The sequence below is a fragment of the Microbacterium sp. 22296 genome (assembly GCF_052045385.1).
GTDB lineage: Bacteria > Actinomycetota > Actinomycetes > Actinomycetales > Microbacteriaceae > Microbacterium.
In genome coordinates this window covers 526359-757044 of the sequence record NZ_JBQEOS010000001.1, presented here as the reverse complement: position 1 = coordinate 757044, position 230686 = coordinate 526359, and the positions used below count along the sequence as shown (strand labels likewise).

General features: G+C 69.9%; 204 protein-coding genes, 6 tRNA genes and 1 pseudogene (1 of these 211 running past the window's edge). 80 read left to right on the top strand and 131 right to left on the bottom strand.

Annotated elements, in window-relative coordinates:
* Together uvrB and ACTJJP_RS03625 are read left to right on the top strand one after the other, a co-directional pair.
* Positions 1-1048, top strand: partial view of an excinuclease ABC subunit UvrB gene (gene uvrB / locus ACTJJP_RS03630; protein WP_440773654.1) — the 3' portion only. Its footprint begins 1022 nt before the window's first position; 1048 of the gene's 2070 nt are visible here — the last part of the coding sequence; the start codon falls outside the window, past its left edge; its stop codon occupies positions 1046-1048.
* 14 nt (positions 1049-1062) lie between these two features.
* On the top strand, positions 1063-1485 hold the full coding sequence (locus ACTJJP_RS03625; protein ID WP_440773653.1) for a VOC family protein: 423 nt from the start codon (positions 1063-1065) through the stop codon (positions 1483-1485).
* Positions 1486-1509: 24 nt separating this feature from the next.
* Here ACTJJP_RS03625 and ACTJJP_RS03620 read toward each other — a convergent pair whose 3' ends face one another.
* Positions 1510-1752 carry a hypothetical protein gene (locus ACTJJP_RS03620; RefSeq protein ID WP_440773652.1) on the bottom strand — a complete coding sequence of 81 codons (243 nt, stop codon included), beginning with the start codon at positions 1750-1752 and terminating at the stop codon, positions 1510-1512.
* Positions 1753-1781: 29 nt separating this feature from the next.
* Here ACTJJP_RS03620 and ACTJJP_RS03615 point away from each other — a divergent pair, with 29 nt between their 5' ends.
* From ACTJJP_RS03615 to ACTJJP_RS03565, 11 genes are all read left to right on the top strand, one after another.
* Positions 1782-2216, top strand: coding sequence for a MarR family winged helix-turn-helix transcriptional regulator (locus ACTJJP_RS03615; protein ID WP_440773651.1), 435 nt, complete (start codon positions 1782-1784; stop codon positions 2214-2216).
* A gap of 89 nt (positions 2217-2305) precedes the next feature.
* Entirely contained in the window at positions 2306-5275 is a 2970-nt protein-coding gene (gene uvrA / locus ACTJJP_RS03610; RefSeq protein WP_440773650.1) for an excinuclease ABC subunit UvrA, read from the top strand.
* A gap of 3 nt (positions 5276-5278) precedes the next feature.
* On the top strand, positions 5279-7222 hold the full coding sequence (gene uvrC, locus ACTJJP_RS03605; RefSeq protein WP_440773649.1) for an excinuclease ABC subunit UvrC: 1944 nt from the start codon (positions 5279-5281) through the stop codon (positions 7220-7222).
* Between the two features lie 30 nt (positions 7223-7252).
* On the top strand, positions 7253-8131 hold the full coding sequence (rapZ, locus tag ACTJJP_RS03600) for an RNase adapter RapZ (protein ID WP_440773648.1): 879 nt from the start codon (positions 7253-7255) through the stop codon (positions 8129-8131).
* A gap of 40 nt (positions 8132-8171) precedes the next feature.
* Positions 8172-9149, top strand: coding sequence for a DNA-binding protein WhiA (gene whiA, locus ACTJJP_RS03595; protein WP_440773647.1), 978 nt, complete (start codon positions 8172-8174; stop codon positions 9147-9149).
* Between the two features lie 274 nt (positions 9150-9423).
* The gene (locus ACTJJP_RS03590) at positions 9424-10050 is read left to right on the top strand and encodes a superoxide dismutase (RefSeq protein WP_440773646.1); all 627 of its coding nucleotides are present in this window, start codon (positions 9424-9426) and stop codon (positions 10048-10050) included.
* Between the two features lie 103 nt (positions 10051-10153).
* The gene (gap, locus tag ACTJJP_RS03585) at positions 10154-11164 is read left to right on the top strand and encodes a type I glyceraldehyde-3-phosphate dehydrogenase (protein ID WP_055955199.1); all 1011 of its coding nucleotides are present in this window, start codon (positions 10154-10156) and stop codon (positions 11162-11164) included.
* 6 nt (positions 11165-11170) lie between these two features.
* Positions 11171-12385: a phosphoglycerate kinase gene (locus ACTJJP_RS03580; RefSeq protein WP_440773645.1), complete on the top strand. Its 1215-nt coding sequence runs from the start codon at positions 11171-11173 to the stop codon at positions 12383-12385.
* Positions 12376-13164 carry a triose-phosphate isomerase gene (gene tpiA / locus ACTJJP_RS03575; protein ID WP_440773644.1) on the top strand — a complete coding sequence of 263 codons (789 nt, stop codon included), beginning with the start codon at positions 12376-12378 and terminating at the stop codon, positions 13162-13164. The genes ACTJJP_RS03580 and tpiA overlap by 10 nt, the downstream gene beginning before the upstream one ends.
* Before the next feature lie 111 nt (positions 13165-13275).
* Complete coding sequence (gene secG, locus ACTJJP_RS03570) at positions 13276-13524, top strand: preprotein translocase subunit SecG (protein WP_055955190.1); 249 nt, start codon at positions 13276-13278, stop codon at positions 13522-13524.
* Between the two features lies 1 nt (position 13525).
* A complete protein-coding gene (locus tag ACTJJP_RS03565; RefSeq protein ID WP_055955187.1) occupies positions 13526-13879 on the top strand; it encodes an RNA polymerase-binding protein RbpA in 354 nt (117 codons plus the stop codon).
* 70 nt (positions 13880-13949) lie between these two features.
* On the opposite strand, the gene ACTJJP_RS03560 is transcribed toward ACTJJP_RS03565, so the two are convergent.
* The 4 genes from ACTJJP_RS03560 to ACTJJP_RS03545 are packed head-to-tail and all read right to left on the bottom strand — an operon-like array spanning position 13950 to position 18524.
* Complete coding sequence (locus tag ACTJJP_RS03560) at positions 13950-14699, bottom strand: hypothetical protein (protein WP_440773643.1); 750 nt, start codon at positions 14697-14699, stop codon at positions 13950-13952.
* A complete protein-coding gene (locus ACTJJP_RS03555; RefSeq protein ID WP_440773642.1) occupies positions 14696-16147 on the bottom strand; it encodes a polysaccharide deacetylase family protein in 1452 nt (483 codons plus the stop codon). Before ACTJJP_RS03555 ends, ACTJJP_RS03560 begins: the two co-directional genes overlap by 4 nt.
* Complete coding sequence (locus tag ACTJJP_RS03550) at positions 16144-17199, bottom strand: NAD-dependent epimerase/dehydratase family protein (protein ID WP_440773641.1); 1056 nt, start codon at positions 17197-17199, stop codon at positions 16144-16146. The genes ACTJJP_RS03555 and ACTJJP_RS03550 overlap by 4 nt, the downstream gene beginning before the upstream one ends.
* Positions 17196-18524, bottom strand: a complete 1329-nt coding sequence (locus tag ACTJJP_RS03545; RefSeq protein WP_440773640.1) for a nucleotide sugar dehydrogenase — start codon at positions 18522-18524, stop codon at positions 17196-17198. Before ACTJJP_RS03545 ends, ACTJJP_RS03550 begins: the two co-directional genes overlap by 4 nt.
* A gap of 284 nt (positions 18525-18808) precedes the next feature.
* On the opposite strand from ACTJJP_RS03545, the gene ACTJJP_RS03540 reads away from it, so the two are divergent.
* Positions 18809-20083, top strand: a complete 1275-nt coding sequence (locus ACTJJP_RS03540) for a glycosyltransferase family 2 protein (protein ID WP_440773639.1) — start codon at positions 18809-18811, stop codon at positions 20081-20083.
* A gap of 142 nt (positions 20084-20225) precedes the next feature.
* Here ACTJJP_RS03540 and ACTJJP_RS03535 read toward each other — a convergent pair whose 3' ends face one another.
* The 7 genes from ACTJJP_RS03535 to tkt all read right to left on the bottom strand — a co-directional run bounded on the left by ACTJJP_RS03535 (position 20226) and on the right by tkt (position 31075).
* Positions 20226-22757, bottom strand: a complete 2532-nt coding sequence (locus ACTJJP_RS03535; protein ID WP_440773638.1) for a LuxR C-terminal-related transcriptional regulator — start codon at positions 22755-22757, stop codon at positions 20226-20228.
* Between the two features lie 185 nt (positions 22758-22942).
* Positions 22943-23731 (bottom strand): 6-phosphogluconolactonase, encoded by a 789-nt coding sequence (gene pgl / locus ACTJJP_RS03530; RefSeq protein WP_440773637.1) that lies wholly within the window; start codon positions 23729-23731, stop codon positions 22943-22945.
* Positions 23728-24675: a glucose-6-phosphate dehydrogenase assembly protein OpcA gene (locus tag ACTJJP_RS03525; RefSeq protein ID WP_440773636.1), complete on the bottom strand. Its 948-nt coding sequence runs from the start codon at positions 24673-24675 to the stop codon at positions 23728-23730. Before ACTJJP_RS03525 ends, pgl begins: the two co-directional genes overlap by 4 nt.
* Positions 24672-26222: a glucose-6-phosphate dehydrogenase gene (zwf, locus tag ACTJJP_RS03520; RefSeq protein ID WP_440773635.1), complete on the bottom strand. Its 1551-nt coding sequence runs from the start codon at positions 26220-26222 to the stop codon at positions 24672-24674. Before zwf ends, ACTJJP_RS03525 begins: the two co-directional genes overlap by 4 nt.
* Positions 26223-26225: 3 nt before the next feature.
* Positions 26226-27839, bottom strand: coding sequence for a glucose-6-phosphate isomerase (locus tag ACTJJP_RS03515; RefSeq protein WP_440773634.1), 1614 nt, complete (start codon positions 27837-27839; stop codon positions 26226-26228).
* Positions 27836-28957, bottom strand: coding sequence for a transaldolase (tal, locus tag ACTJJP_RS03510; protein ID WP_440773633.1), 1122 nt, complete (start codon positions 28955-28957; stop codon positions 27836-27838). The genes ACTJJP_RS03515 and tal overlap by 4 nt, the downstream gene beginning before the upstream one ends.
* A gap of 18 nt (positions 28958-28975) precedes the next feature.
* Positions 28976-31075: a transketolase gene (gene tkt, locus ACTJJP_RS03505; protein ID WP_440773632.1), complete on the bottom strand. Its 2100-nt coding sequence runs from the start codon at positions 31073-31075 to the stop codon at positions 28976-28978.
* Positions 31076-31300: 225 nt separating this feature from the next.
* Between tkt and ACTJJP_RS03500 the strand changes: the two genes are divergently transcribed.
* Positions 31301-32227: a heme o synthase gene (locus ACTJJP_RS03500; protein WP_440773631.1), complete on the top strand. Its 927-nt coding sequence runs from the start codon at positions 31301-31303 to the stop codon at positions 32225-32227.
* A 422-nt stretch (positions 32228-32649) separates the two neighbouring features.
* Here ACTJJP_RS03500 and ACTJJP_RS03495 read toward each other — a convergent pair whose 3' ends face one another.
* Together ACTJJP_RS03495 and ACTJJP_RS03490 are read right to left on the bottom strand one after the other, a co-directional pair.
* Entirely contained in the window at positions 32650-33180 is a 531-nt protein-coding gene (locus tag ACTJJP_RS03495) for a dinucleotide-utilizing enzyme (protein WP_440773630.1), read from the bottom strand.
* Positions 33181-33381: 201 nt separating this feature from the next.
* On the bottom strand, positions 33382-34368 hold the full coding sequence (locus tag ACTJJP_RS03490) for a COX15/CtaA family protein (protein ID WP_440773629.1): 987 nt from the start codon (positions 34366-34368) through the stop codon (positions 33382-33384).
* Positions 34369-34617: 249 nt separating this feature from the next.
* Here ACTJJP_RS03490 and sufB point away from each other — a divergent pair, with 249 nt between their 5' ends.
* The 6 genes from sufB to ACTJJP_RS03460 all read left to right on the top strand — a co-directional run bounded on the left by sufB (position 34618) and on the right by ACTJJP_RS03460 (position 40102).
* Complete coding sequence (sufB, locus tag ACTJJP_RS03485; RefSeq protein WP_314456907.1) at positions 34618-36036, top strand: Fe-S cluster assembly protein SufB; 1419 nt, start codon at positions 34618-34620, stop codon at positions 36034-36036.
* Between the two features lie 65 nt (positions 36037-36101).
* Positions 36102-37295 (top strand): Fe-S cluster assembly protein SufD, encoded by a 1194-nt coding sequence (gene sufD, locus ACTJJP_RS03480; RefSeq protein WP_440773628.1) that lies wholly within the window; start codon positions 36102-36104, stop codon positions 37293-37295.
* Complete coding sequence (locus ACTJJP_RS03475; RefSeq protein ID WP_055955137.1) at positions 37292-37621, top strand: non-heme iron oxygenase ferredoxin subunit; 330 nt, start codon at positions 37292-37294, stop codon at positions 37619-37621. Before sufD ends, ACTJJP_RS03475 begins: the two co-directional genes overlap by 4 nt.
* 37 nt (positions 37622-37658) lie before the next feature.
* Positions 37659-38429, top strand: a complete 771-nt coding sequence (sufC, locus tag ACTJJP_RS03470; RefSeq protein WP_440773627.1) for a Fe-S cluster assembly ATPase SufC — start codon at positions 37659-37661, stop codon at positions 38427-38429.
* Between the two features lie 9 nt (positions 38430-38438).
* Positions 38439-38768 (top strand): metal-sulfur cluster assembly factor, encoded by a 330-nt coding sequence (locus ACTJJP_RS03465; protein ID WP_055837689.1) that lies wholly within the window; start codon positions 38439-38441, stop codon positions 38766-38768.
* A gap of 170 nt (positions 38769-38938) precedes the next feature.
* Positions 38939-40102 (top strand): MalY/PatB family protein, encoded by a 1164-nt coding sequence (locus tag ACTJJP_RS03460; RefSeq protein ID WP_440773626.1) that lies wholly within the window; start codon positions 38939-38941, stop codon positions 40100-40102.
* Positions 40103-40231: 129 nt separating this feature from the next.
* Here ACTJJP_RS03460 and ACTJJP_RS03455 read toward each other — a convergent pair whose 3' ends face one another.
* Genes ACTJJP_RS03455 through ACTJJP_RS03435 form a run of 5 tightly spaced genes read right to left on the bottom strand, consistent with a single transcriptional unit; the run spans position 40232 to position 45186 of the window.
* Positions 40232-41140, bottom strand: coding sequence for a siderophore-interacting protein (locus ACTJJP_RS03455; RefSeq protein WP_440773625.1), 909 nt, complete (start codon positions 41138-41140; stop codon positions 40232-40234).
* Positions 41124-41978 carry an ABC transporter ATP-binding protein gene (locus ACTJJP_RS03450; RefSeq protein WP_440773624.1) on the bottom strand — a complete coding sequence of 285 codons (855 nt, stop codon included), beginning with the start codon at positions 41976-41978 and terminating at the stop codon, positions 41124-41126. Before ACTJJP_RS03450 ends, ACTJJP_RS03455 begins: the two co-directional genes overlap by 17 nt.
* 37 nt (positions 41979-42015) lie before the next feature.
* On the bottom strand, positions 42016-43092 hold the full coding sequence (locus ACTJJP_RS03445; protein ID WP_440773623.1) for a FecCD family ABC transporter permease: 1077 nt from the start codon (positions 43090-43092) through the stop codon (positions 42016-42018).
* On the bottom strand, positions 43089-44135 hold the full coding sequence (locus tag ACTJJP_RS03440; RefSeq protein WP_440773622.1) for a FecCD family ABC transporter permease: 1047 nt from the start codon (positions 44133-44135) through the stop codon (positions 43089-43091). Before ACTJJP_RS03440 ends, ACTJJP_RS03445 begins: the two co-directional genes overlap by 4 nt.
* 28 nt (positions 44136-44163) lie before the next feature.
* The gene (locus tag ACTJJP_RS03435) at positions 44164-45186 is read right to left on the bottom strand and encodes an iron-siderophore ABC transporter substrate-binding protein (RefSeq protein ID WP_440773621.1); all 1023 of its coding nucleotides are present in this window, start codon (positions 45184-45186) and stop codon (positions 44164-44166) included.
* Between the two features lie 300 nt (positions 45187-45486).
* Between ACTJJP_RS03435 and ACTJJP_RS03430 the strand changes: the two genes are divergently transcribed.
* Positions 45487-47085: an ABC-F family ATP-binding cassette domain-containing protein gene (locus ACTJJP_RS03430; RefSeq protein WP_440773620.1), complete on the top strand. Its 1599-nt coding sequence runs from the start codon at positions 45487-45489 to the stop codon at positions 47083-47085.
* Positions 47086-47377: 292 nt separating this feature from the next.
* Here ACTJJP_RS03430 and ACTJJP_RS03425 read toward each other — a convergent pair whose 3' ends face one another.
* The 4 genes from ACTJJP_RS03425 to ACTJJP_RS03410 all read right to left on the bottom strand — a co-directional run bounded on the left by ACTJJP_RS03425 (position 47378) and on the right by ACTJJP_RS03410 (position 49912).
* The gene (locus tag ACTJJP_RS03425; RefSeq protein ID WP_440773678.1) at positions 47378-48223 is read right to left on the bottom strand and encodes an SURF1 family cytochrome oxidase biogenesis protein; all 846 of its coding nucleotides are present in this window, start codon (positions 48221-48223) and stop codon (positions 47378-47380) included.
* A gap of 208 nt (positions 48224-48431) precedes the next feature.
* Positions 48432-48761, bottom strand: coding sequence for a hypothetical protein (locus ACTJJP_RS03420; RefSeq protein ID WP_440773619.1), 330 nt, complete (start codon positions 48759-48761; stop codon positions 48432-48434).
* Complete coding sequence (locus ACTJJP_RS03415) at positions 48758-49129, bottom strand: DUF3099 domain-containing protein (protein ID WP_440773618.1); 372 nt, start codon at positions 49127-49129, stop codon at positions 48758-48760. The genes ACTJJP_RS03420 and ACTJJP_RS03415 overlap by 4 nt, the downstream gene beginning before the upstream one ends.
* Positions 49130-49267: 138 nt before the next feature.
* Entirely contained in the window at positions 49268-49912 is a 645-nt protein-coding gene (locus ACTJJP_RS03410) for a DUF4190 domain-containing protein (RefSeq protein WP_440773617.1), read from the bottom strand.
* 161 nt (positions 49913-50073) lie between these two features.
* Between ACTJJP_RS03410 and fabG the strand changes: the two genes are divergently transcribed.
* Positions 50074-50784: a 3-oxoacyl-ACP reductase FabG gene (fabG, locus tag ACTJJP_RS03405; protein ID WP_440773616.1), complete on the top strand. Its 711-nt coding sequence runs from the start codon at positions 50074-50076 to the stop codon at positions 50782-50784.
* Positions 50785-50896: 112 nt separating this feature from the next.
* Here fabG and ACTJJP_RS03400 read toward each other — a convergent pair whose 3' ends face one another.
* Both ACTJJP_RS03400 and serB read right to left on the bottom strand, forming a co-directional pair.
* The gene (locus ACTJJP_RS03400) at positions 50897-51574 is read right to left on the bottom strand and encodes an alpha/beta fold hydrolase (RefSeq protein WP_440773615.1); all 678 of its coding nucleotides are present in this window, start codon (positions 51572-51574) and stop codon (positions 50897-50899) included.
* Positions 51575-51715: 141 nt separating this feature from the next.
* Entirely contained in the window at positions 51716-52357 is a 642-nt protein-coding gene (serB, locus tag ACTJJP_RS03395) for a phosphoserine phosphatase SerB (protein ID WP_440773614.1), read from the bottom strand.
* Between the two features lie 280 nt (positions 52358-52637).
* Between serB and ACTJJP_RS03390 the strand changes: the two genes are divergently transcribed.
* On the top strand, positions 52638-53111 hold the full coding sequence (locus ACTJJP_RS03390) for an S-ribosylhomocysteine lyase (RefSeq protein WP_440773613.1): 474 nt from the start codon (positions 52638-52640) through the stop codon (positions 53109-53111).
* A 90-nt stretch (positions 53112-53201) separates the two neighbouring features.
* Here the strand turns inward: ACTJJP_RS03390 and glgC are convergent, their stop codons facing one another.
* Complete coding sequence (gene glgC, locus ACTJJP_RS03385; RefSeq protein WP_055955094.1) at positions 53202-54446, bottom strand: glucose-1-phosphate adenylyltransferase; 1245 nt, start codon at positions 54444-54446, stop codon at positions 53202-53204.
* A gap of 76 nt (positions 54447-54522) precedes the next feature.
* On the opposite strand from glgC, the gene glgA reads away from it, so the two are divergent.
* From glgA to ACTJJP_RS03370, 3 genes are all read left to right on the top strand, one after another.
* Entirely contained in the window at positions 54523-55713 is a 1191-nt protein-coding gene (glgA, locus tag ACTJJP_RS03380) for a glycogen synthase (protein ID WP_440773612.1), read from the top strand.
* Between the two features lie 208 nt (positions 55714-55921).
* The gene (locus ACTJJP_RS03375; protein ID WP_440773611.1) at positions 55922-56704 is read left to right on the top strand and encodes an ABC transporter ATP-binding protein; all 783 of its coding nucleotides are present in this window, start codon (positions 55922-55924) and stop codon (positions 56702-56704) included.
* A 154-nt stretch (positions 56705-56858) separates the two neighbouring features.
* Positions 56859-57110 (top strand): type B 50S ribosomal protein L31, encoded by a 252-nt coding sequence (locus tag ACTJJP_RS03370; RefSeq protein WP_013586710.1) that lies wholly within the window; start codon positions 56859-56861, stop codon positions 57108-57110.
* Positions 57111-57303: 193 nt separating this feature from the next.
* On the opposite strand, the gene ACTJJP_RS03365 is transcribed toward ACTJJP_RS03370, so the two are convergent.
* The 3 genes from ACTJJP_RS03365 to ACTJJP_RS03355 form a co-directional block, all read right to left on the bottom strand.
* Positions 57304-58065, bottom strand: a complete 762-nt coding sequence (locus ACTJJP_RS03365) for a carbon-nitrogen hydrolase family protein (RefSeq protein WP_440773610.1) — start codon at positions 58063-58065, stop codon at positions 57304-57306.
* Entirely contained in the window at positions 57966-59498 is a 1533-nt protein-coding gene (locus ACTJJP_RS03360) for a DUF222 domain-containing protein (RefSeq protein WP_440773609.1), read from the bottom strand. Before ACTJJP_RS03360 ends, ACTJJP_RS03365 begins: the two co-directional genes overlap by 100 nt.
* A 196-nt stretch (positions 59499-59694) precedes the next feature.
* On the bottom strand, positions 59695-60429 hold the full coding sequence (locus tag ACTJJP_RS03355; protein ID WP_183419520.1) for an exonuclease domain-containing protein: 735 nt from the start codon (positions 60427-60429) through the stop codon (positions 59695-59697).
* A gap of 89 nt (positions 60430-60518) precedes the next feature.
* On the opposite strand from ACTJJP_RS03355, the gene ACTJJP_RS03350 reads away from it, so the two are divergent.
* Positions 60519-61391, top strand: a complete 873-nt coding sequence (locus tag ACTJJP_RS03350; protein WP_440773608.1) for an alpha/beta fold hydrolase — start codon at positions 60519-60521, stop codon at positions 61389-61391.
* Positions 61392-61425: 34 nt separating this feature from the next.
* On the opposite strand, the gene ACTJJP_RS03345 is transcribed toward ACTJJP_RS03350, so the two are convergent.
* Complete coding sequence (locus ACTJJP_RS03345; protein WP_440773677.1) at positions 61426-61986, bottom strand: CGNR zinc finger domain-containing protein; 561 nt, start codon at positions 61984-61986, stop codon at positions 61426-61428.
* A gap of 72 nt (positions 61987-62058) precedes the next feature.
* Here ACTJJP_RS03345 and ACTJJP_RS03340 point away from each other — a divergent pair, with 72 nt between their 5' ends.
* Positions 62059-63051 (top strand): EamA family transporter, encoded by a 993-nt coding sequence (locus ACTJJP_RS03340; RefSeq protein WP_440773607.1) that lies wholly within the window; start codon positions 62059-62061, stop codon positions 63049-63051.
* Positions 63052-63090: 39 nt separating this feature from the next.
* Here the strand turns inward: ACTJJP_RS03340 and ACTJJP_RS03335 are convergent, their stop codons facing one another.
* Positions 63091-63564, bottom strand: coding sequence for an Lrp/AsnC family transcriptional regulator (locus tag ACTJJP_RS03335; protein ID WP_440773606.1), 474 nt, complete (start codon positions 63562-63564; stop codon positions 63091-63093).
* Between the two features lie 175 nt (positions 63565-63739).
* Between ACTJJP_RS03335 and pdhA the strand changes: the two genes are divergently transcribed.
* The 3 genes from pdhA (at position 63740) to ACTJJP_RS03320 (ending at position 67440) form a co-directional block, all read left to right on the top strand.
* Positions 63740-64870, top strand: coding sequence for a pyruvate dehydrogenase (acetyl-transferring) E1 component subunit alpha (pdhA, locus tag ACTJJP_RS03330; protein ID WP_440773605.1), 1131 nt, complete (start codon positions 63740-63742; stop codon positions 64868-64870).
* 76 nt (positions 64871-64946) lie between these two features.
* The gene (locus ACTJJP_RS03325; protein ID WP_440773604.1) at positions 64947-65957 is read left to right on the top strand and encodes an alpha-ketoacid dehydrogenase subunit beta; all 1011 of its coding nucleotides are present in this window, start codon (positions 64947-64949) and stop codon (positions 65955-65957) included.
* A 55-nt stretch (positions 65958-66012) separates the two neighbouring features.
* Positions 66013-67440, top strand: coding sequence for a dihydrolipoamide acetyltransferase family protein (locus ACTJJP_RS03320; RefSeq protein ID WP_440773603.1), 1428 nt, complete (start codon positions 66013-66015; stop codon positions 67438-67440).
* 127 nt (positions 67441-67567) lie between these two features.
* Here ACTJJP_RS03320 and ACTJJP_RS03315 read toward each other — a convergent pair whose 3' ends face one another.
* Positions 67568-68350 (bottom strand): TetR/AcrR family transcriptional regulator, encoded by a 783-nt coding sequence (locus tag ACTJJP_RS03315; RefSeq protein WP_440773602.1) that lies wholly within the window; start codon positions 68348-68350, stop codon positions 67568-67570.
* Positions 68351-68469: 119 nt separating this feature from the next.
* Here ACTJJP_RS03315 and ACTJJP_RS03310 point away from each other — a divergent pair, with 119 nt between their 5' ends.
* The 5 genes from ACTJJP_RS03310 to ACTJJP_RS03290 are packed head-to-tail and all read left to right on the top strand — an operon-like array spanning position 68470 to position 74645.
* Positions 68470-70083, top strand: coding sequence for a carboxyl transferase domain-containing protein (locus ACTJJP_RS03310; RefSeq protein ID WP_440773601.1), 1614 nt, complete (start codon positions 68470-68472; stop codon positions 70081-70083).
* A 14-nt stretch (positions 70084-70097) separates the two neighbouring features.
* On the top strand, positions 70098-72182 hold the full coding sequence (locus ACTJJP_RS03305; protein ID WP_440773676.1) for an ATP-binding protein: 2085 nt from the start codon (positions 70098-70100) through the stop codon (positions 72180-72182).
* Positions 72179-73354, top strand: a complete 1176-nt coding sequence (locus tag ACTJJP_RS03300; protein WP_440773600.1) for an acyl-CoA dehydrogenase family protein — start codon at positions 72179-72181, stop codon at positions 73352-73354. The genes ACTJJP_RS03305 and ACTJJP_RS03300 overlap by 4 nt, the downstream gene beginning before the upstream one ends.
* On the top strand, positions 73351-73818 hold the full coding sequence (locus tag ACTJJP_RS03295) for a MaoC family dehydratase (protein ID WP_440773599.1): 468 nt from the start codon (positions 73351-73353) through the stop codon (positions 73816-73818). Before ACTJJP_RS03300 ends, ACTJJP_RS03295 begins: the two co-directional genes overlap by 4 nt.
* On the top strand, positions 73815-74645 hold the full coding sequence (locus tag ACTJJP_RS03290) for an HpcH/HpaI aldolase/citrate lyase family protein (protein ID WP_440773598.1): 831 nt from the start codon (positions 73815-73817) through the stop codon (positions 74643-74645). Before ACTJJP_RS03295 ends, ACTJJP_RS03290 begins: the two co-directional genes overlap by 4 nt.
* Before the next feature lie 116 nt (positions 74646-74761).
* On the opposite strand, the gene ACTJJP_RS03285 is transcribed toward ACTJJP_RS03290, so the two are convergent.
* Positions 74762-75349, bottom strand: a complete 588-nt coding sequence (locus ACTJJP_RS03285; protein WP_440773597.1) for a histidine phosphatase family protein — start codon at positions 75347-75349, stop codon at positions 74762-74764.
* An 88-nt stretch (positions 75350-75437) separates the two neighbouring features.
* On the bottom strand, positions 75438-76286 hold the full coding sequence (locus ACTJJP_RS03280) for a Sir2 family NAD-dependent protein deacetylase (protein ID WP_440773596.1): 849 nt from the start codon (positions 76284-76286) through the stop codon (positions 75438-75440).
* 111 nt (positions 76287-76397) lie between these two features.
* Between ACTJJP_RS03280 and ACTJJP_RS03275 the strand changes: the two genes are divergently transcribed.
* Positions 76398-77204: a TrmH family RNA methyltransferase gene (locus ACTJJP_RS03275; RefSeq protein WP_440773595.1), complete on the top strand. Its 807-nt coding sequence runs from the start codon at positions 76398-76400 to the stop codon at positions 77202-77204.
* A gap of 76 nt (positions 77205-77280) precedes the next feature.
* Here ACTJJP_RS03275 and ACTJJP_RS03270 read toward each other — a convergent pair whose 3' ends face one another.
* On the bottom strand, positions 77281-78141 hold the full coding sequence (locus tag ACTJJP_RS03270) for an SGNH/GDSL hydrolase family protein (RefSeq protein ID WP_440773594.1): 861 nt from the start codon (positions 78139-78141) through the stop codon (positions 77281-77283).
* Positions 78142-79361: 1220 nt separating this feature from the next.
* Between ACTJJP_RS03270 and ACTJJP_RS03265 the strand changes: the two genes are divergently transcribed.
* Together ACTJJP_RS03265 and ACTJJP_RS03260 are read left to right on the top strand one after the other, a co-directional pair.
* The gene (locus ACTJJP_RS03265) at positions 79362-81203 is read left to right on the top strand and encodes a DEAD/DEAH box helicase (protein ID WP_440773675.1); all 1842 of its coding nucleotides are present in this window, start codon (positions 79362-79364) and stop codon (positions 81201-81203) included.
* 365 nt (positions 81204-81568) lie between these two features.
* Entirely contained in the window at positions 81569-82648 is a 1080-nt protein-coding gene (locus tag ACTJJP_RS03260) for a VIT1/CCC1 transporter family protein (protein WP_440773593.1), read from the top strand.
* Between the two features lie 196 nt (positions 82649-82844).
* On the opposite strand, the gene ACTJJP_RS03255 is transcribed toward ACTJJP_RS03260, so the two are convergent.
* Positions 82845-83894 carry an isopenicillin N synthase family dioxygenase gene (locus tag ACTJJP_RS03255; protein WP_440773592.1) on the bottom strand — a complete coding sequence of 350 codons (1050 nt, stop codon included), beginning with the start codon at positions 83892-83894 and terminating at the stop codon, positions 82845-82847.
* A 189-nt stretch (positions 83895-84083) separates the two neighbouring features.
* Positions 84084-84169: transfer RNA gene (locus ACTJJP_RS03250), tRNA-Leu, on the bottom strand.
* A gap of 202 nt (positions 84170-84371) precedes the next feature.
* On the opposite strand from ACTJJP_RS03250, the gene ACTJJP_RS03245 reads away from it, so the two are divergent.
* Together ACTJJP_RS03245 and ACTJJP_RS03240 are read left to right on the top strand one after the other, a co-directional pair.
* Complete coding sequence (locus tag ACTJJP_RS03245) at positions 84372-85673, top strand: M20/M25/M40 family metallo-hydrolase (protein WP_440773591.1); 1302 nt, start codon at positions 84372-84374, stop codon at positions 85671-85673.
* An 8-nt stretch (positions 85674-85681) separates the two neighbouring features.
* Positions 85682-86530 carry an undecaprenyl-diphosphate phosphatase gene (locus ACTJJP_RS03240; RefSeq protein ID WP_440773590.1) on the top strand — a complete coding sequence of 283 codons (849 nt, stop codon included), beginning with the start codon at positions 85682-85684 and terminating at the stop codon, positions 86528-86530.
* 259 nt (positions 86531-86789) lie between these two features.
* Here the strand turns inward: ACTJJP_RS03240 and ACTJJP_RS03235 are convergent, their stop codons facing one another.
* Positions 86790-87662: a PAC2 family protein gene (locus ACTJJP_RS03235; RefSeq protein ID WP_440773589.1), complete on the bottom strand. Its 873-nt coding sequence runs from the start codon at positions 87660-87662 to the stop codon at positions 86790-86792.
* 212 nt (positions 87663-87874) lie between these two features.
* Between ACTJJP_RS03235 and ACTJJP_RS03230 the strand changes: the two genes are divergently transcribed.
* The 9 genes from ACTJJP_RS03230 (at position 87875) to lnt (ending at position 97948) form a co-directional block, all read left to right on the top strand.
* Entirely contained in the window at positions 87875-88573 is a 699-nt protein-coding gene (locus tag ACTJJP_RS03230; RefSeq protein WP_440773588.1) for an HAD family hydrolase, read from the top strand.
* On the top strand, positions 88570-89589 hold the full coding sequence (locus tag ACTJJP_RS03225; protein ID WP_440773587.1) for a tRNA (adenine-N1)-methyltransferase: 1020 nt from the start codon (positions 88570-88572) through the stop codon (positions 89587-89589). The genes ACTJJP_RS03230 and ACTJJP_RS03225 overlap by 4 nt, the downstream gene beginning before the upstream one ends.
* Before the next feature lie 9 nt (positions 89590-89598).
* The gene (locus ACTJJP_RS03220; protein WP_440773586.1) at positions 89599-90546 is read left to right on the top strand and encodes an FKBP-type peptidyl-prolyl cis-trans isomerase; all 948 of its coding nucleotides are present in this window, start codon (positions 89599-89601) and stop codon (positions 90544-90546) included.
* A 96-nt stretch (positions 90547-90642) separates the two neighbouring features.
* On the top strand, positions 90643-91635 hold the full coding sequence (locus tag ACTJJP_RS03215; protein ID WP_440773585.1) for a helix-turn-helix transcriptional regulator: 993 nt from the start codon (positions 90643-90645) through the stop codon (positions 91633-91635).
* Positions 91632-92609, top strand: a complete 978-nt coding sequence (locus ACTJJP_RS03210) for a helix-turn-helix transcriptional regulator (RefSeq protein ID WP_440773584.1) — start codon at positions 91632-91634, stop codon at positions 92607-92609. Before ACTJJP_RS03215 ends, ACTJJP_RS03210 begins: the two co-directional genes overlap by 4 nt.
* A gap of 193 nt (positions 92610-92802) precedes the next feature.
* On the top strand, positions 92803-93057 hold the full coding sequence (tatA, locus tag ACTJJP_RS03205) for a Sec-independent protein translocase subunit TatA (protein ID WP_440773583.1): 255 nt from the start codon (positions 92803-92805) through the stop codon (positions 93055-93057).
* 63 nt (positions 93058-93120) lie between these two features.
* Entirely contained in the window at positions 93121-93882 is a 762-nt protein-coding gene (tatC, locus tag ACTJJP_RS03200; protein ID WP_440773674.1) for a twin-arginine translocase subunit TatC, read from the top strand.
* The gene (locus ACTJJP_RS03195; RefSeq protein ID WP_440773582.1) at positions 93879-96362 is read left to right on the top strand and encodes a DEAD/DEAH box helicase; all 2484 of its coding nucleotides are present in this window, start codon (positions 93879-93881) and stop codon (positions 96360-96362) included. The genes tatC and ACTJJP_RS03195 overlap by 4 nt, the downstream gene beginning before the upstream one ends.
* A complete protein-coding gene (gene lnt / locus ACTJJP_RS03190; protein WP_440773581.1) occupies positions 96359-97948 on the top strand; it encodes an apolipoprotein N-acyltransferase in 1590 nt (529 codons plus the stop codon). Before ACTJJP_RS03195 ends, lnt begins: the two co-directional genes overlap by 4 nt.
* A 15-nt stretch (positions 97949-97963) precedes the next feature.
* Here lnt and ACTJJP_RS03185 read toward each other — a convergent pair whose 3' ends face one another.
* From ACTJJP_RS03185 to ACTJJP_RS03170, 4 genes are all read right to left on the bottom strand, one after another.
* Entirely contained in the window at positions 97964-98335 is a 372-nt protein-coding gene (locus ACTJJP_RS03185) for an RNA polymerase-binding protein RbpA (RefSeq protein ID WP_440773580.1), read from the bottom strand.
* A 93-nt stretch (positions 98336-98428) separates the two neighbouring features.
* Positions 98429-99226 carry a glycerophosphodiester phosphodiesterase family protein gene (locus tag ACTJJP_RS03180; RefSeq protein ID WP_440773579.1) on the bottom strand — a complete coding sequence of 266 codons (798 nt, stop codon included), beginning with the start codon at positions 99224-99226 and terminating at the stop codon, positions 98429-98431.
* Positions 99223-100167 (bottom strand): SPFH domain-containing protein, encoded by a 945-nt coding sequence (locus tag ACTJJP_RS03175; RefSeq protein WP_440773578.1) that lies wholly within the window; start codon positions 100165-100167, stop codon positions 99223-99225. The genes ACTJJP_RS03180 and ACTJJP_RS03175 overlap by 4 nt, the downstream gene beginning before the upstream one ends.
* A complete protein-coding gene (locus ACTJJP_RS03170) occupies positions 100164-100655 on the bottom strand; it encodes an NfeD family protein (RefSeq protein WP_440773577.1) in 492 nt (163 codons plus the stop codon). Before ACTJJP_RS03170 ends, ACTJJP_RS03175 begins: the two co-directional genes overlap by 4 nt.
* 142 nt (positions 100656-100797) lie before the next feature.
* Between ACTJJP_RS03170 and ACTJJP_RS03165 the strand changes: the two genes are divergently transcribed.
* Both ACTJJP_RS03165 and ACTJJP_RS03160 read left to right on the top strand, forming a co-directional pair.
* Positions 100798-101562 (top strand): SDR family oxidoreductase, encoded by a 765-nt coding sequence (locus ACTJJP_RS03165; RefSeq protein WP_440773576.1) that lies wholly within the window; start codon positions 100798-100800, stop codon positions 101560-101562.
* A 2-nt stretch (positions 101563-101564) separates the two neighbouring features.
* On the top strand, positions 101565-103535 hold the full coding sequence (locus tag ACTJJP_RS03160; RefSeq protein ID WP_440773575.1) for a S9 family peptidase: 1971 nt from the start codon (positions 101565-101567) through the stop codon (positions 103533-103535).
* A 52-nt stretch (positions 103536-103587) separates the two neighbouring features.
* Here the strand turns inward: ACTJJP_RS03160 and ACTJJP_RS03155 are convergent, their stop codons facing one another.
* Positions 103588-104139: an HdeD family acid-resistance protein gene (locus tag ACTJJP_RS03155; RefSeq protein WP_440773574.1), complete on the bottom strand. Its 552-nt coding sequence runs from the start codon at positions 104137-104139 to the stop codon at positions 103588-103590.
* A gap of 85 nt (positions 104140-104224) precedes the next feature.
* Complete coding sequence (locus ACTJJP_RS03150; RefSeq protein ID WP_440773573.1) at positions 104225-105154, bottom strand: AEC family transporter; 930 nt, start codon at positions 105152-105154, stop codon at positions 104225-104227.
* A 251-nt stretch (positions 105155-105405) separates the two neighbouring features.
* On the opposite strand from ACTJJP_RS03150, the gene ACTJJP_RS03145 reads away from it, so the two are divergent.
* On the top strand, positions 105406-106179 hold the full coding sequence (locus ACTJJP_RS03145) for a dienelactone hydrolase family protein (protein WP_440773572.1): 774 nt from the start codon (positions 105406-105408) through the stop codon (positions 106177-106179).
* Between the two features lie 273 nt (positions 106180-106452).
* Here ACTJJP_RS03145 and ACTJJP_RS03140 read toward each other — a convergent pair whose 3' ends face one another.
* Both ACTJJP_RS03140 and ACTJJP_RS03135 read right to left on the bottom strand, forming a co-directional pair.
* The gene (locus tag ACTJJP_RS03140; RefSeq protein WP_440773571.1) at positions 106453-106821 is read right to left on the bottom strand and encodes a hypothetical protein; all 369 of its coding nucleotides are present in this window, start codon (positions 106819-106821) and stop codon (positions 106453-106455) included.
* A gap of 93 nt (positions 106822-106914) precedes the next feature.
* Entirely contained in the window at positions 106915-107397 is a 483-nt protein-coding gene (locus tag ACTJJP_RS03135; protein ID WP_440773570.1) for a hypothetical protein, read from the bottom strand.
* Between the two features lie 58 nt (positions 107398-107455).
* On the opposite strand from ACTJJP_RS03135, the gene ACTJJP_RS03130 reads away from it, so the two are divergent.
* Positions 107456-107626 (top strand): hypothetical protein, encoded by a 171-nt coding sequence (locus ACTJJP_RS03130; RefSeq protein ID WP_440773569.1) that lies wholly within the window; start codon positions 107456-107458, stop codon positions 107624-107626.
* A gap of 16 nt (positions 107627-107642) precedes the next feature.
* Here ACTJJP_RS03130 and ACTJJP_RS03125 read toward each other — a convergent pair whose 3' ends face one another.
* Complete coding sequence (locus ACTJJP_RS03125; RefSeq protein ID WP_440773568.1) at positions 107643-108455, bottom strand: SDR family NAD(P)-dependent oxidoreductase; 813 nt, start codon at positions 108453-108455, stop codon at positions 107643-107645.
* A gap of 94 nt (positions 108456-108549) precedes the next feature.
* Between ACTJJP_RS03125 and ACTJJP_RS03120 the strand changes: the two genes are divergently transcribed.
* The gene (locus ACTJJP_RS03120) at positions 108550-109602 is read left to right on the top strand and encodes a hypothetical protein (protein WP_440773567.1); all 1053 of its coding nucleotides are present in this window, start codon (positions 108550-108552) and stop codon (positions 109600-109602) included.
* Positions 109603-109757: 155 nt separating this feature from the next.
* Here the strand turns inward: ACTJJP_RS03120 and ACTJJP_RS03115 are convergent, their stop codons facing one another.
* From ACTJJP_RS03115 to polA, 5 genes are all read right to left on the bottom strand, one after another.
* Entirely contained in the window at positions 109758-110522 is a 765-nt protein-coding gene (locus ACTJJP_RS03115) for an SGNH/GDSL hydrolase family protein (RefSeq protein ID WP_440773566.1), read from the bottom strand.
* Positions 110523-110663: 141 nt separating this feature from the next.
* Positions 110664-111998 (bottom strand): MFS transporter, encoded by a 1335-nt coding sequence (locus tag ACTJJP_RS03110; RefSeq protein WP_440773565.1) that lies wholly within the window; start codon positions 111996-111998, stop codon positions 110664-110666.
* Positions 111995-113071 (bottom strand): LLM class flavin-dependent oxidoreductase, encoded by a 1077-nt coding sequence (locus ACTJJP_RS03105; RefSeq protein WP_440773564.1) that lies wholly within the window; start codon positions 113069-113071, stop codon positions 111995-111997. The genes ACTJJP_RS03110 and ACTJJP_RS03105 overlap by 4 nt, the downstream gene beginning before the upstream one ends.
* A 98-nt stretch (positions 113072-113169) precedes the next feature.
* On the bottom strand, positions 113170-114846 hold the full coding sequence (locus ACTJJP_RS03100; protein ID WP_440773563.1) for a DUF885 domain-containing protein: 1677 nt from the start codon (positions 114844-114846) through the stop codon (positions 113170-113172).
* A 132-nt stretch (positions 114847-114978) separates the two neighbouring features.
* Positions 114979-117615, bottom strand: coding sequence for a DNA polymerase I (gene polA, locus ACTJJP_RS03095; RefSeq protein ID WP_440773562.1), 2637 nt, complete (start codon positions 117613-117615; stop codon positions 114979-114981).
* Between the two features lie 72 nt (positions 117616-117687).
* On the opposite strand from polA, the gene ACTJJP_RS03090 reads away from it, so the two are divergent.
* Positions 117688-118119 (top strand): hotdog fold thioesterase, encoded by a 432-nt coding sequence (locus ACTJJP_RS03090; RefSeq protein ID WP_440773561.1) that lies wholly within the window; start codon positions 117688-117690, stop codon positions 118117-118119.
* 290 nt (positions 118120-118409) lie between these two features.
* Here ACTJJP_RS03090 and ACTJJP_RS03085 read toward each other — a convergent pair whose 3' ends face one another.
* The 29 genes from ACTJJP_RS03085 to pyrR all read right to left on the bottom strand — a co-directional run bounded on the left by ACTJJP_RS03085 (position 118410) and on the right by pyrR (position 151414).
* Positions 118410-119030, bottom strand: a complete 621-nt coding sequence (locus ACTJJP_RS03085; protein WP_055954901.1) for an ANTAR domain-containing response regulator — start codon at positions 119028-119030, stop codon at positions 118410-118412.
* Between the two features lie 59 nt (positions 119031-119089).
* Positions 119090-119170 (bottom strand) — tRNA-Leu (locus tag ACTJJP_RS03080).
* 75 nt (positions 119171-119245) lie between these two features.
* Entirely contained in the window at positions 119246-120691 is a 1446-nt protein-coding gene (gene pyk / locus ACTJJP_RS03075; RefSeq protein WP_440773560.1) for a pyruvate kinase, read from the bottom strand.
* A 55-nt stretch (positions 120692-120746) separates the two neighbouring features.
* Positions 120747-122213, bottom strand: a complete 1467-nt coding sequence (locus tag ACTJJP_RS03070) for a glutamate synthase subunit beta (RefSeq protein ID WP_440773559.1) — start codon at positions 122211-122213, stop codon at positions 120747-120749.
* Entirely contained in the window at positions 122206-126783 is a 4578-nt protein-coding gene (gene gltB, locus ACTJJP_RS03065) for a glutamate synthase large subunit (RefSeq protein ID WP_440773558.1), read from the bottom strand. The genes ACTJJP_RS03070 and gltB overlap by 8 nt, the downstream gene beginning before the upstream one ends.
* 52 nt (positions 126784-126835) lie before the next feature.
* A complete protein-coding gene (gene lgt, locus ACTJJP_RS03060) occupies positions 126836-127840 on the bottom strand; it encodes a prolipoprotein diacylglyceryl transferase (RefSeq protein WP_440773557.1) in 1005 nt (334 codons plus the stop codon).
* Positions 127837-128643: a tryptophan synthase subunit alpha gene (gene trpA, locus ACTJJP_RS03055; RefSeq protein ID WP_440773556.1), complete on the bottom strand. Its 807-nt coding sequence runs from the start codon at positions 128641-128643 to the stop codon at positions 127837-127839. The genes lgt and trpA overlap by 4 nt, the downstream gene beginning before the upstream one ends.
* Complete coding sequence (gene trpB, locus ACTJJP_RS03050) at positions 128640-129911, bottom strand: tryptophan synthase subunit beta (protein ID WP_440773673.1); 1272 nt, start codon at positions 129909-129911, stop codon at positions 128640-128642. The genes trpA and trpB overlap by 4 nt, the downstream gene beginning before the upstream one ends.
* Before the next feature lie 119 nt (positions 129912-130030).
* Positions 130031-130807, bottom strand: coding sequence for an indole-3-glycerol phosphate synthase TrpC (gene trpC, locus ACTJJP_RS03045; RefSeq protein ID WP_440773555.1), 777 nt, complete (start codon positions 130805-130807; stop codon positions 130031-130033).
* A gap of 2 nt (positions 130808-130809) precedes the next feature.
* Entirely contained in the window at positions 130810-131040 is a 231-nt protein-coding gene (locus ACTJJP_RS03040) for a DUF6704 family protein (protein WP_183419586.1), read from the bottom strand.
* A gap of 424 nt (positions 131041-131464) precedes the next feature.
* Positions 131465-132052 (bottom strand): Trp biosynthesis-associated membrane protein, encoded by a 588-nt coding sequence (locus ACTJJP_RS03035; RefSeq protein WP_440773554.1) that lies wholly within the window; start codon positions 132050-132052, stop codon positions 131465-131467.
* Complete coding sequence (hisI, locus tag ACTJJP_RS03030; protein WP_440773553.1) at positions 132052-132390, bottom strand: phosphoribosyl-AMP cyclohydrolase; 339 nt, start codon at positions 132388-132390, stop codon at positions 132052-132054. Before hisI ends, ACTJJP_RS03035 begins: the two co-directional genes overlap by 1 nt.
* Positions 132387-133151 carry an imidazole glycerol phosphate synthase subunit HisF gene (hisF, locus tag ACTJJP_RS03025; protein ID WP_440773552.1) on the bottom strand — a complete coding sequence of 255 codons (765 nt, stop codon included), beginning with the start codon at positions 133149-133151 and terminating at the stop codon, positions 132387-132389. The genes hisI and hisF overlap by 4 nt, the downstream gene beginning before the upstream one ends.
* The gene (gene hisG, locus ACTJJP_RS03020) at positions 133151-133993 is read right to left on the bottom strand and encodes an ATP phosphoribosyltransferase (RefSeq protein ID WP_440773551.1); all 843 of its coding nucleotides are present in this window, start codon (positions 133991-133993) and stop codon (positions 133151-133153) included. Before hisG ends, hisF begins: the two co-directional genes overlap by 1 nt.
* Before the next feature lie 46 nt (positions 133994-134039).
* Positions 134040-134303: a phosphoribosyl-ATP diphosphatase gene (locus tag ACTJJP_RS03015; protein ID WP_094732978.1), complete on the bottom strand. Its 264-nt coding sequence runs from the start codon at positions 134301-134303 to the stop codon at positions 134040-134042.
* 261 nt (positions 134304-134564) lie between these two features.
* Positions 134565-135236, bottom strand: coding sequence for a ribulose-phosphate 3-epimerase (gene rpe, locus ACTJJP_RS03010; protein ID WP_440773550.1), 672 nt, complete (start codon positions 135234-135236; stop codon positions 134565-134567).
* A gap of 157 nt (positions 135237-135393) precedes the next feature.
* Entirely contained in the window at positions 135394-136764 is a 1371-nt protein-coding gene (locus tag ACTJJP_RS03005; RefSeq protein ID WP_440773549.1) for an RsmB/NOP family class I SAM-dependent RNA methyltransferase, read from the bottom strand.
* Positions 136761-137678, bottom strand: coding sequence for a methionyl-tRNA formyltransferase (gene fmt, locus ACTJJP_RS03000; protein WP_440773548.1), 918 nt, complete (start codon positions 137676-137678; stop codon positions 136761-136763). The genes ACTJJP_RS03005 and fmt overlap by 4 nt, the downstream gene beginning before the upstream one ends.
* A gap of 88 nt (positions 137679-137766) precedes the next feature.
* Positions 137767-139749 carry a primosomal protein N' gene (locus tag ACTJJP_RS02995; protein WP_440773547.1) on the bottom strand — a complete coding sequence of 661 codons (1983 nt, stop codon included), beginning with the start codon at positions 139747-139749 and terminating at the stop codon, positions 137767-137769.
* 304 nt (positions 139750-140053) lie between these two features.
* A complete protein-coding gene (gene metK / locus ACTJJP_RS02990) occupies positions 140054-141247 on the bottom strand; it encodes a methionine adenosyltransferase (protein ID WP_440773546.1) in 1194 nt (397 codons plus the stop codon).
* A 121-nt stretch (positions 141248-141368) separates the two neighbouring features.
* Positions 141369-141623, bottom strand: coding sequence for a DNA-directed RNA polymerase subunit omega (rpoZ, locus tag ACTJJP_RS02985; RefSeq protein WP_055837405.1), 255 nt, complete (start codon positions 141621-141623; stop codon positions 141369-141371).
* 206 nt (positions 141624-141829) lie between these two features.
* Complete coding sequence (gmk, locus tag ACTJJP_RS02980; RefSeq protein ID WP_440773545.1) at positions 141830-142735, bottom strand: guanylate kinase; 906 nt, start codon at positions 142733-142735, stop codon at positions 141830-141832.
* Positions 142728-143588, bottom strand: coding sequence for an orotidine-5'-phosphate decarboxylase (gene pyrF / locus ACTJJP_RS02975; RefSeq protein WP_440773544.1), 861 nt, complete (start codon positions 143586-143588; stop codon positions 142728-142730). Before pyrF ends, gmk begins: the two co-directional genes overlap by 8 nt.
* Positions 143585-146872, bottom strand: a complete 3288-nt coding sequence (gene carB / locus ACTJJP_RS02970; protein WP_440773543.1) for a carbamoyl-phosphate synthase large subunit — start codon at positions 146870-146872, stop codon at positions 143585-143587. Before carB ends, pyrF begins: the two co-directional genes overlap by 4 nt.
* Positions 146865-148103, bottom strand: coding sequence for a glutamine-hydrolyzing carbamoyl-phosphate synthase small subunit (gene carA / locus ACTJJP_RS02965; RefSeq protein ID WP_440773542.1), 1239 nt, complete (start codon positions 148101-148103; stop codon positions 146865-146867). Before carA ends, carB begins: the two co-directional genes overlap by 8 nt.
* A complete protein-coding gene (locus ACTJJP_RS02960) occupies positions 148100-148603 on the bottom strand; it encodes a PH-like domain-containing protein (protein ID WP_440773541.1) in 504 nt (167 codons plus the stop codon). The genes carA and ACTJJP_RS02960 overlap by 4 nt, the downstream gene beginning before the upstream one ends.
* Entirely contained in the window at positions 148600-149922 is a 1323-nt protein-coding gene (locus ACTJJP_RS02955; RefSeq protein ID WP_440773540.1) for a dihydroorotase, read from the bottom strand. The genes ACTJJP_RS02960 and ACTJJP_RS02955 overlap by 4 nt, the downstream gene beginning before the upstream one ends.
* The gene (locus ACTJJP_RS02950; RefSeq protein WP_440773539.1) at positions 149919-150887 is read right to left on the bottom strand and encodes an aspartate carbamoyltransferase catalytic subunit; all 969 of its coding nucleotides are present in this window, start codon (positions 150885-150887) and stop codon (positions 149919-149921) included. Before ACTJJP_RS02950 ends, ACTJJP_RS02955 begins: the two co-directional genes overlap by 4 nt.
* Positions 150884-151414, bottom strand: a complete 531-nt coding sequence (gene pyrR, locus ACTJJP_RS02945; protein WP_440773538.1) for a bifunctional pyr operon transcriptional regulator/uracil phosphoribosyltransferase PyrR — start codon at positions 151412-151414, stop codon at positions 150884-150886. The genes ACTJJP_RS02950 and pyrR overlap by 4 nt, the downstream gene beginning before the upstream one ends.
* 155 nt (positions 151415-151569) lie before the next feature.
* Here pyrR and ACTJJP_RS02940 point away from each other — a divergent pair, with 155 nt between their 5' ends.
* The gene (locus tag ACTJJP_RS02940; protein ID WP_440773537.1) at positions 151570-152208 is read left to right on the top strand and encodes a hypothetical protein; all 639 of its coding nucleotides are present in this window, start codon (positions 151570-151572) and stop codon (positions 152206-152208) included.
* 125 nt (positions 152209-152333) lie between these two features.
* Here the strand turns inward: ACTJJP_RS02940 and ACTJJP_RS02935 are convergent, their stop codons facing one another.
* Positions 152334-152729: a VOC family protein gene (locus tag ACTJJP_RS02935; protein ID WP_440773536.1), complete on the bottom strand. Its 396-nt coding sequence runs from the start codon at positions 152727-152729 to the stop codon at positions 152334-152336.
* Positions 152730-152732: 3 nt separating this feature from the next.
* On the bottom strand, positions 152733-154316 hold the full coding sequence (locus ACTJJP_RS02930; RefSeq protein WP_440773535.1) for a Rieske 2Fe-2S domain-containing protein: 1584 nt from the start codon (positions 154314-154316) through the stop codon (positions 152733-152735).
* 93 nt (positions 154317-154409) lie between these two features.
* Here ACTJJP_RS02930 and ACTJJP_RS02925 point away from each other — a divergent pair, with 93 nt between their 5' ends.
* A complete protein-coding gene (locus tag ACTJJP_RS02925; RefSeq protein WP_440773534.1) occupies positions 154410-155405 on the top strand; it encodes a DUF2207 family protein in 996 nt (331 codons plus the stop codon).
* Between the two features lie 88 nt (positions 155406-155493).
* Here ACTJJP_RS02925 and ACTJJP_RS02920 read toward each other — a convergent pair whose 3' ends face one another.
* From ACTJJP_RS02920 to ACTJJP_RS02895, 6 genes are all read right to left on the bottom strand, one after another.
* A complete protein-coding gene (locus ACTJJP_RS02920) occupies positions 155494-155931 on the bottom strand; it encodes a VOC family protein (protein WP_440773533.1) in 438 nt (145 codons plus the stop codon).
* Between the two features lie 105 nt (positions 155932-156036).
* Complete coding sequence (locus ACTJJP_RS02915) at positions 156037-158988, bottom strand: DEAD/DEAH box helicase (RefSeq protein WP_440773532.1); 2952 nt, start codon at positions 158986-158988, stop codon at positions 156037-156039.
* A gap of 232 nt (positions 158989-159220) precedes the next feature.
* Positions 159221-159631 carry a transcription antitermination factor NusB gene (gene nusB / locus ACTJJP_RS02910; RefSeq protein WP_440773531.1) on the bottom strand — a complete coding sequence of 137 codons (411 nt, stop codon included), beginning with the start codon at positions 159629-159631 and terminating at the stop codon, positions 159221-159223.
* Between the two features lie 2 nt (positions 159632-159633).
* A complete protein-coding gene (efp, locus tag ACTJJP_RS02905) occupies positions 159634-160194 on the bottom strand; it encodes an elongation factor P (RefSeq protein ID WP_183419607.1) in 561 nt (186 codons plus the stop codon).
* 143 nt (positions 160195-160337) lie between these two features.
* Positions 160338-160796 (bottom strand): type II 3-dehydroquinate dehydratase, encoded by a 459-nt coding sequence (locus ACTJJP_RS02900; protein WP_440773530.1) that lies wholly within the window; start codon positions 160794-160796, stop codon positions 160338-160340.
* Between the two features lie 13 nt (positions 160797-160809).
* Positions 160810-162621, bottom strand: coding sequence for a bifunctional sugar phosphate isomerase/epimerase/4-hydroxyphenylpyruvate dioxygenase family protein (locus ACTJJP_RS02895; RefSeq protein WP_440773529.1), 1812 nt, complete (start codon positions 162619-162621; stop codon positions 160810-160812).
* A gap of 50 nt (positions 162622-162671) precedes the next feature.
* On the opposite strand from ACTJJP_RS02895, the gene ACTJJP_RS02890 reads away from it, so the two are divergent.
* The 3 genes from ACTJJP_RS02890 (at position 162672) to ACTJJP_RS02880 (ending at position 165770) form a co-directional block, all read left to right on the top strand.
* Positions 162672-163304 (top strand): TetR/AcrR family transcriptional regulator, encoded by a 633-nt coding sequence (locus ACTJJP_RS02890; protein ID WP_440773528.1) that lies wholly within the window; start codon positions 162672-162674, stop codon positions 163302-163304.
* 239 nt (positions 163305-163543) lie between these two features.
* On the top strand, positions 163544-164437 hold the full coding sequence (locus ACTJJP_RS02885; protein ID WP_440773527.1) for a shikimate dehydrogenase: 894 nt from the start codon (positions 163544-163546) through the stop codon (positions 164435-164437).
* A 13-nt stretch (positions 164438-164450) separates the two neighbouring features.
* Positions 164451-165770 carry an MFS transporter gene (locus ACTJJP_RS02880; RefSeq protein ID WP_440773526.1) on the top strand — a complete coding sequence of 440 codons (1320 nt, stop codon included), beginning with the start codon at positions 164451-164453 and terminating at the stop codon, positions 165768-165770.
* Positions 165771-165949: 179 nt separating this feature from the next.
* Here the strand turns inward: ACTJJP_RS02880 and aroB are convergent, their stop codons facing one another.
* From aroB to ACTJJP_RS02830, 10 genes are all read right to left on the bottom strand, one after another.
* On the bottom strand, positions 165950-167026 hold the full coding sequence (aroB, locus tag ACTJJP_RS02875; protein WP_440773525.1) for a 3-dehydroquinate synthase: 1077 nt from the start codon (positions 167024-167026) through the stop codon (positions 165950-165952).
* Positions 167023-167574 (bottom strand): shikimate kinase, encoded by a 552-nt coding sequence (locus ACTJJP_RS02870; RefSeq protein WP_440773524.1) that lies wholly within the window; start codon positions 167572-167574, stop codon positions 167023-167025. Before ACTJJP_RS02870 ends, aroB begins: the two co-directional genes overlap by 4 nt.
* The gene (gene aroC / locus ACTJJP_RS02865) at positions 167561-168787 is read right to left on the bottom strand and encodes a chorismate synthase (RefSeq protein ID WP_440773523.1); all 1227 of its coding nucleotides are present in this window, start codon (positions 168785-168787) and stop codon (positions 167561-167563) included. Before aroC ends, ACTJJP_RS02870 begins: the two co-directional genes overlap by 14 nt.
* Positions 168788-168791: 4 nt before the next feature.
* On the bottom strand, positions 168792-169628 hold the full coding sequence (locus tag ACTJJP_RS02860; protein WP_440773522.1) for a shikimate dehydrogenase family protein: 837 nt from the start codon (positions 169626-169628) through the stop codon (positions 168792-168794).
* A complete protein-coding gene (gene mltG, locus ACTJJP_RS02855; RefSeq protein ID WP_440773521.1) occupies positions 169622-171331 on the bottom strand; it encodes an endolytic transglycosylase MltG in 1710 nt (569 codons plus the stop codon). Before mltG ends, ACTJJP_RS02860 begins: the two co-directional genes overlap by 7 nt.
* A gap of 1 nt (position 171332) precedes the next feature.
* A complete protein-coding gene (ruvX, locus tag ACTJJP_RS02850; RefSeq protein ID WP_440773520.1) occupies positions 171333-171806 on the bottom strand; it encodes a Holliday junction resolvase RuvX in 474 nt (157 codons plus the stop codon).
* Positions 171803-174472: an alanine--tRNA ligase gene (alaS, locus tag ACTJJP_RS02845; RefSeq protein WP_440773519.1), complete on the bottom strand. Its 2670-nt coding sequence runs from the start codon at positions 174470-174472 to the stop codon at positions 171803-171805. The genes ruvX and alaS overlap by 4 nt, the downstream gene beginning before the upstream one ends.
* Before the next feature lie 62 nt (positions 174473-174534).
* A complete protein-coding gene (locus tag ACTJJP_RS02840) occupies positions 174535-174843 on the bottom strand; it encodes an ATPase (RefSeq protein WP_440773518.1) in 309 nt (102 codons plus the stop codon).
* A 146-nt stretch (positions 174844-174989) separates the two neighbouring features.
* Positions 174990-175619, bottom strand: coding sequence for a 30S ribosomal protein S4 (gene rpsD / locus ACTJJP_RS02835; RefSeq protein WP_440773517.1), 630 nt, complete (start codon positions 175617-175619; stop codon positions 174990-174992).
* A 187-nt stretch (positions 175620-175806) separates the two neighbouring features.
* A complete protein-coding gene (locus tag ACTJJP_RS02830; protein WP_440773516.1) occupies positions 175807-177222 on the bottom strand; it encodes a replication-associated recombination protein A in 1416 nt (471 codons plus the stop codon).
* A gap of 128 nt (positions 177223-177350) precedes the next feature.
* Here ACTJJP_RS02830 and ACTJJP_RS02825 point away from each other — a divergent pair, with 128 nt between their 5' ends.
* From ACTJJP_RS02825 to ACTJJP_RS02815, 3 genes are all read left to right on the top strand, one after another.
* Positions 177351-177647 (top strand): dioxygenase, encoded by a 297-nt coding sequence (locus ACTJJP_RS02825; RefSeq protein ID WP_440773515.1) that lies wholly within the window; start codon positions 177351-177353, stop codon positions 177645-177647.
* An 81-nt stretch (positions 177648-177728) separates the two neighbouring features.
* Positions 177729-179486, top strand: coding sequence for a DUF349 domain-containing protein (locus ACTJJP_RS02820; RefSeq protein ID WP_440773514.1), 1758 nt, complete (start codon positions 177729-177731; stop codon positions 179484-179486).
* A gap of 63 nt (positions 179487-179549) precedes the next feature.
* The gene (locus ACTJJP_RS02815; RefSeq protein WP_440773513.1) at positions 179550-180089 is read left to right on the top strand and encodes a hypothetical protein; all 540 of its coding nucleotides are present in this window, start codon (positions 179550-179552) and stop codon (positions 180087-180089) included.
* On the opposite strand, the gene ACTJJP_RS02810 is transcribed toward ACTJJP_RS02815, so the two are convergent.
* The 10 genes from ACTJJP_RS02810 to pdxS form a co-directional block, all read right to left on the bottom strand.
* Positions 180076-182325, bottom strand: a complete 2250-nt coding sequence (locus ACTJJP_RS02810) for a RelA/SpoT family protein (protein WP_440773512.1) — start codon at positions 182323-182325, stop codon at positions 180076-180078. The two genes, ACTJJP_RS02815 and ACTJJP_RS02810, sit on opposite strands and share 14 nt — an antisense overlap.
* 111 nt (positions 182326-182436) lie before the next feature.
* A complete protein-coding gene (secF, locus tag ACTJJP_RS02805) occupies positions 182437-183423 on the bottom strand; it encodes a protein translocase subunit SecF (RefSeq protein WP_440773511.1) in 987 nt (328 codons plus the stop codon).
* On the bottom strand, positions 183423-185132 hold the full coding sequence (gene secD, locus ACTJJP_RS02800; RefSeq protein WP_440773510.1) for a protein translocase subunit SecD: 1710 nt from the start codon (positions 185130-185132) through the stop codon (positions 183423-183425). Before secD ends, secF begins: the two co-directional genes overlap by 1 nt.
* A 45-nt stretch (positions 185133-185177) precedes the next feature.
* Positions 185178-185618: a preprotein translocase subunit YajC gene (locus ACTJJP_RS02795; protein ID WP_440773509.1), complete on the bottom strand. Its 441-nt coding sequence runs from the start codon at positions 185616-185618 to the stop codon at positions 185178-185180.
* Positions 185619-185698: 80 nt separating this feature from the next.
* Entirely contained in the window at positions 185699-186745 is a 1047-nt protein-coding gene (gene ruvB, locus ACTJJP_RS02790; RefSeq protein ID WP_440773508.1) for a Holliday junction branch migration DNA helicase RuvB, read from the bottom strand.
* Positions 186738-187358 carry a Holliday junction branch migration protein RuvA gene (ruvA, locus tag ACTJJP_RS02785; RefSeq protein ID WP_440773507.1) on the bottom strand — a complete coding sequence of 207 codons (621 nt, stop codon included), beginning with the start codon at positions 187356-187358 and terminating at the stop codon, positions 186738-186740. The genes ruvB and ruvA overlap by 8 nt, the downstream gene beginning before the upstream one ends.
* 9 nt (positions 187359-187367) lie before the next feature.
* The gene (ruvC, locus tag ACTJJP_RS02780) at positions 187368-187970 is read right to left on the bottom strand and encodes a crossover junction endodeoxyribonuclease RuvC (protein WP_440773506.1); all 603 of its coding nucleotides are present in this window, start codon (positions 187968-187970) and stop codon (positions 187368-187370) included.
* 48 nt (positions 187971-188018) lie between these two features.
* A complete protein-coding gene (locus ACTJJP_RS02775; protein ID WP_183419632.1) occupies positions 188019-188777 on the bottom strand; it encodes a YebC/PmpR family DNA-binding transcriptional regulator in 759 nt (252 codons plus the stop codon).
* A 9-nt stretch (positions 188778-188786) separates the two neighbouring features.
* Complete coding sequence (pdxT, locus tag ACTJJP_RS02770) at positions 188787-189407, bottom strand: pyridoxal 5'-phosphate synthase glutaminase subunit PdxT (RefSeq protein WP_440773505.1); 621 nt, start codon at positions 189405-189407, stop codon at positions 188787-188789.
* Positions 189397-190281, bottom strand: a complete 885-nt coding sequence (pdxS, locus tag ACTJJP_RS02765) for a pyridoxal 5'-phosphate synthase lyase subunit PdxS (RefSeq protein ID WP_440773504.1) — start codon at positions 190279-190281, stop codon at positions 189397-189399. The genes pdxT and pdxS overlap by 11 nt, the downstream gene beginning before the upstream one ends.
* Positions 190282-190398: 117 nt before the next feature.
* On the opposite strand from pdxS, the gene ACTJJP_RS02760 reads away from it, so the two are divergent.
* The gene (locus tag ACTJJP_RS02760; protein WP_440773503.1) at positions 190399-191739 is read left to right on the top strand and encodes an aminotransferase class I/II-fold pyridoxal phosphate-dependent enzyme; all 1341 of its coding nucleotides are present in this window, start codon (positions 190399-190401) and stop codon (positions 191737-191739) included.
* Positions 191736-192590 carry a pyridoxal kinase PdxY gene (pdxY, locus tag ACTJJP_RS02755; RefSeq protein ID WP_440773502.1) on the top strand — a complete coding sequence of 285 codons (855 nt, stop codon included), beginning with the start codon at positions 191736-191738 and terminating at the stop codon, positions 192588-192590. The genes ACTJJP_RS02760 and pdxY overlap by 4 nt, the downstream gene beginning before the upstream one ends.
* A 103-nt stretch (positions 192591-192693) precedes the next feature.
* On the opposite strand, the gene ACTJJP_RS02750 is transcribed toward pdxY, so the two are convergent.
* From ACTJJP_RS02750 to thrS, 3 genes are all read right to left on the bottom strand, one after another.
* Positions 192694-193689: an RICIN domain-containing protein gene (locus ACTJJP_RS02750; protein WP_440773501.1), complete on the bottom strand. Its 996-nt coding sequence runs from the start codon at positions 193687-193689 to the stop codon at positions 192694-192696.
* A 645-nt stretch (positions 193690-194334) separates the two neighbouring features.
* The gene (locus tag ACTJJP_RS02745) at positions 194335-194847 is read right to left on the bottom strand and encodes an HIT family protein (RefSeq protein ID WP_440773672.1); all 513 of its coding nucleotides are present in this window, start codon (positions 194845-194847) and stop codon (positions 194335-194337) included.
* 107 nt (positions 194848-194954) lie between these two features.
* The gene (thrS, locus tag ACTJJP_RS02740; RefSeq protein ID WP_440773500.1) at positions 194955-196940 is read right to left on the bottom strand and encodes a threonine--tRNA ligase; all 1986 of its coding nucleotides are present in this window, start codon (positions 196938-196940) and stop codon (positions 194955-194957) included.
* An 82-nt stretch (positions 196941-197022) separates the two neighbouring features.
* Here thrS and ACTJJP_RS02735 point away from each other — a divergent pair, with 82 nt between their 5' ends.
* The gene (locus ACTJJP_RS02735; RefSeq protein WP_440773499.1) at positions 197023-198174 is read left to right on the top strand and encodes an SLC13 family permease; all 1152 of its coding nucleotides are present in this window, start codon (positions 197023-197025) and stop codon (positions 198172-198174) included.
* 43 nt (positions 198175-198217) lie between these two features.
* Here the strand turns inward: ACTJJP_RS02735 and ACTJJP_RS02730 are convergent, their stop codons facing one another.
* The 6 genes from ACTJJP_RS02730 to ACTJJP_RS02705 all read right to left on the bottom strand — a co-directional run bounded on the left by ACTJJP_RS02730 (position 198218) and on the right by ACTJJP_RS02705 (position 200715).
* Positions 198218-198610 carry a TIGR03618 family F420-dependent PPOX class oxidoreductase gene (locus tag ACTJJP_RS02730; RefSeq protein ID WP_440773498.1) on the bottom strand — a complete coding sequence of 131 codons (393 nt, stop codon included), beginning with the start codon at positions 198608-198610 and terminating at the stop codon, positions 198218-198220.
* 38 nt (positions 198611-198648) lie between these two features.
* Complete coding sequence (locus tag ACTJJP_RS02725; RefSeq protein WP_440773497.1) at positions 198649-199032, bottom strand: DUF7882 family protein; 384 nt, start codon at positions 199030-199032, stop codon at positions 198649-198651.
* 184 nt (positions 199033-199216) lie between these two features.
* Positions 199217-199630 (bottom strand): PPOX class F420-dependent oxidoreductase, encoded by a 414-nt coding sequence (locus ACTJJP_RS02720; RefSeq protein WP_440773496.1) that lies wholly within the window; start codon positions 199628-199630, stop codon positions 199217-199219.
* A gap of 777 nt (positions 199631-200407) precedes the next feature.
* Positions 200408-200479, bottom strand: a tRNA-Val gene (locus ACTJJP_RS02715).
* Positions 200480-200506: 27 nt separating this feature from the next.
* Positions 200507-200577 (bottom strand) — tRNA-Cys (locus ACTJJP_RS02710).
* 65 nt (positions 200578-200642) lie between these two features.
* Positions 200643-200715: transfer RNA gene (locus ACTJJP_RS02705), tRNA-Gly, on the bottom strand.
* Positions 200716-200867: 152 nt separating this feature from the next.
* On the opposite strand from ACTJJP_RS02705, the gene ACTJJP_RS02700 reads away from it, so the two are divergent.
* Together ACTJJP_RS02700 and ACTJJP_RS02695 are read left to right on the top strand one after the other, a co-directional pair.
* Positions 200868-200943: transfer RNA gene (locus tag ACTJJP_RS02700), tRNA-Val, on the top strand.
* A 314-nt stretch (positions 200944-201257) separates the two neighbouring features.
* Positions 201258-203339: an acyltransferase family protein gene (locus ACTJJP_RS02695; RefSeq protein ID WP_440773495.1), complete on the top strand. Its 2082-nt coding sequence runs from the start codon at positions 201258-201260 to the stop codon at positions 203337-203339.
* Between the two features lie 13 nt (positions 203340-203352).
* On the opposite strand, the gene ACTJJP_RS02690 is transcribed toward ACTJJP_RS02695, so the two are convergent.
* From ACTJJP_RS02690 to zapE, 3 genes are all read right to left on the bottom strand, one after another.
* A complete protein-coding gene (locus tag ACTJJP_RS02690; RefSeq protein ID WP_440773494.1) occupies positions 203353-203898 on the bottom strand; it encodes a type II toxin-antitoxin system PemK/MazF family toxin in 546 nt (181 codons plus the stop codon).
* Between the two features lie 72 nt (positions 203899-203970).
* On the bottom strand, positions 203971-205245 hold the full coding sequence (locus ACTJJP_RS02685) for an ammonium transporter (RefSeq protein WP_440773493.1): 1275 nt from the start codon (positions 205243-205245) through the stop codon (positions 203971-203973).
* A 164-nt stretch (positions 205246-205409) separates the two neighbouring features.
* A complete protein-coding gene (zapE, locus tag ACTJJP_RS02680) occupies positions 205410-206447 on the bottom strand; it encodes a cell division protein ZapE (RefSeq protein ID WP_440773492.1) in 1038 nt (345 codons plus the stop codon).
* A 118-nt stretch (positions 206448-206565) separates the two neighbouring features.
* Here zapE and ACTJJP_RS02675 point away from each other — a divergent pair, with 118 nt between their 5' ends.
* Together ACTJJP_RS02675 and ACTJJP_RS02670 are read left to right on the top strand one after the other, a co-directional pair.
* Complete coding sequence (locus tag ACTJJP_RS02675; RefSeq protein WP_440773491.1) at positions 206566-207468, top strand: sulfurtransferase; 903 nt, start codon at positions 206566-206568, stop codon at positions 207466-207468.
* A 46-nt stretch (positions 207469-207514) separates the two neighbouring features.
* On the top strand, positions 207515-207955 hold the full coding sequence (locus tag ACTJJP_RS02670) for a SufE family protein (RefSeq protein WP_440773490.1): 441 nt from the start codon (positions 207515-207517) through the stop codon (positions 207953-207955).
* 196 nt (positions 207956-208151) lie between these two features.
* On the opposite strand, the gene ACTJJP_RS02665 is transcribed toward ACTJJP_RS02670, so the two are convergent.
* Complete coding sequence (locus ACTJJP_RS02665) at positions 208152-209357, bottom strand: alpha/beta hydrolase family protein (protein WP_440773489.1); 1206 nt, start codon at positions 209355-209357, stop codon at positions 208152-208154.
* A 25-nt stretch (positions 209358-209382) separates the two neighbouring features.
* Here ACTJJP_RS02665 and ACTJJP_RS02660 point away from each other — a divergent pair, with 25 nt between their 5' ends.
* The 4 genes from ACTJJP_RS02660 to ACTJJP_RS02645 all read left to right on the top strand — a co-directional run bounded on the left by ACTJJP_RS02660 (position 209383) and on the right by ACTJJP_RS02645 (position 214577).
* Positions 209383-209973, top strand: coding sequence for a DUF3000 domain-containing protein (locus tag ACTJJP_RS02660; RefSeq protein ID WP_440773488.1), 591 nt, complete (start codon positions 209383-209385; stop codon positions 209971-209973).
* On the top strand, positions 209966-211162 hold the full coding sequence (locus ACTJJP_RS02655; RefSeq protein ID WP_440773487.1) for a ribonuclease D: 1197 nt from the start codon (positions 209966-209968) through the stop codon (positions 211160-211162). The genes ACTJJP_RS02660 and ACTJJP_RS02655 overlap by 8 nt, the downstream gene beginning before the upstream one ends.
* A gap of 71 nt (positions 211163-211233) precedes the next feature.
* Positions 211234-212442: a thiolase family protein gene (locus ACTJJP_RS02650; RefSeq protein WP_440773486.1), complete on the top strand. Its 1209-nt coding sequence runs from the start codon at positions 211234-211236 to the stop codon at positions 212440-212442.
* Entirely contained in the window at positions 212439-214577 is a 2139-nt protein-coding gene (locus ACTJJP_RS02645; protein ID WP_440773485.1) for a 3-hydroxyacyl-CoA dehydrogenase NAD-binding domain-containing protein, read from the top strand. The genes ACTJJP_RS02650 and ACTJJP_RS02645 overlap by 4 nt, the downstream gene beginning before the upstream one ends.
* Positions 214578-214640: 63 nt before the next feature.
* Here ACTJJP_RS02645 and dxs read toward each other — a convergent pair whose 3' ends face one another.
* The 5 genes from dxs to dut all read right to left on the bottom strand — a co-directional run bounded on the left by dxs (position 214641) and on the right by dut (position 221628).
* On the bottom strand, positions 214641-216590 hold the full coding sequence (gene dxs, locus ACTJJP_RS02640; RefSeq protein ID WP_440773484.1) for a 1-deoxy-D-xylulose-5-phosphate synthase: 1950 nt from the start codon (positions 216588-216590) through the stop codon (positions 214641-214643).
* A 227-nt stretch (positions 216591-216817) separates the two neighbouring features.
* Complete coding sequence (acnA, locus tag ACTJJP_RS02635) at positions 216818-219658, bottom strand: aconitate hydratase AcnA (protein WP_440773483.1); 2841 nt, start codon at positions 219656-219658, stop codon at positions 216818-216820.
* Between the two features lie 133 nt (positions 219659-219791).
* Positions 219792-220547, bottom strand: a complete 756-nt coding sequence (locus tag ACTJJP_RS02630; protein ID WP_440773482.1) for a DUF3159 domain-containing protein — start codon at positions 220545-220547, stop codon at positions 219792-219794.
* Positions 220544-221176 (bottom strand): DUF3710 domain-containing protein, encoded by a 633-nt coding sequence (locus ACTJJP_RS02625; protein ID WP_440773481.1) that lies wholly within the window; start codon positions 221174-221176, stop codon positions 220544-220546. Before ACTJJP_RS02625 ends, ACTJJP_RS02630 begins: the two co-directional genes overlap by 4 nt.
* Positions 221173-221628, bottom strand: coding sequence for a dUTP diphosphatase (dut, locus tag ACTJJP_RS02620; RefSeq protein ID WP_440773480.1), 456 nt, complete (start codon positions 221626-221628; stop codon positions 221173-221175). Before dut ends, ACTJJP_RS02625 begins: the two co-directional genes overlap by 4 nt.
* 12 nt (positions 221629-221640) lie before the next feature.
* On the opposite strand from dut, the gene ACTJJP_RS02615 reads away from it, so the two are divergent.
* Positions 221641-222132: a DUF3093 domain-containing protein gene (locus tag ACTJJP_RS02615; protein WP_440773479.1), complete on the top strand. Its 492-nt coding sequence runs from the start codon at positions 221641-221643 to the stop codon at positions 222130-222132.
* On the opposite strand, the gene ACTJJP_RS02610 is transcribed toward ACTJJP_RS02615, so the two are convergent.
* Positions 222107-222400 carry a DUF4193 domain-containing protein gene (locus ACTJJP_RS02610; protein WP_058233180.1) on the bottom strand — a complete coding sequence of 98 codons (294 nt, stop codon included), beginning with the start codon at positions 222398-222400 and terminating at the stop codon, positions 222107-222109. The two genes, ACTJJP_RS02615 and ACTJJP_RS02610, sit on opposite strands and share 26 nt — an antisense overlap.
* Before the next feature lie 221 nt (positions 222401-222621).
* Here ACTJJP_RS02610 and sepH point away from each other — a divergent pair, with 221 nt between their 5' ends.
* The gene (gene sepH, locus ACTJJP_RS02605; protein ID WP_440773478.1) at positions 222622-223647 is read left to right on the top strand and encodes a septation protein SepH; all 1026 of its coding nucleotides are present in this window, start codon (positions 222622-222624) and stop codon (positions 223645-223647) included.
* Between the two features lie 45 nt (positions 223648-223692).
* Here sepH and ACTJJP_RS02600 read toward each other — a convergent pair whose 3' ends face one another.
* Complete coding sequence (locus ACTJJP_RS02600) at positions 223693-224811, bottom strand: alkaline phosphatase family protein (RefSeq protein WP_440773477.1); 1119 nt, start codon at positions 224809-224811, stop codon at positions 223693-223695.
* Between the two features lie 70 nt (positions 224812-224881).
* On the opposite strand from ACTJJP_RS02600, the gene ACTJJP_RS02595 reads away from it, so the two are divergent.
* On the top strand, positions 224882-227347 hold the full coding sequence (locus ACTJJP_RS02595) for a DNA gyrase/topoisomerase IV subunit A (RefSeq protein WP_440773476.1): 2466 nt from the start codon (positions 224882-224884) through the stop codon (positions 227345-227347).
* Between the two features lie 355 nt (positions 227348-227702).
* On the opposite strand, the gene ACTJJP_RS02590 is transcribed toward ACTJJP_RS02595, so the two are convergent.
* Positions 227703-229772, bottom strand: a complete 2070-nt coding sequence (locus ACTJJP_RS02590) for a DNA gyrase/topoisomerase IV subunit B (RefSeq protein ID WP_440773475.1) — start codon at positions 229770-229772, stop codon at positions 227703-227705.
* A gap of 165 nt (positions 229773-229937) precedes the next feature.
* Here ACTJJP_RS02590 and ACTJJP_RS02585 point away from each other — a divergent pair, with 165 nt between their 5' ends.
* A complete protein-coding gene (locus ACTJJP_RS02585; protein WP_440773474.1) occupies positions 229938-230156 on the top strand; it encodes a DUF7455 domain-containing protein in 219 nt (72 codons plus the stop codon).
* 69 nt (positions 230157-230225) lie between these two features.
* Here ACTJJP_RS02585 and ACTJJP_RS02580 read toward each other — a convergent pair.
* A pseudogene (locus ACTJJP_RS02580) lies at positions 230226-230686 on the bottom strand (alanine racemase); the annotation flags it as partial.

Here is a 230686-nt window from a genome sequence, read left to right as displayed (position 1 = left end):
CGACGAGTCGCACGTCACGGTGCCGCAGATCGGAGCCATGTACGAGGGTGACGCGTCGCGCAAGCGCACGCTGGTGGAGCACGGTTTCCGACTGCCGAGCGCGATGGACAACCGCCCCCTGCGGTGGGACGAATTCAAGGAGCGCGTCGGTCAGACCGTCTATCTGTCGGCGACGCCGGGTCGATACGAGATGGGCATCGCCGACGGGGTCGTCGAGCAGATCATCCGCCCGACGGGCCTGGTCGACCCCGAGATCGTCGTGAAGCCCTCGAAGGGTCAGATCGACGATCTGCTCGAAGAGATCCGCGTCCGCGTCGAACGCGACGAGCGCGTGCTCGTCACCACGCTGACCAAGAAGATGGCAGAGGAGCTGACGGACTTCCTCGGGGAGCACGGCGTGCGGGTGCGGTACCTGCACTCCGACGTCGACACCCTGCGTCGCGTCGAGCTGCTGACCGAGCTGCGCGCCGGCGTCTACGACGTGCTCGTGGGCATCAACCTGCTGCGGGAAGGCCTCGACCTGCCCGAGGTCTCGCTCGTGGCGATCCTCGACGCCGACAAAGAAGGCTTTCTCCGCAGCGGGACCTCGCTCATCCAGACCATCGGCCGTGCCGCGCGAAACGTCTCCGGTGAGGTGCACATGTACGCCGACAGGATCACCGACTCGATGCGCAACGCGATCGACGAGACCGAGCGGCGTCGCGAGAAGCAGGTCGCCTACAACACCGAACACGGGATCGATCCGCAGCCGTTGCGGAAGAAGATCGCCGACATCACCGAGGTGCTCAACCGAGAAGCCAGCGACACCAAGAAGCTGCTCGCCCGCAACGACAAGGCAGGCAAAGGCAAGTCGCCGACGCCGTCGCTGCGTCGGACGGGAATCGCCGCCGAGGGCGCGGATCAGCTCGAGTCGACCATCGCCGACCTTACGCAGCAGATGCTGGCGGCTGCGGCGGAGCTGAAGTTCGAGCTCGCCGGGCGGCTGCGCGACGAAGTGCAGGACATGAAGAAGGAGCTTCGGGCGATGGAGAGAGCCGGGCACGCCTGAGCCCGCAACGGCACATGGACCAACGCGTCACCCTCGTCACCCTCGGGGTTGTCGACCTCTCGCGTTCGATCGCCTTCTACCGCGCATTGGGGTGGAGGGTGCATCCGACGTCCGTCGACGGCGAGGTCGCATTCTTCGACGCGGGCGGCCTCGTCCTCGCCCTGTGGGGTCGCGACGAACTGGCCGCGGATTCGGGCGTCGAAGACGGCGGCGGGTGGGGTGGTGTGACCCTGGCGCACAACGTCCTCGAGGCGGAGCAAGTCGACGCCGTCCTCGCCGGCGCCGTAGCAGCGGGTGCGCGACTGGCGCGAGCGGGTGCACCGACGCCGTGGGGCGGGTATTCCGGAGTCTTCATCGACCCCGACGGTCACCCGTGGGAGGTCGCCGTCAACCCGGGGTGGCCGTTGGACGAGGCGGGGCGCCCGCAGCTGGGGTGACGACCGACCGGCTCGCCACCCGTGTCAGGGGCAGTGCAGCAGGGGCTTCGGTCCGGACCTGTCGACACTGTGCTCCGTCATCGCATGCCCGCACAGGGGGCAGGGGCGGCCCGTGCGGACGGGCTCCGGCGTGGTCTCGTAGGGGCCGACCGACGCCGGGCCGGCGACGCGGATCAGACGCGTGTTGAGGTACTGGTACCAGCCGCCCGCTTCGCGCACACGCTCGCGGAGCGGTGGGCGATCGGAATCCCTTCGTGTCATGATCATTAGTGTACTAACGATTGGGGAGGTCGCTCGTGCAGGATCCGTTGAAGCTCGAGAATCAGGTGTGCTTCGCCCTCGTCACCGCAGCTCGCAACGTCGTATCGATATACCGTCCCGTGCTCGAGCCGCTCGGACTGACGCATCCGCAGTACCTGGTCATGCTCGCCCTGTGGGAGTGCTCGCCCCGCACGCTCGGAGCGCTGGCCGCCGAGCTCGCGATGGAGCCGGCCACGCTGTCGCCGCTGGTGAAACGTCTCGAGGCGCAGGGACGAGTCACCCGCACCCGACGCGCCGATGACGAGAGGATGCTCGACATCGCGCTCACCGACGAAGGGCGCGCACTGCGCGAATCCGCGCTCTCCGTCCCTCGCCAGATCATGGCGCGGGTGGGGGTCTCGGAGGGGGCGCTGATCGCGCTCCGCGACGGACTCGCCCCGTTCGCCGGCGGCGCCCGCACGGGGGAGTGAAGCCCGTCCGACGACGCCGCACTCTCGCACATTCGTGCGCCCGAGGCGAACCCGGGGCCGATGTCGGAGGCCCGACCTAGACTTAACACGTGCCGATCGTTCCCGTATCTTCGCCCTCCTCGTCCGCCCCCTCAGGTACGAGTGGAAAGCTCAGTGTGCGTGGCGCGCGCGTGCACAATCTCAAGAACGTCGACCTCGACATCCCACGCGATTCCCTTGTCGTCTTCACCGGTCTGTCCGGTTCGGGCAAGTCGAGCCTCGCCTTCGACACGATCTTCGCCGAGGGGCAGCGCCGCTACGTCGAGTCCCTGAGCGCCTACGCGCGCCAGTTCCTCGGGCAGGTGGACCGACCCGACGTCGACTTCATCGAGGGCCTCAGCCCGGCGGTGTCGATCGACCAGAAGTCGACCAACCGCAACCCGCGCTCGACGGTCGGCACGATCACCGAGATCCACGACTACATGCGTCTGCTCTGGGCGCGCGTCGGCGTCCCCCACTGCCCCGATTGCGGTGCGCGCATCCAGCGTCAGACGATCCAGCAGATCGCCGACCAGCTGATGGAACTGCCGGAGCGCACCCGCTACCAGATCGTCGCCCCCGTGGTCACTCAGAAGAAGGGCGAGTTCGTCGACCTCTTCAAAGAGCTGAGCGCCAAGGGCTACGCGCGCGCCGTCGTCGACGGCGAGCTGGTCCAGCTGGCCGAGCCGCCCACGTTGAAGAAGAGCTACAAGCACGACATCGCGGTCGTCGTCGACCGACTCGTGGCATCCGGAGACAATCTCAGCCGCGTGACCGACTCGGTCGAGACGGCCATGGGTCTCGCCGGCGGCATCATGCAGGTCAACTACGTCGATGAAGAGGGCGACGACGCCTGGCAGTCGTTCTCCGAGAAGCTGTCGTGCCCCAACGGGCATCCGCTGCAGCTCACCGAGATCGAACCGCGTACCTTCTCGTTCAACGCCCCCTTCGGCGCCTGTCCGGTCTGCTCCGGTCTCGGAACGCGCATGTCGGTCGACGTCGACCTGATGCTCGGCGACGAAGAACTGTCGATCCGCGACGGCGCCATCCTGCCGTGGACGACGCAGGGCAAGGGTCTCTTCCAGTACTACGAGCGGCTCCTCGAGGGACTCGCCCGCGACCTCGACTTCTCTCTCGATACCCCCTGGAAGAAACTGACGCGCGACGTGCAGCAGGCGGTGCTCCGCGGCGAGAACTACAAGGTCACGGTCAAGTGGAAGAACCGCTACGGCCGCGAGATGCGCTATTCGTCGGGGTTCGAGGGCGTCGTCCCCTACATCGAACGCCAGTATCTGCAGGCGGAGTCCGACGCGCAGCGTCAGCGCTGGTCGGAGTACCTGCGCGAGGTCCCGTGCGCCGTGTGCGACGGCGACCGCCTCAAGCCCGAGGTGCTCGCCGTGCTGGTCGACGGCACCTCCATCGCTGCGGCATCCCGCATGAGCCTTGCCGACGCCCGCGAGTTCTTCTCCGAGCTCACGCTCACCGACCGCGAAGCCACCATCGCCGCGGCGGTGCTGCGCGAGATCCGCGCGCGCCTCGACTTCCTCCTGCAGGTGGGGCTCAACTACCTCAGCCTCGGACGTGCGGCCGGCACCCTGTCGGGCGGTGAGGCGCAGCGCATCCGTCTCGCCACGCAGATCGGCTCCGGCCTGACCGGCGTGCTGTACGTGCTCGACGAGCCCTCGATCGGACTCCACCAGCGAGACAACCGACGTCTGATCCAGACGCTCGAGACCCTCCGCGACCTCGGCAACACCCTCATCGTCGTGGAGCACGACGAAGAGACCATCCACGCGGCCGACTGGGTCGTCGACATCGGGCCCCGCGCCGGCGTCGACGGTGGAAACGTCGTGCACTCCGGGCCCCTCGCCGAACTGCTGACCGATGACAGCTCGCTCACGGGCGCCTACCTCTCGGGCCGTCGAGCGATCGAGGCACCGAAGAAGCGACGCAAGATCGACAAGAAGCGCCAGGTCACCGTCGTCGGCGCGCGCGAGAACAACCTGCAGAACGTCACGGTCGATTTCCCCCTCGGTGTCCTCACCGCAGTGACCGGCGTGAGCGGATCGGGCAAATCGACGCTGGTGAACGGCATCCTGTACGAGGTGCTCGCATCGAAGCTGAACGGCGCGCGCCGCGTCCCCGGCAAGCACACCCGCGTGACCGGTCTCGACAACCTCGACAAGGTCGTGCACGTCGACCAGGCCCCCATCGGGCGCACTCCGCGCTCGAACCCGGCGACCTACACGGGCGTCTTCGACCGCATCCGCACGCTTTTCAGCGAGACCCCTGAGGCGAAGGTCCGCGGCTACCAGGCCGGCCGGTTCAGCTTCAACGTCAAGGGCGGCCGCTGCGAGGCCTGCTCGGGCGATGGCACGCTGAAGATCGAGATGAACTTCCTGCCCGACGTGTACGTCGACTGCGAGGTCTGCCACGGCAAGCGCTACAACCGCGACACCCTGTCGGTGCACTACAAGGGCAAGAACATCGCCGAGGTGCTCGAGATGCCGATCTCGGAGGCCGCGGAGTTCTTCGAGCCCATCCAGGCGATCCACCGCTACCTCAAGACGCTCGTCGACGTCGGTCTCGGGTACGTCCGCCTCGGCCAGTCGGCCACGACCCTGTCCGGGGGCGAGGCCCAGCGCGTCAAACTCGCTACCGAGCTCCAGCGGCGCAGCAACGGTCGCTCCATCTACGTGCTCGACGAACCGACGACGGGTCTGCACTTCGAAGACGTGTCGCTGCTGCTGAAGGTGCTGAACGGCCTCGTCGACAAGGGCAACTCGGTCATCGTCATCGAGCACAACCTCGACGTCATCAAGAGCAGCGACTGGGTGATCGACCTCGGGCCCGAGGGCGGTGCCGGCGGTGGCACGATCGTGGCGACCGGCACCCCCGAACAGGTCGCGAAGGTCGAGGGCAGCCACACCGGCGCGTTCCTCGCCGAGCTCCTCGAGACCGGGCGCACGGGTGCGCAGCGCAACGCCCCCTCACTCGACGCGGACAGCGCCGAGCGGGAGCTCGTGAGCGCGGCAGGCTGACCGATGGCATCCCGAGAACGGATGTCGCAGCTGCCGTACCGTCCCAAGGCCGGAGAGATCCCCACCAACCCGGGGGTGTACCGGTTCCGGGATGCCGAGGGGCGGGTGCTGTACGTCGGCAAGGCGAAGAATCTCCGGGCTCGACTGTCGAACTATTTCGCGCCGCTGTACTCGCTGCACGAGCGCACGCGACGCATGGTGACCACCGCGGCGAGCGTGGAGTGGACCGTCGTGCCCAGCGACGTCGACTCCCTCCAGCTGGAGTACATGTGGATCAAGGAGTTCGATCCCCCCTTCAACGTGCGCTACCGCGACGACAAGTCGTACCCGTTCATGGCGATCACGCTCGCCGATGAGGCGCCGAGGGTGATCGTGACCCGCAATCACAAGATCCGCGGCGCGAAGTACTTCGGCCCATACCCCAAGGTGTGGGCGGTGCACGACACGATCGACCTGATGATCAAGGTCTTCCCGATCCGCACGTGCAGCGACTCCTCCTACAAGAAGGCGATGGCCTCGGGGCGTCCGTGCTTCCCGGGCCAGATCGGTCGCTGCGGCGGCCCCTGCTCGATGAAGGTCACGATCGACGAGCACCGGGCCGTCGTCAACGACTTCATCGCCTTCATGTCGGGTGGCGACCAGCGTTTCGCGCGCGAGCTCACCGCTCGCATGAAAGAAGCCTCGGCCGCGATGGACTACGAGTCGGCCGCGCACTACCGCGACCGTCTGCAGGCCATCGACGCCGTGCTCGGCAAGAGCGCCCTCGTGCTGGCATCCGACACCGACGCCGACCTGTTCGGCATCGCCGAAGACGAGCTCGCCGCGACCGTGCAGCACTTCGTCGTGCGGGGCGGCCGCGTTCGCGGTGTGCGGGCGACGACGATCGAGAAGGAGATCGACATCTCGGGCGCCGAACTCGTCGACCAGGTGCTTCAGCGCACCTACGGCGATGCGGACGCCGCCGACATCCCGCGTCAGGTGCTCGTGCCCGAGCTCCCCGACGACGCCGAGCAGCTGGAGGCATGGCTGCGCGAGCGTCGCGGGCGCCCGGTGACCCTGCAGGTGGCCCAGCGGGGACGCAAGTCCGACCTGCTGAAGACGGCGACGCTGAACGCGCAGCAGGCGCTCATGCTGCACAAGACACGCCGCACGAGCGACTACGTCGCCCGCTCTCAGGCCCTCACCGATCTGCAGGAGGCACTCGGCATGACCGAGGCGCCGCTGCGTATCGAGTGCTTCGACGTGTCGCACCTCTCCGGCACCAACGTCGTGGCGTCCATGGTCGTCTTCGAAGACGGACTGCCGAGGAAAGACCAGTACCGCTCGTTCGGCGTCGCCGAGACCACCGACGACACCGACTCGATGTACCAGGTGCTCACGCGACGACTCGCCTACCTCGACCGACCCGAGGAGATCGAACCCGAGACGGTCGGGGGAGCGATCATCGCCGACCCCGACTCCGACCAGGCCACCGCCGACGGCGAGGTCGTGACCGCACGCAAGCGCCCCCGTTTCGCGTACCGGCCGCAACTGCTCGTCGTCGATGGCGGCCAGCCGCAGGTCGCGGCTGCGGCCCGCGCGCTCGCCGACGCGGGGCACCAGGAGATCGCCCTGTGCGGCATCGCCAAGCGCCTCGAAGAGGTCTGGCTGCCGGGGGAGGACTACCCGGTGATCCTGCCGCGCACCTCGGAGGCGCTCTATCTGCTGCAACGCCTGCGCGATGAGGCCCACCGTTTCGCCATCGTGCATCAGCGAAAACGACGCAAGCGCGACATCACGAGCGTGCTCGCGGAGGTCCCCGGGCTCGGCGACACCCGCATCAAGGCACTGCTCCGGCACTTCGGGTCGGTCTCCGCGCTGAAAGACGCCAGTCCCGACGAGATCACGGCTCTCCCCGGGATCGGTCCGGCCCTCGCCGAGGCGATCCACTCCCACCTGGCTCGGTAGGCTGTAACGACACGACGGGAGGCGACGCGGATGGAGCCGATACGCGACGAGCCCGGTGAGGTGTTGATCGTCACCGGCATGTCGGGTGCCGGGCGGTCCACGGTCGCCAACGCCCTCGAGGACCTCGACTGGTACGTGGTCGACAACCTGCCGCCGCAGATGCTGCGGCCCCTGCTCGAGCTGACCGAGCTCGCGGGCGGTGCGGTACCCCGGGTGGCCGTCGTGGTCGACGTGCGCGGGCGATCCCTGTTCAGCGACCTACCCGAGGCGATGCGCGCGCTGCAGGCCGGCCGTCAGGTGCGCGTCGTCTTCCTGGATGCGAGCGACGCGGTGCTCGTGCGGCGGTTCGAGGCCGTGCGACGACCGCATCCCCTGCAGGGCGACGGGACCATCCTCGACGGCATCCGCCGCGAACGCGAGCGTCTCGCCCCGCTGCGCGAGGCCGCCGACGTCGTGATCGACACCTCGGGGCTGAACGTGCATCAGCTGTCGCTGCGCACCGTGGCGCTGTTCGGCGAAGAGGGTGCCGCGCGCCACACCGTCACGCTCATGAGCTTCGGTTTCAAGTACGGACTCCCGCCCGACGTCGACCTCGTGGCCGACATGCGCTTCCTGCCGAACCCCTTCTGGAACGAAGATCTTCGCCCGCTCACGGGCGAGGATCCCCGGGTGCGGGAATACGTGCTGGGCCAGGCGGGGGCGTCGGAGTTCCTCGATGCGTACGCTTCGGCACTCCGCCCGGTGCTCGACGGGTATCAGCGCGAGAACAAGCGGCACTCCGTCGTGGCGGTGGGCTGCACCGGGGGCAAGCATCGCTCGGTCGTGATGGCGCGCGAACTGGCTGCACGTCTGGCCGATGTTCCCGGGGTGGCCGTCCGTGTGGCTCACCGCGACCTCGGTCGCGAGTAGGCTGTACCGTCGTCCCCGCCGCCCCCACCCGAGGAGAACCGTGCCGCTGACCGCCGACGTGAAGGCCGAACTCATCACCGTTCGCGACCCGCGCCCGACCGCGCGCGTCGCCGAGCTCACGGCCCTGTTGCGCTTCTCCGGCGGTCTGCACTCCATCGCCAACCGCGTCGCCGTCGAGGCCGAACTCGACTCCGACGTGCTCGCTCGTCGCGTCGCCCGCGACCTCATGGAGCTGTACGGCGTGCGTCCCGAACTGCACCACGTGCAGGGCTCTGGAGGCCGCACCGGCGGACACTACGCCGTGCGCGTCATCGAGGCTGGAGAGACCCTGGCACGCCAGACGGGACTGCTCGACCAGCGCCGCCGCCCGGTGCGCGGCCTTCCCAACAAGCTGACCACGGGCTCGCGCCCCGATCTCAGCGCCATCTGGCGCGGAGCGTTCCTCGCGAGCGGCTCATTGAGCGACCCGGGCCGGTCCGCGGCGCTGGAGATCTCGTGCCCGTCGTCCGAGGCCGCGATGGCGCTCGTCGGAGCCGGTCACCGCATCGGCATCCCCGCGAAAGCCCGCGAAGTGCGCGGCGTCCCGCGCGTCGTGGTGCGCGACGGCGAGGCGATCCGCGGCGCGCTGTACGAGATGGGCGCCCGCCGCACCGCCGGGGAGTGGGACCAGATGCGGCAGCGGCGCGAGGTGCGCGCCGGCGTCAACCGCCTCGTCAACTTCGACGACGCCAACCTCCGCCGCTCGGCCCAGGCCGCCGTGGCCGCGTGCGCCCGGGTGGAGCGTGCGCTCGAGATCCTCGGCGACGAGGTCCCCGACCACCTGCAGCAGGCCGGCGAGCTGCGCCTGGCGCACCGCGACGCCAGCCTCGACGAGCTCGGGCACCACGCCGACCCGCCCCTCACGAAAGACGCCGTGGCCGGTCGGATCCGCCGCCTGCTGGCGATGGCCGACAAGAAGGCCGAGGTCGAGGGCATCCCGGGCACCGAGGCCGCCGTGCCGGTGGGCGCCGAGGACTGAGACCTTCCGGATGCCGTGATCTGCGGCATCCGCATCGCTGTCGTGCCGGAGTCGGCGTGCTGCGCCGAGGAGATCATCCGGAGGCCGTGACCCGTGGCGTCCGACCGCGCCGGCGCCCGATGCGTCGCGCGCTACCTTCCGTCATCCGGGGAAGCAACCCTGGGGGCCGGGCGTTACCGCTCAATAGGATGAAGACGTCACCCTCGCTGCGCGGTTCCTCGCACGTCGTCACGGCGGAGAGGTCCCGGCGGCGCCCGATTCGGAAGTTGAGATCATGGCGAAGTACACGCTGCCCGAACTGCCCTACGACTACTCGGCGCTGGAGCCGCACATCAGTGCGACCATCATGGAGCTGCACCACAGCAAGCACCACCAGACCTACGTCAATGGTGCGAACACCACTCTCGACCTTCTCGCCGAAGCGCGTGAGAAGGGCGATTTCGCCAACATCAACCGTCTGCAGAAGGACCTCGCGTTCAACCTCGGCGGCCACACGAACCACTCGATCTTCTGGACGAACCTCTCGCCCAACGGTGGCGACAAGCCCACCGGCGACCTCGAGGCGGCGATCGACGACCAGTTCGGCTCTTTCGACGCGTTCCGCGGGCAGTTCACCGCCGCCGCTCTCGGTGTGCAGGGCTCGGGCTGGGCGGGGCTCTTCTGGGACTCGATCGGGGAGAACCTCGTGATCCAGCAGTTCTTCGACCAGCAGGGACAGATCGTCGCGGGCACCGTGCCGATCCTTCTGCTCGACGTCTGGGAGCACGCGTACTACCTGGACTACAAGAACGTGCGCGCCGACTACGTCAAGGCGTTCTGGAACATCGCAAACTGGGCCGACGCCCAGCAGCGCTTCGCCGCCGCCCGTGAGAAGACCGCGGGTCTGCTGGTACTGTCGTAAACGGCGTGGGCGTCCCGGTGGGCACCCCGCCGGGACGCCGTTGTCCGCCAGCGAACACCGCAATCACGCGCATATCGCGCACAACTGATTCAGGAGAAATTCCGTGACCGTCAAGATCGGAATCAACGGCTTCGGCCGTATCGGACGCAACTACCTCCGCGCGGCTCTCGCGCAGGGGGCCGACCTCGAAATCGTGGCGGTGAACGACCTCACCGACAACAAGTCGCTGGCGCACCTCCTCAAGTACGACTCCGTCGGCGGCGTGCTGACCGAGGACGTCTCGTACACCGCGGACTCCATCACCGTCGGCGACAAGACCATCAAGGTCTTCGAAGAGCGCGACCCGGCCAACCTCCCCTGGGGCGAGCTGGGCGTCGACATCGTCATCGAGTCGACCGGTCGCTTCACCAAGGCCGAGGACGCCAAGAAGCACATCACGGGTGGGGCCAAGAAGGTCCTCATCTCGGCTCCCGCCACGGGCGACGACGCCACGATCGTCATGGGCGTCAACGAAGAGACGTACAACCCCGAGACCGACGTCATCATCTCGAACGCGTCGTGCACCACGAACTGCCTCGCGCCTCTGGCTCAGGTCTTCGAAGAGGCGTTCGGTATCGAGCGCGGCTTCATGATGACCGCCCACGCCTACACGGCCGACCAGAACCTGCAGGACGGCCCGCACAGCGACCTCCGTCGTGCCCGTGGCGCGGCCATCAACATCGTGCCCGCCTCGACCGGTGCCGCCAAGGCCATCGGTCTGGTCCTGCCCGAACTCAACGGCAAGCTGAGCGGCTCGTCGTACCGCGTTCCGGTTCCCACCGGCTCGATCGTCGACCTCACCATCATCACGCCCACCGACGGCCTGACCGTCGACCAGGTCAACGAGGTCTACAAGAAGGCCGCTGCCGAGGGCCGTCTCAACGGCATCCTGCAGTACACCGAGGACCCGATCGTCTCGAGCGACATCCAGGGCAACCCGCACTCGTCGATCTTCGACGCGGAGCTGACCAATGTCAGCGGCAACCTGGTCAAGGTGTCGTCGTGGTACGACAACGAGTGGGGTTACTCCAACCGCCTCGTCGACCTCACCGAGTACGTCGCCGAGCGCCTGTAACCCTTCATGGCTCTGCGCACCCTCGATTCGCTGGGGTCGCTCGCGGGCACGCGCGTCATCGTCCGTTGTGATCTGAACGTCCCCCTCAAGGACGGCGTCATCACGGACGATGGCCGCGTGCGCGCGTCGCTGCCGACTCTCAACGCACTGATCAACGCCGGCGCGCGTGTGGTCGTGTGCTCGCACCTGGGTCGCCCCGACGGGGCGCCCGACCCGAAGTACTCGCTCGAGCCGGTCGCGCAGCGCCTCTCCGAGCTTCTCGGCCAGCCGGTCGCGTTCGCGCGCGACACGGTCGGCGAGTCGGCTCAGGATGCCGTCGGCTCCCTGGAGAACGGCGAGGTCGCCGTCATCGAGAACCTCCGCTTCAACGCGGGGGAGACCTCGAAGGACGAGTCCGAGCGTCAGGCCTTCGCGCGAGAGCTCGCCGGTCTCGGCGACGCGCTCGTCTCCGATGGTTTCGGCGTCGTGCACCGCAAGCAGGCGAGCGTCTACGACCTCGCCCAGCTGGTGCCCTCGGCCGCGGGCCTGCTCATCCAGAAGGAGCTCGAGGTCCTCGACCGGCTCACCGAGAACCCCGAGCGTCCTTACACGGTCGTGCTCGGCGGATCGAAGGTCAGCGACAAGCTCGGCGTGATCGAGCACCTGCTGCCCCGCGTCGACAAGCTCCTCGTCGGCGGCGGCATGATGTTCACCTTCCTGGTGGCCGAGGGTCACGAGGTCGGCGCGAGCCTGCTCGAGAAGGACCAGATCGACACCGTGAAGGGCTACCTCGCCACGGCGAAGGAGCGCGGCGTCGAGATCGTGCTCCCCGTCGATGCGGTGGTCGCGGCGTCGTTCTCGGCCGACGCCGAGCACGTGGTCGCCGACGCCGACGCTCTGGAGGACACCGACTTCGGTGCATCCGGGCTGGGACTCGACATCGGTCCGCGCACGGCGGAGATCTTCGCCGAAGCGATCCGCGGTTCGCGCACCGTCTTCTGGAACGGCCCGATGGGCGTGTTCGAGATGAAGGCGTTCGAAGCGGGCACCAAGACCGTCGCTCAGGCGCTCACCGAGGTCGATGGCCTCAGTGTCGTCGGCGGCGGCGATTCCGCGGCGGCCGTGCGTCAGCTCGGCTTCGCGGACGACGCGTTCGGCCACATCTCCACGGGTGGCGGCGCGAGCCTCGAATTCCTCGAAGGCAAGAAGCTCCCCGGACTGGAGGTCCTCGGATGGGTGTGACCAGAACCCCCCTCATCGCCGGCAACTGGAAGATGAACCTCGACCACCTGCAGGCGGTCGCGTTCGTCCAGAAGCTGCACTGGACGCTGAAGGAAGCGAAGCACGACAAGGGCAGTGTCGAGGTCGCGGTGTTCCCGCCGTACACCGACCTGCGCACGGTGCAGACCCTCCTCGACGCGGACAAGATCGAGTTCGCCCTCGGCGGGCAGGACCTGTCGGCCCACGACTCCGGTGCGTACACCGGCGAGATCTCGGGTCAGTTCCTCGCCAAGCTCGACGCGAAGTACGTCATCATCGGGCACTCCGAGCGTCGTCAGTTCCACCACGAGACGGACGAGGTCATCGCGGCCAAGACGCAGGCCGCCCTGCGCCACGGCCTCGTGCCCGTGATCTGCGTCGGGGAGACCTCGGAGGACCTCGAGAAGTTCGGCGCCAGCGCCGTTCCGGTCGGCCAGCTCGAGGTCGCCCTCGAAGGCGTGGCGGCGGATGCCGACATCGTCGTCGCCTACGAGCCCGTCTGGGCCATCGGCTCCGGTCAGGCGGCGACGCCCGATCAGGCGCAGGAGGTCTGCGCGAAGCTCCGCGCGGTCGTCGCCGACAAGCTCGGCGCCGATGCCGCCGCGCGCACGCGCGTGCTGTACGGCGGTTCGGTGAAGTCGGGCAACATCGCCGGCTTCATGCGCGAGCCCGATGTCGACGGTGCCCTGGTAGGCGGTGCGAGCCTCGTCGTCGACGAGTTCGCCGCGATCGTCCGCTTCCAGAAGCACGTCGGCGTCTGACGCTCACGATGCCCGCGGCGCCTCGCCGCGGGCATCCGTGCGTCCGCGCCCCCTCCCTCTATACTTGACGCTTGTGCGGTCGACCAGGCCGCCCGCGAAAGGCTTTCGACAGTGCAGATTCTCGAGTTCGTCCTGCAGGTGCTCCTGGGCGTCACCAGCCTCCTGCTGACCCTGCTCATCCTGCTCCACAAGGGTCGCGGCGGCGGTCTCTCCGACATGTTCGGCGGCGGCATGAGCTCCGCCATGGGATCCTCCGGACTCGCGGAGCGCAACCTCAACCGTTTCACGGTCGTCCTGGCTCTGACATGGTTCGTCACCATCGTCGGCCTCGGCCTGCTGACCAAGTTCGCGGAGCTCTGACATGGCCACCGGAGGAAATGCGATCCGCGGCTCACGCGTCGGCGCCGGACCCATGGGCGAGCAGGATCACGGCTTCCACGCCGATCGCGTGGCCGTGTCGTACTGGGACGCCCTCGGCAACGAGACGGTGCGCTACTTCGCCGCGGGTATCCCCGACGACGAGATCCCCGAGACGATCGATTCCCCGCACTCGGGCCTTCCGGCCGGGCGCGACAAGGCGAACCCCCCGGCCCTGGCCAAGGCGGAGCCCTACAAGACCCACCTCGCGTACGTGAAGGAACGCCGAAGCGACGAAGAGGCCGCTTCGCTCCTCGACGACGCGCTGCAGCAGCTTCGCGAGCGTCGCGGTCAGTGACCTGCGAGAGGGCCGGATGCCATGGCATCCGGCCCTTCGTCGTCCACTCGGCCGCTCCCGCCTGGCATCCCTACCGGACCGGTGAGTCGGTGACCACTCGTGTCCACGGTCCCGGCGGGACGTCGTCGTCGTCGACGAATGCCCAGTCGACCCGGTCGTCCTCGCCGTCGAGCTCGGCGAAGCCGAGGCATCCGTTCAGCGCCGGCGAGACGTCGAGACCGGCGCCGTTGAAGCGGGTGTTCGCGGGGCGTCGATCATCGGCGCCGAAGACGTAGGCGGCGTCGTCGTACTCGCCGGGTCCGGCATCCTGGATCTGCCCGTAGCAGAGGTGCCCATCCTTGTGGAGGGCCACCCAGCGGTTCTTCATGAGGCTGACCGTGGGGTCGTCGACGGAAGACGCGAAGGGGGACTCGTCCGCCCACGGCACGACCTCGCCGCGGAGGGCGAACCCCTCGGGATCGTTGACGTCGTCGAAGGGCAGGTCGAGGTAGAACGGGTTCTGCCGGGGCGTCATCCGTGTGGGGAAGAAGTCGTCGTCAGCCGTCCGCGACTCCGTGCGGCACGCGTCGCCGGTGTCGATGCCGTCGCATCCGCCGTAGGCGGAGAGCCAGTCGCGGTCGTACGTCGACACGCGTTGACTACCGTCGGGGGCCTCGGGGTCGAACACCTCGCCCACCCAGAACGTCGTCGCCACGATCCCGGTGTGCCAGGGATACCCGGTGTCGGGGCGGGCCGGTGCCGCCGGTGCGCACGCGCATACTCCGGCGGCGACGAGCACCGCGAGGGTGATCGCCGCCGCCGGCCTCCGCTGCGAGGTCATCCGGTCGTGGCCTCGGTGGGTCGGAACACCTCGACCGGACCCTCGGGGGGTGTCGCCGAGGTCGACGAGGGGGGCTGTGTCACGGCGCCGGTGGGCGACAGCGGGGGCGCGCCGACGCTGTCGTACAGCTGCAGGTCGTCGGTGCGCAGGGTGCCGTCGCCGAAGATCGTGAGGGCGAAACTGATCCCGTCGTAGCCGGCGGGGATCGCCGGTGTCGTCCAGTCGGCCTGCGTCCACTGCGTCGCCGACGCGAACCACGGACTCGAGGTCCAGTACGACCACGCCCCCGTCGCGGAGCGCAGATAGACCGCGAACTGAGTGACCCCGCTCGCGAGGTACCACTCGCGCAGCGCGTAGGTCCGCCCGGCCGTCACCGTCGGGGCGCACTGTCCCAGGTCGAACTGCGGGAGGAGCTTGGCGTCGCCATCGGCATGAGCCGACATGGTGATGCCGCTGGCGACCGTGCCCGTGTGCGCGGGTGCCCCCGTGCTGAAGGTCGGGGAGTTGGTGCCGTAGCCGCCGCGCATCCAGCAATCGGGAGCACCGACCTCGAGGCTCGGGTTCACGATGCCGTTGGTCGATCCGGTGGGGGCCGCGACGACCGGTCCGCTCACGAGCGGCTTGGCGGCACCGCCGATGACGTCGCCGATCGTCCGCACCACGGTGCCGGCGGCCTGTCGCGTCTTCAGCCACGCCACGAAGCTCGAGAACACGCCCGGGTCGACCGCCAGGTCGCTGCACGCGTCGGCGCACACGTCGTGGAAGGTGAACTGCACCCACCCGCCGCCGTTGCGTTCGGCATTCGTGACACCGGCCTTGAGGTCGTCGAGCGACCAGGTGGCATCCACCTGATCCAGGGCCTTCAGCGCGAATCGGTTGGTGGGACGCGGCGACTCGGCGAAGGCGCAGTCCGGACAGCCGAAGCGACTGCGGATGTCGCCGAGCAACCGGGCGCTGCTGTATCCGCATGCTTCGGCGGCGCGCTCGACCTCGGGCGTGCTGGAGGCGAAGGGATACGCGAAGCTGCGGACGGTGAACCCCCACGATGAGAGGTTGCGGCGATCGGTGCAGATCTGTCGCTTCGCCTCATCGACGCTCACCTGCGCCAGGTCGGGGTGGTTCACGGTGTGCCCGCCGATCTCGTGGCCGGCGTTCTTCAGGGTCGTCAGGTCGGCACGCGTCATGTGTCCCGCGGCGCCGATGAACCCCGAGGGCACGTAGAACGTCGCCTTCATCCCGTTCGCCTTCAGGGCGGGCAGGGCCTGCAGCTGGTTCGCATCGGCGTCGTCGAAGGTCAGGCTCACGATCGTGCGGGCCGCGGCCTCGGCGGGATCCGCGGGAGCGAGCGCCGTGAGAGTCCCGGCGACAGCGGCCATCGCGCACGCGGCCGCGAGTGCGCGGCGCAGGGCCGACGTCGTCTCGCGCGGGATCCGCGCCCGACGCGTCATAGCGCACCCCGGAACGCGCTCGCGCTGGCGAACGGCATGGCATCCGACGCGAGCCGCTCGCGGGAGAGGAGGTCGGCGGCGACCCGCATGATGGTCGTGCCCAACGACGTGAGCGGTTCGTAGCCGACGAGCTCGTGCGCCTTGGTGTTGTCGGGCACGCGGCGCCGCATGTCCTCGAAGCCGGGGGCGTACGCCCGCTCGTAGGGGACGAGTTCGACCGTGCTCCGACTGTCGAGGGTGCGGATGATCTCGTGCGCCAGGTCGAGGATCGAGATCTCGCGCGCGCCGCCGAGGTTGTAGGCCTGGCCGCGGCTGCGCGGATCGCGCTCGATGCGCACCATCGCGGGAACCACGTCCTCGACCGCGGAGAAGCATCGCGTCTGCAATCCGTCGCCGAAGACGGTGAGCGGCTGATTGCGCAGAGCCTGACCGACCAGGTTCGGGAACACCATGCCGTACCGGCCGGTCTGGCGGGGGCCGACGGTGTTGAACAGCCGCACGATCGAGACGTCGAGACCCTCTTGGTCGTGATAGGCCTTCGCGAACGCCTCGTCGATGCCTTTCGCGCCCGCGTACGTCCAGCGCGAGAGCAGGGGGTCGCCGAGAACGCGGTCGGAGTCCTCACGCAGACGGTCGGCGGTGTTCTTGCCGTACACCTCGCTCGTCGAGACCAGCAGGACCGACGACTGCCGCTCGATCGCGGCGGTCAGCACGTTCTCGGTGCCGTGGATGTTGATCCGCAGGCCTCGCAGCGGCTGCTCGACGATGAGCTTCACCCCCACCGCCGCCGCCAGATGGAACACCCGGTCGCATCCGCGCATCGCCTGGCCCACCGTCGCCGGATTCAGGATGGACCCGTGGATCATGCTGAGACGGGGATTGCCGACGACCCCGGCGAGATTGCGGGTCGAGCCGGTGGAGAGGTCGTCGAGGACCACGACCTCGTCGCCCAGACCGAGCAGGTGCTCCACGAGGTGGCTGCCGACGAAACCGGCGCCGCCGGTCACCAGTGAACGGCTCGTCCCGCCGCCGGGGTACACGTTGACGCTCACAGGAGCACCCGCCCGGTGATGTCGGCGCTGCGGTAGGTGCCGTCGACGACGACCGTGTCGGCCTCCAGCCAGGCGAGATCGCTGTCGTGGTGTCGCGTGTGCACGAGCACCACATCGGGGTGGAACGCGCCGGGGTCGGCGAGCGAGTCGCGCTCCCGGCCGGAGCCGAGCCGGATGTGCGGAGCGTGGGTATCGGTGAACTGCACCTCGGCGCCGAGATCGATGAGCAGATCCATGATCTCCAGCGCCGGTGATTCGCGCAGATCGGCGACGTCGGGCTTGTAAGTGACACCGACAAGCAGGATCCGAGCGCCGAGCGTCCCCTTGCCGGCGCGGCCCAGCACGTCGCGGATCCGCTCCACGACACGACGGGGACGCGCCGCGATGCGCGTCATGGCCTCGGTGATGACCCCGGTGTCGACGTGCAGCGATTTCAACTGCCAGAGCAGATAATGCGGGTCGCACGGGATGCAGTGCCCCCCGACGCCCGGTCCCGGGTAGAACGCCATGAATCCGTAGGGCTTCGTGCTCGCCGCCTCGATGACCTCGGTGACGGGCACGTCGAGCGCCCCGCAGATGTCGGCGAACTCGTTGGCCAGGGCGATGTTCACGGCACGGAAGGTGTTCTCGAGCAGTTTGGTCATCTCCGCCGTCGCCAGGCTCGACACGCGGTGCACGCTCGCGGTGTAGCGGGAGAGCAGGCGCGCGCCCTCCTCCTCGCACTCCGGGGTGGCTCCGCCCACGACGCGCGGGACCACCTCCTGCGCGAAGCCCACATTGCCGGGGTCGATGCGCTCGGCGCTGAAGGTGACGAAGACATCGCGCCCGATCTGCATCCCCCGCTCCCGGAGGGGCTGTTCGACGAGGTCGTGCGTGCACCCGACGTAGGTGGTGGAGGTCAGCATGATGAGCTGGCCCGGGCGCGCGGTGGCGACGACGGTGGCGCACGCCGCGCGAAGGGCCGTCAGATCGGGCACCTGACGGGCGTCGACGGGGGTGGGCACGCACACGACGATGGCGGAGGCACGCGCCAGCTCGCGGGCGTCTCCGGTCAGCCGGAACGCCGCGGGGGCGTGCAGGGCGATATCCAGACGCTCACGGTCCGGCGCGATGAGGTCAGCGCCGCGCGCGGCGATGGTCCGTAGCCGCCGGGACGACGCGTCGAGCGCGAGGACGCGGGATCCGCCGGCGTGATAGGCCAGCGCCGTCGGGAGCCCGACGTACCCGAGCCCCACGATCGCGACATCGAAGTCGAACGGGACATCGATCGGGGTCGGTGGCAGCGGAGCGTCGAACAGGTCCGCTCGGACGTCGAGTGTGGACATCATGATCCTCCAGGAACGGGTGTGGGAAGCAGCCGGGCATCGGGCCCGGAATCACCCTCGGTCGCCGGATCGGACCGGTCAAGCAACGGGGCGAGATCTTGCGGGTCGCCGCGAACCGCAGTCGATCGTGCGGGAAACCGCAATCCGCATGCGGTTCCGCGTCCACCGAGGACGGCATCCGGCGCGTACGGTCGAGCGCGACCGAAGGGGAATGCCATGTCCGGATCCGTGATGTCGGGGTCGAGTGCCCGGTGCTCCACGCGGCCGATCGCGGAGGGCCTCGCATGACGCTCGCGATCATGCTGGTCGTCGTCTTCTGCACCATCGGCCTGTCCACAATGGTGTGGGGGATTGCGGCGCTGTGCCGTCTGGCGGCGCAAGGGCGGGCGGACACCCGACTCCTCTCGCCATCGATGTACTACCGCCGTGACGAGGTCGCGGTGCTCATCGCCGCGCACAATGAACAGCTCGTGATCGCGGAGGCCGTGCGTGCCGCCCGCGCCCTCGTCCCGGCATCCCACGTCTTCGTCGTCTCGGACGGATCCAGCGACGAGACGGTCGCTCGGGCCCGGGAGGCGGGTGCGGTCGCCTGGGATCTCTCGCCCAACCGGGGGAAGGCCGGGGCGATCCGCGCGGGGCTCGCCCACTTCCGCATCCCCGAGCGCTTCCCGCTGCTGCTCCTCCTCGACGCGGATTCACGACCCCGACCCGACTACCTGCGCACGGGCCTTCCACTGTTCACCGATCAGGACGTGGTGGCGGTCGCCGGCCGGGCGACCACCTCGGCGGATGCGGCGACGCGCGGAATGGGCCTCGTGCTCACCTCGTATCGCGAGCGGACCTACGTGTGCACGCAGTACCTCCACAAGTTCGGACAGGCCGCGCGAGTGGCCGACGCGGTGGCGATCGTGCCGGGATTCGCGAGCATGTACCGCACGGACGTCTTGGATCGCATCGATATCGATGCGCCCGGCCTGTCGATCGAGGACTTCAACATGACCTTCGAGGTGCACGCGAAGCGACTGGGACGCATCGCCTTCCACCCCGCGTGCGCCGTCGCGGAGACGCAGGACCCGGCGATATTCCGAGACTATTCCGCGCAGATGCGCCGGTGGAGCCTCGGTTTCTGGCAAACGGTCCGGCGTCACGGCCCGCGCGTCGGCCTCTTCTGGGCGTCCGTCGGCGCTTTGGCGGTGGAGACGGTGGTGTCCAGCCTGGTTCTCACCCTCATGGTGCCCGCCCTCGTGATCGCCGCGGTCGCTGCGGTGGCGAGCACGATGCTCAGCGGATTCGCGGCAGAGGTCGCGGGAACCGTCGCCACCGTTCTGCCGGTCGGTCCGCTGGCCGCCGCGTTCCTGGTGGCGGATGCCGCGATGACGGCGTTCGTGTGCATCGTCACCGCCACGCGCCCGCGGGTGTGGATGCTGCTGTACCCGCTCCTGCGGGTGTGGGATGCCGTGCTGTGTCTCCGGGCGCTCGTCGCCGCCCTCGGACGGCCGTCGGACGGACGGTGGCGGAGCCCCGATCGCCGAGCGGCGCTGTCACCCGCATCGACGTGACAGGCGGCATCCGCGGCTCCCGGACGCCCGCGTGGCTCCGGCTCTCGTACGGCTCCGGCGGGCGGGCGCGGTCCCCGGCGTCCCGGGGTCCCTCGTTCGCTGCGCATCCGTGCCTCCGCGGCGACCCTCTACGCACGAGCCGTCACGATCGCGACGCCCCGTGCAACAGGGCGACCAGGTGGACGCGCGAGGTGACGCCGAGCTTGCGGTAGATCCCGGTGAGGCGGAGTTCGACGGTGCGCAGCGACACGAACAGGGCGGCGGCGATGTCGCGATTGCGCAGACCCTGCCCGACCAGCGCGGCCACATCGCGTTCCTGCGGGGTCAGGGTGCGCCCGCGGTCGCCCGGACGCGACGGGGCCCGGACCGGAGCCCGCTCGGACGTGGGCAGGCAGCGCTCCCGCGCCGCGGTCAACCGCAGCCGCTCGATCGGCGGATCGTCGGTGCGCACGATGGCCTCCGCCTCGCGGAACGCCTCGGCTCCGGCAGCGTCGCTGCGGCAGACCGCGCGCGAGCGCGCCACCGCGAGTATCGTCCAGCGGCGCGGGATGCGCTGGGATGCCGCTTCCAGGCGGGCGAGGACGCGGCGGGCCTCCGCGCGGTGACCGCGCAACCACAGCGCCTCGACGAGATCGGCGTCGGCGCGCAGCAGGGATGGGTCCTCGCAGGTCGCCGCGTCGGTCGCATCCCGGAGGGAAGCGATCGCGTCGTCGAACCGTCCCTCCGCCAGGGCCACGCCGCCCTCGATGACGGCGAACCACGCCAGTGGGGTCGGGGTGCCCTCGCGACGGCAGAGATCGCGACCGTACCGCACGAACTCCTCCGTGTCGGGTCCGAGGGGGTCCATCGCCGCGGCGCTCGCGTAGACGAGGATGTCGGCCACCTCGGGTGTGCGGCCCGGGACCCACTCGCGGCGCCATGCGGCGACGGCCTCACGGGCGGCGACAGGGTCCCCGCCGCGCACCTCCGTCGTCACCAGCATCCGTCGCAGGAGATCGCTCCAGTACGGTGCCGGACGCGGCCGGCTCTCGAGCCGCTGGAGGATTCGACGCCGCGCGATCGCGTACTCCTCCCGCAGCACGGCGAGCTGGAGGGCGAGCAGCTCCTCCTCTATCGGGACCTCCGACTCGGAGACGACCGCCGTGACGCCGGTGTCGACGCTGACGGGCAGCAGGGCGTCGACGCCGATCTCCTCGAGCGTGCGAGCGAGCAGTGTCGTCTCGGTCGAGGCGACACCCCGTTCCACGGCGCGGACGACCAGGCCGTGCGCCTGCTGTATCTCCCCGCGCGACAGGTGCAGTCGTGCGCCCTCGCACAGCAGCCGCTCCGCGGCGCGCGGGTCGACGGTCTGCGCCGCGATGCGCAGCATGGTCTCGTCGGCGGTGCGGTCGGCGGCATTCGTCGCTCGCAGCCACGCTATCGCCGCCCGGGTGCGCACCCCCGGATCGCTTGGCGCCCCGGCACGACGGAGGTAGTGCTCAGCCCGCACACCGTGCCCTTGCATCACCAGCGCTTCGCCGAGGTCGACGAGAAGTCCGCTTCGGGTGGCGTCGCCGATCCTGCCGGCCAGGGCTCTCTCCGCGTATTCGATCGCGGCCGAGGGCTCTCCCGCACGCGCCAGGTCGACCGCGGCGGCGAGGAGGCGTTCACGATCGCGGTGGGGTTCAGCGTGGCTCCGATGCCAGAGGAAAGTCGCCGGGTACATGCCGGCGTGCTCCTGCGCGGCACGGACGTGCAGCCGCGCCCTTTCATCTGCGTTGAGGGAGCCGAGGTGCCGCAATCGCAGGGCCGGGTCGGCGATGCGCGCCCACTCGCCGTGAACGGCGACGAGCCCCTCGTCGATCAGCGCGTCCGCCTCCACGCCGAGGGCTGCGGTGGCGGAGCGCAGACGGTCGAATTCGACGAGCGGGCTGATGGAGAGGAAATCCATCACCGCGCTGAGCCGCGGATCGCGGCACGCGCCCCTGCCGCGCCCGCGTCGGCCCGGTCGGTCCTCGGTGAGGCGGAGGGGCAGGGGAAGCGGATCGTCACCGCTCGCCTCGCACGGAGTCACGTGCACGCGCGCGAGGATTCCGGGATCGCCTCCCGCCGCCGCCGCCACCGTGTGCAGGATCGCGGGTGCCGCCCCCGATCCGAGCACGGCGCGAGCGAGGTCGAGCGATTCCTCGAAGGACAGCCGCTCGATCCGTGCGCGTCGCATGCCGGCGAACTCATGCCGTTCGTCGTCGACGTCCGCTGTGGCCACGACGCTGAGACCCGTCCCGCGCAGTCGCCCGAACACGTATGACAGGACCGTGATGCTCGCGCCGTCCATGCGATCGAGGTCGTCGATCACCACGACGTCGGGTTCGTCGTGGACGAGGTGGAGAGTACGGCTGAGTTCCTCGGCCAGCAGGTGCTCGGGCCAGTCCCGCCCGCGCGCGAGGACGGTGTCGACGGCCGCGCGCCGTCGGCCCCCGAGACCGGAGGCGAAAGCCGACAGCCCCGAATACGGCCACAGTCGCTCGAGCGGGCTGGCCGCGACGACGACGGCGCCGTGGTCCTCGGCGATCGCGCGCGCCAGCGCGGTCTTGCCGATGCCGTCCGCTCCGAGGAAAAGGCATCCGGCTCCCCCCGAAGCCCTGATGACGTCCTCCGCGATCTGTCTCTCTCGCGCGCGACCGAAAAATGGCATCCTACGTTCCCCAACTACGTCGTCCGAAGCCGGAAATCGCATTTCCCGGGCCGGATCTGGATGCCCCCTCGTTGAGGCTAAATCGCGGCACAGGGGATGACAAGGGGTGTGCGACCCGAAGCGCAAACGAACGAGAGGGGGGATCGGATGCCCTNCATCCGATCCCCCCTCTCGTTCAACGGCGCTCAGTACTCGCGGTCGATGAGTTGCGGTGGCACCTGGTCGGCGGCCACCTCGTCGACGAAGAACGCCGTGCGCCGGCGTCCCTTCGCCCCCGCGGCCGGAACGCTCTGGTAGCTCGCCCCCGCCAGGGCGAGGCCCAGAGCTGCGGCCTTGTCGGCGCCGGCGATGACCATCCAGACGCGCTTCGAGCTGTTGATGACAGGACGCGTGAGCGAGACGCGCTCGCTCGGCGGCTTGGGGGATTCCCTCACCGGCACGGTGGCGCGGTCGGTGACCGAGATCTCGGGCCGGTCCGGGAACAATGAGGCGATGTGCGCGTCGGGGCCGACCCCGAGGAAGCAGATGTCGAACGACGGCCAGGGGCCCGTCTCGCTGCGGTCCGACGGGGCGAACTGCGCGAGCTCGTCGGCATAGGCGATCGCCGCGGTGTCGAGGTCGACCCCGTCCTCGCTGGATGCCACGGTGTGGATGTTCTCGGCCGGTACGTCGATGTGATCGAGGAAGGCCTCGCGCGCCTGCTTCTCGTTGCGGTCGTCGCTGTCGCGCGGCACGAATCGTTCGTCGCCGAACCAGAAGTGCACGAGCGACCAGTCGATGTCGGCCACGCGCTCGTCACGCGCGGCGGTGCGCAGGACCGCGCCGCCCATCGTCCCGCCGGTGAGACAGATGTGCATGCGCTTGCCCTCGGCGACGCGTTTGACGATGCGATTCACGAAGCGGGTCGCGACGTATTCGGCGAGGGCGTCGGCGTCGCGTTTGATGATGACGCGCTTGGCCGAACCGTCGCTCATGATGCGCTCTTCTCGCTCGCGGCGTGCAGCAGATCGTGTCCGTCGGTGATCACGCGACCGTAGAGCAGGTCGGGGTCGAGGCGGCGCAGTTCTTCGGCCAGGCACTCGCGGAGCGTCCGGCGAGGGAAGGCGAGATCATGCGTCGGCTGCCCGGGCTGGCGCAGGATCGCGACGCCGGCTTCGGGACGCTCGAGCAGGGTGTCCCCGCTCGCACGCGTGAGGCGCACCGACTTGATGCCGCTCGCCCACTCGTCCGCCGGGAGGTAGGCGTAGTCGACGGGGGCGTCGAGCTTCATGCCCAGCCAGGCAGCGAGCAGCGACGTCGAGGGCGAGTCCGCGGCGCCGCGCACCTCGATCGCGGTGACCGGCTCGTACGGCGGCTGATCGAGCACCGCGGCGAGCTGCTCGCGCCAGCGCGTAAGACGCGTCCACGCGAAGTCGGTGTCACCGGGGGCGTAGTGCTCGCCGAGCTCGGCGACCCATGCGGCCGGATCTGCCTGCGAAGAGGCGTCGGTGATGCGGCGTTGCGCGATACGGCCGATGGCCGAGCGCGACGGGTTCGCCGGCGCCTCGGCCGGCCACCATGCGACCACCGGGGCGTCGGGGAGCAGCAGGCCCGTGACGAGGCTCTCGGCGTTGGATCCGGCGGCGCCGTGCGCGCGCAGGACGACGACCTCGCTGGCGCCCGCGTCGCCGCCGACGCGGATCTGGGCGTCGAGACGGGGCTCTTCGTCCTCATCGCCGAACAGCACGGCGATGACGCGCATCGGGTGCTCGCGCGACGCGTCGTTCGCGGCCTCGATGACCTCTTCTTCGGCGCCGTGGTGCGTGACGATGATGAGCGTCAGCACGCGGCCGAGGGCGACCGCGCCGCCCTCTTCGCGCACGCTGACGAGCTTCTTCGAGATCGCGCTGACGGTGGTGTCGGGCAGGTCGATGATCACGGGCGTCTCCAGGTGCGGCCGTCGCGGGCGAGGAGTTCGTCGGCGGACGCCGGCCCCCACGATCCGGGCGAGTACTGTTCGAGCGGGCCGCCCTCCGCGGCCCAGAACTCCTCGATCGGGTCGAGGATCTTCCAGCTGAGCTCGACCTCCTCGTGCCGCGGGAACAGCGGCGGGTCGCCGAGCAGCACGTCGAGGATGAGCCGTTCGTAGGCTTCGGGGCTCGCCTCGGTGAAGGCGTGCCCGTAGCCGAAGTCCATCGTCACGTCGCGCACCTGCGTGCCGTCGCCGGGGACCTTCGAGCCGAAACGGATCGTGACGCCCTCGTCGGGCTGCACGCGGATGACGAGCGCGTTCTGCCCGAGTTCCTGCGTCTGGCTGCGCGAGAACAGCTGCTGCGGGGCGCGCTTGAACACGACGGCCACCTCGGTGACGCGGCGACCCAGGCGCTTGCCGCTGCGGACGTAGAACGGCACGCCCGACCAGCGGCGGGTGTTGATCTCGAGCTTGATCGCGGCGTACGTCTCGGTGACGGAGTCGGGGTTCATCCCGTCTTCCTCGAGGAAGCCGAGCACCTCCTCGCCGCCCTGCCAGCCGCCGGCGTACTGCCCGCGAGCCGTGGACTCGGCGAGGTTCTCGGGCAGGCGCACCGCCGCGAGCACCTTCTCTTTCTCGGCACGCAGGTCGGCGGCGTTGAAGCTGATGGGCTCCTCCATCGCCGTAAGGGCCAGCAGCTGCAGGAGGTGGTTCTGAATGACGTCGCGCGCCGCGCCGATGCCGTCGTAGTAGCCCGCGCGACCGCCCACACCGATGTCTTCGGCCATGGTGATCTGCACGTGATCGACGTAGTTGCGATTCCAGATCGGTTCGTACAGCTCGTTGGCGAAGCGCAGCGCCAGGATGTTCTGCACCGTCTCTTTGCCGAGGTAGTGGTCGATGCGGAAGATCGAGTCGGCCGGGAACGCGCTCTCGACGACCTCGTTCAACTCGCGGGCCGAGGCCAGGTCGTGCCCGAAGGGCTTCTCGATCACGACGCGGCGCCAGCCGGTGGTGTCGTCGGCGGTCTCGCCGACGAGGCCGGACGCCTTCAACTGCGTCGTGACGAGGGGGAAGGCCTTCGGCGGGATCGAGAGGTAGTAGGCGTGGTTGCCCATCGTGCCGCGTTCGGTGTCGAGCTTGTCGACCGTCGCGCGCAGACGCTGGAAGGCCTCGGGGTCGTCGAACTCGCCCTGCACGAAGCGGATGCCCTCGAGCAGCTCCTTCCACGTCTCGTCGCGGAACTCGGTGCGGGCGTACTTCTTGACCGAGTCGTAGACGACCTCGGCGAAGTCCTGGTCCTCCCAGTCGCGACGGGCGAAGCCGACCAGGGCGAACCCCGGGGGCAGCAGACCGCGGTTGGCGAGGTCGTATACCGCCGGCATGAGCTTTTTGCGCGACAGGTCGCCGGTGACGCCGAAGATCACCAGGGCACTGGGCCCGGCGATCCGGCTCAAACGGCGATCCTCGGGATCGCGGAGGGGATTGTGACCCGGTGTGATCTCTACGACCATGTCTTACTGTGCCGCCTCGAAGAGTGAGAGCACGTCGACCTGCGGGTCGGTCAGCGTCAGCGTGACGACGGGACGGCCATGGCCCTCCGCCAGCACGCTCGCGTCCCCCGCGGCCTGTGCCTGGATGAGTTGTCCGAACGTGAACGGTCGACCGGGGATCTCGAGGTCGACGTCGGTGCGTTCGAGGATCTGGAGGAACACGCCTGTGGCGGGTCCTCCCTTGTGATATTGGCCCGTGGAGTGCAGGAAGCGGGGACCCCAGCCGAAGGTGGTGGGGCGACCGGAGTCGGCGGCGACGAGCTCGCGCAGACCCGCGAGCTGCGCCAGCTCCAGGCGGTTCGCATAGGCCTGGATGCTGAGGTAGCCGTCTGCCGTCACCCGCTCGTACAGGGCTGCCAACACGCCCGCGACGCTGCCGCTGGCCGCCAGTGCCGGGTCGGAGACCCGCACCTCCACGGCGCCGTCGACGAACGCCGGGGCGGTGGGGGCCGGCTGCGCCTGCAGCAGACCGCGGGTGGCGTCTTTCGCCGACTCGACATCGGGCTGATCGAACGGGTCGATTTCGAGCATGCGGCCGGCGATCGCGGTCGCGTACTCCCAGACGACGAACTGGGCTCCCAGCGACCCGCTCACCAGCACCTCGTCGGTGTGTCGGTCGAAGAGGTGGAACGCGGTGGCGTCGTCGACGAATCGGACGACCTGCAGGTCGTCGGGCCGGGATTCCAGCTCGGGCGAGACCGGCAGCAGCACCACGGGAAGGATGCCGGAGCCGTTCTTGCCCGTCGACTCGGCGACGAGCTGCTCGATCCAGTCGGGCAGGCCCACGATGTGTGTGCCGTCGGTGACCAGGCCGAGCTTGTCGCGGCGCACCGAGCCACCGCCGGCGATCGCGGCGGCCAGGACGAGCGCCGGGTTCTCGGGGGAGTCGATCGCGACCTCGAGGAGTGTGGCATCCGCCTCGTCGAGCAGGTCGTCGATGTCGACGCCCGCGAGTCCCGTCGGCACGAGACCGAACGCGGTGAGGGCCGAGTAGCGGCCGCCGACCTCGGGGTCGGCGGTGAAGACCCGGTAGCCGTCGGCTCGCGCCGACTGCTCCAACGGCGAGCCGGGATCGGTCACCACGACGATGCGCTGGGTCGGATCGATGCCGAGGTCGCGGAAGGCGGCCTCGAATGCGCGCTTGGCGGAGTCGGTCTCGATCGTCGAGCCGGATTTGCTCGAGACCACCAGAACGGTCTGTGCGAGACCGCCCGACTCGGCGTCGCCGTCGATCGCGGCGAGCACCTGCCCGGGAGAGGTCGAGTCGAGGATGACCAGCGGAACGCCGGCCGTCTGGGCGATGACCTCGGGCGCGAGCGACGACCCGCCCATCCCCGCGAGCACGACGCGGGTCACGCCCTGCGCGANCAGGGCCGTGATCTCCGGCACGAGCGGGCGCGAGACGGAGACCGCTCGCACCCACCCGAGCCGACGGGAGGCCTCGTCTTCAGCGGCCGGGCCCCACAGGCTCGCGTCACCGGCGGTGATGCCCGACGCGATCAGCGAGCCGGTCAGGCCCGGCAGCTCGGCCGAGACGACCGAGCCGACGTGGCCCGTGACCTTGACCGCGAAGCTCACTTGGCGGCCTGGGCGCTTCCGGCCTCGAGGGCGGTCTTGACGGTGTCCTGCAACTCGTGCCACGAGGCGATGAACTTCTCGACACCCTCGTCTTCGAGCGTCTGCGTCGCGTCGGCCACGTCGACACCCGCGGCGGCGAGACGGTCGAACACGTCGTGCGCGTCGGCGTAGGCGCCGGTGATGGTGTCGCCGGTGATCACACCGTGGTCGAACGTGGCCTCGAGCGTCTTCTCGGGCATCGTGTTGACGGTGCCGGGGGCGACGAGCTCGGTCACGTACAGGGTGTCGGGCAGCGCCGGGTCCTTCACGCCCGTCGACGCCCAGAGCGGACGCTGTACGGTCGCGCCCGCCTCGAGCAGCTTCTTGGCGCGGTCGTCCGAGAACTTCTTCTCGAACAGCTCGTAGGCCAGACGCGCGTTGGCGATGCCGGCCTTGCCCTTCAGCGCCGCGGCCTCGTCGGTGCCGATCGCGGCCAAACGCTTGTCGATCTCGGTGTCGACGCGCGACACGAAGAACGAGGCCACGGACTGCAGGTTCGCGATGTCGTGACCGGCGGCCTGCGCCTTCTCGACACCGGCGAGGTACGCGTCGATGACCTCCTCGTAGCGCTCCAGGCTGAAGATGAGCGTGACGTTGACCGAGATGCCCGCGCCGATGACCTCGGTGATGGCCGGGAGGCCCGCCTTGGTCGCGGGGATCTTGATGAGGACGTTCTTGCGGTCGACGCGGGCCGACAGGTCCTTCGCCTGGGCGATGGTGCCCTCGGTGTCGTGGGCGAGGTCGGGGGAGACCTCGATCGACACGCGGCCGTCGACGCCGTTCGTGGCCTCGAAGACCGGGAGGAAGATGTCGCACGCGTCGCGGACGTCATCGGTGGTGATCGAGAAGATCGCCTCGTCGACATCGGCGCCGGCGGCGGCGAGCTCCTTGACCTGGCCCTCGTACGCCTCGCCCTTGGACAGGGCACCGGCGAAGATCGTGGGGTTGGTCGTCACGCCCGATACGTTGCGGGCGTCGATGAGCTCGGCGAGGTTGCCGGACTGGATCCGCTGACGCGACAGGTCGTCGAGCCAGATGCTGACGCCGGCGGCGGCGAGGTCTGCGGTGGGAGTGCTCATGTCGTTTGTCTCCTCGGATTACTTCTCGGTTGCGGCGAGCGAGTCGCGCGCTGCCGCGACGACGGCCTCGGCCGTGATGCCGAACTTCTGGAACAGGGTCTTGTAGTCGGCCGACGCACCGAAGTGGTCGATCGCGACGGAGCGGCCGGCGTCGCCGACGATCCCCGCCCAGGTGAGGGCGGAGCCGGCCTCGACCGACACGCGCGCCTTCACCGACGAGGGCAGCACCGACTCGCGGTAGGCCTCGTCCTGCTCGGCGAACCACTCCAGCGACGGAGCCGACACCACGCTGGCGTGGACGCCCTCGGCGGCCAGGGTCTCGCGCGCCTCGACGGCGAGCTGCACCTCCGAACCGGTGGCGATCAGGATGACGTCGGGCTCGCCGTTCTTCGCTTCCGCGAGCACGTAGGCGCCCTTGACGGCGCCGGCGGCCGACGCGAATTCGTCGCCGGATGCCGCGCCCTCGCCGCGGGCGAAGACGGGGATGTTCTGGCGGGTCAGCGCGATACCGGCGGGTCCGGCGGTGCGACGCAGCATCTCGAGCCACACGACACTGGTCTCGTTGGCATCCGCGGGACGCACGAGGGCGAAGTTTGGGATGGCGCGGAGCGTCGCGAGCTGCTCGATCGGCTGGTGGGTGGGGCCGTCCTCACCGAGGGCGACGGAGTCGTGGGTCCAGACGAAGATCGTCGGGATGTTCATCAGCGCGGCCAGACGCACCGGCGGGCGCATGTAGTCGCTGAAGATGAGGAACGTGCCGCCGAAGGGCCGCGTGGGTCCGTGCAGCACGATGCCGTTGAGGATCGCGCCCATGGCGTGCTCGCGGATGCCGAAGTGCAGCACGCGGCCGTAGGGGTCGCCCGACCACTCGTGGGTCGACCACGACGCGGGGATGAAGGACTTGGCATCCTTGATCGTCGTCAGGTTCGACTCGGCGAGGTCGGCCGAGCCACCCCACAGCTCGGGGAGCTGGGCGGCGAGGGCGTTGATGACCGTGCCGGAGGCGGCGCGGGTCGACACGTCTTTGCCGGCCTCGAAGGCGGGGAGGGCGTCGGAGATGTCCGCGGGGAGCTCGCGCGCCTGCAGACGGTCCCACAGCTGCTTGCGCTCGGGGTGGGCGGCGGCCCACGCGTCGAACTTCTGCTGCCAGGCGGCCTTCTCGGCCTCGCCGCGCTCGACGAGCTGGCGCGTGTGTGCGAGGACGTCGTCGGCGACGGCGAAGTGCTGCTCAGGGTCGAAGCCGAGGACCTCTTTGGTGGCCTTGAGTTCATCGGCACCGAGCGCGGAGCCGTGGATCTTGCCCGAGTTCTGCTTGCCGGGGGAGGGCCAGCCGATGATCGTCTTCAGGATGATGAGCGACGGCTTGCTCGTCTCGCCCTTGGCGGCCTCGATCGCGGTGTGAAGCGCGGCGACGTCTTCGACGTACTCGCCGGTCTTCTTCCAGTCGACCGTCTGCACCTGCCAGCCGTAGGACTCGTAGCGCTTCGCGACGTCTTCGGTGAAGGCGACGTTGGTGTCGTCCTCGATCGAGATCTGGTTGGAGTCGTAGATCGCGATGAGGTTGCCGAGCTCCTGGTGGCCGGCGAGCGAGGAGGCTTCGCTCGTCACGCCCTCCTGGAGGTCGCCGTCGCCGGCGATGACGTAGACGAAGTGGTCGAAGGGGCTCTCACCGGCGGGGCTCTCGGCGTCGAAGAGACCGCGCTCGTAGCGGGCCGCGTACGCGAAGCCGACGGACGAGGCGAGACCCTGACCGAGCGGGCCGGTGGTGATCTCGACGCCGTCGGTGTGGCCGAACTCGGGGTGGCCGGGGGTCAGTGAACCCCACGTGCGCAGCGACTCGAGGTCTTTCAGCTCGAGGCCGAAACCGCCGAGGTAGAGCTGTACGTACTGCGTCAGCGACGAGTGACCCGCCGACAGGATGAAGCGGTCGCGGCCGGGCCAGTGCGTGTCAGCCGGGTCGTGGCGCAGCACCCGCTGGTAGAGCAGGTACGCGGCCGGAGCCAGCGACATCGCGGTGCCGGGGTGACCGTTCCCCACCTTCTCGACGGCATCCGCCGCCAGAATGCGGGCGGTGTCCACCGCGCGCCGATCGATTTCATCCCATTCGAAGTCCGACAAAACGGTGCCTCTCTCGATCTGCGCCCGTTCACGTCCGACGTCCGCGCTCACCACCGTAGGAGTGGGAGGGGGGTGGGGGTGTCGTCGCGGGGCGCGCGTTCACCGCCAGCATAGCGAGAACCCGCGACGCTGTTGCGGATCGTGACGGGGCTCGACAGGCGGCCGGGGGTCTGGTGCGGATGGCATAGAATCGAGGAGGTTCTTTACGCGCTACCCCGGGGGACGATGGACATCTCGACGACGTCGCACGTCATTGCGACGACCGATCGCCGCTCCGTCGGACGCACCGTCCGGGCCTACGTGGCTCTGACGAAGCCCCGTGTGCTCGAGCTGCTGCTGGTCACCACCGTTCCGGTGATGATCCTGGCGCAGGGCGGCCTGCCCGACCTGTGGTTGATCTTCGCCACGGTCATCGGCGGTTCGTTGAGCGCCGGTTCGGCGGCCGCGTTCAACATGTACCTCGATCGCGACATCGACGCGCACATGCAGCGCACCGAGAACCGTCCGCTCGTAACGGGTGAGGTTTCGCCGCGGGGCGCGCTCGTGTTCGCGTGGACCCTCGCGGCCGTCTCGACCGTGTGGCTGTGGGCGTTCACCAACCCGCTGGCCGCAGGTCTGTCGGCGGCGGCCATCTTCTTCTACGTCGTGATCTACACGATGATCCTCAAGCGCCGCACCGAGCAGAACATCGTCTGGGGCGGCATCGCGGGCTGCTTCCCGGTGCTCATCGGATGGTCGGCCGTCACGGGATCGCTCTCGTGGGCGGCGCTCATCCTGTTCGCCCTCGTGTTCCTGTGGACGCCGCCGCACTACTGGCCGCTGTCCATGAAGTACGCCGCGCAGTACGAAGAGGTCGACGTCCCGATGCTGGGCGCCACCCGTAGCGGGTCGCAGGTGGGTCTGCAGGTCATCCTCTACGCGTGGGCGACCGTCGCCTGCTCGCTCCTGCTGATCCCCGTGGCATCCATGGGTCTGGTCTACGCGGTGTCGTCGCTGGTGTTCGGCGGCTGGTTCATCTACGAATCGCACCGTCTCTACTCCCGCGCCGTGCGCGGCGGCGAGCCGCGTCCGATGCGCGTGTTCCACGCCTCGATCACGTACCTCACGTTGCTGTTCGTCGCGATCGCCGTGGATCCGCTGCTGCCGTTCTGACCTGATCGCCGAAGCGNCGCTTCGGCGTTTCGACGAGGGCCGCGCGTGGGATACCGTCGCGACCCCGCATGCCGCTCGACGGCGACACGGATGGGTACGGGCGTCGGAGGATGTGGCGGGAGGCCGCCGGAGCGGAGGAGTTTCCGCCGGGGGAGGACCCGTCGTCGCGGCATCCGTGCTCCGCTCGAGGAATCTCCTCCGGTCGGCAGGTGGCGCGCACGCTGAGATGTTCGGTCAGGGGCGTGGATGCCGCCGGAGCCGAGGAGTTGAGGAGTTTCCGCCGGGGGAGGACCCGTCGTCGCGGCATCCGTCCTCCGCTCGAGGAATCTCCTCCGGTGGTCGGGTGGAGCGGAGGCGCGAGGTCCGAAGGACGCGAACGCGCCCGCCCCCGAAAGGGAGCGGGCGCGTTCGTCCGAGCGGGATCAGCGACGCGGGGCGTCGTCTCCGGCGTCGAGTCGGGGCTCGTCGTGGCGGGTTCCGGCGTCGAGCTTCGGGGCGTCGTGACCGGTTTCGGCCGCGGCACGGGCCGGAGCGGGAGCGGTCGACGGCGTCTCGATGTCGGCGTCCTCGACCGCGATGGGGGCCGCGATCGGCTCAGCGGCCGTGGCGGGCGGGTACACCGCGGCGGCGGGCTCGGCGACCGTCTCGTCGTCGCGCGACAAGTCGATGCTCTCGACCGCCACGTCGGGGCGGCGGGTCAGTGCGGTGGCTGCGCCGAGCGCGAGCACGGCGACGATGCCCACGGCACCGGCACCGAGCACCGCGGCGCCGACGACGACCCAGGACTGACCGACGTAGACCTGCACGACGGTGGCGTTGGGGTCGTTGAGGACCTCCTCCATCGCGGTGATCCCGTTCAGGACGATCGCGAGTCCGCCGATGATGGCGGCCAGGGATCCGGCGACGAGCACCCAGAAGGGGATGCTGGTCAGCAGACGGGGACGAGTGTGCATGGGATGAACTCCTTGTCGTTCCGACCCGGGGGAGTCGGAAGGCGTCATCCGACGCGGTGGCATCGGATGGATCACGGGCGCCGGGCACCCTGAGGACAACCCTGTCTCACCGGGCGGTGTCGGGGTTAGGGGTCGCCCATGAATGCCCTATGAGCGTATAAGCGCGCCTTCTCGCCCCGATGGCAGCGGTCGGCGGGGCGGTCAGCTCCGCGCCGACGCGGTTTCGCGGGCCGCGATCGAATCGTCGACGGCGGCCGGCTGCTTCAGGCGCATCACGACGACGGTCATCGTCGCCGCGGCCAGAGCGGCGAGCACCATGTGGGTGCCGACGGCGAGCTCGGGCAGTCCGTTGCGCGCCTGGTAGAGGCCGACGGCGATCTGCACGAGTTCGACGGCCAGCAGGGCGGTCGCCCAGCGACGCACCGGGAGGCGGAGCCGCCACGCGATCACGACGACCGCGAGGGTGAGGACGAAGAGCGCGTACCCGGGCCACGCGTGGACGTGCTCGAGCACCTGCGCGTCGAAGCCGTTGCGGATCGAGGCCTCGTCACCCGAGTGGGGGCCGGCGCCGGTGGTGAGCACGCCGAAGACGATGGTCAGGGCGAGGATCGCGGTGGTGGCGTGCACGAGACCCGCGAACCAGCGCGGGACGGCGAGGGTGCGGGCTCCGGCGGGCTGATACATCCGCACGAGGAAGGCGGCGCACACGGCCACCAGCGAGACCGACGCGACGTAGTGGAACCCGACGATGAAGGGGTTCAGGCCCGTCAGCACGGTGATGCCGCCCACGACCGCCTGCGCGACGATGCCCACCAGCACGACGAGAGACAGGACGAAGAGCACACGGCGCTCGTGACGCATGCGCCAGACGAGCACCACGACGGCGATGGCCAGGATGCCGACGAGCCCCGTCAGCGTGCGGTTGCCGAACTCGATGACTCCGTGGATGCCCATCTCGGGCGTGTTGACCAGGGAGTCGGGCGTGCAGCGCGGCCACGTCGGGCAGCCGAGCCCCGAGCCGGTCAGACGGACGGCGCCCCCGGTGCCGATGATCAGCACCTCCGCCACGAACGACAGCCACGCGAACACCCGTACCCGCCGGTCGACGTCGACGGGCAACCAGGCGACGAAGCGGCGCAGGGGCGCCGGAACGCGTGACGGGGCAGTGGGGGACGGGGCGGAGGGCATGCGTACGGCTTCCTGGCGTCGAGGTGCTCCGGGCGTTCGGGAGAGCGGGCCTGCCATGCCGGGAGCGGGTGTTGCCTGTAGAATCAGAGGGTCCGGGTGCAGCGCTCACGCGTTCCGCACCACTGACAGTCTAGGCGCGCCGCCAGCGCCTTCGAGCGGGCCCACCAGCGACATTCCTGGGACTTCGACCGGAGTCCGGAATGCCGGGACGGATGACACCGTTGAGGCCCGAGAAGGAGAGTGACCACTATGTCCGATGTACTCATCGACCGACCCGAGCTCGAAAGCCTGGGGCAATACGAGTTCGGCTGGCACGACACCGATGCCGCGGGTGCGCTCGCGCAGCGCGGGATCAACGAGGACGTCGTCCGCGGCATCTCCTCCCTGAAGTCCGAGCCGGAGTGGATGCTGAAGACGCGCCTCAAGGGCTACCAGCTCTTCGGCCGCAAGCCCATGCCCACCTGGGGCGCCGATCTCAGCGAGATCGACTTCGACAACATCAAATACTTCGTGCGCTCGACCGAGAAGCAGGCCCAGTCCTGGGAAGACCTTCCGGAGGAGATCCGCAACACCTACGAGAAGCTCGGCATCCCCGAGGCCGAGCGTCAGCGCCTCGTCGCCGGCGTGGCCGCGCAGTACGAGTCCGAGGTGGTCTATCACCAGATCCGCGAAGACCTCGAGCAGCAGGGTGTCATCTTCATGGACACCGACACCGCTCTGCGCGAGCACCCCGAGTTCTTCGAGGAGTACTTCGGCACCGTCATCCCCGCCGGCGACAACAAGTTCGCAGCGCTGAACACGGCCGTGTGGTCGGGCGGTTCGTTCGTCTACGTCCCCAAGGGCGTGCACGTCGAGATCCCGCTGCAGGCGTACTTCCGCATCAACACCGAGAACATGGGTCAGTTCGAGCGGACCCTGATCATCGCGGACGAAGACAGCTACGTGCACTACATCGAGGGCTGCACGGCGCCGATCTACAAGAGCGACTCGCTGCACTCGGCCGTCGTCGAGATCATCGTGAAGAAGAACGCCCGCGTGCGCTACACGACGATTCAGAACTGGTCGAACAACGTCTACAACCTCGTCACGAAGCGTGCCGTCGCCCACGAGGGCGCGACCATGGAATGGGTCGACGGCAATATCGGCTCCAAGGTGACGATGAAGTACCCCTCCATCTACCTGATGGGCGAGCACGCCAAGGGCGAGACCCTGTCGGTCGCTTTCGCCGGTCCCGGTCAGCACCAGGACGCCGGCGCGAAGATGGTCCACATGGCGCCGTACACGCAGTCCTCGATCGTGTCGAAGTCCATCGCCCGCGGCGGCGGTCGCGCCGGGTACCGCGGTGAAGTGCGAGTGGATGCCAACGCGCACCACTCCGCCAACACGGTGCGCTGCGACGCGTTGCTGGTCGACACCATCTCGCGCAGCGACACCTACCCCGCGATCGACATCCGCGTCGACGACGTGCAGCTCGGTCACGAAGCCACCGTTTCGAAGGTCAGCGAAGAGCAGCTCTTCTACCTGCAGTCGCGCGGGATGCCCGAAGACGAGGCCATGGCCATGATCGTGCGCGGGTTCATCGAGCCCATCGCGCGCGAACTGCCCATGGAGTACGCGCTCGAGTTGAACAAGCTCATCGAGATGGGCATGGAAGGCAGCGTCGGATGATCGCTTCGGCGACGACCGCCCCGCCCTCAGTTCCCCGCCCTCTCGCCGAATGGAGCGTTAGCTAAGTGACGACAGCGACCACGACCCCCGCGGGCACCGCGGCGGGTCATATCGACCCTGCCGCCCTCGTGGCATCCATCGTTCCGGTGCAGACGCGCTCGGAGCGGGCGACCTCGTTCGATCCGGCCGACTTCGGCACTCCGACCGGCCGCGAGGTCAACTGGAAGCTCACCCCGATCGACCGGCTCGCGGCGTTGTTCGCCGACGAGGCGGGTCCGACGGGCGTCATGCGCGTCGAGGTCGAGGCTCCGGCAGAGGTCGAGCAGCTGCGGCTCGCGGCCGGTGACGCGCCGCGCGGTGAGCACTTCCGTCCCGAAGACATCACGGCCGCCCTCGCCTGGACCCACGAGTCCGAGGCGCCGCTGCTGCGGATCCCCGCGAACGTCGAACTCGACGAGCCCGTGATCGTGCGCCTGACCGGCACCGGCGGGCTCGCCCACGCACACGTCGTGATCGAGGCGCAGCCGAACTCGCGCGGCACCATCGTGCTGCGCCACGAGGGCACCGCCCAGCACGCCCAGAACGTCGAGATCCTCGTGCGCGACGGAGCCGACCTCACGGTCGTGTCGGTGCAGAAGTGGGACGACGACGCGATCCACGCCTCGGCGCACCAGGCTCGCGTCGACCGCGACGCGAAGCTCACCCACGTCGTGGTGAGCTTCGGCGGCGGTGTCGTGCGCGTGAACCCGTCCGTCGAGCTGTCGGGCGCCGGAGCCGAGGGCCGTCTGTACGGTTTGTCGTTCGCCGACGCCGGCCAGCACCTCGAATCGCAGGTGTACCTGCACCACAAGGGACCGCACACGGTCGGCGACGTGCTCTACAAGGGTGCCCTGCAGGGCAAGAACGCCCGGAGCGTGTGGATCGGCGACGTGCTCATCGGCCCCGATGCCACCGGCACCGACTCGTACGAGGCCAACCGCAACCTCGTGCTCACCGACGGCGCGCGCGCGGACTCGATCCCCAACCTCGAGATCGAGACCGGCGACATCCAGGGTGCGGGCCACGCCAGCGCCACGGGCCGTTTCGACGACGAGCAGCTGTTCTACCTCCAGGCCCGCGGTATCGCCGAAGACGAGGCGCGACGACTGGTCGTGCTCGGCTTCCTCAGCGAGATCGTGCAGCGCATCGGCATCCCCGAGCTCGAGACCGAGCTCACCGAGGCGATCGAGCGCGAGCTGGCCGAAGGGGCGGCCGCGTGAGCGCCTCGCGCGCGTGCGCGCTGAGCGACCTCGTGCAGGACGAAGCGCACCGCGTCGAGATCGACGGCACCGCGATCGCCGTGGTCCTCGACGGCAACGGCGAGGTGCACGCGATCGGAGACGTCTGCACCCACGGCGACATCTCGCTGTCGGACGGCTTCGTCGAGGGAGAGACGCTGGAGTGCTGGGCGCACGGCTCGGCATTCTCGCTGAAGACCGGACGCCCCCTGAACCTGCCGGCCTTCGAGCCGGTGCCCGTGTACGAGGTCGTGATCGACGGAGACGACGTGCTCATCGATCCTTCCGTCACCAAGGCGACGGCCTGAGCCGCGCCCACGACCCCAGACTTACGTAAGGAACACCATGCCTGTCCTCGAGATCCGCGACCTCCACGTGACGGTCGAGACGGAGAACGGTACGACCCCGATCCTCAACGGCGTGACGCTCACGCTCCGCACCGGTGAGACCCACGCCATCATGGGCCCCAACGGCTCCGGCAAGTCGACCCTGGCCTACACGATCGCCGGGCACCCCAAGTACACCGTCACCAGCGGCTCCATCACGCTCGACGGCGAAGACGTGCTCGAGATGACCGTCGACGAGCGCGCCCGCGCGGGCCTGTTCCTCGCGATGCAGTACCCGGTCGAGATCCCCGGTGTCACGGTCACCAACTTCCTCCGCACCGCCAAGACGGCCATCGACGGTGAGGCTCCGGCCATCCGAGGCTGGACCAAGGACGTCAAGGGAGCCATGTCGAACCTGCGCATGGACCCGACGTTCGCCGCGCGCAACGTCAACGAGGGGTTCTCCGGCGGCGAGAAGAAGCGTCACGAGATCCTCCAGCTCGAGCTGCTCAAGCCCAAGATCGCCGTGCTCGACGAGACCGACTCCGGTCTCGACGTCGACGCGCTCAAGATCGTGTCGGAGGGCGTGAACCGCGCCAAGGAGCAGACCGACCTCGGTGTGCTGCTCATCACGCACTACACGCGCATCCTCCGCTACATCCGTCCCGACTTCGTGCACGTGGTGGTGAAGGGCCGCATCGTCGAGGAGGGCGGCCCCGAACTCGCCGACCGTCTCGAAGAAGAGGGGTACGACCGTTTCCTCGAGGCCGGTACGCCGGTCGAAGCGTAAGATCGTTACATGACCGCAACGCTCGCGCCCGAGAAGTACGACGAGGTCACCGAGGCCCTGAAGGACGTCATGGACCCCGAACTGGGGATCAACGTCGTCGACCTGGGGCTCATCTACGACCTCGCATGGGACGACGAGAACGACGCCCTCGTCATCCACATGACCCTCACCTCGGCCGGCTGCCCGCTGACCGATGTGCTCGAAGAGCAGACCGCCCAGTCCCTCGACAACGTGGTGGACCGCTTCCGCATCAACTGGGTGTGGATGCCGCCGTGGGGTCCCGAGCGGATCACCGACGATGGCCGCGACATGATGCGCGCCCTCGGCTTCGCGATCTGATCGAAAACGCCCAGCACCGCCGGTCGATCCGACTCGCGTCCTCGGCTCCGCTGAACGCCCGTCCCTCCGGGGCGGGCGTTCGCGCGTGTCCGGACGGTGGCACCGTGCCCGTGTTTCGCCGTCTGACGCGTCGATTCCCCGGCATCCGGAGCCCTGATTAGGCTCGCGGCATGAGCGTTCCTCCCCTCCAGGCCCTGCCGCTCGACCTGTTACGTCAGCGAACGAGCACGAAGTGGCGCTCGTACGGCGACGATGTCATCCCGATGTTCGTGGCGGAGACCGACTTCGCGTTGGCTCCCGGCATCACGGCCGCCCTGCACCGGGCGGTGGAGATCGGCGACACGGGCTACACGCCCCCGCGGCCGGGAATCGACCTCGACTTCGCGGACTTCGCCGATCGTCACTGGGGCTGGCGCCCCGATCCGTCGCGCATCCGCTGGACGGGCGATGTGATGATGGGCGTCGTCGAGGTGCTGCGCGCTGTCACGTCGCCCGGGGACCGCGTGATCGTCACACCGCCGGTGTATCCGCCGTTCTACGACACGGTCGAGGAGGCGGGGGCGGTCGTCGAGCGGGTTCCGCTCGTCGACGACGGTGACCGCTGGCGGCTGGATCTCGACGGCATCGAACGGGCCCTGGCCGCCGGCGCCCGCTCGGTGCTGCTGTGCAACCCGCACAACCCCACCGGCACGGTCCACACGCGGGAGTCGCTCGCGGCCCTGGCACGGTTGGCGCACCGGTTCGGGGCGACCGTCGTCAGCGACGAGATCCACGCGCCGCTCACGCACGCGCCCGCGGTGTTCACCCCATTCCTGGATGCCGCGCCCGAGGCGGCTGCGGTCGGATTCACCGTGACGAGCGCGAGCAAGACCTATAACCTCGCGGGGCTCAAATGCGCGGTGATCGTGACGGGCGCCGAGGAGACTGCGGCGATCGTGCGTGCCCTGCCGTGGGAGGTGGAGTGGCGCGCGGGGCTGTTCGGCGTGATCGCCAATCGCGCCGCGTTCTCGGTCGACAGCGACGAGTGGCTGGAGGGGCTGCTGGCCGCCCTCGATCAGAACCGTCGCCTCCTGGCCGAGCTGCTCGCGGAGCACCTTCCCCTCGCGCGCTACCGCATCCCCGATGCCGGGTTCCTCGCCTGGGTCGACGTGTCGGCCTACGGGTGGGGGGAGAACCCCGCGCCGTTCATCCGTCGCGAGGCGAAGGTCGCGCTGCACCACGGCCCGCTCTTCGGCGACGAGGGCGTGGGGCACGTGCGCATCAACGTGGGGTGTGCGCCCGAGGTGCTGCGCGACGCGATCGGACGCATCGGACGGTTGGTGCCCGTCGTCTGACCGTTGCGGGGCGCGGGTGCGCCGCATCCGGTGTCTGTCGAAGGTGCGAGCATTGGGGGCGCGGGTGCGCGGCATCCGGTGTCTCGTCAGTGCGCTCGCGCGTGGGAGGCTCCGGGAGGCGTCGGGCCGTCAGCACTCCGCGCGACCGGAGCGCCAGTAGCCCATGAACGCCACGGCTCGCCGGTCGACCCCGCGCTCGGTCACCAGGTGACGGCGCAGGGTCTTGATGGCCGAGGCCTCGCCGGCGAGCCACGCGTACAGCGGCGCCTTCTTCAAGGCAGCCCCGCCCTTGGCGGTGCGGGGGACCTCCCAGAGCATTCCCTCGTCGATGTCGACTTCCTCGACCTCGTCGCCGTGACCGTCGGGGGTGAGCGCGAAGGCGGCGTCACGGGTGGCGGCGACCAGGTGCGCGTGGCGGTCGCGGCCCGCCCGTGCCGCCACCAGGAAGGAGAAGCCCGGATGCCGGGGCAGGTAGGCGCAGTCCTCGGGCGTCGGCACCTCGAGCACGACCGTGCCGGTGGCATCGGCGGGCAACTGCTCGAGGATGACGGCGATCGCGGGAGCGGCGGTCTCGTCTCCCGCGAGCAGATAGTCGCCGGTCTCGGCGGGAGGGACGAAGTCGACGCCGAAGCTGACGTCGGTCAGCGCGACGGTGGGCGCGAACACGAGCACCTCGTCGCCGACACGCGCGTTCGCGATCCACGCGGAGGCGGGCCCCAGCACGTCGTGGGCGACCATGTCGACGTCGACCTCGCGGTCGGCACGTCGCACGGCGCGGGTCGTGTAGGTGCGGAAGGGAAGGCGCTGCTCGTCGGGGAGTTCGCGCCAGGCGGTCCACCAGTCCGGTCCGGTCGGCATGGCATCCAGACTCAGCGTCTCGGTGGGGAAGACGACCTTGATGCGCTGGTCGAAGCCGGGGTCGCCGTACTCGTGGAGGTCGTCGCCGACGAAGGTGAAGCGGCGGAAGCTGGGCGTGAGCTCGGTGATGCGGGCGACGCGGACGCGGAAGAACCGCGAGGTCTCACGAGGGGAGGACATCGAGGGGCTCCTGAACGGTGTCGGGGGCGGGCACGCGCGGGCTCACGTGGTGGCGGCCGCGAGGCAGGACGAGAGGGGTGCCGGAAACCGGGTCGGGAACGACGAGGGCGTCGAGACCGAAGACGTCGCGGATGAGGTCGGAGGTCATGACCGCGGTGGGTTCGCCGGCGGCGACCACGTGACCCTCGCGCAGCGCGACGAGGTGGTCGGCGTAGCGCGCGGCCATGTTCATGTCGTGCAGCACCATCACCGTGGTGGTACCGCGGTCGCGGTTGAGGTCGGTGAGCAGATCGAGCACCTCGACCTGGTGGGCGACGTCGAGGAAGGTCGTCGGTTCGTCGAGCAGCAGAATGTCGGTCTCCTGTGCCAGCGCCATGGCGATCCAGACGCGCTGACGCTGGCCGCCGGAGAGCTCGTCGATCGAGCGGTCCGCGAGGTCGCTGACGCCGGTCGCGGCGAGGGCCTCGGCGACGACCTCGTAATCGCGGGCGCTCCAGCGGGCGAGCGCGCGCTGGTGCGGGTGGCGACCGCGGCCCACCAGGTCGGCGACGGCGATTCCCTCGGGCGCGATCGGGCTCTGCGGGAGCAGACCGAGGATGCGCGCCACCTCCTTCGACGGCCGCTCGTGCAGCGCTTTGCCGTCGAGCACGACGCGCCCGGTCTTCGGCGGGAGCAGTCGTGCCAGCGCGCGGAGGAGCGTCGACTTGCCGCAGCCGTTGGCGCCGACGATGGCGGTGATGCGGCCGGCCGGGAAGACGATGTCGAGGTCGTCGACGATCACGCGGTCGCCGTAGGCGAGGGTGAGTCCTTCGGCGGTGAGCGTGCGGTTCGCGGTCACGAGAGGGCTCCCTCGGGATGGGAGGTCGCAGGTGCGGTCACAATGAGCCTCCGGAGCGGTTGGTCCTGATGAGCAGGTAGATGAGGTACGGCGCACCGAGCACGCCCGTGATGACGCCGACGGGGTAGCGGTTGTCGAAGGCGAACTGGCCGAGCAGGTCGCTGAGCATGACCAGGAGGGCGCCGACGAGTCCGGCGGGGATCAGGAGCGAGCCGCCCGGCCCGATGAGTCGGGCGGCGATCGGGCCGGCCATGAACGCCACGAACGCGATGGGGCCGCTCGCCGCGGTCGCGACCGCCAGCATCACGACGGCGCCGACGATCAGCAGCACGCGAGTGCGCTCCACCCGCACGCCGAGACCGGCGGCCGAGTCGTCGCCGAGGCGCAGCACGGCGAGTCCGCGGGTGTTGGCGACCATCAGCGGCACGACGACCACGACGGTGACGACCAGGGGCAGGAGGCGGCCCCACGAGGCGTTGTTGAGGCTGCCGGTGAGCCATTGCATCGCGGTCTGCAGATCCCAGTTGGCCGCACGGGTCAGCATCCACGTGGTGACGCTGTCGAGCATCGCCGCGACGCCGATCCCGATGAGCACGAGCCGTGTGCCGGTGAAGGCCCCGCGGCGGGACAGCAGGTAGATCGCCGCGGCCGTGGCGAGGGCGCCGACGAGGGCGAAGGCGGAGACGGCCGCATCCGAGAGCGAGAAGCCGATGATCGCGACGACGGCGAAGGCGCTCGCGCCCGAGGAGATGCCGATGATGTCGGGGGAGGCGAGGGGATTGCGCAGCATCGTCTGAAACGTCACGCCCGCCATGCCGAAGGCGAGACCCGACAGCAGTCCGAGGCTGGCCCGGGGGAGGCGCAGCTCGCCGATCGTGAACGATGCTCCGGGCACCGTCTCGCCGAGGATCACACGGATCACCTGGTCGGGGGTGTAGAAGGTGTTCCCCACCATGAGGGTGACGAGGTACACGAGGACGACGGCGGTCACGAGGATGCCGGCCACGAGCATCCGACGGCGCGTGCGGCCGCGGCGCCCGCGGACGAGGGCTTCGACGTCGGGCACGGATGCCGCCGGGGCATCGCCCCGGGGTGGCAGAGTCGACGTGCTCACAGTTCCCGCACCTTCTGCCGGCGGACGATCCAGATGAAGAAGGGGGCGCCGATCAGGGCGGTGAGGATGCCGACCTCGACCTCTGTCGGGCGCGCGACGAGGCGGCCTACGACGTCGGCGCCGACGAGGAGGATCGCCCCTCCGAGGGCCGAGAACGGCACGAGCCAGCGGTGGTCGGTGCCGATGAGCATGCGGCAGACGTGGGGGACCACGAGACCGACGAAGGCGATGGGGCCGGCGACCGCGGTGGCGGCGCCCACGAGCACGACCGCGCCGGCGGATGCGACGAGTCGCGTGCGGCCGACGTGTTCGCCGAGGCCCGTGGCGACGTCGTCGCCGAGCGCGAGCGAGTTCATGCCGCGAGAGCAGAGCACGCACACGAGGGTGCCGATCACGAGGACCGGCAGGACGACCTGGACGCGCTCCCACGTCGCGCCGCCGATCCCGCCGATCTGCCAGAACCGGAACACCTCCAGCAGGTCCACGCGGGGGAGGAGGATCGCGCTCGAAAGCGAGCCGAAAGCGGCTGTGGTGGCCGCGCCCGCGAGGGCGAGCTTGAGCGGAGTCGCGCCGCCCCGGCCGAGCGAGCCCACGGTGTAGACGAAGACGGCGGCGACCGCCGCGCCCACGATCGCGAAGCCCATGTACCCGGTCGAGTCGGAGAGCCCGAAGAAGGCGATCCCCGCGACCACCGCGAGCGACGCCCCGGCGGAGACGCCGAGGATGCCGGGGTCGGCGAGCGGGTTGCGGGTGACGGCCTGCATCGTCAGCCCCGCCATGGCGAGGGCGGCGCCCACGAGGAGACCGAGCACGGTGCGGGGGATGCGGGCGATCACCGCGGCCTCCCCGACACCGCCACCGCCGATGAAGGCGGAGCCGATCTCGGTCAGGGAGACGTCGCGCGTTCCGAGGGCGACGGATGCCGCCGACACCACGACCACGCCCCCCGTGAGCACCAGCAGCCACAGAAGGCGGCGACTCGCCGGACGCCGCAGGGAGGCGGCGTCCGGGAGTGCGTCGGCGACGGGGGAGCGGGTGGTCATGAGGGGCGCGGTCCGGTCAGGTGGGGGATCAGCCGACGGCGGAGGCCAGCAGGTCGAGGTACTCGCCGAAGCCCCAGCCGACCGACAGCGGCGAGGGGTTCGCCGAGGCCGCGAGCGGCGTGCCGTCTTCGAGCACGGCGATGCGGCCGGCCGCGATGGCGGGGATCTTCGACAGCAGCGGGTCGGCCTGCAGCTGCGCGACGGTCGAGCCGTCGGTGTTGCCGTAGGTGATCCACAGACCGACGTCGCTGAAGACGTCGGCGTTCTCGGAGCTGATGTCGCTGTAGAACGCGTCGATCTCGGACGAGGTCTTCGTCACCTGCTCGGGCTCGGGCATTCCCAGCTCGTGCAGGAAGCCCGCGCGCGGGTCGTGCGAGGTGTAGTAGGTGATCTTGCTGAGATCGGTGGGGTCGGTGAACGCGAACAGCGGTGCGGCGTCGGCGAGGGTCGGGTGCGCGGCGTACGCGGCCTCGGCCTCGGTCGTGATCTGCTCGATCAGGGCGTCGCCCTCGCTCTCGAGGCCCAGGGCCTTCGCGTTCAGCTGGATCATCTGATCGAGCGTGGTGCCCCAGGCGGCGTCGGGGTAGGCCACGACGGGCGCGATCTTCGACAGGGTGTCGTAGTCCTCCTGCGTCAGGCCCGAGTAGGCCGCGAGGATCACATCGGGCTGCGTGTCGGCCACGGCCTCGAAGTCGATGCCGTCGGTCTCGTCGAAGAGAACAGGGGTCTCGCCGCCGAGCTCGGTGAGCTTGTCCTCGACCCAGGGCAGGATGCCGTCGCCGTCGTCGTCGCCCCACGTGGCCTTGGCCATGCCCACGGGCACGATGCCGAGCGCGAGCGGGACCTCCTGGTTCGACCACGCCACGGTCGCGACGCGTTCGGGCTTCTTCTCGATCACGGCCTGGCCGAGGGCGCTGTCGACAGTGACGGGGAAGACGCCGTCCGAGCCCTGCGCGGCCTCTCCTTCGGGCGATGCGGAGGTACCGGCGCAGCCGGTGAGGACGAGAGCGGAGCCGACGGCGAGGGCCGCCAGGGCGCGGAATCGGGACACAGAGAGCCTCCTGTGATTCAAGTAAGGACAGCCTTAGCTTAGGTCAGGAGTCGGGTGAGAGTGCAAACCCGGATGCCGACACCGGGGTCGAACGTCTCGACGCCGAGCTAACGGCGGCGGGGCGTCGAGCGGCCGCGCGGGCACGCGGCACCCGGTCTGCGCGGCCGCGCGGGCACGCGGCACCCGGTCTGCGCGGCCGCTCGGAGAGTTCTCTGTCGGGGGACGTTCGGGAAGGCGACTTATACTGGGTGGCTGGCCATCGTCTGGCCACTCCCCGACCCCGAAGAACGGACGTTCGCTGTGCTCGCCGTGCACGACCTCGAGATCCGCGTGGGCGCCCGCGTGCTCATGTCCGATGTGGCGTTCCGCGTCTCCGACGGCGACAAGATCGGCCTCGTCGGGCGAAACGGTGCCGGAAAGACGACGTTGACCAAGGTGCTCGCGGGTGACCTGCTGCCCTCGAACGGCGGCGTCGACCGCTCGGGCGAGCTCGGCTACCTGCCGCAGGACCCCCGCTCGGGCGACCCCGAGATGCTCGCCCGCACCCGCATCCTCGACGCCCGCGGGCTCGGCTCGCTCGCGCTCGGCATGCACGAGGCGTCGCTGGCCATGGCCGACGACGACGCCGCGGTCGCGGCGAAGGCGATGAAGAAGTACGCCACCCTCACCGAGCGGTTCGAAGCGGCGGGAGGGTACGCGGCCGAGGCCGAGGCGGCATCCATCGCCCACAACCTCTCGCTTCCCGACCGCATCCTCGATCAGCAGTTGAAGACCCTGTCGGGTGGTCAGCGGCGCCGCATCGAGCTCGCGCGCATCCTGTTCTCGGACGCCCGCACGATGATCCTCGACGAGCCCACCAACCACCTCGACGCCGACAGCGTCGTGTGGCTGCGCGAGTTCCTCAAGGGCTACAAGGGCGGCCTCATCGTCATCTCGCACGATGTCGAGCTCGTCGGCGAGACGGTGAACCGGGTGTTCTACCTGGATGCCAACCGCCAGGTCATCGACATCTACAACATGAACTGGAAGAACTACCTGCGCCAGCGGGTGGCCGACGAGGAGCGCCGCAAGAAGGAGCGCGTCAACGTCGAGAAGAAGGCCACGGCGCTGCAGCTGCAGGCAGCGCGCTTCGGGGCGAAGGCGTCCAAGGCCGCCGCCGCGCATCAGATGGTCGCGCGCGCCGAGAAGATGCTCTCGGGCCTCGACGAGGTGCGTCAGGACGAGCGGGTCGCCAAGCTCCGCTTCCCCAAGCCCGCGCCCTGCGGTAAGACGCCGCTCATGGCGTCGGGGCTGTCGAAGTCGTACGGGTCGCTGGAGATCTTCACCGACGTCGACCTCGCCATCGACCGCGGCTCGCGCGTCGTCATCCTGGGGCTCAACGGCGCCGGCAAGACGACGCTGCTGCGTATCCTCGCGGGCGTCGACCAGCCCGACACCGGGCAGCTCGAGCCCGGTCACGGCCTCAAGATCGGTTACTACGCACAGGAGCACGAGAACCTCGACGTCTCGCGGTCCGTGCTCGACAACATGATGTCGGCCGCGCCCCACATCACCGCGACCGAGGCCCGCAAGGTGCTCGGATCGTTCCTCTTCGTGGGGGATGACGTGCTCAAGCCCGCGGGAGTCCTGTCGGGTGGCGAGAAGACGCGCCTCTCGCTCGCGACGCTCGTGGTGTCGTCGGCGAACATGCTGTTGCTCGACGAGCCGACGAACAACCTCGACCCCGCTTCGCGCGAGGAGATCCTCGGCGCGCTCGCGCACTACGAGGGCGCGGTCGTGCTCGTCTCGCACGACGAGGGTGCCGTCGAGGCGCTCAACCCCGAGCGCGTGTTGATCCTCCCCGACGGTGTCGAAGACATCTGGGGACGCGATTACGCCGACCTGATTACGCTGGCCTGATCACCCGGGGCTGGTCACGGCGGTCTGACCACGCTGGGCTCGTCGCGCTGGCCTGACCACGCTGGGCTCGTCGCGCTGGCCTGACCACGCTGGGCTCGTCGCGCTGGCCTGACCACGCGGGGCCCGTCGCGCTGGCCTGATCACGCGAGGCTGGTCGCGCTGGCCTGGTCACGCGGCCTGGTCACGCCACGCCCGCGCGACGGCCGGCGTCGTCGCCTGACCGCCCTCGCCCGATGACTCTGTCGGGCGCACAGCAGGAGCGATGGATGCCGGGGAGCCGGCGCCCGTGAGATCACCGGGCGTCGAGCAGGGCGTCCTCGTCGTCGGCGTCGCGGTCGCGTGGCCGCTTCCTCGAACGGTGCAGAGCGACGGGGTCGACGCGGCGCGCTTCTTTCGGCACGGTCTCGGTCGCGAGGACCGGGTCGGAGTCGTCTTCGGCTTCCTCGCGGCGGAGCTTGCGCTCGTTCACGATGACGTAGCTGATGAAGGCGAAACCCATCACCGCGAAGAGGATCCACTGGATCGCGTACGAGAGGTACGGCCCCGGGTCGTTGCTGGGAGGGTCGATGGTGAACGGAGCCGTGGCCGGGGCGGGAGTCTCCGACATCAACAGTCCGTAGGCCCCCTGCTCGAGCGGTCCGGTCTGCTCGGCGACCAGCCCTAGGTTGATCGTCGGCACCTGCCCGGCCTCGGCCGACCGACCCGAGGTCGGGGCCGCCTCGCCGGGACGCAGGCGCACCTCGACCGTGACCTCGCCGGACGGTGGGGCGGGGATGTCGTCGGGTGCGGACTGGCTGTTCCCCGGGGGCAACCATCCGCGATCGACGAGGACGATGCGGCCGTCGTCGAGGCGGAAGGGCACCAACTGCTCGTACGCCGCGGAGCCGCCGTGCGCGCGATTGCGCACGAGGAGCTGCTCGTCGGCGAGATAGCGGCCTTCGAGGCGCACCGGACGCCATTCGTCCTGCGGGTTCAGCTCGGCTCCGGGGGCGAGCAACTGCTCGAGCGCGACGGGGGCGGCGTCGTAGTTGTTCTCGACGAGCTGCAGTTGCTCCGTGCGCTCGGCGTTGCGCGAGAACTGCCAGTTCGACAGGAACGCGCACGCGATCGCGAACAGGATCGCGACGCCGACGTACATCGCCCATCGGGCGGCGGCGGGGGTCTCGCGGGCGCTCACGGGCGGCCTCCGATGACACGCGCTGCGAAATCGCTCACGTCGTCCTCCCTCGCCACACTTCCAGGTTACGTCGGTCGAAGCGTGCGCGCGCTCAGGCTGATCGCGGCCCGAGGCCGACGGCGGCCCGCGTGCGGACCCTCCGCACGCTCGGGAGCGTCCGTGCGAGGGCTCACGCGGGTCGCTGTGCGAGGGCGGCGACCTCGACGGGGAAGTCCCGTGCGCTCAGGAACTCCCGGAGGTAGACGACGTGCTCGCCGCACGCGATCCATGTCTTGCGGCGGTCGGCGGCGTGGATGCGGGGATTGCGCCAGTGAAGGGCCCAGACCGCCTGCTGGCGGCATCCCGCTCGTGAGCATTCGGTCTGCTCGACCGGCGACGGCTGCTCGACGGAACTCGCCCGATCCGTCGACGCGGTCACCGGGGTGATCGACGGCTGCTCGACCGGTGCCGCCTGAGGGGATGCGGGCAGCCCGTGCGACGCCTGGGGCGGGGCGGTCACGACCGGTCGTCGCGCGGCGGGTCGATGCGCGGGGTCTCGGCGATGCGGATGACGAGCGGGGAGTCGGGATCGACCGCGGCGGCGGTCGGTGCCGGGCGGGGTGCCTCGATCGCGCGCTCCGGGTTGATCGCCGTCGTCTCGGCGGCGTCCTCGCCCACGTTCGCCAGGATCACGGCCACGTAGGGCAGGAAGATCGCGCCCGCGGCGAAGACGAAGGTCCACCAGCCGTACGGCGTGACGAGGGCCATGGCGAGGAAGCACCCGATGCGGATGCCCATCATCAACATGTACTTGGCGAAACGACCGTCGGCGCTCTCCCGAGGTGCCTTGGGGAGCGACGTCGCAGACTGGGCGCGGTGTGTCTTCACAGTGGTCTCAGGGTACGCCCGTCGGCGAGGGGGGCGGCGCGTTCTCGCGGGCGTCGTCTCGACGTCATGACAAGCCCCGCCGACACGGCTGCGGGTGCCGCGCGATCGGACGGCACCCGCAGGAGGCCACACGGTCGCTCAGGCGCCGTAACGCACGTCGCTTCCGCCGGTGACGCCGATGATGACGGCGGTCAGAACGATGAGGAGGATGCCGAGCCCCAGGCTGATGTACCCGATGAGCACACCCGACAGGGCCATGCCGCGCCCGCGTTCGCCCGTCGTCTTGACCTGCTTGAGCGAGATGTGGCCGGTGATGATGCCGACGATCTGCCCGATGACCGGGATGGCGAATAAGCCCACGAGCGACGACACGAGCGCGACGATCGCGAGCGGGTTGACGCGCGGGGCGGCGCCGTAGCCATAGGCGGGCGCGCCGTAGTTCGGCTGACCGTAGGCCTGTTGTCCGTAGCCCTGCTGACCATAAGCCTGCTGGCCGTAAGCCTGCTGGCCATCGTTCTGCTGATCGTCGTCGCGCCGACCGTCGGCGGGTGCTCCGGACGCGGACTGGCCGTACGCGGGTGCCGGGTACGCGGGCGCGCCGTGAGGAGGCGTCGCCGGGACGCCGTATCCCGCCGCCGGTGCGCCCGTCCCGGGTGCCGGGGGAGTGTCGTACGGGGGTGCCGGGGGCACGCCGTCGCCCGTCGGACGTGACGGTGCGTCGTGGCCGGTCGCCTCGGGCGTGTGCCCGTACGGGGAGGGGTCGTTGGTGCGGTCGTCGCTCACGGGATGCCTTTCGTCGCGCTGTGTTCCAGCGTTTCAGCGCCGCTCCGCTCGTGTCAAACCCCGTGTCGCCCGCGGGGAATCGGTATACCCGCCGCCGTCGGCGAGGCGCGGTGATCGCTAGGCTGGGCCGGTTACGTCCCCGCACGCACAGGAGTGTCACCATGTCCCAGGACCGCGTCGTCGTCGTCACCGGAGGAAATCGGGGTATCGGTCGTTCCATCGCCGAGCGTTTCGTCGCCGAGGGCTGGAAGGTCGCCGTCACCGCCCGATCGGGTGAAGGCCCCGAGGGGACGCTCACCGTCCGCGCCGACGTGACCGACGCGGCCGCCGTGGACGCCGCTTTCTCCCAGGTCGAAGCCGAGCTCGGTCCGATCGCGGTGATCGTCGCGAACGCCGGCGTGACCAGGGACACCCTGCTGCTGCGCATGAGCGAGGACGACTTCGACTCTGTCATCAACACGAACCTCGGCGGAGCGTTCCGCGTGGTCAAGCGCGCGTCGAAGGGCATGCTCAAGGCGCGCTGGGGTCGTGTCATCCTCATCTCCAGCGTGGTGGGCCTCCTGGGCTCGGCGGGTCAGATCAACTACGCCGCCTCCAAGAGCGCTCTCGTCGGCTTCGCGCGGTCGCTGACGCGCGAGCTCGGCGCGCGCGGGATCACTGCGAACGTCGTCGCCCCGGGGTTCATCGAGACGGAGATGACCGCTGAACTTCCTGCCGACACCCAGGCGGAGTACAAGAAGAACATCCCCGCCGGCCGGTTCGCCTCGCCCGACGAGGTCGCGGGCGTCGTCACCTGGCTGGCCGGTGACGATGCCGCCTACATCTCGGGCGCCATCATCCCCGTCGATGGCGGTCTCGGGATGGGGCACTGACCAGCGGCACGGATGGGGCACCGACCAGCGGCACGGCGCTTCGTGGCCTGAGGGCCGAGCACCGGGGCGGCGGTTTCGCGGTCGCCGCCCCGGGTGACAGCTGACCGCGTCTCTACCGCACCGCGGCCACCAGCTTCTTCGCGAAGTCCGTAGGTTGCGAGAACTGCGGCCAGTGGCCCGAACCGAGGTGCACGACCTCGACGTCGTCGAGGCGGCCGAACTCTTCGGCGAATGCACCCCAGTCCGCGAGCACGCGCGGCAGGGATTCGGCGTCGAGCTGACCGGACAGGACCGTCACGGGCACCGCGAACCGACGGTCGTCACCGAGGGTGATCGGAGACGTTGGTACGCGCGCGGGCACGTCGACGACCTGCTCGGCAGTGCGACGGCGCGTCTCGTCGTCGATGTCGGCGACGTCGTCGTGATCGAAGAAGTCCCAGCCCGGGAAGTGCACGACGCCGTCCTCGACGGGGAATTCCGAGATCATCGCCCCGGGATGCGGAACGATCGTGTCGACCAGGATGACACGGGCGATACGCTCTGGACGCCGGTCGGCGGCACCCCACGCCACGTTGCCTCCGCCGGAATGGCCGACGAGCACGACGGGCCCATCGAGACGGTCGATCTTCGAGACGACCGCATCGACCCAGTCGTCGATGACCAGGTCGCCGACAGCGGGGCCGGGCATGCTCAACGGGTGCGGTCGATGGCCCGCCGCCTCGAGAGCGGGGACGATGTCGTCCCACGACGACGCGGTGAGCCAGAGTCCGGGTACGAGGATGACGTCCATGCCGGGAGCGTACGACGGGGTTCCGACATCGAAAAGAGAGTCGGCGCCGACCGCGATCGCACAGGGCCGTCCCGACGGCCAGCTCGGGGACCTCCGGTCTCGTGCATCAGAGCAGGGACCTCGGGTTCCCCGGCGACCGGGTCAGCGAGGCAGCAGCGCGATGACCTCGGCGAGGTCTACGGCGTCGATCACGAGGTCGGCGCGTTCACGCACGGCCGGCTTCGCGTTGAAGGCCAGCCCCAGGCCCGCGACCGCCATCATCTCGAGGTCGTTCGCGCCGTCGCCGATCGCGAAGGTCAGGGCGAGAGGAATGCCGTGTTCGGCTGCCCAGGCCTGCAGCGTCTCGGCCTTGGCCGTGGCATCCACGATCCCGCCGTCGACCTCGCCCGTGAGAACTCCCTCGGAGGTCGAGAGACGGTTCGCGCGCCAGACGTCCACTCCCAGGTCGGGGGCGATGGTGTCGAGCACCTCGTGAAAGCCGCCCGAGACCACACCGACGACTCCGCCGCGCTCGTGCACCGCCGCGATGAGCTCGCGCACACCCGGGGTGGGCTCGATACGCGCGATCGCGCGGGAGAAGGCGTCGGTGGAGACACCGGTCAACGCTTTCACCCGCGATCGCAAGCTGGTGGCGAAGTCGACCTCACCCCGCATGGCGGCTTCGGTGGCGGCGGCGACCTCGGCGCCGCGGCCGGCTTCGTCGGCGAGGAGTTCGATGACTTCGTTGCGGATCAGGGTGGAGTCGGCATCGAGCACGACGAGGAAGCGGGCGGGCGCAGGCACGCGCTCGACCCTAGCGGGTCGCGACGCCGCGCGCCGATCCCGAGCGGTCCCGCCGCCGCGTGGTCCCGCGGCCGCGCGGGACGCCTTTCGAGCGGTGCCGTGGCCGGACCCCGAGCCCGTTCCCCAATGCACCCGCGGGCTCGATATGGGCAGCCCGGAACGACCCGTATCCCTCCTCGACACCCCGTTCCGATGTCGTCCGGTGTCCTGCACCGGCGTCGATGCCGGTGGGCGCGCGTAGGCTCGACCGGTACCCCAGACCTTCGAGAAGGGACCCCCCATGGCCGATGTCGAGAGCTTCACCCTGGACCACACCGCCGTGCTGGCGCCCTACGTGCGCTTGATCGGTTCCGAGTCGGGACCGCGCGGCGACGTCATCTCCAACTTCGATCTGCGTCTCGTGCAGCCCAACGAGGGTGAGATCCCCACCGCGGGATTGCACACCATCGAACACCTGCTCGCGAGCCTCGTGCGCGACCGCATCGACGGACTCATCGACATCTCGCCCTTCGGCTGCCGCACCGGCTTCCACGTGATCATGTGGGGTGAGCCCGACGTGGCATCGCTCGTCGACGCGATCTCCGATTCGCTGCGGGCGATCGCCGAAGACGTGCAGTGGGAGGACGTGCCCGGCACCGACGCCTACAGCTGCGGGAATTACCGCGACCACAGTCTGCACAGCGCACGCGAGTGGTCGAAGGCGGTGCTCGAGAAGGGCATCAGCCGCGACGCGTTCGCGCGTGTGGGTGTCTGAGACTCCTGAGCGGATGCCGAAGGGGCGGTGACCGATGCGGTCACCGCCCCTTCGAGGACGCGGGGCTCACGGCATCCGGAGCCCCTCGGTTCACGCGTGGACGTGCACGTCCTTGCCGACGACGGTGATGCCCGTCTCGGTGACGGTGAAGCCGCGAGCGAGGTCGCGGTCGCGGTCGACTCCGATGGTCGCTCCGGGCTCGAGCACGACGTTCTTGTCGAGGATCGCGCGGTGGATACGGGCTCCCGCGCCGACCTGCACGCTGTCGAAGAGCACCGAGTCGGTGATCGTCGAGCCGCCACCGGCGAGTGCCCACGGGCCGACGACGCTGCGCTCGAGGTGCGTGCCCGACAGCACCGATCCGAGCGAGACGATCGAGTCGATCGCGTTGCCGATGCGTCCGACCGAGTCGCGCACGAACTTCGCCGGCGGGGCGTTGAAGGTCTGCGAGTAGATCGGCCAGTCGGTGTTGTAGAGGTTGAAGATCGGGAGCGTGGAGATCAGATCCATGTGAGCGTCGTAGAACGACTCGATCGTGCCCACGTCGCGCCAGTAGGAGCGATCACGCGGCGTCGAGCCCGGAACGTCGTTGCGCTGGAAGTCGTAGACGGCCGCTTCGCCGCGGTTGACGAAGTAGGGAACGATGTCGCCGCCCATGTCGTGCGCCGAGGTCGGCAGTTCGCCGTCGTGCGTGACGGCTTCGACGAGGGCGTCGGCGTCGAAGATGTAGTTGCCCATCGAGGCGAGTACCTCGTGCGGCGCGTCGGCCAGTCCCGTCGGGTTCTGCGGCTTCTCGAGGAACTCGCGGATCTTGGTCGGGTCGGTCGGGTCGGTGTCGATGACCCCGAACTGGTTGGCGAGTCCGATGGGCTGACGGATGCCGGCGATCGTGGCGCGCGCGTCGGAGGCGATGTGCGCGTCGAGCATCTGGTTGAAGTCCATGCGGTAGACGTGGTCGGCGCCGATGACGGCGACGATGTCGGGCTTCTCGTCGCGGATGAGGTTCATCGACTGCAGGATCGCGTCGGCCGAACCGGAGAACCAGCGTTTGCCGAGGCGCTGCTGCGCGGGAACCGACGCGACGTATGCGCCCAGCATCGGCGACATACGCCATGTCTGGGAGATGTGTCGGTCGAGGCTGTGCGACTTGTACTGCGTCAGCACGACCAACTGTCTCAGGCCCGAGTTGATGAGGTTGGAGATCGCGAAGTCGATCAGGCGATACTGGCCGCCGAACGGGACGGCGGGTTTCGCGCGATCGGCCGTGAGGGGCATGAGTCGTTTTCCCTCGCCGCCGGCGAGGATGATTCCGAAGACCTTCGGCGCTGCAGGCATGGCACCACACTAGGGGGCGCGGGGGGATGCAGGTATACGTGTACGGCGTGCCGCGCGCTGTACTACGGTTCGTCTCATGCGCGTCGACATCGTGACCAAGGAGTACCCGCCGGAGATCTACGGGGGAGCCGGGGTCCACGCCACAGAACTGGTGAAGGCGTTGCGCGCCGAAGGCACCGAGGTGCAGGTGCGCGCCTTCGGCGCCGCGCGCGAAGAGACCGACACGACCGCCTACGGCGTGCCGGCCGAACTGGCCTCGGCGAACGGTGCGATCCAGACCCTCGGCACCGACCTCGCGATCGTCTCGGACGTCGCGGGCGCCGACGTCGTGCACTCGCACACCTGGTACGCGAACTTCGCCGGCCACCTGGCATCCCTTCTGCACGGCATCCCGCACGTGGTGACCGCCCACAGCCTCGAACCGCTGCGGCCGTGGAAGGCCGAGCAACTCGGCGGCGGGTACGCGGTGTCGAGCTACATCGAGAAGACCGCTTACGAGGGCGCCGCAGCGGTCGTCGCGGTGAGCTCCGGTATGCGCGACGACATCCTCCGCAGCTACCCGTCTCTGGATCCCGCCAAGGTGCGCGTGATCTACAACGGCATCGACACGGAGTCGTGGCATCCGGTGTCGGACGACGATTTCCTCTCGTCGGTCGGAATAGATCCGTCGCGTCCCTCCGTCGTCTTCGTCGGGCGCATCACCCGCCAGAAGGGCCTGCCGTACCTGCTTCGCGCCGCCGAGCGCCTGCCGAGGGACGTGCAGCTGATCCTGTGCGCGGGGGCTCCCGACACCCCGCAGATCATGGACGAAGTGCAGGAGCTCGTGCGCGGGCTGCAGGCGACGCGTGACGGCGTGGTGTGGATCGACCGGTTGCTGCCGCGCAACGAGCTGTGCGCCATCCTCACCGCGGCGACGACGTTCGTGTGCCCGTCGGTGTACGAGCCCCTCGGCATCGTGAACCTCGAAGCGATGGCCTGCGGCGCGGCGGTCGTGGGGACGGCGACCGGTGGCATCCCGGAGGTCGTCGTCGACGGCATCACCGGCAGGCTCGTACCCATCGAGCAGGTGCAGGACGGGACCGGCGCGCCTGTCGATCCCGAGCGCTTCGTCTCCGACCTGGCCCGCGTGCTGACCGAAGTGGTGACGGATGCCGAGACGGCTCGCGCCTACGGGCAGGCCGGTCGTCAGCGGGCGATCGACGACTTCAGCTGGGCGGCGATCGCGGAGACCACCGCGGCGTTGTACGCAGAGGTCGCGGCAAAGTAGGGTCCGCGTCCGGCGGAGTCCGGAGTGCTCGCGGGGCGGGCGGCGATCGCGGTGACCGGCGGGGTGTTGCGCGCGGAGGTCGTGGGACAGCACTGTCCGCGTCGAGCGGAGCCCGGACTTCTCACCCGGGCGTCCAGGGTTCGAACGGCCGTCCCCCGTCCGTCGCGTCTCGCCCGGGGCGGGGGCCGCGCGCGGCTAGGCTAGCCCCATGCCGCAGGTGCTCGAGTTCTCTGATGTCGTCGTCCGCCGCAACGGTCGGGACATCGTGTCCCACCTCGACTGGACGGTCGCGGATGACGAGCGCTGGGTCGTCCTCGGACCGAACGGCGCCGGCAAGACGACCGTGCTTCAGCTCGCCGACACGCTGCTGCACCCCACCTCGGGTGCGGTCACGATCCTCGGCGAGCGGCTCGGACGCACCGACGTGTTCGAGCTGCGCCCGCGGATCGGCTTCGCCTCCTCGGCGATGGCCCGTCGCGTGCCGCCGGAGGAGACGGTGCTCGACGTGGTGTTGACCGCGGCGTTCTCGGTCGTCGGGCGTTGGCGCGAGGACTACGACGACATCGATGAGCGACGCGCACTGCGGGTGCTCGCCGAGTGGAAGCTCGACCACCTCGCGGATCGCACGTTCGGCACGCTCAGCGACGGCGAGCAGAAGCGCGTGCAGATCGCGCGCGCCGTGATGACCGACCCCGAACTGCTCCTGCTCGACGAGCCCACCGCCAGCCTCGACCTCGGGGCACGCGAAGAGCTTCTCGGCCTGTTGTCCGGCTACGCCCAGGCGCCCACGACGCCGGCGATGGTGATGGTGACGCACCACGTCGAGGAGATCCCCGTCGGGTTCACGCACGTGCTGCTGCTGCGTGACGGTGAGGTCGTGGCATCCGGTCCCCTGGGTGAGGCGCTGACCGCCGAGAACCTGACGGCGACCTTCGGCCTGGAGATCGCGTTGACCCACGAGGCCGGGCGTTACACGGCACGGGCCGTCTGAGGCGTCGGCTGAGTCGTGTGGCCCTCGAGACGGGGCCGACATCGCTGACCGTCGATCGGGCTCGCGCCTGGTAGACTCTCCTGTTGGTGCTTACGGCGCCGCAGACTTTGACGTCCTGGCAGAATCCAGGGCACCACTTCTCAAAGGACCTCCCATGAAGACTGACATCCACCCCACGTACAAGGCCGTCGTATTCCGCGACCTCGGTTCGGGCGACACGTTCCTCACCCGCTCGACCGTCTCCAGCGATAAGACGATCGAACTCGACGGCGTGGAGTACCCCGTCATCGACGTGGAGATCTCGTCCGCCTCGCACCCGTTCTACACGGGCAAGCAGCGCATCATGGACTCGGCCGGTCGTGTCGAGAAGTTCAACCAGCGCTTCAAGAACTTCGGCGGTCGTTGAGCTTCAACGGACTCGCTTCGAGAGCCCCTCGTCCTTCGGGACGGGGGGCTTTTTGTTTCCGGGGTGGATGTCGGGGCTGGGGCTCTCGGACGGACTCGGGCGGTGGGGTCGCGTGAGGTCGCGCGTGATGGAGAGGGGAGCGCGTGATCGGCCGGCGGGTCGGGGGAAGCGGTCGCCGGCATCCCGAGTTCGCTCACGACGCGGGGCCGCGATGCCGCGACGAACCGAGGTCGTCGCGTCGGTGCGTCCACATTCGCTGGGTTGCGCGGGCCTCGTCGATCACTTGCGGGTCCATGTCGGCGAACGCGAGATGTCGGCCCTCGCCGACCGTGGCGATGCGCCGACCGAGCGGGTCGAAGACGGTGGAGCCCCCGATGAATCCGTGCGGCGCACCCACGAGGCCGCTGAAGGCGACGTACATGCCGTTGTCCAACGCTCGCGCGGCGTAGTGAAGGTCGCGACGGTGTTCGCCGCCTGGAAAATACGCACCGCTGTTCGCATACACATGGGCACCGGCCCGTGCTGCAGCCGCGGCGTGCTCGGGGAAGTTCGCGTCGTAGCAGACGGACAGGGCGATCCGCATACCTTTCACGGTGATGGTGGTTCCGGACACCCCGGGCGTGAAGATCGGCCGTTCGTCTTCGTACAGATGCTGCTTGTCGTATGCGTCGACGGGCTCGTATCCCGGCACCAGCAGGAGGGTGGTGAGAGAGCGGGATCCCTCTCGCTGCAGCGCGGTGTTCACGACGGCGGCGATGCCGGTGCGGTCGACGACGGTTCTGAGGGGGGTGAGCCAGCTCGAGTCGGCGAGGTTCGGCAACCGACCGGCGAAGACGTGACCGTCATACCCCGTGATCACCGCTTCAGGGAAAAGAGCGACATCGGCGCCACCGTCATGGGCCTCCGCAAGGAGCCGGGCGACGCGGGCAACGTTGCCGGGAACGTCGCCCGGCACGGCCTCGACCTCTGCGACGGCGATTCGACAAACCACAACTCCGATCCTGTCACCCGTCTCGTGCGGTCCCCCTCGACATGGCGGGCAAGGTGGGACGTGTCCGTCTCGGGTGGGCCGCGCGTGCGGCGGGGGTGTTCGTCGCTCGTGGGTGTGGCGGGCGGGTTCGGTGCGCCTGCTCTGTTTGAGGGCTGCTTCGCCGGTGGCGGGTGCGTGCTTGCTGGCAGGGAGCGAGTGTCGGGGTGCGTGCCTGTCGGCGAGGAGGGGGTCGGGGGTTTCGCACGTGTCGTCGGGCCGCTGTCGCCGCGGGGGAGAAAGGCGCCCGAGGGCGTGGAGGCGGTGGCGTCGGGTTCGCCTGTCGTGGGCGGAGCGTCGTCACGTCGGGCGCGTGCGTGCCGGGGTGGGCGGGCGGTGGCGTCGGGTTCGCCGGTTGAGGGTCGAGAGCCGTTGCGGCGAGACCGGGTGACGGGATGCGGGGACGAGGAAGCGGCGTCGGCGGCATCGTCGGCGGGCGTCGGGACTTGCGCGGACGACCCCGCGGCGTCGATCGACTCGACGGGCGGCGAGGCCACGAGGTCGGCCAGCACATCGGCGCGCAGTTGAGCGAGCGTGCGCTCCTCGTCGGGGGCGGCGTGCAGGTGACGGGCCGCGCGATCCAGCCGCGACATGAGGCTGCGCGCGCGGTCGGCGGGCAAAAGAGCGCTCAGGGAGGCCATACCGTCGAGCTCGGGGGTCATCCACACGCCGCGATCCCGCGCCGCGCGCCGGTGGCGCGTGTCGATCGTCTCGGCGTGCACGCGCTCGCGGAGCGCTCGTGCCGCGACGGCGAACTTCGCGGGGACGAGGACCGGCGCCAGCCGAGCCACTCCCGCATCGAAGGCAGCCCAGGACGCGGGGTCGTCGTGGGGCAACGACGCGGCCAGGCGTGCGGCGTCGGTCGCGTGCCGGTCGGAGGTGCTGCCGGCCGCGACCTGCCGCCACAGCACCGGGCAACGTTGCTGTAGGACTTCCACCTGCGCGGCTCGCGTGCGGACCGTCTGCTCGGACAGACGAAGGCGCACGGCGATCTCGGCGACCGCTGCTCGCTCCGCCAGATCGGCGCGGTCACGCCGGACGGCGGCGACCGTTCGACCCCGTGCGTCGTTCCACGTCAGGTCGAGCGTGGGGTCTGGACCCACCCACGGAGTCGGATCGGCGGCGGCGTCACGCGACAGCGCCGCGATCGCACGACCTTCCTCTGCGGCGGCACGGTGGCGGGCGGCGACGGTCAGCTCGAGGTGACCGAGTCGAGCGTCGAGATCAGATCTCGCGGCGGCGTGAGCATCGATCGGCGTCGATTCGGGTGCGCCGTACAGCGCGGGCGAGGGGAGGGAACCGGGCTCACCGGGCATCGCGCCCTCGGCGGCCCACTCGGCATCCGATTCGGTATCCGTCATCGGAGGAAGACCGTCGTGCGCCTGCACCCACTGCGGCCATGCCGCCTCGGGATCGAGGTCGTCATCGCTCGGCCACGGAACGCCGTCGCACGTCCGCACCGCCGGCCGGGACCGGTCGGTGCGGGGCGTTCGGGTGTCCTGCCCACACGCTATCCGGGACCTCCGACATCGGGTCGTGGAGGTCGCGGTCCCGGTCTCAGCGGATCGGCCAGGCCCCGTCGAGTGGGGGAGCCGTGGCATCCAGGCGTCCGACCTTGATGAAGTATTCGGTGAGACTCGCGGCCTGAGCCCGGGCCCACGCGATCTGCCGGGTGTGCAACTCGTCGAGGGTGGGCGGCATCCACGGACCGAACTTCTCGGCGAGCGCCAGCGCGAGGCGACCGGCGGCGACCGCGTCGGCGCACGCCTCGTGAGCCGCGTCGAGAGGGACCGCGTAGTGCTCGGCCACGACCGACAGGGTGCGCTTGCCGCGCCGGTAACGGTCGTAGGTCTTGTCGACCACGAGCGGATCGATGACGGGTGACGGCGCGTGGATCGGCGCGATGCCGTGGCGCACGGCCTCGTTCTTGAGCATCGAGAAGTCGAACGGGGCGTTGTACGCCACGACCGGGATACCGGCGGCGAAGAGTGCTCCGAGAGCCTCGACGACCTCGGCCACCACGCGCGGCGCGGGAGCACCGTCGGCGCGGGCGCGCTCAGTCGAGATGCCGTGGATGGCGGCGGCGCCCGCGGGGATCTCGACACCGGGGTCGGCGAGCCAGTCGCGGGCGTCGATCACGTTGCCATCGGCATCGAGCACGCCCACGTGCGCGGACACGATGCGGTCGTTCTCGACGTCGATCCCGGTCGTCTCGAGATCGAACACCCCGATGAGGCGCGCCCACTCGGGGGTCTGAAAGAGGGGGAGCGGCTCGGCCTGCCACGTGGTCATGGCGTCACCGTAGAACGGAGCACCGACATCGCCGCCGAGGCGCGCAGACGGAGGGACGGATGTCGCCAGACCCCTCGTACACTCGACCCATGCCGAACCCCTACGCCGAGCTCCTCGCCGCGATCCCCGTCGAGCGCCGCGAGGTCGAGGTTCTCGGGGGGACGACGGCGTACTGGGTGTACGGCGACGACGACGCCGACGCGACGATCGTCGCGGTGCACGGCTTCCGCGGCGAGCATCACGGGCTCGATCCGGTGGTCGCGCACCTGCGCGGCATCCGGGTCGTCTCACCCGACCTGCCCGGCTTCGGCGAGACGGCGCCCCTCGAAGGGCGTGCGCACGATCTCGACGCGTACGCGCAGTGGCTGCGCGCGTTCGTCGAGACGGTGAGTCCGGATGCCATCGTGCTCGGCCATTCGTTCGGCTCGATCGTGTCGTCCGCGGCCGTGGCCGGAGGGCTCGCGACGCCGAAGCTCATTCTCGTCAACCCGATTGGCGCGCCCGCGCTGGAGGGACCGCGCGGCATTCTGACGCGCCTCGCCGTCTTCTATTACCTGGCGGGGGCGAAGCTCCCGCGGCCGGTGGGCGAAGCCCTGCTGCGCAACGGACTCATCGTTCGCGTCATGAGCAACGCCATGGCGAAGACACGCGACCCCGCGCTGCGACGCTTCGTGCATGAGCAGCACGACGAGTACTTCTCGCGCTTCGCCGACCGCGACGTGCTGCACGAGGCTTTCGTGACGAGCGTGTCGCACGACGTGCGAGAGTTCGCGCCGCGGATCGCGCAACCGACGCTGCTCATCGCCGCGCAGAAAGACGACATCACGCCGATCGAGGCCGAGCGGCACCTGGCGACGCTGTTCCCCGACGCGCGGTTGGTGGAGATCGCCGACGTCGGCCACCTGATCCACTACGAGACGCCGGAGGCAGCGGCATCCGCGATCCGCGAGTTCGTGGGGTAGGGCCGCGCCGCGCGAGCGCCGCCGAGGGGAGGCATCAGGCCGGCGTCTCGGCCTTGCGCTTGCGGTAGGCGTTGACGTTCATGCGGTTGCCGCAGTTGCCGGCGTCGCAGTACCGCTTGGAGCCGTTCTTCGAGAAGTCGATGTAGACGCCGCCGCAGTCGTCGGCGTCGCAGATGCGCACGCGGGCGTACTCGTCGGCTCGGATGACGTCGACGAACGCCATCGCCGTCTCCACGAGGATGCGCTGAGCGAGATGGTCGGTCTCCTCGGACGCATGGATGTGCCAATCGAACTCGTCGTGCCGCACGAGCTGCGGAAGCGCGCGTCCGTCGCGCAGCATCGCGTTGACCAAGGGCACGGCGTCGTCGCGATCGACCGTCCACAGCTCGAAGATGCGGGAGCGGATGCCGCGCACCGCGGCGAGTTCGCGATCGTCGCGAGCGCGCGACCCGGTGTACGTGTGGCGCTCGGCGAAGTCGTCGAGATCGGCCATCGTCATCAGCGTGTCCGCCCCGCTGGTATCGGTTCGTGGCAGCGTGTTGACGAGCTCGACCGTCGCACGCAGCACCAATTCGGTGTCACGGATGAAGACCATGTTGACTCCTGACATGTCGAGGTCGTACTGTCACGAGTGTAAACGCTCTTGACTCCTGACAGCAGGCTCCGTATGACGACGTCATCCCTCACGCTCCCGCGTCCCACCCGCCATGGCTCCGGCGCCGTCACCGGGCTTCTCATCGCCGTATCCTCGGCGCTGGCGTTCTCGTCCAGCGGACCGTTCGTCAAGCCGCTGCTCGACGGCGGCTGGTCGCTCGGCGCGGTACTGCTCGTGCGCATGGGGGTCGCAGCGCTCCTGCTCTCGCCCGCGCTCGTCATCGCCGTCCGCCGACAGCGCGGGTTCCTGCGTCGTCACGGCCTGCTGATCGCCGCCTTCGGTCTCACCGCGGTCGCCGGATGCCAACTCTTCTACTTCGCCGCGATGCAGCGCATGCCGGTCGCCGTGGCGCTGCTGATCCAGTACATCGCGCCCGTGCTGCTCGTCATCGCGGTGTGGGTGCGAACGCGTCGTTCCCCGTCGACGTCGGTGATCGTCGGTTCGATCGTCGCGATGGCCGGCCTCGTGCTCGTCGTCGACATCAGCGGTGCGCGGTTCGACCTCCTCGGCACGCTCTTCGCCCTCTGCGCCGCGGTGTGCGCGGCGGCGTACTTCGTCATCGCCGGCCGCGCGGGAGACGACCTTCCGCCCCTCGCCCTGGCCGCCGGCGGCCTGCTCACGGGCACGCTGGTCATGGGCGTGCTCGTGGGCACGGGCGTGCTGCCCTTCGCCGCCCCCTCGATCACGGTGGAGTTCGCGGGGCTCGAGGTTCCCGGCATTCTGCCCCTGCTGTGGGTGGGCGCCGTCGCCACGACCCTCGGGTACGCACTCGGGGTGATCGCCGTCCCGCTCATCGGTTCGCGGCTGGCGTCGTTCGTCGGCCTGAGCGAGGTGCTCTTCGCCCTCGGGTTCGCCTGGCTCCTGCTCGGTGAGGCCCCCGCGCCGATCCAGTTCGTGGGCGGAGCGCTGATCCTCGCGGGCGTGGTCCTGGTGAAGATGAATGCCGGCAGCCCGGCGGAGCAGAAGGCCGAGACGGCGAGCATCCCGGTGGTGCCGGCGCCCTAGACAGGCTCGGGGACCTCGGCGCGGGCGGGAGCGCTCGCGCTACACGCCGTCGCGCGCCAACTCCATCAGCGGTCGCACGCGGTAGCCGATCACCTCGCCCATCACCAGCGACGTCTCGGTGCGTTCGACGCCCTCGATCGCGAGGATCCGCGCGTCGGTGTCGAACAGGTGCTGCGTGTCGCGGCAGGCGACCCGCACCAGCAGGTCGACCTGTCCGCTCAGGCCGTGCGCCTGCAACACCTCGGGCACTTTCGCGAGGTGTTCGCGGATGACCGGCAACTCCGCCTGACGCACCGTCACCTGCAGGAACGCCTCGATCGGAAACCCCAACGCCTCGGCCGACAGGGTGCGCTCGTACGACAGGAACACGCCCCCGCGTTCGAGGCGGCTCATGCGGGCCTGGACGGTGTTGCGCGAGAGTCCGAGCTTCTCGGCGAGCGCGACGACGGTGGCGCGCGGATCGGCGGACAGGGCGCGGAGGAGGTCGAGGTCGACCGCGTCGAGCTTGCTCATGCTGCGAAACATTAGCAGGGCCGAGACGGAGCGCAATGGGCACTGTGCTCAATATGTCGGCGAGGTCTTGAGCGGGCTGCATTCCGCGCGTACCGTCGCGCCTGTCGGCACTGCTGCCGGCACCCGGACCGCCGCGGCTCTCACGAGGAGCCCGGCCGCACCTGGAGGGATGACGATGACGTACACCCAGACGCGAGGTTCTTCGACCGGAAGACGCCCCGATGACGCAGGACCCGACGTGGACGACGTCGCCCGCGTGCTCGAGCCCGACGGCACCCGGGTCGCCGATGCGACGCTCGACCCGTGGATCGCCGACCTGTCACCGCACGAGCTGCGCGCCCTCCACCGCGACATGGTCCTCACCCGCCGTCTGGATGCCGAGGGCGTCGCCCTGCAGCGCCAGGGGCAGCTCGCGCTCTGGGCCCCGTGCCGCGGCCAGGAGGCCGTGCAGGTGGGGACCGCGCACGCCCTCGCCCCGGGTGATTTCGTGTTCCCGAGCTACCGGGAGCACGGCGTGCTGCTGGGCCGCGGCGCCAAGCCCGCCGACTACGTGCTCGCCTGGCGCGGCGAGGAGCACTCGGCCTACGACCACACGACGATCAACGCCGCTCCTCCGCAGATCATCATCGGTGCGCAGTCCCTGCACGCCACCGGGTGGGCGATGGGTGCTCAGCGCGACGGCTCCTCCGACGTCGCCGTGGCCTACTACGGCGACGGTGCCACCAGCCAGGGCGACGTCAACGAGGCGATGGTCTTCGCGTCGTCGTTCCGCGCCCCGGTGGTCTTCGTCTGCTCCAACAACCAGTGGGCGATCAGCGAACCCGTCACCGTCCAGGCGAAGTTCCCGATCGCGGGCCGGGCGCCGGGGTTCGGCATCCCGAGTCTGCGTGTCGACGGCAATGACGCCCTCGCCTGCGTCGCCGCGATGCGCTGGGCGCTCGATCGTGCGCGCCGCGGCGAGGGACCCTCGTTCATCGAGGCGGTGACCTACCGCATGGGTCCGCACACCACGAGCGACGACCCCACCCGATACCGCGACGCCGACGACGTCGAGGAGTGGACGCACCGCGACCCCATCGCCCGCCTCGAGGCCTACCTACGCGCCGAGGGTGTGATCGACGACTCCGGTCTCGACAAGGTCGCCCGCGCCGCCGACACCCTGGCCGCCGAGGTGCGCGCCGCTTGCATCGGCGCGATCACCCGTGAGCCGGCGACCATGTTCGATCACGTGTACGCCGAGCCGCACGCCGGCGTCGAGCGGCAGAAAGCGGAGTACGTCGCCTACCTCGGGGGGTTCGAGAAATGACCGCGCTGACGCTGGCGTCTTTGATGGAGGCGGGATGGACGAGGGCCCTGGCGGGCCGGGGGAAGAAGGTGTCGCAATGACCGCCCTCACCCTGGCATCCGCGGTCAACGCGGGCCTCCAGCGGGCCCTCGAGGACGACGGCAAAGTCCTCCTCATGGGCGAGGACATCGGCAAGCTCGGCGGGGTGTTCCGCGTCACCGACGGACTGCAGCAGCGATTCGGCGCGCAGCGCGTGATCGACACGCCGCTCGCCGAAGCAGGCATCGTGGGCACCGCCGTCGGCCTGGCCCTCCGCGGCTACCGGCCCGTCGTCGAGATCCAGTTCGACGGGTTCGTCTACCCCGCGTTCGACCAGATCGTCTGTCAGGTCGCCAAGCTGCACTACCGCAGCAACGGACGCATCCGGATGCCACTGGTCATCCGCATCCCGTGGGCCGGGGGCGTCGGTGCCGCCGAGCACCACTCCGAGTCGCCCGAGGCGTACTTCGTGCACACGGCGGGGCTGCGTGTCGTCGCGCCCAGCAATCCCCAGGACGCCTTCGTGATGCTGCGGCAGGCCGTGGCATCCGACGATCCCGTGATCTTCTTCGAGCCCAAACGCCTGTACCACTCGAAGGGAGAGGTCGACCTCGACGCCGACCTCGCCGATGCTCCACCCATGCACCTCGCCCGCGTCGCCCGCGAGGGCACCGACGCCACCGTCGTGACCTACGGGGCGCAGGTGCGCACGGCGCTCGACGCCGCTCTGGCCGCCGAGGACGAGGGCCTCTCGCTCGAGGTCATCGACCTGCGCTCGCTGTCTCCGATCGACATGAACACCGTCGCGGCATCCGTCCGCAAGACCGGCCGCGTCGTCGTGACGCACGAGGCCGCCCGTCAGGCCGGGGTCGGGGCGGAACTCGTCGCGGGCATCACCGAGCAGTGCTTCGAGTACCTCGAGGCGCCGCCGCAGCGGGTCACCGGTCACGACATCCCGTACCCGCCGTCGAAGCTCGAGAAGCACCACGTGCCCGACCTCGATCGCATCCTGCACGCCGTGGACAGGGTGCTCGAGCGGGGCGAGATGACGACGGGAGGCGTTCGATGATCGCCGGATACCGTGCTGGCCGTCGCATCGTCGGAATGAGTGAGGGAGGCGTTCGATGATCGCCGAGTTTCTTCTTCCCGACCTCGGTGAGGGGCTTCCCGAGGCCGAGATCGTCCAGTGGCACGTCGAGGAGGGCGACACCGTCACCCTCAATCAGACGATCGCCGAGGTCGAGACGGCCAAGGCGATCGTCGAGATCCCCTCGCCGTACGCGGGCACCGTGCAGGGGCTGCACGCGGCGGCCGGAGACGTCGTCGCGGTCGGCTCACCGCTGGTGTCGTTCGCGGTGGAGGGCGCGGATGCCGAGACACCGGCGTCCGCGGCCGAGTCGCCGACGCCGCAGCGCACCGTCGCCGCCGGCCGGGCTCGGGTGACCGAGGACGTCACGGCAGGCGACCTCTCCACCCGCGCGATCCCGAACCTCGTCGGGTACGGCGCATCGCCCGCATCGGGGAGCCGTCCGCGACGACGGACGCGAGCGGCCGCGACCACCGCGATCGACACCGACCAGTCCGTGCGCGAGGCCGCCCCCCACGACGTGCTGCGTACCGGCCCCATCGACCTGCCCGTCGAACGCCCGCGCTCGACACCGCCGGTGCGCAAATACGCCAAGGACCACGGCATCGACCTCGGTCTCGTCGCAGCGTCCCACCCGGGCGAGGCGGTGACCCGCGCGCACGTCGACGAGTTCGCCGAACGGTTCGCCACCGCGGGGACGCACGCCGCGTCGACGGCTGTTCCGCGGAGCCGGCCGCACGCGCCGTCCGGGAACGAGGCCGAGCCGCGCGTGACGCGCGTTCCCATCCGGGGCGTGCGCAAGCACACGGCCGCCGCGATGGTGCACAGCGCCTTCACCGCGCCGCACGCGACGACGTTCCTCACGGTCGACGCGACCGCGACGGTCGAGCTCCTGGCATCCCTGAAGCACGACCGGGCGCTCGACGGACACCGGATCGGCGTGCTCGCGATCGTCGCCAAGGCGGTGTGCCTCGCGCTCGGGCGTACGCCCTCGATGAACGCGAAGTGGGACGAATCCGCCGGCGAGATCACGCTGCACCACTACGTGAACCTCGGCATCGCCGCCGCGACCGATCGGGGCCTGGTGGTTCCGGTGATCCCGGATGCCGAGCGGCTCCCGCTCGTCGACCTGGCCGACGCGATCGCCGAACTCGCCGCCACCGCCCGCGCGGGCCGCACCGCGCCGGCCGCGATGACCGGCGGCACGTTCTCGATCACCAACGTCGGGGTGTTCGGGGTGGATGCCGGAACCCCCATCCTCAATCCGGGTGAGGCCGGGATCCTCGCCGTCGGGGCCCTACGGCGTACACCGTGGGAGCATCAGGGCGAGATCGCCCTGCGCGACGTCGTCACCCTCAGTCTCTCGTTCGACCATCGGCTGGTGGACGGGGCGGAGGCGGCGCGGTTCCTCACCGACGTGGCGGGCGTGCTGCGCGAACCCGGCAGGGCGATGCTGCTGCGCTGAGACGTGCCGTGCGGTGGGCACGGAAGAGACCTGGTGCCGGGGGAGTGGTCGCCCCCGGCACCTTCTCGTCGGGGAGGCGCATGCTCCGCGGGTCATCGTGAGGCCGCCGACCCGGACTCGTGACGGCTCAGGCGGTCAGCGCGGCGAGCGCCATGCGCGCCAGGACGGGACGCACGCGGGCCGTCGGGATCCCGCGGACGCTGTGCGGTGTCGAGTTCATCAGCCCGAAGCACGCGAGCGCCCGCACGCGCCGCTCGGCGGGGGTCTCGGCATCCGGGAACCGTCGTGCGAGGGCGTCGGTCCAGACGTCGATGTAGGCGTTCTGCAGGTCTCGCACGGTGCGACGATCGGCGGGGGAGAGCCGGTCGAGGTCGCGATCCTGCACGCGGATGACGTCGGCCTCGGCGAGCGCGAACGCGACGTGGAAGTCGACGAGCGCGCGCAGGGGAATGGATGCCGGGTGCGCCCCGCGGCGGAGGGATTCGTCGACACGTCGGTCCTCGGGCTGCCGAGACGGCGTGTCGACGCCGGCGTCCGTCGTCGTACCTATGCCGGGGCGGGACGGGGTGGTGGGCGCATCGTGAGGGACAGTGGTCAGGGCATCCACCTCGGGAGCGGTGGTCCCGACCGCACGACCGCCGTGAAGCAGTCGCTCGCTGACGTCGACGAGGATCGCGCCCAGGAGCGCCTGCTTGCCGGAGACGTGACGGTACACCGCGGGGCCGCTCACTCCGACGGCGGCGCCGATGTCCTCGAGGGTGACGCCGTCGAAGCCGCGCTCGGCGAACAGGCGGGCGGCGGCCGCGAGAAGGGCCGCTCGGCGCTCGGCCTTCGCACGGTCGCGCGCGGTGCCCGGGGGCGACGCGTCGGCGGCGGCCGGGGGTTCGTCGTTCGCTCTTGTCATCGGCATCCCGTCGGGCTAGCCTGAAATCTCAGTTAGCCAACATTAACTGAAACTGTCCGCCCGGGGAACGACCCCGAGCGCGAACGACGGTGCCGTCGACGACGCGGCATCGAGACGGAGCCGCCATGAGCACAGCACCGGTCATCGGATCACCCCCGGCATCGCCCGAGGCGGTGGGCGACGCCGCGCCCACCCAGCGCACCCTGGCCGCCGAGCTGCGCGACACGCTTCAACGCACCGCGCGCGGAGGCTCCGATGCCGCCCGCGAACGCCACACCGCCCGCGGCAAGCTCCTCGCCCGCGACCGCATCGATCGTCTGCTCGACGACGGCAGTCCCTTCCTCGAGGTCGCCCCCCTCGCCGCCCACGGCCTCTACGACGGCGGCGCCCCGTCCGCGGGCGTGGTCGCCGGCATCGGGCTCGTGCACGGGCGCCACGTGATGGTCCTCGCCAACGACGCCACGGTGAAGGGCGGAGCGTACTTCCCCCTCACGGTGAAGAAGCACCTGCGTGCGCAGGAGATCGCGCTCGACAACCGCCTGCCGTGCGTCTACCTGGTCGATTCGGGCGGGGCGTTCCTGCCGATGCAGGACGAGGTGTTCCCCGACCGCGACCACTTCGGCCGCATCTTCCGCAACCAGGCGCAGCTGTCGGCCGCGGGCGTACCCCAGATCGCGGCGGTCATGGGCTCATGCACCGCGGGCGGCGCCTACGTCCCCGCGATGAGCGACGAGAGCGTGATCGTGCGGAACCAGGGGACGGTGTTCCTGGGCGGACCGCCCCTCGTGAAAGCCGCGATCGGCGAAGACGTCACCGCCGAGCAGCTCGGCGGCGGTGACCTGCACGCCCGCCGTTCGGGCGTCGTCGACCACCTGGCCGACGACGACGAGCACGCGCTCGAGATCGTGCGCGACATCGTCGCCACCCTGCCGCCGACGCCGGCGCCGGTATGGGAGGTGCTCACCCCCCGCGCGCCGGCACGACCGCCGGAAGACCTCTACGACATCGTCCCGGTCGACGTGACCCGGCCCGTCGACATGCGGGCCGTCATCGACACCCTCGTCGACGCCGACTCCCTGCACGAGTTCAAGTCTCTCTACGGCGAGAGCGTCATCACCGCCTTCGCGCGCCTGCACGGCCACCCGATCGCCGTCATCGCCAACGACGGCGTCCTCTTCAGCGAGTCCGCCCTCAAGGCCGCCCACTTCATCGAGCTGGCCGATCAGCGCGGCATCCCCCTGCTGTTCCTGCAGAACGTCACCGGTTTCATGGTGGGGAGGGATGCCGAGGCCGGCGGCATCGCCAAGGACGGCGCCAAGATGGTCACCGCCGTCGCCACCACCCGCGTGCCCAAACTCACCGTGCTCGTCGGGGGCTCCTACGGCGCCGGCAACTACGCCATGTGCGGCCGCGCCTACGACCCGCGGTTCCTGTGGACCTGGCCCGCGAGCCGGATCTCGGTCATGGGCGGAGCGCAAGCGGCATCCGTGCTGTCCACCGTGCAGCGCGATCAGCGCAGCGCCCGGGGGGAGGAATGGACGGACGCCGCGCAGCGCGCGTTCGAAGAACCGATCCGCGCACGGTACGAGGAGCAGGGCAGCCCCTACTACGCCACCGCGCGGCTCTGGGACGACGGCGTGATCGACCCCGTCGACACCCGCACGATGCTCGGACTCGCGCTCGACGTCGTCAGCCGGGTGCCGCTGGCCGACCGGGGCTTCGGCCTCTTCCGGATGTGATCCCGGTGACAGACCTGCGCCCCGCCGAGACGTCCCGGCCGAACATCCGACACGACGGATCCCCCGCACGGCCGTTCACCTGCGTCCTCGTCGCCAATCGCGGAGAGATCGCGCGCCGCGTGTTCCGCACGCTCCGCCGTCTCGGCATCCGCTCGGTCGCGGTGTTCACCGATGCGGATGCCGACGCTCCGCACGCCCGCGAGGCGGATCACGCCGTGCGCGTTCCCTCGTACCTCGACGTCGACGCGGTGGTCGGCGCCGCCGTGCACTCCGGCGCCGAGGCCGTGCACCCCGGATACGGCTTCCTCAGCGAGAACGCCGGTTTCGCCCGCGCGTGTGCCAACGCGGGGATCGTCTTCGTCGGCCCGGGCGTCGAGGCTCTCGAGGTGATGGGCGACAAGATCCGGGCCAAAGAGCACGTCGCCGCCCACGACGTTCCGACCGTGCCGGGATTCTCGGCGACGGGTCTCTCGGACGCCGAGATCGCCGCCGAGGCAGAACGCGCCGGGTATCCCCTCCTCGTGAAGCCCTCCGCGGGCGGCGGCGGCAAGGGGATGACGGTCGCCACCGGCCCCGTCGACCTCGTCGCCGCGCTCGCCACCGCGCGCCGGGTCGCGGCCGCTGCCTTTGGCGACGACACACTGCTGCTCGAGCGGTTGCTGGAGCGCCCCCGGCACATCGAGGTGCAGGTGCTCGCCGACGCGCACGGCACGACCCTCTCTCTCGGCGAGCGCGAATGCACCCTCCAGCGGCGGCACCAGAAGGTGATCGAGGAGGCTCCCTCGCCCGTCGTGGATGCCGCCACCCGCGCACGTCTCGGGGAGGCCGCCGTCGCCGCCGCGCGCAGCGTCGGCTATCTCGGTGCGGGCACCGTGGAGTTCCTCGTCTCGGGAGACCGGCTCGACGAGCCCTTCTTCATCGAGATGAACACGCGCCTGCAGGTCGAGCACCCCGTGACCGAGATGGTCACCGGGATCGACCTCGTCGAGCAGCAGCTACGGGTCGCGGCGGGTTTCCCGCTCGAGCTCGGCGAGATCCGCCTCGACGGCCACGCGATCGAGGCGCGCGTGTACGCCGAGACGCCCGCCCGCGGGTACCTTCCCGCCACCGGGACCGTGGCCCTCTGGCATCCGGGATCCGCCCGCGTCGACAGCGCCGTGGAGACCGGGAGCGTCATCAGCGCGCTGTACGACCCCATGATCGCCAAGGTCATCGCGCACGGTCCCGACCGCGAGACCGCCCTGGCCCGCCTCGACGCCGCGCTCGCCGAGACCGTCGTGCTCGGCGTCGACACCAACATCGCGGATCTTCGCGCGCTGCTCCACGACCCCGCCGTGCGGGCAGGGGAGCTCGACACGGGGCTCCTCGACCGGCGCGGAACGCCGGGGGTTCCCGACCCCTCGCCCGCCGCGCTCGCCGCGGTGGCGCAGAGGATCGTGGATGCCGAGACCCCGGCGAACGGCTCGGTGTGGGGTCGCGTCGGCGCGTGGCGGGCCGGGGGAGCGGCGGCTCCTCGCACGGTGGCGCTGGAAGACGACGCCGCGCAGGTGCACGCGGTCGCGCCGTCCGAGGGCGACGCCGTCGTGACGGGTGGTCCGGTCGAGTACTGGGTGCACGCCGACGGGGGAACGCACCGGCTGCGTCTCGTCTCACGTCGAGCGGCCGCCGAGCGCCGCCGGACCGCCGCGGGCCGCGCGCCCGGGGCTGTCGCCCCCGACCTCCTCGCCCCGCTCCCCGGCACCGTCGTCGCGGTGCACGTCGTCGACGCAGACACCGTCGAGCCGGGCGCTCGGCTCCTCACGATCGAGGCCATGAAGATGGAGCACACGGTCGTGGCCCCGCACGCCGGCACCGTGCGGCTGCGCACGGCGGCGGGCGCGCAGGTCGCCCGCGACGCCGTGGTCGCGACAGTGACCCCCGCGGCGCGGGTTCCGGAGGCTTCGACGGGCTCAGCCTCCTCCGCTGCCCAGGTCCCTGAGCCTGTCGAAGGGACCGGTGCCCCCGCGGCGCGGGTCCCGGAGGCTTCGACGGGCTCAGCCTCCTCCGCCGCCTCTTCGGCATCCGCCCCCACCCCATCCCACAAGGAGACACTCCCGTGAGCATCGACACCCAGCAGGCCTTCACAGACGACGAGCGCGAACTCAGCGCGATGGTGCGGGACTTCGCCGACGAGGTGATCGCGCCCCGCTCCTACGAGGCCGACCGCGCCCACGAACTCCCGCTCGACATCGTCGCCCAGATGGGCGAGCTCGGCCTGTTCGGCCTGCCCTTCCCCGAGGAGGTCGGCGGGCAGGGCGGCGACTACGCGAGCCTCTGCGTCGCGATCGAGGGCGTCGCCCGCGTCGACCAGTCGCTCGCGATCACCCTCGAAGCGGGAGTGGGCCTGGGCGCCATGCCGATCTACCGCTACGGCACCGACGCGCAGAAGGCCGAGTACCTCCCCGACCTCGTCGCCGGTCGCGCGCTCGCCGGATTCGGCCTCACCGAGGCCGAGGCCGGCAGCGACGCCGGAGCCACGCGCACCACCGCGCGGCTCGACGGCGACGAGTGGGTGATCGACGGATCGAAGCAGTTCATCACCAACTCGGGCACGGCCATCACGCGGTTCGTGACGGTCACGGCCGTGACCGGCCGTACGGGGGACCGCCCCGAGATCTCCACGATCATCGTCCCCAACGGCACGCCGGGGTTCACCGTGGGCCCCGCCTACGACAAGGTCGGCTGGAACGCCAGCGACACGCACCCGTTGACCTTCGACGGCGTGCGCGTCCCCGCGGCGAACCTGCTCGGCGAGCGGGGTCACGGCTTCAAAAACTTCCTCCGCACGCTCGACGAGGGCCGAGTGGCCATCGCCGCCCTCGCCACGGGCGCGGCCGAGGGATGCCTCGAAGCGGCCGTCGACTACGCCCGCAGCCGCGTCGTCTTCGGCGAGCGGCTGTCGACGCGGCAGAGCATGCAGTTCCTCCTCGCGCGCATGCACGCCCGTGTGCACACCGCCCGCCTGGCGTGGGTGCACGCCGCGCGCCTGTGCGACGCGGGCCAGCCGTTCTCGGTGGATGCCGCGGTGGCCAAGATGACCGCGAGCGACGCCGCGATGGCCAACGCACGCGATGCGACGCAGGTGTTCGGCGGCAACGGCTTCATCAACGAATACCCCGTCGCCCGGCACTACCGCGACTCGAAGATCCTCGAGATCGGCGAGGGCACGACCGAGGTGCAGCTCATGGTGATCTCGCGCGCGCTCGGCCTCACCGGTACCGTGGCCGCATGATCGAGCAGCGCGGCCTTCTCCTCGAAGAGTTCATCGTCGGTGAGAAGTACGCGCACCGGCCGGGGCGCACCGTCACCGACGCCGACAACGTGCTGTTCACCACCCTGACGATGAATACGCAGGCCCTGCATCTGGATGCCGCGTTCTCGGCGACCCAGCCCTTCGGTCGGCCGCTCGTGAACTCGATGTGGACGCTGTCCACCCTCATCGGCCTGTCCGTCGCGCAGCTGACGCAGGGAACGCTCGTCGCCCAACTGGGCTTGTCCGATGTGAGCTTCCCGGCTCCGCTGTTCGTCGGCGACACCCTCTCCGCCGTGACCGAGGTGGTGTCGGTGCGGCCGTCGGCATCCCGTCCGGGGCAGGGTGTGGTCGTCCTCGCGCACACCGGGTGCTCGCAGAACGACGAGGTCGTCGTCACCGCCACGCGCACCGTGCTGGTGTGGGCGAAGGACGGTGTCGAGTGAACGCGGCGCCCCCTGACTCGCGCGCCCTCTTCCCGGGGCCCGCGTTGCTGTTCGTCCCGGGCGACAGGCCCGAGCGGCTGCCCAAGGCCCTCGAGCGGGCGGACGCGGCCATCATCGACCTCGAGGACGCGGTCTCCCCGGATGCCAAATCGGCGGCCCGCGACGCCCTGATCGCCGCCGATCCCGACCCGACGCGCGTCATCGTGCGCGTGAACGGCCCCGCCACGGCGGAGTTCCCCCTCGACCTGGAGGCTCTCGCGCAGACCCGCGTGCGCACGGTGATGCTCGCCAAGGCCGAGGAACCGGCATCCCTCGTCGCCCTCCGGGAGTACGACGTCATCGTGCTGTGCGAGACCGCGCGCGGGATCGTCGTCGCCGAACAGCTCGCCGCGCTCCCGCAGGTGGTCGCCCTGATGTGGGGTGCCGAGGATCTGGTCGCCAGCCTCGGCGGCACCTCCAGCCGGTTCGCCGACGGTGCGTACCGCGACGTCGCCCGGCTCGCCCGCGCGCGGGTGCTGCTCGCCGCAGGGGCCTTCGGCAAACGCGCGATCGACGCGGTGCACGTCGACATCGATGATCTCGAGGGACTCGCATCGGAGGCGCAGGATGCCGCGGCCTCCGGATTCGCCGCCACCGCCTGCATCCATCCGGGGCAGGTCGCCACGATTCGCGCGGCTTACGCCCCGACGCCCGAGCAGGTGTCCTGGGCCAGAGGTCTTCTCGCCGCCGCGGGAGGGGAGTACGCGGCGTTCCGTCACGAGGGGCGGATGATCGATGAGCCCATCCTGCGACACGCCCGGTCGGTGCTCGCGCGCGCGGGGGAGTGACGCGGAGGAATCACGCGGGACAGGATTCAGCCCGTCGAGGCGCCGGGCTCCGCGATCCGCGGACGCCGCGACGTGCTGCGGGACCCGGCAGGGGCCGCCCGAACGCGGCTTCGACGTCAGCTCGCGACGCCCGCGTAGGTGAGCATCTCCCACGCTTCACCGTTGAGGCGGAACGTCGTCGCCGAGCAGTTCGGCAGGCGCTCGCCCTCTCGCGGGAACGCCCCGTCGGTGGCGAACATGATGACCTCGCGGATCAGCGCGCCGTGCGCGACAGCGATGACGTCGACGCCCTCGGGCGTCTCGGCGACGACCTCGGCGAGCGCGGCCAGCGCCCGCTCGCGCACCACAGGCCACGACTCGGCGTTGGGCACGTCGGCCACGTGCCACGGCCCGTACGTCTCGTAGAAGGTCGGGACGTCCATCCCCTCCGCGTCGCCGTAGGACCGCTCCTGCAGCCCGGGCATCCGTCGGCTCACCGTCGCGCCCAGGGCCGCGGCGATCACGTCGGCGGTCTCGGCCGCGCGCGAGAGGTCGCTCGAGACGATGACCACCTCACGCCCCGCGTACTCGGTCGCGAGACGCTCGGCGAGGTCGCGCGCCTGGCCGCGGCCGGTGTCATTCAGGGGGATGTCGGTCGAGCCCTGGATGCGGCCCCCGGAGTTCCAGTCGGTCTCACCGTGTCGCACGAGGGTCAGGATCGTCACGGTTCGAGCCTAACCGAGCGCCCCAGGTCACGCTCCGCGCGGGGCAGATCCCCGCGTACCGCCGAGCTCGGGGGTGCCCCGAGACCGGTCAGAGCAGTCCGGGCAGCCGCTCCGCGAACGCACGCAGGGCGTCGGTCGTTCCGCCGTCGATCTTCACCGTCGCACGCTGATCGGCGCGGGTCTCCCCGCGGTTCACGATCACCACCGGCAGGCGCTTGCGACGCGCCCGCTCGACGAGTCGGATGCCCGAGTTCACCACGAGCGAAGACCCCGCCACCACGAGAGCGTCGCTGGTGTGCACCAGCTGCTCGGCCTCGCGGAACTTCTCGACCGGGATGTACTCGCCGAAGAACACCACGTCGGGCTTCAGGGTGCCACCGCACACCGAGCACACCGGAACGACGAAGCCCTCGGCCGATGCCGGCGTCACGTCGCCGTCGGGACCCAGCTCGACGTTCGCGGGGAGGCTGATCCACGGGTTGTCGGCCTCGACGCGCTCGGCCAGGTCGCGGCGGTCGAACACCTGCCCGCACTGCAGGCAGCCCACGCGGCGCATGGTCCCGTGCAGCTCCACGACCCGCCCGCTGCCCGCGCGCACGTGCAGACCGTCGACGTTCTGCGTGACGACGCCGTTGGCCACTCCCGCGGTCTCGAGGTCGGCGAGGGCGCGATGCCCGTCGTTCGGCTCGGCCGCGGCGAACACCTTCCATCCGAGGTGGCTGCCCACCCAGTAGCGGCGGCGCGCATCGGCGCTGGCGAGGAACTGCTGCGCGGTCATCGGCGTGCGCGTCGGCGCGCCCTTGCCGCGGTAGTCCGGAATGCCCGAATCCGTCGACACGCCCGCGCCGGTCAGCACCGCGATGCGCCGCCCGGCGAGCACCTCGACAGCCCGATCGATGGATGCCGAGAACCCGGCATCCTTCGTCGTGTCGGTCATGCACACCTCCGTCGCACCGAGTCTACGGCGGGGCGCCGACGCCGGCTCGCACGGGGGCGCTGCGCACGTCCGAGCGTCCGGCGTCGCCGACACGGCTGGCACGATGGGACGATGCCCGTCATCCCCCTCGACTCCGCCGACGACCCTCGTCTCACCGACTACCGCGACCTCACCGACGTGTCGTTGCGCCGCGTCACGGAGCCGGCGGGCGGCCTCTACATCGCCGAGTCGTCGAAGGTGCTCGATCGCGCGCTCCGCGCCGGCCACCACCCCCGCTCGGTCCTCGTGCAGGAGAAGTTCCTCGCCGACGCCGTCTCCCTCGTGGGGGAGGATGCCGAGGTGTACGTCGTCCCCGCCGACGTCGCCGAGCAGGTCACCGGGTACGTCGTGCACCGGGGGCTCCTGGCATCCATGCACCGTCCGGCACTCGCCTCGGTCGCCGACGTCGTCGCGGGAGCACGTCTCGTCGTCGTCCTCGAAGACATCGTCGACCACACCAACATCGGGGCCGCGTTCCGCTCCGCGGCCGCCCTCGGAGCGGATGCCGTGCTCGTCACGCCGCGTTGCGCCGACCCGCTCTACCGGCGGAGCGTCCGCGTCAGCATGGGCACGGTGTTCCAGGTGCCGTGGACGCGACTGCCCGAATGGTCGGAGGCGAAGCCGCAGCTGCACGCGGCGGGCCTGCACCTCGCCGCCCTCGCCCTCGCCGACGACGCTGTCACCCTCGACGCCTTCTCGGCCGAGGGCCACGAGCGGGTCGCTCTCCTGCTCGGCGCCGAGGGCGACGGGCTGAGCCGTCACGCGCTCGCCGCGGCCGACTCGATCGTGACGATTCCCATGGCCGGGGGCGTGGACTCCCTCAACGTCGCAGCTGCGAGCGCGGTCGCGCTGTGGGAGCTCGGGCGCGGGCGGCGCTGATCGTCCGATTCACGGATCCCATGGCTGCGGCGCGTGTCCTGGCTCACGACCGACGAGTCGTCGCCCGGCGACACGGTCACACCGGCCTTTCGGGAGAGGCGGCGGCATCCCTTCCCGGGGCGAGCGTCGTCACCGGCAGCGGTTCGGGTCGTTTGGCTTGCACGTGGTCACCCGACGACTGGTGTCGCAGTCGTCGCAGCACCCACGGCATCAGATAGGAACGCGCCCACACCAGGTCTTTCTCCCGCGCAGCGCGCCACGTGGTGGCCGCGAGGGCTTCAGGCTGGTGCGGCTGGAGGTCGTTGGGAACGTTCAACGCGCGCAACACCATGCGCGCCACCTCGTGGTGGCCGAGCGGGTTGTAGTGCAGGCGGTCGTCGTCGAAGAAGCGCATGTCCTGCACCTCTTTCAGCCCCCACTGATCGGCGACGATGCAATCGTGGGCGTCGGCGATCGCGCGGACGTTCTCGTTGTAGATCGCGACCTTGCCCCGGATGCCGCGGAACACGGGCGTGAACTCCGTGTCGATGGCCGTGAACACCACGACGGTGGCATCGTCGCGGCGAAGGCGCACGACGGCATCCTCGAACTGCCGCGAGACCGCGTCAGGATCGCTGCCGGGACGGATGACGTCGTTCCCCCCGGCGGAGAAGGTGATCAAGTCGGGCTTGAGCGCTAGCGCGGGCTCGATCTGGTCGGCGACGATCTGCGCGATGAGCTTGCCGCGCACCGCGAGGTTCGCGTACGCGAAGTCGTCGACCTGCGCGGCGAGAACCTCGGCGACACGGTCGGCCCAGCCGCGATGACCGCCGTCGGGCAGGGGATCGCCGATGCCCTCGGTGAACGAGTCGCCCAGAGCGACGTAGCGCCGCCACGGGTGCGGACCGGGGTTGTCGGGCAAGGGCGAGGTGCGGGGCGAGTGCGGATCGAGTGTCATCGAAACCTCCACCTCCAGGCTAACCCCGCCCTCCGACATCACTCGAGGCGTAGGGCGACGGTCTGCGGGCCCCGTCGCGGAGGCGAACTCGCTCGCGGCGCCGCCCCCACGCCGAGAAACGCCGTCCGCGTCGAGAAACGTGCTGTGGTGTCGCTGCCCACGCCGAGAAACGCCGTCCGCGTCGAGAAACGTGCTGTGGTGTCGCTGCCCACGCCGAGAAACGCGGTCCGCGTCGAGAAACGTGCTGTCATGTCGTTTCTGCCCGCGGTTCGCGTTTCTCGCGTCGAAGCACCGCGACCGCCGCCATCGCCGCCACCCTTCGCCACCGTCGTCGTCGTCACCGCCGCCGTCGCGGCCGCCGGTCCGTGCGTGGTTGTGCGACGGTCGCCACCCACGCTGAGAAACGCCATCCACGTCGAGAAACGCACTGTGGTGTCGTTTCTGCCCGCGGTTCGCGTTTCTCGCGTCGAGTCACCGCCACCGCCACCGCCGCCGGTGCCGGTCGAGGTCGGTCGGGCCGCGGTCGCCACTCACGCTGAGAAACGTCATCCACGTCGAGAAACGCACCCTCACGTCGTTTCTGCCCGCGGTTCGCGTTTCTCGCTGATGAGAGGGCGGAACGACTCACAGGGCGGCGCCGCGCGTCGTGGGAACGCCTATCGTGGATGTTCGCGCTCGCGTGGGAAGGAGGTTCGATGCTGGAAGCAGAAGCCCGCACCCCGAACCTTCCCCACACCGACGGCCCCGCTTCGGCGAAGCCGCGCATCGCCAGCCCCGGTCCTGTCGCCAGCCCCGGTCCTGTCGCAAGTCCCGGTCCTGTCGCCAGCCCCGGTCCTGTCGCCAGCCCCGGTCCTGTCGCAAGTCCCGGTCCTGTCGCAAGTCCCGGCCCTGTCGCACATCCCGGCCACGTCGCGGAACCCGGCCCTGCCGCACGTCCCGACCCCGTCGCAAGCCGCGACTCGGTCCGCACCCGCATCGCGAGCCCCGGCCCACGCAGCGGCGAGGACCCCTCCGCCTCGATCGCGCCGGGATCCCGTGCCCGCGACTCGAGCCCGGTCAACGCGTTCAGCGACCCGGCCGACCCGGTCGACGCGTTCAACGACCCAGCCGACCCAGCCGACCCGGTCGACGCGTTCACCGACCCCGCGGCATCCCCACCGCTCGACCCGGCTCATGCCACCGCCCCCGTCGCCGACCACCCGGTCCCGGGTGAGGAACCCCTGCCCACCGACGGCGCCGAGCCCCACTTCGGCTCCTTCGCCGCGGAGCACCTCTCGCCTTCCTTCCCCCAGCGCGCGCCGTGGGGAACCGCCCAGCGCTTGCGGGCGTGGCAGGCTGAGGCGCTCGATCTCTACTTCGGCCTCGACGGACCCGACGGCGAGGGCAAAGGCCCCCGCGACTTCCTCGCCGCCGCGACGCCCGGCGCCGGTAAGACGACTTTCGCCCTCCGCCTCGCATCCGAGCTCATGCGGCGCCGGGTCGTCGACCGCATCGTCGTCGTCGCCCCCACCGAGCACCTCAAGACCCAGTGGGCCGAGGCGGCCGCGCGGGTCGGCATCCGTCTCGACCCCTTCTTCTCCAACCGCCACGCCACGCCCTCGCGGCAGTATCACGGTGTCGCGGTCACCTACGCGCAGGTGGCGGTCAAAGCCGAGGTCCATCAGCGTCTGACGATGGATGCCAGGACCCTCGTCATCCTCGACGAGGTGCACCACGGCGGCGACGCCCTCAGTTGGGGTGACGCCCTGCGCGAGGCCTACAACCGGGCGACCCGGCGCCTGCTGCTGTCGGGGACGCCGTTCCGCAGCGACACCGCCCCCATCCCGTTCGTGGAGTACCACCCGAACGCCAAGGGAATCCGTCTCTCGCGCACCGACTACGCCTACGGTTACCGTCGCGCGCTCGACGACGGCGTCGTGCGCCCCGTCTTCTTCCTCGTCTACGCCGGGCAGATGCGCTGGCGCACCAAGGCGGGCGAGGAGATGGAGGCCCAGCTCGGCCAGGACAACACCAAGGACATCACCTCGCAGGCCTGGCGTACCGCCCTCGACCCCAACGGCGACTGGATCCCGGCCGTGCTGCGCTCCGCCGACCGCCGCCTCACGGAGGTGCGCGAGACGGTTCCGGATGCCGGGGGCCTCGTCATCGCGACCGACCAGACCGCCGCGCGTGCGTATGCCGCCATCCTCGAGGACATCAGCGGCGAGAAGGTGACGATCGTCCTCTCCGACGAGGCCGAGGCCTCGGGTCGCATCGAGACGTTCTCGAAGGGCACGAGCCGATGGATGGTCGCCGTCCGCATGGTGTCGGAGGGCGTCGACGTCCCGCGCCTCGCAGTGGGCGTGTACGCGACCAGCGCCTCGACGCCCCTCTTCTTCGCGCAGGCCATCGGCCGCTTCGTCCGCGCCCGCCGCCGCGGAGAGACGGCGAGCGTGTTCCTGCCGAACGTTCCGCAGCTGCTCGCCCTCGCCGGCGAGATGGAGGCGCAGCGTGACCACGCTCTCGACCGCGACAGCGATGCGGAAGACCAGTGGAACGCCGAAGAAGACATGATGGATGCCGCCGAGCGCGAGGACAAGGCATCCGACGCGCTCGAGCAGGAGTTCGAGTACCAGGCGCTCGGCTCGCTCGCGCACTTCGACCGTGTGCTCTTCGACGGGCAGGAGTTCGGGCAACTCGCGGTGCCCGGGACCATCGAGGAGGAGGAGTTCCTCGGCATCCCGGGTCTTCTCGAACCCGATCAAGTGCACGAGGTGCTCATGTCGCGGGCGACCCGGCAATCGCGTCATCGCTCCACACGCGAGGCGACCGAGAAGGAGAGCGGCGTCGAGCCACCTTCCGTCGACGACGGCGGTCTGCCCGCCCCGCTGCACCGCACTCTGAAGGAGCAGCGACAGCTCCTCAACACCATGGTCGGCCTCTACGCCCGACAGAGCGGCGAGCCGCACGGTCTCGTGCACGCCGAGCTCCGGCGCATCTGCGGCGGGCCCGCCGTCTCGCACGCCACGGTCGCGCAATTGCAAGCGCGCATCGACGTGCTGCGACGACGCGTGCACTCCTGAGGCGCAGCGCCTCACCCGGCAGGCACGCGCCTCCGGAGGCGTAGCGCCTCACTCGGTAGGCACGCGCCTCCGGAGGCGTAGCGCCTTACTCGGTAGGCACGCGCCTCCGGAGGCGCAGCGCCTCACCCGGCAGGCACGCGCCTCCGGAGGCGTAGCGCCTCACCCGGGCGGGCACGCGGCGCGCAGCGGTGCACGCGGTCAGCCCGCGCCGGTGGCGTTTTCGCGGCCCCGAAATGCTGGCATCCCTCCGCGGGAATCCGCGTCTTCCCGGGCTTCGGAGACCCGAAATGCTGTCAGTATCGGTCGACGCGCCCGGGGGAGTGAAACCGCCTCATTACGGTGGGGGACGACCCGAAGGAGCCCCCGTGACGACCCTCGCCACCCCCACCGCCCGTGATCGCCGTCGCTGGGCGCGCTATCTCGTCGATGAGCGCGCCGAGGCCCGCGTCTACCGCGAGCTCGCATCCCGCCGCAGCGGCGAGGAGCGCGAGATCCTGCTCGCCCTCGCCGAGGCCGAGGGCCGCCACGAACAGCACTGGATCGGCCTCCTCGGCGAGCAGCCCCAGCGTCTGCCGCAGCCCGGTGTCGGCACCGTCCTGCTGGCGTGGATGGCGCGCCGCTTCGGCTCGATCTTCGTCCTCGCCCTCGCGCAGAACGCCGAGGCGCGCTCACCGTACGCCGATGAGCCGTACGCGACACCGGCGATGGCGGCCGACGAGCGGGTGCATCACGAGGTGGTCCGCGGACTCGCCGCACGCGGACGCCGCCGCCTCTCGGGAACCTTCCGCGCCGCCGTCTTCGGGGCCAACGACGGTCTCGTCTCCAACCTCGCGCTCGTGATGGGCGTCGGCGCGACCGGCGTCGCCCCCAGCTTCGTGCTCTTCAGCGGAATCGCGGGCCTGCTCGCCGGAGCCCTGTCGATGGGCGCGGGGGAGTTCGTGTCGGTCCGCTCGCAACGCGAGCTGCTCGAGGCGACCGAAGAGAGCGACTTCGCCGATTCGGCTCTTCCTCATCTCGACCTGGACGCGAACGAGCTCGCCCTCGTCTACCGCACGCGCGGGATGGATCCGGATGCCGCGCTCGCCAAGGCCCGCGAGACCGTCACCGCCGCGCAGGCGGGCACCGCGCCGGTCGCGGCGGCCCCGGGGGAGTCCTCGCACGACGTCGTCGGCAGCGCATGGGGAGCGTCGATCTCGAGCTTCCTGTTCTTCGCCTCGGGGGCGATCATCCCGGTGCTGCCGTGGATCTTCGGCATGACCGGCTTCGGTGCGGTGGTGCTGGCGCTCGTGCTGGTGGGTATCGCCCTCATGGCCACCGGCGCGATGGTGGGTCTGCTCTCGGGCGCGTCCCCGCTCAAGCGCGGTCTGCGTCAGCTCGCGATCGGCTTCGGCGCCGCGGCGGTGACCTACGCGCTCGGGCTGTTGTTCGGTGTGTCGGCCGCCTGACACGGCTGGCCCGCGAAGCGCTTCGGGATGCGTGTCGGCGGGGGCGGGTGATGGTGAGCGACCCTGACGTCCCCATCGAGAAACGCGATCCCCAGGGAGAAGCGCGACGACAGGGCGTTTCTTCTCGCGAGACGCGTTTTTCGCACCGGTTGCGCGTCACGAGGATCGAGCGGCAGCCCCCGAGCCACCCCGTCCCTCAGTCGCGATTCGCCGCCGCTGCCACTCTCGCCGCCTCGCGCACCGCGCTGACGTTCTTGCGGCCCGCGCGGGAGCCGGCGAGCTTGGCCGTGATGTGCTCTCGCACGGTCACCGGGTCGTACAGGGCCGGCGACTCGTCCGAGGTGAAGTGCCGCAGCGGCGCGATCACCGCGTCGGCGTCGCCGTCGTGGAAGAACGCCGCCGACCGTCGCCGCTCGATCGTGCCGTCGATGACCGGGGGCTTCACCCGGTGCAGCGTCGACAGCCACTTGTCGTTCGTCAGCCGCGCGGCGACGTCGCCGAGGTTGACCAGCAGCGCTCCCTCCGCCGGGGAGACGTCGTTCCACGAGCCGTCCTGTCCGAGTACCTGCAGCCCGGCGACGCGATCGGCCCACAGGACGGTCACCAGCCCGAAGTCGGTGTGTTCGCCCATGCCCGTCAGCTCGGCATCCAGCTCGATGGATCCCGGCGGCAACGCGTAATTGTTCATCCGCAGCACATCGATCGATTGCCCCGTGATGGAGCCGAAGAAGTCGTCGGGCACCCGTAGCGCGGCCGCGAACACGCGCGTCAGGGTCTGCGCCACCCGCCGCGCCTCGTCGTAGTAGGCGCTCACCGCCGGCTCGAAGTCCGCCGCGTCGTCGGGCCACGTGTTCTCGGCGTAGTCGGATGCTGTCGCGGTCGTCCCGTGGTACTCCCGCCACGAGGTCCCCACGTTGAACGCCTCGAAGAAATCGTTCATCCGCGTGACCGGATCCACGCCCAGGCTGTAACTCAACGACTCGCTTTTCGGGGGCGAGTACCCACGGTTCTCGGAGGCCGGGCGAACGTACCGCTTCTTCGTCTCGAGGGGCAGGGCGAAGAACCGATCGAGAGCGCTCGCCAGATCGCCGATCACGGCGGGATGGATGCCATGACCCACGACCTGCATGAACCCGACGGTGCGGCACGCGTGGTCGACGGCGGCGACCACGGCCGCGCGCGCATCGGGCGATCCCGGTCCCACCCAGGCGGAGATGTCGATCGTGGGCACGCGGAAAGAAGCCATGTCTCGACGCTAAGCGCGCCGTGTCACGTCGGTGTTTCCGCGGCGTCACGGAAGCGCGGGTGCGAGCGCCGCTGGGCAGCGCGCCGAGTATTAGGCGGCGTGGGCCCAACCTCGAACGGGTCCGAAATCCTCCCACTCCCGCAGACAACGAAGAAGGCCCCGGACGAATCCGGGGCCTTCTTCATTCTGTGCGCGAGGGGGGACTTGAACCCCCACGCCCGTTAAAGGGCACTAGCACCTCAAGCTAGCGCGTCTACCTATTCCGCCACCCGCGCATTGGGTGTATGTCGCTTGCGCAACGAGGAACGACATTACCATGCCCGAGACCGCGACTCGAACCGATGGGCCGCCCCGGGCGCGTCCCGCCGCCTCCACCCGGCGGTCGACGGCGCCGCGCACCGGACCGGGGGCATCGCCCGTCCTCCCCAGGGCAGCGAGCGACAGGAGAGGTCGCCGCACCCCGGTACGGTAGTGCGCATGTCCGAGCGCGAAACCGTCGTCCCCGAAGTGGCACGCGTCGCGTCCGACCTCATCCGGTTCGACACCTCGAACTACGGCGGCGGCCGCGCCAACGGCGAGCGCGAGGCCGCCGAGTACGTCGGCGCCTACCTTGAAGCACTCGGGCTCGACACCGACTACTACGAGCCCGTCGAGCGCCGCACCAACGTGTGCGCCCGCGTTCCGGGCCGCAACCCCGACAAGCCCGCGCTGATCCTGCACGGGCACCTCGACGTCGTTCCCGCGGTCGCCGAGGATTGGAGCGTCGACCCGTTCGCCGGTGAGATCCGCGACGGCATCCTGTGGGGGCGTGGCGCCGTCGACATGAAGGACATGGATGCCATGATCCTCACCTCCGTCGCCGATCTGCTGCGCGCGGGCGAACAACCCGAACGCGACGTGATCGTCACCTTCTTCGCCGACGAGGAGAACGGCGGCGTCGAGGGATCGGCGCGTGTCATCACGGACCGTCCCGAATGGTTCGCGGGTGCGACGGAGGCGATCAGCGAGGTCGGCGGGTACTCCATCGCGGTCGGTGTCCGCCGGGCCTACCTGCTGCAGGTAGGCGAGAAGGCCCTGATCTGGATCAAGCTCATCGCCCGCGGTCGCGCCGGCCACGGCAGCGGTCTGCATCCCGACAACGCCGTCACCCGCCTCGCCGAGGCGGTGACGCGGCTTGGACAGACCGAGTGGCCCATCCGCCTCACCGACACCACGGCGGCCCTGCTGGCGGGCCTCGCCGCGATCACGGGTGACGACGCGGGTGACCCCGACTCCCTCGCTCTGCGCACCGGTGCGGCAGCCAGCTTCATCCGGTCCACGCTGCGGACGACGACGAATCCGACGGGTCTCACCGCGGGATACAAGCACAATGTCATCCCCGACCGAGCCGAGGCGCTGATCGACGTTCGCGTGCTGCCGGGCACGGAGGCCGTGGCCCTCGCCGACATCCGCCGCATCGTCGGCGACGACATCGAGATCGAGATCGTCCACCAGGACATCGGTCTCGAGGTGCCTTTCGCCGGCGACCTCGTCGACGCGATGATCGCGCAGCTCGACCGCCACGACCCGGGCGTGCCCGTCGTGCCCTACCTCATGGGCGGCGGCACCGACAACAAGGCCCTCTCCGCCCTCGGAATCTCCGGTTACGGATTCGCACCGTTGCGACTTCCCGCCGATCTCGACTTCACCGGAATGTTCCACGGTGTCGACGAGCGCGTCCCCGTCGACGCGCTCGAGTTCGGTCGTCGTGTTCTCGCCGACCTCCTCCGGACGTACTGAAGGACCGCATGCATATCTTCGAGGTCATCATCCTCGGGCTCGTTCAGGGCCTCACCGAATTCCTCCCCATCTCCTCCAGTGCGCACCTGCGCATCGTGGGCGAGTTCCTCCCGTCGCAGACCGACCCCGGCGCGACCTTCACCGCGATCACGCAGATCGGTACCGAGCTCGCCGTCCTGATCTACTTCCGCCACAAGATCGGCCGCGTCATCTCGCGGTGGTTCGGTTCGCTGCGCGGAAAGGTGCCCCGCAACGATCCCGACGCTCGCATGGGCTGGCTCGTCATCATCGGCACGATCCCCATCGCGCTCCTCGGCGTGGTGCTGCAGAGCCTCATCCGCGACAACTTCCGCAGCCTGTGGATCACCGCGGTCGTGCTCATCGTCTTCGGCATCCTGCTCGGCCTCGCCGACCACTACGGCAAGCGCCGTCGCGACCTCGACGACCTCACCTACCCGCACGGCATCGCGTACGGTTTCGCGCAGGCGCTGGCTCTCGTGCCGGGTGTCTCGCGCTCCGGTGCGACCACGACGCTCGGGCGCGCGCTCGGGTACAAGCGCACCGCCGTCGCCGAGTACTCGTTCCTGCTCGCCGTGCCCGCCGTCTTCGCCAGTGGGCTGTACGAGCTGTACAAGAGCTTCGACGAGGGCACCGGGCCCTACAACCTGGGCGAGACGGCCATCGCGACCGTCATCGCCTTCGTCGTGGGCTACCTCGTGATCGCGTTCCTCATGCAGTACCTCAAGCGCGGAAGCTTCCTGCCGTTCGTGATCTACCGCGTGATCCTCGGCATCGTGATCATCGTGCTCCTCGTCCTGGGGGTGGTGCCGGCGGAGTCGGCGATCATCGCGAGCTGAGTTCCGGATGCCACGAAGGCGCCGCCCCCACCGGGGCGGCGCCTTCGTCATGCGGGGCGGGGAGCCGGTGGCGTCGACATGCTCGGCCACCCCGGTCGGGGTTCCGTGCCGTCGTGAGGTCCGCGAACCGGCGTGAGGTCCGCGGAACCGGCGTGAGGTCCGCGGAACGTGCGTGAGGTTTGCGAACGGGCGGGGCTCCTGCAGCTGGCGCGGGGTCCCCGAGCTCGCCGAAGGGAACGTGACCCGCGATCGCCGACCGTCAGCGTCGAGGCGGGTCGTCGCGGCCGGGCTTGGTGGGCCCGTCGCCCCCACCGCCGCGACGGAGGTAGCGCTCGAACTCTTGCGCGATGGCGTCGCCGGACGCCTCGGGGGAGTCCCACGTGTCGCGCGTCTGCTCGAGCTGACGGATGTAATCGCTCATCTCGTCGTCGTCGGCGGCTGCCGCGTCGATCGACGCCTCCCACTGCCGCGACTCGGCTTCCAGGTCGCCGCGCGGCACGGTGATGCCGGTGATCGACTCGAGGCGCTCGAGCAGCGCGAGAGTGGCCTTGGGCGACGGGGTGTGGCCCGCGACGTAATGCGGCACGCTGGCCCACAGGCTCGCCGTCGGGATGCCGACCTGCTCCGACGCGTGGCCGATCGCGCTCAGGATGCCCACGGGTCCCTCGTAGAGACTCCGTTCGAGCCCGAGCGACTGTCGGACGCCGTCGTTGTCGCTGCCGGCGAAGACCGAGATGGGCCGGGTGTGCGGCACGTCCGACATCATCGACCCCAGGGCGACGAAGCCCGTGACGTCCTCGCGCAGCGCCACGTCGATGAACTCGGCGGCGAAGGCCTGCCAGGCGCGGGCGGGTTCGACGCCGACGAGCAGCCAGATCTCGGCATCGTCGGAGCGTCGCGTGGGGCGCAGCAGCTTCGCCTCCGGCCAGGTGAGGGTGCGTCGCCCCTCGGCATCCAGCCCGATCTGGGGACGCGTGTACTGGTAATCGAAGTACAACTCGGGGTCCACGGAGTGCACGACGTCGTACTCGACGTCGGCCCGCAGCATCGACGCTGCCGCCGACGCGGCTTCTCCGGCGTCGTTCCACCCGTCGAACGCGGCGACGATGATCCGGCGACCCAGTGCGTCCACGCAACCTCCTCTGCCCCGTCGGGGCTGAATTCCAGGATAGGCGCACGCGCGCGACACCGGTCGGACGACGTCGCCCTGCACGACGGCGGGCCGTTGCGGTGACACGTCGAGGGCGCCGGCGCGTGAACGGCGCGCCGACGCCGGCATGCGCTGTCGTGCACGAGCGGGCCCCCGCGGACGGCGGCGGCGCCCGCCCTGGATACGATGGAACGATGACTTCTTCGGCCCTCGCGGCGGTCCTGTGGGACATGGACGGCACGCTCGTCGACACCGAGCCGTACTGGATGGCCGCCGAGACCCCGCTCGTCGAACGCTTCGGCGGCACGTGGTCGCACGGGCAGGCCCTGGCGATGGTCGGTCTCGCCCTCGAGGACTCCGCTCGCCTGCTCCAGAACGCCGGCGTCCCGTGGGGGACCGACGAGATCATCGCCCACCTCACCGACGAGGTGCTGCGTCAGCTCGCCGCTACCGGTGTGCCGTTCCGCCCCGGTGCCCGCGAACTGCTCGCCGATCTCAAGGCCGCCGGCGTCAAGACGGCGCTCGTCACGATGTCGATGCGGCGTATGGCGCTGTCGGTCGTCGACCTCATCGACTTCCCGGCGTTCGACGTCGTCGTCGCCGGAGACGATGTCGAGCGCCCCAAGCCCCACCCCGATCCGTACCTGCAGGCCGCCGCCCTGCTGGGCGTCGACATCCGCGACACCGTCGCCATCGAAGACAGCCCCAACGGCCTGCGCTCGGCCCTCGCCAGCGGCGCGGTGTCGCTCGGCGTTCCGCTGATGGTGCCCCTCGATGACGTCGGCGCCCACACGCTGTGGCCCGATCTCGCGGGGCGAACCGCCACCGACCTGCGGGCGCTGCACGCCGCGTGCGCCCCGACCCGCCCCGATGAGACGCGAGTGACCCGATGAGCGAGACCCCCCACCTGAGCGGCCCCTTCCGGGTCGGCGACCGGGTACAGCTGACCGGCCCCAAGGGGCGCATGCACACCATCACCCTGCGCGATCAGGGCGAGCTGCACACCCACAACGGCGTGCTCAAGCACGAACTGCTGGTCGATAAGCCCGACGGCAGCGTCGTGACCAACAGCTCCGGTCACGACTACCTGGCGGTCCGGCCGCTTCTGCGCGACTTCGTCATGTCGATGCCCCGCGGCGCCGCCATCGTCTACCCGAAGGACGCCGCGCAGATCCTGGCGCAGGCCGACATCTTCCCGGGCGCCACGGTCGTGGAGGCCGGAGTGGGTTCCGGCGCGCTGTCGCTGTGGCTGCTGCGGGCGATCGGTCCCGCGGGACGCCTGCTGTCGTTCGAACGCCGCGAGGAGTTCGCCGAGGTCGCGCGCGCCAATGTCGAGACCTTCCACGGCGCGCTGCCGGCGTCCTGGCAGGTGATCGTGGGCGATCTCGTCGAGAGTCTTCCGGACGCCGTGGCTCCGGCATCCGTCGACCGCATCGTGCTCGACATGCTCGCCCCCTGGGAGTGCATCGACGCCGCGGCCGACGCGCTCACCCCCGGCGGCGTCGTGCTCTGCTACATCGCGACCGCGACCCAGCTCAGCCGCGTGGCCGAGTACATCCGCGGCACGGGTCTGTTCACCGAACCGGATGCCAGCGAGACGATGGTCCGCGGGTGGCACGTCGAGGGCCTCGCGGTGCGCCCCGATCACCGCATGGTCGCGCACACGGGCTTCCTCGTCACCGCCCGGCGCCTCGCGCCCGGAGCGGTCCCGCCCGAGGTCAAGCGCCGCGCGTCGAAGTCGAGCTACGGAGACGACGACGTGGAGCTGTGGACCCCCGGCGCCGTGGGCGATCGCGAGATCACCGACAAGAACCTGCGCAAGCGCGTGCGCGAGGCGCAGAAGTCCGCGGACGGCGTGAGGCAGTCGGTCGCGGGTACCGCGTCGGAGGAGCCCCGCCCGACCGCCTAAACTGTTCCGGTGCGCAGACTTCCCGCTCTCGTGGCCGTGACCGCCCTGGCCGGACTCGGCCTCGTCGGGTGCTCGGCATCCGCCGCCTCGTCGTGCCCGACGCCCTCCGACAGTGCGATCGCGTCGGTCGTCGACGCCCCGGGAGCGGTCGGATCGGTGCCCACCGTCTCGGTGCGGTCACCCTTCGTGCCGACGCAGGCGGGCACCGCCACGCTCATCGAGGGCGGCGGCCCCCGCATCACCACCGACTCGCAGCTCGCTCTCGTCGACGTCACGGTGCTCGACGCCGCGTCCGGTGAGCAGCTGGTCGCGACTCCCTACAACGCCGACGTCGCAACGGCCACGCCGCTGCCTCGTCTCACCCAGGCCGTTCCCTCCCTCGGGCCGCTGATGCGTTGCGTGGCCGAGGGATCGCGCGTCGCGATCGCGATCCCGGGTGCCGACCTCGGTGCCCAGGGCGCGCAGGCGCTCGGGGTTGCCGAGGGCGACGGCGCGGTGTTCGTGTTCGACGTCCGCAAGGTGTTCCTGCCCGCCGCCGACGGTGCCGACCAGTACAACGCCGACTCGGGCATGCCCTCGGTCGTGCGGGCGCCCGACGGACAGCCCGGTGTGGTCATCCCCGCGGGCGACGCCCCGACCGAGGCGCGGTCGCAGACCATCAAGAAGGGCGACGGTGAGACGCTGACCGCCGACTCCTCCGTGGTCATCCATGTGCAGGGTGTCGCCTGGGGCGCCGACACGACCTTCGCCTCGACGTGGAAGAACGGTGCGCCCGGCCAGGCGACGGTGTCGGTGCTTCCGCCCGCGATGGCCGCGGCCCTCGAGGGGCAGACGGTCGGTTCGCAGGTGCTCATCGTCGTTCCCGCCGATCAGACCGAGCAGGACCAGCAGATCCTGCAGGCTCCCGCCGACCGCGCCCTGGTCTACGTGGTCGACATCCTCGGCGTCGCCGGCTGAGGACGACGCCCGTTCGACGGCGACCGACGCCCGGGCTCCCGCTGCGTCGACCCGCGCGTCGGCAGCGCGGTCCGTCACGCCGCCTAGGATGGGCGAGTGTCCGCCGCCTCGTTCCGTAGTGCTCCCGAGGAGCGCTTGGTGAACCTCGTCGTCGCCCTGATGGCGACCGAGCAGGGCCTGACCAAGGACACGATCCTCTCCTCCGTCGCCGGCTACCGCGAACAGCTCGAGGCGGGCGCATCGAAGGACGCGCTCGAGAAGATGTTCGAGCGCGACAAGGAGAGCCTGCGGGGGCTGGGCGTCCCGATCGAGACGATCGGCAATCGCACCGATCCCGACGATCTCCGCGAGGCGCGCTACCGCGTGCCGACGGCGGAGTACTCGCTCCCCGACGACATCTCCTTCAGCCCGGCGGAGGTGGCTCTGCTCAACATCGCGGGCAGCGTGTGGGGCAGCGAATCGCTCTCGGCCGACGCGCGCAGCGGTCTGCGCAAGATCCGGGCCCTCGGCATCCCCGTCGACGAGCCGATCATCGGGTACGCGCCGCGCATCCGCGTGCGGGATGGGTCGTTCCCCGCGCTCCAGCGCGCCATCGAGCAGAGCCGTGTCGTCACGTTCACCTACCTGCGTCCCGGCGAGGCGCGTCCGCGGGAGCGTCGCATCCGTCCCCTGGCACTGTTGGAGTACGAGGCACGGTGGCACGTGTTCGGGTTCGACCTCAACATGGATGCCGATCGCACCTTCCTGCTGTCGCGGATCGTCGGCGACGTCGTCGTGACGCGCGCCGGCTTCCCGGCTGAGCTCCGCGAGGGGGCGGGGGAGCGGGCACTCGAGGGTCTGCGCCGTGTCGCCGACCGTCAGCGCGCGCTGCTCGAGGTGCACCCCGGAACCGAGGCCGCGCTGCGCCTCGCCCGGCGCGCCGAGGACGCACCGCAGGGCATCGTCGTGCCGTACGTCGACCTGCACGTCTTCGCCGACGAGCTCGCTTCGTACGGACCCGAGGTGCGCGTGGTCGCACCCGATGACCTGCGCGCCGAGGTGGTGCGCCGACTCGAGGCGACCCTGCGCCTGCACGGGGGTGCCGCGTGAGTGCCGAACGTCCCGTCGCCGCCCTCGACCGCGCTGCGCTCCTCCTGCAGCTCGTGCCCTACCTGCTCGGCAAGGGCGAGGTCTCCGTCGCCGAGGCTGCGGCGGATTTCGACGTGACGCCCGGCGAGATGCGCACGATGGTCGAGCGTCTGACCGTGATCGGCCTGCCCGGCGAGAGCGGTTACTGGCAGCTGCCGCACGACCTGTTCGACATCGACTGGGACCTGCTCGACCGCGAAGAGGTGATCGCGATCACGAACTCGGTGGGCCTCGAACGCTCCCCGCGGCTCACCGCCCGCGAGGCGGCAGCGCTGCTGGCGGGGCTGCAGCTGGCGCGGAGCCTTCCCGGTCTCGGCGACAACGAGCTCGTGACGGGTCTGCTCGGCAAGCTCGCCCGCGGTGCCGCCTCCGCCCCTCCCGCCGTCATCGTGGCTCCCGGTCCCGTCGACGGTGTGCGCGACGTCGTCGATCGCGCGCTCCGCGAACGCGTGGCCGTGACCTTCACCTATCGCGCCCCCGGGGCAGGGCCCACCACCCGCACGGTCGACCCGATCAAGGTGCACATCGCCAACGACCAGTGGTACCTGCAGGGCTGGTGCCACCTGCGACAGGCCGTGCGCACGTTCCACCTCGACCGCGTGAGCGATGCCGCCCTCACCGGCATCCCGGCCGTGCACGGCGGCGACGACGTGCCCGACCTGTTCGCGCCGTCGGACGACGAGGTCGTGGCGCGACTGCGTTTTCCGCGGGCTGTCGCACCCCTGCTGGCCGACTATCTCGAGCGTGCGGAGATCGAGGAGTCCGACGACGACACGTCGGTGGCCTCCCTGCGTCTCGCCGACGAGCAGAGTCTGAAGCGCCTGGCCGCCCGCCGCGGCGGCGAGGTCGAGCTGCTCGAGCCGGCGGGGGCGCGCCGCGCCGCGGCGGAGTGGGCGGCGGCGGGCCTCGCGCAGTACGCCGCCGCGCAGCCCTGACCGGTCGAGGCTCGACAAGCCGTGTGCCTCCCGGCGACGAGACGCTCGCCCGGCGGAGGGATCATGCACGCGGTGCCGACGCGCACGTCGCGCCGGATCGCCCGTGATCCGTCGACCTCTCCGCGTCTCCCGGCCCGGAGACAGGTGTGCGGGTTAGACTGAGACCTACGCCCGACGACGACGAGGAGTCACCATGTTCCAGGGTTTGACCGGATGGCACCTGCTGGTCGTCCTAGCCGTCATCCTGCTTCTGTTCGGCGCCGCCAAGCTCCCCGCGCTCGCGAAGAGCATGGGACAGTCCGCTCGCGTCTTCAAGAGCGAGATGAAGGAGATGAAGCGCGACGACGAGATCTCCGCGTCGTCCGCCGAGGCTCCGCGCGCCACAGACGCCGGCACGACCCCGACCGCGGCCCCGGAGCCGCGCAGGTCGAACGACCCCACCGTCTAACCGGTGGCGACGGCAGGACCGCCGCGGATCGACGTGCCCGAGGGGCCGCGGCGAGACAAGCGCATGTCGATCGGGGCGCACCTGATCGAGTTGCGCAAGCGACTCATGTGGGCGGCCGCGGCGCTCGTGGTCGGCATGGTGGTCGCGTTCGTCATCACCGATCCGATCATCCACCTGATCACCGAGCCGATCCGCGTGATCGCGGAGCGCCGCGGTGACGACTTCTCGGCACTGAACTTCACCTCGGTGACCTCGGCGTTCGATCTGCGCATGCGGATCGCCTTCTCGATCGGCATCTTCCTGTCGGCGCCGATCTGGCTGTGGCAGATCTGGGCGTTCATCATGCCCGGACTCACGCGCAAAGAGATCCGCTACACCGTCGGCTTCGTGGCATCCGCTGTACCGCTGTTCTTCATCGGCTGCTGGGTCGGCCTGTTGATCGTGCCGCACGTGATCGAGCTGATGTGGGGCTTCACGCCCGAGGGCGGCGTCAACTTCTACAATGCCGTCGACTACTACGACTTCGTCTTCAAGCTGCTGATCGTGGTGGGCGTCTCGTTCGTGCTGCCGGTGTTCCTGGTGGCGCTGAACGTGGCGGGGGTGATGAGCGGCAAAGCGATCCTGAAGGGGTGGCGGGTCGCCATCCTCATCGCCACGATCTTCTCGGCTCTCGCCACGCCCGCCGCCGACGTGGTGAGCATGCTGATGCTCGCCGGCATCCTGGTGGTGCTGTTCTTCGCCGCCGCGGGACTGTCGATGCTGTTCGACCGCCGCAAGGCGCGTCGGGTCGCGGCGTCGGAGATGGCGTCGGGGCCCATCGCGTGAGTGGACCCAGCCCGGCCGAGCGCTTCGCTCGTGCCAGTGCCCGCTCGGCGCACCCGCACACCGCGGACTTCGCCGAGATGCAGCGCTTCGAACTCGACGACTTCCAGATCGCCGGATGCCACGCCCTCGAAGACGGGCGGAGCGTGCTGGTCGCCGCCCCCACCGGCGCGGGCAAGACCATCGTCGGCGAGTTCGCCATCCACTTGGCGATGCTCGAGCCCGGCGACAAGGCGTTCTACACCACGCCCATCAAGGCGCTGTCGAACCAGAAGTTCCACGAACTGCAAGAGGTGTACGGCGACGACGAGGTCGGCCTGCTCACGGGCGACACCAACATCAACGCCTCCGCGCGGATCGTGGTGATGACCACCGAGGTCCTGCGCAACATGCTCTACGCCGACTCCCCGGCGCTGCGAGGCCTGCGATTCGTCGTGATGGACGAGGTGCATTACCTCGCCGACCGCTTCCGCGGCGCGGTGTGGGAGGAAGTGATCATCCACCTCCCACCGTCGGTGAAGCTCGTGTCGCTGTCGGCGACCGTGTCCAACGCCGAAGAGTTCGGCGACTGGCTCGATACCGTCCGCGGCGACACCGAGGTCATCGTGTCGGAGACGCGGCCGGTGCCCCTCGAGCAGCACGTGCTCGTGCGCGGCGACCTGCTTCCCCTGTTCGACGATCGGGCGGGTGTGGCAACGGCTCAGGTGAACCAAGAACTCCTGCGCATCCGCGGCGGCAATGCCGGGGGCTACGAGAACAACCGCCGCGCGCAGGAGTTCCGCTCCGCCCGTCACGCCGGCGGTCCGCGGCACGCGCACCAGCGGCGTGGGGGACACAAGCCCGTCCGCGCCTCGCAGGGCCCGCGCATCGAGCGCATCGACCGCCCCGAGGTCGTCGAGCTTCTGCAGCGCAGCCACCTGCTGCCCGCCATCTTCTTCATCTTCAGCCGCGCCGGATGCGACGCCGCCGTGCAGCAACTGCGCCGCGCGAACGTGCGACTGACCTCGGCCGAGGAACGGGTCGAGATCCGCCAGATCGTCGACGAGCTGACCTTCACCCTCAAAGACGAAGACCTTGCCGTGCTGCACTTCTGGGAGTGGCGCGACAACCTCGAACGGGGCATGGCCGCCCACCACGCAGGGCTCCTGCCGGCCTTCAAAGAGGTCGTCGAAGAGCTCTTCCGCCGCAAGCTCGTCAAGGTCGTCTTCGCCACCGAGACGCTCGCGCTCGGCATCAACATGCCCGCGCGCACCGTCGTGCTCGAGAAGCTCGAGAAGTTCAACGGCGAGGCGCGCGTCGCCATCACCTCGGGCGAGTACACCCAGCTCACCGGTCGCGCCGGTCGCCGGGGTATCGACGTCGAGGGCCACGCGGTCGTGCAGTTCACCGAGGGACTCGACCCGCAGTCTGTTGCGGCTCTCGCATCGCGCCGTACCTACCCGCTGAACTCGAGCTTCCGGCCGACCTACAACATGGCCGTGAACCTCATCGACCAGTTCGGGCGCGCCCGCGCGCGCGAGATCCTCGAGTCGTCGTTCGCGCAGTTCCAGGCCGACCGCTCGGTCGTGGGTCTGGCGCGGCAGGTGAAGGATGCCGAAGAGTCGCTCGACGGCTACGAGAAGGCCATGACGTGCGACCGCGGAGACTTCCGCGAGTACTCCACGATCCGCCGCGAGCTCAGCGATCTCGAGAAGATCAACCGGCGGGACGCGACCGCGCCCCGGCGCCTCCGCGACGAGCGGCAGCAGCAGATCCACTCGCTGCGCAAGCGCATGCAACGGCATCCGTGCCAGTCATGCCCCGATCGCGAGGCGCACGCGCGCTGGGCCGAGCGCTACTGGAAGCTCAAGCGATCCACCGACAAGATCCGCCAGCAGATCGACCAGCGCACCGGCACCGTCGCGCGCGTGTTCGACCGCGTGGTCGAGGTGCTCGCCGCGCTCGAATACGTCCGCGTCGAGGAGGACGGCGCGACCGTCCTCACTCCCGCGGGCCGCACGATGCGCCGCATCTACGGCGAGCGCGACCTGCTCGTGGCGGAGTCGCTGCGTCAGAGCCTGTGGGAGGGGCTCGACGCGCCCTCCCTCGCCGCCCTCGCGTGCTGCCTGGTGTACGAGCCCCGGCGCGACGAGGCGGGGCCGGGGGAGCGGGGACTGCCGCGCGGCGCCTTCCGCGCCGCCCTGGATGCCACGCAGACGCTGTGGCAGGAGCTCGACGACCTCGAGCGCGATCACCGTCTCCCCGGGTCGGAGTCTCCCGCGTCGGGCCTGTCTCCCGCAATGCACGCCTGGGCGAAGGGACTCCCGCTCGACAGCGTGCTGACCCTCGCCGACATGGCGGCAGGGGACTTCGTGCGCTGGGCGAAGCAGACGATCGACCTGCTGGATCAGATCTCGCTCGTCGCCGAACCGAAGCTGGCGAAGACCGCGCGCACGGCGTTGGATTCCGTGCGCCGGGGCATCGTGGCGTACACGTCGGCATGAGCGCCGTTCCCGTGACGCCCGCGAACCGGGCCGATGCGGCCGCGCCCCTGCTGCGTCTGGCGTATGCCGCTCCGCTGGCGGTGGTGGCGGGGCTGCTCCTGGTGACGGCTTATCCCGCGCTGGCGTGGTGGCCGATGGCGGTGCCCGCGGTCGTCCTGACGCTCGTCACCCTCATCGGCCGTCGATTCTGGTCGGCCGTGCTGGTCGGATCGCTCTTCGGCGCCGCCTTCTTCTCGGTCAACCTGCTCTTCACGGCGCGTTACCTCGGCCCCGTGCCCTGGCTCGCCCTGTCGGTGCTCGAATCGCTGCTGACGGCGGTGCTCGCCGTTCCGATCGCGCTCGCGTATCGATGGATGCCGCGGATCGCCCCCGGCGCACTCGGGCGCCTCGTGCTGCTCCCGGCACTCGTTGCGGGCCTGTGGACGCTTCGGGAGCAGATCGTCGGCTCGTGGCCCTACGGCGGTTTCCCCTGGGGGCGCATCGGCGTCTCGCAGGTGAACGGCCCCTTCGCCGAGGTCGCTTCGTGGGTGGGTATGTCGGGGCTGTCGTTCCTGGTCGTGCTGCTGTGCGCAATGGGCGTCGAACTGGTGCGGGCGGGGGGCCTCCGCCGGATCGTGCGCGTCGTACCCGCGGCCGTCGTCCTGGTGATCCTCGTCGCCCTGCCCGCGTTCCCGACGACGGCGGCGGGATCGATGCGCGTGGGCGCGGTGCAGGGCAACGGGCCGGCGGGCTACTTCGACCAGCGGGCGCGCGGTGCCGTCCTGGACGCGCAGCTCGCGGCATCCGCCCCTCTGCTCGGCCAGGACATGGACGTGCTGCTGTGGCCGGAGGGCGGGGTGGACTCCGATCCCACCGCGAACGCGTCGACGGCGGCGGTGCTGCAGCAGCTCGCGCGGCGGGTCGACGCGCCCCTGCTGATCTCGGCGGTGACCGAGAGGGGGTCGCAGCTGTTCAATTCCTCGCTGCTGTGGACGGCCGAGGGGCAGGTCGGCGCGACGTACGACAAGCGCAATCCGGTGCCGTTCGGGGAGTACGTGCCCGACCGTGCCTTCTGGGAGCCGTTCGCCCCCGACCTCATCGGACTCATCGGCCGGGAGTACACCCCGGGCACCGCGGCTCCGTTGATCGATGTGAACGGCATCGGTGTGGGACTGGCGATCTGCTTCGACGTCATCTACGACGACGTCGTTTGGGACGGCGCCGCCGAGGGGGCCCAGGTGTACATGTTCCAGACGAACAACGCCGACTTCCGCGGGACCGACGAGAACCTCCAGCAGCTCGCGTTCGCGCGCATGCGGGCGATCGAGACCGGGCGTTCGGTGGTCAACCTCTCGACGGTGGGCACGAGCCAGGTCATCGCTCCCGACGGGTCGACGCTCGACGACCTGCCGATCGACACGGCGGGGCACATGCTCACCGACGTTCCGCTGCGCAGCGGACTCACTCCCGCGGTGATCATCGGGCCCGCGGTGAAGATCATCCTGGGGTGGGGGAGTCTCGCAGGGCTCGTCGCCGCGGGCGTTCTGGCGTTCGTGCGCGCCCGAGGCACGAGAAAGACGCCGACCCCCGAGGGGGCCGGCGTCTGAACTCGTCGGTCAGCGTCAGGCGCTGAGCTTCTCGCCACCCGCTCCGCGTCGCGCGCGGACGAAGGCGAGGCGTTCCTCGAGCAGCTCTTCCAGCTCGGGGAGGGTGCGACGCTCGAGCAGCATGTCCCAGTGGGTACGTGCGGCCTTGTCGGCGCTGTGGTCGACGGTCGCCATGCCGTCGCCGATGCGCAGCAACGCCTCGGCGCCGCACGTGCGGCACTCCCAGGCGTCGGGAACCTCGGCGTCGGCGGCGAACGTCAGAGTGGTGTCACGTCCACAGGTGCTGCAGTTGTAGGTGTGCTGAGCACGGTCGTGAAACACGACGCCATCTTCGCTTTGGAGGCTTTGGGCGCCGAGTCGGATGCCGCGGAGACTGCGGTCTGCCATTGTGTGGTCCTCTCGTCGGTCACCATGTATAACGCGTGCACCTGTGCGCTTTATTCGAACCTCGGGCGACGACGAGGCTTTCACAGACGATGCTCAGACAGCCGTCGTTCCCCGCCCGTTCACCAGCGCCAGGGCGATGTCGCCGCGATCGGTGACGAGTCCGTCCACGCCGAGGTCGAGCAGGCGCCGCATGTCGACGTCGTCGTTGATCGTCCACACGTGCACCTCGACGCCCGCGGCGTGCGCGTCGCGGATCAGTCCGTCCGTCACGACGCGCACGGGACCCTGGCGTTCGGGGATCTGGAGGGCGTCGAGGCCGGCGAGCAGCCGGCGGACCCGGGTCTTCCGATGCAGTGCGCGAGCCGCCACCAGCCGCGCCACGGTCGACGAGCCGGGGGAGGTCGCCGGTGGCAGGGTCGCACCCGCCGCGGCGACCGCCCGCAGGGCCGCGTGCCGCCGTTCGTCCGAGAAGCTGGTCAGCAGCACCCGTGCGGTGTGCGGTGCGACGAGCCGACCCACGTGCTCCGCCGCCGCGGCGGCCTTCACATCGAGGTTGAAGCGCACCTCGGGGAACGCCTCGAGTGCCTGCGCGAGCGTGATGAGCCCGCCGCGGTCGGACATGATCTCCTCGAGCTCGTGCAGACGCACGTCGGCGATGGCGCGGGGGTCGTCGGCCACGCGCCGGAGGTCGTCGTCGTGGAACAGCACGACCGCCCCGTCGGCGGTGAGGTGGCAGTCCGACTCGACATAGACGAGGCCCGCGGCGTGCGCCTCGGCGACCGCGGCGAAAGAGTTCTCGACCACCCCGTGCCGCGCGGCATCCGGTGTCACCAGTCCCCGGTGGGCGAGTACGCGCGGGGTGTCGGGGGAGAGATACGGGTGCCGCGTCATCGGGCCGGGGCGTCCTCGGGTGCGACAGCGGGTGCGTCGTCGTTCCCCGGCCGCGGGGCGAAGGCGCCCGAGATGCCCTTGAGGGCCTCGGTGAACTCGCTCGGGATGATCCACAGCTTGCTGGAGGAGCTGTCGCTGATCTTCGGCAGGGTCTGCAGGTACTGGTACGCGAGCAGTTTGTCGTCGGGGCGCCCCTCGTGGATCGCCGTGAACACGGAGTGGATCGCCTCGGCCTCGCCCTGCGCACGCAGCACCGCGGCCTGCTTGTCGCCTTCGGCCTCGAGGATGGCGGCCTGGCGCCGCCCCTCGGCTTCGAGGATCTGCGACTGCTTCGACCCCTCGGCCGTCAGGATCGCGGCGCGGCGGTCGCGTTCGGCCCTCATCTGCTTCTCCATCGAATCCTGGATCGAGTGCGGCGGGTCGATGGCCTTGAGCTCGACGCGTCCGACCCGGATGCCCCATTTGCCCGTCGCCTCGTCGAGGACCACCCGGAGCTGGCCGTTGATGTTGTCGCGGCTGGTGAGCGCCTGCTCGAGATTCAGCCCGCCCACCACGTTGCGCAGGGTCGTGGTGGTCAGCTGCTCGACGGCGCCGAGGTAGTTGGCGATCTCGTAGGTCGCGGCGCGGGCGTCGGTGACCTGGAAGTAGACGACAGTGTCGATCGAGACGACGAGGTTGTCCTCGGTGATGACCGGTTGCGGCGGGAACGACACCACTTGCTCGCGCATGTCGATGAGCGGTCGCACTCGGTCGACGAGGGGGACGACGAGATTCAGACCCGGCATGAGGGTCTTGTGATACCGCCCGAGCCGCTCGACCACCCCCGCGCGGGCCTGCGGGATGATGCGGACGGCGCGGAAGATCACGACGATGACGAAGACCGTCACCGCGATCGCGAGGACCCACCCGATCGTCGCGGGGATGATGCTGTCGATGTTCATGTCGCGGCCTCCTGGTCGTGGGCGCGCTGCACGCTGGCGCGGACGACGGCGGTGGCGCCGTCGATGCGGACGACCTCGATGCGCGTGGCGGGGTCGAGTCGGGTATCGGCGTCGGCGCGTGCGGTCCACACGTCGCCGTTGACGAGCTTGACCTGCCCCGCGACCGACGGTGATACCCGCGACAGCACGAGGCCCTCGAGGCCGACGAGGGCCTCGACGTTGAAGGGGCGGGTGTCGGCGCCGCGGTGAAGGCGCCGCAGCAGGGGCGGTCGCAGGAAGGTGAGCAGAGCGCCGGCGGCGAGCGCGGCCACGAGGACCTGTCCCCACAGGGGTGCGCCGAGCAGCCCGGTCAGCAGTCCCACGGCACCGCCCACCGACAGCATCAGGAACGTGAGCTCGCCGGTGAGCATCTCGACGACCAGGAAGACCAGGATCAACACGGGCCAGCCGATCCAGGCCCACGTGTCGATGGTGGAGAGAACGTCCATGTCGCACCTCCTGAGCCTGAACGTAGCACTCGCGAGAGAGGGTGGGGCCGGTTCTCGACCACCCCACAGACTGCGGTCGCCGCGGCCCGGAGCGGAGCGGTCGGTAGGCTGGTGAGTCGATCCCGATCGTCAGGAGTAATCCGTGTCCCAGACCCTTCCGTCCGGCTCGCTGAGCGGCAAGACCGCCCTCGTCACCGGCTCGTCGCGCGGTATCGGCGCCGACACCGTGCGCTACTTCGCCGAGGCCGGTGCGAACGTCGTCATCAACTTCCGCAACAAGGCGCCGCGCGCCGAGAAGCTCGCGACGCAGTTGCGCGAGCTCGGTGTCGAAGCGCTCGTCGTGGGGGCCGACCTCACCGACCCGGCGTCGGTGCAGGCGATGTTCGACGAGGTGAAGCGCACGTTCGGCGGTCTCGACATCCTCGTGCTCAACGCGTCGGGCGGCATGGAGTCGGGTATGGCAGAGGACTACGCCCTGCTGCTCAACCGGGACGCGCAGGTGAACGTGCTCGACACGGCTCTGCCGCTGCTGACGGCCGACGCGCGTGTCGTGTTCGTCACCAGCCACCAGGCGCACTTCATCCGCACCACCCCGACCATGCCCGAGTACGAGCCGGTCGCCCTGTCCAAGCGAGCCGGAGAAGACGCGTTGCGCGAGAAGATCCCCGCCCTCGAGGAGCGCGGCATCGGCTTCACCGTCGTCTCGGGCGACATGATCGAGGGCACCATCACGGCGACGCTGCTCGAGCGGGCGAATCCCGGCGCCATCTCGGCCCGCCGCGAAGACGCCGGCAAGCTCTACAACGTGTCCGAGTTCGCCGCCGAGGTCGCGCGTGCCGCCGTCGACCCGGTACCCGCCGACAACACCCGACTCGTCGGAGACACGGATTCGTTCGGAGGCGAGTGAGCATGCGCGCGAGCGACATCGAGACGCTCGTCACGGTCGGTCGGCCGGCGATCTCGCCCGACGGCGCGTTCGCCGTCTTCGCGACCTCCCGCCCCGACCTCGCCGCCGACCGGGCGGTGGGGCAGCTCTGGCGGGTCGACCTGCCCGACGGCTCGCCGCGGCGGATCACCCGCGGGGTGGCCGACCGCTCCCCGGCGGTGTCTCCCGACGGTGCGACCGTCGCCTTCCTCCGAGCCGACGCGAAGAATCGGGCTCAGCTGTTCGTCGTAGCCGCCGGCGGAGGCGAGCCGGTTCAGGTGACCGACCTCCCCGGCGGTGTCACCGACCTCGCCTGGTCGCCCGACGGCGCACGTCTCGCCTTCGCCGCGCGCGTGCCCGAACCGGGTCGCTACGGCACCGTGGAGGGGCGGGATGCCGCGGCCGAGCCGCCGCGTCGCATCACCGGCATCCGCTGGCACGCGAACGGCCTCGGGTACCTCGATCGGCCCGTCCAGCTGTTCGTCGTCGACGCACCGCCGACCGACGCGGAGCCGTTCTACGCGCCCGCCCCGGCGCTCGACACGCCCGATCGTCGAGTCGTCGCGGTGGAGCCCACCCAGCTGACCGAGGGCGAGACGAGCTGGAGCGGCGTCCGGTGGACGCTCGATGCGACCGCACTGCTGAGCGTCCCCGATGTCATCGAGTCCGACCGGCGCGACCTGCGCGATCGACTCATGGCCGTCCCCGTCGACGGCGACACACCGCGCGAGGTCCTGGGCATCGACGCGAACCTCTCGCTCTCCGAGGCCGTCGTCGCCCCCGACGGCACGGTGTTCGTGCTCGCGAACGACGTCGGTCCCGAGGGGGTCGACTTCGTCGCCCCCGGAGTCGCGCTCTACGCGCTCGAGACCGACGGCCCGCGTCGCCTGACCGATGCCGAGAGCATCGACCTCGGCGAAGTCGGCAGCCACATCTCGTTCGACGGCGACGACGTGCTCGTGCAGGATCGCACACGAGGACGGCTGCGCCTGCTGCGGGTCACCCGTGGAGGAGAGGTGTCCGACGTGCTCGAGGGCGACCGCGAGGTGAACGGCCACGCGGTGGCGGCGGGTCGGGTCGTGGCATCCGTCGCCTCGCCCGAGTCCTTCGGCGAGCTCGTGATCATCGACGGGGGAGCGGTGCGGACCCTCACCGACTTCGGCGCTGCCACGCGCGCGCGGGGCGTCGTCGTGCCCGTCGAGCACGAGGTCGCCGGCCGTGACGGTTACCCCGTGCACGGCTGGGTCGCCGTACCCGAGGGCGAGGGGCCGTTCCCCGTCATCCTGCAGATCCACGGCGGGCCGTACGCGTCCTACGGCGTGCACGTGTTCGACGAGACGCAGGTGCTCGTCGACGCGGGTTACGCCGTGGTCTACAGCAATCCTCGCGGTAGCGCCGGCTACGGCCGAGCGCACGGGCGGTCGATCCGGCAGCGCATGGGCACGCTCGACTTCTTCGACGTGATGGACTTCTTCGACGGCGTCGTCTCGGCCGATCCGCGCCTCGACGCCGATCGTGTCGGCGTGATGGGCGGGTCGTACGGCGGGTACATGACGGCGTGGGTCATCGCGCACGATCACCGTTTCGCGGGTGCGATCGTCGAGCGGGGGTTTCTCGACCCCTTCGCCTTCCCCGGATCGAGCGACATCGGCTCGTTCTTCGGGCAGGAGTACGTCGGTACCGATCCTGCGCAGATGGCCGCGCAGAGTCCCATGGCGGTCGTCGATCGGGTGCGCACGCCCACGCTGGTGATGCACTCGGAGCTCGACTTCCGCTGCCCGCTCGAGCAAGCGACCCGTTACTACGCTGCGCTGAAGCTCAACGACGTCGACGCCGAGATGCTGGTGTTCCCCGGCGAGGACCACGAGCTCACCCGCGGCGGGCGCCCCCAGCACCGCGTGCAGCGGTTCGAGGCCGTTCTCGACTGGTGGAACCGGCACCTGCCGATCGCGTGATGCGACAGAAGGGGCCGGATGCCATGGCATCCGGCCCCTTCTGTTCACGGCCTCAGACGGCTTTGCCGAACTGGATCGCGCGGACGATCTGGAAGACGCCGAGGATCACCAGCGAGATGCCGATGAGCAGGAACAGGGTCACCGCGCCCAGCAGAGGCGAGAACAGCAGCACGACGCCGGCCAGGATGCTGATGACGGCGAAGAAGATCGTCCACGCCCGGGCCTTCGACTGGTGGCCCACGGTGGTGAGCGAGACGACGCCCTCGATGATCCACAGGATGCCGACGAGAGTGCCGATGAAGACGCCGAACCACGCGGTGGTGGCCGAGAGGTTGGCGAACGAGAAGATGCCGGCGACGATGAAGAGCACGCCGAGGACGAGGTAGCCCAGGCGCGACCATCCGGAGCGCCAGAAGAGGCCGATCGCGATGTTCACCAGGCCCGCGATGATGACGTATACGGCGATGATGCCGACGGCGACCTGGGCGGTGCGCCCCGGCCAGATGAGGATGAGCAGGCCGATCACGAGCGAGAGCGCACCGCTGACGGCGAGGGCGGTGCGGACGGCTCCGACGGCGGGATTCGACGTGGTGGACGACGGCATGGCGAGCCTTTCTGAGTGAAAGCTGAGAACAGTGCTCACCCTAGACCCGAGGATGAACCTTCCGCCAACGCCCCGTCGCGCGCGGTCACGCGGGGGAGTGGTCCAGGAGCAGCGCCACCGCGAACAGCACCGGAAGACAGCCGACCGTGGAGATGAACACCACGTCGCGCGAGAGGATCTCGCCCACGCCGTAGCGCTGGGCGAAGTTGAACACGTTCTGCGCGGTCGGCAGGGCCGCGAGCACGACGACCACGAAGACCTGGTCCGCCGGCAGGCCGAACAGCGTCGCGACGAGGAACGCGAGCGCCGGCATCGCCACGAGTTTGAGCGCCGAGGCGATGACGACGTCGAGCCGACGGCCGGGTTCGGTGAGCACGCGCTGGCCGTACAGCGACATGCCGTACGACATCAGCAGCACCGGCACGCATGCTCCCGCGATGAGGTGCAGGGGGTCGAAGACGATGGGGGGCAGGTCGACGTCGAGCACCGCCACCAGCACGCCGAGCGCCGAGCCGATGAGCATCGGGTTCTTCGCCGTCTGCACGAGGATCCGGGTGAGATTGCGCGTGCCCGAGGTCGCGGCATCCAGGATCGCCAGGGCGATCGGCATGAGCACGAGCAGTTGGAACAGGATCACCGGGGCCGAGTACGCGGCGTTCCCGAGCATGTAGAGCGAGATCGGGATGCCGATGTTGTTGCTGTTCACCTGCCCCGCCGACAGCGCGCCGATCACCGTCTCGCCCACCCGCCGGCGCAGGATCAGGGATGACACCAGCGCGTAGACGCCGATGATGACCGCCGCGGTGATCATCGACACCGGCAGAAGGGCCGAGAACAGCGTCGCCACGTCGGCCTGCGCGAGCACCGTGAACAGCAGGAACGGCGACAGGACGAAGAACGTCAGCCGACTCAGCACGGGGCGGGCGTGGGGCCCCAGCAGATCGATGCGGGCGATGATGTAACCGACGACGACGGCGAGCCCGACCACGGCGAACCCGGTGAGGATGCCGCTCACGCGCTCGGCCGTTTCGAGGGAGCGCTGCGGGGGATCATCTCTTCGAGCGTAGCGGGGGAGCGGCGGTGGGTGCGACGCGGCGGGCGCGGCCCCACGCTGCTCAGCCACGATGATGAGGTGCGTGTGCCGCCCGACATGGCCGGGGGCCGCGGCCATCGCCACGACGCCCGGGCGGCGGGAGGACGATTCGCGCAAACGGCCCGCGCACAAGACCCGGCCGGTCCCGATCTCGGCGGTCTAGCGTGCGGGGAATGGACACCTACCCCCCGAACCTCACCGCGATCCTCGACCGCGAACCCCTCCCGGCATCCGGCGTCGCCTCGCGCGACGTCGACTACGAGCTCGACGGTGTCGCCTACCGCGGCTATTCGGCGCGACCGGCGGGGGACGAGCGATATCCGGGGGTTCTCGTCGTGCACGACTGGCTCGGGGTCACCGACTATGTGCGCATGCGCTGCGACATGCTCGCCCGCCTCGGATACGTCGCCTTCGCCGCGGATGTGTTCGGTGCGGACGTACGACCGACCCCGCAGGAGGCACCCGCCGTGGCCGGGCGCTTCTACGCGGACCGTCCGCTGTGGCGGAAGCGTCTCGTCGAGGCCTTCGACGAGCTCTGCTCCGACCCGTTCGTCGATGCGTCGCGCACCGCGGCGATCGGGTACTGCTTCGGCGGGTCGTCGGTGCTCGAGCTCGCGCGGACGGGTGCCGCCGTCGACGCGGTCGTGAGCTTCCACGGCGGCCTGTTGACCGGACCTGCGGGTGAGGTCGAGCAGATCACCGCGAAGCTTCTCGTTCTGCACGGCGCCGCCGACCCGGTCGCGCCCGACGACGCGATGATCGCGTTCGAGAACGATCTCCGCACAGCGCCGGCGGTGGACTGGCAGCTCGTGTCGTACGCCAACGCGATGCACGCGTTCACGCTCCCGGATGCCGATGCACCGGCGCAGGGCGCGCAGTTCCACGCGACCGCGGAGCGGCGGAGCTGGGCGGCGATGAAGACGTTCCTCGCGGAAGTGTTCGGCTGAGCGTCCGTGTCCCTCGTCACGGTCCGCCGGGGCGGCGCCGACCGCTCGATCGCACGCGACGTTCGAGGCGAGATCCGTGCTGTGAGATGCAGCCGATAATGCACATTATGTCAGTTTGAACGCGACTCCGGGAAAGGAGCGCCCCCGCCCGTCCCCTCTTCACCCACGGACCACCGCACCACGGGATGCGGTGCGAGGGCCCCCGCTTCGACGACGATGCGACAACCGGCGTCGGCGGTACGCCCATCGTCCAGAACGACGACGTCAGCCCGTTCAGCGCAGCACGTCGGTGACCACGCCCGTCCCGATCGCGATCGCCGCGAGGAGCAGCACGACCGCCAGCACGACACGCGTGCCGCCGGCGCCCCCCGCTCTCCTTCCGGCGAGCGCGCCGCGAACGAGGGTGATGCTGCCGGCGACGAGGCTGCCGCATGCGACGATCCCGAGCCCCAGCAGAAGACCCGCTCCGATCTCCGGCGTGTGCAGGTACCCGAGCAGCAGCGCACCCGCGTAGACGATCGCGGCCGTGATGACACCGGCGAGCACGCGCGCGCCGATATCGCGCCAGAATCTCTCTTCGCGCACCCAGACGCCCGCCCAGCCCCACGGGGCGCGCGGCGTCGTGTCGGTGTCAGGGGTCATTTCTGCACGATATCGAATCTCGACCGACCGCCTCGGGATCGACCCGGGAGCACTCCCCCTCACCGGCGAGTCCACCTCCCGCCGCTGCCCTCGTCAGCGCAGCACCTCGACGAGCACGATCCACGAGATCATCAGGGCCACGACGATGGAGAGCAGCGCCCCGAACGCGAAGGCTGTCGCTCCCGCGGCCATCGCCCCCGAGATCACCAGGACGCCCCCGACGGCGTACGCGGCGGGAACCAGGAACCCCAGCACGCTCTTCAGACCACGGGACCGAATCTGCGGGCTGCGGTCGGCGGCGATGCGGCGAGCGGCATCCACCGCGAACGTCGCCGCGACGAGGGACGCCAACACGGCGACAGCACCGTAGAACGCGCCGCCGAGGTCGGGAACCAGCCCGAGCGCGCTGACCACGAGCGCCAGCACGAGCGACGAGATGGCCGTCCCGAGACGCGCCGTCAGCGCCGGGGCCTTCACGATCTCGGCGATGTTGACGCTCGCCGCGACGATCACGAGACCCGCGAGGGCGGCCGTCGCACCGACGAGCGCGAGGTTGAAGTCGCCCCAGTCGTCCATGACCGGATGCTAGCGCCCGGCCAAGCCACACCGCATCCCCCGCCGTTACGCTGGGCGAATGCCCGACGACGACGGTGAGACGCAGGAGGAACGGGCGCTTCGCGCCATCGCGAACATGCAGGCGGGCGCGGACATCTCCGACGAGGCATTGCGTCTCTCGAACGACTACACCGATCGCCAGACACGCCGTGTGAAGGAGTGGCTCGCTCGGATCATTCGTCGCGGCTGATCCGAGCGGATCAGGGTCACTCCCCCGCGCGCACCCATCCCGAGGTGACCGACAGCACCCGTGAGCCGTCGAGATCGGCGAGCGACAGGCTCGCGAAGTGCGCTGCGGCATCCGATGTCTGCCAGCGGAACCGCGGCGCCGAGGTGGTCGCGGCCTCCACCACCGTCTTCGCCGCATCCCCCGCCGACTGCGCCGACGCGAAGGCCGTCGCTGTGCGGTCGAGGTACGCCTGCTGCTCCCGCGCGTAGGGGCCGGGCTCCGCACGATGCACGGAGTCGGTGAACGACGACGCGACCGCAGCGGGCTCGACGATCGCCACATCGACACCGAACGGCGCGACGACGGGGGCGAGCGACTGCATGAGCCCCTCGACGGCGAACTTCGCGGCGCAGTAGGCGTCGGCGAACGGCTGCCCCACCGCTCCCCCGACGCTGGTGACGGTGACGATCCGGCCGCGTCGGCGCTCGCGCATGCCGGGAAGCACGAGACGGGTCAGCCGGGCCACCGAGAGGTAGTTCGTCTCGAGCTGCTCCTGAAGGTCGGCGTCGCTCAGCTGCTCGAGCGTGCCCACGGCACCGCGGCCGGCGTTGTTGACGAGGATGTCGAGGGGACCCACCGCCTCGATCAGCGCCCGGGCGGCTGCGGCATCCGTCACCTCCAACGACCGGATGTCGAGCTCGACACCCGCCTCGGATGCCGCGGCGTGCAGGGCGTCGGCACGCGAGGCGTCGCGCACGGTGGCGATCACCTCGACGCCCGAGAGGGCGAGTCCGATGGCCGTGTGCAGGCCGATGCCGCTGGAGGTGCCGGTGACGAGAGCGAGGGTCATGACCTCATGGTGTCGCACGCACCCGTGCGGGAGCTATGGGGTGCCGGGCCACGACGTCGGTGATGCCCCCAGGTACGGATGTCAGGGTGAACCCGTGACGGATGCCTGGACGCTGCCGCTGTCGGATCGACGCCTGTTCTCCGCGCGCCGACTGATCGCCGTCGTGGCCGGGGTGTTGTCCCTCCCCGCAGCCGGCGTCGCCGTCGCGGTCATGCTGGTGCCGGCGCGCAGCGACGGCGTGGAGCAGGTGATCCTCGGGTCACTGCCCGGCGACGTGCTCGCCACGCGCAGCGTCGTGGCATCCATCGTCCTCCTCACCGTGCTTGTCATCGCCGTACCGGCACCCCGCTGGTGGCTCATGCTGCTCGTGCCGCTGAGGGTGGTCGGTATCGCCGCTTCGGTGCTCGGAGGTGTCGGCGCGGGGCTCGCCGACGACTCGGCCACGCCCATCGTGGCGGACGGATGCGAGACGGGGTACGTCGTCAATGAGAGCGCGTTCCTCTTCGCCGCGTCAGGTGAGGTGCTCCGCATGGACGGGGTGATCGGCTCCAGGGTCGCCCGCACGACGGTCGACGACGGCCACAAGCCGTTCCTGTCCCGGTCCTACCTGGCCGTCGCGGAGGGCGACACTCTGCAGGTGTGGCAGACGGTCGACAGCGTCTTCGAGTCACTGACCACTTCATCGGAGCCGGCGTTCGTCCTTCCCCGCCTCTCCTATCAGACGGGCTGCGGCCTCGCGGGTGGAGAACCGAGGGTCGCGCAGCCGCAGACGTTCGACGACGAGGGGGGCCCGCGTCAGAGCGTCGTCGGCGACTCCCGCGAGCAGGTGTCCCGTATGGCGACACTCACGGTCGAATCGGCGGTGGGGTCGGCGGTGGATGCCGCGGGTGCACCCATTCGCGTACCGTCCGCGTCCGAGCTGCCGTGCGATGGAACCACGGGCATCGATCTCGTCTTCGCGACCGACGACAACGAGTCCTCATACGCCGCCATTCTCGACGCGTGGAGTGCGGCCGGCTACGCCGCGGATCGCGCGATGCAGGAGGACATCCGCGACGACGGCACGGTGCGCCTGTCGGCCCGCGATCGGACGACGATCGACGGGATGCTGCACCTGCAGCTGGGCGGTGCGTGTCAGGTGCCGTGACGGACCTCGGATGCGACGCGGGCCGATTCCGCGCCGCGTGGGGCGGAGTCGAGATGGCGCTGCTCGCCGCAGGCCCGTACCCGACCACTCGATGACGACACCAGTCGGCTGCAGACTCCTCGGTCCCGTGACGGCATCCGGAGCAGCCGCCCCGCTCAGCCGCCCGGCGTCAGCTCCACCCACTGTCCGCCGAACTTCGCCGCACGGCCGTCGCCCGAGGAGGTACCCGCGAGGCGCCGACGCACCCAGGGGCCGACATGCTCGCGGTAGTATGCCGTGCCCTTCAGACGTTCCACCTCGGGAATCTCACGCAGATGCCACCACTCCCCCGGCGCGGTGAACCCGACCGCCTTGAGGACGCGGGCGGCGACACGATGGTGTCCGCGGGCGTTCATATGCAGGCGGTCCACCGACCAGAACTCCCCGCCCGCCAGATCGCGGTCGAACCAGTTGTACGCCGTGAGGACATCGGTCCGCGCCGCGATTCGCTGTTCGACCGCGCTCGACAGGCGGTCACCCCGCGTCTGCAGCACGCGTCCGAGCGGCAGACCCGCCGACGGGTTCGCACCCGAGAGCACGATGAGCTGCACTCCCTCTTCGTCGCAGCGGCGCAGCACGTGCTCGAAGATCCCGACGATGCGCTCCAGATCGGCGCGCGGGCGCAACATGTCGTTGCCTCCGCCGTTGAAGGACAGGTGCGTCGGCTTCAGCGCCAGCGCGGGTTCGAGCTGCTGCTCGACGATCGGTTCGATGAGCTTGCCGCGGATCGCCAGGTTGGCGTAGTGGATCGGCTCGCCCGCGGCATCCGCCCACCCCTGGGCAGCGAGGTCCGCCCACCCCCGCACGGTGCCGTCGGGCAGTTCGTCGCCGACTCCTTCGGTGAACGAGTCGCCGATCGCGACGTAGCGCACGGATGCCATGCGTCGAGCCTACGCGCGCCGTCACCGCCGCCGCGTCGAGGCCCCTGACTCCGGGGTGTGGGGCATATTCCTCGCTGCGGGGCGGCGGGTTCGCGCCGCGAACGGCGGAACGCGCCCCGGAACTCCGGCCACCGACGTCGGCTACGCGAGCGACCGCCCCCGCTGCTCGCGCAAGAACAGCGCCGCGATCACCGCGACGGCGAAGAACGCCGCGAACACGACGAACAACAGCTGCGCGCCACCGAGGCCCAGCAGCGGCGGAACCGCGAGAGGGGCGATGATCGACGCGATCCGTCCCACCCCGGCGGCCCAGCCGGCGCCGGTCGCGCGCAGCGCCGTGGGGTAGATCTCGGGGGTCGCGGCGTACAGCGCGCCCCAGGCGCCGAGGTTGAAGAACGACAGCATCATGCCCGTCGCGATCACGGCGAACTCGCCCGACGCGGTCCCGAAGAACACCGCGGCCACCGCCGAACCGGCGAGGAACGTGGCCAGCGTCGCGCGCCGACCCCACGCCTCGATGAGCCACGCCGCGACCGCGTACCCCGGCAGCTGGGCGAGCGTGATGATGAGGGTGAAGCCGAAGGAGCGCACGAGGTCGTAGCCCTGGGCCACGAGGATGGTCGGGATCCAGATGAACGCGCCGTAGTACGAGAAGTTCACGCAGAACCACAGCACCCACAGGCTGGCCGTGCGCGCGCGGAGCGCCGGCGCCCACAGCGCCCTCACCCTCGGACGGGCGGCCGCGGCGGATGCCGAGACGCCCTCCGTCGACGCTTCGAGGGCGACGCGACCGGCCGCCGCTTCCAGGTCGCGCACGATGATCACGGCCTCGGCGTTGCGTCCGCGCGAGGCGAGCCATCGCGGTGATTCGGGGAGTCCCCAGCGCACGATCAGCGCGTACACCGCAGGGATCGCGCCGAGCGCGAAGGCCCAGCGCCAGCCGTCCGCCGAAGCCGGGACGACGAAGTATCCGATCAGCGCGGCCGCGGTCCAGCCCACGGCCCAGAACGCCTCGAGGATCACGATGAGCCGCCCGCGCATGCGCGCCGGGGCGAACTCGCTCACGTAGGTCGAGGCGACGGGCAGTTCCGCGCCGAGGCCGAGCCCCACCACGAAGCGCAGCACGAGGAGGGCGGCGAGACCGCCGACGAGCGCGCTCGCCCCCGTCGCGAGACCGTAGACGAGCAGGGTCAGCGCGAAGACGTGGCGACGGCCGAAGCGATCGGCGAGCAGTCCCCCGACGCTGGCGCCGACGGCCATGCCGGCGAAACCCGCCGACGCGATCCACGACGCTTCGGTCGGTGCGAGCTGCCACTGCACGCTGAGCGCGGCGATGACGAACGAGATGAGCCCGACGTCCATGGCATCCAGTGCCCAGCCCAGACCCGACCCGCCCAGGATCCGCCCGTGCCGCCGCGTGAACGGCAGTGCATCGAGGCGTTCGGACACCCGGACGGTGTCGGTGGTCGTGGTCACCGGATGCCGGAGACGTGAGAAGCGACGCGCGCGTCGCTGTCGGCGAGCATCTCGTGCACCAGAGGCAGCACCCGCGTGCCGTACAGCTCGATGCTGGACATGAGACGGTCGTGCGAGATGGAGCCGCTGGCGATCTTCATCTGGAAGCGCGTGTTGCCCAGTGCCCGGACGGTCGTGACGATCTTGCGGGCGACGGTCTCGGGCGAGCCGATGTACATGGCACCCTCGGGGCCGACGTCCTGCTGGAAGCGCAGGCGGTTGTAGGCGGGCCAGCCGCGCTCGCGACCGATCGTGGTGTTCAACTCCGCGACGCCCTCGTAGGCCTCGTCCCACGCCTGTTGGTCGGTCTCGGCGATGTGGCCGGGAGAGTGCACCGAGATGGGCAGCTGGTCCTTGCCGAGTTCTTGCAGCGACCGACGGTACAGATCGGCGTAGGGGCGGAACCGTGCGGAGGAGCCGCCGATGATGGCGAGGACCAGGCCGTAGCCGTAACGAGCGGCGCGAACGACCGACTCCGGGGAACCGCCCACGCCGACCCACGCCGTCAGGCCCCTCTCGGTCTTCGGGTAGACGTCGGCCTCCTGGAGCCCTGCGCGCGTGCGACCCGCCCAGGTGACGGGCTTCTCGTCGAGCAGGAGCGAGAAGAGTTCGAGCTTCTCCTCGAACAGCTGCTCGTAGTCGGCGAGGTCGTAGCCGAAGAGAGAGAACGACTCGATGAACGACCCGCGTCCGAGGATCACTTCGGCGCGGCCGTTCGAGACGGCATCCAGCGTCGCGAAGCGCTCGTACACCCGCACGGGGTCATCGCTGGACAGCACCGTCACCGCGGTGCCGAGGTGGATGTCAGTGGTGCGGGCGGCGGCGGCGGCCAGCACGATCTCGGGGCTCGTGACGGCGAAGTCCTTGCGGTGGTGCTCCCCCACCCCGAAGAACGACAGGCCGACCTGATCGGCGAGCACCGCCTGTTCCACGACGTTGCGGATCGTCTGCGCGTCCGATTGCAGCGACCCGTCGGCGCCGCGCGAGATGTCTCCGAAGGTGTCGAGTCCGAGCTCGAGGGGACGATCGTCCATGGGGGTCTCCTTGCATTCGGATGAATGAACTTTACGCCACGGCGGAGTATTCCCCGCATCGCCGAGGGGCGCCGCCGAAGCGACGCCCCTCGGGGAGATCAACCGGATGCGAGGGCGGCACGCAACGTGTCGAGACCGACGCCGCCGATGTCGAGGGCGCGCGTGTGGAACTGCTTCATCGAGAAGTCGGTACCGCGACGCTCCTGCTCCTCGTCGCGCACCTGCTCCCAGATGCGCTGCCCCACCTTGTACGAGGGCGCCTGTCCGGGCCAGCCGAGGTAGCGGTTCACCTCGAACCGCACGAACTCCTCGCTCATGTTCACGTTCCTCAGCATGAAGGCCAGGGCGTAGTCGTGGTCCCAGGTGCCGCTGCCGTCGAGGCGGGGCTTCTGCAGGTGCACCCCGATGTCGAGCACGACCCGCGCTGCGCGCATGCGCTGCCCGTCGAGCATGCCGAGGCGGTCGGCGGGGTCGTCGAGGTAGCCGAGCTGCTCCATGAGGCGCTCGGCGTACAGCGCCCACCCCTCGGCGTGTCCGCTGGTGCCGGCGAGCAGACGACGCCACGAGTTGAGCTGGGCGCGGTTGTAGACCGCCTGGGCGATCTGCAGGTGATGACCCGGGACGCCCTCGTGGTACACGGTGGTGAGCTCGCGCCAGGTGTCGAAGGTGTCGACGCCGTCGGGCACCGACCACCACATGCGACCCGGACGCGAGAAGTCGTCGGTCGGCCCGGTGTAGTAGATCCCGCCTTCGTTGGTCGGGGCGATCATGCACTCGAGTTCGCGGATGGGCGCGGCGATGTCGAAGTGCGTGCGGCCGAGCTCCTCGACCGCCCGGTCGCTGGTGCGCTGCATCCACTCCTGCAGAGCCTCGGTGCCGCGGAGCTTGCGCGACTCGTCCTTCTCGAGGAACGCGACGGCCTCCTCCACCGTAGCGCCGGAGAGGATCTCGTCAGCGATCGCCTCCTGCTCGGCGACCATGCGCGAGAGTTCTTCGACACCCCAGTCGTAGGTCTCGTCGAGATCGATCTCCGCACCGAGGAATCGGCGGGAGTGCAGCGCGTACAGCTCGCGGCCGACGGCATCCTGGTCACCCGCGACCGGGGCCAGCTCCGACGACAGGAACTTCGCGAGAGCGTCGTAGGCGAGGCGGGCGGCGTTGGCGTTCGTCGAGAGGTCGCGAGCGAGGGATGCCGGCAGTTGACCCTCCTCGGGGGCCGCGTCGCCCACGAATTCGGCGAAGAATCCGGTGTCGGCGGTGTAGCGGGCAATCTGCGTGACGACCTCGCTCACCTGACGGCGAGCCGGGACGACGCCTTCGGAGATGCCGCGTCGGAGCGTTTCGACGTAACCGTCGATCGCGCCCGGAAGCGCTCCCAGCCGGGTGGAGATCGTCGCCCAGTCGTCGACCGTCGCGGTGGGCATGAGGTCGAAGGTCGCGCGGATGTCCTGCGCGGGTGAGGCGATCACGTTCAGGTCGCGGAGGTGCGTCTTGGCCTCGTGCTGTTCGACCATGAGGTCGAGCTCGCGTCCCAGGTCCATCTTCGTGACGGTGTCGATCGAATCGACCGCGTCGGCGGCATCGAGCGCGGCCCGGGTCGACCGCGCCTCGGCGATGAGGGCTTCGGCGCCCTCGGGGCTGTAGTCGCCGAAGCGACCGTTGTGTTCGAAGCGACCGATGTAGGTCGCCAGCGTCGGCTCGCGCTCTGCCAGGGTGTCCACCCACGCGTCGGCGATCGTGTCGATCGGCGTGGGTGTGCGTTGTGCGTCAGTCATCCTCCGAGCCTAGGCACCTCGCGACGGCAGTGCACACCCCCTTGGTCTCGCGGATGCGGGAACCACGCCATGACGACGGGGTCGTCGCTCGTGTCCTGCGAGGTCGGCTCGCCGATCCCGCCCATGAACCGCTCAGTGTCCCGCTTCGTCCCAATCGCCGCCGCGACCGATCTGCACGTCGAGCGGCACCGACAGCTCGGCGGCGTCGGCCATGCGCTCCCGCACGATCTGTTCCACCGCGTCCCACTCCCCCGGCGCGATCTCGACCACGAGTTCGTCATGGATCTGCAGCAGCACGCGGGAACGCAGCTGAGCGGATGCCAGGTCGTGACGGATACGGAACAGTGCGACCTTCATGATGTCGGCGGCACTGCCCTGGATCGGGGCATTGAGCGCCGCGCGCTCGGCGTTCTCGCGCAGGACGCGATTCATGCTCGTGAGGTCGGGGAACGGGCGGCGGCGGCCGAAGATGGTCTCGGTATAGCCGTCCTGGCGTGCTTGCTCGACCGAGCCGCGCAGATAGTCGCGCACGGCCCCGAACCGCGCGAAGTATTCGAGCATGAGCTTCTTCGCCTCGGACTGATCGATGCGCAGCTGCTTCGACAGCCCGAACGCCGACAGGCCGTACACGAGGCCGTACGACATCGCCTTGACCTTGGTGCGCATCGCCGGGGTGACCTCGGCCGGCTCGACGCCGAAGACGCGCGCGCCGACGAACCGGTGCAGGTCCTCACCCGACTGGAACGCCTCGATGAGCCCGGGGTCGCCGGACAGGTGCGCCATGATGCGCATCTCGATCTGCGAGTAGTCGGCGGTCAGAAGTGTCTCGTAGCCCTCGCCGACCTCGAACGCGGCGCGGATGCGACGGCTCTCCTCGGTGCGGATGGGGATGTTCTGCAGGTTCGGGTCGGTGCTCGAGAGGCGTCCGGTCTGGCTCCCGGTCTGCACGTAGGTGGTGTGGATGCGCCCATCTTCGCCCGTCGCGGTGTCGAGGGCGTCGATGATCTGCTTCAGCTTCGTCGCTTCACGGTGGCGCAGCAACAGGTCGAGGAAGGGATGGTCGGCGCTCTCCTGCAGGTCGGCGAGCGCAGCGGCATCCGTGGTGTAGCCGCTCTTGGTCTTGCGCGTCTTGGGGAGCTGCAGCTCGTCGAACAGCACCTCCTGCAGCTGCTTGGGCGAACCGAGATTCACCTCGTGCCCGATCGCGGCGTACGCGTCGCGGGCGAGCGCGTCGGCGCGGGCGCCGAGCTCCGACGAGAAACCGGCCAGCTTCTCGTGCGACACGGCGACGCCGGCCAGTTCCATGTCGGCCAGCGCGGTGAGCGTGGGCATCTCGATGTCGTCGAGCACCTCGGCCACGCGTTCCGGCATCTCGGCGCGCTGCGCCTCGGCGACGCGCCGCGTGAACCACGACAGCTGACCGGGGGTCGCGCCCTCGGTCTCGGGCACGAGCTGCGTCGGATCGGCGACGGGAAGCTTCTCGTCGAGGGCGCGCTCGACCAGATCGGCGAGCGTCTTGTCGGGGAAGCTCGGGCGGACCAGCCACCCCGCCAGGATCACATCGAACGCGACCCCGCCGACCTCCACGCCCTCGCGGGCCAGGGCCTTGATCTGCGGCTTGGCGTCGGCGAACACCTTCGGGGCATCGGATGCCAGCCACGCGGCCAACGCGTCGCGCACGGCCGGAGTCCAGTCGGCCTCGACCGCGGCCGACGCCGAGGCGAGCCCGATCTGCACCGGGGCTCCGCCCGCGAGGGTTACGGTGACGCCCACCGAGCCCTCCGCCGATGCCGCCCAGGCGGCGAGGGCGTCGGCGTCGAGGCGCGACGGAGTGGGGGCGCTGGCGGTGGGTCGTGCCTCTTCGGCATCGCCCGGGTCGGCACCGAACGCGTCGAAGACCCGCGGCAGCAGCGTGCGGAACTCCAGGCGCGCGAAGATGTCGCGCACGGCCTGCGCGTCGAGCGGCTTCACGGCCAGGTCTCCCGGCCCCACGGGCAGCTCGACGTCGCGCAGCAGCCGGTTCAGCGTGCGATTGCGCCGGACACCGTCGAGGTGCTCGCGCAGGTTGTTGCCGACCACGCCGGTGATCTTGTCGGCATTGTCGAGCAACGCCTCCAGCGACCCCCACTGCGTGAGCCACTTCACCGCGGTCTTCTCGCCCACCTTGGGGACGCCGGGCAGGTTGTCGCTCGTCTCGCCGACGAGGGCGGCGATCTCGGGATACTGCGCCGGCGGGAGTCCGTATTTCTCGACCACGGCGTCGGTGTCGTAGCGTTTCAGCTGCGACACCCCCTGCACGTTGGGGTAGAGCAGCGTGATGTCGTCGGTGACGAGTTGGATCGTGTCGCGGTCGCCGGAGCACACCAGCACCGTGAAGCCCTGCTGTTCGCCCTGGGTGGCGAGGGTGGCGAGGATGTCGTCGGCCTCGAAGTCCTCTTTCTTCAGCACCGGCACGCCCATGGCCTCGAGGCAGTCCTGCAGCAGCGGGATCTGGCCCTTGAACTCGGCGGGCGACTCGCTGCGGTTGGCCTTGTACTCGGCGTACTCGCGGGTGCGGAACGACTGTCGAGAGGTGTCGAACGCGACCGCCAGGTGGGTCGGCTTCTCGGCCTTCACCAGGTTGACGAACATCGACAGGAAGCCGTAGATGCCGTTGGTGTGCTGGCCGTCCTTCGTCGAGAAGTTGTCGACCGGCAGGGCGTAGAACGCCCGGTACGCCAGCGAATGGCCGTCGACGACGAGGAGAGTAGGCTTTTCGGCATCCGTCACCCCTCCAGCGTAACGAGAACCACGGACACTCCCCCGGCCCCGCCCCCACAGGGCGACGACAGGAAGGCGATGATGACGTCGACCTCAGACGACGACACCTCCGGCCTCGACTGGGCCAAGCTGCGCGGAATGGGCGCGCTCGCCGAGAAGATGGGCATCGAGTGGGTCGAGTTCACCGTCGAGCGGTGCGTCGCGACCATGCCGGTCGAGGGGAACACCCAGCCGGTCGGCCTGCTGCACGGCGGCGCTTACGTGGTGCTGGGCGAGTCCCTCGGGTCGATGGCGGCCAATCTCCACGCCGGCGCCGGGCGCCTGGCCGTCGGAATCGACATCAACGCCACGCACACCCGGTCCGCCACGTCGGGTGTCGTGACCGGTGTCTGCACGCCGATCCACCTCGGCCGGTCGCTCACGGTGCATGAGATCGCGGTCTCCGACGAGCAGGGCCGCCGATGCTCCACGATCCGCATCACGAACATGATCAAGGACGCCCCCGCGGCCTGACGCCCCGTGGCGTCCGGTGGCTTTGACAAGCTCAGTCACCTGTGTGCGTAGGATCCTGAGCCTGTCCAAGGGTACGGAGTCCATGCGGGTCTCGGTGGCTTCGACGGGCTCAGCCACCTGTGTGCGTAGGATCCTGAGCCTGTCCAAGGGTACGGAGCCCATGCGGGTCTCGGTGGCTTCGACGGGCTCAGCCACCTGTGTGCGTAGGTCCCTCAGCCTGTCGAAGGGTCCGGGGCCCAACGAAGAATGGATGCCACCGGAGTGGCATCCATTCTCGAAAAGGGCGGCGGTCAGGCCTTCTTGGGTGCCAACTGCTCGATGATGGCTTTCGCGACGTCCTGCATGGTGAGGCGGCGGTCCATCGAGGCCTTCTGGATCCAGCGGAACGCCTCGGGCTCGCTGAGGCCCATCTTCTCGTTGAGCAGGCCCTTGGCGCGGTCGACGAGCTTGCGGGTCTCGAAGCGCTCGACCATGTCGGCGACCTCGGCCTCGAGCGTGATGATCTGCTCGTAGCGGGCCAGGGCGATCTCGATCGCCGGCAGCAGATCGTTGGGCGTGAAGGGCTTGACGACGTAGGCGAGGGCACCCGCCTCGCTCGCGCGCTCGACGAGCTCCTTCTGGCTGAAGGCCGTCAGCAGCACGACGGGGGCGATGTGGTTCTTGCTCAGCTTCTCGGCGGCGCTGATGCCGTCGAGCTGCGGCATCTTGACGTCCATGATGACGAGGTCGGGACGCAGCTCGGTCGCCAGCTGCACCGCCGTCTCGCCGTCGCCCGCTTCGCCGACGACGTCGTAGCCGTTGTCGCGGAGGATCTCGACGATGTCGAGGCGGATGAGCGACTCGTCTTCCGCGACGACGACGCGGCGGGGAGCCGCGGGGGCGCTGCCGGTAACGGCTTCTTGATCAGTCACGGAACCATCCTAAGTCTGGAAGGGCGCCTAGCCCTGGGTCGCACGGGATGCTGTACGGGTACCGGTGGTGGGACTCGAACCCACACGTCTTGCGACAGAGCATTTTGAGTGCCCCGCGTCTGCCATTCCGCCACACCGGCAAGTGTTGCGCTCCCAACCTAGCGGGCGGGAGCGCGACGACGCGCGCCGGATCGACCGGCGCGCGTCGTCTGAGCTCAGACTTCCTGGTACCCGGGGGCCGCGCCGTGAACGGCATCGCCCACCCGGTGCACCCGCAAGTCGTTCGTCGAACCCGCGATTCCGGGAGGGGAACCCGAGATGACGACGACCTTGTCGCCGACCTTCGCGAGGTCGTTCGACAGCAGGTAGTCGTCGACCTGGAGGAACATCTTGTCGGTGTGCGACACGTGCTCCACCAGCGTCGAGCGAACACCCCACGTCAACGCCAGGCGACGACGGATGCCGGGCTCGGGCGTGAACGCGATCATCGGGATGGTCGAACGCAGGCGCGACATGCGGCGGGCCGAGTCTCCGGACTCGGTGAAGACGCACAGGTACTTCGCCTCGACGAAGTCGGCGACCTCGACCGCGGCGAGTGTGATCGCGCCGCCCTGGGTGCGGGGCTTGTTGGTCAGGGGCGCGATGCGCTCCAGGCCGTGCTCCTCGGTGGACTCCACGATGCGGGCCATCGTCTCGACGACCACCACCGGGAAGTCGCCGACGCTGGTCTCGCCCGAGAGCATGACCGCGTCGGCACCGTCGAGCACGGCGTTGGCGACGTCGGAGGTCTCGGCACGGGTGGGGACGGGGTTCGAGATCATCGACTCGAGCATCTGCGTCGCGACGATGACGGGCTTGGCCATGCGGCGGGCCAGCTCGACGGCGCGCTTCTGCACGATCGGCACGGCCTCCAGCGGAAGCTCGACGCCGAGGTCGCCACGGGCGACCATGATGCCGTCGAAGGCGTCGATGATCTCCTCGAGGTTGTCGACCGCCTGCGGCTTCTCGATCTTGGCGATGACGGGCACGTAGCGCCCCTCCTCGGCCATGATCTCGTGCACGCGCACGATGTCGGAGGCATCACGTACGAACGACAGCGCGATGAGGTCGGCTCCGGCCTTCAGACCCCAGCGGAGGTCGGCCTCGTCCTTCTCGCTCAGCGCGGGGACGTTGACCGCGACGCCGGGCAGGTTGATGCCCTTGTTGTTCGACACGGGGCCGCCGACGACGACCTCTGTGGTCACGACGGTGCCGTCGGTCTCGACGACGCGCACGCGCACCTTGCCGTCGTCGATCAGCAGGAAGTCGCCGGGCTTCACGTCGTGGGGCAGGCCCTTGAACGTGGTGCCGACGATCTCTTTCGTGCCGAGGATGTCCTCGATGGTGATCTTGAAGATGTCACCGGGCAGCAGGTCGTGGGGACCGTTCTCGAACTTGCCGAGGCGGATCTTGGGGCCCTGCAGGTCGACCAGGGCGGCGACCGGACGGCCGGCGTCCTCCGCGGCCTTGCGCACATTGGCGAAGTTGGCGTCGTGCACGGAGTAGTCTCCGTGGCTCAGGTTGAGGCGGGCGACGTCCACCCCGGCGTCGATGATGGCGCGAACCATCTCATACGACGACGTGGCGGGCCCGAGTGTTGCGACGATCTTGGCGCGTCTCATCCGTTTTCAAGCTCCGTGAGGATTTTCGGGAAGTGGCCGATCGGCCCTTGCCAGCTTAGGCGGGCAGGAGGCCGATGGCGACATCGGTGGGGCGCACCGGTGCGGGCAGCACCGTCTCGCCCATGAGGAACGTGTCGACCTCGGCGGCGGCGGCGCGGCCCTCGGCGATGGCCCACACGATGAGGGACTGTCCGCGACCGGCGTCGCCCGCGACGAACACGCCCGGCGTGGTCGTCGCGTAGGTGGCATCGCGCTCGACGTTTCCGCGCCCGGTGAACTGCGTGCCGAGCTGGTCTTCGAGGTGCTCGCGCTCGGGACCGGTGAAGCCCATCGCGATGAGCACCAGGTCGGCCGGGATCTCGCGCTCGGTGCCGCTCTTGGGCACGCGGCGACCGTCGAGGTACTCCGTCTCGGCGACGCGCAGGGCGCGCACCTCGCCAGCGGCGTTGCCGAGGAACTCCACGGTGGAGGCGAGGAACGAACGCTCCCCGCCCTCTTCGTGCGCCGAGGCCATCTCGAACAGGTTCGGCATCATCGGCCAGGGCTGCTCGGCGGGACGCTCCGACGGCGGCTGCTTGCCGATCGCGAGGTTCGTCACGCTCAAGGCGCCCTGGCGGTGCGCGGTACCGATGCAGTCGGCTCCGGTGTCGCCGCCGCCGATGACGACGACGTGCTTGCCCGCGGCGCTGATCTGCTGGGGGACCTGATCGCCCGCGACCGCCTTGTTGCCCTCGATGAGGTACTCCATGGCGTAGTGGACGCCGTCGAGGTCGCGGCCCGGGATGGCGAGGTCGCGCGGCACGGTGGCGCCGGTGGCCACCACGACCGCGTCGTAGCGCGCCCGCAGGTCGCTCCACGAGATGTCTTTGCCGATCTCGACGCCCGCGCGGAAGCGCGTTCCCTCCGCCTGCATCTGGCGCAGGCGCAGCTCGAGGTGGCGCTTCTCCATCTTGAAGTCGGGGATGCCGTATCGCATGAGTCCGCCGATGCGGTCGTCGCGCTCGAACACCGCCACCGTGTGGCCGGCGCGCGTGAGCTGCTGGGCCGCCGCGAGGCCGGCGGGACCGGAGCCCACGACGGCGACGGTCTTGCCGGTCAGTCGCTCCGGCGGCTCGGGCTCGACCCAGCCGTTCGCGAACGCCTCGTCGATGATCGAGACCTCGACCTGCTTAATGGTCACGGCCGGCTGGTTGATGCCGAGCACGCAGGAACTCTCGCAGGGAGCGGGGCACAGGCGTCCGGTGAACTCCGGGAAATTGTTCGTCGCGTGCAGACGCTCGATCGCGGCTCGCCCCTCACCGCGCCAGGTCAGGTCGTTCCACTCCGGGATGAGGTTGCCGAGCGGGCATCCCTTGTGGCAGAACGGGATGCCGCAATCCATGCACCGACCGGCCTGGCGGCGGATGACGGCCGAATCGCCCGGCTCGTACACCTCTTTCCAGTCCATGATGCGCACGGGCACCGGTCGACGCTTCGGGAGCTCGCGCTCCGTGGTCTTGAGAAAGCCCTTCGGGTCAGCCACCCGTCACCTCCAGAATGCGCTTCCAGACGACGTCGCCGTCGGGGTCCAGCCCCTCCGACATCGCCTCCTGGCGGGTCTGCAGCACGGCGGCGTAGTCGCGTGGCAGCACCCGGACGAAGTTGTCCACCTCGGTCTCGAAGTCGTCGAGCAGACGACGGGCGAGGGTGGAATCGGTCTCCGCGACGTGCTTTGCGAGCAGGTCGCGCAGGATCTCGGCATCCCCGGATCCGAGGGGGCCGAGCTCGAGTTCGCCGGATGCCATGGCATCGCGGTTCACGAGGTTCCGGTCGAGCCGGTAGACGTAGGCCTGTCCACCCGACATGCCGGCGCCGAGGTTGCGGCCCGTGGCACCGAGGATGACCGCGAGACCACCGGTCATGTACTCGAGAGCGTGGTCGCCCACGCCCTCGACGACCGCCGTGGCGCCGGAATTGCGCACGAGGAAGCGCTCGCCCACGACACCGTTCAGGAACATCTGTCCCTGCGTGGCGCCGTAGCCGATGACGTTTCCGGCGATGACGTTCTCGGAGGCCGCGAACGTCGACCCGCGCGGCGGGCGCACGACGATCGTGCCGCCCGACAGCCCCTTGCCGACGTAGTCGTTCGAGTCGCCCTCGAGGCGCAGCGTGATTCCCGCGGGCATGAACGCGCCGAACGACTGCCCGGCCGATCCGGTCAGGCGCACGTCGATCGAGTTCTCGGGCAGGCCGTGCTCGCCCCGCGCCTTCGTGACGTGGTGTCCGAGCATCGTCCCCACGGCACGCGCGGTGTTGCGGATGGGCAGATCGATCGTGAGCTGACCGCCGTGAGCGATGACGTCCTGCGCGCGCTCGATGAGCTGCACGTCGAAGTGATCCTCGAGCTCGTGGTTCTGGTTACGGCCGTGACGGCGAGGTTCGTCGTCCGCGAAGCGGGGTCCCTCGAGGATCGGCGCGAGGTTGAGCCCGCGCGCCTTCCAGTGCTGGATCGCCTCGTTGGCGTCGAGCAGCTCGGCGTGGCCGACGATCTCATCGATCGAGCGGTAGCCGAGCGCGGCGAGGTACTCGCGTACCTCCTGGGCGATGAACTCCATGAAGTTGACGATGTACTCGGCCTTGCCGGTGAAGCGCTGGCGCAGCACGGGGTTCTGCGTCGCGACGCCCACGGGGCACGTGTCGAGGTGGCAGACGCGCATCATGATGCAGCCCGAGACCACCAGCGGAGCGGTGGCGAAGCCGAACTCCTCGGCCCCGAGCAGCGCACCGATGATCACGTCGCGACCGGTCTTCATCTGACCGTCGACCTGCACGACCACGCGATCGCGCATGCCGTTGAGCATGAGCGTCTGCTGCGTCTCGGCGAGGCCCAGCTCCCACGGGGTGCCGGCGTGCTTGAGCGAGTTCATGGGGCTCGCGCCCGTACCGCCGTCCTGACCGGAGACCAGGATGACGTCGCTCAGCGCCTTGGCGACACCGGCGGCGACCGCACCGATACCCGACTGGCTGACCAGCTTGGTGTGGATGCGGGCCGAGGGGTTGGCGCGCTTGAGGTCGAAGATGAGCTGCTTGAGGTCTTCGATCGAGTAGATGTCGTGGTGCGGCGGCGGCGAGATGAGGCCCACGCCCGCGGTCGCGTGGCGTGTGCGGGCCACCCACGGGTAGACCTTGGTCGGCGGCAGCTGACCGCCCTCGCCGGGCTTGGCGCCCTGAGCGAGTTTGATCTGGATGTCGTCGGCCTCGGTGAGGTACAGGCTCGTCACCCCGAAGCGACCGGATGCCACCTGCTTGATGGCGCTGCGCCGGGTGGGGTCGAGCAGACGGTCGACGTCTTCCCCGCCCTCACCGGTGTTGCTCTTGCCGCCGATCTGGTTCATCGCCACCGCGAGGACCTCGTGCGCCTCTTTCGAGATCGAGCCGTAGCTCATCGCACCGGTCGAGAAGCGCTTGACGATGGCAGAGACCGGCTCGACCTCGTCGATCGGCACGGCGGGGCGGGTGCCCGTGCGCAGACCGAACAGTCCGCGCAGCGTCTTGAGCTCGTGCGCCTGGTCGTCGATCAGCTGCGTGTACTCGCGGAAGATGTCGTATCGGCGCTCGCGCGTGGCGTGCTGCAGACGGAACACCGTGTCGGGATTGAACAGGTGCGGGGCGCCGTCGCGACGCCACTGGTACTCGCCACCGGTCCACAGGCGCTCGTGCGCCCGAGCTGCGGCATCTTGCGGGTAGGCGTACTCGTGGCGAGCGGCGTTCTCGGCGGCGATGATGTCGAGCCCGACACCACCGAGCTTGGACTCGGTGCCGGTGAAGTAGGCCTCGACGAAGTCGCGCGACAGCCCCACGGCCTCGAACACCTGGGCGCCGGCGTACGACGACACGGTCGAGATGCCCATCTTCGACATGATCTTCAGCACGCCCTTGCCGAGCGCGTAGATCAGGTTCTTGACGGCCTTCTCCGGCGTGATGTCGCTGATGAAGCCGGCGCGCACGAGGTACTCGACGGTCTCCATCGCGAGGTACGGGTTCACCGCGGAGGCGCCGTATCCGATGAGGGTGGCGACGTGGTGCACTTCGCGCACGTCGCCGGCCTCGACCACCAGGCCGACCTTCATGCGGGTCTCTTTGCGGATGAGGTGGTGATGCACCGCCGCGAGCATGAGCAGCGACGGGATCGGCGCCAGGTCTTTGTTGGAGTCGCGGTCGCTCAGCACGATGAACTCGGCGCCGTCTTCGATGGCGGCGTCGACCTCGGAGCACATCTGCACCAGGCGCTTCTGCAGCCCCTTGTGACCGGCCTCGACGCGATACAGGCCGCGGACGGTCACCGACGATCGGCCCGGAAGCGCGGTGTCGATGTGCTGGATCTTGGCGAGCTCGTCGTTGTCGATCACGGGGAAGTCGAGCGTCACCGTACGGGTGTGGTCGGGCCCCCAGTCGAGGAGGTTGCGCTCGGGACCGAGGCCCAGGGAGAGCGACGTGACGACCTCTTCGCGGATGGAGTCGAGCGGCGGGTTGGTCACCTGCGCGAACTGCTGCGAGAAGTAGTCGAACAGCAGGCGCGGACGGTCGCTGAGCACCGCGACGGGAGCGTCGCTGCCCATGGCGCCGAGCGGCTCGGCCCCACCCTGACCCATGGGGGTGAGCAGGATGCGCACCTCTTCTTCGGTGTAGCCGAAGGTGCGCTGGCGGCGGGTGATCGAGGCGATGGGGTGCACGATGTGCTCACGCTCGGGGAGCTCGCTGAGCTTCACGCGGCCCTTCTCGACCCACTCGCCCCACGGCTGGAGCGCAGCCAGGTCGGCCTTGATCTCCTCGTCCTCGACGATGCGGCGCTGGGCCGTGTCGACGAGGAACATGCGGCCCGGCTGCAGTCGACCGCGCCGCTTGATGCGCTCGGGCGCGAAGTCGAGCACACCGGTCTCGGACCCGATGACGACGAGGCCGTCGGTCGTCTCGGTCCAGCGCCCGGGGCGCAGGCCGTTGCGGTCGAGGGTCGCGCCCACGAGCGTGCCGTCGGTGAAGATCAGGGCGGCGGGACCGTCCCACGGCTCCATCTGCATGGAGTGGTAGTCGTAGAAGGCGCGCAGGGCGGGGTCGATCGTCGCCTGCTTCTCGTACGCCTCGGGGACCATCATCATGATCGCGTGCGGAAGGCTGCGCCCGGTGAGGGTCAGCAGCTCGAGGACCTCGTCGAAGGATGCCGAGTCGCTGGCGCCCTCGGTGCAGATCGGCAGCAGCGGACGCACGTCGCCGATCAAATGGGACTCCAGCTGCGACTGGCGGGCGCGCATCCAGTTGCGGTTGCCCTTGACGGTGTTGATCTCGCCGTTGTGCGCGAGCATGCGCAGCGGCTGCGCGAGCGGCCACGACGGGAACGTGTTGGTCGAGTAGCGCGAGTGCACCACGGCGAGCTCGGAGGCGAAACGTTCGTCCGACAGGTCGGGGTAGAACGGCTCGAGCTGGAGGGTCGTGACCATGCCCTTGTAGCCGAGCGTACGGCTCGACAGCGACACGAAGTAGGCGTCGATCTCGTGACGTGCGCGCTTGCGCAAGCGGTACACGCGGCGATCCAGCGCGATGCCCGACAGCGCCGGCTGTTCGCCCACGGCCGGGCGCGCGACGAACAGCTGCTCGAAGGCGGGTCGCGCCTCGTAGGCGAGTTTGCCGAGGTTCTCGTGCTCGACGGGGACCTCGCGCCAGCCGAGCACCTCGAGGTTCTCGTGACGCGCGATCTCTTCGATGCCCGCCTTCATCGCGGTGCGTTCGTCGTGCCCGAGCGGCAGGAACACCATGCCGGCGGCGTACTCCCCCACCGGGGGCAGGTCGAAGTCGACGACGGCGCGCAGGAACGCGTCGGGCATCTGCGTCAGGATGCCGGCACCGTCGCCGGTGCCCGCGTCGGAGCCGATGGCGCCGCGGTGCTCGAGGTTGCGCAGTGCCGTCAGCGCCAGGTCGATGATGTCGTGACCGGCTTCGCCGCGGAGAGTGGCGACCATGGCGAGGCCACAGGCGTCTTTCTCGAACGACGGGTCGTACATTCCCTGTCGGGCCGGGAATGAGCCTCCGACGGTGTCGGAACGCAGGCTGGAAGCCATATCAACCGTCCTCACGTTGATGCTTCGGATGGGACGACGTCGGCCCAGAGTGTTATTTCGTGGCGGGGCTGCTTGTGGCGCTGGTGCCGACGGTGTCGCTCGTCGCGGGCGGCTCGCTCACGTCGACGAAGTCAGAGGGGTCGCCTGAGTCTACAGCCCCGGGAGCCTTGCCCTCGCGACCGGGCACGTACGGCGACGGCTCCAGACCGAGGTGACGACGGGACTGCACGACGAAGATCACGATGCCGAGGACCACGCCGAAGATGGCCGCCCAGACGTTGGTGCGCAGGCCCAGGATGATGTCGCTGGGGTCGATCCGGATGGATTCCCAGACGATTCGGCCCGCGGAGTACCAGATGAGGTAGATCGCGAACTGCTTGCCCCACTGCAGTCCGAAGCGGTTTCCGGCCCACAGGATGACGGCGGCACCGAGCAGGTTCCAGATCACTTCGTAGAGGAAGGTCGGCTGGAAAAGCGTGCCGGATGGCAGTCCGACGGGGATCGCCGGGTTGCCGGCCGCGATCTCGAGTCCCCAGGGCAGGTCGGTCGGCTGGCCGAAGAGTTCCTGGTTGAACCAGTTGCCGAAGCGGCCCATCGCCTGCGCGATGATGAGGCCCGGGGCGACGGCGTCGGCGAAGGTCCAGAACCGGATGCCGGTCCACTTGCAGCCGAGGATCGCGCCGACGGCGCCGCCGATCAGCGCGCCGTAGATGGCGATGCCGCCCTCCCAGATCGCCCAGACGGAGCCCGGCTGGGTGATGTTCCAGGGGTTCGACCCCGGCCCGAAGTAGAAGCCGAGGTGCGTGACGACGTGGTAGATCCGCGCCACGATGATCGCGAGCGGAACCGCCAGCAGGCAGATGTCGATGACGATCCACTTCTCGGCGCCCCGGCGCGTCAGGCGAGCGTTCGTGAGCAACACCGCCACGATGATGCCCGCGATGATGCAGAGGGCGTAGAAGTGGATGCGGAGCGGACCGAGATCGACGTACGAGATGGTCGGGCTCGGGATGCTGGCGAGCACGCCGGAGGCGGCGCTCGAGAGGGCGAACGTCATGCGAACGAGTCTAAGGCGCGCCGCGTCGTGCCCGTGGACAGCTCCCGTGCGAGCTCCGACAGACCGTCGACGCCGCCGTCGCGCAGCGCCTTGACCAGCGCCGTGCCGACGATCGCGCCGTCGGCGTAGTCGACGACCCCGGCGACCTGCTCGGCGTTGGAGATACCGATGCCCACGCACGCGTGCTGCGCGCCGAAGGTGCGGAGACGTTCGACGAGCGTGCGGGCTGCGGCATCCAGCTGCGTGCGCTCCCCCGTGATCCCCATGGTCGACACGGTGTAGACGAAGCCCGTCGAGGCCTCGACGATCATCCGCAGACGCTCGTCCGACGAGGTGGGGGCGGCGAGGAACACGCGGTCGAGGCCGGTGCGCTCGCTCGCGGCGATCCAGGCGGCACCGGCGTCGGGCGTGATGTCGGGCGTGATGAGACCCGCTCCCCCGGCGGCGACGAGTTCGTCGGCGTACCGGTCGATGCCGTATTGCTCGACGAGGTTCCAGTACGTCATCACCAGGACCGGCACCTCGGTGCGCGCCGTGACCTCGCGGATGATGGTGAACAGGTCGCGCATGCGGAAGCCGTTGGCGAGCGCCGTCTGCGTGGCCTCCTGGATGACCAGGCCGTCCATCACCGGGTCGCTGTAAGGCGGGCCGAGCTCGATCACGTCGGCACCGGCCTCGGCCAGGGCGACGGCTGCGTCGATGCTCGTCTGCACGTCGGGGAAGCCGGCGGGCAGGTATCCGACGAACGCCCCGCGCCCCTCGGCCTGGGCGGCATCGATCGCGGCGGAGACGCGCGAGGTCACAGCTCGACCCCTGCGCCGCTCGCAGCGTCGGGCGCCGCTGTCACGTCGACGGGTGAGCCGGGCGCCGATGCGACGGCCTCGGCCGCACGCGTCTGCGCGGGGCCGTTCGCCTCCTCCGGCGCGTGCTCGGCGTCGTAGAGGTCGAAGTACCGCGCCGCGGTGTCCATGTCCTTGTCGCCGCGACCCGAGAGGTTGATCGCGATGACGGCATCCGGGCCCATCTCCCGTCCGACGCGCAGGGCGCCGGCCAGGGCGTGCGCCGACTCGATCGCGGGGATGATGCCCTCGGTGCGCGAAAGCAGGCGCAGGGCCTGCATCGCCTCGTCGTCGGTGGCGGGGATGTACGTCGCGCGACCCAGGTCGGCGAGCCAGGCATGCTCGGGACCGACACCGGGGTAGTCCAGGCCCGCCGAGATCGAGTGCGACTCCGTGGTCTGGCCGTCTTCGTCCTGCAGTACGTACGTCCGTGCGCCGTGCAGGACTCCGGGGCGACCACGACCGATGGATGCCGCGTGCTTGGGGGTGTCGACACCGTCGCCGGCCGCCTCGACGCCGTAGAGCGCGACGCCCTCGTCGTCGAGGAACGCGTCGAACATGCCGATGGCGTTGGAGCCACCGCCGACGCAGGCGAACACGGCATCCGGGAGCCGGCCGAGACGCTCGAGGAATTCGGCACGCGTCTCTTCGCCGATGATCTTCTGGAAGTCGCGGACCATCGCCGGGAAGGGGTGCGGACCTGCGGCGGTGCCGAAGATGTAGTTGGTCGTCTCGACCGAGGCGACCCAGTCGCGGTAGGCCTCGTTGATCGCGTCCTTCAGGGTGCGGGAGCCGGTCGTGACGGGTACGACCTCAGCGCCCAGCAGGCGCATGCGGGCGACGTTCAGCGCCTGGCGCTCGGTGTCGACCTCGCCCATGTAGACCACGCACTCGAGGCCGAAGAGAGCGGCCGCGGTGGCCGTGGCCACGCCGTGCTGGCCGGCCCCGGTCTCGGCGATCACGCGCGTCTTGCCCAGGCGCTTGGTGAGCAGCGCCTGCCCGAGCACGTTGTTGATCTTGTGCGATCCGGTGTGGTTGAGGTCTTCGCGCTTGAGGAACACCCGCGCGCCGCCCGCGTGCTCGGCGAAACGCGGTACCTCGGTGAGGACCGACGGGCGGCCCGCGTAGTCGTGCAGCAGGGCGCGCAGCTCCGCGTGGAAGGCGGGATCGGCCATCGCCGACTCGTAGACCTCGGTCAGCTCGTCGATGGCGGCGATGAGCGACTCGGGCATGTAACGGCCGCCGAAGTCGCCGAAGAACGGCCCCTTCTGGTCGCGAAGGCTCGCGGGCCGATCGCCGGGCTTCTGATCGCCCGGTGCGCGGTCGTCCCGTGCGTGGTCACTGAGGGTGGTCATGAGGTCTCCTGGAGGAACGCGCGGAGGGTGGCGACCGGGTCACCGGTCACGAGGGCCTCGCCCACGAGCACGACGTCGGCGCCGGCGGCTCGGTAGTGGGCGACGTCGGCGGGCGCGAGCACCGCGGACTCGGCGATCTTCACGGCATCGGCCGGGAAGCGGTCGGCGAGCGAGCCGAACAGGTCGCGGTCGAGTTCGAACGTGGAGAGGTTGCGGGCGTTGACGCCGATGAGCTTGGCGCCGAGGTCGGCGGCGCGCTCGAGTTCTTCCGCCGAGTGCGTCTCGACGAGGGCGGTCATGCCGAGCTCCGCGGTCAGGGCGAAGAGCTCCGCGAGCGTTTTCTGGTCGAGCGCGGCGACGATCAGCAGCACGAGGTCGGCGCCGGACGCGCGCGCTTCGAGCACCTGGTACGGAGTGGCGAGGAAGTCCTTGCGCAGAACAGGCACGCCCACGGCGGCGCGGACGGCCTCGAGGTCGGCCAGGCTGCCCTTGAACTTGCGCCCCTCGGTGAGCACTGAGATGGCCGACGCGCCGCCCTCTTCGTACAGCCGCGCCTGTCGCGCGGGGTCGGGGATGGCGGCGAGGTCGCCGCGCGAGGGGCTCGCGCGCTTGACCTCGGCGATGATCTTGACCCGGTCGGCGGGGGCGAGCATCGCCAGGGCGTCGCGAGCCGGGGCCTGCGCGAGGGCGTCTCGTTCGACGTGGGCGAGCGGACGCGACGCGGCGCGCTGCTCGGCGTCTTCAACCGCTCCGGCCGTCAGATCGGCCAGCACGGTCAGTGCGCCTTCGGGTTCGACTTCGCGCCGCCCGCGCCGTAACCGGCCTTGGTCATGCCCCAGCCCACGATCGCGCCGACGACGAGCAGACCCACTGAAGCCCACACCATCACGGGCATGTCGAGCCAGAAGAACAGCGTGCCGAGCGTGAACGCGACGAGCATGATGATCACGGCCGTCCAGGCGGCGGGCGAGTGTCCGTGGCCGGGGTCACCGATGGGGTTGCTCATGGGGCTCCTAACAGTCGCGCGCGGGCGCGGGGAAAAGCGTCGATCCAGTCTACCGAAGCGTGAGGCGGGTCCCGGCGTCAGCGTCTCGATGTCGCGAGGTCTTCCGTCGAGGCGATGCCGCGTTCCGCGCCCGCGTCGTCCCTCCGCCCGTTCCTCTCCGTCGTGGCGCCGAGAAACGCGATCGACGGGAGGAAACGCGCTCTTGCAGCGTTTCTTCGCGGCGAACCCGTTTCTCGATGGTGCGCGAGGTGCCGCGACGCTTCGCTGCGCGACAGAGCGACGCGCCACGGTCATCCGGTCGTGCCCGGTGGATGCCGGGACGCGTCGCCGTATCGCGCGGGCGATGGATGCCGCGAACCGTCCCCGTCTCGCGCGGGCGATGGATGCCGCGACGCCTCGCTGCGCGACGGCCCGCCGGGACGGCTCAGGCCGTGGGGTCGTCGCCGCGGGACAGGTCGTCCCAGGAGTCGATCGCGTCGTGCGGCCGACCGGTGTCGGTGCCGGCCTCGGTCGCCGTGCGGTACTTGCGGCTCGCGCCGGATGCCCACCGGCGAGCGGTCACCAGGGTGAAGATCGCGGCGGCGAACAGAACCGCCTGCGCGAGCAACGTGAGCGCCGGCCACGGCGTCAGCGAGAACCCCGAGATGAGGGAGGCGACGGCATCCGTTCCGGAGATGCCGGTGGCTTCGGTGACGGTCGAGGCTGCGGCGGTCGCGGGGCGTGCGATCAGCAGCTGCGCGGTGCCCACCCCGACCAGTACCGCGATCAGGGCGCCGAGAACGCCGAACACGTGACGCAGGACGGGACCGACGATCGACAGGGCGGCACCCAGGGCGAGGGCCGCGAGGCTCAGGGGTGTGAGGACGGGCAGCGCGTCGGCGCCGGCCACGGCGAGGGTCTGCTGCGCACCGTCGTCGAGGGTGACGTCGATCCAGGTCTGGGTCGACGCGATCACTCCCAGCGCGCCGGCGGCGAGCATCGCGAGGACGGCCGTGGAGCGGGCGCGCCGCATCAGCGCTCCCCCACGACCGGATGCAGGTCGTCGGCGTCGAAGCAGGTGTGGTCGCCCGTGTGGCAGGCGGCACCGATCTGGTCGACCTCGATCAGCAGCGTGTCGCCGTCGCAGTCGAGGCGCGCGCCCTTGACGATCTGGATGTGGCCGGAGGTGTCCCCCTTGCGCCAGTACTCCTGGCGCGAGCGCGACCAGAACGTCACACGGCCGGTCGTGAGCGTGCGGTTCAGGGCTTCGGCATCCATCCACCCGACCATGAGCACCTCGCGCGAGTCGAACTGCTGGATCACCGCGGCGACCAGGCCGTCTGCGTCGTACTTCACACGGTCGACGCTCATCGGCGTACCTCGATCCCCTCGGCGGCCATGGCGTCCTTGACCTGTCCCACGGTCAGCTGGCCGGAGTGGAACACGGATGCCGCGAGCACGGCGTCGGCGCCGGCCTGGATCGCCGGGGCGAAGTGCTCGAGCGCACCCGCGCCGCCTGAGGCGATGACCGGGACCGCGGCGACCTGGCGCATCAGACGGACCAGCTCGAGGTCGAAGCCCTGCTTCGTGCCGTCGGCGTCGATGGAGTTGACCAGCAGCTCCCCCGCTCCACGCTCGACGGCCTCGCGCGCCCACTCCAGGGCGTCGAGGGTCGTCTCGGTGCGTCCGCCGTGGGTGGTCACCACGAAGCCGGAGGGGGTGGATGCCGCGCGCTTGACGTCGAGCGAGAGCACGATGACCTGTGCACCGAAACGGTCGGCGATCTCGTCGATCAGGGCGGGGCGGGCGATGGCGGCGGAGTTGACGCCGATCTTGTCGGCGCCGACCGCGAGCAGGCGGGCGACGTCGTCGGCGGAGCGCACTCCCCCGCCCACGGTGAGGGGGATGAACACTTGCTCGGCGGTGCGGCGGACGACGTCGTAGGTCGTGGAGCGCTCGTCGACGGTGGCGGTGACGTCGAGGAACGTGACCTCGTCGGCGCCCTGGTCGAAGTAGAGCTTCGCGAGCTCGACCGGATCGCCCATGTCGCGCAGGTCGAGGAAGTTCACGCCTTTCACGACCCGGCCGGCGGCGACGTCGAGGCACGGGATGACGCGACGCGCGAGGGTCATCAGAGCCTCGCGGCGAGGATCTCGGTGACGAGGATCGCGCGCGCACCGATCGCGTAGAGCGCGTCCATGACCTGGTTGACGTCGCGGCGCGGGCTCATCACCCGCACAGCGACCCACTCGGGGTCGCGCAGCGGCGAGATCGTCGGCGACTCCAGGCCCGGGGCGACGGTGACGGCCTGCTCGACGAGGGCGGCGGGCAGGTCGTAGTCGATGAGGACGTACTTTCGGGCGGCGAGCACGCCGCGCAGGCGACGCAGGAGCGTCTCGGTGCCCTCGGCCTCCTGCGGACCGGCGATGAGCACGGCATCCGACTCGAGGAGGACGGGCCCGAAGATCTCGAGCCCCGCCTGACGCAGCGTCGTGCCGGTGGAGACGACGTCGGCCACGGCATCCGCCACTCCGAGCTGCACGGCGGACTCGACCGCGCCGTCGAGCGGCACGATGTCGACCGCGATGCCGCGCTCGTCGAGGAAGGCGTCGACCAGGCCCGGGTAGGCGGTGGCGACACGCAGGCCCTGCAGGTCGGCGACGTCGGTGAAGCGGCCGGGGCGGCCGGCGAAACGGAACGTCGAGCCGGCGAAGCCGAGCGACTCGACCTCGCGGGCGCCGGGCATCCGCGCGTCGAGCAGCAGGTCGCGGCCCGTGATGCCGACGTCGAGGGCTCCGGAGCCGACGTAGGTCGCGATGTCACGGGGGCGGAGGTAGAAGAACTCGACCTCGTTGACGGGGTCGACGGTGTACAGGTCTTTCGAGTCGCGTCGTCCGGTGTAACCGGCCTCCGAGAGCATCTCGGCGGCGGTCTCGGCGAGCGACCCCTTGTTCGGCACGGCGATTCGCAGCATGACGGGGGCTTTCGTGTGGGGTGAGCTGTGGGAGGAGGGGCGGGGCTCAGAGATGTCGGTAGACGTCCTCGAGCGACAGGCCCTTCGCGAGCATGAGCGTCTGCAGGTGGTAGAGCAGCTGCGAGATCTCTTCGGCAGCGGCCTCGTCGGACTCGTACTCGGCGGCCATCCACACCTCGGCGGCCTCTTCGACGATCTTCTTGCCGATCGCGTGCACACCGGCATCGAGCTGGGCGACGGTCCCCGACCCCTCGGGTCGCTCGACGGCCTTGGCGCTGAGTTCCGCGAACAGGTCGTCGAAGGTCTTCACGGTTCCAGGGTATCGGGTCGGCGGGGGTGGGGCTGTCGCGGCGGGGTGGCGCTGCCTGACGTCCTCGCCACGCGCGTGGTCGCTGCATCCGTGTTGCTGGGTCGTGAGAAACGCGTTTCGCGGGGAGAAACGCCGTGGTGAGGCGTTTCTTCGGAGGGATGCCGTTTCTCGAGGGGCGCGGGGCGCCGGGCGCGGGGAGCGGGGAGCGAGCGTGCGAGTGTCGACGCGGGTGATGCGGGGCAGTGGCGCGTGCCGCGGGGGTCAGTGGCGGTGGCGGGACGCCGCGGCTCGCAGCGACTGGATCGCCGCGTCGGGGTCGTCGGCGCCGAAGACCGCGGAGCCGGCGACGAAGGTGTCGGCCCCCGCCTCGGCGGCCTGCGCGATCGTGGACTCGCCGATGCCGCCGTCGACCTGCAGCCACACGCTCGCGCCGCGACGCTTCGCTTCGTCGGCGAGCGCGCGGAGCTTGGGCATGGTCTCGGGCATGAACGACTGGCCCCCGAAGCCGGGCTCCACGGTCATGACGAGGATCTGATCGAACTCGTTCAGGGAGTCGAAGAGGTTCTCGACGGGAGTGCCCGGCTTCACGGCGACACCGGCGCGCGCACCGATTGAGCGCAACCGGCGCGCCAGGGCGACCGGGGATGCCGCGGCCTCCAGGTGGAAGGTGACGGATGCCGCGCCGAGCTCGGCGTACGCCGGGGCCCAGCGGTCGGGGTCGTCGATCATCAGGTGCACGTCGAGGGGCACCGGGCTCGTCTCCTGGATACGCGCCACCATCTGCGGCCCGAACGTCAGGTTGGGCACGAAGTGGTTGTCCATGACGTCGACGTGCACGAAGTCGGCGCCCGCGATGCGCGCGAGTTCGGCCTCCATGTTCACGAAGTCGGCGGCGAGGATGCTCGGGTTGATGCGGGAGGCGTCGGTAGGCACCCGACCATTATGTGCGGGGACCACACCGGCGTGACCGCCGCACTCCCCCGGGCCGTCGACGCGAGCGTCCGCGACACGCCGTGCAACGCCCGCATGGCGTGGCGGGGGCGCCCGACGAGAGGGACGGCCCGCCCCCGCGCTGCAGGCGCGCGGCGGGTCAGCGCTTGCGCAGGAGGGCGATCGACATCGCGTCGGTGCCGTGACGGTGGGGCCAGAGCTGCGCGCGGAGCGATCCGTCGAGCTGGTCGGGCAGGTCGATGTCGTCCACTGCCACGGAGCGGACGACGTCGCGGGCGTCGAGCTCTTCGACCGCGTCGCCGAGCTCGCGTCTGACGTCCGCGAGCACGCCCGAGGTCTCGGCCAGGTGCGGCGAGCACGTCACGTAGGCGACGACGCCGCCGGGCTTCAGGGCCTCGAAGGCCGCGAGCACCAGATCTTGCTGCAGCGCCGTGAGGTCGGGGACATCGGCCGGGGTCTTGCGCCAGCGTGCCTCGGGCCGGCGGCGCAGCGCCCCGATGCCGGTGCACGGGGCGTCGACGAGGATGCGGTCGTACTGTTCCGGCATCCGGGCCGCGCGTTCGCGCCCGTCCTCCTCGCTCACCTCGACGGCGAGGGGCACGGATGCCACCGCCTGTCGCACCAGCCCGGCGCGCGCCGGCGAGATCTCATTGGCATCCAGTGACGCGCCATGCGCGAGCGCCTCGGCTGCGAGCAGGGCGGTCTTGCCCCCGGGGCCGGCGCAGAGGTCGAGCCAGCGTTCACCCGCCTGCACCGGGAGGGCGTGACTGAGGGCGAGAGCAGCGAGTTGCGACCCCTCATCCTGCACCCGGATACGGCCGCCGGATGCGCGGATGAGACCCTCGGGGTCTCCGCCGCGGGTGGTGAACGCGGTGGGTGCGAAGCGCGCGGGTGAGGCGTCGGCGGGCACCTCGGCGAGTTCGGGAAGGGCGATCATGGCCACGCGCGGGGCGACGTTGTCGGCCTCGAGCAGGGCGGCGAGCTCGTCGGCCCGGCCTTCGGCGGTGAGCGCGCGGCGCAGGGCCCGCACGATCCACACGGGGTGGGACGTGGTCAGTCCGATGCGCTCGTCGTCGCTGCGGGCGCCGGCGGCGATGCGGTCCATCCACTGCCCGGGCGTGTCGCGCGAGACACGGCGCAGCACGGCGTTGGCGAATCCCGCCGCGCCCTTGCCCCCGCCGTGCCGACGGGCGAGCTCGACGGACTCGTTGACCGCGGCGTGCGAGGCGACGCGCGTGGACAGCAACTGGTGCACCCCGAGGCGGAGCGCATCGAGCACGTGCGGGTCGATGCGGTCGACGGTGCGGTCGGCGGCGGCGGCGATGATGGCGTCGTACGTTCCCCGGCGGCGGAGGGTGCCGTAGGTGAGTTCCGTCGCAAGACCGGCGTCTTTGGCATCCAGTCTCGCCCGCATGATCGCGTGCGGTAACAGCAGGTTGGCGTAGGCCTCGTCGCCGGAGACGGCGCGAACGACCTCGTACGCGACGGCGCGCGCTCCCTGCACGCTCATGCGCCGAGCACCGGTCCGTCGGCGCGAAGACCCCGGTACCAGTCGCCGGCGGCCATGGCACCCTTGCCCGCGGGCTGGACCGTCTCGAGGCGCAGAGGCACGGTAGCCGTACCGACGATCACGTCTTTCCCGGATGCCGCGATCCGCCCCGGCGGGAGCGGGGGCGCCTCGGCGGGAGCTGCGCGCAGCACCTTGAAGCGGGCGCCGTCCAGGGTCGTATGGGCTCCGGGCTCGGGCGTGACGCCGGCGATGCGGTGGAGGAGGGTCTCGGCATCCTGGGTGAAGTCCAGCGCGCCGTCCTCGAGCGTGAGCTTGGGCGCGAGGGTCGGTTCCCCCCGCTGCGGGGTCGCGACCGCCGTGCCGTCGGCGATGCCGTCGACGACGCGCGCGAGCACGGGCGAGCCGATCTCGGCGAGGGCGTCGAGCACGTCGGCGGTGGTCGCTCCGACGGGCACCTCGTACCGCTCCTCGGCGAACACGTCGCCCGCGTCGAGAGCCGCGACGAGCTGGAAGACGGAGGCACCGGTCACGGTGTCGCCGGCGATGAGGGCGCGTTGCACGGGCGCGGCTCCCCGCCATCGCGGAAGGAGCGAGAAGTGCAGGTTGATCCACCCGTGCGCGGGCGTTGACAGCAGCGGCTCGCGCACGAGTCCGCCGTAGGCCACGATCACGCCGAGGTCGGGCGCGAGTGCGGAGATCCGCTCGGTGACGTCGGCGTCCAGGCGGTCTGCCTTGATGGTCGGGATGCCGAGCTCGTCGGCGGCCCGAGCGACCGGCGACGGGGTGAACACGCGCTTGCGTCCGAGCGGGGCGTCGCTGCGGGTGACGACCGCGATGATCTCGTGCGGGCCGGCGGCGAGGGCACGGAGGGAGGGGACGGCGACGGCGGGAGTGCCGGCGAAGACGAGGCGCATGGTTCTCCTCAGGCGTTTCGGGGCGGATGGATCCGGGCGGGTGCGCCGACACGGACTCCGGAGGGGTTCGACCGACGGCGCGCGGCGCTCACAGATCGGGCTCGGGGATGTCGAGACGGACTCTGAGCGTACTGCGCGGCTTCGGACCGCGATCCTTGCGGGACTTGCGGGCGCGCAGCGCGTCGGCGATGACTCCGGCGCGCAGGGCCTCGGCGACGGCCCGTCCGTGCGCGTAATCGAAGCGCACGAGCGCGCGCGAGGTCGCGAGGTCGGGCGTTTCCGAGGTATCGACCGGCCCCAGGATGGCGAGCGGGTCGAGGTCGGTCACCGTCTCGCGCAGGGACGCGAGCAGGGTGTCGACGCTCCGGGAGTGGCCGTCGACGCTTGCGACCCGCACGGCGGGCGGCATGCGCAGCGGCGCCCGGTCCACCAACTCGGCGCGCGCGTATGCGGGTTGCGTCCAGGTCGCGAGCGCCCGGGCGACTGGCCCCGCCACGCCGACGAGATGCACGGGCGCGCCGGGTGCGGCGAGAGCTGCGGCGTTCGACCACCACCGCAGGCAGCTCTCGCCGATGCGCAGGGCCTCGCTCTGCAGCATCCGGTCGCCGTCGAGCAGGATGACGGCGCGGTATCCTCCGCGGGCGATCGGCTCGGCGCCGCGCGTGGCGATGATCAGCGCCGGCTGGGAGTCGACCTCGGCCACCGGATGGGCCCCGTCGGCGACGATCACGCGGGTGTTCGGGAAGGCGCGACCGAGCTCGTCGGCGGTGCGCTCGCTCCCCGACGACGCCATCCGCAGCTTCGTCGAGCCGCAGTGCCCGCACGCCCAGGCGTGCGCGCTGCGACCGCACCAGGCGCACACCGGGGTCGCTCCGGGACGAGCCGCGCGAAGGGGACCTGCGCACTGCGCGCACCGGGCGGGGCGGCGGCAGTCCGCGCAGACGAGCGAGGGGGCGTAACCCGGACGGGCGACCTGCACGAGTACCGGCCCGTTCTGCAGGGCCTCGCGCGCCGCCGCGAACGCGGAGGAGGGCACACGCGACTGGCGCTGCTCCCCCTCGCGGGTCGCGCTCAGCACGATCCGCGGGCTGGGGCGGCGGGCTTGGGCGATCTCCCGCACATAACCGACCTCGACGAGCCTCTGCACGTCCGTGGTGCGCGTGTGCCCGGCGAACATCAGAGCCGAGCCCTCGAGCTCCTGGCGCACCAGGGCCGCATCGCGGGCGTGCACGCCCGGGGAGAGCGGCTCCGACAACAGCGAATCGCCGTCGTCCCAGATCGCCACGAGCCCGGTGTCGTGCGCGGGCGCGTAGACGCCCGACCGGCGCCCGACCACGATGCAGGGCACGGACGCGAGGGTGCGCAGGTACTGCGCGTAGCGTGCGGGGCCGGACTGATCGGCGTCGTCGCGCACGATGGCATCCGGGGTCACGAGCTCGCCGAGGGCCGCGAGAAGCTGAGCCTGATCGCGGTAGTCGGGCACGACGAGGACGGCGCTCCTCCCCCGCGCCAGCGTGTGCACGGCGGCGGCGGCGAGGAGGTCGGCCCACGCTCCGCGTGGCAGCTCCGGATGCGGGTGCGGGGGTGCGTCGAGCGCGAGACGCTCACCGGCGTCGAGAGCCTCGGCAAGCCCGGGATAAGCGCGCAACGCGACCTCGGATCGCTCACGGGCGGCCGGTACGACATCGGGCGGCCCGGGCGGCGGTGCGGCGACCCATGCCTTCTCGGCGCGGACCATGCGCCGGGGAACGGCCAGCCGCAGCACGTCGCTGACGGAGCCGGCGGCGCGGTCGGCGACGCGTCGCGCGAGCGTGTAGAGACGATCGGGCAGCACGGGCATCGGCGAGACCACGGCCTCGATCGACGACAGTGGGCGCTCGGTGCCGTCGTCGGCCACCACCTCGATCACGAAGGCGTCCATCATGCGCCCCGCCGAGCGCAGCGGAACCTTGACCCGCACGCCCGGGGCCACGTCGGTCACGAGCGGATGCGGGACGGCGTAGTCGAAGAGGCGGTCGAGCTGCGGTACGGGCGACTCGAGCTGCACGCGCGCGACGCGACGTTCGCTCACGGGTGGACACCGCGGGCGCGGGAGTGCGGGCGGGCGGCGGCGGCGGGAGGCGTATGCGCTCGATGGCCGCGGGACGTGCGTGCGCGGGCGCCGGAGCACGTACGAGCGCCGCCGGGGCACCTGTCTTCGTCCTCCCGGGGACCGATGTAGGACCACGCGCTCTGTCGCACACCGGAACAGGTCCCGCAGCGCGCACGAGCCAGGTCGCGGGACCGGGAGAGCTCGCTCGTCGCCGTGCCGACGCCCGCCCCGCTACGCCGTGCGGCGCCCGCCCTGCTACGCCGTGCGGCGCCCGCCCGCACGCTCAGATTCCGGCGGCGGCGCGCAGCTCGTCGACGCGATCGGTGCGCTCCCAGGTGAAATCGGGCAGCTCACGGCCGAAGTGACCGTACTTCGCGGTTTGCGCGTAGATCGGGCGCAGCAGGTCGAGCTGCTCGACGATGGCCGCGGGCCGCAGGTCGAACACGTCGCGGATCGCGCGGACGATCACGTCGTCGTCTACGTGAGCGGTGCCGAACGACTCCACGTACAGACCGACGGGGTTCGCCTTGCCGATCGCGTAGGCGACCTGCACCTCGAGGCGATCGGCGAGGCCCGCGGCGACGGCGTTCTTCGCGACCCACCGCATGGCGTACGCGGCCGAGCGGTCGACCTTGGACGGGTCCTTGCCGCTGAACGCACCACCTCCGTGGCGGGAGGCCCCACCGTAGGTGTCGATGATGATCTTGCGGCCGGTGAGCCCGGCATCGCCCTTCGGGCCGCCGATGACGAAGGGACCGGCCGGGTTGATGTAGTACTTCACATCGGGAAGCTCGAGGCCGGTCTCGGCCAGCACGGGGTCGATGACTTCGGCTTGCACCTGCGCGCGCAGGTCTTCCTGCGAGATGTCGGGGTGGTGCTGGGTCGACAGCACGACGCTGTCGACGGTCCGCGGGGTGAAGCCCTCGTAGCCGAGCGTCACCTGCGTCTTGCCGTCGGGTCGCAGGAACGGCAGCGCACCGCTCTTGCGCACTCCCGCCAGACGCTCGGCGATACGGTGCGCCGTCCAGATGGCCATGGGCATGAGCTGCGGAGTCTCGTTCGTGGCGAAGCCGAACATGATGCCCTGGTCGCCGGCGCCCTGCAGGTCGTGGGGGTCGACGGATCCGCGCTCGCGCTGCTCGAACGCCTTGTTGACGCCGGCGGCGATGTCGGAGGACTGCGCGCCGATCGAGACGGAGACACCGCACGACTCGCCGTCGAACCCGGTGTCGCTCGAGGTGTAACCGATGCGGTTCACCACGTCGCGGACGATCGCGGGGATCTCGACGTAGGCCCGGGTCGACACCTCGCCCGCCACGTGCACGAGTCCGGTCGTGACGAGGGTCTCGACGGCCACACGTCCCGTGGGGTCGTCGGTGAGGATGGCATCCAGGATGCTGTCGGAGATCTGATCGCAGATCTTGTCGGGGTGTCCTTCGGTGACGGACTCGGACGTGAACAGGCGTAGGTCGGTCAAGACGACTCCGGGAGGATAGCGAGCAGGGAACGGGCACAAGTATGCCCCGGACGGCGGTGAGCCGCCCGGGGCATCGTCACATCTGTGAACACTTCACGAGTGAGCCGGTGAAGACGGTGGATTACTCCGCGGCGCGCAGGCGCAGCTTGTCTTCGTGGATCTCGTGCAGCGCGATCGTGAGGGGCTTGTCCTCGACCGTGGAGTCGACCAGCGGGCCGACGTTGTCGAAGAGGTTTCCCTCGTGCAGGTCGGAGTAATAGTCGTTGATCTGACGCGCGCGCTTGGATGCGTAGATGACGAGCTGGTACTTCGAGTCGACCTTGTCGAGCAGAGCGTCGATGGGCGGGTCGATGATGCCCTTGTCACGTCCGGCCATGGGGAACCTCCTGGTTCGGCGGGATGGGGTGGATGCGGCGCCGGAAGCGCCGAAGCATCCTCTGATTCTAGCCGACACCGGCGAAGCGCGTGCCGAGGGGTGCGGGGCGGGTCGTGTTCGTCCGATTCGGGGCGGATTCCGCCATTCGGGGCGGGGCTGTCACGCCCCGAGGAGCCGATTCCGCCCCGAACCGCACAAGACCGGCCTCAGCGCTGCGCGGCGGCCAGAGCCACGACCTCGGCGGCGGCGGATGCCACGTCTTCGTTCACGACGCGGTAGTCGAACTCGTTCTGCGCGGCGAGTTCGACGCGGGCCGTGCGCAGACGTCGGGCGCGCTCCTCGGCATCCTCCGTCCCCCGTCCGACGAGGCGTTGGACGAGCTCGTCCCAGCTCGGGGGCAGCAGGAACACCAGCGTCGCCGAGGGGTCGGCGGCGCGCACCTGTCGGGCCCCCTGCAGGTCGATCTCAAGCAGGGCGGTACCGCCCGCGGCGAGAACGCGCTCGATGGGTTCGCGAGGCGTGCCGTAACGGTTCTGGTTGTGCACGACGGCCCACTCCAGCAGCTCCCCCGCGGCGACCATGCGGTCGAACTCGGCGTCGTCGACGAAGTAGTAATGCTGGCCGTCGACCTCGCCGGGGCGGGGGCTCCTCGTCGTCGCCGAGACCGAGAGATGGATCTGCGGGTAGTGCTGCTTGATGTGCGCGGCCACGGTGCCCTTACCGACCGCCGTGGGCCCGGCGAGCACGATGAGTCGGCTGCGCCCGTCGCGGGGACCCGGCTCGGGCCAGCGGGTGTCGAGGAAGGCCCGTAACGCGTCGCGTTGACGCGTGCCGAGGCCGCCGAGTCGCTTCACCGGCGAGATGCCGAGCGCGACGAGGATGCGATCGCGCTTGCTCTCGCCGATCGCGGGGATCGCCGTGAGGAACTCGGTCACGCGCATGGCTCCGGCCGGCGACAGCGGATCGGCCAGACCCCGCCGGAGCAGCTCCTGCGGCGAGATGACGCGGCTGGACACGTCGCGCTTCAGCGCGGCGCGCTCGCGGCGCGCCTCGACGGCGCGGCGAGAGGCGGCGGCACGGTCGACCTCGGGCGGGCGACGGGCGTCAACCATTCAGGGTCTCCCGGTACAGCGCGGAACGCTCGTCGATGCGGGCGGCGAGACGGTCGGGCCCGACCGCGAGGATGCTCCGGCTCTCGTTGGCCACGACCGCCTTGGCGACGTAGCCGAAGAGGCGGCCGAGATCGGCGGGCTCCGCACCCTGCGCACCGAAGCCCGGCGCGAGGATCGGCATCCCCGCGAGGGCCACGTCGCCGAGACCGAACGCGGCGCGGTCGACGGTGGCGCCGACGACGACGCCGATCGAGCCGAAGGCGCCGGGGGCACCGATGTTCGCCTCGTTCACGTCGTGGGCTACCCGCGCTGCGACGTGCTCGTGATCGCCGACGGCGAGGGCGTCGTCGACGATCGCGCTCTGCAGCGCCCGCGCCTCGGGGTTGCTCGTCGCGGCGAGCACGAACGCACCCTTGCGGTGCCGCAGGGCCAGCGAGAGCGTGTCGCGCAGCGACTCGGCGCCGAGGTACGGCGTCAGGGTGACGGCATCCGCCTCGAGGGGCGCGCCGGGCTCGAGCCAGGCTCGGGCGTAGCCGTCCATCGTCGTGCCGATGTCACCGCGCTTCGCGTCGGCGATGACCAGGAGCCCGGCGGCGCGGGCCGCCGCCATGACGTCCTCGAGAGCGGCGAAGCCCTTGGAGCCGTAGCGCTCGTAGAACGCCACCTGCGGCTTGACGACGCCGACGCGACCCGCGGCCGCCTCGACCACGCGCAGTCCGAACGCGCGCACGCCCTCGGCCGTGGCATCGAGCCCCCACGCCGACAGGAGGGCGGTGTGCGGATCGATGCCGACGCACAGCGGCCCGTGCGCGTCGAGAGCGGCGCTGAGCCGCTGCCCGAACGACTCGCTCACAGACGACCCGCGCGATCGACGGCGTACTCCTGAAGGCTCCGGACCTCGAAGCCGTCCTTCATCGCGCCGAGCGCGCTCACCGCGGCGCCGAGCACGGCCATGGTGGTGAACAGCGCCTTGTCGGCGGCCACGGCCGCGGCGCGGATCTCGTAGCCGTCGGCACGCGCGGTCCCGCCCGACGGGGTGTTGACGATCATGTCGATCTCGCCGGCGTTGATGAGGTCGACGACGTTGCGCTGGCCGGAGCCCTGCGTCTCGGAGTACTTCTCCACGACCTGCACCCGGATGCCGTTGCGGGCGAGGATCTCGGCCGTGCCCTCGGTCGCCATGAGCTCGAAGCCGAGCTCCTGCAACCGATGGGCGGGCAGGATCACGGCGCGCTTGTCGGCGTCGGCGACCGAGATGAACACGGTGCCCGAGGTCGGCATCCCGCCGTACGCGGCCTCCTGCGACTTCGCGAACGCGGTCGGGAAGTCGCGGTCGATGCCCATGACTTCACCGGTGGAGCGCATCTCGGGTCCGAGCACGCTGTCGACGGTGTGACCGTCGGCGGTGCGGAAGCGCTTGAACGGCAGCACCGCCTCCTTCACCGCGACGGGCGCGTCGAGCGGCACACGCGAGCCGTCCTTCTCGGGCAGCAGCCCCTCGGCGATGAGCTCGGCGATCGTGTTGCCGGCCATGATGCGGCTGGCGGCCTTGGCGAGCGGGATGCCGAGGGCCTTCGACACGAACGGCACGGTGCGACTCGCGCGCGGGTTCGCCTCGATGACATAGAGGACCCCTGCCGAAATCGCGAACTGCACGTTCAGGAGACCCCGCACGCCCACGCCCTTCGCGATGGCCAGGGTCGCCTCGCGCACGCGGTCGACCTCGGTGCGGCCGAGCGAGACGGGCGGCAGGGTGCAGGAGGAGTCACCGGAGTGGATGCCGGCCTCTTCGAGGTGCTCCATGACGCCGCCGATGTACAGATCGGTGCCGTCGTACAGTGCGTCGACGTCGAGCTCGATCGCGTCGTCGAGGAAGCGGTCGACCAGCAGCGGCAGGCCCGGTCCGATGATCGCCTGGTCGGCGACGCGCACGAAATAATCGCGCAGGGCGTCGGTCGAGTACACGATCTCCATGCCGCGACCGCCGAGGACGAAGCTCGGGCGCACGAGCACGGGGTAGCCGATCTCCTCGGCCACCGCCACGGCACCCTCGACATCGATGGCCGTGCCGTTGCGCGGGGCGATCAGGCCGGCTTCGTCGAGCAGGCGCGAGAACAGTTCACGCTCCTCCGCGAGGTCGATCGCCTCGGGGCTGGTGCCGAGGATCGTGTAGCCCGCCGCCTCGATGCCCTTGGCCAGGCCCAGGGGCGTCTGGCCGCCGAGCTGGCAGACGACGCCGAGGATCGTCCCCGACTGGGCCTCGGCGTGCAGCACCTCGAGCACGTCTTCGAGCGTCAGCGGCTCGAAGTACAGGCGGTCGGAGGTGTCGTAGTCGGTCGACACGGTCTCGGGGTTGCAGTTGACCATGACGGTCTCGTATCCGGCGTCCGAGAGCGCGAACGAGGCGTGCACGCACGAGTAGTCGAACTCGACGCCCTGACCGATGCGGTTGGGGCCCGAACCGATGATGACGACCTTCGTGCGGTCGGAGGGGGTGACCTCGGTCTCGGCGTCGTAGGAGGAGTAGTGGTACGGCGTGAGGGCCGGGAACTCCCCCGCGCAGGTGTCGACGGTCTTGTAGACCGGGCGCACCTCGAGGGCGTAGCGGCTCTCGCGCACTTCGGCCTCGTCGAGACCGCGGATCTGAGCGATCTGCGCGTCGCTGAAACCGTGCTCCTTCGCGACGCGGAGGGTGTCGGCATCCAGGCTCTCGGCCCCGCCGATGAACTCCGCGACCTCGTTGATCAGCACGATCTGGTCGATGAACCACGGGTCGATGGCGGTGGCGTCGAACGCCTGCTCGGGCGTGGCACCGAGGCGCAGCGCCTGCTGCAGGACGACGATGCGACCGTCGGTCGGCGTCTTGGCGATCTCGAGCAGCTCCTCCGCCGAGCGCGACTCGTCGCCCCAGTGGAAGCTCGATCCGCGCTTCTCGAGCGAACGCAGCGCCTTTTGCAGGGCCGTGGTGTAGTTGCGGCCGATCGCCATGGCCTCGCCCACCGACTTCATGGTGGTGGTGAGGGTGGTGTCGGCGGCGGGGAACTTCTCGAAGTTGAACCGCGGCACCTTGACCACGACGTAGTCGAGCGTGGGTTCGAAGCTCGCCGGCGTCACCTTGGTGATGTCGTTCGGGATCTCGTCGAGGCGGTAGCCGATCGCGAGCTTCGCGGCGATCTTCGCGATCGGGAAGCCCGTAGCCTTCGACGCCAGTGCCGAGGAGCGCGAGACGCGCGGGTTCATCTCGATGACGATGATGCGCCCGGTCGCCGGGTCGACGGCGAACTGGATGTTGCAGCCGCCGGTGTCGACGCCCACCGCGCGGATGATGTCGATGCCGATATCGCGGAGCTTCTGGTACTCGCGGTCGGTCAGGGTCAGCGCGGGGGCGACGGTGATCGAGTCACCGGTGTGCACGCCGACGGGGTCGACGTTCTCGATCGAGCAGACGACGACCGTGTTGTCGGCGGTGTCGCGCATGAGCTCGAGCTCGTACTCCTTCCACCCGAGGATCGACTCCTCGAGCAGCACCTCGCTGGTGGGCGAATCGTGCAGGCCCGCGCCGCCGATGCGGCGGAGGTCGTTCTCGTCGTAGGCGAAGCCCGAGCCGAGACCGCCCATGGTGAAGCTCGGGCGCACCACGAGCGGGTATCCCAGCTTCTCGGCGCCGGCGAGCAGCTCGTCCATCGAGTGGCAGATGACGGATGCCGCGACGTCGGCGCCGGCCTCGAGGACGAGCTCCTTGAAGATCTGGCGGTCCTCGCCCTTGTTGATCGCCTCGAAGTCGGCGCCGATGAGCTCGACGTCGTACTTCTCGAGGATGCCGCGCTTGTGCAGCTGGATCGCCGCGTTCAGGGCCGTCTGTCCGCCCAGGGTGGGGAGGATGGCATCCGGCTTCTCTTTGGCGATGATCGTCTCGATCACCTCGGGGGTGATCGGCTCGATGTACGTCGCGTCGGCGAAGTCGGGGTCGGTCATGATCGTCGCCGGGTTGGAGTTGACGAGGATGACGCGCACCCCCTCTTCACGGAGGACCCGGCACGCCTGGGTGCCGGAGTAGTCGAACTCGCAGGCCTGACCGATGACGATCGGGCCGGAGCCGATGACGAGGACGGAGTGGATGTCGTCGCGCTTAGGCATTGGTGTCTTCCTGGGTCGAGTCCTGAGCGTCGTTCTGGCCCTGAGCCGCAGTGGCCGGTCCGTGAGCCTGTCGAAGGGCCTGGGTCGCGATCACCATGTCGCGGAAGCGGTCGAACAGGTAGTTGGCGTCGTGCGGTCCTGCGGCGGCCTCGGGGTGGTACTGCACGCTGAACGCGGGGATGTCGAGGGCGCGGAGTCCCTCCACGACGTTGTCGTTGAGACCGATGTGGCTGACCTCGACGCGGCCGAAACCGGCCGGGCTGTCGACGACGGCGTCGAGCGGCGCGTCGACCGCGAAGCCGTGGTTCTGCGAGGTGATCTCGACGCGGCCGGTGGTCTTGTCGAGTACGGGCTGGTTGATGCCGCGGTGGCCGAACGGCAGCTTGTAGGTGCCGAAGCCGAGGGCGCGCCCCAGCAGCTGGTTGCCGAAGCAGATGCCGAAGAACGGCAGTCCGTCGCCGAGCATGGCGCGCAGCAGCTCGACGTGCTGGTCGGAGGCCGCGGGGTCGCCGGGACCGTTGGAGTAGAACGCCGCGACCGGCTCGATCGCGCGGATCTCGTCGATCGTGGCGGACTGCGGGAAGACGTGCACGTCGAAGCCGCGCGCGGCGAGGTTGTCGATCGTGGACTTCTTCACACCGAGGTCGAGCACGGCGAGGTTGCCGAGGCGCTCGGCGGCGGCCGGGGTGACCTCGACCGAGGTCACGGAGACCTGGGCGGAGAGGTTGCGACCTGCCATGCCCGGAGCCTCGAGGACGCGGCGCAGCTGCTCCTCGGCATCCAGGTGGGCTGCCTCGCCCGAGAAGACGCCGCCGCGCATGCTGCCCGAGGAGCGGATGCGGCGGGTGACGGCGCGGGTGTCGATGCCGGAGATTCCGACGATGCCGTCCTCGACGAGCGCGTCGTCGAGCGAGCGGTCGGCGCGCCAGTTCGACACCATTCGCGAGGGGTCGCGCACGACGTAACCGGCGACCCAGATGCGGCGCGATTCGGGGTCTTCGTCGTTCACACCGGTGTTGCCGATGTGGGGGGCCGTCTGCAGCACGATCTGGCCCGCGTACGAGGGGTCGGTGATCGTCTCCTGGTAGCCGGTCATGCCGGTGGCGAAGACGACCTCGCCGAGGGTCTCGCCCCGTGCGCCGTAGGCGCGGCCGGTGTAGCGGGTGCCGTCTTCGAGTACGAGGACGGCCGGGTCGCGCGTCAGGCGCGCGGAAGGGATCAGGGCGGTCATGCGTCGCTTCCTGTCGTGGTGATGAGAGGACGGATGGCGTCGGCCAGCGCTTTGGCCGAGGCCTCCTGAGGTCGGAGGTAGGTGTCGACGATCGTGTCGTCGTCGATGCGCCAGCTGACACGCGTCAGGCCGTCGCGCTCGACCACGCGGTCGATGGCGACGGTGGCCTGAGCGGCATCCACCAGGCGGTCGCGGGTGAGCGCGATGCGGGGCTGGCCCGGGAGGTCGAGCGCGACGCCGGCCGTGGTGACCGTGACGTCGACGCGGGAGCGGAAGCCGAGGCCCTTGATCGCGAGTCGTTCGAGCGGCTCGTCGTGTCGGGTCGTCGCGACGTAGAGCCCCGGGAACACCGCGGTCTCGACGGCGTCGTCGGGCAGCTCCCCCACGGGGGCCGTGTAGCGCGCATCGCGCCGCGTTCGTCGCACCCACGCCCACGCCAGGAGGGCCAGCGCGATCACGGCCACCGCGGCCATGACGAGCAGGGCGCCCTCACGCGTCACGCCAGGACCCCCGGCGCGTCGAGCAGGGTTCCGTCGGCGACGGTGGGGACGCCGGCGCGCACGGTCCAACGCACCTCGCCGGGGAGCTCCCGGCCGAGGTACGGCGAGTTCTTGCTGCGTCCGCGCAGGTCGGCGACCGCGAAGGTGCGCGAGGGGCGCGGGTCGTACAGCGTGAACGATGCCGGCTGCCCCGCGGCCACCGGGGTGCCGTGACCGTCGAGGCGGCCGATGCGCGCGGGGGTCTTCGACAGCACACGCGCGACGTCCGACCAGTCGAGCAGGCCGGTGTCGACCATGGCCTGCTGCACGACCCGCAGGGCGCTCTCCAGTCCCACCATGCCGTTGGCCGCGGCCGCCCACTCGCAGGCCTTCGCCTCGGCGGGGTGCGGCGCGTGGTCGGTGGCGACGATGTCGATCGTGCCGTCGGCGAGACCCTCGCGCACGGCCATCACGTCTTCCTCGCGGCGCAGCGGCGGGTTGACCTTGAACCGGGCGTCGTAGTCGCGGACGAGCTCGTCGGTCAGCAGCAGGTGGTGCGGAGTCACCTCGGCGGTGATGTTCACGCCGCGCTTCTTGGCCCAGCGGATGATGTCGACCGAACCGGCGGTGGAGAGATGGCACACGTGCAGACGCGAGCCGACGTGCTCGGCCAGCAGCACGTCGCGCGCGATGATCGACTCCTCGGCGACCGCCGGCCAACCGGTGAGACCGAGCTCGGCCGAGACGGCCCCCTCGTTCATCTGTGCGCCCTCGGTGAGTCGCGGGTCCTGCGCGTGCTGCGCGACCACGCCGTCGAAGGCCTTCACGTACTCCAGCGCCCGGCGCATGATGAGCGGGTCGAAGACGCAGAAGCCGTCGTCGCTGAACACGCGCACACGTGCGCGGGAGTCGGCCATGGCGCCGAGCTCGGCGAGGCGCTCGCCCTTCTGCCCGACCGTGACCGCGCCGATCGGCTGGACGTGCACGTAGCCGGCTGCCTCGCCGAGGGCGAGCTCCTGCTCGACGACGCCGGCGGTGTCGGCCGTGGGCGAGGTGTTCGGCATCGCGAAGACGGTGGTGAACCCGCCCGCGGCCGCCGCGCGCGATCCGGTGAGGACGGTCTCGGATGCCTCGAAGCCGGGCTCGCGCAGGTGCACGTGGAGGTCGACCAGGCCGGGCAGGGCGATCAGCCCGTCGGCATCCACGATCGTGGCGCCCGTGTGCGACAGGCCGGAGCCGGTCTCGGCGATGACGCCGTCGCGGACGAGGAGGTCGGTGGCATCTTGGCCCTCGACGCGCGCGCCGCGGACCAGAAGCGTCTGGGGGGTGGCGTGACTCATCGCAGGTCCTCTTTCTCGGTGTCGGCCCGCTCGCCCGCCAGCAGCAGGTAGAGCACGGCCATCCGCACGGAGACGCCGTTCGTGACCTGTTCGAGCACCGTCGAACGAGGCGAATCGGCGGCTTCGGCGGAAATCTCCAGACCCCGGTTCATCGGCCCGGGGTGCAAGACAATGCTATCGGTCGGCAGGGCGTCCAAACGCCGTGCGTCGAGGCCGTAGCGTCGCGAATACTCCCGTTCAGTCGGGAAATACGCGGCCGACATCCGCTCGAGCTGGATGCGCAGCATCATGAGCGCGTCGGGACCCGCGGCGATGGCGTGATCCAGGTCGTAGTCGATCTCGACAGGCCAGCCGCTGACGTCCTGCGGCACCAGGGTCGGCGGTGCGACCAGCGTGATGCGCGCACCGAGGGTGTGGAGCAGCCAGACGTTCGAGCGCGCGACCCGCGAGTGCAGCACGTCGCCCACGATCGTGACCCGGATGCCGTCGAGGTCGCGCCCGCGGCTGTCGTCGCCGAACAGGCGCTTGCGGATCGTGAACGCGTCGAGCAGAGCCTGTGTGGGGTGCTCGTGCGTGCCGTCGCCGGCGTTGACCACGCCCGCGCTGATCCAACCGCTGGTCGCGAGGGTCCGCGGAGCGCCGGATGCGCCGTGACGGATGACCACGGCATCCGCCCCCATCGCCTGGAGGGTCTGCGCGGTGTCCTGCAGCGACTCTCCCTTGCTCACGCTCGAGCCCTTCGCCGAGAAGTTGATGACATCGGCGGAGAGGCGTTTGGCGGCGGCCTCGAACGAGATGCGGGTGCGCGTGGAGTCCTCGAAGAACAGGTTGACCACGGTCTTGCCGCGCAGCGTCGGCAGCTTCTTGACCTCGCGGCTCTGGGTGTCGGCCATGTCCTCGGCGACGTCGAGGATCTCAAGCGCCTCGGCGCGCGAGAGGTGCTGGGTGTCGAGGAGGTGCCTCATGACTCGATCGTCACCTCCTCGACGCCGTCGATCTCGGCGAGGCGCACGTTGACGCGCTCGTCGCGGGCACTGGGGAGGTTCTTGCCCACGAAGTCGGGGCGGATCGGCAGCTCGCGGTGGCCCCGGTCGATCAGCGTCGCCAGGCGGACGGCGGCGGGTCGGCCGATGTCCTGCAGGGCGTCGAGGGCGGCGCGGATGCTGCGGCCCGAGAACAACACATCGTCGATCAGAACGACGACCTTGCCGTCGATGCCGCCGGCGGGAATCTCGGTGCGCCGCGGGGCCCGTGTGGGGTTGCGGTGCAGATCGTCGCGGTACATCGTCACGTCGAGCGAGCCGACCGGGACGGACGCTCCCCCGAACTCGCTGACGAGCGGACCGATCCGGTTCGCGAGCGTGACGCCGCGGGTCGGGATGCCGAGGAGGACGAGTCCCTCCGGTCCCTTGTTGGACTCCAGGATCTCGTGCGAGATGCGCGTCAAAGCGCGGGCGATATCGGCATCGTGCATGACGGTGCGCGTATTCATCCGCCGCTCCCTTCTCCGCCTCACGGGACGGGGTTAAAGGTTGCTGTGGTTCTTCGTCGAGTGTAGCGGGTGGGGGTGGGTGAACCCTGGGCGGTTGCGGGTGGTGTCGCGTTCCGGCGCTGGTGGCACGGCGACGGAATTCGTACATTCGTTCTATGGATTCGCGCACTCCGGTCGACCGCCTTCGGGTGGCGAGCGACCGCGTCGTCGCGCTGGTGGCGGGCCGGGAGGTCGAGGAGCTGGACGACCGCGAGCTCCTGACGCTGGTGAGCGAGATCATCGCCGCACGCAACGCCCTCGATGTGCTGGCGGCCTGTGCGGCGCGCGTCATCGACGCGCGCTCGGTGCGCGAGCGGGGCGCGACAGGGCTGGCGCAACGTCAGGGCCACCGGAATGCCACGGACTTGCTGCAGACACTGACCGGGCGGAGCAGGCGGGAGGTGTCGCGGGCGGTGAAGACCGGGGATGATCTGCTGCCCTCGCTGCGTTCCTCGATCGCGCCCGACGGTGGTGGTCCTGCGGTCACTCCGGGCGTCGTGCCCGAGAACGCCGGCGAGGAGTGGCTCGATCGCATGATGCGGATCGCCCGGTGGGGGTGTTCGTCGAGGGGTGCGCGCAGGGGGCGTGCGCCGGGGGTGCTTCGGGGTGTGCGCCGAGGGGCGCAGCCACAGGGTCGCGCCTCGAGGGGGACGCGCCGAGAGTTCTGCCCTGAGGTGCGCGGGTGGAGGGGCGGGCCGAGGGGCGCAGCCACAGGGTCGCGCCTTCAGGGGGACGCGCCGAGAGTCCTGCCCTGAGGTGCGCGGGTGGAGGGGCGCTACCCGACGGTTGGGCTTTGAGGGGTCCGTGCTGAGGGTTCCGTGCTGAGGGTTATGCGCTGGGGGCGGGCGGAGGGGCGCAACCCGACGGCCACGCGGTCGCGTCACTCCTGGTCCGCGACGATCTCCGCTTTGAAGCCCGCGGAATTCTCGAGCCACCCGGCGTAGTGCGAGGGGCCGCCGGCGAACGGATACCGGTCCTGATACAGCGGACGCCACCCATTCGCGCTCGCCGCGGCCATCACGGCATCCACCTGCGCACGGGTGCCGCCGAGGAATGCGAGATGGTTCACGCCGGGACCACGACGATCGTGATCGAGCCGCGACAAGTTCGGCGACGTCGTCAACGTCAGGTACGGGCCGCCACCGGCCCTCCACGTCTCCCCGTCGGCCCACTGGTCGCTCCGCTCGAAGCCGACTTCACGGAGCAGCCATCCCCATTCGACGCTCGCCACGGACAGCTCGGCAACCCACACCTCGACGCGATGCAAGCCCGGCACGGATCAGCCCGCGGCGACCTCGGCGGCGGCGCGCTCGCCACTCGGCGTCGTGCGCACGCGCGACGAGCGGATCGGGTGACCGGTCGTCGTCAGGCAGCGACCGGTCTCCAGGTCCCACTTCCAGTCGTGCAGCGAACAGGTCAGCACGCCGTCCTCGATCTTGCCGGTCTTCGTCAGGTCGGCGCGGAGGTGCGGGCAGCGACGCTGCACGGTCCAGTCGCCGATCTCGGCATCCTCGGTCTGATCCGACTGCTCGGCGTACCAGTTCTCGACGTACTCGATGCGGTCGCGCGAGAGGCACTTGAGGAACGTGGTGAGGAACTCGTTGAACTTGCCCGAACGGCCGACCTCGAACTGCATCGACAGGAAGATCGAGTTCGACCAGTCGATCTCGTGGTCGCGGATGTTCGTCGAGACGAGGTCGGCGGGGATCGTGTACCAGTAGATACATTCCTCCCCCGCGTATTCGCGCAGCTTGGCCTTGGGGAAGTCCACGACCATGTCGAGCTCGCCGATGCGGAACCGCACCACGCCACCAACGCCGTTGCGGATCGTGCGAGCGCGACGCAGCAGCGGCTCCCACCATTCCTTCAACGCGGCGAGCATCTCCGCGGGCGGGATGACCTCGGCACGGGTCGCCTCCTCGGCCGTGATCTCGTCCTGGCGGCTGTCGCGCTGCTCGGCGAGGTAGTTCCACTTGTCGCCGAAGACGCGCTCGATCTCGGCATCCGTGTACAGGGTCTGGGTGACGGTGACATCGGACCCCCGCACCTCGACCTCGGTGCCGGGGAGGAACAGGTAGCCCTTCTGGTCGGGGCGCTGCTCCTTCATGTGCGCGAGGAACTCGCGCTGGTCGGTGAAGATCGAGTCGTCCTCGAGGCCTGTGCCGTTGTAGCGGAACAGCTCGTCCCGCAGGAACATCGGCGGACCCGCCATCGGGAACACGTGCTCGGCGTCGACCTTCTCGATGTAGTACATCGCGCGCTTGTTCTGCGCGTCGCGCTTGAGCTTCGCGAAGTTCTGTTTGGCGTCCTGGGGAAGGTCGTAGACCATCGGCCACCAGATCGCGCCCGACACCTGGGTGAAGTACGCGTCCGGCTTGCCGAAGTCGAACAGCTTCTCCAGATCGAGCGGATGCGAGTCGTTCTGGTTGAGGACGGATGCCGTCCCGTCGTCGACCGACAGCGACGAGTCGCCGATCGGCCCGTCCGAGGGGGCGCGGAGCGGCGTCACCATGAGTTTCAGGTCGCCGAACTGCAGGGGCACGCCCGCCTCCGTGCGCACGAGGTTCGTGTAGCCGAGCGCGAGGAGGTCCTGCTCGAGATCGTCGGTGGGGTACTCCGGGAGCAGAACCTTGATGTCTTTCGACACGTAGCGCTCGAGCATCGCCGGATCGAAGTGATCGCGGTGGCGGTGCGAGATGTACAGGAAGTCCGCCTTGCCGAAACGCTCCCAGTCGAGAGCGCGGTTGTCGGGGAACGGGAACCACGAACCGAAGAAGCTCGGACCGAGGACGGGGTCGCAGAGGATGCTGCCGCCGCGCGTCTCGATGAACATTCCCGCGTGGCCGAGGCCGGTGACTCTCATGTCGCTCCTGTGTCGTGGACGGAACCTGTCGAGTCTACGCGCGGGTCTCCTGAGCGGTCGGTGAGCAGCGCCGCGGGATCCTACGATGGCGAGATGGTCGTCGCCCTCGGGATCCTCGGGATGGCGATCGCGCTCTTCGTCGTGGCCATCGTCCTCCGTGTGCGATCGACGCGTCTTCCTCGCTCGCTCGTGGTCCAAGACACGCCTCAGCCGGGGGCGACGGTCATCGACGATGCGATCCTGTCCGGCCATGAGCGCCGGGCCGTCGCCGCCGCTCTCATCGACCTCGTCGTGCGTGGTCGCATCCATCTGCTCAGCGAGGGCGGCGTCTCGCGGAAAAGCATTGCGGTGCAGGTGATCGATCCCGAGACCCTGACCGACGACGAGCTGCGGCTGCTCGATGTCGTGTGCGGCCCGGACACCCCCAGCGGGTACTCGCGTCGCCTGTCGCGCGACCGTCGCCGGATCGCGCGGGGTGTGCGCGGCCTCGTGGCTATGCACGGACGTCGTCTGCAGCGCGCTGGCCTAGCCGCCGGGTGGCATCATGGACGGTCTGTCGTCCGGTGGAGCGGGGCGCTGCTCGTCCTCGGGATCGGATTCTTCCTCGCCACGGCGCCTGCGCCCGCGGCGTTCGGTGTCGGCGTCGGCGCGCTCGCCGGGGTGATCGCCGCGCTCGCCGTCGTGCCGGCCGGCCGCGCGCGCCGCTTCGCGGAGGCTGCTCGTTCGCGGCGGGAGCACCTGGACGGCATCCGTCAGTACATCACTCTCGCCGAGTCCGAGCGCCTGAGCGTGCTGCAGTCGCCCGACGGCTCCCGGCAACCCGCGGGCGACGCAGTGGAACGGTTCGCGCTGAACGAGCGTCTTCTTCCGTACGCCGTGATGTTCGGCCTCGCGAGGGAATGGTTGGCCGTCCTGCGGATCGGGTACGACGAGCTGGGGCAGACGTCGCCCCACACGCTGGCCGAGGTCGGTGACGGATTCCTGCAGGTGATGGATGTCGAAGTGCTGCTGAAGGGCGTGGTGAAGATCGTCTTCGCGGGCGATCACGCGCTCGACGCCGCGGGTGCGGTGATCGACGGCTTGTTCTAGTCGCCGTCGAGCAGGCCCCAGGATCCAGCGGTCGGCACTCGGACGAATCGGGGAACGGCGGTGACCTGTCCGGAGCGATGGAGGGCCGTCACGTCTTCCTCAGGTCTTCGGCGAGCATCACGATGATGCCGCTCGGACCCCGCACATAGGTAAGCTTGTAGACGTCCTGATAGTTCGCGACACCGCGAAGGGGATGGCATCCGTGGCGTGCGGCGATCTCTAGCGCTGCGTCGATGTCGTCGACGGAGAACGCGACGCGGTGCATCCCGATCTCATGAGGACGCGTCGGTTCCGTCTCGATGGCGTCGGGGTGCAGGTACTCGAAGAGTTCTAGCCGACCGTTCCCGTCCGGCGTCTGGAGCATCGCGATCTTCGCGTGGTTGCCATCCAGACCCACGGCGGTGTCGGCCCACGAGCCGCTGATCGTGTCGCGACCGACCACGGCCAGTCCGAGGTCGACGAAGAACGCGATCGCCGTGTCGATGTCACGGACCGCGATGCCGACGTTCTCCAAGGTGATGGCCATGCGACGCACGCTAGCCGCGGGATGCCGCGGCCTGTAGGGGTTCGTCGGGCAGCGCCCCACCCACCCACCGGGCACACGTTGCCGCGGCGGCGCTGCCGCCGCGCCTCAAGGCCCGAGCAACCCACGGATGTCGTCGGCATCCAGCGCGGCGGCGAACGCGTCACCGTCGTCGATCACCGCGTCGAAGAGGGCGGCCTTGCGTCGCTGGAGCGCGAGCACCTTCTCCTCGATCGTGCCCGCGGCGATCAACCGGTAGACGAACACGCTCTTGTCCTGACCGATGCGGTGTGCGCGATCGATCGCTTGGGACTCGGCGGCCGGGTTCCACCACGGATCGAGGACGAAGACGTAGTCGGCCTCGGTCAGGGTCAGGCCGAAGCCCCCGGCTTTCAAGCTGATGAGGAAGACCGGCGCGTCGCCCTCGCGGAAGCCGGCGACGACGTCACCGCGCCGGGTGGTGCTGCCGTCGAGGTGCGCGAAGGCGAGGCCCGCGGCATCCAGTCTCTGCGCGGCCATGTCGAGGAACGAGGTGAACTGGCTGAACACGAGCGCGCGATGTCCTTCGGCAGCCACCTCGACGAGGCGATCGAGCAGGACGTCGAGCTTAGCGGAGCCGAGGTGCGCGTCACGGTCGTCGACGAGCCCCGGTGCCAGAGCGAGCATGCGCAGAAGCGTCAGCGACCGGAACACGATGAAGCGCTGCCGGTCGAGATCGTCGAGCAGGCCGAGCACCTTCTGGCGTTCGCGCTGCAGCACTCGGTCGTACACCGCCTGGTGTGCCGGCCCGAGGGGCACCGCGATCTCCTGCTCCTGCTTCGGGGGGAGATCGGATGCCACGACATCCTTCGTGCGGCGGAGCAGGAACGGCCGCACGCGGCGGCGCAGCTTGTCGAGCGTCTTCTCGCGGTGCGCACCGGCCGCCGCGGCCGACAGCTCGGTGGGCGCGTCGGAGGGAAGCCGTTCGATGGCCCGTGTGTAATCCTCGCGGAACTGCCGGATCGAGGGGAACAGCCCCGGCGCCGTCAGCGCGAGGAGCGCCCACAGGTCGTCGAGACCGTTCTCGATCGGCGTGCCCGTGGCGGCGTACACCGCGTCGGTCTGGAGCGCGGCGATGGCGCGGTGGACGCGGGTGGCGGGATTCTTCACGAACTGCGCCTCGTCGAGCACGACACCGGAGAAGTGCGGCACGGCGAACTCCTCGGCATCCGCCCGAACGACGCCGTACGACGCGACGACGACGTCCGCTCCCGTGGAGATCTCGGAGACGGTTCGGTCGCGCCGAACGGAGGTGGCCTCGATCACCGCGACCCGCAGGTCGGGGACGAAACGGGCGGCCTCGGCGTGCCAGGTCGGCAGCACCGAGGTCGGGGCGACGACGAGCCAGGGCCGGGTGTCTCCCCGCGACCGGGTGTGGGCGATCAGCGCGAGCAATTGCAGGGTCTTGCCGAGCCCCATGTCGTCGGCCAGGATGCCGCCGAGCCGGTGCCGATGCAGGAGGGCGAGCCACGACAGGCCCTCGCGCTGATAGGGACGCAGGTCGGCGAGGAACCCCGGCGGGGTCGGCACGCGCGGCACCTCGGCGACGTCCCGCAAGGCCCGGGCGAGCTGTCGCCACTCCCCCGCCGCCTCGGACTGGTCGGCCAGGTCTTCGAACTCCGCCCACAGGGCCAGGTGCGTGCGCGGGACGCGCGGCCCCGTCTCCCATTCGTCGAGCGCGGCGGCCTCCTCGAGCAGCTCGCGCAGCCGTTGCAGAGCCGGGTGGGCGAGCGAGAACCATGCCCCGTCGGACAGCTTGATGCGCGTACGCCCGCGCGACAGCGCCGTGAACAGCACCCCGAACGGGATCAGCCGGCCGTCGATCGTCACGGCGATGCCGAGGTCCAGCCAGTCGCGATCCAGGGACTCCACGGTCGTGATGCGCAGCGACGGATCGCCCCGCAACTCGCGGAACATCGGTCGTGTCCCGCGCGTGCGTACCCGTACCTCGGGGACCACGTCGACCGCCGGAAGCACGTGCGCGCTGAAGGCCGCAGCGTCCGCGTCGCGCAGGATCGCACGCGCCGTGAGCGGGAGGTCGGATGCCGTCGTCCACGCCGTCTCGAACCGTTCTCCGATCTGCGCTTCGGCGCGGACATCGCGGTCGGGGTGCTCTCCGCCGTCGTCCCACGCGACGCGGAACCCGCCGGGATACGCCCAGTCGAGACGATACTCCGCAGCGTCGCCGTCGAGATACGACACCTCGACGGTGAGCGTCGGCCGGGCCGGGGGCGGCGCCGGTACGCCCGCGCCCACCGAGAGCGGCGCGCGGCGCGCCAGCCGCGGGTAGACCTCGGCGACGAACTCCGCCGCGTCCGCCGCGGGTACCTCGACCGCCGCGCTCCCGAGCAGGGAGGGCAGCGGCGGGGGTAGGTCGACCGCCGCGAGCACGACGGGCACGGGGTCGCGGTCGAGCTCGTAGGCGAACAGCCCGGAACCGCCGATCGCCCGCGTGTAAGCGGCATCCCGCTGTCGTCCGTCGATCTCGATGTCGGCGGACACGCGCAGCGCTCCCCCACCCACGGCATCCAGCGCCACACGTGCGGTCGCCTCGGCCGCGATGCTCACGCTCTGCTGCGCGTGGAGCGACACGATCGGGATGCCGTGGACCTCGGCGGCGCGCAGGTGCGGCCAGAGCAGGGGTGAGTCGACGGTGTCGAGAGCGATCGTGTCGCCGGACGGGGCGAACGGCCCGGCCGTCCGCAATGCCTGAGCCAGGGCGTGCAGCTCGGCGAACCACCGCACCTGCGCCGGGTCGAACCGGCCGGACGATCGCCGCACGGCATCCCATGTGGCATCTGCACGGATCCACGTGTCGCGCGCTCCGCGCACGAGGGGGCGCGCGACGAGTTGGAGGTCGTCCTGCCGCTCGGCGAGCATGCGCGGGGTTACGGCAAGCACCGCCCGGGCGTCCCACCGGGCGGGATCGTACGCTTCGCGCTGACGAAGCTCGATGCCGAGGGCGAGCGGCTCGCGTTCGGCCGGCTCGCTCCTCGGGACGAGATCGCGCCAGGTGGTCACGCGAGCATCCTGCCCGAAGCCTCCGACATCGGGGCGTGCGCGCCGTGCGCCATCGTGCGCGTGGCGCGGCAGAGCGCCGAAGAAACGCGATTCGCGGGCGGAAACGCCGCGACGTGACGTTTCTGCCCGCAGATAGCGTTTCTCGCCGACCTGCCCTCAGCGCCCGGAGCGACCGCCGACGAGACGCCGGGGCCGCGCCGGAACACGTCGCGAGTCGGCGGGGTGCGGGCGGTCAGGACGAACGCGCGATGCGCGCGAGCACGCCGTGCACGAACGAGCCGGAGTCGTCGGTCGAGAACTCCTTCGCCAGCTCCACCGCCTCGTCGATGGCGACGGCCGTGGGGACCTCGTCGTTGAAGAGGATCTCCCACGCGCCGATGCGCAGCAGCGCGCGGTCGACCGCGGGCATGCGCTGCAGCGACCAGTCCTTTGCGAACGTCGTGATCTGCTCGTCGATCTCGTCGCGGTTGTCGATCACGCCGTCGACGATGTCGCGGGCGTACAGCCACGACGCCTGACGTTCGGGCTCCGAGGAGGCGCGCTTGGCTTCGGTGGCCAACATGATCGCCAGCTCTTCGCCGCGGACGTCGGCCTGGAACAGGATGTCGAGGGCGCGCTTGCGCGCCTTGGTGCGGGCGCTCAAGGTCAGCTGATGCGGCCGAGGTACTCGCCGGTGCGAGTGTCGACCTTGATCTTCGTGCCGGTCTCGAGGAACAGCGGGACCTGCATCTCGTAGCCGGTCTCGACGGTGGCGGGCTTGGTGCCGGCCGACGAGCGGTCGCCCTGCAGCCCCGGCTCGGTGTAGGTGACCTCGAGCACGACCGACGGCGGCATCTCGACGTAGAGCGGGTTGCCGTTGTTCAGCGCGATCTGCACCTGCTGGTTCTCGAGCAGGAAGTTCGCCGCGTCGCCGACGGTGGCGGAACCGACGGTGATCTGGTCGTAGTCGGCGACGTCCATGAAGACGAAGCCGTCGCCGTCGTTGTAGAGGTAGGTGAAGTCGCGGCGGTCGACGTTCTCGGTCTCGATCTTGGCGCCGGCGTTGAAGGTCTTGTCGACGACCTTGCCGCTCATGACGTTCTTCAGCTTGGTGCGTACGAACGCGCCGCCCTTGCCGGGCTTGACGTGCTGGAACTCCACGACGCTCCAGAGCTGACCGTCGATGTTCAGGACGACGCCGTTCTTGATGTCCGCAGTGGATGCCATGAGTGCCAGTGTTCCGTTTCGTGTGAGGAGAGGCGGCGCTCCGGCGCACACCCAGCGACCGAGTCTACGCGATGCCCCGCGGCGGACGCGATCACGGGGTGTGCACGGCTGGACGGGGAGACCGGATGCGGGTGGGAGGCGACTCAGCCGTCGGCGCGGCCTGAGATGACCTCGACGAGGAGGTCGACCGCGCGCGCATAGCCGGGGACGCCCTCGCCGATCACGTGGACGGCCGCGACGTCCTCGATGTACGAGAAGTGCCGGAACGTCTCCCGCTCCTTGATGTTCGAGATGTGCACCTCCGCGACCGTGAGATCGACGGATGCCAGGGCGTCACGCAGGGCGACGGAGGTGTGCGTGAGTCCCCCCGCGTTGATCACGATGCCGACGCAGTCGAGACGCGCGGCGTGGATGGCGTCGATCAGCACCCCCTCGTGATTGCTCTGGACCGCGCGCGTCTCGAGGCCGTGCCGGGCGGCGGCGTCGGCGGTGACCCGCTCGACGTCGGCGAGGGTGTCGCGCCCGTAGATCTCGGGTTGGCGGGTGCCGAGCAGGTTGAGGTTCGGGCCGTTCACGAGCAGCAGGCGGCGGGGCGTCGTCATGTCGGGCACGCTATCAGCGCCGACCCTGCGCGGTGAGGCGCACGGGGGCGGTGCCCGCGCCGTACCCCGCGTAGGCGTCAACGCGCTCGACGAACTCGAAGAACACCTCGCCGATGGTGCGCGTGTAGAAGTGCAGGTACGCCCCGGCGGCATCCTGGTCGTAACCGAGGTGGAGGTCTCGGAGCTCGTCGACCTCGGCGTCGGTCAGGGTGAAGCGGGCGGCGATGTCGTCGTAGTAGTTGGCGGGCATCTCCAACGGCGCGAATCCGCGCTCGCGCGCCGTTCGGGCGACCGCGCGCACGTCGTCGCAGACGAAGGCGACGTGCTGCGGGAGGGCGACGCCCGCGCGCTCGGCGGCGAGGATCGGGGGCGCGACGTTCAGCGGCAGGCGCACGCCTCCGCCCGGAGCGACGAGCACGCGGCTGGCGACGAGCCCCTGCGGGCCGGGGACGTCGGTGCTGCTGTCGACGCGCAACGCGAAGCCGGCGGTGTAGAACAGGGTCGCTTCTTCGACGGCATCCCATGGCTGGCTGAGGCTGACGTGATCGACGCCCGTGATGTCGGTTCCCGACTCCGGTTCACCGTGCTCGAACTCGCGCACCCAGGCCGGGTCCCCCTCGTCGGCGGCCTGCGCCCAGTAGACCTCGGTGCCGTCGGGGGCGATCGCCCCGTCGAGTCGCTCCTCGGTGGCGTAGGTGCGGCGGTAGGCCCGCGGTACCCCGAGCTCGCGCATGCGCAGGTCGACCGCTTCGGCGTCGTCGACCTCGAGGCCGATTGCCGCCAGTCGCGGTTCCCACCCGCGTGCGTGCTGTTCGTTCAGCACGACGCGCGCGTCCCCCGCGGTCCACAGGGTCACGGGCTTCGTGCGGTGGCGTCCGCGCGAGGTGAAGCCGAGCTGGCCCAGCAGTTCCTCGATCGCGGAGGTGTCCTCCGCCTTGACCTCGACGAAATCGACGGCCGAGGGCGCGGCCGAGTCGGGCAGCATCTGCAGCTCGGCCGGCGCGTCGGGCATTGCGCGCGTCACGGCGTCTTCGAGCCAGCGCAGCGATCGGCGGGCGTGGCGGGCGGTGCGCCGGGCGTCGGTCTGTCGGAAGGTGTCGTTGAACACCTCGAGCGACCACGGGCCGGTGTATCCGGCATCCACGATCCGCGCGGTGAAGCCGGTCAGGTCGAAGTCGCCCTCGCCGGGGAACAGGCGGTGATGCCGGCTCCACGACAGCACGTCCATGCTGAGTCGCGGCGCGTCGGCGAGTTGCACGAAGAAGATCTTCTCGCCGGGGATGCCGCTGATCGCGGCGGGGTCGTGCCCCCGCGAGAGGATGTGGAACGAGTCGAGGCAGACACCCACCGAGGCGTGGTCGGCGAGCTCGACGATGCGCCACGCGCGCCGGTAATCATCGACGAAGCGCCCCCACGCGAGGGCTTCGAACGCGATGCGGATGCCGTACCCCGCCGCGAGGTCGCCGAGACGCCGCAACTGATGCGCGGAGACGTCGTCGTCGTCGACCGTGGCGGTGGCGACGTTGCTGCAGCAGAGCACCAACTCGATGCCGAGGCGGTTCATGAGACGGAACTTGGCCTCGGCGCGGCGGAGCACCGCGGCGAAGGTCTGCTCGTCGACACCCTCGACGTCGCGCAGGGGCTGGTAGAGGTCGAGGCTGAGGCCGAGTCGCCCCGCGAGGGCGGCGATCTCCTCCGGGCTCTCGGGGGCGGCGAGAAGGTCGGGTTCGAAGATCTCCACGCCGTCGAAACCGGCCTCCGCGCACGCGTGCAGCTTGTCGGCCAGGGTGCCGCTGATACAGACGGTCGCCATCGAGGTCCTCATGGGCGCCGAATGTACCATCTGGTACAAAGCGGGTCCACTAGTCTGACCGAATGGCCGAGGCACGCAGAGACGCCGAGCGCACTCGCGCCGAACTGCTCTCCGTCGCGACCGAAGTCTTCGCCGAAGCCGGATTCTCCGGCGCCCGCGTCGATGAGATCGCCGCCCGTACCCGCACCACGAAGCGGATGATCTACTACTACTTCGGTGGCAAAGAGGGTCTGTACCGCGCGGTGCTCGAAGAGGCGTACCGCGGTATCCGCGAGGCGGAGCGGGCGATCGACGTCGACCATGCCGATCCCGTGGATGCCATCCGCGCCCTCGCCGAGCTGACCTTCGACCACCACGTGGGGCACGAGGCTTTCATCCGCCTGGTCGCGATCGAGAACATCCATCGGGGCGAGTTCATCCGTCAGATCGACGGGCTGCGAACGCTCTCCCAGCCGGCGAAGGGCCTGCTCGACGAGATCCTGGATCGCGGTCGCGACGCCGGGGTGTTCCGCTCGGACGTCGACGCGATCGACGTGCACCTCGTGATCAGTTCCTACTGCGTGTTCCAGGTCGCGAACCAGTACACCTTCGGTCACCTCTTCGACGTCGACCTCGCATCCCCCGAGCGTCGGGCGCACCTGCGCACCGCCCTCGGCGACGTGGTCGTCGGGTGGTTGACCGCCCCCGCGCGCTGATCCTCAGAGCGGACGGCCCGGCCGGTCGGTCGGTCGAGCGTCCACGACGCCCGGGGTGTTTCGCGGAGCATCCGGCTGTTCTGGGTACTCGATGCGTCGGCTCCCGCTTCGACGACTCCAGCGGACCCGGGTGTGCGTATCGGCATCCGGAATTCGTCGTTGACAGAGCATCGCGCTCGTGGTTTCCTCTGAACGTACCGGTTAGTACATAGCCGGACCCACGGACACGAAGGAGTACCGTGATCGACGCGCACCCCTACCTCGTCGGCCTCATCGGCACCGGGGTCCTCCCCTCGCTGACCCCGCCGATGCACATGGCCGAGGCACGCGCCCTCGGGATGACCTACGTCTACCGCCCCCTCGACCTCACCGCGCTCGGCATCGACCCCGAGCGGATCGGCGACGTCCTCGCCTGGGCGGAGCGCCTCGGCTACGACGCGGTCAACGTCACCCACCCGTGCAAGCAGAGCGTCCTCGCGCACCTCGACCGGGTCGACCCGGTCGCCGCCGCCCTCGGCGCGGTCAACACCGTGCTGTTCACTCCCAACGGGCGCGTCGGCCACAACACCGACACCACCGGCTTCGCCGCCGCGTTCGTCGACGGGCTCGCGGATGCCGAGACCCGGCACGTCGTCCAGCTCGGCGCGGGAGGCGCGGGGTCGGCCGTCGCCGACGCGCTGCTGCGCCTGGGCACCGCGCGGCTGAGCATCGTCGACCTCGACCCCGTGCGCGCCGCGGCCCTCGCCGACGACCTGACGTCGCGGCATCCGCTCGCCGTCGTCGACACCGCCGCGCCCGACCGGCTCGCCGACGTACTCGCCGGCGCCGACGGTCTCGTGCACTGCACCCCCGTCGGCATGGCCGAGCACCCCGGGCTCCCCCTCGACGCCGACCTGCTGCGCCCCGACCTCTGGGTCGCCGACATCGTGTACCGCCCCCTCGACACCGAACTCCTCGTCACCGCGCGCGAGCGCGGCTGCCGCACCCTCAGCGGCGGACGCATGGCGGTCCACCAGGCCGTCGACGCGTTCGCCCTCATCACGGGGACGCGACCCGACCCCGACCGCATGACCACCCACTTCCTCGACCTCGTCGCCGCCGACACCACCGTCGGACCGGCCGTCGCCCGCTAAGGAGCATCCCTTCATGACCACCACCGCAACGACGCGGAAGACTCCTGTGAAGGCGGCCACGGCCAGCTTCATGGGCAGTGCCGTGGAGTACTACGACTTCTTCCTCTTCGGCTCCGCCGCCGCCCTCATCTTCCCCACGGTGTTCTTCCCGTCGGGTGATCAGGCGGCGCTGGTGATGTCGTTCGCGACCTTCGGGTTCGCCTACATCGCCCGCCCCTTCGGCGCGATCATCCTCGGCCACTTCGGCGACCGCATCGGTCGCCAGAAGGTGCTCATGTTCACGCTGGTCCTGATGGGCCTGTCGACCTTCATCATCGGTTGTCTCCCCGGTTTCGCGCAGATCGGGTGGTTCGCGCCCGCTCTGCTGGTGCTGTGCCGTCTCGCGCAGGGCCTGTCGGCCGCGGGCGAGCAGGCCGGAGCGTCGTCGCTGACGCTCGAGCACGCCCCCGACGGTCGCCGCTCGTTCTTCACCTCGTGGACCCTCACCGGCACGCAGGGCGGCCAGATCCTCGCGGCGCTCATCTTCATCCCCGTCGTCGCCCTGCCCGACGACATCAAGTTCTCGTGGGGCTGGCGCGTGCCGTTCTGGCTCAGCGCGGTCGTCGTCGTGGTGGCGTTCTTCATCCGCCGGAGCCTGCACGAGACCCCCGAGTTCGAGCAGGCGAAGGCCACCGGCCAGATCGCCCGGATGCCGCTGGTGCCGCTGCTCAAGAACCACTGGCGCGACGTGCTCCGCGTGATCTTCTGCGCCTTCATCGCCGCGGTCTCCACCGTGTTCGGCACCCTCGCGATCGCCTACGGCAAGGAGGTCGGTCTGGCGGCCAGCGTTACCCTGTGGCTGGTCGTCGTCGCCAATGTGGTCGCGCTGTTCACCCAGCCGCTGTTCGGCCGGCTCGCCGACCGCATCGGCCGCAAGCCCGTCTTCATCTACGGCGCGCTGTCGTCGGCTGCGTTCATGCCGTTCTACATGCTGTCGATGGGCGCCGGGAACGACCTGCTCACCTTCGGCCTGGCCATCCTGACCTTCTCGTGCGGCTACGCCGCGGCCAACGCCGTGTGGCCGTCGTTCTACGGCGAGATGTTCAGCACCCGCGTGCGCTTCTCGGGAATGGCGATCGGCACGCAGCTCGGCTTCCTCATGGCCGGGTTCGCGCCGAGCATCGTCGCCGCCCTCGGCGGTGGTGGCGCGGGCGGCTGGGTCGTCATCAGCCTCTTCACCGCGGTCATCGCGGTCATCGCCTCGGTGAGCGCCCTGACCGCTCGCGAGACGAAGAACGTTCCCACCGACCAGCTGGGACTCCGCGCCGAGGAGCGCGTCCCCGCGCGCGTCTGACCGGGGCACGAAGGCCCCGTCTCTTTCGGGAGACGGGGCCTTCGTGCGCGCAGGCGGGCGAGGATTCCTCGCGAGTGCCGCAGTTCGTCGCGAAGCTCGCAGACGTCAGGCCGATCGTGCGAGCGTCGAGCGCTTGTGCGAGCGGAGAGCGGATGCCACGGCATCCGGACGCGCCGGACCTACGCCCCGACCTCCTGGTACGCCGCGAACAGCAGCGACTCGTCGGGGGCCTGCAGCACGGTGGGGCGCGCGAGGTCGTCGAGCACGATGAAGCGCAGCATGGCGCCGCGGCTCTTCTTGTCGCGCTGCATGGTGGCCTTCAGCGTCTGGAACGCCCCGGCGCGGTACGTCGTCGGCAGCCCCAACGATTCGAGCACCGTGCGGTGACGCTGCGCGACGTCGTCGGAGAGGCGGCCGGCCAGGCGCGACAGCTCGGCCGCGAACACCATGCCCACCGAGATCGCGGCGCCGTGACGCCAGCGGTAGCGCTCGGCGTGCTCGATCGCGTGCCCGAGCGTGTGCCCGTAGTTGAGGACTTCGCGAAGCCCCGCCTCGCGCAGGTCTTCACCCACGACGCGCGCCTTCATGTCGATGGCCAGTTCGATGCATCGGCGGAACGCCTCACCGCGCGGGTCGACGATGTTCTCGGGATCGGCCTCGATGAGGTCGAGGATCTCCGGATGCCAGATGAAACCGGCCTTCACCACTTCGGCGAACCCGGCGGTCGCTTCGTTCTTCGACAGGGTGTCGAGCAGATCGAGGTCGCAGACGACGGCGGTCGGGGGCCAGAACGCGCCGACCAGGTTCTTGCCTTCCGCGGTGTTGATGCCGGTCTTGCCGCCCACCGCGGCATCCACCATGCCGAGCACGGTCGTGGGCACCTGCACCAGGGCGACACCGCGCAGCCACGTCGCCGCGACGAAGCCGGCGAGGTCGGTGACCGCTCCCCCACCGAATCCGACGACCACGTCGGTGCGGGTGAAGTCGGCCTGGCCCATCACCTGCCAGCAGAACGCCGCGACCTCGACGCGCTTGCCGGCTTCGGCGTCGGGGATCTCGGCGAGGAGCACCTGCCGGTCTCCCATGAGCTGCGCGCGCAACGCCTCGGCCTGCTTCGCGAGGGTCGGCGGGTGCACGATGAGCACCTTGCGGGCCGCCGCGGGCAGCTTCTCACCCAGCGAGGCGAGCAGTCCGCGGCCGATCGTGATGTCGTAGCCGGCGTCGCCGGCGACGCTGATGGTGGTGGTGTCGGTCATGCCGTCTCTCCGGCCGGCACACGGCGTGCCCAGGCCACGATGTCGTCGACGACGCGCACGAGCGGTCCCGACGAGGTGTCGAAGGTGATGTCGGCGGTCCGCTCGTAGATCGACCGTCGTTCCTCGTAGATGCGCAGCCAGCGGGCGACCGGGTCTTCGCCGCCCAGCAACGGACGTTCGTCGCCATGGATCCGGGATGCCACGACGTGCGGCGCCACGGTCAGCAGCACCACGCGATGCGCGGCGAGCCGCTCCCGGGTGACGGGGTCGAGCACGGCCCCGCCGCCGAGGGCGACGACTCCGCCCCGGGCGAGGGCTTCGGCCACGGCGTCTCGTTCGAGGGCGCGGAAGTGCGGCTCGCCGTGCGCGACGAAGAGCGCGGGGATGGGACCGTGATCGCGCACGACGAGTTTGTCGGTGTCGGTGAAGGGCGTTCCCAGGGCGCGCGCGACGCGGCGCCCCACACTGGTCTTGCCCGCACCCATCGGTCCGATGAGCACCACGGCCGACCCGGGCGCCGCGTCGGCTGCGACCTCAGGCGAGGTCATGCGCGAGGAGCCCCGCGTCGGACGCGTCGGCCGTGCGCAGCGTCTCGGGCAGATTCGCGAGGTAGGTCTCGAGGTTGCGACGCGTCTCCACGATGTTATCGCCGCCGAACTTGTCGAGCACGGCGTCGGCGAGGGTGACGGCGACCATGGCCTCGGCCACGACGCCGGCGGCCGGCACGGCGCACACGTCGGAACGCTGGTGGTGGGCGGCGGCGGTGTCGCCCGTGGCGACGTCGACCGTGCGCAGGGCCTTCGGGATGGTGGCGATCGGCTTCATGCCGGCACGCACGCGCAGCACCGTGCCCGTCGACATCCCGCCCTCGGTTCCGCCCGCGCGGTCGGACGAGCGCGTGATGCCGTCACCGGTGGCGAACAGCTCGTCATGGGCCTGCGACCCGCGACGGGTCGTGGTGAGGAAGCCGTCGCCGACCTCGACGCCCTTGATGGCCTGAATGCTCATCAGGGCGTGGGCGAGCTTGGCATCCAGTCGTCGGTCCCACTGCACGTGGGAGCCGAGTCCCGGCGGCAGTCCGTAGGCGAGCACCTCGACGATGCCGCCGAGCGTGTCGCCGGACTTCTTCGCGTCGTCGACCTCGGCGACCATGGCGGCGCTGGTCTCGGGGTGGAAGCAGCGCAGCGGATCGGCGTCGAGCAGATCGACGTCGTCGGGGGTCGGGAAGGCGGCGTCGTCGGGTACTCGCACCGGACCGATCGAGAGCGTGTGGCTCACGAGGCGGATGCCGAGTTCGTTCAGGAACGACCGCGCGATGGCGCCGAGGGCGACGCGGGCCGCGGTCTCGCGGGCGGAGGCGCGTTCGAGGATCGGCCGTGCCTCGTCGAAGCCGTACTTCTGCATACCGACGAGATCGGCGTGACCCGGACGCGGACGGGTGAGGGCGGCACCGCGGCCGCGCGACCGGTCGGACAGCTCGATCGGCTCGGGGCTCATGACCTCGGTCCACTTCGGCCACTCGGTGTTGCCGATGCGCAGCGCGATCGGGCTTCCGATCGTGAAGCCGTGCACGATGCCGGTGGAGAGCGTCAGCTCGTCTTCCTCGAACTTCATCCGCGACCCGCGGCCGTAACCCAGGCGACGGCGCGCGAGTTCGGCGCGGATCTGCGCGGACGAGACGGGGACGCCGGCCGGCATCCCCTCCATGAGGGCGATCAGTTCGGGGCCGTGGGACTCGCCGGCCGTGAGAACGCGAAGCATTCCCCTAGTCTCCCACGAGCGCGGCGCGCATCGCGGCCAGCACCGCATCCTCGCGTTCGAGCGGGCGATCGGGGTCGCCCCGCACGAACACGCGCACCTGCAACAGCGCCTGGTGCAGCAGCATGCCGAGACCGTCGTGCGCGGCGACGCCCGCACGACGCCACGCCTGGGCGAGCGGTGTCGGCCATCCGCCGTAGACGACGTCGATGAGGGGACCCGATCCGGATGCCAGGAGGTCGGCCACCGGACCGAGCTCGGTCCCGCCGGGGAGAGCGGCGATCGTGGCATCGACGGGGTCGATCGGGTCGTCGTCGATCGCTCGGACGCGCACCTCGACGCCGAGCGCGTCACCGAGCGTCTGGAGGGACTCGGCGGCTTCCGGGCGGCGTGCGCGCACCTCGATGACCGCCGCGCCCACGCGAGCGGCCGACACGACGGCCGACGTGGCCGTCGCCCCGGCACCGAGCACGCGCACCGCGCCCGGTGCGTCCACGCCGATCTCTGCGAGGGCGCGAGCGAGTCCTCCCACGTCGGTGTTGAAGCCGAGGGGGCCGTCGTCGCTGAGCAGGAAGGTGTTGACCGCGCCGGTCCGGCGCGCGTCCTCGTCGAGGGAGCGTGCCGTCCGAGCGGCGACCTTCTTGAGCGGCATCGTGAGCGACAGACCGCGCCACGTGGCATCCACTCCCCCGAGGCGCGGTACGAACTCCGCCTCGCTCACCCGCTCGCGACCGTACTCCCACTCCAGCCCGAGCACGCCGTACGCCGCCGCGTGCAGACGGGGCGACCGCGAGTGCGAGATCGGGTCGCCCCAGACGGCCAAGCGCGTGGGGCCGGTCAGCATCCTGAGTTCGGATTGTCGGAGCACCAGGCCTGCCACTGGGCGACGGCCTTCTCGTGCTCGCTGTACGTCGAGGTGAAGACGGTCTCGCCGGTGTCGAGGTTGACCGTCACGAAGTACAACCACGGACCGTCGGCGGGCTTCATCGCGGCGTCGATGGCGAGATCGCCCGCGTTCGCGATGGGGCCGATCGGCAGACCCGGATACATGTAGGTGTTCCACGGGTTGTCGCTGTTGCGTGCCTCTTCGGACGTGCTGACCGTTCCGCTGCCCATCTCCCCCGCGCCGTACTGCACCGTCGAGTCCATCTCGAGCTTGCCGAACGTCTCCTGGTTGGACGGCTGCAGACGGTTCTCGATGACGCGCGACACCTTGTAGAAGTCTTCGCTGCTGCGCGCTTCGCGCTCGATGATCGAGGCGATGATGAGGATCCGCTCGCGGTCGGCCTCGGGCACGCCCGCGGAGTCCAGGGACTGCACGGTGCGCTTCACCATCGTGTCGATGACCTGCGTGGCGGTGACGCCCTCGTCGAAGTCGTATGTGGCGGGGAAGATCCACCCCTCGAGCGTGGAGGCGCTCACGCCGTACTGCGACGGGTCGGCGACGGCCGCGTCGAGGTCGGCGCGGGTCAGGCCGAGTTGCTCGGAGATGAGATCGAGCGACTGCGCGAGCGTCAGGCCCTCGCGCAGCTGCACGGAATAGTTCAGGCGGGTCTCGGGGAGGCGGAGGGCGGCGAGTACCGACTCGGAGGTCATCTGCTGCTGCAGCTTGTACACGCCGGGCTGGAAGGTGAAGGCGATGGAGTTGTCGACCATGTACTTGTACAGCGAGTTCGACGCTTTCGTGACACCCGCTTCGAACATCTTCGGTGACACCGACTCCCCGGTGTCACCCGCGACGATCGTGACGCGCGTCTCGCCGGTGGCCTGGCCCGCCTCGAAGTCGACCGGTTCCTCTTGACCGAGGAAGGCCTGCACCCGGTCGCCGTAGGTGTTCCACAGCGCCATTCCGCCCCCGACCATGCCGCCGATCAGGAGCACGACCACGGCGAGGGCGATCCACCGGCCGACGTGGCGGCGCGTCCGCGACGGCTCCGGCACGGGCTGGCCGATGTCGTGGGTGGTGGTCTGTCCCGTGAAGAGCTGTTCGAGGGATCCGGATGCCGCCGACCCCGGAGCCGTGGGTGCGGCGGCGGACGCAGCACCTGCACCCACGAGTGCGGGCTCGCGCGCGGGTTCGACGTCATGCGACGGCGCGCTGCCCCGGCGCGGCCCGGGAGCCGTGTCGCCACTGCCGGCGGTGCGGGCGGTGGAGCGGCGCGCTCCCGCCGATGGCGCGGCGTCGCGCGGGAGGACGGGGACGTCGGGTGACCGGGTCTCGCGTGAGGGATCGTTCCGGACGGCCGAGCGCGGTGCGTCATGCGGCGCGTTCTCGGCGGCGGAGCGATCGACCGGGGCGTCCGGCGTGGATGTCGGCGTGGCTCCCGCGGGGGTCGGGGACGACGGCGTGTCACCGGGCATTCGTCGAGCGGCGTCGAATCGCGCACCCTCGGGTGCGTCGGGCGACTCGCTGTCGGCCGCGCGGGCGGCGCGGGCGGCGCGGCGCGACGAGGGGGCGTCGTCGGCGGATACTCCTCTGCGCGGGTCGGGCAGACGCCCATAGAGGTCGGCGAACGGATCGCTCTCGGGCGGCTGGTTCTCGGGCATGTCAGGCGGGCTCCTGTCCCGGTGATACGGCGGGTCCGGCCGGCTCACCGGACTGTCGCTCGACGTCGAGCGCCTGCTGCAGCAGCACCACAGCGGCGACTTGGTCAACAATGCTACGAGAATCACGCTGGGAACGTCCTGCCTCTCGCAGAACGCTGTGGGCCGACACGGTGCTGAGGCGCTCGTCCACCAGCCTCACGGGCATCGGCAGAGCACCCGCGAGCGCCTCCGCGAAGCGCCGTGCGTCGGTCGTCGACGCCGTGTCCTCTCCCCGCAGGTTCAGCGGCAGACCGACCAGCACCTCGAACGCCTCGTACTCGGCGGCCAGGGCCGCGATGCGCCGCACCGGCTCGCCCTTGCGCGGAACCGTCTCGACGGGAACGGCGAGCACCCCGTCGGGGTCGGATCGTGCCACGCCCACGCGAGCGCGGCCGACATCGATTCCCAACCGGATGCCGCGCCGGAACGCCGTCACGCGGTGGTCGCCCGCACGTCCGCCACGATTCCCTCGAGCGCCTGCGGGAGGGCAGCGGCATCCGTTCCGCCACCCTGGGCGACGTCGGGGCGACCGCCTCCGCCTCCGCCGAGGACGCCGGCGGCTCCCTTCGCCAGGGCACCGGCGGCGAGTCCACGTTCGCGGGCGGCGTCGTTGGTGACGACGACGACCGTGGCGCGGCCGCCGGTGACGCTGCCCAGGGCGACGACCGCGGGGTCGGAGCCCAGGCGATCGCGCACCTGCAGAGCGAGCGAGCGCACGTCGTCGGCCGACGCGCCCTCCCCCAGGCTCTGGGCGACGACCCGGACCGTGCCGACCGCGGCCGCCGACTCGACCAGCTGCGGCAGGCGCCCGGTGAGGGCTTGCGCCTCGAAGGCGGCGATCTTCTTCTCCGCGGCCTTCAGGCTCGCCGCCAACTCCGTGATGCGCGTGGTCAGCTGTTCGCGCGGTGTCTTCAACGACGTGGACAGCTGCGAGACGATCGCGCGCTCGGCGGCGAGGTCGCGGAAGGCGTCGAGGCCGACCAGTGCCTCCACACGGCGGTTGGAGGCGCCGACGGACTGCTCGCCCACGAGGTTCACCAACCCGATCTCGGAGCTCCGGGCGACGTGGGTGCCACCGCAGAGTTCGCGCGACCAGGGGCCGCCGACGTCGACCATGCGCACCGTGTCGCCGTACTTCTCGCCGAACAGTGCCATGGCGCCCGCGGCCTTGGCCTCGTCGAGCGACATCACGCGCGTGGTCACCTCGAGGTTGTCGCGCACGGCGTTGTTGGCGATGTCTTCGATCTCGGTGCGGGTCTCGGGCGACAGGGCCGAGCCCCAGCTGAAGTCGAACCGCATGTAGCCGGCGCGGTTGAGTGAACCGGTCTGCGTCGCCGTCTTGCCCAGGGTGTCGCGGATGGCGGCGTGCACGAGGTGCGTCGCGGTATGCGCCTGCTGCGCCGAATGGCGGTTCAGCGGGTCGACGACGGTCGTCGCGGGGGCGCCGACCGAGACCTCACCGGTGGAGACCTCGACCGTGTGGCTGATCAGCCCCGGCACGGGTCGCTGCACGTCGAGGACCTCGAGCTCGTAGCCGGGTCCGACGATCACGCCCTTGTCGGCGACCTGCCCGCCCGACTCGGCGTAGAGGGCGGTCTCGGCCGTGATGATCTCGGCGATCTGTCCCTCCGACGCGCGGTCGGTGCCCTGGCCCTGGATCAGGATGCCGAGCACCGTCGATTGCGTCTGCAGTTCGGTGTAGCCGGTGAACACGGTCTCACCGAGGGCGCGGAACTCGCGGTACGCGCTCTGGTCGGCGATGGCGCCCTTTCGGGCGCGGGCGTCGGCCTTGGCGCGGGTGCGCTGCTCGAGCATGAGCTGGTCGAAGGAACCGCGGTCGACGGTGAGACCCGCCTCTTCGGCGATCTCGAGGGTCAGGTCGATCGGGAACCCGTAGGTGTCGTGGAGGAGGAACGCCTCGGACCCCGACAGGGTGGTTCCGCCCCCGGTCTTCGCCTCCGCGACCGACTGATCGAGGATGGCGGATCCGGCCGCGAGGGTGCGGAGGAACGTCTGCTCCTCGGCGATGGCGTAGGCCGAGAGCCGGGCGTAGTCGGCCTCGACCTCGGGGTAGGACTCCTTCATCGCGTCGCGCGACGCGGCGAACAGCTCGGGGAAGGTCGCGCCCTCGACACCGAGGAGGCGCATCGAACGGATCGCGCGGCGCATGATGCGACGCAGGATGTATCCGCGACCCTCGTTCGAGGGGGTCACGCCGTCGGCGAGCAGCATGAGCGACGAACGCACGTGGTCGGCGACGATGCGCAGACGCACGTCGTCCTCGTGGGACTCGTTGCCGTAGGACTTGTTCGCGAGTGCCGCCGCCAGGTCGAGCACCGGACGCACCTGGTCGGTCTCGTACATGTTGTCGACGCCCTGCTTGATGAACGCGATGCGCTCCAGGCCCATGCCGGTGTCGATGTTCTTCGCGGGGAGCTCGCCGACGATGTCGAAGTCGTACTTGGACCGGACGTTCGTGATCTCGTACTGCATGAACACGAGGTTCCAGATTTCGACGTAGCGGTCGTCGTCGGTGGCGGGGCCGCCGTCGATGCCGTAGTCGGGTCCTCGGTCGAAGAAGATCTCCGAGCAGGGGCCCGCGGGACCCGGGAGACCGGTCGACCAGTAGTTCGTGTCCTTACCGAGGCGCTGGATGCGCTCTTCGGGCAGGGGGGTGAGGGAGCGCCAGAGGTCGTGCGCCTCGTCGTCCTCCTCGTAGACGGTGACCCACAGATCCTTCGCGTCGAAGGCGAGACCGCCCTCCGACTCGGGGCTGGTCAGCAGCTCCCACGCGAAACGGATGGCGTCTTCTTTGAAGTAGTCGCCGAACGACCAGTTGCCGAGCATCTGGAAGAAGGTGCCGTGGCGCGGGGTCTTGCCGACCTCTTCGATGTCGTTGGTGCGGATGCACTTCTGCACATCCGCGGCGCGCGGGTAGGGCGGCGGCACGACCCCGCTGAGGTACGGGATGAACGGCACCATGCCCGCCACCGTGAACAGCAGGGCCGGGTCGTCGGTGACGAGCGAGGCCGAGGGGACGATCGTGTGATTCTTCTTCTCGAAGAAGTCGAGGAAGCGTTGGGCGATCTCGGCGGTTTTCATGGCGGGTCTTTCGTGCGCGTGCGCATGCCGCCCGCCGCGGCGGGACGACGGGCGCAGAGAGGTCAGTCGGAGGGCGAGAGGGTCTTCTTGGCCGCGGCGGCAGCACTGCCGACAGCATCGCCGGCGCGATCCACAGCGTCGGCCGCGTGGCCGGCAGCCGAGGCGGCGACGCCCTTGGCGTCGTCGAGGATGTCCGACAGGCGGGTCTCCTGCTCGTGGTAGGCGTCGCTCATGTGGTCGGTGAACTCGCCGATGCGGGAGTCGAGCTGGGCGAGCAGCTCCTGACCGCGGGGGTCTTTGTTGACGAGGTGGGCGGCGACGAATCCGCCGGCGATACCCAACGCGAACCAGACGAGGCTTTTCACGATCACCACTTCTTCCTCGATACGACGCCGCGTTCGCGGCATCCTTCATCGTAGGCGACGGTCCCCGTCCATCGCGCAAGCGAGACGGATGGCGCCACCCGGAACGACGAAGGGCGCCGGGAGAACCCCGACGCCCTTCTCTGCTCGCTGGATCAGCGGGCGGCGTAGTACTCGACGACGAGCTGCACGTCGCACGTGACGGGCACCTCGGCGCGCTTGGGGCGACGCAGGAGCTTCGCCTGGAGCGTGGCGAGGTCGACCTCGAGGTAGCCCGGAACGGGGGGCAGAACCTCGGCGTGACCACCGGCGGCCGCGACCTGGAAGGGCTCGAGGCCCTCGCTCTTCGGCTTGACGTGGATCTGCTGACCGGCCTTGACGCGGAACGACGGGCGGTCCACGAGCTGGCCGTCGACCAGGATGTGGCGGTGCACGACGAGCTGGCGAGCCTGCGCGGTGGTGCGGGCGAAGCCCGAACGCACGACGAGGGCGTCCAGACGCATCTCGAGCAGCTCGACCAGGTTCTCACCGGTCAGGCCGTCGGTGCGGCGGGCCTCGTTGAACGCGATGCGCAGCTGCTTCTCGCGGATGCCGTACTGCTCGCGCAGACGCTGCTTCTCGCGGAGACGGACGGCGTAGTCGCTGTCGGCCTTGCGCTTGGTGCGGCCGTGCTCGCCGGGAGCGTAGGGACGCTTCTCGAGGTAGCGGGCGGCCTTGGGGGTGAGTGCGACGCCGAGGGCGCGCGACAGACGCACCTTGCGGCGGTCCTGAGACTTCGTGGTCACGAAGTTCTCCTTCCGATGACGTGGCCGCGCCTTTCACGGCTCACGGGCGTATCGCCCCCTTCCGCCCGATCCGAAGCGCACGCCGGGGCGCACCGGAAGGTGATCACAGGAAGGAGGGGATGCCCGAAAACCCTGTTTCGAGCCGATTCATGCTATCAGAGCCCGCCGGAAGGCCCGGGTGCGGCCTTCAGGTGCCGTCGAGGATGCGGCGGATCTTCTCGAGCCTCACCGACACGTCGCGCTCGGCTCCGTGGTTCGTGGGTTCGTAGTAACGGCGTCCGCGCAACTCGTCGGGCAGATACTGCTGCGCGACGATCCCGATCTCGCTGTCGTGGGCGTACTTGTAGCCCTTGCCGTGGCCGAGACGCTTCGCCCCGGGATAGTGCGCGTCGCGCAGGTGCATCGGCACGCGTCCGAAGCCGCCGGCGCGCACATCGGCGATCGCGGCGTTGATGGCGGTGTAGGCGGCGTTCGACTTCGCGGTCGTGGCGAGGTAGACGGTCGCCTCGGCGAGGGGGATGCGCCCCTCGGGCATTCCGATGAAGGCGACTGCGTCGGCGGCGGCCACGGCGATCTGCAGCGCGTGGGGGTCGGCCATGCCGATGTCTTCGGCGGCGGAGATCACGAGGCGCCGCGCGATGAAGCGCGGGTCCTCCCCCGCCTCGATCATGCGCGCGAGGTAGTGGATCGCGGCATCCGGGTCGGATCCGCGCACCGACTTGATGAAGGCGCTGATGACGTCGTAATGCTCGTCCCCCTGCCGGTCGTAGCGCAGGAGGGCGCGATCGACGGCCTGGGCGATGTGATCGGCCGTGATGACCGTCACGGGTGCGGTGTCGTCAGCGGCTCCCGCCTCGCCGTCGTCGGCCTCGTCCGTGTCGTCGTCGGTTCCGCCGGAGTCGGGCGCCGGTGCCGCAGCATCCAGGTCTCCCGCGACGGCGGCTGCCGCTTCGAGTGCGGTGAGCGCGCGACGGGCGTCTCCGGAGGCCAGGCGCACCAGGGCGGCGCGGGCGTCGTCGTCGAGTTCCACCCGGCCGGCCAGACCCCGCGGGTCGCGCACGGCGCGGTCGACGAGGGCTCCGAGGTCGTCGTCGCCGAGCGGCCGCAGCGTCAGCAGGAGCGAACGCGACAACAACGGCGAGATGACGGAGAACGAGGGGTTCTCGGTCGTCGCAGCGATGAGCACGACCCACCCGTTCTCGACTCCCGGCAGCAAAGCGTCTTGCTGGGCCTTGGTGAAGCGGTGGATCTCATCGAGGAACAGGATGGTCGACTGCCCGTACAGGTCGCGCTGCGTCAGGGCCTCCTGCATGACCTCGCGAACGTCCTTCACCCCCGCCGTGATCGCCGACAGCTCCACGAACCGCCGCCCCGACGACCGCGCGATCGCCTGGGCGAGCGTGGTCTTGCCCGTGCCCGGCGGGCCCCACAGGATGACGGAGACGGCGGAGACGGATGCCGAGGAGTCGGTCGTGGCGAGGGTGACCAGAGGTGAACCGGGACGCAGCAGATGCCCCTGCCCGGCCACCTCGTCGAGGCTCACGGGCCGCATCCGCACGGCGAGCGGCGTCTGGCCCTGGAAGAGCGCCGAGGAGGGGGTCACCGCTCCAGGCTAACCGGGGCCCGGCCGCGACGGACCCGTCTTCGCGGCGCCGTGCGTCGCGGGGCCGCCGGGCCGGCGCGCGCGGTGTTTGTAGGATCGACGAGTCCGGACGGGCAGAGGAGGTCGATGTGGCGACGCGCGGAAACGGTCGGCAGACGCGGGAGCAGCGGGAACGTACCCGTGCCTACCAGGCGCGACTGCAGCTGCACGAACGGCAGGGACGCCGGCGCACGCGTGACAACGTGATCGCGCTCGTCGTGGGCCTCGTCGTCATCCTCGGTGCGATCGGCGCGCAGACGGCATACTTCGTCGCGGGACCCGGGGCGCCCGAGCCGGCGCCGACGTCGACCCCCGCCCCGAGCGCGCCCGCGACCGAGACCCCCGCGACCCCCGCTCCGGATGCCACGGAGTCGGCCGCACCCTGATCCTGTGCCGGCGGGGCGGCTCGTACTAGGCTCGGAGGGTCCTTCTCCCCCAGGCGGCTCTGCCGCGATGAGGTGCTATTCGTGTCTTCCGCTTCCACCCCCGAGACCTCCGACCCGCGCGACGCCGCGAGCAACGCCGAGGCCGACGCTTCTTCCCCGACCGAGGTGCAGACCGGCGACGTCTCCCCCACCGCGGGTGAGCAGACGGCCCCGTCCGCCGCAGACGAGGTCGTCGCGGACACCGAGCCCGACGCGGTTCCCGACGTCGACCCGAGCCGCGAGGCCGAGGTCGACGCAGGCGACGAGTCGGCCGCCGAGTCCGAAGACGACGCGCCCGTCGCCGACGACGCGCCCGTGGCGGACGAGACTGACGCCGCTGCGGAGACCGCTTCCGACGAGTCCGCTGCCGGGGAGGCGGAGCCCGAGGCCCAGCCCGCCGCGGACGCTGAGCTTGTCGCCGACGCCGAGACGGTCGCCGACGAGAACGTCGCAGACGCGGCTTCCGCGGACGACGCCGAGCCCTTCTCCGCCGCCCCCTCGCCCGCGCAGCCGGCGGCCCGCCCCGGCCCGCGCCTGCCCGGACCTCCCCCCGGTGCGACGGCGTCGAAGACCACGACACCGCCGTGGGGTCGCGTCGACGACGACGGCACCGTGTCGGTTCGCGAAGGCGACGACTGGCGCGAGGTCGGGCAGTACCCCGACGGCACGCCCGCCGAAGCCCTCGCCTACTTCCAGCGCAAGTTCTCCGATCTCGCCGGCGAGGTCACTCTGATCGAGACCCGTCACCGCCGAGGTGGTGCGTCGGCATCCGATCTGCGCTCGACCGCCAAGACGCTGCGCGCCAAACTCGACGGCGCCGCCGCCGTGGGCGACCTGGCCGCCCTCATCGCCCGTGTCGACGCCCTCACCGCCGAACTCGCCGAGGCGAGTGCGACCGAGGCCGTCGCCGCCAAGCAGGCGAGCGAAGAGGCCGTGCGCGAGCGCACCGCGATCGTCGAAGAGGCGGAGGCCCTCGCGGCACGCGATCCGCAGACCGTGCAGTGGAAGCAGATGACCGCCGACATGACGGCGCTGTTCGACCGGTGGCAGGCGCACCAGCAGAACGGCCCGCGCCTGTCGAAGTCGACCGCCCAGCAGTTGTGGCGTCGCTTCCGTGACGCGCGCGCCACGGTGGACCGCCACCGCCGCGAGTTCTTCTCGTCGCTCGACGAGACGCACAAGTCGGCACGCGAAGCCAAGACCCGTCTCGTCGAGCGCGCCGAGGCGCTCGCTCCGCGCGGCGAAGACGGGATCAACGCCTACCGCGACCTGCTCGACGCGTGGAAGGCATCCGGGCGCGCGGGTCGCAAGGTCGACGACGCGTTGTGGGCCCGCTTCAAGGCTGCCGGTGACGCCCTCTACGGCGCGCGGATCGAGCGGGAGTCCGCCGAGAACGAGGCGTCGATCGAGAAGATCGAGCAGAAGCGCGCGCTCCTGGCCGAGGCCGCGCCGATCGTCGACGAGAAGAACCTCGCGACCGCCCGTCAGAAGCTGACCGCGATCCAGCGCCAGTGGGACGAGATCGGACGCATCTTCCCGCGCGACAAGGAGAGAACCCTCGACGACGAGCTGCGCAAGATCGAGCAGAGCGTCCGCACCCGCGAAGACGCCGACTGGAAGCGCAACGACCCCGAGCAGAAGGCGCGAGCCAACGACATGACGCGTCAGTTGACCGACGCGATCGACAAGCTCGAGGCCGAGCTCGCCGAGGCCGAGGCCCGCGGCGACAAGCGCGCCGCCGCGCAGGCCGCGGAAGCCCTCGAAGCGCGTCGCACCTGGCTGCGCGCGCTCGGCGGCTGAGCGGTTCTCCACAGGTCCGACGCTCCGGCGTCCCGGGCGACATCGTCCCGCCACACTGGCGGGATGGTGTCGCCCTTCCTGTTCTTCGCCGACGAGCGTCTCTCACTCGCCGAGTTGTCCGCCGCGTGCCTCGATGGTCTGCTCGTGCCCCTCGGCGAGGGTTTCATGCCCGCCGACGCCGCAGAGACACCGTGGATGCGCGCCCGAAGTCTCTTCCCCCTGCTGGGCGAGCGGTGGGCGGCCGTACGCGCCAGCGCGGCGTGGATCCACGGGGCGGTCTCCGAGGAACCGACTCCGCACCACGTGCAGAGGGTCGGGCCGACACGCGTGCGGGCTCGCTCCGACGCCCGCACGGTCTTCCATGATGTGCGTCTCGAACCCGCGGACGTGTGCGCGATCGCGGGTGTCCACGTGAGCTCACCCGGACGGACGCTCGTCGACCTCGCCCGCTCCGACGACGACGGCGAGCGGGACCTCGCGTGCACCTGGGCGACCACTGATCCGCTCGTGCGCGGCGCGGCGGAGAGGTGGCTCGAAGGGCATCCGCGCTTTCCTCACGGACGACGCGCGACGGTCCTGTTGTCGGGGCTCACGACGAGGTGACGCGGTAGACGTCGTAGACGGCGTCGATGCGTCGGACGGCGTTCAGCACCCGGTCCAGGTGCACGGTGTCGCCCATCTCGAAGACGAACTTGCTGAGGGCGAGCCGGTCGTTGGTGGTCGACACGGTCGCCGAGAGGATGTTGACGTGATGCTCGCTGAGTACGCGCGTGACGTCGCTGAGCAGCCCCGATCGATCGAGGGCTTCGACCTGGATCTGTACAAGGAAGACGCTCTTGGTCGTCGGCGCCCACTCCACGTCGATCAGACGGTCGGGTTCTTCCTTCAACGAGCGCACATTGGTGCAGTCGCCGCGGTGGACCGAGACACCGCTTCCGCGGGTCACGAAGCCGACGATGTCGTCACCGGGGACCGGGGTGCAGCACTTGGCGAGCTTGACCAGGATGTCGGGGGCGCCGCGCACGAGCACGCCGGAGTCGCCGCCGCGCGGGGCCCGGCTGCGTCCGACGGGGATGTCGATGGGGCCGGTGTTGGTCTCTTCGACGCTGACGAGGGCGGTGACCTTCTCGATCACCGACTGCGTCGAGACGTGTCCCTCACCGACCGCGGCATACAGTGCGGAGACGTCTTCGTAGTGGAAGAGTCGAGCCACCTCCGTGAAGGAGTCCTGGCTCATCAGGCGCTGCAACGGAAGGTTCTGCCGACGCATCGCGCGTGCGATGGAATCCTTGCCCTGCTCGATCGCCTCTTCGCGGCGTTCCTTGGTGAACCACCCGCGGATCTTGTTGCGCGCGCGGGTGCTCTTGACGAAGCCGAGCCAGTCCTGACTCGGGCCGGCATCGGGGTTCTTGGAGGTGAAGACCTCGACTACATCGCCGCTCTGCAGAGCGGACTCCAATGGCACGAGACGTCCGTTGACCTTCGCGCCCATGGTGCGGTGGCCGATCTCGGTGTGGACCGCGTACGCGAAATCGACGGGTGTCGCCCCGGTGGGAAGACCGACGACGCGGCCCTTGGGGGTGAAGACGTAGACCTCTTTGGCGCCGATCTCGAACCGCAGCGAGTCGAGGAACTCCCCCGGATCGGCGGTCTCGGCCTGCCAGTCGGAGATATGGGCGATCCACGCCATGTCGGCGTCGACGGCTTTGGCATCCGACTTCGTGCCCGCCATGCGCTCTTTGTACTTCCAGTGCGCCGCGACACCGAACTCGGCCTGCTGATGCATCTCGTGCGTGCGGATCTGAATCTCGACGGTGCGTCCGCCGGGACCGATGACCGTGGTGTGAAGCGACTGGTACAGGTTGAACTTCGGGGTCGCGATGTAGTCCTTGAAGCGACCGGGCAGGGGCGTCCACCGCGCGTGGATGGCGCCGAGCACGGCATAGCAGTCGCGCACGGTGCCCACCAGGATGCGAATGCCGATGAGGTCGTAGATGTCGTCGAACTCGCGGCCGCGTACGACCATCTTCTGGTAGACGGAGTAGAGCTGCTTCGGTCGTCCCATGACGCGGCCGCGCACGCGCAACTCGCGCAGGTCGGCGTCGACGGCGTCGATGACGTTCTGCACGTACTGCTCGCGCTGCGGGGTTCGCTGTTTGACCAGGCTCTCGATCTCGGCGTAGAGCTTGGGATGCATCACGGCGAACGAGAGGTCTTCGAGCTCGCTCTTGATGGCCTGGATGCCGAGGCGGTGCGCGAGCGGCGCGTAGATCTCGAGCGTCTCGGTGGCCTTCTTCGCCGCCTTGTGCGGGGGCACGAACCCCCACGTGCGCGCGTTGTGCAGACGATCGGCGAGCTTGATCAGCAGGACGCGGATGTCTTTCGACATCGCCACGATCATCTTGCGGACGGTTTCGGCCTGGGCGCTGTCGCCGTACTTGACCTTGTCGAGTTTGGTGACTCCGTCGACCAGCATCGCCACTTCGTCGCCGAAGTCGGCGGCGAGTTCGTCGAGCGGATACCCGGTGTCTTCGACCGTGTCGTGGAGGAGGGCGGCGGCGATGGCTTTGGGACCGAGACCGAGCTCGGCGAGGATCTGCGCCACCGCGAGCGGGTGCGTGATGTACGGCTCGCCACTCTGGCGCTTCTGGCCGTCGTGCGCCTTGTCGGCGACGGCGTACGCCCGTTCGATGATCGCGAGATCGCCCTTGGGGTGATGCGTGCGCACCGTGCGCAGCAGCTTGTCGACGTCGTCACGACGCGCGGCGCGTGAGAAGATGCGCGGAACGAGACGTCGCAGTGACGACGGTGGCGGCGCGGAAGACGTGGTCTCGGTCATCGCCACCTCTCCCTCACGGTCGGTCGTCCAAGTCTACGCCCCGACAGGTGAGGCCCCGACGCCATGTCGGGGCCTCACCTCGGGACCGAGCGTTGTGTATCGGGACCGGCCTCAGGCCGGAACCCCTGCCTTCTCGCGAGCGGCGCGCACGCGCGCGTCGCGCTGCGCCACCGGCGCCTCCTTCTCACGCAGGAGGGCGTACATCGGCACGGCGACGAACAGCGTGGAGTACGCCGCGACGATGGTACCGACGAAGATCGACAGCGAGATGTCGCTCAGCGTGCGGGCGCCGAGGGGCACGCCGATGAAGAGGATCGCTCCGACCGGCAGGATCGCGACCACGGTGGTGTTGATCGAGCGGATGAGCGTCTGGTTCGCGGCGAGGTTGACCGACTCGGCGAACGTGCGCCCGGATATCTCGCCGTCCTCCCGCGTGTTCTCTCGAACCTTGTCGAAGACGACGGTGGTGTCGTACAACGCGTACGACAGGATCGTGAGGAAGCCGATGACGGCGGCCGGGGAGATCTCGAACCCGAACACGGCGTACACGCCGATGGTGATGACGAGCACGTCGACGAGGCCGATGATCGCCGCGACGGACATCTTCCACGTGCGGAAGTAGATCGCCAGGATCAGGAACGTCAGCGCGAGGAAGATCGACAGACCCCAGAGCGACTGACGGGTGACGTCGTTGCCCCAGGTCGGGCCGATGAACGAGTTCGTGATCTCGGATGACGGCACGTCGTAGGCGGTGGCGAGGGCAGCCGACACGGCCTGCGCCTGATCGTTGTCGAGCTCGTCGGTCTGTACACGTACGGCCTGGTCGTTGATCGTCGAAACGCGCGTGGTGGCGCCCGGGAGCACCGACGCGACGGCTTCGGTCGCGAGCGACTGATCGAGGGACGCGGGGTTCGACACGGTGAACTGCGCGCCACCGGTGAACTCGATGGAGAACTGCACCGGGCGGAAGAGCGGCACGAGAGCCGCGCCGATGACGAGCACCGCGGCGATGATGAACCACAGGCGGCGACGCTGAACGAACGGGAAAGAGGTCTTGCCCGAGTAGAGGTCGTTACCGAGTTGCGTCATGGAGCGCATCAGTCGTCTCCCTCCTTCGTGGAGCGGCTATCACCGCGGCCGGCGGCAGCGAGCTCGGCTTGCTTGCGCTCGGCGATGGTCTGACGGCGCTGTGCTTCGCCACGCGAGCGCTTGACGCGCGACGCCTCGGCGACGGGGGCGCGGAACTGGGCGCGGCCGCGGTAGACGGCTCCCAGCGCCTGCGGGTCCATCCCGGAGAGCGGGTGGCCCGAGCCGAAGAAGCGTGTGCGCGCCAGCAGCTGCATGACCGGGTGGGTGAAGAGGATGAAGATCAGGATGTCGATCGCGGTCGTCAGCCCGAGCGTGAACGCGAAGCCCTTCACCGTGGCATCCGCGAGGATGTACAGCACGACGGCCGCGAGGATGTTGATCGACTTCGAGATGTAGATCGTGCGCTTCGCGCGGGCCCATCCGTCCTCGACCGCCGCGGTGATCGACTTGCCGTCGCGCAACTCGTCTCGGATGCGTTCGAAGTAGACGATGAACGAGTCCGCCGTGAAGCCGATCGTGACGATCAGACCCGCGACGCCGGCGAGCGACAGACGGAACCCGGCACGCCAGGCCAAGATGCACAGTGCCACGTAGGTGAGCACAGCCATCACGCCGAGCGACGCGATGATCACGGTGCCGAGCGCGCGGTAGACGATCAACGAGTAGATCGCGACCAGGCCCAGGCCGATGAGGCCGGCGATGAATCCGACCTGCAGCTGCTGCGACCCGAGGGTGGCCGAGACGGTGTCGGAGCTGACGACCGTGAAGCTCAGGGGCAGAGCACCGTACTTCAGCTGGTCGGCGAGAGCCTTCGACGACTCCTGCGTGAAGCTGCCGGTGATGCTCGGGCGCCCGTCGAGGATCGTGCCCTGCATGACGGGAGCCGACAGCACCGAACCGTCGAGCACGAACGCGAACTGGTTGAGCGGGGCCTGCAGCGCGACGAGGCGCTGGCTGATCTGACCGAACGTCTCCGTCCCCTGGTCGTTGAAGACGAGGTTGACGGCCCAGCGACCCGTGTTCTGCTCCTGGCCGTTCGTCGCGTCGACGATGTCGGTGCCGTTCAGCTCGACGGGGCCGAGGATGTACTTGCCGCCGTCGTCGATGCCGCACGTGATCATGGGCTGGTCCGCGGGGGCCTGCGACGGGTCGGACGGCGGGTTGGCGCAGTCGTAAGCGAGGAACTCCGCCTGCAGGGCCGGCGTGATGTAGGCCGGGTCGCTCGCACTGGTGGGCGAAGCGGTCGGCGTCGCCGGCAGTGCGGGGTCGGGCGTCGGGTACGGCGTGGAGTTGCCGTCCGCACCGACGAACGAGGTCGCCTGCGAGCCCGTGAACAGCACCGGACGCAGCTGCAGCTGAGCAGAGCTCTGGATGCGCTGGCGCGTGGCCTCGTCGGCCTCGCCGGGGATCTGCACGACGATGTTCCTGCCGCCCTCGGTGGCGACATCGGTCTCACCGACACCGGAGGCGTCGACGCGCTGACGGATGATCGTGACGGCTTGCTGCAGCTGCTCGCCGTCGGGCGCTGCGCCGTCGGTGGTCTGGGCCTGCAGGATGATCTGCGTGCCGCCCTGGAGGTCGAGGGCGAGGTCGGGGGTCCAGGAGCTGGCATTGAAGGTGTACACACCCAGGGCGTTGATACCGAAGAGCACGCCGGTGATGGCGAGCAGTCCGGTCAAAACGCGCCAGGCGTGACGGACGGGAGTCGAGGGCGCCACGGAGTCGGCTTTCTGTGCGGCGGTGAACGAAAGGAGAGGGGGTGGTCAGACCGCGGGGCGGTCCTTGTCGTCACGCTCGACGTCGACGGTGTCCTGACGCGCGGCACGCTTGTCGTCGCTGATCGAGGTGGTGTCGCCGTCGGCGACCCCCGCGATGTACTCGGCCTCGGACTCCTCGGCGTCGATGAACTCGTCTTCGGTGACGGCTCCCTCGATCGGGTCGACGATGCGCAGCACGGCCTGGCTGTGCACCTTGATGACGATGCCGGGGGCGATCTCGACGAGCGCCGGCTTGTCGAGGTCTTCACCGTCGTACTCGACGATGGTGCCGTAGAGGCCACCCTGCAGCAGCACCTCGGCGCCGGGAACCGTGTCGCGGGCCTTCTTCTCCTGCTCGGCCTTCTGCTTCTTCAGGCGGCGGCGGGAGCTCACGAACATGAAGACGAGCAGACCGGCCAGCAGAAGGGGAAGGAGGAGACTATCCATGGAGGCGGTGCACCTTTCAAATCAGGCGCGCCGTGCGGCACTGCCTAGCGAGGGTCGGGGAATCCCCCGCCGAGTATAGGTCATACGCCCTGGCTGAACCGGAGCACGCCGTCGGGATGGGGGGCGCCGAGGTGGTCGTAGGCGTCGGGCGTCGCCACGCGGCCGCGGGGCGTACGCCCCATGAATCCGATGCGTACGAGGTAGGGCTCGACCACTGATTCGATGGTCTCGGCTTCTTCTCCGACGGTGACCGCGAGTGTGCTCAGACCCACCGGGCCCCCGCGGAACCGTCGCACGAGTGCGTCGAGTACGGCGCGGTCCAGGCGGTCGAGGCCGATGGCGTCGACGTCGTAGAGATCGAGCGCGGCGCCCACCGTGCGGAGGTCGGCGTGACCGTCGTCGGCGCCGTCGGAGGGACCGTGGACGACGAGGTAGTCGCGCACCCGGCGCAGCAGGCGGTTCGCGATGCGGGGTGTGCCGCGCGAGCGGCGGGCGATCTCCGAACGAGCTGTGCCCGGGAGACCCACGTCGAGCAGTGATGCCGAGCGTGAGACCACCAGCTCGAGCTCTTCGGGCTCGTAGTACTCCAGGTGGGCGGTGAAGCCGAAGCGATCGCGCAGAGGGTTGGGGAGGAGCCCCGCGCGCGTCGTGGCGCCGACGAGGGTGAACGGGGAGAGGTCGAGAGGGATGCTCGTCGCGCCCGCGCCCTTGCCGACCATGATGTCGATGCGGAAGTCCTCCATCGCGAGATACAGCATCTCTTCCGCCGAGCGGGCCATGCGGTGGATCTCGTCGATGAAGAGCACCTCGCCCGGCGTGAGCGAGGACAGCAGCGCCGCCAGGTCTCCGGCGTGCTGGATGGCCGGTCCGCTCGAGAGGCGCAGCGGTCGACCGCTCTCGTGGGCGACGATCATAGCGAGCGTCGTCTTCCCCAGGCCGGGTGGGCCCGAGAGCAGGATGTGGTCGGGCGAGCGCTGCTGGATGCGGGCGGCGTCGAGCAGCAGCTGCAGCTGCGCGCGCACTTTGTGCTGACCGACGAACTCGTCCAGCGAGACGGGGCGCAACGCTCCTTCGATCGCGAGCTCGGTGTCGTCGTCGGGCGTGCCGGCGTCGCGGACGTCAGCCACCCACGGTCTCCTTGCGTGCGGGTCCGAGCATCGCCAGTGTCAGTCGTAGTAGCGCCTGTACCGACGCGCGGTCGCCGTCGGAGGCGTTCTCGGCGACGGATGCCACGGCTTCGGCCGCGGTGCGCTCGCTCCATCCGAGCCCGACCAGCGCCTGCGTGACCTGCAGGGGAACCTGCCCGCGCGCACCGATGGCTGCGGGAGCGGTCGTCGGGACGACGGCGAGTTTGCCCGCGAGCTGCACGACGATGAGTTTGGCGGTCTTGGGGCCGATGCCCGACACCCGACGGAAGGGCGCGTCGTCGTCGTCGGCGACGGCCTGCGCGATCTGCGGCACCGTCAGCGACGACAGCACGCCGAGCGCGGACTTGGGTCCGACGCCGGTCACGCTGATGAGCTGCGTGAAGACGACCAGCTCTTCGCGGCTCTCGAAGCCGAACAGCGACAGGGCGTCTTCGCGCACGATGAGGTTCGTGTGCAGGTGCACGTCTGTCCCGACGTGGACCGTCCGTGCCAATTGGGCGGTGACGGCGACGGAGAAACCGACACCGCCCACCACGACCACGAGCGAGTCATCGGCGACGTGGGCCACCGCCCCGTGCAGCGAAGAGATCATGCCGGTAGCTTACGCACCCGTTCGTACATCCGTTCGAGCGACACGGACCTGTGGAGAACGACGCTTCTCCGCGTCCCGCCACGCCCGCTGAGCGGGCGTCAACGTCGCTTGGTCGGAGACGGACTCCGCTCCCCCGCGCCACGCGTGACAGAGCGCGATGGCCAGCGCATCGGCGGCATCCGCGGGCTGGGGAAGCGCATCGAGGCGCAGCACGCGCGCGACCATGGTCTGTACCTGGAGTTTGTCGGCGGAGCCGTAACCGGTGATCGCGGCCTTCACCTCGCTCGGGGTGTGGGTCGCGGCCGGGATGCCGTGCTCTGCGGCCAGCAGGAGCGCGATGCCGCTGGCCTGGGCCGTCCCCATCACGGAATGACGATTGTTCTGCGCGAAGACGCGCTCGACGGCGACCACCCCGGGATCGTGCTCGGCCAGCACGAGACGGATGCCGGCGGCGATCGCGGCGAGCCGCTTCTCGATGGGATCGGTCGTCAGGGAGCGGACGACCCCCACGTGCACCAGAGATGCGGTGCGGTTCGGCGAGACATCGACGACCCCGACGCCGCAACGGGTGAGGCCGGGGTCGATTCCGAGGACGCGGAGGGAACGTGACACGGCCCCCACGCTAAGCGCAGGGGCCGTGTGCGAATCGAGGGCGCGCCCTTACTCGTCGTTCTCGAGCTCGGCCTGCACCTCGGCGGTGAGGTCGAAGTTCGTGTAGACGTTCTGCACGTCGTCGCTGTCTTCGAGGGCGTCGATGAGGCGGAACACCTTGCGCGCGGTGTCCGCGTCGACCTCCACCTTCAGCGAGGGGACGAACTCGACGTCGGCCGAGTCGTACTCGATTCCGGCCTCCTGCAGGGCGCTGCGCACCGAGACGAGGTCGGTGGCCTCGGTGATGACGCCGAACCCCTCGCCGTGCGGCTCGACCTCTTCGGCGCCGGCCTCGAGGACCGCGAGCATGACGTCGTCTTCGGTCGTCCCTTCGGCGGGCACGACGATGACGCCTTTGCGGCTGAAGTTGTAGGCGACGCTGCCCGGATCGGCGAGGGTGCCGCCGTTACGGCTGAGGGCGGTGCGCACCTCGGCGGCGGCGCGGTTCTTGTTGTCGGTCAGACACTCGATGAGGAACGCCACGCCGTTGGGGCCGTAGCCCTCGTACATGATCGAGGCGTACTCGACGGCTTCGCCGCCGATGCCGGCACCGCGCTTGATGGCACGGTCGATGTTGTCTTTGGGGACCGAGGTCTTCTTGGCTTTCAGGACCGCGTCGAACAGCGTCGGGTTGCCCTGGAGGTCGGCTCCACCGAGCTTCGCCGCGACCTCGATGTTCTTGATGAGCTTGGCCCACGACTTGGCGCGGCGGGAGTCGATGACCGCCTTCTTGTGCTTGGTCGTGGCCCATTTGGAGTGTCCGGACATTTCTCCAGTTTACGATGCGGGGGCGCTGATGCCGCGTCGGTTGCGCACGTGCTGCAGGAACCGCTCGTGAAGGCGCGTCTCTCCCGTCGATTCGGGGTGGAACGCCGTTCCCAGCAGTACCCCCTGTTCGATGGCGACGACGCGTCCGTCGGCAAGGGATGCCAGAGGCACGGCGGCCGGGCCCCACTCCACGACCGCGGGGGCACGGATGAAGACGGCGTGCACGGGGGGTTCACCCAACGCCGGTACGTCGAGATCGGTCTCGAACGACGCGGTCTGACTGCCGAAGACGTTGCGTGCGACGCGCGCGTCGATGCCCCCGAACGTCCGCTGTCCGGCGATGGCCCCGTCGATGCGGTCGGCCAGCAGGATCAGGCCCGCGCACGTGCCGTACATCGGCAGGCCGGCGGCGATCGCCGCGCGAATCGGATCGAACAGTCCGAAGGCGCGAGCGAGCTTGTCGATGACGCTCGACTCGCCGCCGGGGAGCACGAGACCCTCCACGGCGGCGAGTTCCTCGGGCCGACGCACGGGTCGTGCGTCGGCTCCGAGGGTGGTCAGCATCGACAGGTGCTCGCACACATCGCCCTGGAGGGCGAGCACTCCGACGCGCGGGGTGCTACCAGCCACGCTCGGCCAGGCGGTGAGGTGCGGGGAGGTCGGCGACGTTGATGCCGACCATCGCCTCGCCGAGCCCGCGCGACGCTTCCGCGACGATCTTCGGGTCATCGTGGAAGGTGGTGGCCTTCACGATCGCGGCGGCGCGCTGGGCGGGATTGCCCGACTTGAAGATGCCCGAGCCCACAAAGACGCCGTCGGCGCCGAGCTGCATCATCATGGCGGCGTCGGCCGGAGTCGCCACTCCCCCGGCGGTGAACAGGACGACGGGGAGCTTTCCGGTCTCGGCGATCTCGGCGACGAGGTCGTAGGGCGCCTGCAGCTCCTTCGCGGCCACGTAGAGCTCGTCCTTGGTCTTGGCGCGCAAGGCGTTGATCTCACCGCGGATGGTTCGGATGTGCTTGGTCGCCTCCGACACGTCGCCCGTGCCGGCCTCGCCCTTGGAGCGGATCATGGCCGCTCCCTCGGTGATGCGGCGCAGGGCCTCGCCCAGGTTCGTCGCACCGCACACGAACGGCACGGTGAAGCCGTACTTGTCGATGTGGTTGACGTAGTCGGCGGGCGAGAGCACCTCGGACTCGTCGATGTAGTCGACACCGAGCTCCTGCAGGATCTGCGCCTCGACGAAGTGGCCGATACGGGCTTTGGCCATGACGGGGATGGAGACGGTCGCGATGATCTCGTCGATCAGGTCGGGATCGCTCATGCGTGCGACGCCGCCCTGAGCGCGGATGTCGGCGGGGACTCGCTCGAGCGCCATGACGGCGACGGCGCCGGCGTCTTCGGCGATGCGGGCCTGCTCGGCGGTGACGACATCCATGATGACGCCGCCCTTGAGCATCTCGGCGAGACCGCGCTTCACGCGGGGGGTTCCGGTGTCGGTCATGTCCACTCCGTTCCGCGCCCTCCGGCGCGTGGTTCCGCGCCGCGTGGCGCGTTGATTGGCTTAGGCCAAACCGTAGCATGACGCAGGACATAGGCTGATGGTGAGTCGAGGGGGCGTATGAGCATCGATCTGACCGGCAGTTCGGCATCCGGGATCGCCGCCGATCTGCGCACGCGGATCGAAAGAGGCGAGCTCGCCCCGGGCACGCTGTTGCCCTCGGTGCGCGCCGTCGCCGTCGATCTCGGCGTCAACCGCAACACCGTGGTGGCCGCGTATCGGCAGCTCGCGCAGGCGGGCCTCGTGGAGGCGCGCGGGCGCGGCGGTACGCGCGTAGCCGACCGCACCGCGGTCGCGCAGGAGGGTTACGCGCCCGACACCGTGCTGCGCGACGTCGGCACGGGCAACCCCGATCCCGCCCTCATCCCGGATCCGACCGCGGCCCTCGCCCGTTCGACCCGGCCCGTGCTCTACGGTGAGCCGGTCATCGATCCCGGCCTCGAAGCCTGGGCGCGCGAGTGGATGACCGATCAGCTTCCGCACGACGACGTGCGCATCACCGTCACCAGCGGCGCGAGCGACGCGATCGAGCGCCTTCTCTCCCAGGCGCTCCAGCGTGACGATGCGGTCGCTCTGGAAGATCCCTGCTTCCTCTCCGCCCTTCATACGGTGCGTACCGGCGGATACCGCGCCGTCCCCGTCGCGGTGGATGCCGAGGGCATGACCGTCGACGGTCTCCGCGCCGCGCTCGAAGCGGGGGTGCGGGCCGTGATCTGCACGCCGCGCGCGCACAACCCCACGGGCGCGAGCTTGAGCGTCGAGCGCGCGGCGACCCTGCGCGCCGTTCTCGAAGACCACCCCTATGTGCTCGTCATTGAAGACGACCACTTCTCACTCCTCTCGCGGGCGCCGCTGCACTCGGTCATCGGTCCCGCGCAGCGGCGGTGGGCGCGCATCCGATCGATGTCGAAGTTCCTGGGCCCCGACACGTGCCTCGCCGTCACGGCATCCGATCCCGACACCGCCGACGGTCTCGCGGTACGTCTGACTCCGGGCACCACCTGGGTGAGCCACATCCTGCAACGACTGACCCTCGCGCTGGTGACCGATGACGCGGTGCGCGGCGACATCGAGCGCGCCGCCGCGCACTACGCCTCCCGCAACGACGCGTTCGCCCGGGCGCTCACCGAGCGGGGTCTGCCCACGACCCCCGGTGACGGGCTCAACCTGTGGGTGCCGCTTCCCGTTCCAGCGGCGAGGGTGCGCGAGGAGCTCATGCGGCGGGGGTGGCTCGTGCGCGAGGGCGACCCGTTCTTCCTCTCCCCCGATCACGCGGGGGCCTTCCTCCGGCTCACCGTTCACGATCTCGACGATTCCTCGGCCGCGGCCCTCGCCGACGACATCGCCGTCGCCGCGGGCACGCGTCGTTCGGGCGTGCGAAGTGGAAGGATCGAGGCATGAAGGTTCTCTCGATCCAGTCCGCCGTCGCGTACGGACACGTCGGCAACTCCGCCGCGGTCTTCCCCCTCCAGCGCATCGGCGTCGAGGTCCTGCCCGTCTACACGGTCAACTTCTCCAATCACACCGGCTACGGCGCGTGGCGGGGTCCGCTCATCTCCCCCGACGACGTGGCGGCCGTCATCGCCGGTATCGAGGACCGCGGGGTGTTTCCGCAGATCGATGTGGTGCTCTCGGGCTACCAGGGCGGTGAGGGTATCGCCGATGTCATCATCGACACCGTCGCACGGGTGAAGAAGGCGAATCCGGATGCCGTCTACGCGTGCGATCCCGTCATGGGCAACGCCAAGTCGGGATGCTTCGTGGCCCCCGCCATCCCCGAGTTGCTCCGTGGGCGCGTGGTGCCCGTCGCCGACATCCTGACTCCGAACCAGTTCGAGCTGGGCTTCCTGACGGGAACCGAGCCCGGGAGCATCGACTCCACCCTGGAGTCCGCCGACGTGCTGCGAGGCCGCGGCCCGCAGACCATCCTCGTCACGAGCGTCGAGCGCCCCGACCGCGAGAGCGACACCATCGAGATGATGGTCGTCGACGACAACGGCGCCTGGATCGTGCAGACCCCGCTCATCCCGATGAAGGCCAACGGCTCGGGCGACGTCACCGCCGCGCTCTTCACCGCGCATTACCGCCGCAGCGGCGGCGATGCGGCCGACGCGCTCGCGCGCACGGCATCCAGTGTCTTCGATCTCCTCACGAACACGTACGAGTCGGGGTCGCGAGAGCTCCGTCTGATCGAATCGCAGGAGGCCTACGCCCACCCGCGCCTGCAGTTCGGCGTACGGCAGGTGCGCTGACCGGCCCCCTGCGCGCTCCGCGAGTCTTTCTGCTCGGGGCGACTCCGGGGCCGACCGCTCGCAGAACGGTCGGCCCCGCAGCCGTGATGCCGGATTCGAGGTGTCAGAGTCCGTCGTGGTGCATCGCCTGCACGAGACGCACGTGGCGGTCGAAGTTCAGCTCGGAGTACTCGTTCGAGTAATTCAGACCGTAGGGCCACATGTGGCTCCCCCCGCCATTGATCCGCGCCTCGGGGCCGTCCCACGTGCGCAGTAGCGGCACCGCGGCCGGCCAGTCCTGCGCGTCGACCTTGCTCTGGAAGTTCCAGGCGGTGCCCACACCAACGGTGTGTGCGATCTCGTGCAGGGCGGTGCCCTCCTGCATGAAGCCGCGGTTGGCGCCGAAGCGGATGTTGCCGTAGATGGTGGCATCCGCGGTCTGCACGCCCGGGTCGTACGAGACCCAGAGCTGACGCTGGGTGTTGTTGAACTTGTTGTAGCGGGCGAGGGCGCGGTCCATCGCGTCGGTGATGCGTGCGTAGGCGTCGATCTCATCGGCGGACGGGTTCGACGACCTGGCCAGCGTGTAGGTCATCTTCGACACGTTCGGGTCGGTGAGCCGCCAGCGCTGAACGCTCGAGCCGTTGCAGGTCTGCTGCGAAAGCAGACCACCGTCGACCGGCGAGGCGACGCTCTGCAGGCAGAGGTTGTTGTGCCTGTTGCGGATCTCGGTCCAGCCGCCGCCCGCGTCGGCCAACTGCCACTGCTGCACGTTGTTCCGAGAGCACGTCCACTGACGCACCTCGGATCCGGGTGCGGTGGCGAAGTTGAAGTTGTCGAGGCAGAGGTTGCTGTATCGGTTCTTGATTTCGGCGTAACCGTTGCCGAGGTCGGTGACCGCCCATAGCTGGTTCTGCCCCTCGAGGCACGTCCACTGACGCACCTCCGCGCCGGGTTGGGTGTTGAAGGCGTAGTCGTCCATGCAGAGGGTGTTCTGCTGGTTGCGGATCTCCTGATTGGAGCCTGTACCGACCGGCGCGGCGGCCGCGGCGGGTGTGGCCACGCCGAGGGTCGTGAGGCCGATGACGAGGGATGCGAAGACGACGGCGAGCGCTTTCACCTTCGTGCCTCGCGTCGTGGGGGATTTCGTCGGGGACGTCGTCGTCCGTGACATGGTGTGCCATTCGGATCGTCGGACCACCGGCGCGGTGATCCGAGGGTGTTTCGACGCTCGTCGGACGGCCGGGCGAGGCGGCGTCGGACAAGCGGGGCGCCTCCACCCCGCGCCACAGGAACGCAGGGGTCGCCGATCTCATCGGGTGACGATATCGCCGGGGGGACGCGATCATCGCGAAGCAGGAACGTCCATGTTCACGCTAACACTTCGCTTATCGGCCACCCTGTCCCATCGGATACGGCGCTGTCAAGGTCAATGTGGACGCGGGTCAGAAAGTCTTTTCCGACGACGTCCTCGGTGCGCATCGTGCGCGGGGTGCGCTCGTCTCAGTCGCCGTACGGGTCTGCGGAGCCCGCGTCCCGTCCCCGCCGATCGCTCCCAACTTTTCTCCGCCCTCCAGCGGTGTTTCGCCTTCACGGTCCTCGCTAACGCCCAGAGGGTCCGGCGACGTCGCACACCCCGCGGTCGCGAAGAGCACGCCGATGAGAGCGGCGACGGGAAGCGCGGTGCGGGCGGTTCGCGGCTCCCTCGTCGCACGCGGTGGAGGAGCGCCGGCCGCGAGTCACGCTTCCCGGTTCGCGTGGCGGCTCAGGCGCCCCACGCCTCGGCGACGGTACGGCGGACGTCGCCGAGTAGTTGGGGCAGAGCTTTGGTCTTGGCGATGATCGGGAAGAAGTTGGCGTCCGACGCCCAGCGCGGGACGATGTGCTGGTGCAGGTGCGCGTCGACTCCGGCGCCGGCGATCGCCCCCTGGTTCATGCCCAGGTTGAACCCGTCGCAGCGCGACACCGCGCGCAGCACGCGCATGCCGCGCTGCGTCAACGCGCCGATCTCCGCGACCTCTTCGTCGGTCGCCTGGTCGTAGGTGGCGATGTGACGGTAGGGGCAGACGAGCAGGTGCCCGGAGTTGTAGGGGAAGAGGTTGAGCAGGACGTAGGCCGTGGTGCCGCGCGCGACGACCAGGCCGTCTTCGTCGGACATGTCCGGGGCCGCGCAGAACGGGCAGTTCTTCTCCATCGGCTCGCGCCCGGCCGAGATGTACGCCATCCGATGCGGAGTCCACAGGCGCTGGAACTCGTCCGGCACCCCCGGAAGGGTCATGGCATCGACGAGCTCGGCATCCGTGGTGGGGGCGTCGACCGGAGCCTCGCCCGCCGCTGAGTCGTTCGCGGGAACGGACGGCGTCGCAGCGGCGGGCGGGTCGCTCGTCACGCCAGTTCCTCGGCCGTGTTCACCAGCGTGCGGGTGGAGATCGCGCCGGTGATTCGGGACACCGCCTCGTCGACGGGGATGCCGTTGAGCTGAGTGCCGTCGCGGAAGCGGAACGAAACCGTGCCGTTCGAGCGGTCCTGCTCACCGGCGATCAGCATGAGCGGGACCTTCTGCGTGGTGTGCGTGCGGATCTTCTTCTGCATGCGATCGTCGCTGTGGTCGGCCTCGGCGCGGACGCCCCTGCTCTTGAGATCGGCGACGATTCCGTGGAGGTAGTCGCCGTACTCCGCAGCGACCGGCACGGCCACGACCTGCACGGGCGCCAGCCACACCGGGAAGGCGCCGGCGTAGTGCTCGAGCAGGATCGCGAAGAAGCGCTCGACCGAGCCGAAGAGGGCACGGTGGATCATCACGGGGCGGTGCTTCTCGCCGTCGGGCCCGGTGTACTCGAGCTCGAAGCGCTCGGGCTGGTTGAAATCGAGCTGGATGGTCGACATCTGCCACGTGCGGCCGATGGCATCCCGAGCCTGCACCGAGATCTTGGGGCCGTAGAACGCCGCGCCACCCGGGTCGGGTACGAGCTCGAGGCCCGAGGCCTCGGCGACCTCGCGCAGCGTGTCGGTCGCCTCGGTCCACAGCGCGTCGTCGCCGATGAACTTCGGGTTCCCCTCCTCCTTCGTCGAGAGCTCGAGATAGAAGTCGTTCAGGCCGTAGTCGCGCAGCGTCTGCAGCACGAAGTCGAGGCTGTGGGTGAGCTCGCCCTTGACCTGGTCGGCCGTGACGTAGATGTGGGTGTCGTCCTGGGTCATGCCGCGCACGCGCGTGAGGCCGGCGAGGGTTCCGCTCTTCTCGTAGCGGTAGACCGACCCGAACTCGCTCAGGCGCAGCGGCAGCTCACGATAGCTGCGTCCGCGCGAGCGGAAGATCAGGTTGTGGAAGGGGCAGTTCATGGGCTTCAGGTAGTACTCCTGGCCCTCGCGCGACACGTGCCCGTCGGCATCCACGACCTCGTCGAGCACCATCGGGGGGTACATGCCGTCGGCGTACCACTGGAGGTGACCGCTGGTCATGAACAGGTCGCCCTTGGTGATGTGCGGGGTGTTCACGACCTCGTAGCCGCTGGCCAGCAGGCGTTCGCGCATGTAACGCTCGATCTCGTAGCGGATGATGCCGCCCTTGGGGTGGAACACACTGAGCCCCGGACCGATCTCGTCGGGGAACGAGAAGAGGTCGAGCTCTTTGCCGAGCTTGCGGTGATCGCGCTTCGCGGCCTCTTCCAGACGGTGCTGATAGGCGCGCAGTTCGTCCTTGGTCGGCCACGCGGTGCCGTAGATGCGCTGCAGCTGGGGGTTCTTCTCGCTGCCGCGCCAGTAGGCGCCCGCGATGCGGGTGAGGTCCCACCCGTTGCCGATCAGGCGCGTTCCGGGCACGTGCGGCCCACGGCAGAGGTCTTTCCACGCGGTCTCGCCGTCGCGGGTGACGTTGTCGTAGATGGTCAGCTCTCCGGCTCCGACCTCGACGGATGCACCCTCGGCGGCCTCGGCGGACCCGCCCTTGAGGCCGATCAGCTCCAGCTTGAAGGGCTCATCGGCGAGCTCGGCGCGGGCCTCGTCGTCGGTGACGACGCGACGCACGAACCGCTGGTTCTCGCGGACGATGCGCTCCATCTCCTTCTTGATGACCTTGAGGTCGTCGGGGGTGAAGGGTTCGGAGACCTGGAAGTCGTAGTAGAAGCCGTCGGTGACGGGCGGACCGATGCCGAGGTTGGCCTGGGGCTTGACCCGCTGCACGGCCTGGGCGAGCACGTGGCCGGTCGAGTGCCGCAGGATCGAGAGACCGTCGGCACTGTCGATCGTGACCGGTTCTACGGCGTCGTCGGCCGTCACTGTCGTGGCCAGGTCTTTCAGCTCTCCGTTCACGCGCAGCGCGACGACCGAACGGTCGGGGAAGAGGGCGAAGCCATCGGCGGGGAAATCAGTCACAGCACATCTCCTGAAGGGGTCGATTCCAGGCTACCGGGCGGGCATGGTCTCGACCGCACCGGACGTGCCCCATAGTGGAGCGGTGACTCTGGCCATCATCGGCGGCGTGCTCTGGATCCTCGGGATCGTCGCGCTGCTCACCGGCGCCCTCCCCACGGGCGATGCCCTCGCCGTCGCCGACCGGGTGTGGCCGATCCTCCTCTTCGTGGTCGCCGTCACCGTGGTCGCCGAGCTGGCGTCGAAAGCGGGCTTGTTCGACGTGGTCGCGGCGCGGCTCGCCCGGATCGCTCGGGGCCGCACGGTCTGGCTGTGGGTGCTCGTGGTGGCGCTGGCGACGGCGGCGACGGCGTTCCTCTCACTGGACACCACCGCGGTTCTGCTCACGCCGGTCGTGATCTCGATGGCGGTGGCACGGAAGCTCGACCCTCTGCCCTTCGCATTCGTCACGGTGGTGCTGGCGAACACCGCCTCGCTCGTGCTGCCGGTGTCGAATCTCACCAACCTCTTGGCGTCCGAGGCCCTCGGCGGCGGACACGACCCGATCGCGTTCCTCGCCCTGCTGGGTCCCTCGGCGTTGATCGCGATCGCGGTCTCGGTCGTGGTGCTGACGCTGGTCTTCCTGCGCCGGCTCCCCAAGACGTACCCGGATGCTGCCCCTCCCACCGTCTCCGACCCGCTGCTCCTGCGGGTCGCGGGTGTCGTGACGCTCGCGCTCCTCCCCCTGCTCGTGGTCGGTCTCGAACCGTGGATGCCGGCACTCGGCGCCGCGGTCGTGCTCGTGGTGGCTTTCGCGTGGCGGGCGCCGCGGGCCCTCGGCATCCGTCTGATCCCGTGGTCCCTGCTGGTGTTCGCAGGGGGCCTGTTCCTCGCCGTCGGAGCGCTGGAGGCACTGGGCATCGGGCAGGTGACGTCCGTGCTCGCCGGGACGGGCGACGACCTGGTCTCCCTGTGGCAGCTCGCCGGGGTGGGCGCTCTTGCGGCGAACGGGATCAACAACCTTCCGGCCTACCTCGCGCTGGAGTCGGTGGCGGGCTCGCCCGCCCGTCTCGCGGCCTTACTCGTCGGCGTGAACGCCGGCCCCATCGTCACGCCGTGGGCGTCGCTGGCCACACTGCTGTGGCACGAGCGCCTCGTGGCGGCCGGGGTCGAGGTGCGATGGAGCCGCTTCATCGTGCTCGGCGCCGTGATCGCGCCGTTGATCGTGCTGCTGGGCGTGCTGCCGCTCGGGCGGTGACCTGGCGTGCCCCGGTCTCCATCGACCGCCCTAGCGCGGCCGCTCAATCCTCGTACGCGCGCGCCCAGGCCTTCCGAGGTTCGATGAGCCACACAGCGAGACCCTCGCGCATTTCGTACGGAGCGCCCGTGTACACGGCGGCGATGCGATCGACATAGGGCAGTGCGTCGGCGCCCTCGATGCGCTCGATCGCTACTCCGCGAACGAAGGCCATCGCGTAGGGATTCTCGGCACCGGTCACCGAGATCGCGACACGCGGGTCACGGCGGATGTTGCGATCCTTCAGGGCGTCCACCTCGGTGAAGATCGCGAGCCTGTCCCCCTCGACGCCCACCCAGAGGGGGACCGAATGCGGGGATCCGTCGCGCATCACCGTCGCGAGGTGCGCGATGGCATCGGTCTCGAAATACGGCTTGGCCTGCATCCAATCGCTCACACCCGACACAACCAGGGGCGCCGCGATGCATTCCCCGATCAGGGCACGGAGGGCGCCGGTGCCTGGTCGTTCGGCACCTCGCGGAACACCATCTCTTCGCGTCGCTGACTCTCGCGCGGAGCGACGTCGTCGGGCTCCGGGATGACGTACAAGCCGCGGCCCGAATTCGCGTTGTAGGTCAGGGCGTGGAGCCAGGCAGGACTCAACTGCGGTGACCGGCTGCCGTGGTACTTGAACACCAGCGAGACGTGGGGATGGATGTAGACGGTGGTCCGTCCGCCGCCGGTGCTGATCTCGTCTTTCCACGTGAAGGGAAAGCTCTCTCCGCGACGGACCTTGGCCATGATCACGGCCTGTAGATGAGCGAGCAGCCGGTCCTCGAAATCGACCTTGATGTCGCCGTCGTAGATGAACTTGCCCACGGTGCCCCCCCAACGAGGTCGTCGTCGCCGCCCGCGACTCGAGCGAGCGGAGGGCACGGAACCCGGGGACGACGACCGCTGATTCGTCTTAAGACTGTCTCGCGCGACCGCGGCGCTCGCAAACCCCCGCGCGGGCTCTATCGCATTCCGGACAGCGCTCATCGCGTCGGCACGCGCGCGGTCGTCAGGCGGAGCGGGAGATGCGGATGATGACGCGGTCGCCGGGCTTGCGCTGCACGCGACGCACCAGCGACTCGAACCCGAGGATGGCCCGATACTGCAGTCCGTACTTGCGGCGCAGTGCGCTGTCGGCCCGTTCGTCGTCGGTGGCGGGACCCGTGATCCGGCCTCTGGCCTCGACCGTGATGGCGTCCGGTTCGACCGCGCCCATCCGGCTGCAGGGGCGGAGGGTCACCCGACCGTCGTTTCGCAGGCGCTTCACCTTGCCCGTCGTTCGCTCGCTGGTGACCACGAGTTCATCTCCGTCGCGCGCGATCCACACCGGCACGGCCACCAGCGCGCCGTTGCGGCGATAGGTGCCGAGAGAGACGAACGGGGATGCCGCGATCTCACGCCACAGGGTGTCGGGAACAGTCATGGCATTCAGGCTACTGGCCGTATTCGGCCGGATCGCCGGCGAGGGGAGGATCGATGCGGGTCTCCCCCGCGAACTGAGGGCGGCGAACCTCAAGATGAGCACAAGGAAGGCGCAAGGGTCGACGGCGCGTCCGCACCAGGCCCCGCTGCTGCCCTATTTTCGAGGTGTCCCCGCCGCTCGGTAGACCCCACACCCGTTCCAGCTGCGGCGGGGACGATCAGTTTGCAGCCCGACACGACGCGGTGGCGGCAAGCTCAACATCTTCTGAGGACCCGATCAAGATGGGCGATTTCGTGTCCCCCATTTGGCGGACATGGGATAGCTTTTATCTGTCCCCGCCGCCAGGCACTCCGCAGCCCCCCTTACTGGCGGCGGGGGCGACACTCTCCCGCAGGCCGTGCGTCGCGGTGATCGAGTGGCGTTCCCCCTCAGGGCAGGAATTGCCAGCCGCGGTCGTGGCGCGACTCTCGCCAGGGCCGACGACGTGACGGCTGTCACGCGCCGAGGCGGAGTGTCCCGAGACCCCGCGTTCCGAGCCGCTCGAGACCTGGCGATGGCGCATTCTCCCGCCCCGCGCGCGGCGCTCTGCACGCATGCTCGAGAACCGTCACCGCCGACCGCCGCATCACGAGTGCTCGAAACCCCGCCACGGCGAGCTGCCTGAGTCGACGCCCGAGCTGAGGCGCCCTGTGGCTCGGTCGGCGTGCGTGACGTCAGTGGACGGCCAGAAGGTCGGCGAAACCAAAAAACCCCCGGCGAACCGGGGGTTTTTATCGGTGCGCGATACTGGGATCGAACCAGTGACCTCTTCCGTGTCAGGGAAGCGCGCTACCGCTGCGCCAATCGCGCCTGTACAGGCTGTTCTCTTATGAGTTGAGGTGGCGACGGGATTCGAACCCGTGTAAACGGCTTTGCAGGCCGGTGCCTAGCCGCTCGGCCACGCCACCGTGTGTGGTTCGACCCACGTGTCGTGATGCCCCGCTGGTTTCCCAGACGGAGATCCCTCCACTCGAGCGGATGACGAGACTCGAACTCGCGACCCCAACCTTGGCAAGGTTGTGCGCTACCAACTGCGCTACATCCGCATTTCGTTCCCGGCGTTTCCCCCGGGCACTCGTAAGACATTACCCGATCTCCGCGTCCGCGCAAAACCAGACGCGGCCCGGGAGTGTCTCGACGGTATGGTCTGAAGCACCTCCCGGCATCCGGTACGATCGATGAGTCCCGCACGGGATGCGGGCGATTGGCGCAGTTGGTAGCGCGCTTCCTTCACACGGAAGAGGTCATCAGTTCGAGTCTGGTATCGCCCACCACAGAGAGCTCCCGGTTCGCCGGGGGCTCTCGTCGTTTCGCTACCCGACCCGCAGCTTGCGGGTGACCTCGAGCAACTCGGCGTCGATCCGCGTCGAGACCGTCAGATCATGGGTGAGGCTGAGGGTGAATCGGGCGGCCGTGCCGGGCAAGCGCTCAGCATGGCGGCGAGATCCCTCACGCGGCCCTGAGGGCTGAGGATGGTGCTCTGTCGCGGCGTCGGGCACCACTCCCCCGCCGCACGATCGTGATTCAACAGACTCGGACTGATCGACGGCCATCTGGACGGGTGCGCGTCGCTCCTTAGGCTGCGCGGGTGCCTGCCCTCGTGTCCGACGCCGACGCTCGCGTCGCCGCTCCCGCTCACAGCTTCCTCCCCCACGTGCAGGGTCTGCGCGCGGTCGCCGTCCTGGCCGTCGTGGTCTTCCACGTCTGGCCCGGTGCGCTGCCCGGCGGGTTCGCCGGAGTCGACGTCTTCTTCGTCATCTCGGGGCTGCTGATCACTTCGCACCTCGCCCGCGAGATCGAGACGACCGGAACCGTCAGGCTCGCCGCATTCTGGGCGAGACGGGCTCGCCGGCTCCTGCCCGCCGCCCTCGTCGTCCTCGCCTTCTGCGCGGTCGTGATCGCGACACCCTGGTTCGTCCCCGTCTCCGAAGCACCGTCACGACTGAAGGAGATCGTGGCGTCGATCTTCTACGTCGAGAACTGGTACCTCGTCGCAACGTCCGCGAACTACCTCGGCCACTCGGGAGATCCGTCGCTCTCACAGCACTACTGGTCGCTCTCGGTCGAGGAGCAGTTCTACGTGGTCTGGCCGCTTCTGCTGATCGGCGCGGTGGTCCTGGCGCGTCGCGTCGCACGCGCTCGTGGGCGGATGCTCATCGTCACGGTGGGGCTGACGACCGCCCTCAGCTTCGTCGGATGCGTGTGGTTCACCGCCGTGAGTCCCGCTGCCGCGTACTTCACGACGTTCACGCGCGTCTGGGAATTCGGCGTGGGCGCACTGCTCGCGCTGCTCCCGGCCCTGCGCGTGCGTTCCCGCATCTTCCGTGTCGTCCTGGGGTGGGTGGGACTCGGCGTGCTCCTCGCGTCGTTCTACCTGCTGAACGGCACGCTCCGCTTCCCGGGATACCTCGCCCTCGTCCCGGTCATCGCGACGGCGATGGTGATCATGGCCGGCCCCGAGCGCCGGCCATGGGCCGCCACGGCGGTGATCACGCTCCCACCGTTCTCGTTCCTGGGCTCCGTGTCGTACAGTCTCTACCTCTGGCACTGGCCCCTTCTGCTCACGGCTCCCTCGCTGCCGTTCTGGACGGGCGACCTGTTGCAACGTCTGCTGCTGCTGGTGGTGTGCGTCGGCATGGCGTGGGCGACCCGGCGCTGGGTCGAGGAGCCGATGCGGGCGCTCCCCGTCCTCGTGCACAGGCCGGCGGGCCGCACGCTGTGGCTCACCGCGGCCGCCATGGCGGTCGCGGTCGTCGTCACCGCCGGAGCGGGGCTGGCGGTGCTCCCGCGCTACCAGCAGGCGCGCGCCGAGATCAGCGCCGCCCACGCTGCTCCCGCGCCGTGCTCCGCCGCCGCGGCGATCAAAGACCCGGCCTGCGCGTCGGCCCGTTTCGACTCCTTCACGCCGTCTCCTGCAGCGGCGGGGATGGACGGACCATCGGACCGGACCTGCCTGGTGTCGTACGACGAGAGTGAGGCGCGCCCTTGCTCTTTCGGGTCCGCGGATGCTGCTGCGCCTGAGATCATCCTGATCGGCGACAGCCACGCGTTCCAATACGTCGACGTTCTGGCGAACATCGCCGAGAAGCGGGGATGGCGGTTGACCGCCCTGCTGAAGGGTGGATGTCCGTGGAGCTCGACGCCGCTCGCCGATGACGGCCCGTTCGGCAGAGCGTGTTCGGTGTGGCGTGCGGAGGTGGACGGCATCCTCGCGACGAAGGCACCCGCCCTCGTCGTCACCTCCGCCTTCGGAGGGACCTCCTACGCCGTGGAGGGGCATCCTTCCGAGGCGGATGCCGCGGAGCAGGGGTTCCGATCGGCGTGGGCTCCCCTCGTCGCTCGGGGCATTCCCTTGCTCGCCATTGCGGACAACCCGTCGGTGCAGGCGAATCCCAACGTCTGTCTCCTGAACCGGCCGGTGGCGGCGTGCCTCGTCGACCGCCGCGCCGCACTGCCGGCGGTGGACGCGTTCGTCGCCGCGGCCGCGGGGTCGGAGACCGTGCACATCGTGGATTTCAGCGACGTGTACTGCGACGACCGGACGTGCTCTCCCGTCGTGGGAGGGGTAGACGTCTATCGCGACCCCGACCACCTCACGGCGACCTTCGCGGCATCCCTCGAGCCGTGGCTGGCCGAGGCCGCCGATGCCGCGGTCGCCGCCGGGAGATGAAGCGAAAGCTTCCTCAGCTCCGGGCCCATCCGTAGCGTGCCGCCAGGGCCGCGGCAACGGTGTCGAATCTCTTGCGGTCCAGGGCCGCCGCCTCGCGGCGCATGCCCGCGTCGTGCACGAGATAGACCTGCTCGACGTCGACCCACGAGGGGCGTCTCTGCGGGTCCCACTCCCCCGTGCCGAGCGCGAGGTATTGCCGGTCGCCGTCGTGCGGCTTGCTGGTCAGGCGCACGGCGTAGGAGCGGGTGGCATCCGCTCTCCCGATGACGAGCACGGGGCGGTCCTTGCCGCGCCCGTCGCGCTCCTCGTACGGCACCCAGGTCCAGACGATCTCGCCGCCGTCGGGAGCGTTGTCCCGTCGGGGGGCGTACGCCAATGTCAGCCGTCGCGGTGGGTCGATCTCGACCGTCTCGCTCCCCCGCGGTGCCACGGGGCGTTCCGAGGCCCTTCCCGGCGCGGGCCGGGCGGATGTCGGCCGGGTCGCCGCGGGACGCGCCTGCGGGGCGGACGGGCGCAGCAGGCCCAGCACGGCGGAGATCAGACGTGAGGCGGTTCCCATACCGCCCACCCTAGACACGAAGAACGGGGCGTCACCGACGAATCGGTGACGCCCCGTTCGGGGTGAAGCGGATCAGCCGCGGGTGTCGGAGAGCACGTAGCCCTCTTCGCCGTGCACGACGGTGTCGATGCCGGCGATCTCGTCCTCGTTCTTCACGCGGAAGCCGATCGTCTTGTCGACCGCGAAGCCGATGATGAAGGCGAGCACGAACGAGTAGATCAGCACCGTGAAGGCGGCGATGGCCTGCACGAGCAGCTGGTTGAGCGAGCCGCTGTAGATCAGGCCCGAGCCGTTGGCGAAGAAGCCGAGGTACAGCGTTCCGATGAGACCACCCACGAGGTGGATGCCGACCACGTCGAGCGAGTCGTCGAAGCCGAGCTTGAACTTCAGTTCGATCGCGAGGGCGCACACCGCGCCCGCGACCAGGCCGAGGACGATAGCCCAGAACGGCGTGAGCGAGGCGCACGCGGGGGTGATGGCGACGAGACCGGCGACGGCACCCGAGGCGGCACCCACCGAGGTGGGCTTGCCGTCCTTGACCTTCTCGACGATCAACCAGGCGAGCAGAGCGGCTGCGGGAGCGGCGATCGTGTTCACGAACGCGAGGGCGGCGGTGTTGTCGGCGGCGAGCTCGGAACCCGCGTTGAAGCCGAACCAGCCGAACCACAGCAGGCCGGCGCCGAGGAGCACGAACGGCGGGTTGTGGGGGACGTGAGCACCCTTCTGGAAGCCGACGCGCTTGCCGAGCACCAGGGCGAGGGCGAGGGCCGCGGCACCGGCGTTGATGTGGACCGCGGTACCACCGGCGAAGTCGATCGCGCCGACGCCGAACACGTCCTGCAGACCGTGGGTGATCCATCCGCCGTACGCGAACGAGCCGTCCTCGGCGAGGCCGAAGTTGAAGACCCAGCTGGCGACCGGGAAGTAGACGACCGTGGCCCAGATGGCGGCGAAGACCATCCACGCGCCGAACTTGGCACGGTCGGCGATGGCGCCCGAGACCAGGGCGACGGTGATGATGGCGAAGGTCGCCTGGAAGGCGACGAACGCGAGCGGCGGGTAGGCCGCACCCTCGGGGGCTTCGAGCACGCCGGCGAGGCTGAAGTTCGTGAAGTCGATCGCCCACGGCACCTGAGTGGTGCCCTCAGCCGTGGTGGGGAAGGCGATGGAGTACCCGTAGAGCACCCACAGCACGCCCATGAGCCCCATGGCGCCGAAGCTCATCATCATCATGCTGATGACGCTCTTGGCCTTGACGAGACCGCCGTAGAAGAACGCGAGTCCTGGCGTCATGAGCAGCACGAGTGCCGCTGCTATCAGGATGAATGCGGTGTTGCCTTGATCCATCTCGGAGGGAACCTCTCTGCAGGGACGCAGGTAAAGCGTCGGGTCCCCTCAGTGTTCCCACTCCCGGTTACCGTCGTCGTTCGCCTCGTGTTTCGAGCACGTTACAGTGAGCTCACTCCGGTAAACACTGCGTTTCGCGCACCTTCAGGCCACTGATGAGTAGCTCACGAATGCGTGAGCGCGACCATGCGCGACACCGCGCGGAGGTACTTCTTTCGGTACCCGCCGCCCAGCATCTCCTCGCTGAACACGCTGCTCAGCGGTGCGCCAGTGGCACGGATCGGGATCTGCGCGTCATAGGCCCGGTCGACGAACGCGACCAGGCGCAATGCCGCCGACTGGTCGTGCAGCACCTGCACGTCACGCAGGCCGATCGTGGTGACGCCGTCGATGAGGCGGATGAAGCGCGAGGGGTGCACGCGCGCGAGGTGAGCCACGAGCTCCGAGAAGGCGTCATCGGATGCCACTCCCCCGGCGGAGGCGGCATCCACCGCCTGTCGGTATTCGTCGTCACCGAGCACGCGGGCCGCGCCGTCGATGGCGCGCTGGCGGTAGTCCGTCCCGTCGATGCGGATGGTGCGGAAGCTGTCGGACATCGACTGGATCTCGCGGAGGAAGTCCTGAGCGGCGAACCGCCCCTCGCCCAGCGCGTTGGGCGGGGTGTTCGACGTGGCGGCGAGCCGTGTTCCGGATGCCACCAGCTCCCCCAGCAGACGGGTCATCACCATCGTGTCGCCCGGGTCGTCGAGCTCGAACTCGTCGATGCAGAGCAGGTCGGAGCCGCGGAACAGCTCGACGGCCTTCGCGTATCCGAGAACGCCGACCAGCGCCGTGTACTCGATGAAGGAACCGAAGTACTTCCGGCGGGCGGGCATCGCGTGGTAGATCGAGGCGAGCAGGTGGGTCTTTCCCACGCCGAAGCCCCCGTCGAGGTACACGCCCGGTTTGACCGGGGGCGTCTTCTCGGCCCGCCGGAAGAACCCGCCCTTCTTCGCCGGCGCCGCCTGCCTCCCCGCGAACGCCTGCAGCAGTTCCTTGGCCTCCTGCTGCGAGGGATATGCGGCATCCGCCCGGTACGACTCGAAGGTCGCGCCGTCGAACTGCGGAGGGGGCACGAGAGCATCGACCATCTCGGCCCCTGAGACGGCCGGCTCGCGCTCGGTGAGGTGGATGAGCCCAGTCGTTGCGGGAGTCGAGGTCATGGCCGTCCTGTGTCCAAGTCTTACGGGAGGGTGCGTGCCCCGACACGGCGGATCTAGGGTCGAAGGTGCGGTGTCCAGCCTATGCCGCCGCACCCATCGCCCCGACCGAGGAGACCCCGTGACCGTCGAGTTCGACACCACCTCGCCCAAGTTCGCCGACTACGCCGAGCCCGGCCGTCTCGTCACCGGTGAATGGCTGCAGGAGCGCCTCGGCCAGCCGGGTCTCGTCGTGGTCGAATCCGACGAAGACGTGCTGCTCTACGAGACGGGCCACATTCCCGGAGCCGTGAAGGTGGACTGGCACACGGAGCTGAACGACCCGGTCGTCCGCGACTACGTCGACGGCGAGGGCTTCGCCCAGCTGCTGAGTCGAAAGGGCATCTCGCGCGACGACACCGTCGTCATCTACGGCGACAAGAACAACTGGTGGGCCGCGTACGCGCTGTGGGTGTTCTCGCTGTTCGGCCACGACGACGTGCGCCTGCTCGACGGGGGACGCGACAAGTGGATCGCCGAAGGGCGCCCGATCACGACCGACAAGACGGTGGTCGAGCCCACGGAGTACCCGGTCGTCGAGCGCGACGACTCCGTCATCCGCGCCTACAAAGACGATGTGCTCCACCACCTCGGCAATCCGCTCATCGACGTCCGCTCGCCGGAGGAGTACTCGGGTGAGCGCACGACGGCTCCCGCCTACCCCGAAGAGGGGGCGCTGCGCGCCGGACACATCCCGAGCGCCCAGAGCGTTCCCTGGGGCAAGGCCGTGGCCGAAGACGGCGGATTCAAGTCGCGTGCGGAACTGGATGCCATCTACCGCGACGGTGCGGGGCTGAAGGACGGTGACAAGGTCGTGGCCTACTGCCGCATCGGCGAGCGGTCCAGTCACACGTGGTTCGTCCTCCGGCACCTCCTCGGGTTCGACGACGTGCGCAACTACGACGGCTCCTGGACCGAGTGGGGCAGCGCGGTGCGCGTGCCGATCGTGTCGGGCACGGAGCCCGGCGACGTCCCCGGACGCTGATGCCTCCGAGGAGCCGGCGCGCGACGGGCGTGGGAGGATGACGGAGATGTCCGCCAACGCCCTCCCCGCCCGCCTCGCCGAGATCCGCGACGAGTTCCTCGAACTCGAAGAGCCCGATCGGCTGCAGTTGCTGCTGGAGTTCTCCCAGGAGCTGCCCGAAGTGCCGGTGGAGTACGCCGACCATCCCGAGTTGCGCGAACGGGTCGTCGAGTGCCAGTCGCCGGTCTACATCATCGTCACGGTGGACACGGACGACACCGTTGCGATGCACGCGACGGCGCCCGCCGAGGCGCCGACCACGCGTGGTTTCGCGAGCATCCTCGCGCAGGGGCTCACGGGGCTCAGCGCCGACGAGGTGCTCGCCGTGCCCGACGACTTCCCGCAGAGCATCGGGCTCACGCGCGCCGTGAGCCCGCTGCGCATCGCCGGGATGACGGGCATGCTCATGCGCGTGAAGCGCCAGGTCGGCGCGAGACGCGCCGCCTGACCACCGCCGGGGCCTACCCGGGGTTCGAGTATCCGCCAATTGGCGTCCAGGCGCGGATTCGGGTCGGTTGTCGCCGCTTGGGGCGGGAATGCTCCGCCCCGCGACGCGCAATCCGCCCCGAATCACAGAGACCCGTGCGCCACCGCGGGGAGCGCACGGTTGATGCGGCGATGGTCGCGGAGTGCCGGCATCCGGGTCAGTCGCGTGCGAGGCCCCGTGCGCGCACCCAGTCCGCGATGGCGGTGACCCAGCGGGTCTCGTCGTAGTTCCAGAGCTTCGTATGACGCGCCACGTGGAAGGTCTCCATCGTGACGAGGTCGGGGCGGGCGGCGGCCAGGGCGTGCGAGGCGTCGGAGGGGACGAATCCGTCGTCGTCGCTGTGGAGCACGAGGATCGGATGCCGCAACTCCCCCGCGCGCGCGACACCGTCGAGACGGTCGAGCGGGATGGCCTCGCCACTACCGAGGACGGCCGCGCCCCAGTTCGAGGCGAGGGCGCTCTGGGCGACGGATATCACGGGCGCGGGCAACCGCAGGAGACGCCCGTGGAAGCGCAGCACTGTGCGCCAGTCGACGACCGGGGATTCGAGCACGAGGCCTACGATGACGTCGGCATGGGGCGACTCGAGCGCCACCTGCAGGGCCAGTGCACCGCCCATCGACCACCCCATGACGACGACGTGCCGGGCGCCCTGACGGCGTGCGTAGCCGATGGCGGCGTCGAGATCGCGCCACTCGGTGGCTCCGAGCGCGTAGGTACCCGATGCGCTCCGCGGCGCCTCGCCGTCGTTGCGGTACGACACGAGGAGGCTCGTGATGCCCAGGTCGTGGAAGACGGGGACCGCGCGCAGCGCCTCGGCCTTCGTCGTCCCGCGGCCGTGCACCTGGATCACCCAGACGTCCGTCGCTGTCGAAGCGGGGAACTCCCAGGCGGGGCAGGGTCCGACACCCGTGTCGATGTCGACGGCGCGGAACAGGCGGTGCACCTGCTCCGGGCGGTCGTAGTACCAGCCGCTGAAAGCGGCTTCGGGTGCGAGGTCGCCGTCGGCTGCGACGTGCGTGAGCAGCTTGCGCGTCACCGTCGTGTCGTCTTCGCCGACGATGGAGCCGAGGCGCACATAGTCGACCGAACCGACGGTGAAAAGGCCGTATCGACCCGGCAGGGCCGTGTCGGGCGTGCGCGCGAGGGTGATGGTCTGCGCAGCGGAATCGACGCGCACGATGCGTGTGTCGGGCTGCCGGCCCGCGGGGTGCACCACGGTGCGGGCGACGCGGAGCGATACCGCGCCGACGACGGCGGCCGAAGCGGCGACGGTCAGGCTCAGAGCTGACAGGGCGACCCGGATGCCGGTCGCTCCACGTTGCGTTGCGCGCGGACCTGCGGCGCGCCTGGGAGCGTTCATCGAGGCCTCACTCTAGTCTGTGGCCGTGAGTGACCAGCGCGCGGCGGAGGCCGCCAGCCCCTTCGCGCGGGCAGCCGAAGAGGTGCGCGCCACCACCTTCCGCGAAGACCTGGTCGTTCGCGAGATCCCGTCGCCGGCCGGGCTCGCGCCGTTCTCGCTGGCGGTGGCCGGTGACGTGCGACCCGAGAAGCACGCCACGGATTCGCCCTTCGGTACGGGCCGTTTCATCTTGCTGCACGATCCCGAGGAACCGGAGCCGTGGGGTGGGGCCTGGCGCATCGTGTGCTTCGCGCAGGCTCCCCTCGAACCCGAGATCGGGGTCGATCCCCTGCTGGCGGAGGTGGCCTGGTCGTGGCTCATCGACGCTCTCGACTCCCGCGGGGCGGAGCGGCATTCCGAGTCGGGCACGGCCACCAAGACCCTCTCCACCGGCTTCGGTGCCCTCGCGTCGCAGGGCGAGGGGTCGCAGATCGAACTTCGCGCGTCATGGTCGCCGCGCGGTCCCTTCCGCCCGCACCTCGAGGCGTGGGCGGAGCTCGTGTGCATGCTCGCCGGCCTCCCCCCGGGGTCGGAGGGTGTCGCCGTTCTCGGAGCCCGGAGGCCCACGCGTGGTTGAGTACATCGTCATCGAGGATGCCGCGGGGCTCAGCTCCGCGTGCGAGGCACTGGCGCAGGGCCATGGTCCCGTCGCGGTGGACGTCGAACGGGCGTCGGGGTTCCGCTACTCGCAGCGGGCGTACCTCATCCAGGTGTTCCGCCGCGGAGCGGGCGTCTTCCTCTTCGACCCGTCGACCATCGAGGACTTCGCGCCGCTGCAGTCGGCGATCGGCGACACCGAGTGGGTGTTCCACGCGGCGAGCCAGGATCTCCCCTCTCTGCGCGAGCGCGGTCTCGAGCCGCCATCCATCTTCGACACCGAGCTGGGCTCTCGCGTGCTCGGCCACGAGCGCGTGGGCCTCGGCGCAGTCGTCGAGCAGACGTTGGGGATCACCCTGGCCAAGGCGCACTCGGCCGCGGACTGGTCGACGCGTCCGCTGCCGGCATCCTGGCTCGAGTACGCCGCCCTCGACGTGGAGCATCTCATCGACGTACGCGACGTGCTCGTCGCCGAGCTCGAAGAGCAACAGAAGACGGAGTTCGCCCGCCAGGAGTTCCAAGCGGTGCTCGAGCGCCTCCCCAAACCCGTGCGCGACGACCCCTGGCGGCGTCTCAGTGGTCTGCACGCGGTGCGCGGGCGCCGTGCCCTCGCCGTCGCGCGTTCGCTCTGGCAGGCCCGTGAGGACTATGCGCGTGAGCAGGACGTCGCGCCGGGTCGCCTCGTACCCGACCGCGCGCTCGTGGCGGCCATCCTGGCCGACCCGGCGAGCAAGCAGGCGTTGGCCGGCGTGAAGGAGTTCAACGGGCGGGCCAGTCGCACGCAGCTCGATCGGTGGTGGAATGCCATCGTGGCCGGCCGCGAGGCGACGGAACTTCCCGCCGACCGTGTTCCGAGCGACACTCTGCCGCCTCCGCGGGCGTGGGTCGACCGCAATCCTGAGGCCGATCGGAGGTTGAAGGCCGCACGGCCCGCCGTCGAGGCGCGCGCGGAGGAACTGCGGATGCCGACCGAGAACCTGCTCACGCCCGAGACGCTGCGCCGCGTGGCGTGGGCTCCTCCGGCCGAGATGACAGCCGACTCGATCGGCGCCGCCCTCGCCGACCTGGGCGCGCGCCCCTGGCAGATTGACCAGACCGCACAGGTGATCGCGGATAGCTTTGTAGCTTCCCTCAATGTGGAAGACGACGTCCCCGCTACCGATTCGTAGGTTCGGACAACCGATTCTCGGGCGCGAAACCGCCTTTCTAGGCTGGGACCATCCCAAACACTGGAGGCAGAGTGGCCGAGATGACGGACGTCTTCTTCGTCGACGGAATGCGCACCCCTTTCGGGCGCGCAGGCGAGAAGGGCATGTACTGGAACACCCGCGCCGACGACCTCGTGGTCAAGGCGATCATCGGGTTGATGGAGCGCAACGGCGACGTGCCGAAGGACCGGATCGACGACGTGGCGATCGCCGCGACGTCGCAGACCGGTGATCAGGGCCTGACGCTGGGCCGCACGGCGGCGATCCTGGCGGGTCTGCCGATGACCGTGCCGGGCCTGGCGATCGAGCGCATGTGCGCCGGCGCCATGACGAGCGTGACCACGATGGGTGCCTCGATCGGCGTCGGCATGTACGACCTCGCCCTCGCAGGCGGTGTCGAGCACATGGGACGCCACCCCATCGGCGGCAACGTCGACCCCAACCCGCGCTTCGTCGCCGAGAAGCTGGTCGACCCGGGCGCGCTGAACATGGGCGTCACCGCCGAGCGCATCCACGACCGCTTCCCCCACCTGACCAAGGAGCGCGCCGACCGCTTCGGCGCGGCCAGCCAGCACAAGGTGCAGGCCGCGTACGACGCGGGCAAGATCCAGCCCGACCTGGTGCCCGTCGCGGTGAAGGATGCCGACGGCGCGTGGGGCCTCGCGACCGAGGACGAGGGTCGCCGTCCCGAGACCACCGTCGAGGGTCTCGCGACGCTCAAGACGCCGTTCCGTCCGCACGGCCGCGTCACCGCCGGTACGTCGTCGCCCCTCACGGACGGTGCGACCATCAGTCTGCTCGCCGGAGCCGACGCGGTGAAGGAGTTCGGCCTCGCTCCCAAGATGCGGATGGTCTCGTTCGCCTTCGCGGGCGTCGAACCCGAGATCATGGGCATCGGCCCGATCCCCTCGACCGAGAAGGCCCTGAAGAAGGCCGGTCTCACGATCGACGACATCGGCCTGTTCGAGCTGAACGAGGCATTCGCCATCCAGGTGATCTCGCTGCTCGACCACTTCGGCATCGCCGACGACGACCCGCGCGTGAACCCCTGGGGCGGCGCGATCGCCCTCGGCCACCCGCTCGCGGCATCCGGAGTCCGCCTGATGATCCAGCTCGCAGCGCATTTCGCCGAGCGTCCCGACGTGCGCTACGGCCTCACCGCCATGTGCGTGGGCCTCGGCCAGGGCGGCTCGGTCATCTGGGAGAACCCGTTCTTCGACGGAAAGAAGAAGCGCAAGTGACCGACTACACCTCGATCGACTTCAGCCCGCTCGACGCCCTCACCGGCGACGAGGTGGTGACCCACTCCCCCGTCCGCGACGTGCGTCTGCCCTCGGGCAACGTCCTCGCGCTGATCACGCTCGACAACGCGCGTGATCACACGCGTCCCAACACGCTGGGCCCGGCGACCCTCGCCGAGCTCGGGCGCACGCTCGAGACGCTGAAGGAGCGTGCCGCGAAGGGCGAGATCCACGCGGTCGCGATCACCGGCAAGCAGTACATCCTCGCCGCCGGCGCCGACCTGTCCGACGTCGCGAAGCTGCCCTCGAAGGACGTCGCCCGCCTCATCGCGCAGCGCGGTCACCAGGTCATCGGATCGCTCTCGGAGCTCGGTGTGCCCTCCTTCGCGTTCGTCAACGGGCTCGCGCTCGGCGGCGGTCTCGAGATCGCGCTGAACTCGACCTACCGCACGGTCGACGCCTCGGCCGCGGCCGTCGCGCTGCCCGAGGTGTTCCTCGGCATCATTCCCGGCTGGGGCGGCGCCTACCTGCTGCCGAATCTCATCGGCATCGAGAACGCCCTCGAGGTCGTCATCTCGAACCCGCTCAAGCAGAACCGCATGCTCAAGCCGCAGCAGGCCTTCGACCTCGGGATCATGGATGCCATCTTCCCGGCGGCGTCCTACCTCGAGGACTCGCTGCGCTGGGCCGACGGCGTGCTCACCGGTCGGGTCCGCGTCGAGCGGAAGAACGAGCCGGGCAAGCTCGAACGGCTGACCAAGTGGCCCATCGCGATCAGGATGGCCCGCGGCATGCTCGAGTCCAAGATCGGCACCGTGCCCCGCTCCCCCTACGTCGCACTCGACCTGCTCGACAAGGCCAAGAGCGGTACGAAGGCCGAGGGCTTCGCGCGCGAGGACGAGGCCCTGGCCGACCTCATCACGGGCGATCAGTTCGCGGCATCCATGTACGCCTTCGACCTCGTGCAGAAGCGCGCCAAGCGTCCGGTCGGGGCCCCCGACAAGGCGCTCGCGAAGAAGGTCACCAAGGTCGGCGTGATCGGTGCCGGCCTGATGGCGTCGCAGTTCGCTCTGCTGTTCGTGCGGAAGCTGCGCGTGCCCGTGATCATCACCGACCTCGATCAGGGCCGCGTCGACAAGGGCGTGGCATTCATCCGCGAGGAGATCGGCAAGCTCGAGGCGAAAGGGCGCCTGGACGGCGACACCGCCAACGAGCTGCGCGCCCTCGTGCACGGAACGACGGACCGCGGCGAGTTCGCCGACTGCGACTTCGTCATCGAGGCCGTGTTCGAAGAGGTGGGCGTCAAGCAGGAGGTCTTCTCCGCCATCGAGAAGATCGTCGCCGACGACGCGATCCTCGCCACCAACACCTCGTCGCTCTCGGTCGCCGAGATCGGTTCGGTGCTGCAGAACCCCGAGCGCCTGGTGGGCTTCCACTTCTTCAACCCCGTCGCGGTCATGCCGCTGATCGAGGTCGTGAAGACGGATGCCACCTCCGACGCGGCGCTGTCGACGGCCTTCGTGGTCGCGAAGGGTCTCGGCAAGAACGCCGTGCTCACCGCCGACGCCCCCGGATTCGTCGTCAACCGCCTCCTGGCCAAAGTCATGGGAGAGGCCGCGCGCGCGGTGTACGAAGGAACGCCGATCACGGTCGTCGAGAAGGCGTTCGCGCCCCTCGGGCTGCCGATGGGGCCGTTCCAGTTGATCGACCTCGTTGGCTGGAAGGTCGCCGCCCACGTGCAGGACACGATGGCGCACGCGTTCCCCGAGCGGTTCTTCTCGTCGGAGAACTTCCACGAGCTCGCAGCTCTCCCCGAGGTCGTCGAGAAGGACAAGGGCGGTCGGGTGACCGGCTGGACCAAGGCCGCTCAGAAGGTGCTCGTCATCGGCAAGACCCCTGTCGCGCCCGAGACGATCCTCGCCCGCGTGCAGGACGGCCTGGCCCAGGAGATCGAGATCATGCTCGACGAGGGTGTGGTGCCCGAGGTGCAGGACATCGACCTGTGCCTCATCCTCGGCGCCGGGTGGCCCTTCATCGACGGTGGGGCCTCGCCCTACCTCGACCGCGAGGGAGCCTCGGAGCGCGCCTTCGGCGACACGTTCCACCACCCGCCCATCCGCGGTATCGGGGCCTGAGCCCTCGCATACGACGACGGCGCCGTCCCCTGAGGGGCGGCGCCGTCGTCGTTCGTGAAGGTTCTACGGGCGTGACTTCTCCCACTGCTCGATCGTGGGGATCGAGCCCGTCGGCGTCTGCCGCGCCATCGGGATGCGGGTGCCGAGGACCTGGGCGACGACGTCCTGCGCGATCTTGGATGCCGTGAGGCCGGCGTCTTCGAAGATCTGCTCGCGCGTGGCATGGTCGATGAACTCATCGGGGATGCCGAGCTCGTCGACGGCCGTGTCCACTCCCGCCTCGCGCAGCACCTGCCGCACGCGCGTACCGACGCCGCCGACGCGGATGCCGTCTTCGATGGTGATGACGAGACGGTGGTCGCGTGCGAGGTCGACGATCGACGGCTGCACGGGGATGGCCCAACGCGGATCGATGACGGTCGCGCCGATGCCCTGCGCCTCGAGTCGCTCGGCGACCTCGAGGGCGAGGTGCACCATCGGGCCGATGCCGACCAGCAACACGTCTTCGCCCGCTCCGCGTCGCAGCACGTCGACGCCGTCGTGGAGACGCTCGATCGCCTCGACGTCGTCGTTGACCTTGCCCTTGGGGTAGCGCACCACGGTGGGCGCGTCCTCGACGGCGGTGGCCTCGCGGAATTCCTCGCGCAGACGCGCGGCGTCGCGCGGGGCGGCGATCCGCATGCCGGGGACGAGCTGCAGCATAGCGAGGTCCCAGATGCCGTGATGGCTGGGGCCGTCCGGACCGGTCACTCCGGCGCGGTCGAGCACGAAGGTCACGCCCGCCTTGTGCAGCGCGACGTCCATCATGACCTGGTCGAAGGCGCGGTTCATGAAGGTGGCGTAGATGGCGACGACGGGGTGCACTCCGCCGAACGCGAGCCCCGCGGCCGACGCGACCGCGTGCTGTTCGGCGATGCCGACGTCGTAGACCCGTTCGGGAAAGCGCTCGGCAAACTGCTGCAACCCCGTGGGGCGCAGCATCGCCGCGGTCATCGCGATGATGTCGTCTCGTTCGGCGCCGACCGCCACCAATTCTTCCGCGAAGACGTCGGTCCACTGCACACCGCCGCCGGCGCCGAGCGCCTCTCCGGTGATCGGGTCGATCTTGCCCACGGCGTGGAACTGGTCGGCCACGTCGCTCATGGCGGGCGCGTAGCCGCTGCCCTTGTCGGTGATCGCGTGGACGATGACCGGAGCGCCGTACGATTTCGCCAGCTCCAGAGTCTCGATGAGGGACTCGAAATCGTGCCCGTCGATGGGGCCGAGGTACTTGATGTCGAGGTTGCTGTAGAGAGCTTCGTTGTTGGTGAAGCGCGACAGGAAGCCATGGGTCCCCCCGCGCACACCGCGGTAGACCGCGCGCGCGGCAGGGCCGAGGCGGCGGAACAGCGTATCGGAGCCACGGTGCAACGTGCGGTACGCGTCGTTGGTGCGTACCCGGTTCAGATAGCGCGCCATGCCGCCGATGGTGGGGGCGTAGGAGCGGCCGTTGTCATTGACGACGATGACGAGATTGCGGTCGTTGTCGTCGCTGATGTTGTTGAGCGCCTCCCACGTCATTCCCCCCGTGAGGGCGCCGTCGCCCACGACGGCGACGACGTGGCGGTCGCGGCGACCGGTGCGGCTGAAGGCGCGCGAGACCCCGTCGGCCCAGCTGAGGGAACTGGAGGCGTGCGAGGACTCCACGACGTCGTGCTCGCTCTCGGAGCGCTGCGGGTAGCCGGCGAGACCTCCGCGCGAGCGCAGGGCCGAGAAATCCTGTCGACCGGTGAGCATCTTGTGCACGTACGACTGGTGGCCGGTGTCGAAGATGATGGGGTCGGACGGCGAGTCGAACACCTTGTGCAAGGCGATCGTCAATTCGACGACGCCGAGGTTGGGACCGAGGTGTCCGCCGGTGCGGGCGACGTTCTCGACGAGGAACGAACGCACCTCGGTGGCCAGCTGGCGCAGCTCGTCGGGGGTGAGCGCGTCGAGGTCGCGAGGTCCGTGGATGCCGGGCAGGAGAGCCATTCGACTCCTCTCGTGCGGTGCGCGCAGTGGTGCGCGTACTGATGAATTCTAGTCTCGGGAGGTACGCCGGGCTCGGCAACGGCTTGCGCGCGGCGCTGCGATCCGACCTCACGGGCTTCGTCCGCAGCTGGCTCGAGCCCTTCCGAGAGGCGCGGGACCGGCGGCCTGTCGCGAACGCGATGTGCCCCGGGAGCCGCAGCTCCCGGGGCACATCGGTGCGTCGTAGATCAGACGAGCGAGCGCAGCACGTACTGCAGGATGCCGCCGTTGCGGTAGTAGTCGGCCTCACCGGGGGTGTCGATGCGGACCACGGCGTCGAACGTGATGGTCTGCTTGCCCTCGGGCGAGAACTCGCTCGGCTCGGCGGTGACCTTCACGGTCTTGGGCGTCACGCCCTCGTTGAGCTGCTCGATGCCCTCGATCGAGACGATCTCGGTGCCGTCCAGGCCCAGCGACTTCCAGGTCTCGCCGACCGGGAACTGCAGCGGGACGACGCCCATGCCGATGAGGTTCGAGCGGTGGATCCGCTCGAAGCTCTCGGTGATGACGGCCTTCACGCCGAGGAGGTTCGTGCCCTTGGCAGCCCAGTCGCGCGACGAACCCGAGCCGTACTCCTTGCCGCCGAAGATCACCAGCGGGGTGCCCTGAGCCTGGTAGTTCTGGCTCGCGTCGTAGATGAACGACTGCGGGCCGCCGGGCTGCGTGAAGTCACGCGTGTAGCCGCCCTCGACGACCGTGCCGTCGTTGACCGCCGCCGTGAGCTCGTTCTTCAGGCGGATGTTGGCGAACGTGCCGCGGATCATGACCTCGTGGTTTCCACGGCGCGATCCGTAGGAGTTGAAGTCCTTCTGCGCGACGCCGTGCTCGGTCAGGTACTGCGCGGCGGGGGTGCCCGCCTTGATGTTGCCGGCCGGGCTGATGTGGTCGGTGGTGACCGAGTCGCCGAGGGTCGCCATCACGCGCGCACCGGTGATGTCGCTGACCGGGGAGGGTTCCATCGACATGCCGTCGAAGTAGGGCGCCTTGCGCACGTAGGTCGAGTCGGCATCCCATTCGAAGACGGGGCCGGTGGGCGTGGGCAGGTTCTTCCAGCGCTCGTCACCCTCGAACACGGTGGCGTACTGCTGGATGAACTGCTCGCGTGAGATCGACGCGTCGATGATCGTCTGGACCTGGTCGGGAGCGGGCCAGATGTCCTTCAGGAAGACGTCGTCGCCGTTCTGGTCGGTCCCCAGGGCGTCGGTCTCGAAGTCGAAGTTCATCGACCCGGCGAGGGCGTAGGCCACGACCAGCGGCGGGGAGGCCAGGTAGTTCATCTTCACGTCGGGGCTGATTCGGCCCTCGAAGTTGCGGTTGCCCGAGAGCACGGCGGTGACGGCGAGGTCGTTCTCGTTGATCGCCTCGGAGACCTCCTCGATCAGCGGACCCGAGTTGCCGATGCAGATCGTGCAGCCGTAGCCGACGGTGTAGAAGTCGAGACCCTCGAGCGCCTTGTCGAGACCGGACTTCTCGTAGTAGTCGGTGACGACCTTCGATCCCGGGCCGAGCGTCGTCTTGACCCACGGCTTGCGCTTCAGGCCCTTGTCGACGGCGTTCTTGGCGAGAAGGCCCGCCGCGATCATGACCGAGGGGTTGGACGTGTTGGTGCACGAGGTGATCGCGGCGAGGGTGACCGCTCCGTTGTCGAGCAGGTAGGACTGACCGTCGGGCGTGGTGACCTTGACGGGGTTCGACGCGTTCGCCGGGTGCCCCGACGAGATCAGCACCTCGGTCTCGGTGACCTCCTCGTGCTCCTCGCCGGGAACCGAACCCGGGTCGGATGCCGGGAACGTGCCGTCGACCTCGAGGTCGACGATCGAGTCGGAGACCGACGAGCCGGCGTAGTTGAGAATGTCCTTCTCGAACTGGTTCTTGGCCTCGGACAGCAGGATGCGATCCTGCGGGCGCTTCGGGCCGGCGATGGAGGGGACCACCGTGGAGAGGTCGAGCTCCATGAATTCGCTGAAGTTCAGCTCGCGCGAGGGGTCGTGCCAGAGCTTCTGCTCCTTGGCGTACGCCTCGACCAGGGCAACGGTCTGCTCGTCGCGACCCGTGAGCCGCAGGTAGTCGAGCGTGACGTCGTCGATGGGGAACATCGCGGCGGTCGAGCCGAACTCGGGGCTCATGTTGCCGATGGTGGCGCGGTTGGCCAGGGGAACCGAAGCGACGCCCTCGCCGTAGAACTCCACGAACTTGCCGACGACGCCGTGCTTGCGCAGCATGTCGGTGATGGTGAGCACGACGTCGGTCGCCGTGACACCGGCGGGGATCTCGCCCGAGAGCTTGAAGCCGACGACGCGCGGGATGAGCATCGACACCGGCTGGCCGAGCATCGCGGCCTCGGCCTCGATGCCGCCGACACCCCAGCCGAGCACGCCCAGACCGTTGACCATCGTGGTGTGCGAGTCGGTGCCGACGCAGGTGTCGGGGTACGCGCGCAGGACGCCGTCGACGGTGCGGTCGTAGATGACCTTGGCCAGGTGCTCGATGTTGACCTGGTGCACGATGCCGGTGCCCGGGGGGACGACCTTGAAGTCGTCGAAGGCGGTCTGGCCCCAGCGGAGGAACTGGTACCGCTCGCCGTTGCGCTCGTACTCGATCTCGACGTTGCGCTCGAGGGCGTTCTCGCTGCCGAAGAGATCGGCGATGACCGAGTGGTCGATGACCATCTCGGCGGGCGAGAGCGGGTTGATCTTGTTGGGGTCGCCGCCGAGGGCTGTCACGGCCTCGCGCATCGTGGCGAGGTCGACGATGCAGGGCACACCGGTGAAGTCCTGCATGACCACGCGGGCCGGGGTGAACTGGATCTCGGTGTCGGGGTCTGCCGTGGGCACCCACGAACCGAGTGCCTGGATCTGCTCCTTGGTGACGTTGGCGCCGTCTTCCGTGCGCAGCAGGTTCTCGAGCAGGACCTTGAGGCTGAAGGGGAGCTTCTCGTGACCGGCGACCGTGTCGATCCGGAAGATCTCGTAGTCGGTGCTGCCGACTGTCAGGGTGCTCTTTGCACCGAAGCTGTCAACCGTGGACACGATCGTCTCCTTCGTCGGCGAATGCGCAGGCGTGGGCCCGCTCTTTCCCATCTTCCCCGCGCGACGAGGCCGATGCCAGGAAGGTCGACCTAACCGCGCGGAGCGACGGATTTATCTTGATATCAAGATAATATCAGGACTCTCGGCGAGGCGAGAGAGAACGCACCACGAGCCACGTCACGGCGAGCATCGGGGCGAACAGGGGCAGCCCCATCACGATCTTCAGGGTGCCGAGCGCGACCACGTCTCCCGCGAAATACAGCGGCAGCTGCACGATCAGGCGCGCGGCGAAAAGGGCCGCCCACGCCAGGGAGAGCCACGTATATGCGCGGCGCTTGCGCGGGTCGTTGCGCCACCGCGTCCCCTCCCCCAGCAGGTAGCCGGCGGCCAGACCGATGAGCGGCCAGCCGATCAGGGCCGACACCAGGAATGCGCTGCCGTAGGCGCCGTTGGTGAAGAAGCCCAAGACGAAATTGTCTTGACCTCGACCCGTCACCAGCGCGAGCACCGCGGCCCCCGCCGTCGCGAGCAGGCCGCCGATCGCCGCGCTCGGCGGCGACTTGGCGACGAGCCGCGCGAGCGTGAACACCACGGCGAGTCCCACCGAGACGCCCAGGCTCAGCCAGAGGTTGCCCTGACGCGTCTCGGGATCGATCGTGAGCGTGAACAGGACGACGAACGCCAGCGACGGCAGCACCGATTCGAGGATGCCGCGTACTCCCCCCATCGCAGACCAGACGGCCGCGCCGGTGGATCCGTGCTGAGCGGGATCGAGACCCGCGCGGCGCGCAGCGCTGCCGAGGGCCGCACCGACGCTCTCCGCCGCGGACGGCGGTTCGAGGGGAACGCCATCGCCGTCGGGCACGGGCCGGCTCGGGTCGTCGCTCATGCGGTGCCGGCGGTGCCCGGCATCCGGAGCGGGATCAGATCACGCGGCGGCATGGGCGAGGTGCCGCGCACCACGACGATCGATCGGAACAGGTCTTCGACGGCGGCAGCGGCCTCGATATCGCTGGTCGCGGCCCCCCCGACGACTCCGCGCAGGAACCAGCGCGGGCCGTCGACGCCGACGAATCGGGCCAGACGCTGCGAGGCGACATCGGCGCCCGCCATGACGGGCACCTCGGCGAGCAGCTCGGGGCCGAGCGGGCCCTCGCGCTCCTCGACGCGACCGCCCTGCTGCTTGACCTGCTGACGGATCTGCTCGCGCGTCTCCTCCCACAGACCGCTCGTGCGCGGGGCGGCGAAGGGCTGCACCTGCAGGGTCGAGTCGGCGTAGTCCAGGCCGACGGCGACGATGCGCTTGGTCTGCTCCTCGACCTCGAGACGGAGGTTCAGGCCCTCGCGGGGCAGGATCTTGATGCCGCCGAGGTCGATGTACGGGCGCACCGGGTTGGCCTCGGCCTCGTCGAAGGGGCCGGCGCTCTCACGGTCGATCGGCGCGCTCTTGGCGGGCGGGGCGAGGTCGGTCACGGGCTGGTCCCCCTCGGGGGTGGTCGGCGTCGCTTCGTCGGTCATCGGGTGCTCCCTTGCAGGCTCTGGTATCCGCTCGATCCGAAGCCGCCGTCGCCGCGAGCGCTGTCGGGAAGGTCGTCGACGGGGACGAAGCGCACGGACGGGACGGGCAACACGATGAGCTGGGCGATGCGGTCGCCGACCGCGATGTCGTAGGCCTCGTCGAGGTCGGTGTTCAACAGCGCCACTTTGATCTCGCCGCGGTAGCCGGCGTCGATCGTGCCGGGCGAGTTGACGATGGTGATGCCGTGCTTGGCGGCGAGGCCGCTGCGGGGGACGACGAAGGCCGCGTGCCCCTCCGGCAGGGCGATACGCACGCCCGTGGACACGAGCGCACGGCGACCCGGTTCGAGGCGAACCGCCTCCGCGGCGGTCAGGTCGGCACCCGCGTCGCCCGGGTGGGCGAAGACCGGGGGCTCGGATGCGACAATGAGGACATCCACCGTTTCGGTCACCCCACGAGGGTAATGCAGAAGAGGGGGTGCGGCATCCGCACCGCAGCCGAGTATCGCGAGCGTCTGAGTCCGTCCCTGTGGGCGCTCGTCGCCGCCGCCGTGTGCGGGCCCATGGCCGCCGTGGTCTTCTCGCCGCTCGACACGACCCTCGCCCTCTTCATCGGGCTGGTCGTGTCGGTGGCCATCGTGGTGGCGCTGCTCGCTCTCTCACCGATCGTGGAGGTGCGCGAGGGCGAACTGCGCGCCGGTCGCGCGCACATCCCCGTCGATCTGCTGGGTGAGCCCGTAGGCGTCGTGGCCGACGAGGCCCGCACCGCGCGCGGGACCGGGCTGGACCGCCGGGCGTGGCATGTCATCCGGGGTGGGATCGACGGCGTCGTGACGGTGCCGGTGACCGATCCCGACGACCCGACCCCGATGTGGGTCATCTCGACCCGCACGCCGGATCGCCTGGTGGCGGCGATCCAGCGCGCTCAGGTCAGGCTGCGCACTCCAGGCAGATGAAGCCGGGGCCGCTCTCTTCAGCGATCTGGGAGCGGTGCTTCACGAGGAAGCAGCTCATGCAGGTGAACTCGTCCTCCTGAGCGGGGAGGACGACGACATCGAGCTCGATGTCGGACAGGTCGGCGCCGGGCAGTTCGAAGCCCGAGGGGTTGTCGGCATCCTCGTTGTCGATCGACCCCGACGCCTTGTCGGGCACGCGCTCCTTGAGGGCCTCGATCGACTCGCTGTCGTCCTCGGTCTTGCGCGGTGCGTCGTAATCGGTTGCCATGCGTGCAGGTCTCTACTTCCGGATTTCGTGGTGCTGTGCCCCATCGGGTGCCCGATCGGGCGGCCATAGTTTGCATGACCCGTCTGCGATAAGCAAATGCTCGAGAGGGGGTATGCGTGTCGGGCGAGGCGTGAAACTCGCGGCGCGCCCGCGATATTCCCGAAAGCACGCGGTGGGCATGTCAGCATGGGCCCTGACCGCAGATCGGAGGGGTGTTTCGCATGGAACAGCTCAAAGTCATCGGAACCGAGGATGACGTCCTCGTCGTGGCGACCCAGGCCGGCGAACGCTTCGCCCTCGCACTCGACGAGGTGCTGCGCGTGGAAGCGCGCCGCGCGCGCCGCGATCGCGAAGACGACGACCGCGCCCCGCGTCCCAGCCCTCGCGAGATCCAGGCGCACATCCGGGCCGGCATGTCGGCCCGCGAGGTGGCGACGCTGTTGAACGCGCGGATCGAAGACATCGAACGTTTCGAGGGCCCCGTGCTCGCCGAGCGCGAGCACGTCGTCAGCCAAGCCCTCGCCGTGCCGGTGCTGCTGGGCGGCACCATCGAGCACGACGCCCCGATCACCTTCGGTGCCGCCGTCCGCGCCAAACTCTCCGAGGCGGCCGCGTCGGCCGAGCGGTGGACGAGTTGGAAAGAGGGCACGAGCTGGATGGTGAAGCTGGAGTTCACCGCCAACGGCGTCGACCACGATGCCCGATGGGGATTCGATCCGCGTCGAAGCACGCTCTCTCCGCAGAACGCCGACGCGATTCAGCTCTCGCGCCAGGGATCACTGCCCGAGGGGCTCATTCCGCGTCTGCGCGCCCTCGACACGGTGCAGAAGGATGACTCGCGCTTCGACAGCGGATCCTTCGGTCCGCGCCGCCTCGACATCGAGGACGAACCGGGCGTGGAGGCCACGGGGCCGGTGGCCCCGGCCGTTCAGGCTGCCGCGATCAAGCGCGCGCCCGACGCCCCCGTGACATCGGCGGAGACAGCTGATCTGCTCGAGGCCCTCCGTCGCCGCCGTGGACAGCGCGAGCCGCTGCCCGGCATCGCCGAGGTCGAGCCGGAGCCGCGCCCGTCGGGTCCGCCCGTCGCACTCTTCGACGCCGTCGAGCCCGGATTCGTCGACGAGCCCCCTGCACCTTCGCCCGAGCCGGAACGCCCGCAGGTCGACTCGGCCCGCCGGGCCAAGGGACGTCCCTCGATGCCCTCATGGGACGAGATCGTCTTCGGCGCACGGTCCGACGAGAGCTGAGCGCGGGTCCCCCGTGGTTGCCGGGCTTGCCGGCATCCACGGCTCTCAGGCGAACGCGCCGAGACGCAGGAGCGGGACCGTGCGCTCCTCGTCGGTGAGCGAGCCGTGCTGGCCCACCATCCGCTGCGGACGCTTGTCGGCCTCGCGGTCGTCGTAGTAGGCGAACCGCCCGCGCGCCGCGATCAGCACGTCGCCGATGCGCGGAAGCACCTCGGCATCCACCGCCCCGAACAGACCGGCGGAGATCGCCTCGTCACGCGTCATGACCCACGCGCGGCCGGCCTCGCGCTCCTTCCACACCGCGGCGACGGCATCCGCGCGCTCGTCCTCGGCGTAGAGATGGAGCATGCGCGGCTCTCCGCCGATGAGGGCGACGCCGTCGAGCAGCGGGTCGCCCTCTCGCAGCAGCACATGTTTGTGCGGCGGCACGTCGACCATTCCGTGATCGGCCGTGACGAGCACCCCGGTGTGCGCATCGACGGCGTCGGCGAGTCGGCGGGCGCCGCTGTCGATGCGCTCGAGCGCGTCGGTCCAGCGGTCGGACTCCCAGCCGTCACGGTGCCCGGCCGTGTCGAGCTCGGGGGCGTACAGGTAGGTGAGGGAACCGGGATGCCGAGCGGCGAGATCTGCCGCGATGGCCACCCTCTCGTCGAGGTCGTCGGCGGGGAAGAACGCCGCGCCCCGCAGGGTCGCCTCGGTGAAACCACTCCCGGTGTACATCGGCTTGGACACGACGAACGCCCGACCGGGAAGGTCGGCGAGGAGCGGCTCCCGTCGCTGCCAGGAGTGCGGGTCCAGTCCGTCGGTCTCCCATCCGTGCAGCTGGTTGGAGGCGATCAGCGTGCCGGGGATCCGCGTGCGATAGCCGACGATTCCGTGCGCACCGGGGTCGACCCCCGTCAGCAGACTGGTGAGCGCCGCGGCCGTGGTCGAGGGGAAGACGGTCCGCGCGACATCGCGACGACCACCGGCGGACGCCAGGAACCGCGCGTGACCGCGACGGGCGGCGAGGTTGTGCGCGCCGAGACCGTCGACGAGGAAGACGATCACGCTGCGCGCGGGCGCGAACCACTCGGACGACCCGTTGATCGCCGCGAGGGACTGCGTCAGGACACCGGTGAGGCTCCGGGAGCGTGGCGGGTCCGCCGGTAAGCTGAGTGACATCGGGGCAAGTCTTCCACACGGCTCCCGATTCCCGTCCGTGCCGGACGCCCGCCCGACCCGAGGCCCTCCTATGCCCGATTCCCGTTCCTCCCCCGCCGCGTCCTCGCCCGTCGTCGAGCGCATCGAAGACGTCGATGTCTCGACCGAGATGCAGGGGTCGTTCCTCGAGTACGCCTACTCGGTCATCTACTCGCGCGCCCTCCCCGACGCCAGAGACGGCCTCAAACCCGTGCAGCGCCGCATCCTGTACCAGATGGCCGAGATGGGCCTGCGGCCCGACCGCGGGCACGTCAAGAGCGCCCGCGTGGTCGGCGAGGTCATGGGAAAGCTGCACCCCCATGGCGATGCGCCGATCTACGACGCCCTCGTGCGTCTCGCACAGCACTTCACCCTCCGCGTGCCGCTGGTCGACGGTCACGGCAACTTCGGCTCGCTCGACGACGGCCCGGCGGCTTCGCGCTACACCGAGGCGCGCCTCGCTCCCCCCGCCCTCGCGCTCACCGAGAACCTCGACGAAGACGTCGTCGACTTCATCCCGAACTACGACGGCCAGTTCCAGCAGCCCGAGGTGTTGCCGGCGGCTTTCCCCAACCTCCTCGTGAACGGGGCGACGGGCATCGCGGTCGGCATGGCGACCAACATGGCTCCGCACAACCTCGTCGAGGTCGTGGCGGCGGCGACGCATCTGCTCCAGCATCCGGACGCCACGGTGGAGGAACTCATGGAGTTCGTCCCCGGCCCCGACCTGCCGACGGGCGGCATCATCGTCGGTCTCGACGGCATCAAAGACGCGTACACGAACGGTCGTGGGACCTTCCGTACGCGAGCCAAGGCATCGATCGAGTCGCTCGGCCCGCGTCGCACGGGCATCGTCATCACGGAACTGCCCTACCTCGTGGGCGCGGAGCGGGTGATCGAGAAGATCAAAGACGCCGTGCAGGCGAAGAAACTGACCGGCATCGCCGATGTCACCGATCTCTCCGACCGGCATCACGGTCTGCGCCTCGTCATCGGCATCAAGACCGGATTCGACCCCCGGGCCGTCCTCGACCACCTCTACCGACTCACGCCGCTCGAGGACTCCTTCGGCATCAACAACGTCGCGCTGGTCGACGGGCAGCCGCAGACCTTGGGGCTGCGCGACCTCCTGCGGGTGTACCTCGACCACCGCATCCGCGTCGTCACGCGCCGCAGCGAGTACCGCCTGGCGCGCCGGCGTGAGCGGCTGCACCTGGTCGAGGGACTGCTCATCGCCATCCTCGACATCGACGAGGTCATCCAGGTCATCCGATCGTCCGACGACGGTGAGCAGGCCCGCGCGAAGCTGCAGGAGGTGTTCGACCTCTCGCATCCGCAGGCCGAATACATCCTCGAGCTGCGTCTGCGGCGCCTGACGAAGTTCTCTCGCATCGAATTGGAAGCGGAGCGCGACCAGTTGAACGCCGAGATCGCGCAGCTCGTCGAGTTGCTCGGCAGTGAGACGCTGCTGCGACAGCAGGTCGCGCGGGAACTGGATGCCGCGGCCGAGGCGTACGGGACTCCGCGGCGGACCCTGTTGCTCAACGGCGGGCCCGTGCAGCCGCGGTCGGCCAAGGCCGCCGCCGCCGCTGACCTGCAGATCGCCGACGCGCCCTGTCGCGTCTACCTCTCAGCGACCGGGCGCATGGTGCGGGCCGAGCTGGTCGCGGACGCGCCAGGCGGTGGCGTGGTGACACCGGTGCGGCGGTCGAAGCACGACGCGATCCGGTCCTCCGTCGACACGACCACACGGGGAGATATCGGCGCGGTGACCTCCGCCGGACGCCTTCTGCGGTTCTCCCCCGTCGATCTGCCGTCAGTGCCGGCCAACTCGGTGCAGGTGGCCGCGGGCATGAAGGTCGAGCAGTACCTGGCGCTCGGCAAGGGCGAGACGGTCGTCGGTCTCGTTCCCCTCACCGACGGACCCACCATCGCCCTCGGCACCGAGCAGGGCGTGGTCAAGCGGGTCTCGGCCAGCGAGCTGGGCACCAAGGACGAGATCGAGATCATCGCGCTCCGCGAGGGGGACCGCGTCGTCGGAGCTGCCCCCGCGAGCGACAACGCGGAGCTGGTCTTCATCGCCGACGACGCGCAGCTGCTGCGTTTCGATGCCTCGTCCGTGAGGCCCCAGGGGCGCTCGGCGGGAGGTATGGCCGGCATCCGCCTGTCGAACGGGGTACGCGCGATCGCGTTCGCCGTTGTGGGTGCGTCGGCGTTCGACGCCGTGGTGGTCACCGTGGCCGGCTCGTCGGCCGCCCTTGCCGGAACCGACGCCGGCAGCGCGAAGGTCTCGGCCTTCACGGAGTTCCCGGCGAAAGGGCGCGCCACCGGCGGGGTGCGTGCGCAGCGCCTTCTGCGCGGCGAAGATGCGCTCGTGCTCGCATGGGTCGGCAGCGAACCGCGCGCGGTGGGCGCCGACGGTTCGGTGCGGACGCTGCCCGAGTCGGGCGCGAAGCGCGACGCGTCGGGGCAGCCCCTCGACGCGGCGGTCGGGGCGATCGGTACCGTCGTCCGCTGAGCTCCGGCCGGCTCCGCTGTCGTGCCCCCCGTCCGGGCATCGGTGGCCCGGGGTGGTGTCCGTGTCGGGTGCACAACGGCGGATGGGATCGTCGACACGCCGGTCGGGGCACGACCTGCCGGCGTGTCACGGCATCCGCCCGCCAGTGTGCACCGGGAGCCGGGGTCCAGGCCCGCGGGTGACTCTGCCGCACCGGCTCGCGGCTCGAGCACACCGGCGGATGGTGCGGCCGACGCGCCGTCCCGGGAGGCCCTCGAGCGGCGTGTCGTCGAATCGGCCCGCCGTTGTGCACATCGATGGCGGAGCGCTACCCACGGGACGGTAGCCGCACCGCGGGACGAGCGGGGGTCGAGGATCAGACGTCGATGGCCTCGCGGGCGAGACGATCGCTGGAGTGCACGATGAACTCCCGGCGCGGCGCGACCTCGCTGCCCATCAGCAGGTCGAACACCTGGGCTGCGCCCTCCATGTCCTGCACACGGACGCGACGGAGCGTGCGTCCAGCGCGGTCCATGGTGGTCGTCGCGAGCTGGTCGGCATCCATCTCGCCGAGTCCCTTGTAACGCTGGATCGGCTCCTGCCAGCGCTTGTTCGACTTCTTGAGGCGCGCGAGCAGGGTGTGCAGCTCCTGCTCGCTGTAGGTGTAGATCGTCTCGTTGGGCTTGGAACCCGGGTTCATCACGATGACGCGGTGCAGCGGCGGCACGGCCGCGAAGACCCGCCCGGCCTCGACGAGGGGTCGCATGTACCGGAAGAACAACGTCAGCAGCAGGGTGCGGATGTGTGCGCCGTCGACGTCGGCGTCGCTCATGAGGATGATCTTGCCGTAGCGGGCGGCGCTGAGGTCGAAGGACCGACCCGACCCCGCCCCGATGACCTGGATGATCGAGGCGCACTCCGCGTTCGACAGCATGTCGCTGATCGACGCCTTCTGCGTGTTGAGGATCTTGCCCCGGATGGGCAGAAGTGCCTGGTACTCGCTGTTGCGCGCGTCGCGCGCGGTGCCGAGGGCGGAGTTGCCCTCGACGATGAAGAGCTCGGAGTTCTCGACGTCATTCGAGCGGCAGTCGACGAGCTTCGACGGCAACGACGACGACTCGAGCGCATTCTTCCGACGCTGCGTCTCTTTGTGCGTGCGGGCCGAGATGCGCGCCTTCATCTCGGACACGATCTTCTCGAGCAGCTGCGCGGTCTGCGCCTTGTCGTCGCGCTTGGCTGAGGCGAACCGCTCCGTCAGCTCCTTCTGGACGACGGATGCCACGATCTGCCGGACCGCGGGGGTGCCCAGCACCTCTTTGGTCTGCCCCTCGAACTGCGGCTCGGGTAAGCGAACGGTCAACACGGCGGTGAGACCGGCGAGCAGGTCGTCCTTCTCGATCTTGTCATTGCCCACCTTGAGCTTGCGGGCGTTCTGCTCCACCTGCGAGCGCAGCACCTTCATGAGGCCCTGCTCGAAACCCTGCTGGTGGCTTCCGCCCTTCGGCGTGGCGATGATGTTGACGAAGGAGCGCGAGGTGGTGTCGTAGCCGGTCCCCCAGCGGACCGCGATGTCGACCTCGCACTCGCGCTGCACCTCGGTCGGAACCATCGACCCGCCGGGTTGCAGCACCGGCACGGTCTCGGTGAACGTCCCGGTGCCGTTCAGGCGCCACGTGTCGGTGACCGCGGCGTCGGGGGCGAGGAACTCCGCGAATTCCGAGATACCCCCGTCGAAGCGATAGCTCGTTTCGACGTTCTCTTCTGCGCGCTCGTCGAGTACCACGAGCTCGAGTCCCGGCACCAGGAACGCCGTCTGCCGCACGCGCTGCACGAGTTCGTCGTGGCCGAAGGCGGCGTCTTTGGTGAAGATCTGCCGGTCGGCCCAGTAGCGGATGCGCGTGCCGGTGACACCGCGCGGTGCTTTGCCGACGATCCGCAGCTCGCTGCTGCGTTCGAACGGCGTGAAGGGCGCGTCGGGGCCGTCTCCGTCGAAGCGCCCGGGCTCGCCGCGGTGGAACGACATCGCGTAGGTCTTGCCGCCGCGGTCGACCTCGACGTCGAGGCGCTCCGACAGGGCGTTCACGACCGACGCGCCGACACCGTGCAGTCCGCCGGATGCCGCATACGAACCTCCGCCGAACTTCCCTCCGGCGTGGAGCTTGGTGAAGACCACCTCGACACCGGTCAGCCCGGTGCGCGGTTCGACGTCGACGGGGATGCCGCGCGCGCGGTCGCGCACTTCGACGCTGCCGTCGGAGTGCAGCACGATGTCGATGCGGCTGCCGTGCCCGGCGAGGGCTTCGTCGACGGAGTTGTCGATGATCTCCCAGAGGCAGTGCATGAGACCGCGGGAGTCCGTGGAGCCGATGTACATTCCCGGGCGCTTGCGCACGGCTTCGAGGCCCTCGAGGACCTGCAGGTGGTGGGCGGAGTACTCGGACGTCACGATTTCCCAGCGTAATCGGGGCCGCCGACATCGCCTGGCAGACACACAGCGGGGTGGGGTCACCGTACGCGCACAGCGAAATGTGATCAAGGCGCGGCATAGGGGAAACATCCGCGTGGTTGTATATGGAGACTCGCCCACGACCACATGAGGAGGGCACCCGAGATGACCACCACGACCGCACCCGACGCGACTGTTCTCGACCACCGTCTGACGGCGGCGGACCGCTGTGACTCCTGCGGCGCGCAGGCGTACATCGCCGCCGAGGTCAACGGCAGCGAACTGCTGTTCTGCGCGCACCACGGCCGCAAGTACGAGGAGAAGCTGCGCAGCATCGCCACCTCCTGGCACGACGAGACGGCGCGCCTCTCCGCCGCCGATTGAGCCCTCACCCCAGATCGGGCCCCGGCCGCTCCCCACGGAGCGGAACGGGGCCCTTCTGCGTCCGGACGCTCACTCCATGTAGACGCGGGGCAGCGAGGGCGATACACGCAACGCGATCTCTTCCCCGATGGTGTCGATCATCTCCGCGAGATCGGTCGCAGTGTGCAACGCGCCCCGACCGAAGACGACGATCTCGTCGCCCGGCCGGGCGTCATCCCACGGCGCGATGACGCTCCGCGTCGGCTCGATGATCTCGACGCGGCGGGGACCTGCGGGGGTGGACACGTCGAAGCGCGCGGAGAGGCTGCTCGGCAGTCCGTGCAGACTTCCCACGTCGAGGTGGACGCCCGCGAGATCGACGGCGGTCACGGTCGCGACCAGGGCGGCGACGGGTTCGATGCCGAGCTCGGCTTCGCTGGGGCCCCCCGTGGGACGGATGCCGTACGAGAACGCCCCCACCCGCACGAGGTCTTCGCGGAACTCCCCGCGCGCGAAGCCGGCGGCACTGGCCGCCAGGTGCGAGAAGCGCG

What these genes read in the sequence shown, in the direction of transcription:
- mltG (WP_440773521.1), bottom strand. Translation starts at nt 171,331, where the DNA reads ATGCCCGAGAACCAGCCGCCCGAGAGCGATCCGTTCGCCGACCTCTAT.
- ACTJJP_RS02890 (WP_440773528.1), top strand. Translation starts at nt 162,672, where the DNA reads ATGGCCGAGGCACGCAGAGACGCCGAGCGCACTCGCGCCGAACTGCTC.
- ACTJJP_RS02860 (WP_440773522.1), bottom strand. Translation starts at nt 169,628, where the DNA reads ATGCTGACCGGCCCCACGCGCTTGGCCGTCTGGGGCGACCCGATCTCG.
- ACTJJP_RS03170 (WP_440773577.1), bottom strand. Translation starts at nt 100,655, where the DNA reads ATGGACGTTCTCTCCACCATCGACACGTGGGCCTGGATCGGCTGGCCC.
- ACTJJP_RS02930 (WP_440773535.1), bottom strand. Translation starts at nt 154,316, where the DNA reads ATGAGAGTCACCGGCCTCGGCCACGCGGGAATGTTCATCGAGACGCGC.
- ACTJJP_RS03400 (WP_440773615.1), bottom strand. Translation starts at nt 51,574, where the DNA reads ATGGACGTCATCCTCGTACCCGGACTCTGGCTCACCGCGTCGTCGTGG.
- ACTJJP_RS02900 (WP_440773530.1), bottom strand. Translation starts at nt 160,796, where the DNA reads ATGACGACGCCCCGCCGCCTGCTGCTCGTGAACGGCCCGAACCTCAAC.
- hisF (WP_440773552.1), bottom strand. Translation starts at nt 133,151, where the DNA reads ATGACCCTCGCGCGTCGCGTCATCCCGTGCCTCGACGTCGCCGCCGGC.
- ACTJJP_RS03135 (WP_440773570.1), bottom strand. Translation starts at nt 107,397, where the DNA reads ATGGACGACTGGGGCGACTTCAACCTCGCGCTCGTCGGTGCGACGGCC.
- ACTJJP_RS02870 (WP_440773524.1), bottom strand. Translation starts at nt 167,574, where the DNA reads ATGACCTCGCCTGAGGTCGCAGCCGACGCGGCGCCCGGGTCGGCCGTG.
- ACTJJP_RS03390 (WP_440773613.1), top strand. Translation starts at nt 52,638, where the DNA reads ATGGCCGATGTCGAGAGCTTCACCCTGGACCACACCGCCGTGCTGGCG.
- ACTJJP_RS02600 (WP_440773477.1), bottom strand. Translation starts at nt 224,811, where the DNA reads ATGTCACTCAGCTTACCGGCGGACCCGCCACGCTCCCGGAGCCTCACC.
- ACTJJP_RS03275 (WP_440773595.1), top strand. Translation starts at nt 76,398, where the DNA reads ATGCCCGTCATCCCCCTCGACTCCGCCGACGACCCTCGTCTCACCGAC.
- zapE (WP_440773492.1), bottom strand. Translation starts at nt 206,447, where the DNA reads ATGACCTCGACTCCCGCAACGACTGGGCTCATCCACCTCACCGAGCGC.
- ACTJJP_RS03130 (WP_440773569.1), top strand. Translation starts at nt 107,456, where the DNA reads ATGCCCGACGACGACGGTGAGACGCAGGAGGAACGGGCGCTTCGCGCC.
- ACTJJP_RS03005 (WP_440773549.1), bottom strand. Translation starts at nt 136,764, where the DNA reads ATGAGCGTGCAGGGAGCGCGCGCCGTCGCGTACGAGGTCGTTCGCGCC.
- ACTJJP_RS02760 (WP_440773503.1), top strand. Translation starts at nt 190,399, where the DNA reads ATGAGCATCGATCTGACCGGCAGTTCGGCATCCGGGATCGCCGCCGAT.
- tatA (WP_440773583.1), top strand. Translation starts at nt 92,803, where the DNA reads ATGTTCCAGGGTTTGACCGGATGGCACCTGCTGGTCGTCCTAGCCGTC.
- fmt (WP_440773548.1), bottom strand. Translation starts at nt 137,678, where the DNA reads ATGCGCCTCGTCTTCGCCGGCACTCCCGCCGTCGCCGTCCCCTCCCTC.
- glgC (WP_055955094.1), bottom strand. Translation starts at nt 54,446, where the DNA reads ATGCCTGCAGCGCCGAAGGTCTTCGGAATCATCCTCGCCGGCGGCGAG.
- hisI (WP_440773553.1), bottom strand. Translation starts at nt 132,390, where the DNA reads ATGAGCGTCGACCGTGTGAAGTACGACGCAGACGGCCTGGTCGCCGCG.
- ACTJJP_RS03340 (WP_440773607.1), top strand. Translation starts at nt 62,059, where the DNA reads ATGACGACGTCATCCCTCACGCTCCCGCGTCCCACCCGCCATGGCTCC.
- aroB (WP_440773525.1), bottom strand. Translation starts at nt 167,026, where the DNA reads ATGACCGACACCACCACCATCAGCGTCGCCGGCGACGCCGGCTACGAC.
- gltB (WP_440773558.1), bottom strand. Translation starts at nt 126,783, where the DNA reads ATGGCTTCCAGCCTGCGTTCCGACACCGTCGGAGGCTCATTCCCGGCC.
- ACTJJP_RS03125 (WP_440773568.1), bottom strand. Translation starts at nt 108,455, where the DNA reads ATGACCCTCGCTCTCGTCACCGGCACCTCCAGCGGCATCGGCCTGCAC.
- ACTJJP_RS02585 (WP_440773474.1), top strand. Translation starts at nt 229,938, where the DNA reads ATGACCACCACGACCGCACCCGACGCGACTGTTCTCGACCACCGTCTG.
- ACTJJP_RS03105 (WP_440773564.1), bottom strand. Translation starts at nt 113,071, where the DNA reads ATGGACGATCGTCCCCTCGAGCTCGGACTCGACACCTTCGGAGACATC.
- ACTJJP_RS03175 (WP_440773578.1), bottom strand. Translation starts at nt 100,167, where the DNA reads ATGAACATCGACAGCATCATCCCCGCGACGATCGGGTGGGTCCTCGCG.
- ACTJJP_RS02940 (WP_440773537.1), top strand. Translation starts at nt 151,570, where the DNA reads ATGGATTCGCGCACTCCGGTCGACCGCCTTCGGGTGGCGAGCGACCGC.
- gmk (WP_440773545.1), bottom strand. Translation starts at nt 142,735, where the DNA reads ATGGTTGACGCCCGTCGCCCGCCCGAGGTCGACCGTGCCGCCGCCTCT.
- ACTJJP_RS03245 (WP_440773591.1), top strand. Translation starts at nt 84,372, where the DNA reads ATGTCCGAGCGCGAAACCGTCGTCCCCGAAGTGGCACGCGTCGCGTCC.
- ACTJJP_RS03180 (WP_440773579.1), bottom strand. Translation starts at nt 99,226, where the DNA reads ATGACGCGGCACCCGTATCTCTCCCCCGACACCCCGCGCGTACTCGCC.
- ACTJJP_RS03455 (WP_440773625.1), bottom strand. Translation starts at nt 41,140, where the DNA reads ATGTCCTCCCCTCGTGAGACCTCGCGGTTCTTCCGCGTCCGCGTCGCC.
- carB (WP_440773543.1), bottom strand. Translation starts at nt 146,872, where the DNA reads ATGCCTAAGCGCGACGACATCCACTCCGTCCTCGTCATCGGCTCCGGC.
- pdxY (WP_440773502.1), top strand. Translation starts at nt 191,736, where the DNA reads ATGAAGGTTCTCTCGATCCAGTCCGCCGTCGCGTACGGACACGTCGGC.
- ACTJJP_RS03460 (WP_440773626.1), top strand. Translation starts at nt 38,939, where the DNA reads ATGAGCGTTCCTCCCCTCCAGGCCCTGCCGCTCGACCTGTTACGTCAG.
- ACTJJP_RS02745 (WP_440773672.1), bottom strand. Translation starts at nt 194,847, where the DNA reads ATGACCCTTCCGGGGGTGCCGGACGAGTTCCAGCGCCTGTGGACTCCG.
- ACTJJP_RS02720 (WP_440773496.1), bottom strand. Translation starts at nt 199,630, where the DNA reads ATGACTGTTCCCGACACCCTGTGGCGTGAGATCGCGGCATCCCCGTTC.
- tal (WP_440773633.1), bottom strand. Translation starts at nt 28,957, where the DNA reads ATGAGCACTCCCACCGCAGACCTCGCCGCCGCCGGCGTCAGCATCTGG.
- ACTJJP_RS03545 (WP_440773640.1), bottom strand. Translation starts at nt 18,524, where the DNA reads ATGTCCACACTCGACGTCCGAGCGGACCTGTTCGACGCTCCGCTGCCA.
- ACTJJP_RS03345 (WP_440773677.1), bottom strand. Translation starts at nt 61,986, where the DNA reads ATGGTCTTCATCCGTGACACCGAATTGGTGCTGCGTGCGACGGTCGAG.
- ACTJJP_RS03620 (WP_440773652.1), bottom strand. Translation starts at nt 1,752, where the DNA reads ATGATCATGACACGAAGGGATTCCGATCGCCCACCGCTCCGCGAGCGT.
- ACTJJP_RS03100 (WP_440773563.1), bottom strand. Translation starts at nt 114,846, where the DNA reads ATGACTGACGCACAACGCACACCCACGCCGATCGACACGATCGCCGAC.
- lgt (WP_440773557.1), bottom strand. Translation starts at nt 127,840, where the DNA reads ATGACGTTCGCCCTCTCGAGCGCCGCCTCCGGCGTGCTCGCCAGCATC.
- ACTJJP_RS03580 (WP_440773645.1), top strand. Translation starts at nt 11,171, where the DNA reads ATGGCTCTGCGCACCCTCGATTCGCTGGGGTCGCTCGCGGGCACGCGC.
- ACTJJP_RS02615 (WP_440773479.1), top strand. Translation starts at nt 221,641, where the DNA reads ATGCAGAAGAGGGGGTGCGGCATCCGCACCGCAGCCGAGTATCGCGAG.
- pdxS (WP_440773504.1), bottom strand. Translation starts at nt 190,281, where the DNA reads ATGACCGACACCGGAACCCCCCGCGTGAAGCGCGGTCTCGCCGAGATG.
- glgA (WP_440773612.1), top strand. Translation starts at nt 54,523, where the DNA reads ATGCGCGTCGACATCGTGACCAAGGAGTACCCGCCGGAGATCTACGGG.
- ACTJJP_RS03625 (WP_440773653.1), top strand. Translation starts at nt 1,063, where the DNA reads ATGGACCAACGCGTCACCCTCGTCACCCTCGGGGTTGTCGACCTCTCG.
- ACTJJP_RS03295 (WP_440773599.1), top strand. Translation starts at nt 73,351, where the DNA reads ATGATCGAGCAGCGCGGCCTTCTCCTCGAAGAGTTCATCGTCGGTGAG.
- pyk (WP_440773560.1), bottom strand. Translation starts at nt 120,691, where the DNA reads ATGAGACGCGCCAAGATCGTCGCAACACTCGGGCCCGCCACGTCGTCG.
- rpoZ (WP_055837405.1), bottom strand. Translation starts at nt 141,623, where the DNA reads ATGGCCGGACGTGACAAGGGCATCATCGACCCGCCCATCGACGCTCTG.
- ACTJJP_RS03140 (WP_440773571.1), bottom strand. Translation starts at nt 106,821, where the DNA reads ATGACCCCTGACACCGACACGACGCCGCGCGCCCCGTGGGGCTGGGCG.
- aroC (WP_440773523.1), bottom strand. Translation starts at nt 168,787, where the DNA reads ATGCTTCGCGTTCTCACGGCCGGCGAGTCCCACGGCCCCGAACTGATC.
- ACTJJP_RS03540 (WP_440773639.1), top strand. Translation starts at nt 18,809, where the DNA reads ATGACGCTCGCGATCATGCTGGTCGTCGTCTTCTGCACCATCGGCCTG.
- trpB (WP_440773673.1), bottom strand. Translation starts at nt 129,911, where the DNA reads ATGCCCGAGTCGCTCATCGCCGCCATCGACGAGCTGACCGAGGTCTAC.
- ACTJJP_RS03230 (WP_440773588.1), top strand. Translation starts at nt 87,875, where the DNA reads ATGACTTCTTCGGCCCTCGCGGCGGTCCTGTGGGACATGGACGGCACG.
- sufC (WP_440773627.1), top strand. Translation starts at nt 37,659, where the DNA reads ATGCCTGTCCTCGAGATCCGCGACCTCCACGTGACGGTCGAGACGGAG.
- ACTJJP_RS03350 (WP_440773608.1), top strand. Translation starts at nt 60,519, where the DNA reads ATGCCGAACCCCTACGCCGAGCTCCTCGCCGCGATCCCCGTCGAGCGC.
- tatC (WP_440773674.1), top strand. Translation starts at nt 93,121, where the DNA reads ATGTCGATCGGGGCGCACCTGATCGAGTTGCGCAAGCGACTCATGTGG.
- sufB (WP_314456907.1), top strand. Translation starts at nt 34,618, where the DNA reads ATGTCCGATGTACTCATCGACCGACCCGAGCTCGAAAGCCTGGGGCAA.
- ACTJJP_RS03310 (WP_440773601.1), top strand. Translation starts at nt 68,470, where the DNA reads ATGAGCACAGCACCGGTCATCGGATCACCCCCGGCATCGCCCGAGGCG.
- efp (WP_183419607.1), bottom strand. Translation starts at nt 160,194, where the DNA reads ATGGCATCCACTGCGGACATCAAGAACGGCGTCGTCCTGAACATCGAC.
- ACTJJP_RS02670 (WP_440773490.1), top strand. Translation starts at nt 207,515, where the DNA reads ATGTCCGCCAACGCCCTCCCCGCCCGCCTCGCCGAGATCCGCGACGAG.
- ACTJJP_RS02895 (WP_440773529.1), bottom strand. Translation starts at nt 162,621, where the DNA reads ATGAGGACCTCGATGGCGACCGTCTGTATCAGCGGCACCCTGGCCGAC.
- ACTJJP_RS03155 (WP_440773574.1), bottom strand. Translation starts at nt 104,139, where the DNA reads ATGCCGTCGTCCACCACGTCGAATCCCGCCGTCGGAGCCGTCCGCACC.
- secF (WP_440773511.1), bottom strand. Translation starts at nt 183,423, where the DNA reads ATGCGCTCCATGACGCAACTCGGTAACGACCTCTACTCGGGCAAGACC.
- ACTJJP_RS03090 (WP_440773561.1), top strand. Translation starts at nt 117,688, where the DNA reads ATGACGTCGACCTCAGACGACGACACCTCCGGCCTCGACTGGGCCAAG.
- ACTJJP_RS03535 (WP_440773638.1), bottom strand. Translation starts at nt 22,757, where the DNA reads ATGCCATTTTTCGGTCGCGCGCGAGAGAGACAGATCGCGGAGGACGTC.
- pyrR (WP_440773538.1), bottom strand. Translation starts at nt 151,414, where the DNA reads ATGAATACGCGCACCGTCATGCACGATGCCGATATCGCCCGCGCTTTG.
- ACTJJP_RS02595 (WP_440773476.1), top strand. Translation starts at nt 224,882, where the DNA reads ATGCCCGATTCCCGTTCCTCCCCCGCCGCGTCCTCGCCCGTCGTCGAG.
- ACTJJP_RS02630 (WP_440773482.1), bottom strand. Translation starts at nt 220,547, where the DNA reads ATGAGCGACGACCCGAGCCGGCCCGTGCCCGACGGCGATGGCGTTCCC.
- ACTJJP_RS02955 (WP_440773540.1), bottom strand. Translation starts at nt 149,922, where the DNA reads ATGAGTCACGCCACCCCCCAGACGCTTCTGGTCCGCGGCGCGCGCGTC.
- ACTJJP_RS03280 (WP_440773596.1), bottom strand. Translation starts at nt 76,286, where the DNA reads ATGACCGACACGACGAAGGATGCCGGGTTCTCGGCATCCATCGATCGG.
- ACTJJP_RS03270 (WP_440773594.1), bottom strand. Translation starts at nt 78,141, where the DNA reads ATGACACTCGATCCGCACTCGCCCCGCACCTCGCCCTTGCCCGACAAC.
- ACTJJP_RS03370 (WP_013586710.1), top strand. Translation starts at nt 56,859, where the DNA reads ATGAAGACTGACATCCACCCCACGTACAAGGCCGTCGTATTCCGCGAC.
- pdhA (WP_440773605.1), top strand. Translation starts at nt 63,740, where the DNA reads ATGACGTACACCCAGACGCGAGGTTCTTCGACCGGAAGACGCCCCGAT.
- ACTJJP_RS03115 (WP_440773566.1), bottom strand. Translation starts at nt 110,522, where the DNA reads ATGGCATCCGTGCGCTACGTCGCGATCGGCGACTCGTTCACCGAAGGA.
- ACTJJP_RS03325 (WP_440773604.1), top strand. Translation starts at nt 64,947, where the DNA reads ATGACCGCCCTCACCCTGGCATCCGCGGTCAACGCGGGCCTCCAGCGG.
- ACTJJP_RS02625 (WP_440773481.1), bottom strand. Translation starts at nt 221,176, where the DNA reads ATGACCGACGAAGCGACGCCGACCACCCCCGAGGGGGACCAGCCCGTG.
- ACTJJP_RS02880 (WP_440773526.1), top strand. Translation starts at nt 164,451, where the DNA reads ATGACCACCACCGCAACGACGCGGAAGACTCCTGTGAAGGCGGCCACG.
- uvrC (WP_440773649.1), top strand. Translation starts at nt 5,279, where the DNA reads ATGGCATCCCGAGAACGGATGTCGCAGCTGCCGTACCGTCCCAAGGCC.
- ACTJJP_RS02815 (WP_440773513.1), top strand. Translation starts at nt 179,550, where the DNA reads ATGGTGTCGCCCTTCCTGTTCTTCGCCGACGAGCGTCTCTCACTCGCC.
- ACTJJP_RS03360 (WP_440773609.1), bottom strand. Translation starts at nt 59,498, where the DNA reads ATGACGGATACCGAATCGGATGCCGAGTGGGCCGCCGAGGGCGCGATG.
- alaS (WP_440773519.1), bottom strand. Translation starts at nt 174,472, where the DNA reads ATGAAAACCGCCGAGATCGCCCAACGCTTCCTCGACTTCTTCGAGAAG.
- ACTJJP_RS03355 (WP_183419520.1), bottom strand. Translation starts at nt 60,429, where the DNA reads ATGACCACGTGGCAGGCCGAGCCGCTCCCCCTCTTTCAGACCCCCGAG.
- ACTJJP_RS03425 (WP_440773678.1), bottom strand. Translation starts at nt 48,223, where the DNA reads ATGTACGTCGGCGTCGCGATCCTGTTCGCGATCGCGTGCGCGTTCCTG.
- ACTJJP_RS02950 (WP_440773539.1), bottom strand. Translation starts at nt 150,887, where the DNA reads ATGAGGCACCTCCTCGACACCCAGCACCTCTCGCGCGCCGAGGCGCTT.
- ACTJJP_RS03185 (WP_440773580.1), bottom strand. Translation starts at nt 98,335, where the DNA reads ATGGCAGACCGCAGTCTCCGCGGCATCCGACTCGGCGCCCAAAGCCTC.
- ACTJJP_RS03225 (WP_440773587.1), top strand. Translation starts at nt 88,570, where the DNA reads ATGAGCGAGACCCCCCACCTGAGCGGCCCCTTCCGGGTCGGCGACCGG.
- ACTJJP_RS03440 (WP_440773622.1), bottom strand. Translation starts at nt 44,135, where the DNA reads ATGACCACCCGCTCCCCCGTCGCCGACGCACTCCCGGACGCCGCCTCC.
- dxs (WP_440773484.1), bottom strand. Translation starts at nt 216,590, where the DNA reads ATGGCTCTCCTGCCCGGCATCCACGGACCTCGCGACCTCGACGCGCTC.
- ACTJJP_RS02920 (WP_440773533.1), bottom strand. Translation starts at nt 155,931, where the DNA reads ATGGCCATCACCTTGGAGAACGTCGGCATCGCGGTCCGTGACATCGAC.
- ACTJJP_RS03590 (WP_440773646.1), top strand. Translation starts at nt 9,424, where the DNA reads ATGGCGAAGTACACGCTGCCCGAACTGCCCTACGACTACTCGGCGCTG.
- ACTJJP_RS02775 (WP_183419632.1), bottom strand. Translation starts at nt 188,777, where the DNA reads ATGTCCGGACACTCCAAATGGGCCACGACCAAGCACAAGAAGGCGGTC.
- ACTJJP_RS03240 (WP_440773590.1), top strand. Translation starts at nt 85,682, where the DNA reads ATGCATATCTTCGAGGTCATCATCCTCGGGCTCGTTCAGGGCCTCACC.
- tpiA (WP_440773644.1), top strand. Translation starts at nt 12,376, where the DNA reads ATGGGTGTGACCAGAACCCCCCTCATCGCCGGCAACTGGAAGATGAAC.
- ACTJJP_RS03320 (WP_440773603.1), top strand. Translation starts at nt 66,013, where the DNA reads ATGATCGCCGAGTTTCTTCTTCCCGACCTCGGTGAGGGGCTTCCCGAG.
- zwf (WP_440773635.1), bottom strand. Translation starts at nt 26,222, where the DNA reads ATGGTCGTAGAGATCACACCGGGTCACAATCCCCTCCGCGATCCCGAG.
- ACTJJP_RS02685 (WP_440773493.1), bottom strand. Translation starts at nt 205,245, where the DNA reads ATGGATCAAGGCAACACCGCATTCATCCTGATAGCAGCGGCACTCGTG.
- ACTJJP_RS03560 (WP_440773643.1), bottom strand. Translation starts at nt 14,699, where the DNA reads ATGACCTCGCAGCGGAGGCCGGCGGCGGCGATCACCCTCGCGGTGCTC.
- ACTJJP_RS03500 (WP_440773631.1), top strand. Translation starts at nt 31,301, where the DNA reads ATGGACATCTCGACGACGTCGCACGTCATTGCGACGACCGATCGCCGC.
- carA (WP_440773542.1), bottom strand. Translation starts at nt 148,103, where the DNA reads ATGACCGCCCTGATCCCTTCCGCGCGCCTGACGCGCGACCCGGCCGTC.
- ACTJJP_RS03160 (WP_440773575.1), top strand. Translation starts at nt 101,565, where the DNA reads ATGCGCGCGAGCGACATCGAGACGCTCGTCACGGTCGGTCGGCCGGCG.
- ACTJJP_RS03375 (WP_440773611.1), top strand. Translation starts at nt 55,922, where the DNA reads ATGCCGCAGGTGCTCGAGTTCTCTGATGTCGTCGTCCGCCGCAACGGT.
- ACTJJP_RS02795 (WP_440773509.1), bottom strand. Translation starts at nt 185,618, where the DNA reads ATGGATAGTCTCCTCCTTCCCCTTCTGCTGGCCGGTCTGCTCGTCTTC.
- ACTJJP_RS03145 (WP_440773572.1), top strand. Translation starts at nt 105,406, where the DNA reads ATGGACACCTACCCCCCGAACCTCACCGCGATCCTCGACCGCGAACCC.
- ACTJJP_RS03555 (WP_440773642.1), bottom strand. Translation starts at nt 16,147, where the DNA reads ATGACGCGTCGGGCGCGGATCCCGCGCGAGACGACGTCGGCCCTGCGC.
- ACTJJP_RS03565 (WP_055955187.1), top strand. Translation starts at nt 13,526, where the DNA reads ATGGCCACCGGAGGAAATGCGATCCGCGGCTCACGCGTCGGCGCCGGA.
- ruvA (WP_440773507.1), bottom strand. Translation starts at nt 187,358, where the DNA reads ATGATCTCTTCGCTGCACGGGGCGGTGGCCCACGTCGCCGATGACTCG.
- ACTJJP_RS03255 (WP_440773592.1), bottom strand. Translation starts at nt 83,894, where the DNA reads ATGGCTTCTTTCCGCGTGCCCACGATCGACATCTCCGCCTGGGTGGGA.
- pgl (WP_440773637.1), bottom strand. Translation starts at nt 23,731, where the DNA reads ATGAGCGACGGTTCGGCCAAGCGCGTCATCATCAAACGCGACGCCGAC.
- ACTJJP_RS03495 (WP_440773630.1), bottom strand. Translation starts at nt 33,180, where the DNA reads ATGCACACTCGTCCCCGTCTGCTGACCAGCATCCCCTTCTGGGTGCTC.
- ACTJJP_RS03035 (WP_440773554.1), bottom strand. Translation starts at nt 132,052, where the DNA reads ATGCGGCGCGCCCGCTCCACGGCCGTCCTCGCGATGCTCGCCGCCGGC.
- fabG (WP_440773616.1), top strand. Translation starts at nt 50,074, where the DNA reads ATGTCCCAGGACCGCGTCGTCGTCGTCACCGGAGGAAATCGGGGTATC.
- ACTJJP_RS03315 (WP_440773602.1), bottom strand. Translation starts at nt 68,350, where the DNA reads ATGCCGATGACAAGAGCGAACGACGAACCCCCGGCCGCCGCCGACGCG.
- ACTJJP_RS03465 (WP_055837689.1), top strand. Translation starts at nt 38,439, where the DNA reads ATGACCGCAACGCTCGCGCCCGAGAAGTACGACGAGGTCACCGAGGCC.
- ACTJJP_RS03335 (WP_440773606.1), bottom strand. Translation starts at nt 63,564, where the DNA reads ATGAGCAAGCTCGACGCGGTCGACCTCGACCTCCTCCGCGCCCTGTCC.
- ACTJJP_RS03040 (WP_183419586.1), bottom strand. Translation starts at nt 131,040, where the DNA reads ATGAGCAACCCCATCGGTGACCCCGGCCACGGACACTCGCCCGCCGCC.
- ACTJJP_RS02810 (WP_440773512.1), bottom strand. Translation starts at nt 182,325, where the DNA reads ATGACCGAGACCACGTCTTCCGCGCCGCCACCGTCGTCACTGCGACGT.
- ACTJJP_RS02690 (WP_440773494.1), bottom strand. Translation starts at nt 203,898, where the DNA reads ATGGGAACCGCCTCACGTCTGATCTCCGCCGTGCTGGGCCTGCTGCGC.
- hisG (WP_440773551.1), bottom strand. Translation starts at nt 133,993, where the DNA reads ATGCTGCGAATCGCCGTGCCGAACAAGGGGTCGCTCGCCGAGACCGCC.
- sepH (WP_440773478.1), top strand. Translation starts at nt 222,622, where the DNA reads ATGGAACAGCTCAAAGTCATCGGAACCGAGGATGACGTCCTCGTCGTG.
- ACTJJP_RS02925 (WP_440773534.1), top strand. Translation starts at nt 154,410, where the DNA reads ATGGTCGTCGCCCTCGGGATCCTCGGGATGGCGATCGCGCTCTTCGTC.
- rapZ (WP_440773648.1), top strand. Translation starts at nt 7,253, where the DNA reads ATGGAGCCGATACGCGACGAGCCCGGTGAGGTGTTGATCGTCACCGGC.
- ACTJJP_RS02610 (WP_058233180.1), bottom strand. Translation starts at nt 222,400, where the DNA reads ATGGCAACCGATTACGACGCACCGCGCAAGACCGAGGACGACAGCGAG.
- ACTJJP_RS02665 (WP_440773489.1), bottom strand. Translation starts at nt 209,357, where the DNA reads ATGAACGCTCCCAGGCGCGCCGCAGGTCCGCGCGCAACGCAACGTGGA.
- lnt (WP_440773581.1), top strand. Translation starts at nt 96,359, where the DNA reads ATGAGCGCCGTTCCCGTGACGCCCGCGAACCGGGCCGATGCGGCCGCG.
- ACTJJP_RS03490 (WP_440773629.1), bottom strand. Translation starts at nt 34,368, where the DNA reads ATGCCCTCCGCCCCGTCCCCCACTGCCCCGTCACGCGTTCCGGCGCCC.